At 67.9% G+C, this 189,412-nt stretch carries 170 protein-coding genes, 3 tRNA genes, 1 pseudogene and 2 riboswitches (1 of these 176 only partly in view); of the genes and pseudogenes, 42 read left to right on the forward strand and 132 right to left on the reverse strand.

All coding sequences use genetic code 11. The annotated features are described in order from the left end of the window. Positions 1 to 333, reverse strand: the 5' portion of a protein-coding gene (gene hflX, locus ASE96_RS15485) for a GTPase HflX (protein WP_056432383.1). Its footprint begins 1,236 nt before the window's first position; 333 of the gene's 1,569 nt are visible here — the first part of the coding sequence; it begins with the start codon at positions 331 to 333; the stop codon falls past the left edge of the window. A gap of 492 nt (positions 334 to 825) precedes the next feature. Between hflX and ASE96_RS15490 the strand changes: the two genes are divergently transcribed. Beyond that, positions 826 to 1,440: a class I SAM-dependent methyltransferase gene (locus ASE96_RS15490; RefSeq protein WP_056432385.1), complete on the forward strand. Its 615-nt coding sequence runs from the start codon at positions 826 to 828 to the stop codon at positions 1,438 to 1,440. Here ASE96_RS15490 and dapF read toward each other — a convergent pair. From dapF to ASE96_RS15520, 6 genes are all read right to left on the reverse strand, one after another. Then, entirely contained in the window at positions 1,421 to 2,377 is a 957-nt protein-coding gene (gene dapF, locus ASE96_RS15495) for a diaminopimelate epimerase (RefSeq protein WP_056432388.1), read from the reverse strand. The genes ASE96_RS15490 and dapF overlap by 20 nt on opposite strands. Before the next feature lie 71 nt (positions 2,378 to 2,448). Beyond that, the gene (miaA, locus tag ASE96_RS15500; protein ID WP_056432821.1) at positions 2,449 to 3,336 is read right to left on the reverse strand and encodes a tRNA (adenosine(37)-N6)-dimethylallyltransferase MiaA; all 888 of its coding nucleotides are present in this window, start codon (positions 3,334 to 3,336) and stop codon (positions 2,449 to 2,451) included. Between the two features lie 81 nt (positions 3,337 to 3,417). Beyond that, the gene (gene miaB / locus ASE96_RS15505) at positions 3,418 to 4,992 is read right to left on the reverse strand and encodes a tRNA (N6-isopentenyl adenosine(37)-C2)-methylthiotransferase MiaB (protein ID WP_200913074.1); all 1,575 of its coding nucleotides are present in this window, start codon (positions 4,990 to 4,992) and stop codon (positions 3,418 to 3,420) included. Positions 4,993 to 5,031: 39 nt separating this feature from the next. Next, positions 5,032 to 5,523: a regulatory protein RecX gene (locus ASE96_RS15510; protein ID WP_082492793.1), complete on the reverse strand. Its 492-nt coding sequence runs from the start codon at positions 5,521 to 5,523 to the stop codon at positions 5,032 to 5,034. A 196-nt stretch (positions 5,524 to 5,719) separates the two neighbouring features. After that, positions 5,720 to 6,772 carry a recombinase RecA gene (recA, locus tag ASE96_RS15515; RefSeq protein WP_018774457.1) on the reverse strand — a complete coding sequence of 351 codons (1,053 nt, stop codon included), beginning with the start codon at positions 6,770 to 6,772 and terminating at the stop codon, positions 5,720 to 5,722. A gap of 279 nt (positions 6,773 to 7,051) precedes the next feature. After that, a complete protein-coding gene (locus tag ASE96_RS15520) occupies positions 7,052 to 7,270 on the reverse strand; it encodes a DUF3046 domain-containing protein (RefSeq protein WP_056432394.1) in 219 nt (72 codons plus the stop codon). A 44-nt stretch (positions 7,271 to 7,314) separates the two neighbouring features. On the opposite strand from ASE96_RS15520, the gene ASE96_RS15525 reads away from it, so the two are divergent. Beyond that, positions 7,315 to 7,824, forward strand: coding sequence for a MarR family winged helix-turn-helix transcriptional regulator (locus ASE96_RS15525; protein ID WP_056432827.1), 510 nt, complete (start codon positions 7,315 to 7,317; stop codon positions 7,822 to 7,824). An 80-nt stretch (positions 7,825 to 7,904) separates the two neighbouring features. On the opposite strand, the gene ASE96_RS15530 is transcribed toward ASE96_RS15525, so the two are convergent. From ASE96_RS15530 to ASE96_RS15565, 8 genes are all read right to left on the reverse strand, one after another. Continuing rightward, positions 7,905 to 8,357 (reverse strand): helix-turn-helix domain-containing protein, encoded by a 453-nt coding sequence (locus ASE96_RS15530; RefSeq protein ID WP_056432397.1) that lies wholly within the window; start codon positions 8,355 to 8,357, stop codon positions 7,905 to 7,907. Between the two features lie 140 nt (positions 8,358 to 8,497). Next, complete coding sequence (locus tag ASE96_RS15535) at positions 8,498 to 9,010, reverse strand: CinA family protein (protein WP_056432400.1); 513 nt, start codon at positions 9,008 to 9,010, stop codon at positions 8,498 to 8,500. Continuing rightward, the gene (gene pgsA, locus ASE96_RS15540; RefSeq protein WP_056432403.1) at positions 9,007 to 9,648 is read right to left on the reverse strand and encodes a CDP-diacylglycerol--glycerol-3-phosphate 3-phosphatidyltransferase; all 642 of its coding nucleotides are present in this window, start codon (positions 9,646 to 9,648) and stop codon (positions 9,007 to 9,009) included. Before pgsA ends, ASE96_RS15535 begins: the two co-directional genes overlap by 4 nt. A 9-nt stretch (positions 9,649 to 9,657) precedes the next feature. After that, positions 9,658 to 12,615: an FtsK/SpoIIIE family DNA translocase gene (locus tag ASE96_RS15545; RefSeq protein ID WP_056432406.1), complete on the reverse strand. Its 2,958-nt coding sequence runs from the start codon at positions 12,613 to 12,615 to the stop codon at positions 9,658 to 9,660. Between the two features lie 187 nt (positions 12,616 to 12,802). After that, positions 12,803 to 14,494: a ribonuclease J gene (locus ASE96_RS15550; RefSeq protein ID WP_056432409.1), complete on the reverse strand. Its 1,692-nt coding sequence runs from the start codon at positions 14,492 to 14,494 to the stop codon at positions 12,803 to 12,805. A 61-nt stretch (positions 14,495 to 14,555) separates the two neighbouring features. Continuing rightward, the gene (dapA, locus tag ASE96_RS15555; protein WP_056432412.1) at positions 14,556 to 15,464 is read right to left on the reverse strand and encodes a 4-hydroxy-tetrahydrodipicolinate synthase; all 909 of its coding nucleotides are present in this window, start codon (positions 15,462 to 15,464) and stop codon (positions 14,556 to 14,558) included. A 117-nt stretch (positions 15,465 to 15,581) separates the two neighbouring features. Continuing rightward, on the reverse strand, positions 15,582 to 16,343 hold the full coding sequence (locus ASE96_RS15560; protein ID WP_056432415.1) for a carbon-nitrogen hydrolase family protein: 762 nt from the start codon (positions 16,341 to 16,343) through the stop codon (positions 15,582 to 15,584). A gap of 20 nt (positions 16,344 to 16,363) precedes the next feature. Beyond that, positions 16,364 to 16,723, reverse strand: a complete 360-nt coding sequence (locus tag ASE96_RS15565) for a hypothetical protein (protein ID WP_056432831.1) — start codon at positions 16,721 to 16,723, stop codon at positions 16,364 to 16,366. Between the two features lie 116 nt (positions 16,724 to 16,839). Here ASE96_RS15565 and ASE96_RS15570 point away from each other — a divergent pair, with 116 nt between their 5' ends. After that, the gene (locus tag ASE96_RS15570) at positions 16,840 to 18,075 is read left to right on the forward strand and encodes a heparan-alpha-glucosaminide N-acetyltransferase domain-containing protein (RefSeq protein ID WP_056432418.1); all 1,236 of its coding nucleotides are present in this window, start codon (positions 16,840 to 16,842) and stop codon (positions 18,073 to 18,075) included. A gap of 27 nt (positions 18,076 to 18,102) precedes the next feature. Here ASE96_RS15570 and ASE96_RS15575 read toward each other — a convergent pair whose 3' ends face one another. The 7 genes from ASE96_RS15575 to ASE96_RS15605 form a co-directional block, all read right to left on the reverse strand. Then, entirely contained in the window at positions 18,103 to 18,585 is a 483-nt protein-coding gene (locus ASE96_RS15575) for a hypothetical protein (protein WP_056432421.1), read from the reverse strand. Between the two features lie 5 nt (positions 18,586 to 18,590). Further along, complete coding sequence (gene dapB / locus ASE96_RS15580) at positions 18,591 to 19,349, reverse strand: 4-hydroxy-tetrahydrodipicolinate reductase (RefSeq protein WP_056432424.1); 759 nt, start codon at positions 19,347 to 19,349, stop codon at positions 18,591 to 18,593. A 105-nt stretch (positions 19,350 to 19,454) separates the two neighbouring features. Then, positions 19,455 to 19,970 (reverse strand): molybdenum cofactor biosynthesis protein MoaE, encoded by a 516-nt coding sequence (locus tag ASE96_RS15585; protein ID WP_056432427.1) that lies wholly within the window; start codon positions 19,968 to 19,970, stop codon positions 19,455 to 19,457. Further along, positions 19,960 to 20,472: a MogA/MoaB family molybdenum cofactor biosynthesis protein gene (locus ASE96_RS15590; RefSeq protein WP_056432430.1), complete on the reverse strand. Its 513-nt coding sequence runs from the start codon at positions 20,470 to 20,472 to the stop codon at positions 19,960 to 19,962. Before ASE96_RS15590 ends, ASE96_RS15585 begins: the two co-directional genes overlap by 11 nt. Continuing rightward, positions 20,469 to 20,972, reverse strand: a complete 504-nt coding sequence (moaC, locus tag ASE96_RS15595; protein WP_056432433.1) for a cyclic pyranopterin monophosphate synthase MoaC — start codon at positions 20,970 to 20,972, stop codon at positions 20,469 to 20,471. Before moaC ends, ASE96_RS15590 begins: the two co-directional genes overlap by 4 nt. Next, positions 20,960 to 22,183, reverse strand: a complete 1,224-nt coding sequence (locus ASE96_RS15600; RefSeq protein ID WP_056432834.1) for a molybdopterin molybdotransferase MoeA — start codon at positions 22,181 to 22,183, stop codon at positions 20,960 to 20,962. The genes moaC and ASE96_RS15600 overlap by 13 nt, the downstream gene beginning before the upstream one ends. A 104-nt stretch (positions 22,184 to 22,287) precedes the next feature. Beyond that, entirely contained in the window at positions 22,288 to 24,021 is a 1,734-nt protein-coding gene (locus ASE96_RS15605) for a molybdopterin-dependent oxidoreductase (protein WP_442853904.1), read from the reverse strand. Between the two features lie 128 nt (positions 24,022 to 24,149). Between ASE96_RS15605 and moaA the strand changes: the two genes are divergently transcribed. The 3 genes from moaA (at position 24,150) to ASE96_RS15620 (ending at position 25,962) form a co-directional block, all read left to right on the forward strand. Then, the gene (gene moaA, locus ASE96_RS15610) at positions 24,150 to 25,286 is read left to right on the forward strand and encodes a GTP 3',8-cyclase MoaA (protein ID WP_200913075.1); all 1,137 of its coding nucleotides are present in this window, start codon (positions 24,150 to 24,152) and stop codon (positions 25,284 to 25,286) included. Positions 25,287 to 25,293: 7 nt separating this feature from the next. Next, entirely contained in the window at positions 25,294 to 25,560 is a 267-nt protein-coding gene (locus ASE96_RS15615) for a MoaD/ThiS family protein (RefSeq protein WP_056432439.1), read from the forward strand. 120 nt (positions 25,561 to 25,680) lie between these two features. Continuing rightward, positions 25,681 to 25,962 carry a hypothetical protein gene (locus ASE96_RS15620; protein ID WP_056432440.1) on the forward strand — a complete coding sequence of 94 codons (282 nt, stop codon included), beginning with the start codon at positions 25,681 to 25,683 and terminating at the stop codon, positions 25,960 to 25,962. Between the two features lie 53 nt (positions 25,963 to 26,015). Here ASE96_RS15620 and ASE96_RS15625 read toward each other — a convergent pair whose 3' ends face one another. From ASE96_RS15625 to ASE96_RS15695, 15 genes are all read right to left on the reverse strand, one after another. After that, a complete protein-coding gene (locus ASE96_RS15625; protein WP_082492794.1) occupies positions 26,016 to 26,948 on the reverse strand; it encodes an alpha/beta hydrolase in 933 nt (310 codons plus the stop codon). After that, a complete protein-coding gene (locus ASE96_RS15630) occupies positions 26,945 to 27,625 on the reverse strand; it encodes a TetR/AcrR family transcriptional regulator (RefSeq protein ID WP_056432443.1) in 681 nt (226 codons plus the stop codon). Before ASE96_RS15630 ends, ASE96_RS15625 begins: the two co-directional genes overlap by 4 nt. Further along, positions 27,622 to 29,301: a class I adenylate-forming enzyme family protein gene (locus ASE96_RS15635; RefSeq protein ID WP_082492795.1), complete on the reverse strand. Its 1,680-nt coding sequence runs from the start codon at positions 29,299 to 29,301 to the stop codon at positions 27,622 to 27,624. The genes ASE96_RS15630 and ASE96_RS15635 overlap by 4 nt, the downstream gene beginning before the upstream one ends. Continuing rightward, positions 29,298 to 30,569 carry a branched-chain amino acid ABC transporter permease gene (locus tag ASE96_RS15640; RefSeq protein WP_056432446.1) on the reverse strand — a complete coding sequence of 424 codons (1,272 nt, stop codon included), beginning with the start codon at positions 30,567 to 30,569 and terminating at the stop codon, positions 29,298 to 29,300. Before ASE96_RS15640 ends, ASE96_RS15635 begins: the two co-directional genes overlap by 4 nt. Next, on the reverse strand, positions 30,566 to 31,441 hold the full coding sequence (locus tag ASE96_RS15645; protein WP_056432449.1) for a branched-chain amino acid ABC transporter permease: 876 nt from the start codon (positions 31,439 to 31,441) through the stop codon (positions 30,566 to 30,568). The genes ASE96_RS15640 and ASE96_RS15645 overlap by 4 nt, the downstream gene beginning before the upstream one ends. Further along, positions 31,438 to 32,238, reverse strand: a complete 801-nt coding sequence (locus ASE96_RS15650; RefSeq protein ID WP_056432452.1) for an ABC transporter ATP-binding protein — start codon at positions 32,236 to 32,238, stop codon at positions 31,438 to 31,440. Before ASE96_RS15650 ends, ASE96_RS15645 begins: the two co-directional genes overlap by 4 nt. Beyond that, positions 32,235 to 32,999, reverse strand: a complete 765-nt coding sequence (locus ASE96_RS15655) for an ABC transporter ATP-binding protein (RefSeq protein WP_056432455.1) — start codon at positions 32,997 to 32,999, stop codon at positions 32,235 to 32,237. The genes ASE96_RS15650 and ASE96_RS15655 overlap by 4 nt, the downstream gene beginning before the upstream one ends. Positions 33,000 to 33,098: 99 nt before the next feature. Then, on the reverse strand, positions 33,099 to 34,295 hold the full coding sequence (locus ASE96_RS15660) for a substrate-binding domain-containing protein (RefSeq protein WP_056432458.1): 1,197 nt from the start codon (positions 34,293 to 34,295) through the stop codon (positions 33,099 to 33,101). 329 nt (positions 34,296 to 34,624) lie between these two features. Continuing rightward, positions 34,625 to 35,110, reverse strand: a complete 486-nt coding sequence (locus tag ASE96_RS15665) for a DUF1579 family protein (RefSeq protein WP_056432461.1) — start codon at positions 35,108 to 35,110, stop codon at positions 34,625 to 34,627. A gap of 139 nt (positions 35,111 to 35,249) precedes the next feature. After that, entirely contained in the window at positions 35,250 to 36,593 is a 1,344-nt protein-coding gene (locus tag ASE96_RS15670; RefSeq protein ID WP_056432463.1) for a M16 family metallopeptidase, read from the reverse strand. 109 nt (positions 36,594 to 36,702) lie between these two features. Next, positions 36,703 to 38,952, reverse strand: coding sequence for a polyribonucleotide nucleotidyltransferase (locus ASE96_RS15675; RefSeq protein ID WP_056432466.1), 2,250 nt, complete (start codon positions 38,950 to 38,952; stop codon positions 36,703 to 36,705). A gap of 248 nt (positions 38,953 to 39,200) precedes the next feature. Beyond that, on the reverse strand, positions 39,201 to 39,470 hold the full coding sequence (gene rpsO / locus ASE96_RS15680) for a 30S ribosomal protein S15 (protein WP_056432468.1): 270 nt from the start codon (positions 39,468 to 39,470) through the stop codon (positions 39,201 to 39,203). A gap of 185 nt (positions 39,471 to 39,655) precedes the next feature. Further along, on the reverse strand, positions 39,656 to 40,879 hold the full coding sequence (locus ASE96_RS15685) for a kynureninase (protein WP_056432843.1): 1,224 nt from the start codon (positions 40,877 to 40,879) through the stop codon (positions 39,656 to 39,658). 65 nt (positions 40,880 to 40,944) lie between these two features. Beyond that, positions 40,945 to 41,799, reverse strand: coding sequence for a tryptophan 2,3-dioxygenase (gene kynA / locus ASE96_RS15690; protein ID WP_056432471.1), 855 nt, complete (start codon positions 41,797 to 41,799; stop codon positions 40,945 to 40,947). 147 nt (positions 41,800 to 41,946) lie between these two features. Next, a complete protein-coding gene (locus ASE96_RS15695) occupies positions 41,947 to 42,942 on the reverse strand; it encodes a bifunctional riboflavin kinase/FAD synthetase (RefSeq protein WP_056432475.1) in 996 nt (331 codons plus the stop codon). A 234-nt stretch (positions 42,943 to 43,176) separates the two neighbouring features. Between ASE96_RS15695 and ASE96_RS15700 the strand changes: the two genes are divergently transcribed. Then, positions 43,177 to 43,992 carry a DUF937 domain-containing protein gene (locus ASE96_RS15700; RefSeq protein ID WP_056432478.1) on the forward strand — a complete coding sequence of 272 codons (816 nt, stop codon included), beginning with the start codon at positions 43,177 to 43,179 and terminating at the stop codon, positions 43,990 to 43,992. A gap of 53 nt (positions 43,993 to 44,045) precedes the next feature. Here ASE96_RS15700 and ASE96_RS15705 read toward each other — a convergent pair whose 3' ends face one another. Both ASE96_RS15705 and ASE96_RS15710 read right to left on the reverse strand, forming a co-directional pair. Further along, positions 44,046 to 44,375 carry a hypothetical protein gene (locus ASE96_RS15705; RefSeq protein ID WP_235500293.1) on the reverse strand — a complete coding sequence of 110 codons (330 nt, stop codon included), beginning with the start codon at positions 44,373 to 44,375 and terminating at the stop codon, positions 44,046 to 44,048. A 121-nt stretch (positions 44,376 to 44,496) separates the two neighbouring features. Next, positions 44,497 to 45,066, reverse strand: coding sequence for an adenylate kinase (locus tag ASE96_RS15710; protein WP_056432484.1), 570 nt, complete (start codon positions 45,064 to 45,066; stop codon positions 44,497 to 44,499). A gap of 197 nt (positions 45,067 to 45,263) precedes the next feature. Between ASE96_RS15710 and ASE96_RS15715 the strand changes: the two genes are divergently transcribed. After that, positions 45,264 to 45,689 (forward strand): GNAT family N-acetyltransferase, encoded by a 426-nt coding sequence (locus tag ASE96_RS15715; protein ID WP_056432487.1) that lies wholly within the window; start codon positions 45,264 to 45,266, stop codon positions 45,687 to 45,689. 48 nt (positions 45,690 to 45,737) lie between these two features. Here the strand turns inward: ASE96_RS15715 and ASE96_RS15720 are convergent, their stop codons facing one another. Next, complete coding sequence (locus tag ASE96_RS15720; protein ID WP_156367636.1) at positions 45,738 to 47,306, reverse strand: HNH endonuclease signature motif containing protein; 1,569 nt, start codon at positions 47,304 to 47,306, stop codon at positions 45,738 to 45,740. 289 nt (positions 47,307 to 47,595) lie between these two features. Between ASE96_RS15720 and ASE96_RS15725 the strand changes: the two genes are divergently transcribed. Both ASE96_RS15725 and ASE96_RS15730 read left to right on the forward strand, forming a co-directional pair. Further along, a complete protein-coding gene (locus ASE96_RS15725) occupies positions 47,596 to 48,186 on the forward strand; it encodes an NUDIX domain-containing protein (RefSeq protein WP_082492797.1) in 591 nt (196 codons plus the stop codon). 76 nt (positions 48,187 to 48,262) lie between these two features. Beyond that, on the forward strand, positions 48,263 to 48,691 hold the full coding sequence (locus ASE96_RS15730; RefSeq protein WP_056432490.1) for a VOC family protein: 429 nt from the start codon (positions 48,263 to 48,265) through the stop codon (positions 48,689 to 48,691). Positions 48,692 to 48,696: 5 nt separating this feature from the next. Here the strand turns inward: ASE96_RS15730 and ASE96_RS15735 are convergent, their stop codons facing one another. The 3 genes from ASE96_RS15735 to truB are packed head-to-tail and all read right to left on the reverse strand — an operon-like array spanning position 48,697 to position 50,553. Beyond that, complete coding sequence (locus tag ASE96_RS15735) at positions 48,697 to 49,230, reverse strand: hypothetical protein (RefSeq protein ID WP_235500297.1); 534 nt, start codon at positions 49,228 to 49,230, stop codon at positions 48,697 to 48,699. 1 nt (position 49,231) lies between these two features. Continuing rightward, the gene (locus ASE96_RS15740; protein WP_056432493.1) at positions 49,232 to 49,585 is read right to left on the reverse strand and encodes a hypothetical protein; all 354 of its coding nucleotides are present in this window, start codon (positions 49,583 to 49,585) and stop codon (positions 49,232 to 49,234) included. Then, the gene (gene truB / locus ASE96_RS15745) at positions 49,585 to 50,553 is read right to left on the reverse strand and encodes a tRNA pseudouridine(55) synthase TruB (protein WP_082492798.1); all 969 of its coding nucleotides are present in this window, start codon (positions 50,551 to 50,553) and stop codon (positions 49,585 to 49,587) included. Before truB ends, ASE96_RS15740 begins: the two co-directional genes overlap by 1 nt. A 69-nt stretch (positions 50,554 to 50,622) precedes the next feature. Between truB and ASE96_RS15750 the strand changes: the two genes are divergently transcribed. Together ASE96_RS15750 and ASE96_RS15755 are read left to right on the forward strand one after the other, a co-directional pair. Continuing rightward, positions 50,623 to 51,780: a pyridoxal phosphate-dependent aminotransferase gene (locus ASE96_RS15750; protein WP_056432498.1), complete on the forward strand. Its 1,158-nt coding sequence runs from the start codon at positions 50,623 to 50,625 to the stop codon at positions 51,778 to 51,780. A gap of 152 nt (positions 51,781 to 51,932) precedes the next feature. Then, positions 51,933 to 52,142 carry a hypothetical protein gene (locus ASE96_RS15755; RefSeq protein WP_056432501.1) on the forward strand — a complete coding sequence of 70 codons (210 nt, stop codon included), beginning with the start codon at positions 51,933 to 51,935 and terminating at the stop codon, positions 52,140 to 52,142. 6 nt (positions 52,143 to 52,148) lie between these two features. On the opposite strand, the gene ASE96_RS15760 is transcribed toward ASE96_RS15755, so the two are convergent. The 3 genes from ASE96_RS15760 to ASE96_RS15770 all read right to left on the reverse strand — a co-directional run bounded on the left by ASE96_RS15760 (position 52,149) and on the right by ASE96_RS15770 (position 53,549). Then, a complete protein-coding gene (locus ASE96_RS15760; RefSeq protein ID WP_056432504.1) occupies positions 52,149 to 52,496 on the reverse strand; it encodes a CU044_2847 family protein in 348 nt (115 codons plus the stop codon). 28 nt (positions 52,497 to 52,524) lie between these two features. Then, positions 52,525 to 52,962, reverse strand: coding sequence for a thioredoxin (gene trxA, locus ASE96_RS15765; protein WP_056432507.1), 438 nt, complete (start codon positions 52,960 to 52,962; stop codon positions 52,525 to 52,527). Positions 52,963 to 53,063: 101 nt separating this feature from the next. After that, positions 53,064 to 53,549, reverse strand: coding sequence for a nucleoside deaminase (locus tag ASE96_RS15770; RefSeq protein ID WP_056432510.1), 486 nt, complete (start codon positions 53,547 to 53,549; stop codon positions 53,064 to 53,066). Between the two features lie 205 nt (positions 53,550 to 53,754). On the opposite strand from ASE96_RS15770, the gene ASE96_RS15775 reads away from it, so the two are divergent. After that, positions 53,755 to 54,888, forward strand: a complete 1,134-nt coding sequence (locus ASE96_RS15775; protein ID WP_235500303.1) for a ScyD/ScyE family protein — start codon at positions 53,755 to 53,757, stop codon at positions 54,886 to 54,888. Between the two features lie 112 nt (positions 54,889 to 55,000). Here the strand turns inward: ASE96_RS15775 and rbfA are convergent, their stop codons facing one another. From rbfA to rimP, 5 genes are all read right to left on the reverse strand, one after another. Next, complete coding sequence (gene rbfA, locus ASE96_RS15780; RefSeq protein WP_056432514.1) at positions 55,001 to 55,510, reverse strand: 30S ribosome-binding factor RbfA; 510 nt, start codon at positions 55,508 to 55,510, stop codon at positions 55,001 to 55,003. Between the two features lie 293 nt (positions 55,511 to 55,803). Then, positions 55,804 to 58,722 carry a translation initiation factor IF-2 gene (infB, locus tag ASE96_RS15785; RefSeq protein WP_056432516.1) on the reverse strand — a complete coding sequence of 973 codons (2,919 nt, stop codon included), beginning with the start codon at positions 58,720 to 58,722 and terminating at the stop codon, positions 55,804 to 55,806. Between the two features lie 152 nt (positions 58,723 to 58,874). Then, complete coding sequence (locus ASE96_RS15790) at positions 58,875 to 59,216, reverse strand: YlxR family protein (protein ID WP_056432519.1); 342 nt, start codon at positions 59,214 to 59,216, stop codon at positions 58,875 to 58,877. A 264-nt stretch (positions 59,217 to 59,480) separates the two neighbouring features. Then, positions 59,481 to 60,461: a transcription termination factor NusA gene (nusA, locus tag ASE96_RS15795; protein WP_056432523.1), complete on the reverse strand. Its 981-nt coding sequence runs from the start codon at positions 60,459 to 60,461 to the stop codon at positions 59,481 to 59,483. Further along, a complete protein-coding gene (gene rimP, locus ASE96_RS15800) occupies positions 60,461 to 61,078 on the reverse strand; it encodes a ribosome maturation factor RimP (RefSeq protein WP_056432526.1) in 618 nt (205 codons plus the stop codon). Before rimP ends, nusA begins: the two co-directional genes overlap by 1 nt. 115 nt (positions 61,079 to 61,193) lie before the next feature. Between rimP and ASE96_RS15805 the strand changes: the two genes are divergently transcribed. The 3 genes from ASE96_RS15805 (at position 61,194) to ASE96_RS15815 (ending at position 64,290) form a co-directional block, all read left to right on the forward strand. Then, a complete protein-coding gene (locus ASE96_RS15805) occupies positions 61,194 to 62,354 on the forward strand; it encodes a ferritin-like domain-containing protein (protein ID WP_082492800.1) in 1,161 nt (386 codons plus the stop codon). Between the two features lie 94 nt (positions 62,355 to 62,448). Beyond that, a complete protein-coding gene (locus ASE96_RS15810; RefSeq protein WP_056432851.1) occupies positions 62,449 to 63,180 on the forward strand; it encodes a VIT1/CCC1 transporter family protein in 732 nt (243 codons plus the stop codon). A 27-nt stretch (positions 63,181 to 63,207) separates the two neighbouring features. Continuing rightward, positions 63,208 to 64,290, forward strand: a complete 1,083-nt coding sequence (locus ASE96_RS15815) for an aminoglycoside phosphotransferase family protein (RefSeq protein ID WP_056432532.1) — start codon at positions 63,208 to 63,210, stop codon at positions 64,288 to 64,290. Here ASE96_RS15815 and ASE96_RS15820 read toward each other — a convergent pair. The 10 genes from ASE96_RS15820 to dxr form a co-directional block, all read right to left on the reverse strand. Further along, positions 64,287 to 65,714, reverse strand: coding sequence for a pyridoxal phosphate-dependent decarboxylase family protein (locus ASE96_RS15820; RefSeq protein WP_056432535.1), 1,428 nt, complete (start codon positions 65,712 to 65,714; stop codon positions 64,287 to 64,289). The two genes, ASE96_RS15815 and ASE96_RS15820, sit on opposite strands and share 4 nt — an antisense overlap. Positions 65,715 to 65,756: 42 nt before the next feature. Continuing rightward, positions 65,757 to 66,551 carry a sulfite exporter TauE/SafE family protein gene (locus ASE96_RS15825; protein WP_056432537.1) on the reverse strand — a complete coding sequence of 265 codons (795 nt, stop codon included), beginning with the start codon at positions 66,549 to 66,551 and terminating at the stop codon, positions 65,757 to 65,759. Positions 66,552 to 66,566: 15 nt separating this feature from the next. Further along, positions 66,567 to 68,378 carry a proline--tRNA ligase gene (locus ASE96_RS15830; protein ID WP_056432540.1) on the reverse strand — a complete coding sequence of 604 codons (1,812 nt, stop codon included), beginning with the start codon at positions 68,376 to 68,378 and terminating at the stop codon, positions 66,567 to 66,569. Positions 68,379 to 68,820: 442 nt separating this feature from the next. Then, complete coding sequence (locus ASE96_RS15835; protein ID WP_056432854.1) at positions 68,821 to 69,708, reverse strand: GNAT family N-acetyltransferase; 888 nt, start codon at positions 69,706 to 69,708, stop codon at positions 68,821 to 68,823. Beyond that, positions 69,671 to 70,837 carry a flavodoxin-dependent (E)-4-hydroxy-3-methylbut-2-enyl-diphosphate synthase gene (ispG, locus tag ASE96_RS15840; protein ID WP_056432543.1) on the reverse strand — a complete coding sequence of 389 codons (1,167 nt, stop codon included), beginning with the start codon at positions 70,835 to 70,837 and terminating at the stop codon, positions 69,671 to 69,673. Before ispG ends, ASE96_RS15835 begins: the two co-directional genes overlap by 38 nt. 38 nt (positions 70,838 to 70,875) lie before the next feature. Further along, a complete protein-coding gene (locus tag ASE96_RS15845) occupies positions 70,876 to 71,169 on the reverse strand; it encodes a YciI family protein (protein WP_056432544.1) in 294 nt (97 codons plus the stop codon). Between the two features lie 52 nt (positions 71,170 to 71,221). Continuing rightward, a complete protein-coding gene (locus ASE96_RS15850; protein WP_056432547.1) occupies positions 71,222 to 71,707 on the reverse strand; it encodes a hypothetical protein in 486 nt (161 codons plus the stop codon). Continuing rightward, positions 71,683 to 72,471, reverse strand: a complete 789-nt coding sequence (locus ASE96_RS15855) for a MarR family transcriptional regulator (RefSeq protein WP_326952668.1) — start codon at positions 72,469 to 72,471, stop codon at positions 71,683 to 71,685. Before ASE96_RS15855 ends, ASE96_RS15850 begins: the two co-directional genes overlap by 25 nt. Positions 72,472 to 72,720: 249 nt before the next feature. Next, positions 72,721 to 74,052 carry a M50 family metallopeptidase gene (locus tag ASE96_RS15860; protein ID WP_056432550.1) on the reverse strand — a complete coding sequence of 444 codons (1,332 nt, stop codon included), beginning with the start codon at positions 74,050 to 74,052 and terminating at the stop codon, positions 72,721 to 72,723. Positions 74,053 to 74,085: 33 nt separating this feature from the next. Beyond that, the gene (gene dxr, locus ASE96_RS15865; RefSeq protein WP_056432552.1) at positions 74,086 to 75,270 is read right to left on the reverse strand and encodes a 1-deoxy-D-xylulose-5-phosphate reductoisomerase; all 1,185 of its coding nucleotides are present in this window, start codon (positions 75,268 to 75,270) and stop codon (positions 74,086 to 74,088) included. A gap of 144 nt (positions 75,271 to 75,414) precedes the next feature. Here dxr and ASE96_RS15870 point away from each other — a divergent pair, with 144 nt between their 5' ends. Continuing rightward, a complete protein-coding gene (locus ASE96_RS15870; protein ID WP_056432858.1) occupies positions 75,415 to 76,914 on the forward strand; it encodes a lipase maturation factor family protein in 1,500 nt (499 codons plus the stop codon). Between the two features lie 88 nt (positions 76,915 to 77,002). Here the strand turns inward: ASE96_RS15870 and ASE96_RS15875 are convergent, their stop codons facing one another. Genes ASE96_RS15875 through ASE96_RS15885 form a run of 3 tightly spaced genes read right to left on the reverse strand, consistent with a single transcriptional unit; the run spans position 77,003 to position 80,080 of the window. Continuing rightward, positions 77,003 to 78,535 (reverse strand): tripartite tricarboxylate transporter permease, encoded by a 1,533-nt coding sequence (locus tag ASE96_RS15875; RefSeq protein WP_056432555.1) that lies wholly within the window; start codon positions 78,533 to 78,535, stop codon positions 77,003 to 77,005. Next, entirely contained in the window at positions 78,528 to 79,049 is a 522-nt protein-coding gene (locus ASE96_RS15880) for a tripartite tricarboxylate transporter TctB family protein (RefSeq protein WP_056432558.1), read from the reverse strand. The genes ASE96_RS15875 and ASE96_RS15880 overlap by 8 nt, the downstream gene beginning before the upstream one ends. A gap of 2 nt (positions 79,050 to 79,051) precedes the next feature. Then, positions 79,052 to 80,080, reverse strand: coding sequence for a Bug family tripartite tricarboxylate transporter substrate binding protein (locus tag ASE96_RS15885; protein WP_056432560.1), 1,029 nt, complete (start codon positions 80,078 to 80,080; stop codon positions 79,052 to 79,054). 172 nt (positions 80,081 to 80,252) lie between these two features. On the opposite strand from ASE96_RS15885, the gene ASE96_RS15890 reads away from it, so the two are divergent. Both ASE96_RS15890 and ASE96_RS15895 read left to right on the forward strand, forming a co-directional pair. Then, the gene (locus tag ASE96_RS15890; RefSeq protein ID WP_056432563.1) at positions 80,253 to 81,833 is read left to right on the forward strand and encodes an ATP-binding protein; all 1,581 of its coding nucleotides are present in this window, start codon (positions 80,253 to 80,255) and stop codon (positions 81,831 to 81,833) included. After that, positions 81,830 to 82,564 (forward strand): response regulator, encoded by a 735-nt coding sequence (locus ASE96_RS15895; RefSeq protein WP_056432565.1) that lies wholly within the window; start codon positions 81,830 to 81,832, stop codon positions 82,562 to 82,564. The genes ASE96_RS15890 and ASE96_RS15895 overlap by 4 nt, the downstream gene beginning before the upstream one ends. 423 nt (positions 82,565 to 82,987) lie before the next feature. Here ASE96_RS15895 and ASE96_RS15900 read toward each other — a convergent pair whose 3' ends face one another. From ASE96_RS15900 to ASE96_RS15930, 7 genes are read right to left on the reverse strand one after another with little or no spacing between them, the layout of a single operon-like run. Further along, positions 82,988 to 83,821 (reverse strand): HpcH/HpaI aldolase/citrate lyase family protein, encoded by an 834-nt coding sequence (locus tag ASE96_RS15900; protein ID WP_056432568.1) that lies wholly within the window; start codon positions 83,819 to 83,821, stop codon positions 82,988 to 82,990. Between the two features lie 4 nt (positions 83,822 to 83,825). Further along, positions 83,826 to 84,374, reverse strand: a complete 549-nt coding sequence (locus tag ASE96_RS15905; RefSeq protein WP_056432570.1) for a MaoC family dehydratase — start codon at positions 84,372 to 84,374, stop codon at positions 83,826 to 83,828. Continuing rightward, complete coding sequence (locus tag ASE96_RS15910) at positions 84,371 to 85,132, reverse strand: CoA transferase subunit B (protein WP_056432573.1); 762 nt, start codon at positions 85,130 to 85,132, stop codon at positions 84,371 to 84,373. The genes ASE96_RS15905 and ASE96_RS15910 overlap by 4 nt, the downstream gene beginning before the upstream one ends. A gap of 3 nt (positions 85,133 to 85,135) precedes the next feature. After that, positions 85,136 to 85,954 carry a CoA transferase subunit A gene (locus ASE96_RS15915; RefSeq protein ID WP_056432576.1) on the reverse strand — a complete coding sequence of 273 codons (819 nt, stop codon included), beginning with the start codon at positions 85,952 to 85,954 and terminating at the stop codon, positions 85,136 to 85,138. Between the two features lie 39 nt (positions 85,955 to 85,993). After that, complete coding sequence (locus ASE96_RS15920) at positions 85,994 to 87,157, reverse strand: acyl-CoA dehydrogenase family protein (RefSeq protein WP_056432579.1); 1,164 nt, start codon at positions 87,155 to 87,157, stop codon at positions 85,994 to 85,996. Positions 87,158 to 87,206: 49 nt separating this feature from the next. Next, positions 87,207 to 89,450, reverse strand: a complete 2,244-nt coding sequence (locus tag ASE96_RS15925; RefSeq protein WP_056432860.1) for an acetyl/propionyl/methylcrotonyl-CoA carboxylase subunit alpha — start codon at positions 89,448 to 89,450, stop codon at positions 87,207 to 87,209. A gap of 13 nt (positions 89,451 to 89,463) precedes the next feature. Then, positions 89,464 to 91,071, reverse strand: a complete 1,608-nt coding sequence (locus tag ASE96_RS15930) for a carboxyl transferase domain-containing protein (RefSeq protein WP_056432582.1) — start codon at positions 91,069 to 91,071, stop codon at positions 89,464 to 89,466. A gap of 169 nt (positions 91,072 to 91,240) precedes the next feature. Here ASE96_RS15930 and ASE96_RS15935 point away from each other — a divergent pair, with 169 nt between their 5' ends. Further along, entirely contained in the window at positions 91,241 to 91,930 is a 690-nt protein-coding gene (locus tag ASE96_RS15935; RefSeq protein ID WP_442853906.1) for an SACE_7040 family transcriptional regulator, read from the forward strand. A 277-nt stretch (positions 91,931 to 92,207) separates the two neighbouring features. After that, on the forward strand, positions 92,208 to 92,555 hold the full coding sequence (locus ASE96_RS15940; RefSeq protein ID WP_056432585.1) for a hypothetical protein: 348 nt from the start codon (positions 92,208 to 92,210) through the stop codon (positions 92,553 to 92,555). Between the two features lie 288 nt (positions 92,556 to 92,843). On the opposite strand, the gene ASE96_RS15945 is transcribed toward ASE96_RS15940, so the two are convergent. Genes ASE96_RS15945 through pdhA form a run of 3 tightly spaced genes read right to left on the reverse strand, consistent with a single transcriptional unit; the run spans position 92,844 to position 96,426 of the window. Then, positions 92,844 to 94,241 carry a dihydrolipoamide acetyltransferase family protein gene (locus ASE96_RS15945; protein ID WP_056432588.1) on the reverse strand — a complete coding sequence of 466 codons (1,398 nt, stop codon included), beginning with the start codon at positions 94,239 to 94,241 and terminating at the stop codon, positions 92,844 to 92,846. Beyond that, positions 94,238 to 95,248, reverse strand: a complete 1,011-nt coding sequence (locus tag ASE96_RS15950; RefSeq protein WP_056432590.1) for an alpha-ketoacid dehydrogenase subunit beta — start codon at positions 95,246 to 95,248, stop codon at positions 94,238 to 94,240. The genes ASE96_RS15945 and ASE96_RS15950 overlap by 4 nt, the downstream gene beginning before the upstream one ends. Further along, the gene (pdhA, locus tag ASE96_RS15955) at positions 95,248 to 96,426 is read right to left on the reverse strand and encodes a pyruvate dehydrogenase (acetyl-transferring) E1 component subunit alpha (protein WP_056432593.1); all 1,179 of its coding nucleotides are present in this window, start codon (positions 96,424 to 96,426) and stop codon (positions 95,248 to 95,250) included. The genes ASE96_RS15950 and pdhA overlap by 1 nt, the downstream gene beginning before the upstream one ends. Before the next feature lie 195 nt (positions 96,427 to 96,621). On the opposite strand from pdhA, the gene ASE96_RS15960 reads away from it, so the two are divergent. Then, positions 96,622 to 97,095, forward strand: a complete 474-nt coding sequence (locus ASE96_RS15960; RefSeq protein WP_056432596.1) for an Lrp/AsnC family transcriptional regulator — start codon at positions 96,622 to 96,624, stop codon at positions 97,093 to 97,095. 96 nt (positions 97,096 to 97,191) lie between these two features. Here ASE96_RS15960 and ASE96_RS15965 read toward each other — a convergent pair whose 3' ends face one another. Next, positions 97,192 to 98,808 (reverse strand): solute symporter family protein, encoded by a 1,617-nt coding sequence (locus ASE96_RS15965; RefSeq protein WP_056432598.1) that lies wholly within the window; start codon positions 98,806 to 98,808, stop codon positions 97,192 to 97,194. After that, positions 98,805 to 99,185, reverse strand: coding sequence for a DUF485 domain-containing protein (locus ASE96_RS15970; RefSeq protein WP_056432601.1), 381 nt, complete (start codon positions 99,183 to 99,185; stop codon positions 98,805 to 98,807). Before ASE96_RS15970 ends, ASE96_RS15965 begins: the two co-directional genes overlap by 4 nt. A 229-nt stretch (positions 99,186 to 99,414) precedes the next feature. On the opposite strand from ASE96_RS15970, the gene ASE96_RS15975 reads away from it, so the two are divergent. From ASE96_RS15975 to ASE96_RS15990, 4 genes are read left to right on the forward strand one after another with little or no spacing between them, the layout of a single operon-like run. Next, positions 99,415 to 100,632, forward strand: a complete 1,218-nt coding sequence (locus ASE96_RS15975) for a sensor histidine kinase (RefSeq protein ID WP_056432604.1) — start codon at positions 99,415 to 99,417, stop codon at positions 100,630 to 100,632. A gap of 42 nt (positions 100,633 to 100,674) precedes the next feature. Next, positions 100,675 to 101,394, forward strand: coding sequence for a LytR/AlgR family response regulator transcription factor (locus ASE96_RS15980; RefSeq protein ID WP_056432607.1), 720 nt, complete (start codon positions 100,675 to 100,677; stop codon positions 101,392 to 101,394). Then, positions 101,391 to 101,828, forward strand: a complete 438-nt coding sequence (locus ASE96_RS15985) for a hypothetical protein (RefSeq protein ID WP_235500298.1) — start codon at positions 101,391 to 101,393, stop codon at positions 101,826 to 101,828. Before ASE96_RS15980 ends, ASE96_RS15985 begins: the two co-directional genes overlap by 4 nt. Before the next feature lie 7 nt (positions 101,829 to 101,835). After that, a complete protein-coding gene (locus ASE96_RS15990; protein WP_056432610.1) occupies positions 101,836 to 103,302 on the forward strand; it encodes a sodium/solute symporter in 1,467 nt (488 codons plus the stop codon). A 3-nt stretch (positions 103,303 to 103,305) separates the two neighbouring features. Here ASE96_RS15990 and ASE96_RS15995 read toward each other — a convergent pair whose 3' ends face one another. The 6 genes from ASE96_RS15995 to rpsB form a co-directional block, all read right to left on the reverse strand. Next, complete coding sequence (locus tag ASE96_RS15995; RefSeq protein WP_056432613.1) at positions 103,306 to 103,884, reverse strand: DivIVA domain-containing protein; 579 nt, start codon at positions 103,882 to 103,884, stop codon at positions 103,306 to 103,308. A gap of 81 nt (positions 103,885 to 103,965) precedes the next feature. After that, complete coding sequence (locus ASE96_RS16000; protein ID WP_056432616.1) at positions 103,966 to 104,886, reverse strand: phosphatidate cytidylyltransferase; 921 nt, start codon at positions 104,884 to 104,886, stop codon at positions 103,966 to 103,968. After that, entirely contained in the window at positions 104,886 to 105,443 is a 558-nt protein-coding gene (frr, locus tag ASE96_RS16005) for a ribosome recycling factor (RefSeq protein WP_056432619.1), read from the reverse strand. The genes ASE96_RS16000 and frr overlap by 1 nt, the downstream gene beginning before the upstream one ends. A 122-nt stretch (positions 105,444 to 105,565) precedes the next feature. Beyond that, the gene (gene pyrH / locus ASE96_RS16010; protein WP_056432622.1) at positions 105,566 to 106,303 is read right to left on the reverse strand and encodes a UMP kinase; all 738 of its coding nucleotides are present in this window, start codon (positions 106,301 to 106,303) and stop codon (positions 105,566 to 105,568) included. Positions 106,304 to 106,502: 199 nt separating this feature from the next. Beyond that, positions 106,503 to 107,339, reverse strand: coding sequence for a translation elongation factor Ts (gene tsf, locus ASE96_RS16015; protein WP_056432625.1), 837 nt, complete (start codon positions 107,337 to 107,339; stop codon positions 106,503 to 106,505). 157 nt (positions 107,340 to 107,496) lie between these two features. After that, positions 107,497 to 108,378 (reverse strand): 30S ribosomal protein S2, encoded by an 882-nt coding sequence (rpsB, locus tag ASE96_RS16020; RefSeq protein WP_056432628.1) that lies wholly within the window; start codon positions 108,376 to 108,378, stop codon positions 107,497 to 107,499. Positions 108,379 to 108,828: 450 nt separating this feature from the next. On the opposite strand from rpsB, the gene ASE96_RS16025 reads away from it, so the two are divergent. Then, positions 108,829 to 109,413, forward strand: a complete 585-nt coding sequence (locus ASE96_RS16025; RefSeq protein ID WP_056432631.1) for a murein hydrolase activator EnvC family protein — start codon at positions 108,829 to 108,831, stop codon at positions 109,411 to 109,413. Between the two features lie 52 nt (positions 109,414 to 109,465). Here ASE96_RS16025 and ASE96_RS16030 read toward each other — a convergent pair whose 3' ends face one another. From ASE96_RS16030 to ASE96_RS16055, 6 genes are all read right to left on the reverse strand, one after another. Further along, complete coding sequence (locus ASE96_RS16030; protein ID WP_056432634.1) at positions 109,466 to 110,656, reverse strand: acyl-CoA dehydrogenase family protein; 1,191 nt, start codon at positions 110,654 to 110,656, stop codon at positions 109,466 to 109,468. A gap of 260 nt (positions 110,657 to 110,916) precedes the next feature. Next, positions 110,917 to 110,993 (reverse strand) — tRNA-Ile (locus tag ASE96_RS16035). Positions 110,994 to 111,070: 77 nt separating this feature from the next. After that, the gene (locus tag ASE96_RS16040) at positions 111,071 to 112,267 is read right to left on the reverse strand and encodes a glycosyltransferase (RefSeq protein ID WP_056432637.1); all 1,197 of its coding nucleotides are present in this window, start codon (positions 112,265 to 112,267) and stop codon (positions 111,071 to 111,073) included. Between the two features lie 79 nt (positions 112,268 to 112,346). Beyond that, on the reverse strand, positions 112,347 to 113,276 hold the full coding sequence (locus tag ASE96_RS16045) for a DMT family transporter (protein ID WP_056432639.1): 930 nt from the start codon (positions 113,274 to 113,276) through the stop codon (positions 112,347 to 112,349). Then, complete coding sequence (locus ASE96_RS16050; protein ID WP_056432642.1) at positions 113,276 to 113,917, reverse strand: CDP-alcohol phosphatidyltransferase family protein; 642 nt, start codon at positions 113,915 to 113,917, stop codon at positions 113,276 to 113,278. Before ASE96_RS16050 ends, ASE96_RS16045 begins: the two co-directional genes overlap by 1 nt. Before the next feature lie 55 nt (positions 113,918 to 113,972). Further along, positions 113,973 to 114,866 carry a phage holin family protein gene (locus tag ASE96_RS16055; RefSeq protein ID WP_056432645.1) on the reverse strand — a complete coding sequence of 298 codons (894 nt, stop codon included), beginning with the start codon at positions 114,864 to 114,866 and terminating at the stop codon, positions 113,973 to 113,975. A gap of 184 nt (positions 114,867 to 115,050) precedes the next feature. Here ASE96_RS16055 and ASE96_RS16060 point away from each other — a divergent pair, with 184 nt between their 5' ends. Together ASE96_RS16060 and ASE96_RS16065 are read left to right on the forward strand one after the other, a co-directional pair. Continuing rightward, positions 115,051 to 116,274, forward strand: a complete 1,224-nt coding sequence (locus tag ASE96_RS16060) for a multidrug effflux MFS transporter (protein WP_056432648.1) — start codon at positions 115,051 to 115,053, stop codon at positions 116,272 to 116,274. A gap of 849 nt (positions 116,275 to 117,123) precedes the next feature. Beyond that, positions 117,124 to 117,531, forward strand: coding sequence for a hypothetical protein (locus ASE96_RS16065; RefSeq protein ID WP_056432651.1), 408 nt, complete (start codon positions 117,124 to 117,126; stop codon positions 117,529 to 117,531). A gap of 76 nt (positions 117,532 to 117,607) precedes the next feature. Here ASE96_RS16065 and ASE96_RS16070 read toward each other — a convergent pair. From ASE96_RS16070 to ASE96_RS16100, 7 genes are all read right to left on the reverse strand, one after another. Beyond that, positions 117,608 to 117,680, reverse strand: a tRNA-Asn gene (locus ASE96_RS16070). A 136-nt stretch (positions 117,681 to 117,816) separates the two neighbouring features. After that, a tRNA-Asn gene (locus tag ASE96_RS16075) sits at positions 117,817 to 117,889 on the reverse strand. Positions 117,890 to 117,999: 110 nt separating this feature from the next. Continuing rightward, positions 118,000 to 119,940 (reverse strand): DNA primase, encoded by a 1,941-nt coding sequence (dnaG, locus tag ASE96_RS16080; protein WP_056432654.1) that lies wholly within the window; start codon positions 119,938 to 119,940, stop codon positions 118,000 to 118,002. 52 nt (positions 119,941 to 119,992) lie between these two features. Beyond that, a complete protein-coding gene (locus tag ASE96_RS16085; protein WP_056432657.1) occupies positions 119,993 to 121,282 on the reverse strand; it encodes a deoxyguanosinetriphosphate triphosphohydrolase in 1,290 nt (429 codons plus the stop codon). Next, positions 121,275 to 122,456: a tRNA dihydrouridine synthase DusB gene (dusB, locus tag ASE96_RS16090; protein WP_056432659.1), complete on the reverse strand. Its 1,182-nt coding sequence runs from the start codon at positions 122,454 to 122,456 to the stop codon at positions 121,275 to 121,277. Before dusB ends, ASE96_RS16085 begins: the two co-directional genes overlap by 8 nt. Before the next feature lie 65 nt (positions 122,457 to 122,521). Further along, positions 122,522 to 123,976, reverse strand: coding sequence for a YibE/F family protein (locus ASE96_RS16095; RefSeq protein WP_056432661.1), 1,455 nt, complete (start codon positions 123,974 to 123,976; stop codon positions 122,522 to 122,524). An 85-nt stretch (positions 123,977 to 124,061) separates the two neighbouring features. Next, a complete protein-coding gene (locus ASE96_RS16100) occupies positions 124,062 to 125,435 on the reverse strand; it encodes an FAD-binding oxidoreductase (RefSeq protein WP_056432664.1) in 1,374 nt (457 codons plus the stop codon). Positions 125,436 to 125,682: 247 nt separating this feature from the next. On the opposite strand from ASE96_RS16100, the gene ASE96_RS16105 reads away from it, so the two are divergent. The 4 genes from ASE96_RS16105 (at position 125,683) to ASE96_RS16120 (ending at position 129,682) form a co-directional block, all read left to right on the forward strand. Continuing rightward, positions 125,683 to 126,441: an alpha/beta hydrolase gene (locus tag ASE96_RS16105; protein ID WP_056432667.1), complete on the forward strand. Its 759-nt coding sequence runs from the start codon at positions 125,683 to 125,685 to the stop codon at positions 126,439 to 126,441. Next, positions 126,441 to 127,301, forward strand: a complete 861-nt coding sequence (locus tag ASE96_RS16110; RefSeq protein ID WP_056432670.1) for a DUF1295 domain-containing protein — start codon at positions 126,441 to 126,443, stop codon at positions 127,299 to 127,301. Before ASE96_RS16105 ends, ASE96_RS16110 begins: the two co-directional genes overlap by 1 nt. A gap of 1 nt (position 127,302) precedes the next feature. Continuing rightward, complete coding sequence (locus ASE96_RS16115; protein WP_056432673.1) at positions 127,303 to 128,160, forward strand: lysophospholipid acyltransferase family protein; 858 nt, start codon at positions 127,303 to 127,305, stop codon at positions 128,158 to 128,160. 73 nt (positions 128,161 to 128,233) lie between these two features. Beyond that, positions 128,234 to 129,682 (forward strand): short-chain fatty acid transporter, encoded by a 1,449-nt coding sequence (locus ASE96_RS16120; RefSeq protein WP_235500300.1) that lies wholly within the window; start codon positions 128,234 to 128,236, stop codon positions 129,680 to 129,682. Positions 129,683 to 129,763: 81 nt separating this feature from the next. On the opposite strand, the gene ASE96_RS16125 is transcribed toward ASE96_RS16120, so the two are convergent. From ASE96_RS16125 to ASE96_RS16135, 3 genes are all read right to left on the reverse strand, one after another. Beyond that, a complete protein-coding gene (locus tag ASE96_RS16125) occupies positions 129,764 to 130,780 on the reverse strand; it encodes a GNAT family N-acetyltransferase (RefSeq protein WP_056432680.1) in 1,017 nt (338 codons plus the stop codon). A 2-nt stretch (positions 130,781 to 130,782) separates the two neighbouring features. Beyond that, positions 130,783 to 132,168: a glycine--tRNA ligase gene (locus ASE96_RS16130; protein WP_056432683.1), complete on the reverse strand. Its 1,386-nt coding sequence runs from the start codon at positions 132,166 to 132,168 to the stop codon at positions 130,783 to 130,785. Between the two features lie 261 nt (positions 132,169 to 132,429). Continuing rightward, complete coding sequence (locus ASE96_RS16135) at positions 132,430 to 133,398, reverse strand: DMT family transporter (RefSeq protein ID WP_056432685.1); 969 nt, start codon at positions 133,396 to 133,398, stop codon at positions 132,430 to 132,432. Positions 133,399 to 133,431: 33 nt separating this feature from the next. Between ASE96_RS16135 and ASE96_RS16140 the strand changes: the two genes are divergently transcribed. Continuing rightward, a complete protein-coding gene (locus tag ASE96_RS16140; RefSeq protein ID WP_056432688.1) occupies positions 133,432 to 133,668 on the forward strand; it encodes an RNA-binding S4 domain-containing protein in 237 nt (78 codons plus the stop codon). A gap of 76 nt (positions 133,669 to 133,744) precedes the next feature. Here ASE96_RS16140 and ASE96_RS16145 read toward each other — a convergent pair whose 3' ends face one another. After that, entirely contained in the window at positions 133,745 to 134,395 is a 651-nt protein-coding gene (locus ASE96_RS16145; protein WP_056432691.1) for an alpha/beta hydrolase, read from the reverse strand. 70 nt (positions 134,396 to 134,465) lie between these two features. Here ASE96_RS16145 and ASE96_RS16150 point away from each other — a divergent pair, with 70 nt between their 5' ends. Together ASE96_RS16150 and ASE96_RS16155 are read left to right on the forward strand one after the other, a co-directional pair. Next, positions 134,466 to 135,341, forward strand: a complete 876-nt coding sequence (locus ASE96_RS16150; RefSeq protein WP_235500301.1) for an SGNH/GDSL hydrolase family protein — start codon at positions 134,466 to 134,468, stop codon at positions 135,339 to 135,341. 148 nt (positions 135,342 to 135,489) lie between these two features. Continuing rightward, on the forward strand, positions 135,490 to 136,011 hold the full coding sequence (locus tag ASE96_RS16155) for a hypothetical protein (protein WP_235500306.1): 522 nt from the start codon (positions 135,490 to 135,492) through the stop codon (positions 136,009 to 136,011). Between the two features lie 77 nt (positions 136,012 to 136,088). Here the strand turns inward: ASE96_RS16155 and ASE96_RS16160 are convergent, their stop codons facing one another. Both ASE96_RS16160 and mmsB read right to left on the reverse strand, forming a co-directional pair. Continuing rightward, entirely contained in the window at positions 136,089 to 137,573 is a 1,485-nt protein-coding gene (locus tag ASE96_RS16160) for a CoA-acylating methylmalonate-semialdehyde dehydrogenase (protein WP_056432696.1), read from the reverse strand. A 73-nt stretch (positions 137,574 to 137,646) separates the two neighbouring features. Then, entirely contained in the window at positions 137,647 to 138,549 is a 903-nt protein-coding gene (mmsB, locus tag ASE96_RS16165) for a 3-hydroxyisobutyrate dehydrogenase (protein ID WP_056432699.1), read from the reverse strand. Between the two features lie 196 nt (positions 138,550 to 138,745). Between mmsB and ASE96_RS16170 the strand changes: the two genes are divergently transcribed. Next, the gene (locus ASE96_RS16170; protein ID WP_082492808.1) at positions 138,746 to 139,645 is read left to right on the forward strand and encodes a LysR family transcriptional regulator; all 900 of its coding nucleotides are present in this window, start codon (positions 138,746 to 138,748) and stop codon (positions 139,643 to 139,645) included. Between the two features lie 30 nt (positions 139,646 to 139,675). Here ASE96_RS16170 and ASE96_RS16175 read toward each other — a convergent pair whose 3' ends face one another. From ASE96_RS16175 to ASE96_RS16195, 5 genes are all read right to left on the reverse strand, one after another. Beyond that, complete coding sequence (locus ASE96_RS16175; RefSeq protein ID WP_056432705.1) at positions 139,676 to 140,143, reverse strand: SRPBCC domain-containing protein; 468 nt, start codon at positions 140,141 to 140,143, stop codon at positions 139,676 to 139,678. Positions 140,144 to 140,274: 131 nt separating this feature from the next. Continuing rightward, positions 140,275 to 141,657 (reverse strand): MFS transporter, encoded by a 1,383-nt coding sequence (locus ASE96_RS16180; RefSeq protein WP_056432708.1) that lies wholly within the window; start codon positions 141,655 to 141,657, stop codon positions 140,275 to 140,277. A gap of 161 nt (positions 141,658 to 141,818) precedes the next feature. Continuing rightward, positions 141,819 to 142,358, reverse strand: coding sequence for a DinB family protein (locus ASE96_RS16185; protein ID WP_056432710.1), 540 nt, complete (start codon positions 142,356 to 142,358; stop codon positions 141,819 to 141,821). Between the two features lie 90 nt (positions 142,359 to 142,448). Then, a complete protein-coding gene (metX, locus tag ASE96_RS16190) occupies positions 142,449 to 143,615 on the reverse strand; it encodes a homoserine O-acetyltransferase MetX (protein ID WP_056432713.1) in 1,167 nt (388 codons plus the stop codon). Between the two features lie 11 nt (positions 143,616 to 143,626). Then, a riboswitch (SAM riboswitch) is annotated at positions 143,627 to 143,742 on the reverse strand. Between the two features lie 182 nt (positions 143,743 to 143,924). Continuing rightward, entirely contained in the window at positions 143,925 to 145,241 is a 1,317-nt protein-coding gene (locus tag ASE96_RS16195; RefSeq protein WP_056432716.1) for a bifunctional o-acetylhomoserine/o-acetylserine sulfhydrylase, read from the reverse strand. 62 nt (positions 145,242 to 145,303) lie between these two features. Next, a riboswitch (SAM riboswitch) is annotated at positions 145,304 to 145,419 on the reverse strand. A 204-nt stretch (positions 145,420 to 145,623) separates the two neighbouring features. On the opposite strand from ASE96_RS16195, the gene ASE96_RS16200 reads away from it, so the two are divergent. Further along, positions 145,624 to 146,262, forward strand: a complete 639-nt coding sequence (locus tag ASE96_RS16200) for a VOC family protein (RefSeq protein WP_056432719.1) — start codon at positions 145,624 to 145,626, stop codon at positions 146,260 to 146,262. A gap of 180 nt (positions 146,263 to 146,442) precedes the next feature. On the opposite strand, the gene ASE96_RS16205 is transcribed toward ASE96_RS16200, so the two are convergent. Then, a complete protein-coding gene (locus tag ASE96_RS16205) occupies positions 146,443 to 147,225 on the reverse strand; it encodes a CPBP family intramembrane glutamic endopeptidase (protein WP_056432722.1) in 783 nt (260 codons plus the stop codon). A gap of 77 nt (positions 147,226 to 147,302) precedes the next feature. Here ASE96_RS16205 and ASE96_RS16210 point away from each other — a divergent pair, with 77 nt between their 5' ends. Further along, positions 147,303 to 147,983 (forward strand): histidine phosphatase family protein, encoded by a 681-nt coding sequence (locus ASE96_RS16210; protein ID WP_235500302.1) that lies wholly within the window; start codon positions 147,303 to 147,305, stop codon positions 147,981 to 147,983. Between the two features lie 17 nt (positions 147,984 to 148,000). Here ASE96_RS16210 and hutI read toward each other — a convergent pair whose 3' ends face one another. From hutI to tdh, 4 genes are all read right to left on the reverse strand, one after another. Then, positions 148,001 to 149,209, reverse strand: a complete 1,209-nt coding sequence (hutI, locus tag ASE96_RS16215) for an imidazolonepropionase (RefSeq protein WP_056432728.1) — start codon at positions 149,207 to 149,209, stop codon at positions 148,001 to 148,003. Positions 149,210 to 149,220: 11 nt separating this feature from the next. Beyond that, a complete protein-coding gene (locus ASE96_RS16220) occupies positions 149,221 to 150,345 on the reverse strand; it encodes an NAD(P)/FAD-dependent oxidoreductase (protein ID WP_056432731.1) in 1,125 nt (374 codons plus the stop codon). Positions 150,346 to 150,427: 82 nt separating this feature from the next. Continuing rightward, the gene (locus ASE96_RS16225) at positions 150,428 to 151,636 is read right to left on the reverse strand and encodes a glycine C-acetyltransferase (protein WP_056432734.1); all 1,209 of its coding nucleotides are present in this window, start codon (positions 151,634 to 151,636) and stop codon (positions 150,428 to 150,430) included. Between the two features lie 50 nt (positions 151,637 to 151,686). Further along, positions 151,687 to 152,733 carry an L-threonine 3-dehydrogenase gene (gene tdh / locus ASE96_RS16230; RefSeq protein WP_056432737.1) on the reverse strand — a complete coding sequence of 349 codons (1,047 nt, stop codon included), beginning with the start codon at positions 152,731 to 152,733 and terminating at the stop codon, positions 151,687 to 151,689. A gap of 146 nt (positions 152,734 to 152,879) precedes the next feature. Between tdh and ASE96_RS16235 the strand changes: the two genes are divergently transcribed. Then, on the forward strand, positions 152,880 to 153,788 hold the full coding sequence (locus ASE96_RS16235) for a LysR family transcriptional regulator (RefSeq protein ID WP_056432741.1): 909 nt from the start codon (positions 152,880 to 152,882) through the stop codon (positions 153,786 to 153,788). Positions 153,789 to 153,791: 3 nt separating this feature from the next. On the opposite strand, the gene gatB is transcribed toward ASE96_RS16235, so the two are convergent. The 4 genes from gatB to ASE96_RS16255 all read right to left on the reverse strand — a co-directional run bounded on the left by gatB (position 153,792) and on the right by ASE96_RS16255 (position 159,035). Continuing rightward, positions 153,792 to 155,297, reverse strand: a complete 1,506-nt coding sequence (gatB, locus tag ASE96_RS16240; RefSeq protein ID WP_056432744.1) for an Asp-tRNA(Asn)/Glu-tRNA(Gln) amidotransferase subunit GatB — start codon at positions 155,295 to 155,297, stop codon at positions 153,792 to 153,794. Continuing rightward, complete coding sequence (gene gatA, locus ASE96_RS16245) at positions 155,297 to 156,892, reverse strand: Asp-tRNA(Asn)/Glu-tRNA(Gln) amidotransferase subunit GatA (RefSeq protein ID WP_056432746.1); 1,596 nt, start codon at positions 156,890 to 156,892, stop codon at positions 155,297 to 155,299. The genes gatB and gatA overlap by 1 nt, the downstream gene beginning before the upstream one ends. Positions 156,893 to 156,896: 4 nt before the next feature. Beyond that, entirely contained in the window at positions 156,897 to 157,193 is a 297-nt protein-coding gene (gene gatC, locus ASE96_RS16250) for an Asp-tRNA(Asn)/Glu-tRNA(Gln) amidotransferase subunit GatC (protein WP_056432749.1), read from the reverse strand. Positions 157,194 to 157,592: 399 nt separating this feature from the next. After that, a complete protein-coding gene (locus tag ASE96_RS16255; protein ID WP_056432872.1) occupies positions 157,593 to 159,035 on the reverse strand; it encodes a CitMHS family transporter in 1,443 nt (480 codons plus the stop codon). Between the two features lie 183 nt (positions 159,036 to 159,218). On the opposite strand from ASE96_RS16255, the gene ASE96_RS16260 reads away from it, so the two are divergent. Further along, entirely contained in the window at positions 159,219 to 160,964 is a 1,746-nt protein-coding gene (locus tag ASE96_RS16260; RefSeq protein ID WP_056432752.1) for a sensor histidine kinase, read from the forward strand. Further along, positions 160,957 to 161,628, forward strand: a complete 672-nt coding sequence (locus tag ASE96_RS16265; protein WP_056432754.1) for a response regulator — start codon at positions 160,957 to 160,959, stop codon at positions 161,626 to 161,628. Before ASE96_RS16260 ends, ASE96_RS16265 begins: the two co-directional genes overlap by 8 nt. Positions 161,629 to 161,647: 19 nt before the next feature. Here the strand turns inward: ASE96_RS16265 and ASE96_RS16270 are convergent, their stop codons facing one another. From ASE96_RS16270 to ASE96_RS19260, 17 genes and pseudogenes are all read right to left on the reverse strand, one after another. Further along, on the reverse strand, positions 161,648 to 162,031 hold the full coding sequence (locus ASE96_RS16270; RefSeq protein WP_056432757.1) for a RidA family protein: 384 nt from the start codon (positions 162,029 to 162,031) through the stop codon (positions 161,648 to 161,650). 103 nt (positions 162,032 to 162,134) lie between these two features. Beyond that, complete coding sequence (locus ASE96_RS16275; protein WP_056432760.1) at positions 162,135 to 162,656, reverse strand: hypothetical protein; 522 nt, start codon at positions 162,654 to 162,656, stop codon at positions 162,135 to 162,137. A 117-nt stretch (positions 162,657 to 162,773) separates the two neighbouring features. Continuing rightward, complete coding sequence (locus tag ASE96_RS16280; RefSeq protein ID WP_056432763.1) at positions 162,774 to 163,277, reverse strand: GNAT family N-acetyltransferase; 504 nt, start codon at positions 163,275 to 163,277, stop codon at positions 162,774 to 162,776. Between the two features lie 127 nt (positions 163,278 to 163,404). Beyond that, entirely contained in the window at positions 163,405 to 164,244 is an 840-nt protein-coding gene (locus ASE96_RS16285) for an inositol monophosphatase family protein (protein ID WP_056432766.1), read from the reverse strand. Then, on the reverse strand, positions 164,241 to 166,487 hold the full coding sequence (gene ligA / locus ASE96_RS16290; protein ID WP_082492803.1) for an NAD-dependent DNA ligase LigA: 2,247 nt from the start codon (positions 166,485 to 166,487) through the stop codon (positions 164,241 to 164,243). The genes ASE96_RS16285 and ligA overlap by 4 nt, the downstream gene beginning before the upstream one ends. A 129-nt stretch (positions 166,488 to 166,616) precedes the next feature. After that, the gene (locus tag ASE96_RS16295; RefSeq protein ID WP_056432770.1) at positions 166,617 to 166,880 is read right to left on the reverse strand and encodes a hypothetical protein; all 264 of its coding nucleotides are present in this window, start codon (positions 166,878 to 166,880) and stop codon (positions 166,617 to 166,619) included. A gap of 206 nt (positions 166,881 to 167,086) precedes the next feature. Continuing rightward, positions 167,087 to 171,532: an FtsK/SpoIIIE domain-containing protein gene (locus ASE96_RS16300; RefSeq protein ID WP_056432773.1), complete on the reverse strand. Its 4,446-nt coding sequence runs from the start codon at positions 171,530 to 171,532 to the stop codon at positions 167,087 to 167,089. After that, on the reverse strand, positions 171,529 to 172,245 hold the full coding sequence (locus tag ASE96_RS16305; RefSeq protein WP_056432776.1) for a hypothetical protein: 717 nt from the start codon (positions 172,243 to 172,245) through the stop codon (positions 171,529 to 171,531). Before ASE96_RS16305 ends, ASE96_RS16300 begins: the two co-directional genes overlap by 4 nt. 33 nt (positions 172,246 to 172,278) lie before the next feature. After that, entirely contained in the window at positions 172,279 to 173,967 is a 1,689-nt protein-coding gene (locus ASE96_RS16310; protein ID WP_056432779.1) for a serine/threonine-protein kinase, read from the reverse strand. Next, positions 173,964 to 175,763 carry an FHA domain-containing protein gene (locus ASE96_RS16315; protein WP_056432782.1) on the reverse strand — a complete coding sequence of 600 codons (1,800 nt, stop codon included), beginning with the start codon at positions 175,761 to 175,763 and terminating at the stop codon, positions 173,964 to 173,966. The genes ASE96_RS16310 and ASE96_RS16315 overlap by 4 nt, the downstream gene beginning before the upstream one ends. Further along, positions 175,747 to 176,775, reverse strand: coding sequence for a PP2C family protein-serine/threonine phosphatase (locus ASE96_RS16320; protein WP_082492804.1), 1,029 nt, complete (start codon positions 176,773 to 176,775; stop codon positions 175,747 to 175,749). Before ASE96_RS16320 ends, ASE96_RS16315 begins: the two co-directional genes overlap by 17 nt. Further along, on the reverse strand, positions 176,772 to 178,196 hold the full coding sequence (locus tag ASE96_RS16325; protein WP_056432784.1) for an RDD family protein: 1,425 nt from the start codon (positions 178,194 to 178,196) through the stop codon (positions 176,772 to 176,774). Before ASE96_RS16325 ends, ASE96_RS16320 begins: the two co-directional genes overlap by 4 nt. After that, on the reverse strand, positions 178,193 to 180,766 hold the full coding sequence (locus tag ASE96_RS16330; protein ID WP_082492806.1) for a transglutaminase family protein: 2,574 nt from the start codon (positions 180,764 to 180,766) through the stop codon (positions 178,193 to 178,195). Before ASE96_RS16330 ends, ASE96_RS16325 begins: the two co-directional genes overlap by 4 nt. Continuing rightward, a complete protein-coding gene (locus ASE96_RS16335; protein WP_056432787.1) occupies positions 180,763 to 182,094 on the reverse strand; it encodes a DUF58 domain-containing protein in 1,332 nt (443 codons plus the stop codon). The genes ASE96_RS16330 and ASE96_RS16335 overlap by 4 nt, the downstream gene beginning before the upstream one ends. 93 nt (positions 182,095 to 182,187) lie before the next feature. Continuing rightward, positions 182,188 to 183,162: an AAA family ATPase gene (locus tag ASE96_RS16340; RefSeq protein ID WP_056432790.1), complete on the reverse strand. Its 975-nt coding sequence runs from the start codon at positions 183,160 to 183,162 to the stop codon at positions 182,188 to 182,190. Positions 183,163 to 183,253: 91 nt separating this feature from the next. Further along, positions 183,254 to 188,275 (reverse strand): Ig-like domain-containing protein, encoded by a 5,022-nt coding sequence (locus ASE96_RS16345; RefSeq protein WP_442853905.1) that lies wholly within the window; start codon positions 188,273 to 188,275, stop codon positions 183,254 to 183,256. A 59-nt stretch (positions 188,276 to 188,334) separates the two neighbouring features. Beyond that, positions 188,335 to 189,412: pseudogene (locus ASE96_RS19260) on the reverse strand (Ig-like domain-containing protein); the annotation flags it as partial.

A 189,412-nucleotide genomic window follows, 5' to 3' on the forward strand; every position in this document is an offset into this window, starting at 1 on the left:
GGTCCAGAGCCCGGCCAGCACGACCCGCTCAAGGCGCAACTGCCGGTACTCGACCTCGGTGACGTCTTCGAGTTCGGTGGACAGCCCGGCGGTGCGGCGCAGGGCGTGCCGTTCCTCGAGGTCCTGCTGGTCGCCGTCGAAGGTGCTGTGTTCCTCGTCCAAGCGGGAGATCGCCTGCGCCTTGCCGAGCACCGGGGCGGGCTCGCCGGCAGCCGGCGCTGCCTTCCGGGCAGGGGTGTCTTTGGCGAGGATCCGGTCGATGACAGCCTGGATTTCCGCAGGACTCATGTCCTGGGCTGCTGACTCGGGTCCGGTGTTGGGCTGACTGGTCATGGTCTCCTTTAGAGGTTCGGCAGTTTCAGAATAGTGCCGATCGGTGCTGTATGGGGCGGTATTCGCGCTGGGCTGACGACTATTGGTCAACGTGGCCTCCTGGGATGCCGGTGGCAGCGGTGCCGCCGGCAGGGCAGGGCTCCGGGCGGGAGCGATGGGAAGAGAGGGATCAGGCTTCTTTTTGCCTTGAGGAGGAAGAGACGGTCCGCCCGGCCGGGCTCCAGTGAGCACTGCCGGAATCCAAGTGGTTCGGGCGCCAGCGGGTGTGTCCTTGGCAGGATCATCGTGGGGTGGCGCGCTGAGCGGAAGGTAACTACCTGCGTCGCTGCGGGGACGGGTATAAGCCCGTGCCGGCTACTACTTGGAGTTCAAGAACATGTCTTTAAGCCTAGCAGACGGCACAGACGGCGCTGCCCCCCAGGGTTTCTGCCGGTTTCCGGCCGCTTGCCGCGGTTTCCCATACGGGCCGGGGGCCAACTAATCTGGCCAGTTATGGAGTCTGCACACTATTTCAGCGCCCAGCCGGCCGGGCCGTTCACCCGCAAGCCACTCACCGTGGAACTTGCCGGCGCGACCCGGCAACTCCAGACGTCCTCGGGCATCTTCAGCCCGGACGGCATCGACAAGGGCACGGCTGTGCTGCTGGCCGAGGTTCCTGCCCCGGCCCCGCAGGGAACCCTGCTGGACATCGGCTGCGGCTGGGGCCCGATCGCCCTGACCATGGCCCTGCGGGCACCGCACTCGCAGGTCTACGCCGTGGACGTCAACGAGCGTTGCGTGACCCTGACCAACGAAAACGCGGCGCTCCTGGGCCTGGGCAACGTCACGGCCAGCACGCCCGACGCCGTCGATCCTGACCTTCGCTTCGACACCATCTGGTCCAACCCGCCCATCCGGATCGGCAAGGACGAGCTCCACGCCCTGCTGCTCCTGTGGCTGCCGCGGCTGGCGCCGGGCGGCTCGGCCTGGCTGGTGGTGCAGAAGAACCTGGGGTCGGATTCGCTGCAGCGCTGGCTCGCGGCGGAGCTCGACAACAGCCTCACGGTGACCCGCGAGAGCACCTCGAAGTCGTTCCGCATCCTTCGGGTCAGGAAAGCGTCCCACTAGCGACGATCACCGCGGGGCCGCTGAGCTCGACGTGTTCGTGGCCCTCGGCGCCGAGGAAGAACTTCACACCGACGACGCCGCCGGGGACCTGGACATTCCAGACGTCCGGTGCGCCCTGGCCGGCCCAGTGGCGGATCGCGACGGCGGCCGCGCAAGCTCCCGTGCCGCAGGACTGCGTTTCCCCGACTCCCCGTTCGTGGACGCGCATGGTGATGGTTCCGACACCCTCATGGACCAACGGTTCGGACGGCACAACGAACTCAACGTTGGTGCCGTGCGGCGGGGTCGGGTCCACGTGGGGTGCGGTGAAGAGTTGCGTGGCCTGCAGCTCGGCGAGTTCGGCCAGCGCCACGACGGTATGCGGATTGCCCATGCTCACGGACAGGGCGGGCCGGGCGACCTCCAGCCCCGCCGCGCTGACCAGCGAATCCATGGCCCGTGCCGTGGCCTCGCCCGGGAAGATGAATTCCCAGGGGCCCATGTCGACGGCGTATCCGGCCGCGGTGCGGACGATCGTCTTGGCGCCGCCGCGGGTGCCGATGGTCAATGATTCGCCGGCGGGCAGGTCGACCAGGCCCTCAGTGATCAGGAAGTGCACGAAGACGCGGACGCCGTTGCCGCACATCTCGGAGAGTGAGCCGTCGCCGTTGCGGTAGTCCATAAACCATTCGGCGTCCGGGGTCCGGGTCAGCAGTTCCTGGCCCTCCGGGAGCAGACGGGACGGTACGGCGCGGATTAGTCCGTCTCCGCCGATTCCGCGGTGGCGGTCGCACAGTGCCGCGACCTGCTCCGGGGTTACGGCGAGGGTGCCGTTGGGATCGGCGACGAGCACAAAGTCGTTGCCGGTGCCGTGGCCTTTGGAAAACTTGAGTCCGCTCAGGGCTGCAGTGTCGGCGGTGGAGTTGTGATCAGCGGCCACGGCCTGGGGTTCGTCCATGCACCAAGGTTACCGTTCCGGCTCGGGCCGCCAGCAAACCGCCCCTGCCACCCATCCGCCCCCCCCGAACCTCAGCCGGCGCCGCAGAGCGCGGCGGCCTTGGCCACGAGTTCCGGGTCCTGCCAGTCGAGCCAATGGATGCGGGGATCGGCGCGGAACCAGGTGAGCTGGCGGCGCGCGAACTGCCGGGTCGCAACGATGGTTTCCTCCGCCGCCTGCGCGGCGTCGGATTCACCGTCGAGGACCTTGAGGAACTGGGCGTAGCCGAGGGCACGCGGCGCGGTCCGGCCGAGCCTGAGCCCTCCGGCGTCGAGCTTCCGGACCTCTTCGAGCAGGCCGCTGTCCACCATGGCGTGAACCCGGCGGGCGAGGCGTACCCGGAGCTCTTCGCGGTCCACCTCGAGTCCGATCTGCACGGCGGGCTGGTGGTACTCGCGGGTTGGCATGAAGGAGCTAAAAGGCCGTCCGGTCAGTTCGAACACCTCCAGCGCTCGGATGATCCGGCGCGCGTCCCCGAGCCGGCCCGCAGACACGGGGTCCACGCTTTCCAGCCGCGCCCGCAACGGGGCTGCACCGGCGCTTTCCAGCTCCGCTTCGAGCCGGCGCCGGATGGCAGGGTCGGTGCCCGGGAAGTCCAGCACGTCCAGGGCGGCACGGACGTAGAGCCCGGAGCCGCCGGCCAGGATGGCGCGTTTGCCGCGGCCGTGGATGTCCGCGATGAGCGCCCGTGCTTGCTGCTGGAAGTCCGAGACGCTGGCTTCCTGGGTCACGTCCAGGATGTCCAGGAGGTGGTGCGGCACTCCCCTGCGTTCGGCCTCGGTGATCTTGGCGGTGCCGATATCCATGCCGCGGTAAAACTGCATGGAATCGGCGTTGATGACCTCGCCGTCAAGTTCCAGCGCGAGCGAGACCGCCAGATCGGATTTGCCGGAGCCAGTAGGCCCCACGACGGCGATCACCGGCGGCGCCGGTACCGCGCCGGCCGGTTCTGTGCCGTCGGGTCCTGCGCCGGCCGTGGTGCCCTGCGGGGCAGCCACGGGCTAGCGGCCCCGGACGGGAAGTGTGGGCATGCCGAGGGATACTCCGGATGAGCCGGACCCGGATCCCGGCGCGGGTGCGCCGCAGGAGTCCGCCTGGGACCTGTCCCAGGCGTCGCCAGCGCGGGAGCGGCGGATGCTGTAGTCCTCCGCCGAGGCAGGGTCGGCGACCAGGTGGAACGCCGCGGCCTCGGTAATGGTCACCGTGACCAGGTCGCCCGGGCGGGGCGTCTCGGCGCCGGCAGGCACAGAGAAGTGCACCAGGCGCTGGTCCTGCGCCCGCCCCGAAAGCCGGTGGGTTTCCCCTGACTTGCGGCCGGCCTGGGCCGTGACCATAACCTCCACCCGCCGGCCCAGCTGGCGGGCGTTTTCCTCGGCGGCGATCCGGTCCTGGAGGGCGGTGAGGCGTTCGAAGCGCTCCTGCACTACGGCTTTGGGGAGCTGGTCCGGCAGGTCGGCGGCGGGCGTGCCCGGACGCTTGGAGTACTGGAAGGTGAAAGCCGTGGCGAAGCGGGACTTCTCAACGACGTCGAGCGTGGCCTGGAAGTCCTCCTCGGTTTCACCGGGGAAGCCGACAATGATGTCGGTGGAGATGGCGGCGTGCGGAATTTTGTCGCGGACCTTGTCCAGGATGCCAAGGAACTTCGTGGACCGGTAGGACCGTTTCATGTCCTTGAGCACCTTGTCCGAACCGGACTGCAGGGGCATGTGCAGCTGCGGCATAACGTTGGGGGTCTCGGCCATGGCATCGATGACGTCGTCAGTGAAAGCCGCGGGGTGCGGGCTCGTGAAACGGACGCGTTCGAGGCCGGGAATGTCGCCGCAGGCGCGCAGGAGCTTCGAGAAGGCCTGCCGGTCGCCGAATTCGACGCCGTAGGAGTTTACGTTCTGGCCCAGCAGGGTGACTTCGATCGCGCCGTCGTCGACGAGGGCCTGGATTTCGGCCAGGATGTCGCCGGGGCGGCGGTCCTTTTCCTTGCCGCGCAGGGCCGGGACGATGCAGAAGGTGCAGGTGTTGTTGCAGCCGACGGAGATCGACACCCAGCCGGAATAGACCGAGTCGCGCTTGGTGGGCAGCGTGGAGGGGAAGACGTCGAGGGACTCCAGGATCTCAAGCTGCGCTTCGTTGTTGTGGCGGGCCCGTTCCAGGAGGGCAGGCAACGCGCCGACGTTGTGCGTCCCGAACACGGCATCCACCCACGGGGCCTTCTTCAGGATGGCGTCGCGGTCCTTCTGCGCCAGGCAGCCTCCGACAGCGATCTGCATGCCCGGGTTGGCGGCCTTGACCGGGGCCAGGATGCCGAGGTTGCCGTAGAGCTTGTTGTCGGCGTTCTCCCGCACGGCGCAGGTGTTGAAGACCACGACGTCGGCCAGCTCACCGGCGGCTGGGACGTAGCCGGCGGCCTCGAGCATCCCGGACATCCGCTCGGAGTCGTGCACGTTCATCTGGCAGCCGAACGTCCGGACCTGGTAGGTACGCGGCTGAGGTGTGGCGGGCACCGGTTCGGCGCCCGGGGCTGACAAGGCGTCTCTGGAAGGGGTGGTGCCGGCTGCTGGGGAGGGAATGGTCAAACTCACCTGTTAAGGGTACCGGGTCGGCACGCGGCCGGGGCCAGCTCAGAAATCCGGTTCAGACCCGGCACCGGCCACGGCCTCGTCGAGGACCTCGCCCACGATCCGGAAGGCCTGCGAGGGCTGGTATCCCTTGCGGGCAAGCATTGAGGCCAGACGGCGCGTGATCTTGTCGCGCTCTGCGCGGTCCTCACCGCCGGTGAATCCCCGCAGCTTGCGCCCCACGAGCTCACGGGCCGCCGCTTCTTCGTCGGCGTCGCTGAGCTGTTCCAGGGCGCTGGCCGCAGTGTGTTCGTCAATGCCCTTCTCGGCGAGTTCCCGCCGGAGGGCCCCTTTGGCGAGTTTACGGCTCTGGGACCGGGACCGTACCCACATGTCGGCAAAGTCGGCGTCGTCAACGAGCTTCACTTCTTCGAAGCGGTCCAGCACGGCCTCCGCGACGTCGTCCGGGACGTTGCGCTCGGCAAGCTTCCGGGCGAGCTGCAGACGGCTCTTGGGCGAGTTGGTCAGCTGCCGCAGCACAATGGCGCGGGCCACCGCGGCGGGATCTGCGTCAGGATCCAGTTCCGGGGACGGCGCCCCTGCGACGCGAGAACCCGAGCCGCGAGGACCTGAGCCGCGTGAACTGCGAGACCCGCGTGAACTGCGCCGGGGAGACCCGGCACGCGGGTCGGCACCGCCGCCCGGGTCAGGGCTCCACGGAAGGAACCCCGACCCTGTGCCGGCTCCGGCGTTAGAAGCCGTCAACGGCCTTCAGCTTCGGAGATTCTTCGGTCTCGGCGGGGGCCTTCACGCCGACGCCCAGCTTCTCCTTGATGAGCCGTTCGAGCTCGGCGGCCAGTTCCGGGTTGTCGCGCAGGAAGCGGCGGGAGTTCTCCATGCCCTGGCCCAGCTGGTCACCGTCGTAGGTGAACCAGGAGCCGGACTTCTTGATCAGGCCGTGCTCGACACCCATGTCGATGATGCCGCCTTCACGCGAGATGCCCTGGCCGTAAATGATGTCGAATTCGGCAATCTTGAAGGGCGGGGCCATCTTGTTCTTGACGATCTTGGCCTTCGTGCGGTTGCCGACGGAGTCCGCGCCCTCCTTGAGGGTCTGGATCCGGCGGACGTCGATGCGGATGGAGGCGTAGAACTTCAGGGCCTTACCACCGGTGGTGGTTTCCGGGGAACCGAAGAAGACACCGATCTTCTCGCGCAGCTGGTTGATGAAGATGGCAGTGGTCTTGGTCTGGCTCAGGCGGCCGGTGATCTTTCGAAGGGCCTGGCTCATCAGGCGGGCCTGAAGGCCCACGTGGCTGTCGCCCATGTCGCCTTCGATTTCCGCCCGGGGAACGAGGGCCGCGACCGAGTCGATGACGATGACGTCAAGGGAGCCGGAGCCGATGAGCATATCCATGATTTCGAGCGCCTGCTCGCCGGTGTCCGGCTGGGAGACCAACAGGGCGTCGGTGTCGACGCCCAGCTTGGCGGCATATTCCGGGTCCAAGGCGTGTTCGGCGTCGATGAAGGCGGCGATGCCGCCCTGGCGCTGGGCGTTGGCGACGGCGTGCAGCGCCACGGTGGTCTTACCGGAGGATTCCGGCCCGTAGATCTCCACAACACGGCCGCGGGGCAGGCCGCCAATTCCCAGGGCGACGTCCAGCGCGATGGAGCCGGTCGGGATGACCTCGATGGGCGCACGGACTTCGTCACCGAGGCGCATGACCGAGCCCTTGCCGAACTGCTTGTCAATCTGGGCAAGCGCTGCGTCGAGCGCCTTCTGGCGATCCGGGGCTGCGGCCATGGTTCACACCTCTAATACTTTCTCGCTGGGGAGGGACCGTTGCCGGCCCCGGGTAGTGTTCGTGATCAGTGCTAGTGATCAGTTTCTGTCATTACTGAAGCTACTGGCACCCACCGACAGAGTTGCCTGACTGCCCCGTGCATGTGGAAAACGTGTATGTGGAAAACGTACATGTGGAAAACACTCTGAAAAAAGCATAGTCCTACCCGAACAGATATTCGAACAATCGTGGCGGCGTGTCAGGTGTTTACTGCCGGGCCGGGGCTGAAGCGCCAGGAATCAGCGGGGTTTGACGTCGCGGCCCAGCCGCCGCTCGGGCGGGACATCCTGGACGTCGCACAACGCCAGCCACACCTGCCGGGGCGGCACGCCTGCCCCCAGGGCCTGGTCGGCGGTCCGTCCGCCGACTCCCGCCAGGACCAGCGAGCTGCTGAGGACGCGGGAGTAGCCCGCCCCGAATTCGTCATCCATAAGGCGCCAAAATTCACTGATTCGCACCCCTAGAGTCTCTCACGATGCAGGAGGACTCTAGAATGGTTGCCATGAGCAACCCCGCCGAAGGCCCTGGGATCCCCGGCGGCACTGACGATTCCACCGAAGCGGCCCTGACCGCCGTCGAGCACCAGTTGAGCATGCTCTGGCGCCGCGCCCGGTCCATCTCCCATCACCTCTCCCGCCAGGTCCACCCGGACATGGAACCGGCAGCCTACGGGCTGCTTTCCGTGATCCGCCAACAGGGCGCGATCCGGCTGACCGAACTCGCGTCCAGCATCGGCGTCGGGAAGCCCTCGGTAAGCCGGCAGATCGCCTTTCTGGAACGCCTCGGCCTGGTGGCCAAGGAAGCCGACCCGCTCGACGGCCGCGCGCAGATGATCCGCCTGACCGCTATGGGCGAGGAGAAGATGCACGAGGTGCAGGACGCCCGGCGCGAAGTGTTCCGCGAACGGCTGGGCGAGTGGCCGCCGGAGGAACTGCAGACCCTGGCCCGCTATATCGCCAAGCTCAACGCCACCTACGAACGGGACGGGTTCCCCCGGGACGAACCGCAGTAGCCTGTTGCCCCGGCGCGGCCGGGCACGCAAAAAACCCCGGCACACCGCCGGGGTTTTCTGTCGAGTAGTGGGTGCCGGGGCTAGCGCGCCCCGGAAAGAAGGCCCTTGGCCAACTCTTCGTTGAGGTCCGTGTTGAGCTCACGGTCCAGGTCACGGCCGTAGCGCTGGGCAAACTCCTGCGGGACGGTGTCCGGAACAGCAACACCTTCGGCGACGGCCACACGGTCGCTGACTTCGCGAAGCATGCTGGAGAGCGGAACATCGAGGGCCGAGCAGATCGAGGAGAGGAGCTCCGAGGAAGCTTCCTTCTGGCCGCGCTCCACTTCACTCAGGTAGCCCAAGGAGACGCGGGCACTGTGCGAGACTTCGCGGAGGGTACGGCCCTGGCGTTGGCGGACATCGCGCAGCACATCACCGATTTCGTGACGAAGTACAACCATCTTGCGCTCCTTCTGTTCGCTCTTAGCCTGATCGGCGAGGCCCACATCCTTCCAGCGGACAACGCCGTTAACGGATACGGGCTGCTTTACCATCTGTATCGCCTTGCTCCCTCTTTGTGTCGAGCCCGCTGGTCAAAGCGGACACTGATGATGCTTTCATCCTAGGCGCCTCCCTTATTCGGAAGCGACACAATGTAACAACTATTAGGAATCGGTTTTTGTTCCCGGCTACTTTACGCCCGGTAGCTTACGGATGCCAGCGCTTCCAGCAGGCGTTCCAAGGCCGCCGCGCAGGCCTGGCCGCGGATTTCGGGCCGGTTGCCGTCGAAGCTGTACCCGAACGACGTCGCGCCCGCTGCGGTGGCGACGCCGATGTAGACGGAGCCCACATCCTTGCCGCCGTGCGGCTCCGGTCCGGCGACGCCGGTCGTGGAGACGCCGATGTCGGCGCCGCAGACCCGGCGGGCGCCCTCGGCCATCGCCTCGGCGACACGTCCGTCGACGGCGCCGACGCTGTCCAGCAGCTCCCAGGGCACTCCCAGCACATTGGCCTTGACCGTGTTCTGGTAGGACACAACGCCGCCCTGGAGCATTCCGGAGGCGCCGGGCGTGTCCGCCAGGACGGCGGCGACCATGCCGGCGGTCAGCGATTCGGCGGTTGCCACGGTCTGGCCGCGGCGGATCGCTTCGGTAACTGCCTCTTCGGCCAGGTGATGCAGGTTGACCGTGTGGTGGGGATTGCTCATGGCTTGCCGTCCTGGATCTTCTGTTGCCGGGCCCGGATGCCGCTGGCGCGCAGTTTGAGGGCCTCGATGACGTATTCGCCGCCGGTCCAGACAGTGATGGCGACGGCGACCAGCATGACCGCGAAGGCCACAAACCCGAGCCACGGTGCGATCGAGGCCAGCGGGAGGATGTACAGGAAGATGGCCACCGTCTGGATGACGGTCTTGAGTTTTCCGCCGCGCGACGCCGGGATCACGCCGTAGCGGATGACGAAGAAACGCAGGGCGGTGACGCCCCATTCACGGACCAGGATCAGGATGGTGACCCACCAGGGCAGCTCCCCCAGCAGCGAGAGCATCACCAGGGCCGAGCCGATCAGCAGCTTGTCGGCTATGGGGTCGGCGATCTTGCCGAAGTCCGTGACGAGGCCGCGGCTGCGGGCGATGTCGCCGTCGAGCTTGTCCGTGTAAATGGCGACGGCGAAGGTCGCCGCGGCGATCCAGCGCCAGACGCCGTTCTGGGCGACCAGTCCCGGTGCGTCGAGCAGGAGGAACCAGACGAAGAAGGGCACCATCACAATCCGCAGCATCGTCAGGATGTTGGGCAGGTTCCAGATCCGGGACGCGGATCCGGCACTGTTTGCTTCGGCGCTAGTCACCTTCCTAGGCTACCGTCCGGTGAGCGACCAGGCGTCCTCGGAGCCGTCCTCATCATCTCCGGAGCCGCCGTCAGCGCCGTCGTAATACTGGGCCTCCTGGGGCCGCCGGTCCAGGTCGGCAGCGACCAGGTCCTCCGCGTAGCCGCCCTGGGCGATGTTCGCGTTGGCGTTATCACTCAGCGCTGCGGTCTGGGAATCGGCGGCAGCGGGCATTTCCATGCCCTTCATGGCGGCGAGGACGGTGGCCAGGTCGTCGGGCTTGACCAGGACATCGCGGGCCTTGGAGCCCTCGGAGGGGCCCACCACACCCCGGGACTCGAGCAGGTCCATGAGCCGGCCGGCCTTCGCGAAGCCGACCCGAAGCTTCCGCTGCAGCATCGACGTGGAGCCGAACTGCGTCGTGACGACGAGCTCGGTGGCCTGCAGCAGGACCTCGAGGTCGTCTCCGATGTCGTCGTCGATCTGCTTCTTCGGCGCCTCGGGGGCGACGTCGTCGCGGTAGACGGCCTTGAGCTGGCCCTTGACGTGCTCCACCACCTTGTGGATTTCCGACTCCGTGACCCAGGCGCCCTGGACACGCATGGCCTTGGAGGCGCCCATCGGCAGGAAAAGGGCGTCGCCCTGGCCGATCAGCTTCTCGGCGCCGGGCTGGTCGAGGACCACGCGGGAGTCGGTGACGGAGGACGTCGCGAACGCCATCCGGGACGGCACGTTGGCCTTGATCAGGCCGGTGACGACGTCGACGGAGGGCCGCTGCGTGGCGAGCACGAGGTGGATGCCGGCTGCACGGGCCAGTTGGGTGATGCGGACGATCGAATCTTCGACGTCGCGCGGGGCGACCATCATCAGGTCGGCGAGTTCGTCCACAATCACCAGGAGATACGGGTACGGCCGGATGACCCGCTTGGACCCCTCGGGCGGGTGGACCTTGCCGGCGCGGACGGCTTTGTTGAAGTCGTCGATGTGCTTGAAGCCGTAGTTGGCGAGGTCGTCGTAGCGGGCGTCCATCTCGCGGACCACCCACTGGAGGGCCTCGGCGGCCTTTTTGGGGTTGGTGATGATCGGGGTGATCAGGTGCGGCACACCCTCGTAGGCGGTGAGTTCCACGCGTTTGGGGTCCACCATGACCATACGGACCTCGTCGGGCGTGGCGCGCATGAGGATGGAGGTGATCATCGAGTTCACGAACGAGGACTTGCCGGCGCCGGTGGCGCCCGCGACCAGGAGGTGCGGCATCTTGGCGAGGTTCGCGACGACGTACCCGCCCTCGACGTCCTTGCCGACGCCCATGACCATCGGGTGGTCGGTGCGCCGGGCGTTCTGGCTGCGCAGCACATCGCCCAGGGACACGGTTTCGCGGTCCGTGTTCGGGATCTCGATGCCGATCGCCGACTTGCCCGGGATGGGGCTCAAAATACGCACGTCCGAGCTGGCGACGGCGTAGGAGATGTTCTTGGACAGTGCGGTGACGCGCTCCACCTTGGTGCCCGGGGAGAGCTCGATCTCGTAGCGGGTGACGGTGGGGCCGCGGCTGAAGCCGGTGACCTGGGCATCCACGTTGAACTGGTTCAGCGTTTCGGTCAGCGACGCGACGATCGCGTCGTTGGCCTCGGTGCGCTCCTTCGGGATGGAGCCCGGGGTCAGGACGTCCGACGCCGGGAGCGTGTACGTCACGTCGCCGGCGAGCGAGAGCTGTTCCGTGCGCTGCGGGATCGGCGTGGGCAGCGGCGCCGCTGCCACGGGGTTGGAGGGGACCTTCGCGGCGGCTGCGACGGCGGCAGCCGCGGGCGCGGGGGCGGCCGGGTTGAGTGACCCGGCGGCGACCATCCCGGGGGTGACGAGAGGGATGGCCTCGGTGGCGTTCTCCCCCGCTGCGGCGCTCCCGAGCCCCTGGGCTGCCTTGATCTTTTCGACGGCGATTTCGGCCTGGGTGGGACGGCGCACCCCGGGGGCGACCGGTTTGGCGGCGGACTTGGAGCCGGATTTGCCGCCACCGGCGGCTTTCGCGGCCTCCGCTTCCTCGTCGGCAATGAGTGCGCGTTCGAAGGCCTCGTCGCCGACGTAGCCTTCGAGTCCGGCCTCGTCGTCCTGGTCCTTGCCGAAGAGGCGCCGGCGCTTCTTCTTCGCCGGGGCCGGGGCGTCGTTTTCGTAGAGGTAGCTGCGGTCGTGACCGTCGCCGTCGTGGTCGTCGCTGTACTGGTCCTGCAGGTCGATGCCCATGAGGTGTTCGTAGGCGCCGCGCAGCCGGCCGGGGATCGCGCCGAAGGGCGTGGCCGTGACGATCAGCAGGGACGTAAAGGCGAGCAGGCCGTAGACAGCCAGCGGGACGGCGGAATGGATGGCGGCCAGCGGGGCGGCGGCCAGGTATCCGAGCATGCCGCCGGCACGGCGCAACCCGTCGAACCCGTCAGCGACCGTCGGTTCCCCGCCAATGACGTGGGCGAGGCCGGAGCCGGCGAACGCCATGATCAGGAACCCGATGCCGATCCGGTTGTTGCCGCGGCCGTCGACGGGCTGGCGGAACAGCCGGAAGGCGCAGACGAACAGCATCAGCGGCAGCAGCAGCGCCATCCAGCCGAAGGTGCCGTTGACGATCCCGTAGACCATGTCCGGGAACCAGCCCTGGAATCCCCACCAGGCGAAGGTGGCAACGAACACACCGAGTGCCAGATTGAACAGGGCTGCGCCGTCGCGGCGGTCTTCGGGCGCGAGGTCGCTGACGTCGTAGCCGATCCGGCGGATGCCCGCCCCGAGGACGTGGGCAACGCCCAGCCAAGCGCCGGCCACAACCCGGACCAGCCAGGGCTGCTTGGGTTCGACGGCGGCCAGTTGGCGGGTGCGCGCGGTGCCCGTTGTTCCGGAGGACTTGGTGGTTTTGGATGCAGCCGGGCGGGAGCCCCGGGCCGCAGAGCTGCCTGATTTACCGCTGGAGTTTCCTCTTGGCGCGGAGGAAGTACGTGTCGCCATACCCGCTACGGTACCCGACTCCGGGCCGAATTCCGCGGATTTCCGGGCCTCCGAAGGGATCATGTTGCTGGCCTGACACGCAAAAACGGCCCTCCCGGCCCACCGCAAGCGCGAGGCTGCGGCAGGCCGGGAGGGCCGTTGTGGTGCGTAGGGAGGCGTGTGGCCTCCAGCGCGTGGGACCGGGGACTTACGCCTCCAGGACCACCGGGATGATCATGGGCTTGCGGCGGAGCTTGCGGTTGACCCAGGTGCCCACCACGCGGCGGACAACCTGCTGCAGCTGGTGTGTGGTGTGGTCCGTGCGGTTGAGCACGGCTTCTTCCAGGGCTGCGTTGATCTTGGGGATGATCTCGTCGAAGACGGAGTCGTCCTCCGCCACGCCGCGCGCGTGGATCTCGGGGCCGGAAACCACCTTGCCGGTGGCGCGGTGGATCACGGTGATGATGGAGATGAAGCCTTCGTCGCCGAGCGTCTGGCGGTCCTTCAGGTCCGCTTCCGTGACTTCGCCGACGCTGGAGCCGTCGACGTAGACAAAGCCGACTTCCACCTGGCCGACGATGTCGGCCTGGTGGTCCCGAAGGTCGATGACGGTGCCGTTGTCCGCGAGCAGGATGCTTTCCTCGGGGACGCCGGAGTCCAGGGCGATCTTGCCGTTGGCGATCAGGTGGCGGGTTTCCCCGTGCACCGGCATCGCGTTGAGCGGCTCCAGGATGTTGTAGCAGTACAGCAGCTCGCCGGCGGCGGCGTGGCCGGAGACGTGCACCTTGGCGTTGCCCTTGTGGATGACGTCGGCGCCGAGTTTGAGCAGGCCGTTGATGATGCGGAAGACGGCGTTCTCGTTGCCCGGGATCAGGCTGGAGGCGAGGATGACGGTGTCGCCCGGGCCGACGACGACGCGGTGGTCGCCGTTGGCCATGCGGGACAGGGCCGCCATCGGCTCCCCCTGGGAACCGGTGGACATCAGGACCACGCGGTTGTCCGGCAGGTTGTCGATGTTCTTGATGTCGACGAGGATGCCCGGAGGCACGTCAAGGTAGCCGAGCTTTTCCGCGATGGCCATGTTGCGGACCATCGAGCGGCCAACGAAGGCCACCTTGCGGTTGTGGTTGGCGGCGGCGTCGAGGACCTGCTGGACACGGTGCACGTGCGAGGAGAAGGACGCGACGATCAGGCGCTTGGAGGCCTGGCCGAAGAGCCGGTCCAGGGTGGGCCCGATCTCTTTCTCGGCGGTGGTGAAGCCCGGCACGTCGGCATTCGTGGAGTCCGACATGAACAGGTCGACGCCTTCTTCACCGAGCTTGGAGAAGTGGCGGAGGTCGGTGATCCGGCCGTCCAGCGGCAACTGGTCCATCTTGAAGTCGCCGGTGTGCAGAACCGTGCCGCCGGAGGTGCGGAGGAAGACGGCGAGGGCGTCGGGGATGGAGTGGTTGACGGCCACGAATTCGCACTCGAACGGACCGAACTTCTGCACCTGCCCCTCGGTGACGGTCTGGGTGACCGGCTTGATCCGGTGTTCCTGCAGCTTCGCCTCGATGAGGGCCAGCGTCAGCCGGGAGCCCACCAGGGGAATGTCGGCGCGCAGGCGCAACAGGTACGGAACGGCACCGATGTGGTCCTCATGGCCGTGGGTCAGGACGACGGCGACGATGTCATCCATGCGGTTCTCGATGTAGGAGAAATCGGGCAGGATGAGGTCGACGCCGGGCTGGGTCTCTTCCGGGAAGAGGACGCCGCAGTCGACAATGAGCAGCTTGCCGTCGATTTCGAAGACGGTCATGTTCCGGCCGATCTCCCCGAGGCCGCCGAGCGGAACGATCCGCAGGGTGTCCTTGAGCAGTTTCGGCGGCGTGACAAGGCCGGGAAGGGCGGTTTGGGTCATAATGCACTACTTTCCAGGCGGTTGCCGGCCTGGCCTTTACTCATCAGGATCAAACCCCTGATCAGGAAAAGACCATTCCGGCTTCCGCCAAGTCCTCGCGGATGGTTTCGATCTCAGCTTCGTCCGGCTCCACGAGGGGCAAACGGACAACCGAGTTGGGCAGGACTCCCTGCCACTTAAGAACTTGCTTCGCAGCAACAGCACCCTGGATATGGGTCATCACTGCACGGACCACGGGGTCCAGTTCGAAATGTATGGTGCGGGCGGCGGCGAAGTCGCCCGCAAGTGCGGCGTCGATCATGGCGCGGAACTGCCGCGTCGCGACGTGCGCGGAGACGCTCACGAGTCCGGCGGCGCCGGCTGCCATCCACGGCAGGGTCAGCCCGTCGTCGCCGGAATAGACATCGAGGTCAGTGTTGGCGAGCACCCGGGTCACGGCGGCGAAGTCGGCCTTCGCGTCCTTGAGCGCCACAATGTTCCGGTGCTCCGCGAGCCGGATCATGGTTTCGGGCAGGATCGGGACGCAGGCGCGGCCGGGGATGTCATAGACCATCACGGGAAGATCGGCGGCGTCGGCGACGGCTTCGATGTGGGCCTGGATCCCGGCCTGGCTGGGCTTGTTGTAGTACGGGGTGACGATCAACTGGCCGTGGGCCCCGGCTTTGGCGGCACGCTTGGCCATCTCGATCGAGTGCGAGGTGTGGTTGGTGCCCGTTCCGGCGATCACCTTGGCGCGGTCCCCCACTGCCTCCACGACGACGCGGAAGAGCTTTTCCTTCTCATCGTCTTCCAGCGTGGAGGTTTCCCCGGTAGTGCCGGAAATCACGAGGGCGTCATGGCCGTCGTCGACGAGCTTGGTGGCCAGCTCCGCGTTCTGCTGGTAATCGACCTCACCGTCGGACGTGAAAGGCGTGACCATGGCGGTCACGAGGGATCCGAACGTGAAAGAGCGAGTGCGAGAGTCAGCCATATGAAAAACGTTACCCTGTCCCCGGCGTGATCGGACAATGACGGCGACGTGATGAAGATCAATCCCGGACCGGATCCTCAGCCGGAGGCCGGCCGGCGGAGTGCGGGCCCGGGCGACTCATGCCTGGCGTTCGTCGGCGTATCGGCCAAGGACGTCGTGCTGCAGGGTCGCGGTCAGCACCTCGGTCCCCGTCCCGGCGGCCTGCCGGATCACGCGCCCGTCAGGTCCCCAAAATCCGCTCCCGCCGGCCGAGGGCCCGAGTTCAGTGGTGCCGCCGAGGTTGGCCAGCACTCCGTACATCCGGTTGTCCATGGCGCGCGCGCCGAGGTGCAGGGCCAGCCTATGGTCCTCACCGGCGGTGTAGAGGGCCGAGACGGCATAGATGTCGGCGCCTGCCGCCGCACCCTCGCCGGCATGTTCCGGGCGGGAGGCGTCCCGGCAGATGGCCAGGGCAATCTTCCAGCCGTCGACGCCCAGGATGATCGTGCGGTCCCCGGGCCGGAAGGCGTGCCGCTCCGCGCCATGGAGCCAGACTTTGAAGCAGGCCTGCAGTTCTCCGGTCGGGTGCAGGGCGAGCGAGGCCAGGCGGGGCGTGCCGTCAGCTTCGCGGAACGGGGCCCCGACGACCACGGTGATCCCGGTCCGCCGGCAGATTTCGCGCAGGCCGTCGAGCCGGGGGTCCGCCGCACTCACCCACCGCTCCGGGTCCGCCAGCGCTTCCAGCCCGTAGCCGGTCAGGGAGAGCTCAGGGAACACCACCAGCCGGGCGCCGTGGCCGTCCGCGTCTTCGATGAGGCGGATGTGCTCCAGGACGTTGGCGGGAATGCCGCCCTCGAGAGCCGTGTACTGAATGGCGGAAAGCGTCAGTGCGGTAGTCACCCTGCCATCCTAGACGCGGCCTACGTGGCCGGCGCGGCGCCGCCGGAAGGTGCGGCACAGTAGCGGCTCACGGCATGCTCCCGCAGGCCCTCGGCCCACGCCGCGAGCCGCTGGGCAGCCCGCACGTAGTGGAACAGTTCGCCGGGAGTGAGCGCATCGAGTTCGGTCTCGGCCAGCCGGCGGGCAAGTTCGGCGCCCGGCGCCTGCGCCGACAGGACCGTCCCCTCTTCGCGCCACTGGACGTCCTCCGCCGGCTCGCCGGCGACGAGTTGCCGGAAGAGGAAGTCCACGACGCCGGGACTCATCGCCTTGAGCACACCGGGGGTTTCGTCCGGCCGCCGTGCATCCAAGGGCTGTGCGGGTTCTGGTGGGTTGTTCATGACGACATAGTATTCGAACATATATTCGAACACAAGGACCTGTGCAGCTCCTGTGAACACCGCCGGATCTGTTCCTGACCGCAGCCCGCCGGCGCGTCTCATGAGACGATCGGACGATGACGTCGCGCGGAACAGCCTCCACTTCACGGCCCGCAGCAGGCAAGCTCGCTGGAACGCGGTTGTCCGGCATCGACGCCGCCCGCGGCCTGGCCCTCCTGGGCATGATGGCCACGCACGTCTTCCCGACTTTCGAGTCCAACGCCCACCTCACCCCCACGTGGACGGGACTCGTGTTTTCCGGTCGCGCCTCCGCCCTGTTCGCCGTCCTCGCGGGAGTCGGGCTGGCCCTGTCAACCGGCAAGCAGCAACCGCTCCACGGCCCCGCCCTGTGGGCGGCCCGCCGGGGCGTCGCGCTCCGGGCCCTGGTGATCGGCGCCGTCGGGCTCTCCCTTGGCGGGCTCGAGGTGAACATCGCCATCATCCTGGTCCACTACGCCGTGCTGTTCCTGTGCGTGCTGCCGTTCCTCGGGCTGGACGTCAAACACCTTCTGGTGCTGGCCGCCGGCTGGGTGCTGGTCAGCCCGGCTGTCGCCTTCCTGCTGCGGCCTTGGCTCCTCACCGCCGAGCCGCCCCTGCAGCTGGGTCACAACCCCCTGCGGGAGGACCTGTCCACGCCGGCCGTCCTGCTCGGGGACCTCTTCCTGACCGGCTATTATCCCGTCCTGCAGTGGATTACGTATCTGCTGATCGGCCTGGCGATCGGCCGGCTCGCCCTCACGTCGGCATCGGTCCCGGTCCTGCTGCTGGCGGTGGGATCCGCGGTGGCGGTCCTTGCCAAGTGGCTTAGCGTCGTGATGATGGAGGACTGGGGCGGCCGGGCGGCGCTGCAGGCCACACTGCTGGATCCCTCGTACCCGCTGGAGAGCCTCCTGCAGGTCAATCTGGCCGGCGTAGACCAGACCGGTTCGGCCTGGTGGCTCGCCTCCAGCGCCCCGCACTCGGGAACCACGCTGGACCTGCTGCACACCTCGGGGGTGGCGGCCGCCGTCGTCGGAGTCTTTCTTCTGGTGGGCCGGCTGGTGCAGCGGCCCGGGCTGGACGTGCTGCTCCCGCTGCGCGGTGCCGGTGCCATGACCTTGAGCTTCTACACGGCGCACCTGTGCGTGATGGCCTCGCTCTACGGCCGGCCGTTGCCGTCCGGATGGACAGTTGAGGGCGTCTACTGGGGACAGGCCGTGTCGATCCTGGTCTTGGGCGGCATCTTCGCGGCCCTGTCATGGCGGGGTCCGCTGGAGTGGGTGGCGCATGCGGCCAACCAGCTGGGCCGCTTCCAGCCGGCCCGCGTCCGGTAACTGCCCCGGAGTCGCCCCGGAAACGGCTCAGGCCTGGCGGGATCCCGTGCGGTACAGCCGGACGGCGTCGCGCATCGCGGCGCGCGCCCGCTTGCGGTCGCCCGCGGCGTCGTAGGCGCAGCTGAGCCGGAACCAGGAGCGCCAGTCCTCCGGCGCGGCTTCCGTTTCGGCACGGTACTTCTCGAATTCGAGGTCGGCAGCCTCGCGGACGATCCGCCCCGCAGGCGTGCGCGGCAGCGTGTCTTCCGGCAGCCCGCCCTCGGCTTCGAGGATTTTCGCCAGTCGTTCCGTCCGGGCGCCGAAAAGCAGCTCGCGGACAAGGGCCCAGGCCCCGATCACCGGGAGGAGCAGATACGCCATACCGATGGCCTTCGCCACGGGATTGGGGTCCGTCATCAGGAGCACCGCGCGCTGGAAAGACACCACGAGGTAGAAAACCAGAAGGAGCGTGACGGCGCCGACCCAGATCTTGGTGCGGTTGGCTTTGAACGCGGTCAGGACATTGGCCAAGGCGCTCAGACCCCCAGGTCCAGGTAGCCGTCCAGCCCGACAGTGAGGCCCGGGTTCGCCGCAACGCTGCGCACACCCAGCAGCACGCCGGGCATAAAGGAGGCGCGGTCGAAGGAGTCGTGCCGGAAGGTCAGCTGCTCCCCCGGCCCGCCCAGCAGGACTTCCTGGTGGGCTACGAGTCCGCGCAGCCGGACGCTGTGGACGCGGACGCCGTCGACGTCGCAGCCGCGCGCGCCAGGGCGCTCGCTGGTGGTGGCGTCGGGGCTGGCGGGGAGGCCGGCGGCCGCGCGCTCGGCGGAGATCAGCTGCGCGGTCCGCACAGCCGTTCCGGACGGGGCGTCCACCTTGTCCGGGTGGTGCAGTTCGACGATTTCGACCGATTCGAAGTAGCGCGCGGCCTTGGCCGCGAAAGCGGAGGCGAGGACCGAACCCAGGGCGAAGTTCGGCGCGATCAGGACTCCCGCGCCGGGATGGCCGGCGAGGAGTTCCTCGAGCCGGCGCAGCCTCTCCGCGTCCCAGCCGGTGGTCCCCACAACGGCATGCATGCCGTGTTCGACGGCGAAGCGGACGTTCGCTTCGGTGCTTTCGGGGACCGTCAGGTCCACCACGATCCGGGCGCCGGCGTCGACGAGCGTGTCCAGGGAATCGTTCCGGCCCAGCGCGGCGACAAGCTTCAGGTCCGCGGCGGCCTCGACGGCCTGCACCGCCTCGGCGCCCATGCGCCCGTTCGCGCCCAGCACGGCGACTGCGAGTTGTTCGGTCATGCCATCAACCCTACCGCCGGGGCGGGTGCCGCCTTGAACCGGCGGCCGCGCATGACAGGCCCTAACAGGCCCGCACCGCGGCGCTGACGCCTTGATGCGAGAGGACTATTCCCCCGCACCGACCCACTCGACCGTGCCGTCGGTGAAGAACTGTTCTTTCCAGATGGGAACCTGCGCCTTGATCCGGTCCACCAGTTCCGAGCAGACCGCGAAGGCCTGGCCGCGGTGCGCGGCGGATACGGCGCAGACCAGGGCGGGGTCGCCGATCTCCAGCATCCCGATCCGGTGGGCCGCCCAGATCCGCACCGGCTGTGCCGTGCCGCTGCCGGTCCCGCCGGGTTCTCCGGATTCGCTGCCGGTGACACCGCCGGCGGCCTGTTCGGCGACGAGTTGCGCGACGACGTCGGCCATCACCTGGTGCGCTGTCGGGTGCGCGCTGTAGCTGAGCCGCCGGACAGGTTTGCCGCCGTCGTGGTTCCGGACCACGCCGCTGAAGCTGACCACCGCGCCCGCGGTGTCGGATTCGACGGCGGCGATGGCCTGGTCCACGGAGATGGGCTCGGCGCTCAGTACCGCGTTCACCACGACAAAGTCCGGTTCAAAGGTTGATTCAGTGGCCATGGCTGCCTTCCAGCTGGTCGCACAGGTGTCCGAGGATGGGATCCAGCACGCTGAGGCCGTCCATAACGCCCTTGGGGGATCCGGGGAGATTGACGATGAAAGTCTGGCCGGCCGCCCCCGCGTGGCCCCGGCTGAGCATCGCCAGGGGGGTTTTGGCGGTCCCGGCGCCGCGGATGCCCTCCATGATGCCCGGAATTTCGCGGTCCAGCAGGGGCAACGTCTGTTCCGGGGTGGCGTCGGTGGGGCTGAGGCCGGTGCCGCCGCTGGTGATGATCACGGCCGGCGCCTGGGTCAGGAGCGCGCGCAGGGCTGCGCCCACCGCCTCGCCGTCGGGGACCACGAGCGCCGGGTAGGGCTCAAAGCCGTGTTCGGTGAGCCAGTCGATGATGACGGGGCCGGTGAGGTCCTCATAGATCCCGGCCGCGGCCCGGGTGGAGGCGATCACGACGCCGGCCTTCCGCCCGGTGGCTTCGCCGTGCCGGTGTGGTTCGGGCATGCTCATATTGTCCAGTCCCCGCTCTTGCCGCCGCTTTTGGCCAGCACCTTGATGTCGGTCAGCACCGCGTGTTTGTCCACGGCCTTGATCATGTCGTACACGCTGAGGGCGGCCACGGAGGCCGCGGTCAGCGCTTCCATCTCGACGCCGGTGATGCCGCGGGTCTTGACGGTGGCGAAGACGGTGACCGTGGTGGTGTCGAGCTCGAAGTCGACGGTGACCTTGGCGATCGGCAGCGGGTGGCACAGCGGGATCAGCTCCGGGGTTTTCTTCGCGGCCATAATGCCCGCGACTCTGGCGACCGAGAGGGCATCGCCCTTGGGCAACTCCCCCGCGCCGAGGAGGGCCAGGACCTCTGCGGTGCTGCGGACGGTGGCGGTGGCCGTGGCCTCGCGGGTGCTCTCCGCCTTGTTGGACACGTCCACCATCTGGGCCGTGCCGTCCTGCCGGAGGTGGGTCAGGCGTGGGGTTCCCGTTGCCGGGTTATCTTCATTCACAGCATCCATACTTCCACCTCGGCGCCCTCGGCGAGCGCGGAAATTCCTTCCGGGATCTGGATCAGCGCGTTGGACCGGGCCAGGGCACTGACGAGGTGTGATCCTGCGCCGCCTTCCAGCCGGACGGTGCCGTCGGGGAGGGCGGTCCCGCGCCGCACCTGGTGCTTGCCCGGCGGGGACGCCAGCGCCTGGGCCAGCCGGGCCCTCACCACGGGACGCGGCGCGGGCGAGCCGAAGAGGTCGGCCAAGGCGGGCCGGAGGAACATCTCGAAGGAAACGAGACAGCTCACCGGGTTGCCCGGGAATCCGAGGACCGGGACGCCGCCGAAGGTCCCGATCCCCTGCGGACCGCCGGGCTGCATCGCGACGCCGAGGAAGTCGACGTCGTGGCCCTCCATCGCCTGCCGCACCACCTCGTAGGCGCCCTTGCTGACTCCGCCGGTGGTGACGATCAGCTCCACGTCGGCCGCATGCCTGCGCAGCAGGGCCGCGAGCTCCTCGGGGCGGTCCGTGGAGATCCCGGTCCGGGTGACGTTGAGGCCGGCCTGGCGCATGGATGCTTCGAGCAGGGTGGCGTTGGAGTCGTAGATCTTGCCGGGGCCCAGCGGGCTGCCCGGTTCCACGACCTCGTCGCCGGTGGTGACGAGGAGGATCCGCATCGCCCGGTAGACGGGGACCTCGGTGAATCCCATGGCGGCCAGGAGTCCCAGCTGGCCGGGTCCGAGGAAGGTTCCGGCGGCGAGTGCCAGTTCCCCGCTGCGGATGTCGCTGCCCGCGTCGCGGACGAAGTTCCGTGCCGGGACGGCGGGCAGCCGGACCGTGGCCGGCACGCCGGGCGCGGGGAAGACCGCCGGCAGTGCCTGTTCGATCGGGACGACGGCGTCCGCCCCGGGCGGCATCATGGCGCCGGTCATGATCGGGGCGGCGGTCCCGGGGGCCAGTTCGGGGGGTGTGGCACCGGCAGGGACGGGCGCGACGACGCGCAGTTCGGCACCGTCGTCGGGCACGTCGGCACTGCGGATGGCGTAGCCGTCCATCTGCGAATTCGCGAACGGGGGCAGGTCCAGCGGAGCCTTGACGTCCGCCGCGAGTCCCCTGCCCAGCGCCGCGAGGAGCTGGAGCTGTTCAACCCGGTCCGGGGTGCGGAGCGGAGCCAGCAGCCGGCGGACGGACTCGCGGTGCGCTTCCACGGTGATGTGCCGTGTCTGGGTGCGGTGCATGCGTTGGTAACCCCTCGTCGTGAGCCGGTTACTGAATTTGCCGGTCCGGCTCCCTGGTCCGGCGCCTTGCCCGGCTGCCTGGCCGGGCGTGTTGCCCCGGCGCATTAGGACTTCACGTCAACTCTAACCGTGTGAAAGCCCGTGGCCCCGCTGGGCACCACCGGCGCGCGGTCCTCCACCTGCGCGGCGCCGGTGAGGTCCGTGGCGCGGACCTGGACCTCGTACTGGCCGGGGGTCAGCGGCAGGGCCAGCTTCCACTGGTACCAGGTGTCCGTGGATATCCCCGGGGCCAGCTCGGCCTGCTGCCACGCGCCACGGTTGACCCGCAGCTCCACCCGGCCGATCCCGGTGTGCTGGGCCCAGGCGACCCCGCCGAAGGCCACCGTGCCGGCGGGCACGGAGCGGCCGTCGCGGGGCACGTCGATGCGGGAGGAGGTCTTGATGGGTCCCCTCTCGCTCCAGCCGCGGGGCGTCCAGTACCCGACGTCGTCCGCGAAGCGCGTCACTTTAAGCTCCGTGACCCACTTGGTCGCCGACACGTAGCCATAGAGACCGGGCACGATGAGCCGGACCGGAAAGCCGTGCTCCAGGGGCAGCGGCTCACCGTTCATCCCGACGGCCAGGAGCGCGTCCCGGTTGTCCGTCAGCACCTCGAGCGGGGTGCCGGCGGTCCAGCCGTCAGCGCTGCGGGACAGCACCATGTCCGCGCCGTCCTGCGGGCCTGCGAGGGCCAGCAGGTCCCGGACCGGCCAGCCGAGCCAGCGGGCGTTGCCAATCAGGTCACCGCCCACCTCGTTGGAGACGCAGGCGATGGTGACGTGCCGCTCGACCAAGGGTTTGGCCAGCAGCGTGGCGAAGTCCAGCGAGACCTCGCGCTCCACGAGCCCGGTGACCTTCAGGGTCCACTGGCCCGGGTCCAGCACCGGGACGCGCAGGGCGGTGTCGATCCGGTAGAAGTCCTGGTTGGCCGTCACCAGCGGGCTCACCCCGTCCAGCCCCACCTCGGCTCCGGCCGGAATGGGCGGTGCCGGTGACGCCGGCGCGGGGAGCGCGAGCTTGCTGCGCAGGTCACTCACGACGGCGGCGGCTCCCCGGATCGTCGCGGCGAGCACGCCGGCGGCCGCGGCGACGACGGCAGTTCCGCCGAGCACCTGGAAGAAGCGGCGGCGGGAGGGAGGCTGCGCCGCGGGGGCAGGTCCTTCGGCCGGCGGCGCTGTGTCTTCGGCCGGCGGCGCTGTGTCTTCCGCTGCGGGTGCTGTGTCTTCCACTGCGGGTGCTGTGTCTTCCACTGCGGGTGCTGTGCCTTCGGCCGGGAGTCCGGCGTCGGCCTGCCACTCCCCCAGCCGGCGGATCAGCCAGCGCAGCAGGACCATGCTCACGACGGCGGCGAGCAGCGGAACGGGGACCGCATTCCCGGTCAGTTCGCTGCGGCCCAGCACGGCAGCCAGCCCCGCCACCCCGAAGACGGCGATGATGGCTACCCCGGCGAAGCGGCGCCGCAGCTCCGCGATTCCGGCCACGGCGGCCAGCGCGGCGATCACGAGCGCCATGCCGCCGAGCAGGGCGATCTTGTCCGCCGTGCCGAAGAGCGAAATGGCCCAGTCCTTGACGCCTGGCGGGACCGCATCGATCACGGCGCCCCCGACGGCAGTCACCGGGGAGAGCGAGGGACTCACGAGTCCTGCCGCGAGTTCCCCCAGCGCCAGCCCGGTACCGACGGCCACGACTCCGGCCGCGGCCGCCCAGGCAGACGCTTGCCGGTCCGTCAGGCGCGGAACCGGGGTTTGCGGGCCGGGGTTTGGCAGTGTGCCCGGCTGCCCGTGCTGGGAGGTGTTCACGCTCCCAGCATAGATTCGCGCCGCTCCGGGCGGCACCGCCCGCCGGGACCGGCGCACGACGGGGCCCAACAAGCACGACGGCGCCCAACAGGAGTGATGCCGGCGCCGAGGTGGCGTAGCCTGACTCTATGAGTGTTCAGCTTGGTATGCCCCAGCCCCGCGCGGAGGACGGTTCCGGCGCGGGCACTTCCGGCGCGCAGGTGCCCGGGCGCCCGGCCGGGATGCCCGCCGGCCTTGTGGACCGCTACGGCCGCCGCGCCACCGACATGCGGCTTTCCCTGACGGATAAATGCAATCTGCGCTGTACGTACTGCATGCCTGCCGAGGGCCTGGAGTGGTTGTCCAAGCAGGCCGTGATGTCGGCGGAGGAGATTGTCCGGATCGTGCGGATCGGCGTCGACATGCTGGGAGTGCGGGAACTCCGGCTCACCGGCGGAGAACCGCTGGTGCGGGCCGATCTGATGGACATCATTTCGGCCCTCCGCCACGCCCACCCCGACCTTCCGATTTCCATGACCACGAATGCCGTCGGCCTGGACAAAAAAGCTGCCGGGCTCAAGGCCGCCGGGCTCTCGCGGATCAACGTCTCGCTGGACTCGCTCCATGAGGAAACGTTCACCCAACTGACCCGCCGCCCCTTCCTGAACAAGGTCCTGGCCGGCGTGGATGCCGCCTGGGCCGCCGGCCTGGGCCCCGTAAAGCTCAACGCCGTGCTGATGCGCGGCATCAACGACGCCGAGTCCCCCGCCCTGCTGGCTTGGGCGCTGGACCGCGGCTACGAGCTGCGCTTCATCGAGCAGATGCCGCTCGACGCCGACCACGGCTGGACCCGCCGGAACATGATCACCGCCGCGGAGATCCGTGAGCTGCTCTCCGTCGACTACGTGCTCAGCAGTGATCCGCGGGACCGCGATGGCGCCCCGGCCGAACGCTTCGAGGTCCGGGCCCGCGTTCCCGGCACGGCCGAAGCCACCGGGCCGGTGCTCGGAACCGTGGGGATCATCGCGTCCGTGACCGAGCCGTTCTGCTCCGATTGCCGCCGCACCCGCATCACGGCCGAGGGCAAGATCATGAGCTGCCTGTTCTCCCGCGAGGAAGTGGACCTGCTGGGGCTGCTCCGCGAGGGCGCCAGCGACGAACAACTCGCAGAGCGCTGGCAGGACGCCATGTGGATCAAGCCCAAGGCCCACGGCATGGACCACGTCGGACTGGACGCCCCGGACTTCGTCCAGCCGGACCGCAGCATGAGCGCCATCGGAGGCTGAACCACCCGTGAATGTACGTTACTTCGCTGCCGCGCGCGCTGCCGCCGGCGCCGACGAGGAGCACTTCGACCTGCCCGCGGACGCCACGGTCGATTCGCTGCTGGAGGCCATCCTCGCCGTCGAGCGCCCGGAACCCCCGGCCGGAACGCCGCCGCTGGCGCGGCTCCTGTCCCGGAGCAGCTTCCTGCTCAACGAGGTGGCGGTACGGAACCGTGCGGCGACACTGAAGCCGGACGACGTCGTCGACGTCCTGCCGCCGTTCGCCGGCGGCTAGGCGAAGCGCCGGATCCCGACACTCCTCCACCAGATCTTGGGGTACCGCTGGCTGCCTGCCGCGCGTAGCTTGGAGGCATCCCCACAATTTGCAGATCTGGCGCCGGAAGGACTGAGTGCGATGTACACCTTGCAGATAGAGCACGAGATCAAGGATTTTGGCATGTGGAAAGCCTCATTCGACAGTGATCCGGTGAACCGAGTGGCGTCGGGGGTCACCGCGCACCGGGTCAGCCGCCCGGTGGACGATCCGAACTACGTGGTGGTCGAACTCGATTTCGAAAGCCGCGACCAGGCCGAAGCGCTGCTGGCGAACCTTCAGGCGAACGTCTGGAATTCCTCCACCGTTGCCCCCGCCCTCCTGGGTGCCCCGAAGACCCGGATCCTCGAGTCGGCGCCGTAAGCCCTCAGGCAGAAAGTTGCCCGGCGGGGGCGGCCCACGTGGAGCCCCGACGGCTAAGCCACCGCCAGCGCGTCCCGCACGGTGTCCGCGACGGCGGCGGCGCCCGCAGCGCCCATGATGATCGTGTAGTGGTTGACGTCCGGGACCTCGCGCACTGTCAGCGCCGGCAGCTTGTCGGCCCAGGCATCCAGATACCCGGGTGCGTACAGGCCGCCGGGTTCGTCCAGCAGGCCGCGGGGCGCCCGCAGCACCAGGGTCTCCACCGCGAGCTCGTCCAGGGCCTTGAGGAGTGAGGGACCACGGCGCAGTTCAGCGGTGTCGTCCGCCATCGCCTGGTAGCGGGTGGCCGGCCGAAGCACCGGTTCCTCGCCGGTGAGGTCGTAGTCGACGTAATCCTCCACCAGGGGGCTCCAGTCCGCGCTGAAGGCCGGATGCTGCTTCCAGTAGCTGCGGTAGGCCTCCCGGCTGGGGAAGACGGCGTTCAGCCGCTCGGCCGCGGGTCCCAGCACCGCCGCGACGATCTGCTCGTCACTGAGGTCGGCGGGCACCTGCAACGGCAGTCCGCCGTCAACCAGCACCAGGGACCGCACCCGCTGCGGGAACAGGTTCGCGAGCACCACGGACACGAAAGCACCCATCGAATGGCCAACCACAACCACCGGTCCCGTGCTCAGCGCGTCAAGCACAGCTGCGAGGTCCTCGGCGTGGGAGGGCATGCCGTAGGGCGCGGGAAGCGCGTTGCTGAGCCCTCGGCCCCGCAGGTCCGGGGCAATGATCCTGACGTCCGGCAGGGCTTCGGCCAGCTTCGGCCAGGCCTTGTGGGACGCCGTCACCCCGTGGACCGCGAGGATGGTCGGCGCGGCCGGGTCCTCGGGGCCCCAGAGGGCGGTATGCAGGGTTCCGCCACGGACCTGGACCTCCGTGGTCCGGTACGTGGAGTTGCCGGCCGGATTGTTGCCGGCTGTGTTACTGGCTGCCTGGTTCACGAGGCTGTCCCTTCCTGGGTAGGGGTGGTGCCGGTAGCGGTGCTTCGCGCCGTGGCCCCCGGTGCGGGGGCGAGTGCGCGTTCGATGAACTGCATCATTTCCTCAAAGACTTCCTCCGGGACGTCCGGCCGGGCGCCCTGCGCGGGTTCGGCGCCTTCCTCGTCCCACAGCACCCAGCGCATGCCGATCAGCTCGCCGATGCCCATCAGCGCCCAGGCCGCCACGGTGGGATCCATCTCCCGGACTTCGCCGCTGAGCTGCGCGGCTTTGAGCCCTTCGATGTAGCCGTTGACGATCCGGGTGTAGTGCAGGCGCAGGGCCCCGGGCGAGACGAACTCGGCCTGCCGGATGATCCGGTACAGCGCGGGGTGTTCCGCCGTGAACTTGAAGAAGGCCCGGAAGCCGGCCCGTTCGGCTTCAAGCCGGGTGCCGGCGGAGCGGGCGGCGTCGGTCATGGCGTGCCGGACCCGCCGGTTGAGGTCCTCGACCACCTCATCGAAAATGGTCTGTTTTCCCTCGAAGTACAGGTAGAAGGTGCCCAGGCCGACGCCGGCCTCCTCGGTGATTTTTACGATCGAGGCTTCGTGATAGCCCACGGAGGCAAACACCGTTTCGGCAGCCTGGAGTAGTTTGGCCCGGGTTCGGGTGCCCCTCGCGGTGCGCGGCACGGCGCTCACCTCCGGCTCCCGTCAAGGGGCAGGGACGCGGCCGAGCCGTCGGGGCGGGCAGCGGGCCCGCGCCCGTCGGGGCGTCCCGCCCGGCCATGCTCATCCAGCTGTTGCCGCAACCGGGCGCGCAATACCTTGTTCAGCGCCGTGCGCGGCAGCGCGGCCACGGTCTCGATCCGTCCGGGGACCTTGAACCGCGCCAGCCGGGCCCCGCAGTGTTCCAGGAGTTCCTGCTCATCCGTGGCCATCCCGGGGCGGATCACCACAAATGCCACGCCGGTTTCGCCCCAGCGTTCGTCCGCCACGCCGACGACGGCGGCCTGGGCCACCGCCGGATGGGCCAGCAGCGCCGCCTCGACCTCGGCCGGGGCCACGTTTTCGCCCCCGGAGATGTAGATGTCCTTGAGCCGGTCCACCACTTTGATGTAGCCCTCGGCGTCGCGCTCCACCAGGTCGCCGGTGCGCAGCCAGTCCCCGGCGAGGACGGCGGCGGTGGCGGCGGGATCGCGGAAGTAGCCCGCGAAGACCCCCGGTCCGCCCACCAGCAGCTCCCCGGAGGCGGCACCCTCCAGGATTTCCCCGGTGACTGGATCGGCCACCGCGACGGCGACGTGCGGATAGGGTTTGCCCGAGTATCCCACCATCCGCAGGGCATCCTCGTTGGCGAGGCAGAGCACGTTGGGCGATGCCTCGGTCAAGCCGTAGCCCTGGCTCAACGCCACTCCCCTGCGGTGCCAGATGCGCAGCAGTGCCGGCGGCATGGGTGCCCCGCCCACCACCGCGTGCCGGAGGCTGCCCAGCTCGGCGGTGGCGAAGTCGGGGTGCTCGGCGAGCATCAGGTACTGGGTGGGGACGCCCATGAGCATGGTGACCTTTCGCTCCGCGATCAGCTGCAGGACCCGGCCCGGTTCGAAGCCCCGTTCCAGGACCACCGTGGCGCCGGTCCACCAGGCCAGCAGGGGCTGGATATTCCAGCCGCCGACGTGGAACTGCGGCAGCACGGCCAGCACCACATCGGTGCTGCCCAGATCCATCGTCCGGGACAGCGAGAGGTTGGTCCAGAAGCAGTTGGCGTGGGTCAGTACGGCGGCCTTGCTGGCCCCCTCGGTGCCGGATGTGAAGATCATCAGGAGCGGGTCGTCGTCACGGACTTCCCGCGGCTGCTCAGGCCGGTGATCGTCAATCCCGCGATCGTCAAGCCGGCCGGTACCTGAAGCGGGCACCGTGGTGGCCAGCGCCCGGGACGGCGGAGGCACGGATTTTTCAACGCCGCCGGGACCCAGTGCGGCGGTCCGGGGCCGGTGCGGCAGCAGCGCGCACGCTCCTGCCGCGAGGGAATCCAGTTCGTCCTCGACGAGCATCACCTGAGGGTCGGCGAGTTCAAGCTGCGCGGCGAGTTCCCGGGGTGAGAGCCGCCAGGACAGGGGGACGAGGACCAGCCCCGCCTTGGCGCAGGCGAAGAAAACCACCACGTGATCCGAGCTGTTGCCGGTCAGGGTCGCGATCCGGTCCCCCGTCACGTAGCCGGCAGACGCCAGGCCGGCCGCCAGGTGGGTTGCCCGGCGTTCCAGCTCGCCGTAGCTCAGCGTGCAGCCGCGGTCATCGACGGCGATCCGATGCGGGGTGGCGTGGCTGCGGTCGGTGGTCCAGCGGCCCAGGGTGTGCAGTCCGTCAGCGGGTGTCATGCCGATTCCTCCAGGATCTCGCGGGACGTCTCTGTCCTGTCATGTGCCGTGCTGTCTTCCCCGGTGCGGGCTTCCCCGGCGCCCCGGAGCCGCTTGCGGCGCCGGGCCAGCCGCTGGGCGGTGCCTGTCAGGCCGCCCGGCAAGAACAGCACCACAAGGATGAACAGGGTGCCCAGGATGAACAAGGGTTCAGACAACGGTATCCGCAGGATGTCCGGCAGCGCGTCGATGGCGTCGGAATTCGCGAGGGTCGTGAGTCGCTGGTCCAGGATGGTATAGAAAACGCCGCCGATCACGGCGCCCCAGCGGGAGCCGACGCCGCCCAGGACCACCATAACGAGCAGGGTGATGGTCAGGTCGGCGGAGATGGCCCGCGGGACGGCTCCGCTCTGCAGGAGCAGGAACACCATGCCGATGATGCTGACCAGGACGGCTGAGACGACGAAGATCAGCAGCTTCACGAGGTACGGCTGCAGGCCCAGGACGCGGACGCGGAGTTCGTTCTCCCGGACCGCGGCGGCGACGTGGCCGGCCCGGGAGGACTGCACCCAGGTGACCACGATGAACACCGCCACAAGCACCGCCAACGCCAGCCAGTAGAGGTTGCGGGTGTTGGCTACGCCCACCAGGAAATCGGGCAGGTTGTCGGTGCGCAGCGAGAGGCCTTCGTCTCCGCCTGTGGTGCCGTCCGGGTTGCGCCCCACAATGACCGATCCGGCCTGGGCGAAGGCGAGGGTAACCATGGCAAAGGGGATGCCGCTGACCCGCAGGCTGATGCTGCCTACGACGTGGGCCAGCACGATCACAACCAGCAGGGTCAGCCCCATCGCGGGAAGCAACGGGATGTCCAGGTTCTGCAGGATGATCGCCAGCCCGTAGACGCCGGCGCCGAAGTACAGGGCATGGCCGAAGGAGAGGAGTCCGGCGACCCCGAGCAGCACGTGGTACGTCAGGGCCGCGGCGGCCATCAGCATGCACATGGCCAGCAACTGCAGGGATCCCGGGGTGTAGGTGGGCCCGGGCAGCACTCCGGGCAGGGACAGGTTGAGCAACGGCAGGAGGACCAGGAGCACGATTCCGGCGAGCCCGGCGGCGGCACCGACGACCTTCCGGCGGGTCCGGCGCGGCTTGCCGGGCGGGGCGGAGCGCTGTGCGGCCGCGGTCCGGCGGGGACCGGCCCCGGCCGTGCCGGGCGCGCCCGCGCCGGAGGCGTCCTGGCTGTTGGCCCCCGTGCTGTTGGTGCCGGCGGCGTCGGTATCGGTGGTCATGAGGTTCTCCCGAGCAGGCCGGAGGGACGGAACAGCAGCACAAGCGCCAGGGCCAGCACCACAACGAAGTCACCGGTGCCGCCCAAGTAGAAGTTGGCGAATTGCTGCAGGACGGCGACCGCGACGGAGGCGATGGCCGCGCCGGTCAGCGAGCCCAGTCCGCCGATCACGGTGACGATAAAGGCGAAGATCAGCAGGGAGCCGCCCAGCATCGGCGAGACGTAGCCGAAGTAGTGCGAGGCAAGGACCCCGCCCAGCCCCGCGGCGGCACCGCCGATGGTAAAGACCAGCGTGAAGGCCTTCCGCACGTCGATGCCGAGGGCCGTCACCATGGAGCGGTTCTCGACGCCGGCCCGGATGATCATGCCGTAGCGGGTGTTCTTCAGGAAGAACACCATCGCCAGCAGCACCAGGACGGCGGCGATGATGCAGACAAACCGATCGTTGGGAATGCGGGCACCCAGGATTTCGGTGGTGTCCTTGAACCAGGCAGGTCCTTGGATGAAGACCGGGTCAGTGCCCCAGATGCCATCGAACAATGCCACTGCCGCGAGTGACAGGCCCAGGGTGATCAGGAGCTGCTCGATGTGCCGCTGGTACAGCCGGCGGATGAGCACGAACTCGGTGAAGGCGGCGAAGGCGGCACCGGCCGCGGCGCCCACCAGCAGGGAGAGCAGGAAGATCCCCCAGTTGTCGGAGCCGGTGCGGCGGGCGACTTCCCAGCCGGCGAAGGCCCCGAGGGTCAGGAACGCGCCATGGGCAAAATTGAGCACACCCATCAGCCCGTAGATCAGGGACAGCCCGGCGGCCACGAGGAAGTACAGTGCTCCGAGGCCCAGACCGGTGAAGAGGAGCAGGACGACGGTGCTCACAGGGCGGCGCCTTTCCCGGCGGGGGCCGCCTCTGTTGTCACTGGAAATTTGCCGGTGTTTTCCCGGATTTCCGGTGCGGGGGCTTCGGCGGCGACGCCCAGCAGCCGCTGGGTCAGCTCGGCGTCGTCGAGGAATCCCAGGGCGCTGCCGGTGTGGACCACCCGGCCGCCGGAGAGGACCACCGAGCCTTCGGCGAGCTGGCGCACGACGTGCAGGTTTTGTTCGACCAACAGGATGGGGACGGTCTTCGCTGCTTCGGCGAGGGTCTCGGCGACTTCGGCCACGATTTTCGGGGCCAGGCCCTTGGTGGGTTCGTCGACGAGCAGGATCTTGTTGGTGTTCAGCAGTGCACGGGCCAGGGAAACCATCTGCTGCTGGCCGCCGGAGAGGGTCCCGGCCATCTGGGCGGACCGGGCAAGCAGGTCCGGGAAGAGGTCTTCGACCAGCTGGCGCCGGGGTGCGTCGTCGCGTTCGGCGAGCCGGAGGTTTTCCGCCACGGTGAGCTTGGAGAACACTTCGCGGTCCTCGGGTACGTAGCCCACACCGCTGCGGATGATCTTGAAGGTCGGATCCTTCTCGATCCGCACGCCGTCGAGCTCCACGGCCCCGGTGCGGTCGATCAGGCCGATGATGGCCTTGATGGTGCTGGTCTTTCCGACGCCGTTGCGGCCCAGCAGCGCGGTGATGCCGGTGGCCGGGACAGTGAAGGAGACATCCTCCACCACCTGCTGCCCGGCGATATGGGCGCTGAGGCCCTCGATCCTGAGGATGGGTCGGGTTTCCGCTGCGGCGGTCATACGGGTTCTCCCAAGTAGGCACTCTGTACGGTGGGGTCCGACATCACGGCCTCCGGGCTGTCCAAGGCGAGCAGGCTGCCGTGATGCATCACGGCCACCCGGTCCACGAGGCCCAGGACCACGTCCATGTGATGCTCCACCATCATCACGGTGCAGCCGCGGTCCCGGTGCATCCCCCGGATAATCGCGCTGAGGGACGGGACGTCCCCCGACGCCACCCCGGCCATCGGCTCGTCCAGAAGCACGACGGCGGGATTCGTCGCCAGCAGGACGGCGATCTCCACTTTGCGCTTCTCGCCGTGCGAGAGGTCCCCCGCCGCCGTCGTGAGCTGGCCGGTAAGGCCGACCTCCTCGATGGTGCTGCGGGCAGTCCGGGTGGCCTCATCGGAGGCGGAGGGAAAGCGCAGGAGGCTGTTGCTGCCGCCGAGTTTCGCCTGCGCGGCGAGCCGGACGTTTTCCAGCACGCTCAGGCGGGGAAACAGGTTGGAGGTCTGGAAGGTCCGGCCCAGCCCTGCCTTGGCTCGGCGGTGGATCGGCGCGGACGTCATCTCCCTGCCGTTCAGCGCGATGCTGCCCGTGGTGGGCCGCATGACACCGGAAATCAGGTTGAACAAGGTGGTCTTGCCGGCGCCGTTGGGGCCGATGACGCCGATCATCTCGCCGGTGCCGACCGTGAAGCTCACATCCTGGAGGATGCGGGCACCGCCGATCTGGAGACCGAGGCCGTCCACCGCGAGGGCGGGCAGGGCTGGGGAATTCATTCGGATCCTTTGTGACTCGCTGGGGCCGTGGGGATGGTGCGCGGCGCTGTGTCGTGTTCCGGTGTTAACCGGTGTCCGGTGGCACAGCGCCGCGAAGTGTTATTTCTTTTCCGGCGGGGCGACGGTGTCGCCCGGAACGACGTTGACGAGCTCGGGGCCCCAGCTGCCGCCTGTCTGGACGAGCTTCACCTGGTACATGTCCTGGATGAGGGCGTGGTCCGAGGCGCGGACGGTCTGCTTGCCCTTGGGGCCGTCGAAGCTGAAGCCCTCGAGTGCCTTGACCATGGCGTCGGCGTCGGAACCGCCCTCCTTGATGGCCTGGACGATCATCTGGCCGGCCACGAAGCCGTCAGGGGTGAAGAGGTCCGCCTTCTTGCCGGCTTTCTCGACCGAAGCGATCATCTTCTTCTCCACCTCGGTCCCCGAGGCGCCCGGGAAGTAGTGGTTCAGGAAGCTGATCTTGGAGGTCGCCTCGCCGTAGGCCCCGAAGGTTGCGGCGTCGCCAAGCCCGGTTACCACCGGCGCGGCGTCGAAGGCGCCCTGCTGGCTCAGGCTCTGCCACATAGTGCCGGTCGTGGCCCCTGCCCACGCCACGAAGACCATGTCGGGCTTGGCATCGATGAGCTGGCGGGCAAAGGGGGTCAGTTCCTGTCCTTCCGGAACGAGAACTTCCTCAACGGTGGCGCCCTTGGCTCCGAGGACGGCCTTGACCGCGGCAACGTTGCCCTGGCCGAAGGCATTGTCCTGCGCGAAGACAACCACCTTCTTGCCGTTGGTGTCGATGAAGGAGCCGGCGGTGGCGACATCCTGGAGGCTCTGGCGGCCCGAACGGAAGGTGTACTTGTTGATTCCCTGGATGGCGTCGGTGGCCGCCGGTCCGGAGATGTACAGGACCTTGTTCTGGGCGGCCTGTTCCGCGAGCTTGAGCGCAATGCCCGAGGCGACCGTCCCGCCGATGATCTTGTAGCCCTTGCCGATCATGTCCTTCGCGGCCGTCACGGCCTTGTCCGGATCCCCGCCGTCGTCGGCATAGGTGAGGTTGATCTTGGCCCCGTTAACGGCGCCGGTCCCGCCGGTGGCGTGGTCGATGCCCGCCTGCAGGCCTTCGTAGTAGGTGGCGCCGTAGGCTGCCAGCGGTCCGGTTTTGGAGTAGATGATGCCGACATTGACCGGCTCGGCGGCCGTGGTGCTGCCCGACTCGGCCGGCGCTGCGGTGCCGGCAGAGGGGGCACAGGCGCTGAGGGCGAGCCCGGTGGCCATGACGGCGGCCATCAGGAACTTCTTTGTATCCTTCACGGGATGCCTTTCTTGAGAATCCGCGGAATCTGAGCACAGGATCTGACTCGAACTGCACTGAACCTGAAAGGTGATTCAGATTACGGTAAATCTAAAGGCGCAGGTCAAGGCGTGTCAACGGATTTCCGGGGCGGCTTTGCAACGTTATGGCAACGTTAGGCCGCTGCCAACGCTCCATCAGATCAGGTGAGGGAGCATCCGACCGTCCATCAGATCAGGTGAGGGAGCATCCGACCGTCCATCAGATCAGGTGAGGGAGCATCCGACCGTCCATCAGATCAGGTGAGGGAGCATCCGACGCTCTATCGCACCAACCGAGGGAGCGAGCGTCAGGCAGGGACGGCAGCGTCTTCGTCCACACGCCGGCAGACCGAGATCATCAAGGGCGTGAAGTCTGTAGCGGACCCCAGCCGGAGCCCGGCGCTGTGCGTCAGCACGCCGTCGTCCACCCGGAAGGTGTGCCGGGACGTGCCGCGGTCGCTGCGCCGTTCCATGGTGAGCGTGCCCTCCAGCCAGCTGGCGCGCGCGGGTGCTTCCGGGGGCAGCCCCATGCTGTTGACGTGGTACCAGAGGGTGTCCGGACGGTCCGGGTCCATGGTGAAGACGCCGTGGCCCTCCGAGCGGGCGCCGTCGGCCTCCGTGTGCCGGTAGCTGTGCGTGACGGCCAGCCCGGCGGCGGCACGTGCGAAGGTCACTTCGACGGCGGCGACCCGCGCCGGGCCCCAGGGTGTGGCCTCCCACTGCGTGGTCCCGGTCCAGTGTCCCAGGAACGCCTCAAGCGCTTCGTGTGCACTGCCTGGCAGCGGCCGGTCCATTTCTTCCTTCCAGGGGCCTCCCGAGTGAGCCCGTCCCCATCATCACGCGGCGCCGCCTGCCGTGTCTAGCTGCGGACCCGGCAGTCCCGGGCCGCTGCTGTCCGCTGCGGGACCGGATCAGCGGCCGGGCGGCCGGGCGTCAGAGGCCGAAGGTCTCGGATTCCTCGAAGGGGCCCACCACGGTGACGGTCCGCGGGGCGGCCGCGAGTTCGCGGGCGAGCTCCTGGACTTCGGCCGCCGTCACGGCCTTGATCTGGCGCAAGGTTTCGTCGATGTCCTGATATTCGCCGGAGACCAGTTCGGCGCGGCCCAGCCGGGACATCCGGGAGCCGGTGTCCTCCAGCGCCAGCACGATGCCGCCGCACAGCTGCCCGACGGCCTTGCGGAGTTCCTCGTCCGAGATGCCGCCCTCGGCCAGCTTGTCGAGTTCGGCGCCGAGCAGCTCAAGAACCTGGCGGACCTTCGATGGCGTGCAGCCGGCGTACATGCCGAAGTAGCCGGCGTCGGCGTAGGAGGAGGCGAACGAGTAGGTCGAGTAGACCAGGCCGCGCTTTTCCCGGACTTCCTGGAACAGCCTGGAGGACATGCCGCCGCCGAGCACCGCGTTCAGCACGCTCATGACGAAGCGGCGGTCGTCGGTTGCGACGATCGTGGGACAACCCATGATGATGTTGGCCTGTTCCACGGGACGCTTGACGACGTGCAGTCCGGCGGTGCCGGTGATGTCGGCCCGGTCGGTGGAGCGGCGCTGTACCGGGGCGGCGTCGGGTTCGAGGCTCCAGCCGGCGGAGTGCAGGGCATCCACCACCAGCCCGCAGACAACGTCGTGGTCCAGTCCCCCGGCGGCGGTGATGACCAGCTCGTCCGGACGGTAGTAGCGGCGGTAGTGGTCCCAGACGGAGTCGCGGGCGACGGCGCGGATGGCGTCCGGGGTGCCGCCGATCGGCCGTCCCAGCGGGTGGGTTCCCAGCACTGCGGCGACGAAGTGTTCGTGGGCGACGTCGGTGGGGTCGTCGCTGTCCATCGCGATCTCCTCGAGGATGACGTCGCGTTCCTGTTCCATCTCCTGCGGATCCAGCACGGCGCCGGTGATCATGTCCGCGATGACGTCGATCGCCATGGGCAGGTCGGTGTCCAGCACGCGGGCGAAGTAGCAGGTGCTTTCCTTCGCTGTCGCGGCGTTGGATTCCCCACCCACTTCGTCGAAGGCCGAGGCGATCTCCAGCGCGGTGCGACGCCTGGTGCCCTTGAAGAGGAGGTGCTCCAGGAAGTGCGTGGAGCCGTGCTGGCCGGGAGCCTCATCGCGCGAGCCCACACCGACCCAGAAGCCGATGGTGGCCGAGCGCTGCCCCGGCATCGCCTCGGTCAGCACGCGGACGCCGCCGGGCAGGACCGAACGGCGCACCTCGGAACCGCCGTCGGCTCCGTGGATGAGGGTGTCAGCGTGCTGGTTCTGCTCAAGCGGCAGGGGGACGACAGTCATTAAGGCCTTTCAGTTAACACATGCCAAATCTGCCTGCAATCCTACCTGCCTTTAACGGCGGCGGGGCCGGTGGATGATCCACCGGCCCCGCTGCTTGAGTCAGGAAAGACTACTCTGCGGACTCCAGGGAGACCTCAGCGTTGTCGGCACTCTCGGCGCCAGCCTCGTCAGCCACAACGGGTGACAGGGAGAGCTTGCCGCGGTCGTCGATCTTGGTGATTTCCACCTGGATCTTCTGGCCGACGGAGACGACGTCGTCGACGTTGTCCACGCGCTTGCCACCGGCGATCTTGCGCAGCTCGGAGATGTGCAGGAGGCCGTCCTTGCCCGGAGTCAGGGAAACGAAGGCGCCGAAGGTGGTGGTCTTGACGACCGTACCCAGGTAACGCTCGCCGATTTCCGGGATCTGCGGGTTGGCGATGGCGTTGATCGCGGACCGTGCTGCGTCGGCAGACGGGCCGTTCGTGGCGCCGATGTAGACAGTTCCGTCGTCCTCGATCGAGATGTCGGCTCCGGTGTCTTCCTGGATCTGGTTGATCATCTTGCCCTTCGGGCCGATGACCTCGCCGATCTTGTCTACCGGGATCTTGACCGCGATGACGCGCGGCGCGAACTCGGAGAGCTCGTCCGGGGTGTCGATCGCGGAGTTCAGGACGTCCAGGATGTGCAGGCGGGCTTCGCGGGCCTGCTTCAGGGCGGCTGCCAGGACGGAGGCCGGGATGCCGTCGAGCTTCGTGTCCAGCTGGATGGCCGTGACGAACTCGGAGGTACCGGCGACCTTGAAGTCCATGTCGCCGAAGGCATCTTCGGCGCCGAGGATATCGGTCAGAGCGGCGTAGCGGGTCTGGCCGTCAACCTGGTCGGAGACCAGGCCCATGGCGATACCGGCAACAGCGGCCTTCAGCGGCACACCTGCGTTGAGCAGGGACAGCGTGGAGGCGCAAACGGAACCCATCGACGTCGAACCGTTGGAGCTGAGAGCCTCAGACACCTGGCGGATGGCGTAGGGGAATTCCTCGCGGGACGGCAGCACCGGCATGATGGCGCGCTCTGCGAGGGCGCCGTGGCCGATTTCGCGGCGCTTCGGGGAGCCGACGCGGCCGGTCTCGCCGGTGGAGTACGGCGGGAAGTTGTAGTTGTGCATGTAGCGCTTGCGCGTCACGGGCGACAGCGAGTCGATCTGCTGTTCCATCTTGAGCATGTTCAGCGTGGTGACACCCATGATCTGGGTTTCGCCGCGTTCGAAGATGGCCGAGCCGTGAACGCGGGGCAGGACCTCAACCTCGGCAGTGAGCTGGCGGATGTCCGTCAGGCCACGGCCGTCGATGCGAATCTGGTCCTTGAGGATGCGCTGGCGCACAACCTGCTTGGTGACGGAGCGGAAGGCTGCAGACAGCTCCTTCTCGCGGCCTTCGAACTGGCCGGCCAGGGAAGAGGTGACCTCGTCCTTGAGCTCGTCGGAAGCGGTGTCGCGTTCCTGCTTGTCGGCGATCTGGAAGACAGCGGCCAGCTTGTCGGCGGCAGCGGACTCCACAGCGGCGTAGACGTCGTCCTGGTAGTCCAGGAAGACCGGGAACTCGACGGTCGGCTTGGCGGCGCGGGCTGCCAGGTCGGACTGTGCTTCGCAGAGGGCCTTGATGAACGGCTTGGCGGCTTCGAGTCCCTCGGAGACAACCTCTTCGGTCGGGGCGGTGGCGCCCTGTTCCTTGATGAGGTTCCAGGAGTTGTCGGTGGCTTCGGCTTCAACCATCATGATGGCGACGTCATCGCCGGCGATGCGGCCGGCAACGACCATGTTGAAGACGGCGTTCTCAAGCTGCGAGTGCTTCGGGAACGCAACCCACTGCGAGCCGTGCTCGTCGGCAACGAGGGCAACGCGGACGCCGCCGATCGGGCCGGAGAAGGGCAGGCCGGAAAGCTGGGTGGACATCGAGGAAGCGTTGATCGCCACGACGTCGTAGAGCTCGTCCGGGTTGATGGACAGCACGGTGACGACGATCTGGACCTCGTTGCGCAGGCCCTTGACGAAGGCGGGGCGCAGCGGGCGGTCCATCAGACGGCAGGCCAGGATGGCTTCCGTGGAGGGACGGCCTTCGCGGCGAAAGAACGAGCCCGGGATGCGGCCGGCGGCGTACATGCGCTCTTCGACGTCGACGGTCAGCGGGAAGAAGTCGAAGCCTTCACGCGGGTGCTTGCCGGCGGTGGTGGCGGACAGCAGCGCGGTCTCTTCGTCGATGTAGACCATTGCTGCGCCGGCTGCCTGCTTGGCAAGGCGGCCGGTTTCGAAGCGGATTACACGCTTGCCGAAGCGGCCATTGTCAATGACTGCTTCTGAGAACTGGATTTCGGGACCCTCCATAGAGAGTCACCTCCGTTTCATGGTTCACGGAGTCCAGCCGCATCAACCCAGCCCAGCATCTGTCTACTGGCCTGCACTGCACCCGGTCATCGATCGAGACCCACGGGCTAAGGCTTCATTCCTTGAAGCCGTTCCCGGGGATCACTACCGAAGACCGCGAATGCGTGATGCGGTTGATCCTCCTGTTGAGTTTTTGTTTGAAGAAGGCGGCCCTTTCCGGTCCGGAAGGGGCCGCCCCTTAGAGCTGACTAGCGGCGCAGGCCGAGGCGCTCGATGAGCTGACGGTAGCGGGTGATGTCAGTGTTCTTGAGGTAGGTCAGCATGCGCTTGCGACGACCAACCATGGCCAGCAGACCGCGCTGGGTGTGGTAATCGTGCTTGTGCACCTTCATGTGCTCAGTGAGATCCTTGATCCGCTGAGTCAGGACTGCAACCTGGACCTCCGGCGAACCGGTGTCGCCCTCGGACGTTGCGAAATCCTTGATGATGGACTGCTTTACAGCGGCTTCAAGTGCCACGATAACTCCTAGAGATGTGCCGTGAGGCCCGAATCAGTAACTCACTGCCGGGGGTGCCGCGCCGGATCCGCTCTCCAAAGAAGAGCCTTCCCGTACACAACAAGAGCCAGCCGCCACGGACTGCAGCCGGATCCAACGTTTAGTTTACCGGCACGCCGCTAATCTTGTCGAAACGGGCGGTCCCGCTACTGCCCGGAAGGGACCTCTGCCAGCCGTTCCCTGATGGCCGCCATGCCGCGGTACAACTCTGTGAAGGACGTGCTGAGCGGGGACAGCCCGATCCGGATGCCCTGCGGCGCCCGGAAGTCCGGAATGACATCCTGGTCCCACAGCGCAGCGGTCATCTCCCGGAAGGCCGGGTGGTCCACCGTGATGTGGCTGCCGCGCAGTTCCGGATCCCGCGGCGTCGACAGCTCGACGCCGGCCGGGGCGAGCCATGCGTCGTGGAGTTCGACGGCGAACGCGGTCAGCAAGCGGGACTTCTCCCGGACCGCGGCCATGCCGACCTCCTCGAGCAGGTCCAGGGTGCCGCGCATGGCAAGCATCCCGAAGATCGCCGGGGTGCCGCTGAGGAACCCTCGGATCCCGGCGGCAGCCTCATAGCCGGGCCCCATTTCGAAGGCGTCCTTGCGTCCCATCCAGCCCCAGATGGGCTGCTGCAGCCCCGGCAGGTGGCGGGCGTTGACGTAGGCGAAAGCGGGCGAGCCCGGTCCCCCGTTGAGGTACTTGTAAGTGCAGCCGGCGGCAAAGTCGACGTCGGCGGCGTCCAGGGAGATCTCCACCGAACCGGCGGAGTGGCACAGGTCCCACACCACCAGCGCGCCGGCGTCGTGCACGGCCGCGGTGATCCCCGGCAGGTCCGCGAGGAACCCCGAGCGGTAGGCGATCTGGCTCAGGACCACGACGGCGGTGGCCGGACCGGTGGCGGCCCGCACCTGCTCGACGGTCACGCCGGAGGCGGGGTCGGCGTCGATCCAGCGCAGCGTGAGACCCTCTTCGCGGGCGATGCCCTCGACGAGGTAGCGGTCGGTGGGGAAATTGTCCGTGTCCAGCACGATTTCGGTGCGGTCCGGGTCCGTGACGGCGGCCAGCGCGGCCCGGATCATCTTGTAGAGCACCACGGTGGTGGAATCGGCGATGATCGTCTGCCCGGGCGCGGCGCCGAGGACGGCGCGGCCGAGCTGGTCACCGATCGCTTGCGGGAGTTCCAGCCATTCCTCGTCCCAGCCGCGGATCAGCCGGCCGCCCCAGCTGCCCTCGATGAAGCTGCTGATGTCCGTGACTGTGCGCTTGAGCGGGCGGCCCAGGGAGTTGCCGTCCAGGTAGGACAGCTCCGTGTCCGTGCCGATGAAGTGCTCCCGGTAGGCGCCGAGCGGGTCGGCGGCGTCCAGTTCCCGGGCACGCTGCAGGAGTGCTGTGTTGTTGCCGGGGGTGGCCTGCGTTTCGGCCCCCGCGGTTTCCGGCTGGAGGGCGCTCACTGGCCGATCTCCGTCCGGACGGCGAACAGCTCGGGGAAGAAGGTCAGTTCCAAGGCCTTTTGCAGGAACGCCGCGCCGCTGGAGCCGCCGGTCCCGGACTTCATGCCGATGGTGCGCTGCACCGTGCGCAAATGCCGGAAGCGCCAGAGCTGGAAGTTGTCCTCGAGGTCCACGAGTTCCTCGCAGGCCTCGTAGGCGCCCCAGTTGTCCGCCGCGTTCTCGTAGATGTACTTGAACACCGGGACCAGTTCGGCGCAGAATTCGTGGGCCTGGGTGACGTCCCGTTCCAGCAGCGACGCGGGGACGTCGAAGCCCTGGCGCTTGAGGTAGGCGAGGAAGTCGTCGTAGATGCTCGGGGATTCGAGGAGCTCCAGCAGCATCGCGTGGGCCTCGGGGTCGGATTCGAAGACCGGCAGCATTTTGCGGTTCTTGTTGCCGAGCAGGAACTCGACCGCGCGGTACTGGCTCGACTGGAAACCGGAGGAGTTGCCTAGGAAACCGCGGAACTGCGAGTACTCGGTGGGGGTAAGGGTGGCCAGCACGGACCACTGCTCGGTCAGGGTCTTCTGAATGTGCTTGACCCGGGCGATCGCCTTCAGCGCCGAGCCGAGATCGTCGGAGCGGAGCCAGGCGGCGGCGCTGCGGAGCTCGTGCAGGACCAGCTTGAGCCACAGCTCCGTGGTCTGGTGCTGGATGATGAACAGCATCTCGTCGTGGTGCTCCGGGGTGCTGACCGGCTGCTGGGCGCTCAGGAGCGTCGGCAGCTGCAGGTAGGACGCGTAGCTCATCCGGGAACTGAAGTCCCGGACGATTTCCTTGTCGAGTTCCCTCGTATTCTTCTCAAGTGTCACAGTCTTGCCTTCCTTGCCAAATGGCTGTGAGTCTCAGTGCCGACCGGCCGGCGAACCGCCGGAACCGCTCCGAATTTCTCGGCGGTCCTCCCGGCGGTTGCGCAGCTGTCCAGCCCAGTATTTTGCGCGGTTCTTTAGCGCAGTTTCCTAGCGGGCAAACAGGATGTTGTGGGCCTGGACCACGTCCAGGCGCATCTGGTCCACCAAGGCCTCAGGGCCACGGTACGCCACCATCCCCCGCAGCCGGGCGACGAATTCCACCACAACTGTCTGGCCGTACAGATCGAAGTCCTCGACAGCTTCTTCCGGGCGGTCGATGACATGCGCTTCGACCTGCCGGCTGACGCCGTAGAACGTGGGGTTGGAACCTACGGAGATCGCGGCGGGCCAGCGCGTCCCGGCCTGGTCCACGAGCCAGCCGGCGTAAATGCCGTCCGCCGGAATGTAGCCGCTGGCGTCGGCGGCGAGGTTGGCGGTTGGGAAGCCGAGGTCGCGGCCACGTGCTGCGCCGTGGACCACCTCGCCGCGCATCCTATGCGCCCGGCCCAGGACGGCGGCGGCCGTGGCGACGTCGCCCTCCCGCAAAGCCTCGCGAACCCAGGTGGAGGAACAGCGGCGGTCCGTGCCGCCGTCGTCGTGCACGTCACCGTGCAGCGGGAAGCCTTCCGAGCCGAACTCGCTGATGACCAGCACCTCGAAGCCGAGCTTCCTGCCAAGCTCCTGCATGGTGTCCAGGTCCCCGGAGTTGCCCCGGCCGAACCGGGCGTCGTGGCCGATCACCACGTGGCTTGCCTTGAGGCTGCCGACCAGGATGTCGGCGACAAATTCTTCGGGAGTGAGGCTGGCAAGCTCGAGGGAGTACTTCATCACCAGCACGGCGTCGAGGCCCAGCTCGCCGAGCGCCACCAGCTTGTCCTCCAGGCCCATGATCAGTTCGGGGGCGGATTCGGGGCGGTGGACCTGCGCCGGATGCGGGTCGAAGGTGATGGCGACGGCCTTGGCGTGGTTCAGGCGGGCGACGCGGATGAGCTGCGAGAGCACCTGCTGGTGGCCGCGGTGGACGCCGTCGAAGTTGCCGAAGGTAACGACGGAAGGACCAAAGTCCGCCGGGACTTCGGACGGATCGTTCCAGATGTGGACCATCAACCTCGCCTTTTGCTTCCTGCCATGTGCTTCTCCGGAGAAACCTGCCGGCTCCGGAACTCTCCTAGATTACCCGCAAACGCGGCAGGCCTCCGACGGCGTTCCCGGCCCCTGGGCGGCGTCCTTTCGCGTTCAGGATGCCCGGACTACGATGCAAGGGCAACAGTCCGGCGGCGCCTGCGCTGGCGCCGGTTCCAGCGAAACCCGCACCGACATGCGGCTGAAGGAGTACCCATGACCGAGCTCCACGACATCCTGCGGCAGATTCCGGTAGACCAGATTGCCGGCCTGCTCGGCACCGACCAGCAGACCGCCCAGGCCGCAGTGGAGGCCGCCGTGCCCACGCTGCTGGCCGGCATGCAGGTCAACGCGCAGGCCTCCGACGGCGCCGCCTCGCTGGAGTCAGCGCTCGGCCAGCACCAGGACGGGCTGCTGGAGGGCGGGGTCGATGTCTCGCAGGTAAACACGGCGGACGGTGAAAAGATCGTGAGCCACGTCTTCGGCGGGCGGCAGGACCAGGTGGCCAGCCAGCTGGCCGGGACGTCCCCACTCGGCGGCGTCAGTGGCGATCTGATGAAGAAGCTGCTGCCGATCCTGGCCCCGATCGTGATGTCTTACCTTGCGAACAAGATCCTCGGCGGCCGCGGGCAGTCGGCTGAAGCGGGCGGATCCGGCGGCGCCGACGGGTCGGGTGCGCCGGGCGGCTCGGGCGGTCCGGGCGGCATTGACCTTGGCGGAATTCTGGGCGGGATCCTTGGCGGTGCCGGTGGCGCCGGCGGGCTGGGCGATCTGCTGGGCGGGATCCTTGGCGGCGGCCAGCCGTCGTCTCAGGCAGCCGTGCCGGAAACCGGACAGGACTCTCCGCTGGAACCGCAGGCCTTCCCGCCGGGCCAACCCGCCGGCGGTGCGCCGCGCCCCGGTGAGCTAATCGACGTCGACTTCCCCGGGAGCCAGCCGGTCGAGCGCAACAACGAGGAAGACGGGCGCGACGGATCTGGCGGACGCGGCGGGCTCGGCGGGATCCTGGGCGGCCTGTTCGGCAAGAAGTAGGCCGCGCAGCTCGGCGCGGTGGCCGGGCGGCCCACCCAGATCACGGATGTTCCCTACACCGTTGTGTCGGATCCGGCCCGGTAGTTGCGCCAGTGCAGCAGCACGGCGGCGAGGATCAACGGCACGTGGATGCCAGGGAGGTTCCTCGCCAACCACCGCGGCAGATAAATGTCGGTGACAGAGCCCGTCTCGTCGCCCAGGTCCTTGGCCACGGCGGTCAGCGGGCAATGAAATCCGTTGGCGGCAAAGACCAAGGTCTCCGCCGCCACGACGCCGGCGGCCAGACCTACTTTCCTGTCGGTGCGGCCGCGGGCGCCGGCATATAGGACGTAGACCATGCAGGCCTCGATGGTGAACCACGCAAAGGTATGGATTGTTTTCACGGCCCCGAGCAGGGAAGCACGATCAGCCTCCCGCAGCCCACGCGGAACCTTGAGTCCAGCCATGCGTCCAGCCATGCGTCCAGCCATGGGTCCAGCGTAAGCACGTTCCGTCGTCGTGCCGTCAGAGGCCTTCGGCCCGCCCGGCCCGCCCGGCCGTGGCGGTCAGCTGCGCGAGCCAGGCGTCAAGCTGCCGGGGATGACGGAAGAGGATCGCCGGCGGCATGCCGGGGTCGGCCTGGAGTCCCCGCATGACCCGCCGTTTCCTGGTGAACGACCGGAAATGCCAGCGGATAATCGAGTCTTCGACGAAGAGCCGGGCCAGGGTTTCATGATTGCCGTCGCAGACGGGTTCGCGGGTCAAGGCCCGCCGCAGCGATCGGCGTATCAGCCTGGCCAGCGAGAGCCAGCGCGGATAATCCAGGCCGACGACGAGCTCCGCCCGCGGCACTACAACGTCCCGCCAGACACCGTAGGCGCTGTCCAGCACCCAGCGATCCTGGGCCGCAATCCCGGCGGCGATGTCCCGCTGCTCCTCCACAGTGCGCTGCTGCCACCCGGGCAGCCAGCCAATGTCATCGTCCGCCGAGAATTCAGGCAGCCCCGTGGCCCTGGCGTATGCGCGGGCAGCGGACGATTTGCCGCTGCCCGTCACCCCGTAGAAGAGGACCCGCGAGGGCGCAGCTGGGGGCATGTCCGGGGGTGAAGCTTGGGGTGTATGCGGCGGTGAAGCCGGGCGCGCGGGGGCCTTTGCACTTCTGTCACCCGCGGATGAGTTCATAGGTCGTCCCCTCTGGATTGGCGCCGTTGCAGCCAGGACCGCATCGCACGTTCGGCGATACGCTAGCACCTCCCGGGCCGCGGGGTGCGCCGGTGTGCGACACTGTTCCGATGCCAGAGTTCACGGTCCTTGCCGGCACTCCAGTTTCCGACTCCGAGGTGCTGGCGCTGTACGAGTCCGTGGGCTGGACCGCCTATACCCGCGAACCCGAAGTACTCGCCTGCGCCATCCGGGGCTCTTCCTTCGTTGTCACTGCCCGGACTGCCGGCGGCGGGCTGGTCGGGCTGGCCCGCGCGGTCTCCGACGACGCGACCATCTGCTACCTGCAGGACATCCTGGTGGATCCGGGCTTCCAGAAATCAGGTGCCGGCCGCGCGCTGCTCGAGGCCGTGCAAAAACGCTATGAGCACGTCCGGCAGCTGGTGCTGATCACCGACAACGAACCCGGACAGCGCGCCTTTTACGAGGCACTCGGCTTCACGGAAGGATCGGATTTTCGTCCCGAACGGTTGAGGGTCTTTGCGCAGTTCCGCTAATTGCGCAGTTGCCTTACTTGCGCAATTTCCCTCAAATGCGCGGTGGCGTCAGACTTCAGCCCCAACCGTGCAGACAAGTTGCCACGGGAGGTCTTCCGGAAATGACTGGTCGAAGGACACCAGCCAGCCCTGATCGTCCATTTCCGCCACAGGCCATTCGTGCCGGGCAATGAATTCGTGCCAGTCCGGGAACGGGTCAGGAGGCAGGTCCGGCTCGGGGCCCACGTCTTTGAGCGGGCCGGGGTCCGGGGAAATGCTTCGGTTCGGTCCGTCATCTATGCGGAAAATGTGGCCTGGCCAGAGGGGTGGTTCCCAGTCCTGGAGTTCGCTGGGATAGTGCCGTCCTGACGGTGAAATCCAGCCCGGCGGATGGTCCTTGCTGGCGCCGGTGGGTGTCCAGGCGGAGGTGTGTTTGAGGCCGTGGTGTTTGCGGCAGGGCTGGCCGAGGTTGGAGATCCCGGTGGTGCCTCCGCCGGCCCAGGCCAGCAGGTGGTCTGCCTCGTTGTCGAGGGAGGGGTTGTTGCAGCCCGGGAAGGGACATTTTCCGTCGCGGAGCCGGAGCCATTGCCGCAGGGACCTCGGGATGCGGTAGCTGGTCCGGCCGATTTCCAGCGGCGCCCCGTCCCGCGGGTCTATCAGAACCCGGTGGAACGAGTCGGCGCCGTCGGCGATCAGGCGTCTGGCCATGGACGGCGGGATCGGCCCGTACCCGTCCAGCATCGCCGGTTCATCCGTGAGGCCCAGGAGGGACATCACCGGGACGGTGACCAGGACCTGCGCCCGCGGGACCTGCACACCCCCGCAGATCCCCGGGCCGGCCAGGCCGCCGGCACTGGCGCCGTCCACCGCGCCGGCGAACCCCTCCCCGGCCGGGGTTCTTGTCCCGCCGGCCGGGGTTACTGTCACGCTGTCGGCCAGTCCGCTGCTCAGAAGCAGGCCGGCCGCGACGTCGGCGCGGAGCTGGGCCAATGTCCGGGACTCGCCCGGGCCCTGCAGCGCCCGGGCCCCGGCAGTGGTCCTTTCCCAGATCCCCGCGGCGGTGTCGGCCGGGAGGTAGGCGTTGAGCCAGGCCATGCCGTCCCGGTCCGGAACGAACTCCACCCGCCGGTCCGCGGCACACTTCGTATGGCGTTTCTCGATGCTCACCCGGTGGTGGCGTTCGCGCCAGGTGCGTGCCTTCACCCGGAACCTGCCCGGCACAAGGCCCCCGGCCGGGCACCCCCGGGCCGGATCCGGGACATCGGGGTCCAGGAAATGCGCCTCCAGCCCCGCAGCGCCCGCCGGATCAAGACTCGAGGTTTCGTCCACCATGATCCGGGCGTGCTGCCAGGAAATCGTCCCCGCCTGCAGGGCCTCCAGGGTCAGCGGCAGCGCCGTCGTCAATACCTGAGCGTCAGACAGAAGTGCGGAGGCAGACCGCTCGCTGACCGTCAGGACACACGCGACCTCCGCGACCACAGCCATCTCCCGGGCAGTACATTCCTGCGGAGACGCCGCCGGTGCCACCAACGCCGCAGCGGCCGCCGCGTACTCCGCGGCCAGCCGCACCTTCACCGCCGCAGCCCGGGCCTCCAGCCGCCCGACCTCCGCGAACCCGTCCAGACAGGCATCCGCCATATCCCGCAACCGATCAGCCCCCGGCTGATCATCGACATCCACACCCACGCCAGCAAGAGCAGCCAACGCAGCAGCAGACGTGGCAACGGCCTCCGCCGCCTCCCTGAGTTCAACACTCAACGCCGTCCTGTTGTCCACACTCAAATCATCCCGCGAGGCTACGACAATTTTCACCGATCGGGCCGTCACTTGATCTCAGGCAGGCAGCATCCCGCGAAGACAGGCACCGCGCCCGGCCCGCGGGGTCACACTTCGGCCGGGGTGAGCAGTGCCGTGGGAAACTGAGGGCATGGACAGCCCTGTTGCCCCGACCTCCAGCCCGGCACTCCCCCACAAGGAGCGGCCCGACGACTCGCAGCCCGGCGCCGCACCAACCCACGAGCTTCCCTTCGAGCTGCGCCGTCCCCTCGGTCCCCGCGATCCCGGTGATGCCTGGGTTGAAGGCGACCGCGGCCGGTTCTGGGGGCGCTTCGGCTCGGCAGGTCTCCTCGTCCACGACCCCGCCAAGGGCATCCTGCTGCAGCACCGTGCCCTGTGGAGCGATCAGGGCGGCACCTGGGGACTCCCCGGCGGGGCCCTCCATCAGGGCGAAGAAGCAGTCCACGGCGCCCTGCGCGAGGCAAAGGAAGAAGCCGCCGTTCCGCCGGAGAGCGTCCGGGTGCTGTTCACGTCGGTGTTCGACGTCGGCTACTGGACCTACACGACCGTTGCAGTCGACGTTGTGGAGCCGTTCGAACCGGAGATCAGCGACCCGGAAAGCCTGGAGCTGCAGTGGGTGCCGGTCGAGCTTGTCGGCGACAAGGAGCTGCATCCGGGCTTCGGCGCGGCGTGGCCGGGCCTGCGCCGCAGACTCTTGGGACTCGACGCCGGGACGGACTGAGCCCGCGACGCCGGCCCGGGCGGCAGTAGCGATCAGCAGTATTCCGCTCTGGAACCGTCCGTTCTAGGGTTCGGGTATGACTACCGAAAATCACACCCCACCTCCTGTTCGGCAGCTGCGTCTCGTCGTTGAGACGGAGGATTACGACGCCGCCCTGGCCTTTTACCGAGACGTTCTCGGACTCGTGGAACGCGAGACGGTCCCCAGCGAGGGCGAAGCACGCATCACGATCCTGGATGCGGGCCGCGCCACCGTGGAACTCTCCAACCCGGCGCAGGTCAAATACATTGACCAGGTGGAAGCCGACGGTCAGCCGAGCGCCAGGATCCGGGTGGCCTTCGAAGTTGACGACGCGGAAGCGGCGACGCGGGACCTCGTGGAGGCCGGCGGCACCCTCATCGCGGAGCCGCGGGAAACACCGTGGCGCTCCCTGAACTCACGGCTGAACGGCCCTGCCGGGCTCCAAATCACGCTGTTCCAGGAACTGGACCGGCCCGCGGACTAATGCGTTCAGGTCCGCTTCGGCGCCGGACGGCGGCGGTACAGCCAGATCAGGCCCAGGACCGGCAGCAGCAGCGGGATAAATGCGTATCCGCGGCCAAACAGGGACCAGACAGTCTCATGCGGGAAGTTGACCGAGTCGAACACGCTGAGCGCCCCGACCACCAGCACACCCACCAGTTCCACGAGCACTGCCGCGACGGAGACTTTGAACCAGGTGCGGCCGGACTTCGCGAGGGACACTGTCGCCACGACGTAGACGACGGCGGCGAACGCCGACAGCACGTAGGCCAGCGGGGCCTCGGAGAACTTGGTGAGGATCTGGTAACCCGCCCGGGCCGTCGCCGAGATCGCGAAGACGGCGTAGACGGCAATCAGCAGACGGCCGGGACCGGTGTTACGGGTGTCGCGCGCCACCGGTGCCGCCGAAGCATCGCCGGCCGCGGTGGATTTCGAGGCGACGGCTTCCTGCGGAACAGCGCCCGGCGTCGTTCCGATGTCCTCGTGCGAAGGTTTCGCCGTCACGTTCTTTGCCTCTTCCATGTCAGTACCAAATCTGATTCATTCGGGCCGCCATCACCAAGGCGGTGACGCCGACGGCGGCCAGCACGAAGTTGCTCCAGCGGGTGCGTTCCAGGATGGCCCAGTAGACCGCCGCGACCGGCAGCAGGAGGGCCGTCAGCAGGTATCCCCAGAACTCCCAGGGCTCCCCCGCGATCGGCTCGCCGGCCGCGACCCGCACGATCGAACCGACCAGGTACACCAGCAGGGACAGTTCGACGGCGGCCACCGAGAGGATCGTTGTGTCGTTCGGCGCCTTTTTGAGGATGCCGGCGGTCAGGCAGATGACCGTGGAAACCAGCCCAACCACCATGATGATGTAGAAATACGCGTCCACTACTGCCCTGCCTGCCGTTCCGCCGTCGGCGGCTGCGGGGCCCGCTTCTCATTGTCCGGCGCGAAGACCAGCACCGGCTTGGCGTAGCTGCCGGCGTCGGCCAGCAGCGCTACCAGCGTCCCGTCCGGCGCGAAGCCGGCGGCCGGGCTCTCCGGCGTGGCTGCGGCGGGCGTTCCGGCGGCCGCACCTGCGGCGATTCTGCGGCCGAAGGAAATCTCGGTGGTTTCCTCGTCCGTGAGTTCGCGGTTGGGCATAAGTGCCCGGGCGGCCTGCGACATTTCCAGCACGTCCAGCTCTTCGGCGAGCTGTTCGAGAGTGTGGGCCTGGTCCAGAGTGTAGGGGCCCACCTGGGTCCGGCGCAGCGCCGTCAGGTGACCGCCGACGCCGAGCGCCTCGCCCAGGTCGCGGGCCAGCGCCCGGATGTACGTGCCGGAGGAGCACTCCACGGTGACATCCACATCAAGGACATCCACGTCCAGTGCCTCGCCGCCGCGCGCCGGACGGAGCCCGTGGACCTCGAAGCGGTGGATGGTGACGGGACGCGCGGCCAGCTTGACTTCTTCGCCGGAGCGGACCCGCGCGTAGGCGCGTTCGCCGTTGACCTTGATGGCGCTGACGCTGCTGGGAACCTGTTCGATCTCCCCGGTTAACGCGGCGACGCCGGCGCGGACCGCTTCCTCGGTGACCGAGGCGGCGCTGCGGGTGGCGGTGACCTCACCCTCGGCGTCGTCGGTGACAGTTGATTCGCCCAGCCGGATGGTGGCCGTATAGGTCTTGGAGGTGCCCACGATATAGGTGAGCAGCCGGGTGGCCTTGTTGATACCGACCACCAGGACGCCCGTGGCCATGGGGTCCAGCGTTCCGGCGTGGCCCACCTTTCGGGTACCGGCGATCCGCCGCATCCGTCCAACCACATCGTGGCTGGTCCAGCCTTGCGGCTTGTCCACTATTACCAGTCCAGAAAGCACGCTTCCCAGTATATCTGCGCCGGAGCTGCCCCCGGCGCGGGAGCTGCACGCGACGGCTAGGATGGCAGAATGCCCGAGCTAGCCGCCCACGTCCGCGATGTTCCCATCAACCAGATCCGCGAGATCACCGAGGCCGCCTGGGGAACTCCCGGCGCGATCGTCCTGAGCATCGGGGAACCGGGTTTCGCCGTGCCCCGCCATATCCTCGACGCCGGGATGGCCTGCCTGGACCGCGACGAAACCAACTACACCCCCAATGCCGGCATCCCGGCCCTGCGCGAGGCGTTCGCGGCCAGGTTCCGCGAACACAACGCGACGCCGGTTGGGGCGGACCGGGTATACGTCGTCGACGGCGCCCAGCAGGGCCTGCATTTCGCGATGAGCCTGCTGCTCTCCCCCGGCGATGAGATCCTGATCCCCAATCCGGGCTACCCCACCTTCGCGATGACGTCCAGCCTGCTGCACGCCGTCCCCATCCAGTACCCGCTGTACCCCGAACACGACTTCCAGCCCCGGATCGCGGACATCGAGGAGCTCATCACGCCGCGGACCAAGGTGCTGATCCTCAACTCGCCGTCGAATCCGCTGGGTGCCGTCCTGGGCGAGGAGCTGACCCGCAGCCTCGTGGAACTGGCTGTCCGCCACGACCTGTGGATCATCTCCGACGAATGCTACGAGGCGTTCACCTACGACGTACCGCATGTGAGCCCGGCACGCTTCGACAGCGATGTCGCCGGCGAAGCCCGCGTGTTCACCTCGCTCACGCTCTCCAAAACCTACGGCCTGACCGGGTTGCGCATCGGCGCCCTGATCTGCCCGCCCGGCCTGGAGCAGCAAATGAACAACGTGATGGAGGCGATCGTCTCCTGCGTGGCCTCCCCCTCGCAGTACGCGGCGCTGGCCGCACTGACAGGCCCGCAGGACTACGTCAGCCACGCCCACGCGCACTACCGGGCCAACCGGGACGCCGCCTCGGCGGTGTTGGAGGCCAAGGCGATCCCGTTCCTCACCGCGCAAGGGGCCTTCTACCTCTGGGCCGATGTGTCCCACGTCAGCGGCGGGGATGTGCGCTCCTGGGTCCGGCGCTTCCTGGCCGATTCCGGGGTGTCCTTTGCCCCGGGCACCGCGTTCGGCTCGATCGGCGAGGGCTGGATCCGGATTGCGCTGTGTGGCAGTCAGGCTGAACTGGTGGAAGGCCTCGGCCGGCTCCCGGCCCGGCTGGGCTGAGGGCAGCGCCAGCGGGTCCCTGTCCCCTACCGCCGGGGGCGGGCAGCGCCTACCCTGAGCGCAACGCATGCTTTCCGCGCGCGTCCCCGGACGTCCGTCCCGGGTTGGTGGTTCCGTGCCTGGTGTATCCGGGCCCGGTGAGGGAGGTTCACATGTGGTGGCAGGACTTGTTATGGGGCATCTGGAACGGGCTCACGGCGTGGATTGTGCTGATCGTCCACGTCTTCGGGCAGTGGAGCGAGTTTCCGTTCTACAATTCGGCCCGTGCCGGGAACTGGTACGACTTCGGCTTCCTGCTGGGGGTCGGCTCGCCTTTCCTGGGCGGTCTGGGAGCCCAGGGAGCGCGGAGCAGGCGTCGCTGAAGCCGCTCACAGCATGATTTCTTCCTCCGGTGCCAGGTGCGCGGCGGGCGCCTGAGTGAAGGACATGGTGACGATGAAGTGGCCCTCGGAGAAGTTCTGCGCGATGATCGCCCCTGCCTCCCCGGCCAGCTTCACGCCGAATTGTAGTTCCAGGCGCTCGGCGCCGACTTCCTTGAGGACCTCCGCCGTCGCGTTGGCCGCCGGCCGGATGGCGGAGAGCGCATCTTCCAGCCGCCGCCCGGCGTCCGTAATTCCCTGCTCGTTCCGTGCGGGCCGCTCGACGCCGAAGCTGTTGTCCGCGACCTCCACCAGGACGGTCCCGGATCCCACTTCGTATCGCACTATCTCGGTCATTGCTTCCTCCGTCTCGCCGTTGGGCCCGTCACGGACGGCCCGCCGCCAACGCCCCGTCGAGCCATTGGCGCAGGGCCGCGGCGGGAGGTGCGCCCGCCTGGCGGGCAACTACTTTGCCGTCCCTGATCAGCAGGATGGTCGGGATCGCCTGGATGCCGAAGCGCTGCGAGAGCGCCGGTGACGTGTCGACGTCGACCTTGACGAGTTTGACCTGGCCGGCACGCTCCTGGGCCAGCTTGTCCAGCACCGGGCTGACCATGCGGCAGGGACCGCACCAGGCAGCCCAGAAGTCGATCAGCGCCGGCGTCGAGGACTGCTCGGCGATAACGGCGAAGTCGGCATCGCCGGCCGCGACGATCCAGGGCAGGTCCTTGCGGCAGTTGCCGCAGCGCGGGTGACCGGGAGCCGACGCCGGGATCCGGTTGGTCTTCCCGCAGTGGGGGCACTTGGTCAAGCTGGAACCCACGGCCCGCCGCCTTTCGGTGTCCCCGCAGTCATGGTTCCATGGGACGCCCCGGCGCGGAAAGGGCATAGAGTCCAAAGACCCCGGGGCCGGCGCCGGCCGCCTCAGTACTCGATGCGGTCCGGGTTCTCGCGCCACGCCTGGAAAGGAACGTCCGACGCCGGGACGGCCGCCTGGCGGACCGGCATGAGTTCCGGCCGGGTTCCGTTGAAGTACTCATAGAACAGCGCGTCGTCGAACCCGGCGGCGGCCGCCGCGTGCCGGTCCGCGGCGAAGTAGACCAGGTCCACCCGGGCCCACAGGGCCGCGGCGAGACACAGCGGGCACGGTTCGCAACTTGCGTAGAGCACGGAACCGCTGAGATCGAAGTTGGCGGCGGCCGCCGAGGCCGTGCGGATGGCCACCACTTCGGCGTGGGCGGTGGGATCGTTGTCCCGGGCCACCCGGTTGACGCCCGAATGGACCCGCCCGTCGGCCGTCACCACCAGCGCCCCGAACGGTCCGCCGCCGTCGGCCGCGCTCCCGGCGGCGAGCTGGATGGCCTGATCCAGGAATCGGTTGATGTCAGGGGCCGGGGGTGGAGTCACCATGGTCCGATCATAGCCACAACCACCGTCGGCCGCGGAGGATCCGTGTGTGCCGGAAAGTCATCGACTCTGCGGCTCCCGCGGCCTAATATCCGCTATAGGGGCCGCCTCGAATCATCCCGGCGGCCAATCCACCGGTCTCAATGGTCTCAGCGGTCTCAGTGGTCTGGATACGCCAACACTCGCCTCGGGAGAGCCAACCATGGGAATGAGATTGTCACTGCTAGCCACGGCCGCCACGGCGGCCGTGTTCCTCTCGACCGGGGCACCTGCCGGCGCCGCCCCGGACAATGCCACCGGCATATCCTCTGGCGGGACCACCGGAGCGAAGGCTCCGGTGCAGCTCACCGACAAGCTGGTGGGCCCGCTGCATGTCACTGCCGGCCGCCACGGCTCCGTGACGGTGAGCGAGTCCTTCGGCGGCCGGCTGACCCGGGTCGACTCGAAGGGCACCCGACACGTCCTCTACGAAACTCCTGACTGGAGTGTTGCGGGTAATGCCCACCAGGATGGCGAGACGTATGTCCTGGAGAGCAAGGGCGCCGGCCCCAACCCTGCAGCGCTGGCCGGTCACGTCCGCATCATCGACGAAGACGGGAAGCAGCGGACTCTTGGCGATTTCGCCACGCTGGAAACGGAAGAGAACGCCGACGGCGAAACCCGGTACGGCTACCGCGACCTGCCGGATGGCTGCGCGGCGAAACTGCCTCCCACGATGCCCGAAACCTACGAGGGAGAAGTAGATTCGCACCCGTACGGCATCGCGCTCACCGACGAGACCATCTACGTGGCTGATGCCGGGGCGAACAGCGTGGTCTCCGTTGACACCAGCAGCGGAACGACCGAGACCGTCGCGGTGCTGCCGCCGCGGCCGTATGAGATCACCAAGGACGTCGCGGCAGCCAATGGCCTGCCGGACTGCGTGGTGGGATCAACATACGACTTCGAAGCCGTCCCGACGGATGTCGCCGTGGGGCGTGACGGCTGGCTGTACGTGACCTCGCTCCCGGGCGGCCCGGAAGACCCGAAGCTCGGCGCCCGTGGGGCGATCTTCAAGGTGGACCCGGACGGCCACGACGTGGAGCTGGTGGCGGATGACATACTGACGCCTACCGGACTGGCCCTGGCCGACAACGGCGACATGTACGTTGCCTCGCTCTTCGGCGACGGCGTCCTCAAGATTGATCCGGACTCAGGCGAACAGACCGTGGTGCTGGCCGCCGTCTTCACAGCCGACGTCGATCTCCGCGGGGACACCCTGTATGCCACGGTCAACGCGCTGCCCGGCCCCAATGGGCCGCCCGACGGCAGGGTCGTGTACCTGGAGCTCGACGACGACTGATCGGACAGAACTGTCCCCCACCGAGAACCCGACAAAAATGGCCGGTCCCCCTGCGGGGGCCGGCCATTTCGGTACAGAAACTCAGTTGTTCAGTGACTGTGTTGTTGCTGGGCTACTTGTTGCTGTCCTCGTCGACGTCGTCTTCGTCGATGAGGTCCAGGTCCTCTTCGTCGAAATCGTCCTCGTCGAGCTCCACGTCCTGCGGAGTATCGCTCTTGTAGGGGTCGGCGTCGCCGGCGTGCTTTGCGCTGGCAGCGAGTGCGGCCACCTCTGCGTCGCGCTTCTTCGCGGCCCGGAGCAGTTCCTCCAGGTTCGAGGCATTGACCGGGATCTGGTCCGCCACGAACTCGAGGGTGGGGGTCAGCCGGACGGTGATGTTCCGGCCGACTTCCTGACGCAGCACGCCCTTGGCTTTCTCAAGCCCCTTGGCGGCCTCGGCCTGGACCAACTGGTCGCCGAACACCGTGTAGTAGACGGTGGCGTGCTGAAGATCGTTTGTCACCCGCGCATCGGTAACAGTGACGCCCTCAAGCCGAGGATCCTTGACCCTCCGGCCCAGCGCCTCAGCAACAACAACCTTAATCCGCTGCGCCAACTTGGCAGCCCGTGCGGGATCAGCCATTTCCACTCCTAAAAAATTTGGATGTACGACGGCGCCGGGGCAACTGGCGTACACCTGCTGGGTTTTCATGCCACGCGCCTAAGGCGAGTCTACGACGGACGCCCGTTGGATTCTTCCGGCGGCTCTTTGAAGCCGTGGAGGGGGCCCGGGAGTGGCATCGGGCCTGCCGGAGCTGGGCGGCCGACGTCGTCAGACGCCGGCCGCCCAGCGTAGGGGCGGGGCCCCCTCTACGGCGGAAAAGTGGGGGCCGCCGGACGAATCCAACGGCCCCGCACCTGAACTGCTAAACCAACTTAGACGCGCGGCTTTTCGCGCATCTCGAAGGTCTCGATGATGTCACCTTCGGTGATGTCGTTGAACGAACCAAGCCCGATACCACACTCGAAGTCCGTGCGGACCTCAGTGGCGTCGTCCTTGAAGCGCTTGAGCGTCTCAACGGTGAGGTTGTCACCGATGATCTTGCCGTCGCGGCTGATGCGGGCCTTGGCGTTGCGTCGGATAACACCCGAGCGCACGATCGAGCCTGCAATGTTGCCGAACTTGGAGGAACGGAACACTTCGCGGACCTCGGCGGTGCCAAGCTGGTGCTCTTCGTACTCCGGCTTGAGCATGCCCTTGAGGGCCGCCTCAATGTCATCGATTGCTGCGTAGATGACGGAGTAGAAGCGCATGTCCACGCCTTCGCGGTCTGCCAGTTCGGCAACACGCTCAGCGGGCTTGACGTTGAAGCCGATGATGACGGCGCTGTCGACCGTCGCCAGGTTGACGTCGTTCTGCGTGATCGCACCGACACCGCGGTGGATAACGCGGAGCTGGACACCCTCGCCGACGTCGATCTTGAGCAGCGCGTCTTCGAGGGCTTCCACGGCACCGGACACGTCACCCTTAAGGATGAGGTTGAGGGTGTCGATCTTGCCATCGGCGACGGCCTGGTCGAAGTCTTCCAGGCTGATGCGCTTGCGGCGCTTGGCCAGGGCGGCGTTGCGGTCCGCAGCTTCACGCTTCTCGGCGATCTGGCGGGCGGTGCGCTCGTCAGCGGTCACGAAGAAGGTGTCGCCGGCGCGCGGGACGTTGGACAGACCCAGTACCTGAACGGGGCGGGACGGACCCGCCTGGGTGAGGGCGCTGCCGTCGTCGTCGAACATCGCACGGACGCGGCCGTGGGCCGTGCCTGCCACGATGGTGTCGCCGACGTTCAGGGTGCCGGACTGCACCAGGACGGTAGCAACCGCACCGCGGCCCTTGTCCAGGTTGGCTTCAATCGCGATACCGCGGGCGTCCTTGTTCGGGTTGGCGCGCATGTCCAGGGCTGCGTCTGCGGTGAGCAGAACGGCCTCGAGCAGCTCGTCGATGTGCAGGTTCTGGCGGGCAGAGACCTCCACGAACATGGTGTCGCCACCGTATTCTTCCGGGACCAGTCCGTACTCGGTCAGCTGGCCGCGGACCTTCTCCGGGTTGGCGCCTTCCTTGTCGATCTTGTTCACGGCCACGACGATCGGCACGTTGGCCGCCTGGGCGTGGTTAAGGGCTTCAATGGTCTGCGGCATTACGCCGTCGTCCGCTGCAACCACCAGGATGGCGATGTCGGTGACCTTCGCACCACGGGCACGCATGGCGGTGAACGCCTCGTGGCCCGGAGTATCGATGAAGGTGATCTTGCGATCGGTACCCTCGTGAGCGTGAGTGACCTGGTATGCACCGATGTGCTGCGTGATACCGCCGTGCTCGCCCGCCATAACGTCGGACTTGCGGATGGCATCGAGCAGACGGGTCTTACCGTGGTCGACGTGGCCCATGACGGTGACAACCGGAGGACGTGCCTCAAGTTCCTCGTCGCCTTCGGCTTCGAGTTCGGCTTCGAAGTCGATGTCGAAGCCGGACAGGAGCTCGCGCTCCTCATCCTCCGGGGACACGACCTGGAGCTTGTAGCCAAGCTCCTCGCCGAGCAGGGCGAAGGTCTCTTCATCCAGCGACTGCGTGGCCGTGGCCATTTCGCCGAGGTGGAAGAGCACGGTCACCAGCGCGGCGGGGTTCGCCTCGATCTTGTCGGCAAAGTCCGTGATGGACGAGCCACGGCGAAGCCGGACTACGGTGTTGCCGTCGCCGCGGGGTACGCTCACGCCACCCAGCGACGGAGCACTCATCTGCTCGAGTTCCTGACGCTTGGCACGCTTCGACTTGCGCTGCTTGCCACGGCCTGCGCCGCCCTTACCGAAAGCACCCTGGGTGCCACCGCGACCGCGGCCACCCTTGCCGAAGCCGCCGCCGGCCGGAGCGCCGCCACCGGCACCGGGAGCACCGGTACCTGGAGCGCCACCCGGACGTCCCGGACCACGTGCGCCGCCGCCGGGACGACCTGCACCAGCCGGTGCGGGACGTTCGGTGCGGTTAGGCATCATGCCGGGAGTCGGACGGTTTCCGCCAGCGCCTGCCGGACGGCCTGCGCCGGGGGCGCCTGCCGGACGGGGAGCACCCGGGCGTGCACCCGGAGCGCCGCCGGTGCGGGGAGCACCCGGACGGGGACCGCCAGCGCCTGCTGCGGGACGCGGGCCGCCGGGGCGTTCGCCCTCGGTGCGGCTTCCGCCCGGACGCGGCATGCCCTGGGAAGGAGCGAACGGGTTGTTGCCCGGACGTGAGGGACGATCGTTGTCGCCGCCGCGGCCGCGGGGCATGCCCTGGGACGTGGCGAACGGGTTGTTGCCGGGACGGGGACCGCCCGGGCGGGGAGCCGAGCCCTGGCGTGCCGGAGCAGCCGGGGTTTCAGCCTTGGGAGCCGGACGTGCGCCGGGCTTGATGCCCGTCGACGGCGCGGCCGGAGCCTGCGCAGCCGGAGTTTGGGCAGCGGGAGCCTGGGCGGCGGGGGCTGCCGGTGCGGCAGGGGCTGCCGGGGCGGCGCTGGGTGCCGGAGCAGCTGCTGCCGGAGCCGGAGCTTCAGTCTTGGTCACTGCACCTGCCGGCGCTGCCGGGGCCGGCGCGGGCGCCAGACGGGTTGCCGAGGGGCTGGCGGGTGCCTTGGGGGCGGACGCGGGTGCTTCGGACTTCGAAGCCGCGGCTGCGTCGGGGTAAGCGTTGCGGAGTTTCCTCACAACGGGGGCCTCAATGGTGGAAGAGGCGGAGCGAACGAATTCGCCCAGTTCCTGCAGTTTGGTTACTGCATCTTTGGAAGTAATACCGAGCTCTTTAGCAAGCTCATGTACGCGGACCTTGGCCACATTTCTCCTGTCTCGGTCCGCACCGAGCCAGGCACGAACCGTCTACTTCTTACTGCGGACCTCCGCCGCGAGTGCAGCTGAAAGGCCCATTGCAGAGCGCAACAAAGTTGTCATCGTTGCGCACTCATCGCTGGGAACTCATCGGGTTTCCATCAGTTTTCTGACCCGCTTTCAGGTTGGACGGTTGTTGCTGCGGCCACCGGGGTGTCCACGGCTTGCGTGCCTGCCAGGATCCGGCGTTCGACGTCGGCTGTTCCGGCAGCGCCGTTGAGGGCGCGACCGAACGCTCGACGTTTGACCGCCAGTGCCAGGCACTTTTCGCTGAGGTGCAACCATGCACCCCGGCCAGCCATCCGGCGTCGTTCATCCACCACGACGGCGGGTGAACCGCTGCCGTCGGCGACGAGCCGGAGTAGCTCCGACCGCGGACCTTTTTTCCGGCATCCGATGCAGGTACGCTGCGGCTGATTCTCGAGGTGTTGCACATGTGCCACTTACGAGTATCTTCCTGCCAGTACATATCTGCCGGCCCCGGGCTCCCGGAGCTTGCCTGGCCAAGGATTGCGAACAACACCTTCGCCGGACTGAAACCCGGACGCATCGAGGACACGCGGATACCGGCCGTTAGGCGCGGTCATGTCTATTCTAGCCCCTCAAGCGCCCGGCCCCCGAACTTGCGGGGACGCGGACGCTGACGGGCGGGCCTGATTTGCGGGCCTGGTGCCGGTTCCCGCATGCGGGGACCGAATTCTCTGGAGCTATTTGTCGCGGCCGGCTGCGGCGTCGGACACGATGTCGATCCGCCAGCCGGTGAGCTTGGCGGCGAGACGGGCGTTCTGGCCTTCCTTGCCGATCGCGAGCGAGAGCTGGTAGTCCGGGACCACCACGCGCGCGGAACGGGTTGCCTCGTCCGTGATGGTGACCGAATTCACCCGCGACGGGGACAACGCGCTGGCGATGAACGTCGCCGGATCGTCGCTGTAGTCGACAATGTCGATTTTCTCGTCGTTGAGTTCATTCATGACCGCGCGGACACGGGAGCCCATTTCGCCGATGCAGGCGCCCTTGGCGTTGATGCCGGGGTTGTTGGCCTTGACGGCCATCTTGGTGCGGTGTCCGGCCTCACGGGCCAAGGCGACGATCTCCACGGAACGGTCCGCGATTTCCGGAACTTCCATTTCGAAGAGCTTCCGCACAAGACCCGGGTGGGACCGGGACAGTGTGATGGACGGGCCCTTGGTGCCGCGGTGTACATCGATGACGAAGGCACGGAGCCGGTTTCCGTGGGTGTACTTCTCCCCCGGGACCTGCTCGGGCGGCGGCAGCAGTGCCTCCACCGTGCCCAGGTTGACCTGGATCATGTGTGGGTTGTTGCCCTGCTGGATGGTGCCGGCCACCAGCTCGCCCTCGCGGCCCTTGAACTGGCCCAGCACGTTGTCGTCCTCGGCGTCGCGCAGGCGCTGCAGGATGATCTGCCGCGCGGTGCTGGCGGCGATGCGGCCGAAGCCGGCGGGGGTGTCTTCGAATTCGCCGACCGGGGCGCCGTCGTCGTCGATCTCGGTGGCCCAGATGGTCACGTGCCCGCTCTTGCGGTCCAGCTCGGCCCGGGCCTTCTCGAAGGCTCCCGGCGTCTTGTGGTAGGCCACCAGCAGGGCCTGCTCGATGGTTGGAATCAGGAGATCCAGCGGGATTTCACGCTCACGCTCCAGGAGTCTCAGTGCGCTCATGTCAATATCCATTAGGCCTCCTCAGAAGGTCCGTTGTCTGCGTTCTTCAGGCCGGCCTCGTCGAGGTGGCTGAACTCTATTTCGACTTTTCCACTGCGGATTTTGTCGAAAGGAAGCTTGATGGGCTCGCCCTGCTTGGCTTTCATGCCCTTCTTCACGGTGATCTCAGGGACCAGCGTGACGCCGTCGTCGTCGACGGTCTGGACCCGGCCGGTGACGTTCTCGCCCTGCAGGACGTTGACCTTGACCATCCGGCCGCGGGCGCGGTGCCAGTGCCGTTCTTCGGTCAGGGGCCGGCCAACGCCGGGCGAAGAGACTTCAAGCTCGTAAGGGCGTGAGTCGGTGCTGGGATCGTTGTCCAGGGTGTCGGAGAGGGTCTTGGAGATCTCCGCGATGACGTCGAGACCGACGCCGCCGGTCTCCTCCTGGGGCAGGTCCACCACTACGTGGACTACGCGGTTGGCACCGGCGACATGAATGGAAACGTCCTCCAGATACAGCCGGTTTGCGAGAACTTCGGGCTCCAGGAGGGCATGCAACCGCTCGGCCTCGAAGTTGTGGGCGGGTGCGGCTTCAGCCTTACCCGTTCCGGTCCGGTCTGTTGAAGTCGTGGCTTCTGCGTTGGTCATGATGCCGGCCGCCTCCCGTTAGATGATGTTGTGTGTACTAGCCTAGCCATTTTCCGGGCGCCGTGGTGCACTTCAGTTCCCGGCCGGCATGCCAACCATGACAAAATGGTCTGTTGTGAATGACGACACCAGGGAAAAGCGGCGGCGGGAGCTCATTCCCCGCGTCGCACTTCTGGCCTGCCTTGCCCTGGTGGTGGTCAGCCTGGGTATGGCACTGCGTCCGGTGAGCCCTCCAGCGCCTGCCGAACCGCCGTTTTCCGAACAGGCGAGGTCCGCTGCGCTCACTGACACCTTGCGGTTGCGGGCTGCCGGCGAGCAACTTGGCCGCTCCACCGCGGGCGACGAAAAAGCCGCCGTGGCGGGGACTGTGAGTTTGCTGACAAGCCAGGCCCGGGCCCTCCTGGTGCCGGGCCAAAGCGTCCCGGCTTCCCTTCCGGCGCCGGCCCGCTCCTCTTCCGCTGCTGCGTCTGCTTCCCCGTCCGATTCCCCCACCGCTTCCGCGTCTGTTTCCCCTGCCGCTTCCCCTCCGCCTGCTACGGCCGCCGCGCTGGCGACGGAACTGGCGGCCAGCGCCTCGCAACGGTTCGCCGACGCTGCCGAGTCCGACGGCGGCATGGCCAGGCTGCTGGCCGCCGTCGGAACCGCCCAGCTGCTCCAGGCGTCGTCCCTGGCCGCGGCCGCAGGGGCCCCGGCCCCCGCCGGGCCCGATCCCGCTGTCGGGGTCCCGGAAATCGACGATCTGTCCGGCAATTGCCCGGGCGCCACGGGGTCGCCGTCGTCCTCCCCGGCGGGTGCTTCGGCTGACCAGGACTCCCCCGCCGCTACGCTGCATGGAGCGCTGGCGGCCATCGTGCGGACCGAGCTGGAATCCGTATACGGCTATCAGGTGGCCTTGACCCGGATGGACGGCGACGCCGCCGTCCCGGCGTCGCGGCAGCTCACCAGGCACGAGTCCCTCGCCACGGACGCTGAAGGCCTGAGCAGGGTGCATTGCGCCCCGGTGCCGCCCCGGGAGGCCGGCTACACCCTGGCGCCGGACTTCCTCGCCTCCCCCGCCGCCGGTCTCGGCGCTCTGGAGGCCTCGGCGCTAACCGCCTACGGCGACCTCGTGGGCCTGAGCGATGGCCAGACCCGTCAGTGGGCGATCTCCGGCCTGGTGGGTGCAGCCCGCCGCTCAGCTCTCTGGGGAGCGGAGACCGGCGCCCTGCCCGGCTTGGCGGCCGACCCGCAAGAGTTCCCGGAACTGCCCGAGCCGTCGCCCACTCCCAGCCACTAGCCTGCTGGTTTTCCCCTCACCGGGGAAGCCGGGGCTTACTTTGCTTAGCCTCCTCATGCTGGCCAACCGTGGGCTCCGGTGCTTTGCTGTAGTCATGGACAGCCAAGCCGCCCCCACCCAGCATGAGAACGAACCCCACCACAACGACATCGCGCACCGGCTCAACTGGCTGCGGGCGGGCGTGCTGGGCGCCAATGACGGCATCGTCTCCGTCGCCGCCATCGTGGTGGGCGTCGCCGGCGTGACCACTGATTCCGGGCCGATCCTCGTCGCCGGTGCGGCCGGCGTCGTGGGCGGTTCAATCTCGATGGCCCTGGGCGAGTACGTCTCCGTGAGCAGCCAGAAGGACAGTCAGAAGGCCCTGATCGAAAAGGAACGCCGGGAACTGGCCGAACAGCCCGAGGAGGAGCTCGAGGAACTCGCCGCGATCTACCAGGGTAAGGGCCTCAGCGCCGACACGGCCCGCACGGTGGCGAAGGAACTCACTGCCCACGATGCCCTCGGTGCCCACCTTTCCGCGGAACTCCACATCGACGAAACGGACATTGTCAGCCCGTGGCACGCCGCGTTCGCCTCCGCCGCGGCGTTCCTCATCGGCGCGATCCTGCCCATGCTGGCCATCCTGCTGCCGCCGGAGGACATCCGCGTGCCGCTGACGTTCGTGGCTGTGCTGGTCGCCCTGGCCCTGACCGGAGCCATCGGCGCCTGGATCGGCGGCGGCTCCAAGACGAAGGCGGCCGTCCGCGTGGTGATCGGCGGGGCCGCGGCGCTCATCGCGACCTTCCTCATCGGCAGCTGGCTCGGCGCCAGCGGCATCACCGTCTGACGCACGCCAGCTACTACGCTGGATCCGATGAGCCAGCCTGCAGACATCCCCATTCCGCCCGATCTCGGCCGCCGCTACGGCGGCAGCTCCCCCGGCCGCGACTGGCTTTCCTCGCTGCCCCGGCTGGTCAGGCACTGCCTGGAGCAGTGGCAGCTTGAGCTGGACCTCGCGCCCGGCGCACTGCCGTGGAACGGCCACGGGGCCATCGTGGTCCCGGTGCGGCGCCGCACCGACGCAGTCAGTAAAGTCACAGTTGGTGGCGCCGCCGGCGGTATAGCCGCCGTGCTGAAAGTCGCCTATCCGCACGACGAAGCCCTCGTGGAACCCCATGCCCTGGCCCTCTGGAACGGGCACGGGGCGGTGCGGCTCCTTGCCCACGACGCCGATGCGGGTGCACTGCTTCTGGAACGCCTGGCCGCTGACCGTTCCCTCCAGGACGTGCCCATGGACGAGGCCGTTCCGGTCTGGGGCGCGCTGGTCCGCCAGCTGAGCCTTGCCCCGGACGGGCGGCCTGAATGGCGGGAGTTCAACCACGTCGCGGCCCGGGCCGAGCAGTGGAGTGATGAGCTGCCGGAGAGCTGGGACCGGCTGGGCCGGCCCTTCCCACGCTGGCTGCTGGAAGCGGCGCTGGAGGTCTGCCAGACCCGCGGGGCCGTCGGCCGCCGCTCGGGAAAGGACGTGCTGGTGCATACCGATCTGCACTACCTCAATATCTTGGCTCGGCCCGGCCGCGACGAACGGCAGGGCGACGGAGGTGAACCGGGCGATGGCTGGGCCGCGATCGATCCGCAGCCCATGATCGGCGAGGCCGAATTCGCGGTGGCACCGCTGCTGTGGAACCGGATCCGGGAGCTGCCGCGGGCCGATCCCCAACGGGGCCTGCTGGAGCGCTGCAAGGACTTCAGCATGGCCGCAGGGCTCGACGCCGACGTGGCCTTGCAATGGAGCCTGGCCCGCGAGGTGGAAAACGCCCTCTGGTACGCCGCGAAGCCACGCCACGAGGGCGACCTTGCCCGGTCGCTCTGGGTGGCCAGCACGCTGGCCGGCCGGACCCTCCCCGGGCTTCCCGCGCCGCACGAACTGCCGGCGCCCGGGGAAGCCGGCGGCTAGCCGCCGGACCCGCGGACCGCCGCCAGGGCGTCCCGGACGGCGTCGACGGCGACTGCCACATCGGCGTCGTCCGTGCTCCAGTTGCTGACCGAGATCCGCAGGATGTCGCGGTCCTGCCAGCGCGATCCGGACATCCAGACCCTGCCGTCGGCGATGATCCGGGCGGTTACCGCGCGGGTCGTCGCGTCGTCGCCGAAGGCCAGCGAGACCTGGGTGTAGTCGACGTCGTTGAGCACCTCGACGCCGTCCAGCGCCGACAGCCGCTCCGCCAGTTGCCGGGCGTGCAGCACCAGCCCGCGGACCTGGGCGACGACGCCGTCCCGGCCCAGTGACTTCAGCGCGGCCCAGACCGGCACCCCGCGGGCGCGGCGGGACAATTCCGGTACGGACTCGAAGGGGTCCGCCGCGCCGTCCGCATCCTGGATCAGGTAGCTGGTGCGCAGGCCCATGGCCGCGCGCAGGGCCCGGGCATCCCGCACCACCGCGATCCCGCAGTCATAGGGCACGTTGAGGGTCTTGTGCGCGTCGGTGCCCCACGAGTCGGCGCCCTGCATCCCCGCGGTCAGGGCGGCGAGCTCCGGGACGGCCGCGGCCCAGAGCCCGAACGCGCCGTCCACGTGAACCCAGGCGCCGCGTGCCTTTGCGACGGCGATTGCCTCCAGGAACGGATCAAAGGCCCCGGAGTGCAGGTTGCCGGCCTGCAGGCAGACCAACAGCGGGGCCGGGCCGGATCCGGTGGCTGACGCCTGCTCGACGGCGCTGCCCAGGGCCCGGTCCAGCTCCCACGGGTCGATGCGGCCCTGCCGGTCCGCCGGGACCACCGTGGGCCGGCCCAGCCCCAAATACCGCAGGCCGAGGTCGATCGAGTCGTGTCGTTCCTGGCCCACGAAGCAGCGGATCCGCGGGCCGCCGGCGAGGCCGTCGCCGTCGAGGTCCCAGCCGGCGTCGGCCATCAGGCGCCACCGCGCGGCGGCGAGACCGGCGAAGTTCGCCATCGTGGCGCCGGTGGCAAAACCAACGTCGGATTCTTCGGGGAGACCCAGCAGCTCAAGCAGCCAGGCGCCGGCGGCCTCTTCGATGGCCGCCGTCGCTGGGGTGGCCAAGCGGAGCACGGCGTTCTGGTCCCACGCGCTAACCAGCCAGTCCGCGGCCAGCGCGGCCGGCAGGGTGCCGCCGATGACCCAGCCGAAGAACCGTCCGGAGGGCATGGCCATAAGCCCCGGTTCGGCCTTCGCGGCCAGGTAGTCCACCACCTCCGCCGCCGGCATTCCGCCGCGGGGCAGCGGACCTCCGAAGGCGGACGCGAGGTCCGCCGCGGTCACCCGCGGGCCCACGTGCCGTGTCTCCTGGCTCTCCAGCCACCGGCGCGCGTGCCGGGCAGCGGACTCCAGGGCGTCGCTGTAGCGTTCTTCAGGAGCTGACATAGCTGCATGCTACGCCCGCGGCCACGGGGACGGGGAGGGGTGTCAGGCGAAATTGTCCTGCCAGATGTCGGAGCCGAGCTTGACGATCAGCGCCGCCACCACGGCCAGGAACACGATGCGGATGAACTTGTTTCCCTGCGTCACGGCCGTCCGGGCGCCGAGGTAACCGCCGGCCATGTTCGCAACGCCAAGGACCAGCCCAAGACCCCACAGCACGGCACCGTGCGGCACGAAGAACAGCAGGGCCCCGGCGTTCGTGGCCATGTTCACGATCTTCGCCTTGGCACTGGCCTCGAGGAAGGCATAGCCCATGGCCGAGACCAGCGCGATGACCAGGAAGGACCCGGTGCCGGGGCCGATCAGCCCGTCGTAGAAGCCGATCACACCGCCGATCAGGCACGCGAGCACATAGTGCCGGTGGCCGTTGTGCCGCAGCTTGGTCAGCTCCCCCACGTTGGGCCGGAACGCGGTGAACAGCGCGACGGCGACCAGCGCCACCAGGATGATGGGTTTGAACACGCTGGCCGGGAGGTTGGCCGCGAGCACGGCCCCGCCGAAGCTCCCGGCCATGGCAATGACGGCCATGGGCAGCGCTGTGCGCAGATCCGGCCGCACCCGGCCGTAGTACGTGACGGCGCTGGTAGTGGTGCCGAAAATCGACCCCATCTTGTTCGTCGCCAGCGCCTGGACCGGGCTGATGCCCGGCACCAGCAGCATCGCCGGGAGCTGGATCAGTCCCCCGCCGCCCACGACGGCATCGACCCAGCCCGCGGCAAAGCCGGCGACCACGATCAGGATGAGGGTGCTGAGCTCGATTGATTCGAGTCCGGAAACCACGCCTGGAAGTGCGGGCTAGTGGTTGCGGACGGCGTCGACCACGTAGTCGACAGCCTTCTCAACGGCGATGTTTTCGGCGTTGCCGCTGCGGCGGTCCTTGATCTCGACCACGCCGTCCACCAGCCCGCGCCCGACGGCGAGGATGGTCGGCACGCCGACCAGCTCCGCGTCGCCGAACTTCACACCCGGGGACACCTTGGGACGGTCGTCGTAGATCACGTCGAGGCCGGCGGCTTCAAGCTCGAGCGCCAGCTTCTCGGCTGCAGCGAAGATTTCCTCGCCGCGGCCCACGGCCACAACGTGGACATCGGCCGGCGCGACGGCGCGGGGCCAGACGAGGCCCTTGTCGTCATGGTTGGATTCGGCCAGGGCCGCGACGGCCCGAGTGACGCCGACGCCGTAGGACCCCATAGTCACCACAACCTGCTTGCCGTTCTGGTCCAGGACTTTCAGTTCCAGGGCTTCGGCGTACTTGCGGCCGAGCTGGAAGATGTGGCCCATTTCGATGCCGCGGGCGGTTTCCAGCGGGCCGGAGCCGTCCGGGGCTTCGTCGCCGGCGCGCACCTCGGTGCACTCGATGACGCCGTCCCAGCCGAAGTCGCGTCCTGCGACCAGGCCGAAGACGTGCTTGCCGGCCTCGTTGGCGCCGGTGACCCACGCGGTGCCGCTGACCACCCGGGGATCCACCAGGTACAGCAGCTTGGCGGCCCCTTCGGTGCCGAGCAGCGGAGCGTCGAGGGACAGGCCCGGTCCGAGGTAGCCCTTGACGATGAGGGGCTGCTTCTTGAGGTCCTCCTCGCCGGCGGCTTCGAGGGTGATCTCACCGGCGATCGGCAGGAAGGATCCGATGTTCGCTTCCACGCGCTTGAGGTCCACGCCGCGGTCGCCCGGAACGCCGATGACGACGATCTGGCGTTCGCCGGTGGGCAGGGTGACGGCGAGGACGACGTTCTTGAGCGTGTCAGCGGCAGTCCAGGCGCCGCCGTCGGCCTCTGCCCGGGGCACCAGGACGTTGGCGGCATCCACGAGCGTCTCGATGGTGGGGGTATCCGGGGTGTCGCGGACTTCGGCAGCCGGCGCGTTGCTAAAGTCGATGTCCGCGGGGACAACGGTTGTCACGGCCTCCACGTTGGCTGCGTACCCGCCGGCGGAGCGCACGAAGGTGTCCTCGCCGATCTCGGTGGGGTGCAGGAATTCCTCGCTCTTGGACCCGCCCATGGCTCCGGCGGTGGCGGATACCGGAACGACCTCGAGGCCCAGGCGCTCGAAGATCTTCAGGTAGGCGCCGCGGTGCGCCTCGTAGCTGGCGTCCAGGCCGGCGTCGTCGACGTCGAAGGAGTAGGAGTCCTTCATGATGAATTCGCGGCCGCGCAGCAGACCCGCCCGGGGACGTGCCTCGTCGCGGTACTTGTTCTGGATCTGGTAGATGCTCAGCGGCAGGTCCTTGTACGAGGAGTACAGGTCCTTGACCAGCAGGGTGAACATTTCCTCGTGCGTGGGCGCCAGCAGGTAGTCGTTGCCTTTGCGGTCCTTGAGCCGGAAGATGCCCTCGCCGTACTCGGTCCAGCGGTTGGTGGCCTCGTAGGGTTCCTTGGGCAGCAGGGCCGGGAAGTGGACTTCCTGCGCGCCGATGGCGGACATTTCCTCGCGGATGATCGTCTCCACCTTGCGCAGCACGCTCAGGCCCAGCGGAAGCCAGGTGTAGATGCCCGGGGCGGCGCGGCGGATGTACCCAGCACGGACCAGGAGCCGGTGGCTGGCCACTTCGGCGTCGGCGGGATCTTCACGCAGGGTGCGCAGGAACAGCTTGGAGAGTCGAAGGACCACTGGGTATCTATCCGTTTCTGGGAAGGTGCGGGGCAACAGTAAGACCGGGCAACCGGGCAAGAGTCTAGGTACTAATCTACCGCCAGCCCGGACGCGGAAGAGCCACGCCATAACTGACGGAAGCCCCTGGCCGTTTCCGGCTGGTCATCCTGTCATGGCGTGGCTCCGCGGCCCCAGCACCGCCAAAGTCTTGGCTGTGAGTTCCGTTGTGTTGCCCTCCAGGGCGTCTGCACCCCCGGCTATTGCCCCCGGGGAAACACGTGCCCAAGCGACACGGCTAGCTCGAACCTATGTGACGCAGGGCACGAAAACAAGAGTCCGCATCCAGATATTTTTCCGTGTGGCCAGTGTTACCACCGGGATAGAAGTGCACTGAAGTTAATTCCGTGCTGGTCAGGAAAGATTTGAGGTCAGAAAAGTACGGGGTCAGAAACGTCCGACGTCAGAAGAGTACGGTGGCGAACGTGCCTACCTGGCGGAAGCCCACCCGGTCGTAGGTGGCCCTCGCACGAGTGTTGAAGCTGTTCACATAAAGGCTGGTCACCGGTGCCCGGCTTTGCGCCTGGACCACGACGGCGGCCATGTATCCGGCGCTGAGGCCCTGTCCGCGGAGGGCGGGGTTCATCCACACACCCTGGACCTGCGTCACCTCCGGGGTGACTGCTCCGAGTTCCGCTTTGAAGACCACCTCGCCGGCTGCGTCGAGGTGGACCAGCGAATGCCCCTCACGGATAAGGCCCTTCACCCGGCGGCTGTAGTACTCCCGGCCGCCCAGGTACGGGGAATAACCCACCTCCTCTTCGAACATCGCCGCGCACGCAGGCAGGATCTTGTCGAAGTCGGCCAGCTGGCCAAAGCCCAGCTGCGGATCCGGAGCCACGTCGGGCGGCCCGGTGATCGTCAGCAGCGGCTGGTCCTCGCGGATCTCATGGGCCGTCTGGCCGAACTGTTCCAGCCCCGCGTACAGGGCAAGCACCGAGTCGGCCGGGCCGAAGATGGAGGCGTACCGGCGGCCCGAGCGGTGCGCCGCCAGCGACACCGCGACGGCCAGCTCCGGGTCCAGCTGCACCGGCACCAGATTGGCACCGGCCCAGCAGGCTCCCAGGAGCGTGCCGCCGTCGAACACGCCAAGGATGCTGGCGCCGCCGGCGGTGGGAGCCGCCGAACCGGCTGTCTCCAGGTGGGACAGGATAAAGACATTGGCGACGGCGTCTTGCCGGGCCAGGTCCCGCAGCTGGGACGTGTCCGATCCCCCCAGGGTCCGGACGGCGACGCCGGTACCGGCGCCGTCCTTACGAGACGCTAACCACGGGGCTACCCTTGACAGCATCTTCGCCATCGGCCTCCCCCATCTCTTCGGCGATACGCATGGCCTCTTCGATCAGTGTCTCAACAATCTGGCTTTCGGGGACAGTCTTGATGACCTCGCCCTTCACAAAGATCTGGCCCTTGCCGTTGCCAGACGCGACGCCCAGATCTGCTTCGCGGGCTTCGCCGGGTCCGTTCACGACGCAGCCCATCACGGCAACCCGCAGCGGGATCTCCATGCCTTCCAGCCCGGCCGTCACCTGCTCGGCGAGCGTGTACACATCCACCTGGGCGCGGCCGCAGGACGGGCAGGAGACGATCTCGAGCTTGCGCGGGCGCAGGTTGAGCGACTGCAGGATCTGGTTGCCGACCTTGATTTCCTCCACCGGCGGCGCGGAAAGGGACACACGGATGGTGTCACCGATGCCGCGGGAGAGCAGCGCACCGAAGGCCGTGGCCGACTTGATGGTGCCCTGGAACGCGGGACCGGCCTCCGTGACGCCGAGGTGCAACGGCCAGTCGCCCTGTTCGGCGAGCATCTCGTATGCGGCAACCATAATGACCGGATCGTTGTGCTTGACCGAGATCTTGAAGTCGTTGAAGCCATGCTCTTCGAACAGCGAGGCTTCCCATACGGCGGATTCCACGAGGGCCTCCGGTGTGGCCTTGCCGTACTTCTTCAGGATGCCAGGCTCGAGGGATCCGGCGTTGATACCGATCCGGATCGAGGTGCCGTGATCCTTCGCAGCGCGCGCGATTTCCTTGACCTGGTCATCGAACTTGCGGATGTTGCCGGGGTTCACCCGGACCGCGGCACAGCCTGCCTCTATGGCGGCAAAGACGTACTTCGGCTGGAAGTGGATGTCCGCGATCACCGGGATCTGGGACTTCTTGGCGATGATCGGCAGCGCCTCGGCGTCGTCCGCGGACGGGCAGGCGACGCGCACAATGTCGCAGCCGGAGGCCGTAAGCTCGGCGATCTGCTGCAGAGTGGCGTTGATGTCCGTGGTGGGCGTGGTGGTCATCGACTGCACGCTGATGGGCGAATCGGAACCGACGCCCACCGAGCCCACCTTGATCTGGCGGGTTTTGCGGCGCGGCGCAAGGACGGGGGGCGGTGCTGCAGGCATTCCCAGGCTGACCGAGGTCACATGGACTCCTTGTATCGAAGTAGGTCTGGCGGGGTTGGTCAGGCGGCGTGGCCGGCAAGGAGGCCGGTCACGGGTGCCCAGACCATGGTGCGGGTACCGGAGATGGCACCGGCGGAGGCGAAGGGATCCTGCTTCAGGACCTCATTCAGGGCCTGTTCGTCGGCGGCCTTGAAGATGAGCAGGGCACCGGCGCCGTCGCCGTAGGGGCCGCTGGCGAGCAGCGTTCCCTCCTGGGCAAGTCCTGCGGTCCATTCGCGATGCGCGGGGCGGGTGGCGTCGCGGGCTTCGGAGGATTCGGCGTCGTAGACGTACTCAACAGCAAAAACAGTCATACGGATACACTATCGCCCCGCCGGGCAGGTACCCATCCGGGCGGCCGCCGCGTCAGCCCAGGAAGAGCACTTTGGCCAGGGCTGCGACGCCGGCAGCCCACAGCAGGGAAGTGAGGGTGCCGATAATGAACCGCTCCGCGGCAACCGGCGTCTCCTTCAGCTCGGCAAAGCGGCCCAGGCCCTTGATGGCAACCACGTAGGCGATGGCGACCGGCTCGCCGGCCAGAATCGCGAGGCAGACTGCCAGCCGCTCCAGCACACCGATGATCGCGCCGCCGCGCAGGATCCTGACGCTGTTGACCGAGACGGCCGCGGAGCCTGCGCCGGGACTGGCGGAGCCGGAAGTGGAGCCGGAAGTGGGGGTGCCGGCGGTCGAGGGGTCAACGGTGACATCCGCCGCGGGGTCATTGGCCGGGTCCGCGGCGCCGGCGTCGGCCCTGTCGTCGATGGTGCGGGCGAGCCGGAAGACCAGCGCGGTCACGGGCCAGCCGGCGAAGCCGGCTGTGAGCAGGGTCAGCGTGATCCAGAGGGCGTCCACCGGTCTCCTTCTGTACTGTCCCGGGGGCGGGAATCCGGTTGCTGGGCCACGCCCGCGTCCCGGGCCTGGCCCGCAGGCTGCCCGCCGGCGTCGCCGGTGCCGGTGATTGCTCCATGGGCGAAGGACAGCAGCATTTCCGCCGCCGGCCTCGCTGCCCATTCTTCCTGCCAGCCGGAGCGCAGCAGCGCACGGCTCACCGATTGTTCGGTAATTCCCAGTTCCCGGGCGGCGATTTTCTGCGTGCCGTGTGTGCCGGAGTGATCGTGCTGCACCGAGCGCAGCACATCCACGACTTTCCACTGGGCGGCAGACCGGTCCTGGACGAGCCGCCCGATCAGCCGCAGCACTGCCTCGGCATTGGCGCAGGCGCGGGCGCCGGCGGATCCTGCGGGCGACGGAGCGCCCGCTCCCCTGCGCAGCCCTCCGGAGACAACGGCCAGCGGCACATGGGCGGATCCGGATTTGGCATTCTCGACGGCCACCCGCGCCGCCACGAAAGCCGGCCCGGATCCCTCCCTGGGGCTGGCAGGCAGCGGCAGGTCCACCGCGCCCACCCCGATTCCCACGTACCAGCGTCCGCTTCTCAGGGCGTGCAGGGCAATGTCGACGACTTCGTCCGGACGCTCCACGACGCCCTGCACCTCGTCGCCCACTGAGCGCTCGAAGCGCCCGGCCGTGGACAGCCCGGCCAGCTCCGCCAGGAGGCCCGGCACACGGTCCACGTCGGCGCTGCTGCCGCGCTGGTCGATGGTCATCACGTACATAGCCCCACCCTAAAGGGCTGATGTTCGATAATCAATCACTTTCAACTGATTTCTAATAATCAGCCAAATTAGGCTGATGTTAGTAAATCATCGTGATCCGGTTCGCCGGCGGGGCGCCCGCACCTACGAACGTCTCCGGCGACCGCCCGGGGGCACTTTGACACAAACACGCCGGGCGCCATCGTTCACTTCGACGGCGGACCACAGCAAAGTGCCCCCGGACCGCAGGGAATGCCGGAACCTGCCGGGTCAGCCGAAGAGGTTGACGGGCTTGACGATGTCCGCGTAGATCAGCAGGGCGCCCATGCCCATCAGCAGCACCGCCACCACATAGGTCACCGGGAGCAGCTTGGCAATATCGAAGGCGCCGGGGTCCGGGCGGCCGAAGAGCTTGGCGATCCGGCGGCGGGCCCCTTCGTACAGCGCGCCGGCCACGTGGCCGCCGTCGAGCGGCAGCAGCGGAATGAGGTTGAAGACGGCCAGGGCGAAGTTGAGGCCGGCCAGGAGCCCCACCAGGGTAGCCACCCGGGACTGCATGGGCACCTGCTCCATCGCGGCGACCTCGCCGGCCACCCGCCCTACACCCACCACGCTGATGGGCCCGTTGGGGTCGCGCGGCTCCTCACTGAAGGCCGCCTGCGCCACGCCGGCCACCCGGGCCGGCAGGTTCAGGACGACGCCGGTGATCTGCTTGATGTTCTCCCCCGCCATGGGCAGTACCGTCGACGCCGGCTGCGGCACGAGGGCGGTCTGCGCGCCGATGCCCAGGAAGCCGACGTCCTGGTACTGCAGGGTGCCGTCGTCGTTCTTGGCCTGGCGTCCGTCCTCGCCCACCACGGGACGCGCGGAGAGGACCGGCGTGACGGTGGTGGTGACCGGGACGCCGTCGCGCTCCACCGTGATGCTGACCTGTTTGTCCGCGGACGCGCGGATCCAGCCGGTGAGTTCTCCCCAGCTGGTGACGGCCTTGCCGTCGAAGGAGGTGATGACGTCGTTGGGCAACAGTCCCGCGGCGGCGGCCGGCGTGAGCTTGCAGTCGGCGGAGTCCGGGTCCACGGTTTCGCCGGCCGCGACCTGGCATTTGGAGACGTCGGCGATGGTGGTGGTCTGTGTGGCGGTGCCGAAGCCCATCAGCAGCACGGCCGTCAGCGCGAGCCCGATCAGCATGTTCATGGCCGGCCCGCCGAGCATCACAACGATCTTCTTCCAGACCGGCAGCTTGTAGAAGACGCGGTCCCCGTCGGCGGGGCCGACTTCCTCGTGGGCCAGCGAGCGGGCGTCCGAGGCGAGGGACTGGAACATGCCGGTGCTGGAGGGGCGCACCGTGCCGTCGTCCTTGTTCGGCGGGTACATGCCGATCATGGAGACGAAGCCGCCCAGCGGAATGGCCTTGAAACCGTATTCGGTCTCGCCCTTCTTGCGGGACCAGAGCGTGGGTCCGAAGCCGATCATGTATTTGGTGACCCGGACCTTGAACAGCTTCGCCGGCAGCAGGTGGCCCACCTCGTGGAGGGCAATGGACACGGCGATGCCGATCGCCACAAAGACGACACCGAGGATAAAGAGGAGGACGGGGCTCATGCTTGAATCTGCTGCTTCCTAAAAACTGGCAAACTAGACGCTTCTGACGGCTAAACGTTCGTGGGTGCGGGCGCGTGCCCATCTTTCAGCATCCAGCACGGACTCCACCGTCAGCCCGGAGGATCCTGTGTGTTCGCTGAGGACTGCTTCGATGGTATCGACGATGTCGGTGAACCGGATCCGGCCGGCATGGAACGCCATCACGGCTTCCTCGTTAGCGGCGTTGAAGACCGCCGGGAAGGTGCTCCCCTGCCGGGCGGCGTCCTTCGCCAGTCCGACGGCGGGGAACGCCGTGGTGTCCAGCGGCTCGAAAGTCCAGCTGGTGGCTTTGCTCCAGTCGCACGGCCGGGCCGCCTGCGGCACACGGTCCGGCCAGCCGAGGCCCAGGGCGATGGGCAGGCGCATATCCGGGGGTGAGGCCTGAGCAATAGTGGAGCCGTCGATGAACTGGACCATCGAGTGGACCACGGACTGCGGGTGGACCACGACGTCGATCCGGTCCAGCGGGATGTCGAAGAGCAGGTGCGCCTCAATCACTTCCAGGCCCTTGTTGACCAGGCTGGCGGAATTGGTGGTGACCATGAGCCCCATGTCCCAGGTGGGGTGGGCCAGGGCATCCTGCGGGGAGACATCGTGCAGCTCCTCGCGGGTCTTGCCGCGGAAGGGACCCCCGGACGCGGTGAGGATGAGCCGGTCCACCTCGGCCGCGGAACCGGAGCGCAGGCACTGGGCGATGGCCGAGTGTTCCGAGTCGACCGGGACGATCTGGCCTTCGCGGGCCGCGGCCTTGACCAGCGCGCCGCCGACAATCAGGGATTCCTTGTTGGCCAGGGCCAGGGTGGCACCGGATTTGAGCGCGGCCAGGGTGGGCGCCAGGCCGATCGAGCCGGTGATGCCGTTGAGCACCACGTCGGCTTCGATCTCGGCGATCCGGGTGGAGGCGTCCGGCCCGGTGATGATCTCGGGCCGGTAGCCGGTCACGCCGGCCGCGCCGGCGGCGTCGTCGATCCGTGCTTTGAGGGCGTCCGCGTCTCCGGACGCGACGCCGACGGCCCGGGCCCGGGTGTGGACGGCCTGCCGGGCCAGGAGGTCGAGGTTGCCGCCGCCAGCGCTGAGCGCCACAACCTCGAAGAGGTGCGGGGCGCCGTCGACGACGTCAATCGCCTGCGTGCCGATGGAACCGGTGGACCCGAGGAGGACGATCTTGCGCGGCTGCATGATTCAAGTATCCCGCACGCGCCCGGTGCCCGGGTTTGCCCGTCGAGTGGGCATGTCGCGGCAGTGTCGGCGCGAAACACTGCCGCGAAGTGCCACCTCGCCGCCCGTGTTGACGCCGCGGACCGCTGGCGTAACGTGGGATTCGTGGAATGGACCGCCTGGTTCGACGCGCCGGAGTACGAGTTCGCCCGGCAGGTTCTGCAGCGCGGCGTCGCCGCCCTGTTCCTGGTCGCCTTCCTGTCCTCGCATAACCAGTTCCCGGCCCTTCTCGGCGAGCGCGGACTGTTGCCGGTGCCGGATTTCGTGGCCCGCTCCGGCCGCCTGCGCCGGCCCACCCTGTTCAGCTGGCGGTACTCGGACCGGCTGTTGCGCACGGTGTGCCGGGCCGGGATGGCGATTGCCGCCACGCTGGTCCTGGGCCTGCCGCAGCTTGGCCCGCCATGGGTTCCCATGCTGGCGTTCCTGGCGCTGTGGCTGCTGTACATGTCGATCGTCAATGTGGGGCAAACCTTCTACGGCTTCGGCTGGGAGATGCTGTTGCTGGAGGCCGGGTTCATTGTGGCCTTCCTCGGCTCCGACCAGACTCCTCCGCCGCGGACCATCCTGATCCTGCTGGCCTGGCTGGTGTTCCGCCTCGAGTTTGGCGCAGGCATGATCAAGATCCGCGGCGGCCGGGAATGGCGTGACCTGACAGCCCTGTACTACCACCACGAGACCCAGCCCATGCCCGGGCCGCTCAGCCGGCAGGCGCATCTGCTGCCCAAGACGTGGCACCGGCTGGAGGTCCTCGGCAACCATTTCGCCCAGCTGGTGGTGCCGTTCTTCCTGTTCGCCCCGCAGCCGCTGGCCAGCGTGGCCGCGGGAATCATCATCTTCACGCAGCTCTGGCTGGTGGCGAGCGGGAACTTCGCCTGGCTCAACTGGATGGCGATCCTGCTCGCTTTCGCCGCGGTCAGCGACCCAGTGGCGCATGCCCTGGTCCCGGCCATCCCGCTCGACTGGCACACTGCTGCGGCAGGCAACACCGCGGATACCGGGGCGGCTGCGGCTGCGGCTGCGGCGGGCAGCCAGGCGCCGGTCGCGTGGCTCGTGGTGGTGCTGGTCGCCACCGTGTTCCTCGTAGTGCTCAGCTACCGGCCCATCGAGAACCTGTTCTCCCACTACCAGCTGATGAACGCCAGTTTCAACCGCTGGCAGCTCGGGAACACCTACGGCGCCTTCGGTTCGGTGACCAAGCAGCGGATCGAAATCGCGGTGGAAGGAACCCTCTCAGCGGAGCCCGACGAAACTGCGGACTGGCGGGAATACGGCTTCCGCGGCAAACCCGGTGACGTCCGCCGTATCCCGCGCCAGTGGGCGCCCTATCACCTGCGCCTCGACTGGCTGATGTGGTTCCTGCCGCTGCGCACCGTGCACGAGGAGTGGTTCTACGCGTTCCTGGCCAGGCTCCTGGAGGCCGACCGCCCCACGCTGCGCCTGTTGCGCCATGACCCGTTCGACGGCGCCCGGCCCCGCTGGGTGCGTGCCCGCAGCTACCTGTACCGTTTCGCCACCCGGGCGGAGTTCCGCACCACGGGCCAGCGCTGGATCCGGATTCCGCTGCACGAGTCCATCCCGCCGCTGTCCCTGCCTCCGGAGGACTGAGCCGCCGGAGGACTGAGTCCCATTCGACACAGATGGCCGGAATGGTGGTCACCATTCCGGCCATCTGTGTCGAATCACTGCGTCCTGCCTAGACGGACAACTCCTCTTTCACCGGCGCGGCCTCCAGCGAGGCCTGACGGCGGCGAAGCCACCACGAGCCCACGAAGATCAGGGCCATGGAGACATACACGATCACCGCGAACGGCGAAGAGAACAGGGCCACGGGATCGTTCTGCGACAGCTGCAGTGAGCGCCGCAGCTGAACTTCGAACATCGGCCCGAGGATCATCGCCACCACCATGGGCGCCACGGGATAGCCGTAGCGGCGCATGAAGTAGCCCAGTATGCCCACCACCAGCAGGATCCCGACGTCGACCGCCGCAAAGTTCACCGAGAACGCGCCCAGTGCCGCGAAGACCAGGATTCCCGCGTACAGGTAGGGCCGCGGGATCTGCAGGATCTTCACCCACAGGCCCACGAGGGGCAGGTTCAGCACCAGCAGCATCAGGTTTCCGACATACAGGGAGGCGATCAGGGTCCACACCAGCGCGCCCTGGTTTTCGAAGAGCAGGGGCCCGGGCTGGATCTGGTAGCGCTGGAACGCCGTCAGCATCATGGCTGCCGTCGCCGTCGTCGGGATCCCGAGCGTCAGCAGCGGGACCAGGACGCCCGCGGCCGCGGCGTTGTTCGCCGCTTCCGGACCGGCCACACCCTCGATGGCACCCTTGCCGAACTGTGCCTTGTTGCTGCCCTTGGCCAGTTTCCGCTCCGCGGCGTAGGACAGGAATGTGGAGACGTCGGCGCCGCCGGCCGGCACCGTGCCGATCGGGAACCCGATGAAGGTGCCCCGGAGCCACGGCTTCCAGGACCGCTTCCAGTCCTCCTTCGACAGCCAGGCGTTCTTGCCCTTGCTGACCGGGATGACCTCGACCGGCCCGTGCCGCAGTTTCGAGGCCACGTACAGGGCCTCACCGAGGGCGAAGAGCCCCACTGCCACGAGGACCATGTCGATGCCGTCCACCAGGGTGGGGTTGTCGAAGGTGAAGCGCTGCTGCGCGGTGCTGTCATCGATGCCGATCATCCCGATGAACAGCCCCAGGGCCAGCGACGCGAGGCCGCGCAGCACGGAGGCGCCCAGCAGGGCACCGACGGTGAGGAATGCCACGACCATAAGCGCCACATAGTCCACGGGTCCCAGGCCGACGGCCAGTTCCGCGACCACCGGCGCCAGGAAGGACAGCAGCACCGTCGCGATGGTGCCGGCGACGAACGAACCGATCGCCGCCGTCGCCAGTGCCGCCGCGCCCCGGCCCGCTTTGGCCATCTTGTTGCCCTCGAGCGCGGTGACGATCGAGGACGACTCGCCCGGCGTGTTGAGCAGGATGGAGGTGGTGGAGCCGCCGTACATGCCGCCGTAGTAGATGCCGGCGAACACGATCAGGGCGGCCGCGGGATCCAGCGCGTAGGTGATGGGCATCAGCAGAGCGACGGTCATCGCCGGACCGATGCCGGGCAGCACGCCGACGGCGGTGCCGACGAAGACGCCGCCCAGGGCATACAGCAGGTAGACCGGCTGCAGCGCCGTCGAGAAGCCCTCAAGGAGCATCATGAAGCTATCCATTGAAGAACGGCACCCCCTCAAGCAGCGGGCCCGGCGGCAGGGATACGCCCAGCAGCCCGCCGAAGACGTACTGGAGAACGAGCGCCAGCACCACGGAAATGATGACCGCTTTCCAGAGCGGCTTGGCCTCAAGCGACCACGCCGCCCCGCTGAACAGCACGGCGGCGGCAACGGGCCAGCCCGCCGGTTCGATCAGGAAGATGTGGAGCACCACGAAGCCCACGAGTTTCGCGAGGGCCATCCAGTCGGTTTTGGCGGTGGCGTCGAGGTCTTCGCTTTCCTCGGCCTGGCCCACCTTGCCACGGAACACCTGGGCGACGATTCCGGCGCCAACGATGACCAGCATGCTGCACACGATGTACGGGAAGGCCCGCGGGCCGATGCCGGTCTCCGACGGCGGGATCGGGATGGACCCCGCCGCCAGGAGACCCGCCACGCCCACGCTGACGAACACCAGGGCGAAGAGGATCTCCCCCGTGGGCCGCCTGGCGGGGGTGCTGACTTGGACGGACATTGTTACTTGACCAGGCCGATCTCAGTCAGCGTGGTCTTGACCTTGGCGATGTCCTCCGTGAGGAAGGTCTTGAACTCGTCGCCGGCGAGGAAGGCGTCGGCCCAGTTGTTCTTGGCCAGGGTGGCCTTCCAGGCTTCGGTGCCGTGCAGCTTGGTGACTACCTCGGTCAGCTTCGCCTTCTGCGCGTCATCGATGGAACCGGGCGCCACCACCCCGCGCCAGTTGGTCAGCACGACGTCGACTCCCTGGTCTTTCAGGGGCTTGACGCCCGGCAGGGCCGGCGCCTCGGACGTGCCGGATACGGCGAGCGCCCGCACCTTGCCGGCCTTGACCTGCTCGGCGTACTCCCCCACGCCGGAGATGCCGGCCTGGACCTTGTTGCCGAGCAGCGCGGCGATCGATTCGCCGCCGCCGGAGTAGCCGATGTAGTTCAGCTTGTCGGATTCGACGCCCTGGGACTTGAGGATCTGGCCGGCCAGGATGTGGTCCGCTCCGCCGGCTGAGCCGCCGGTGATCGCCACGCCCTTGCCGTTGGCCTTGATGTCATCCACGAGGTCCTTGACGGACTGGTATTTGGACGAGGCCGGGACCACCAGAACCAGCGGCTCCTCGGTCAGGCGCGCAATGGGTGTGGTGTCCTCCAGCCGGGTCTTGGCGGCGTTGGTTTCCACGGCGCCCACCATGACGTAGCCCATCACCATGAGCGTGTTGACGTCCTTCTCGGTGGCCAGCTTGGCGAGGCCGTTCGTGCCGCCGCCGCCGCCGATGTTGCTGACCTGGGCGGAGGTGACCAGTTTGTTGGACTGCAGGTCCTGCTGCATGGCACGGCCCGTCTGGTCCCAGCCGCCGCCCGGATTGGCCGGAACGATGATGCTCAGCTTCTTGATCTGGTCCCCGGCAGCGTTCTGGCCGGACGCGCCGCTTGCGCCGCCTGCACAGGCCGACAGGGCGAGGACGACGCCGGCTGCCCCGGCCGCGAGGGCGGCCCGGCGGGTGAAGTTGGGCCGGGTGAAATTGGAGTGGGAGGTCATGGTTTCTCCTAGTAGAAATGTGATGCACGTCATCGGAATCACTTCCCAGAGACTAGGAGCGGCCCGGGGTGGGGGCCAGAATTTGGCCATAGAGGTAGTAGTGGTCATATTGGTCACGGCCCGAAGCCCCGGTTTGGGCCGAGAGGCCGCGGCCGGATGGGAAACTTGTGACATGGTTCACAGGATTCCCTTACGCTTCCAACTGGTGGCGCTGCAGCTCGGCATTGTGCTGGCCGTCCTGACGGCAGTAGGGGCCGTGACCATCCGGATGCAGGAACAACAGCTCCGGGACGCGTATAAAGGCCGGCTGATCGGAGTGGCGGAAAGTGTGGCCCGGCTGCCCTCCGTGGTGGATGCCCTCGGCACGCCGCGGCCGGCGCAGACCATCCAGCCCATCGCCGAAGTCATCCGGCAGGCCTCGAATGTCACCTATGTGGTGGTGACGGACCGCGACGGCGTCCGCCAGTCCCACCCGCACCCGGCGGAAATCGGCCGGCCCGTGTCCACCGATCCGTCGGTGCCCCTCTCCGGCGAGATCTACGTCGGCACCCAGACAGGGACGCTGGGTGAGTCGTGGCGGGTCAAGGTTCCCATCTTCGACGCCGCCGGGACCGTGATCGGCTCGGCCTCGGTCGGTGTGCTGGAAAGTACCCTGGCCGAGGACCTCTACGAGGATCTGCCGCAGCTGTTCGGCTGGCTCCTCGGGGCGGCACTCCTCGGGTCGCTGGGGGCGATGTACATTTCCAAACTCGTCTGGCGCCGGATCTACAAGCTGGAGCCGGAGGACATCGCGGCCCTGCTGGAGACCCGCGACGCGATGCTCCACGGCCTGGGCGAGGGGCTCGTCGCCGTCGATGCCGAGGGGAAGGTGGCGCTGGTCAACGACGAGGCCCGCCGTCTGCTGGGCGTTGGCGAGGAAATCACCGGAAAGCCGGCCAGCGAATGCCTGGAACCCGGGATCCGCGCGCTGCTAGCCGCCGGCTCAGCCACCGAAGAACTGGTGCTCTCCGGCGAGCGGATCCTCCTGGGCAAGGTCAACGACGCCACGGTGGACGGCCGTGAAGTGGGCAAGGTCCTCATTCTTCGCGACCGGACCGAACTCCACACGATCCTCCGCGACCGCGACGGTGCCCTGGACGTGACCCAGGCGCTGCGGGCCCAGGCCCACGAATTCGCCAACAAACTGCACGTGATCTCGGGTCTCCTGGAGCTCGGCGAGCAGGCCAAGGCCGTGGAATACCTCGGCCGCAGCCACAGCGACGCCGCCTTCGTCAACCGTCCGCTGGCCGCAGGAGTCACCGATCACGACGTCCGGGCACTGCTGATAGCCAAGTCCACGGTCTGCGCCGAGCGCGGCGTGGAAATCCTGGTGAGCCCGGATTCAGTGTGCACGCCGGACAGGACCAGCGACGTCATCACGGTCCTGGGGAACCTGATCGACAATGCAGTGGATGCCGCGGGCTACGACAGCACTGTCGCGGTCCGGCTGGAGGAAACTGCCGACGGCGAACGCACCATCATGGTCGAGGACGACGGGCCCGGCGTCCCCGAGCGGCAGCGGGCCGCCGTCTTCGAGGCCGGCGTCACCACCAAGCAGGCCGAGGGAATCAACAGCCGGGGCTTCGGCCTGGCCCTTGTCCAGCGGGTGGCCCGGCGCCGGGGCGGCGCGGCGTCTGTGTCGCCGTCCGCGCTGGGCGGAGCCTGCTTTACGGTGGTACTCCGGACAAAAGAGGCGGAACTGCAAAAACTATGAGCTCCATTCGCACCCTCATCATTGACGATGACGTGGCAGTGGCCGGGATCCACCACGGGTTCCTGCTGGCCCGCGGCGGCTTCGACGTCGTCAGCCTGGCCCACACCGGGCAGCAGGGCCTCGACTTGGCGGCGGAGCTGCAGCCGGAACTGGTCCTGCTGGACATCCACCTTCCGGACATGTCCGGCCTGGACGTGCTGCAGCAGCTCCGTGGCCGCCAGCAGCCCCTGGACGTCCTGGTCATTACAGCGTCGAGGGAGCTCGACACGGTGCGCGGCGCCATGGCCGGCGGAGTGCTGCACTATCTGGTCAAGCCCTTCACGTCCCAGGCATTGAACGAGCGGCTCGACGAGTACCTGCTTCTTCGCCGGGAACTTGCCGCGGGCGGGGCTGCCGGGCCGCTGGACCAGGACAGCATCGACCGTCTCGTCGCGCCGAGCCGCCGGGCCTCAGCCGCGGATTCGGCTGCCGGGCCGGGGGCGGTGCCGGCGGCAGTCCCGGCGGTGAGGTTGCCGAAGGGCCTGTCACGGCCGACCCTGGACGCCGTCATCGAGGCGCTCAAGTCAAGCCCCGAGGACGTCTCGGCAGCCGGGATGGCCCTTCAGCTCGGACTGTCGAGGGTCAGCGCCCGGCGCTACCTCGAGTACCTGGTCATCCACGGCTTCGCACGACTTACGCCCCGCTACGGTGCGGCCGGGCGGCCGGAGAACCGGTATCTGTGGAAACGCTGAGCATGCCCGGCTTATAAATGCTTCGCAGAGCATGTCCATTGGTCGCGGCGAAACACCACGCAGGTTTGCGCCGGGAGCACCCATTCGACGCAAATGGCCGCTAAACCACCCGCCATAGCGGCCATTCGTGGCGAATCAACGAAGTCCACGACCGAGCGACCCGGGGCATGTCCCGCATTCGCGAGCGACACGGAGCATGTCCATTGGTCGCGGCGAAACACCACGCAGGTTTGCGCCGGGGAGCACCTATTCGACGCAAATGGCCGCCACCGTGCACCCATATGACGCAAATGGCCGCTATAGAACCCGCCATAGCGGCCATTCGTGGCGAATCAACGAAGTCCACGCCGTAAGGCGCCTCCTACCGAGGCACCGTCCAGCCACACGCCCGGCCAGTAAACCGAAGGCGGGAAACTCCCGCGGCTAGTGCCCGGCGCGGCGGAGGGTGGATTCGGCGTGTTTGAGGATGGGCCCGTCGATCATCTTGCCGTTGTACTGGAACACACCCGAGCCTGCCGCGGCGGCGGCGGCCAGGAGTTCGGTGGCCGCTGCGATGTCGGCTTCGGACGGCGCGTAGACCCCGCGGACAACGGCCACCTGGTTCGGGTGGATGCAGGCCTTGGAGCCAAATCCTGAGGCGACGGCGTCGCGGGCTTCGACGGCGAGGCCCTCAAGGTCCGGGATGTTGACGTAGACCGAATCGACGGCTTCCTTGCCGAACGCGCGCGCGGCCAGCAGCACGGTGGAGCGGGCATGCAGAGCGACCGCCCGGTAGGCGCCGTCGTCCGTCCTGCTGGACGTGCCGCCGAGGGAGGCGAGCAGATCCTCGGCGCCCCACATCAGCCCGACCACATTGGGTTCGGCCGCGATGGCGGCGGCGTTGACCACCCCCAGCGCCGTTTCGCAGAGCGCGATGACGCTGTAGCCCTCAAGCTCCTTGAGCTGGGCGGCACTTTCGGTCTTGGCCAGCATGATGTGCCGGTAGGGGGTGTGTTTGAGGCAATGCAGGTCCTTCTCGAACTCCTCCGTGCCGGCCGGGTTGATCCGGACGATCGTGCGGCTCGGGTCCAGCTCGGGGACGTCCCCGGTGGCGCCGAGCTGGGCGAGGATCGCGCCGCGGGCCCGCTGCTTGTCCGCCGGCGCGACGGCGTCCTCGAGGTCCACGATCACGGCGTCGGCGCGCTCGGCGGCCTTCTGGTACCGCTCGGGGCGGTCGGCGGGGCAGAACAGCAGGGCGGGGCCCATCAGGAAGCTCATGGATCTATTCTGCCCTTTTGTGCGGGGTCTGGGCTTGGGAGTGGGCTTCCCGTGTCCACATCAGGCAGCTGCGGGTGGCGAGCGCCACGACGTCGCCGTGCTGGTTGCGGCCGGTGTGCTTCATGGTCACGATCCCCTGGCCGGGCCGGGAGGAGGACAGCCGTTTCCCGGTCACTACGGTCTCCGTGTACAAAGTGTCGCCGTGGTACATCGGGTGCGGGAAGGACACGTCCGTGAGCCCCAGCTGCGCGATGATGGTGCCCTGGGTCAGCTGCGGGACGGACTGTCCCACCACCGTGGCCAGGGTGAACATGGAGTTCATCAGGCGCTGGCCGAAGGGCTGCTCGGCGCTCCACGCGGCGTCGAGGTGCAGCGCCTGGGTGTTCATGGTCATGGTGGTGAAGAGGACGTTGTCCGCCTCCGTCACAGTCCGGCCGGGCCGGTGCGCGTAGACCACGTCCTCCTCAAGCTCGTCGAAGTAGAGTCCGCGCTGTTCAATGACCCGGGGCTCTGCGACGCGGCGTTCAGCCGTGTGCTGGGAATCAGTTGTCATACCGTCAGTTCCTGGTCTTCCTCGAAGAGTTCGGCGCCGGTGGCCGTTGCCACGTCCTCGGCCGTTACGTTGGGGGCGAGTTCGCGCAACACCAGCCGGGACTGTCCGCCTTCAGCCACGACGTCGATCACCGCGAGGTCCGTGATGATCCGGTCCACGCAGGCCTTACCGGTCAGGGGCAGCGTGCACTGTTCCACGATCTTGGGCCGGCCGTTCCGGTCCACGTGCTCCATCATCACGATCACCTTCTTGGCGCCGAACACCAGGTCCATGGCGCCGCCCATGCCTTTGACCATCTTGCCGGGGATCATCCAGTTGGCCAGGTCGCCGTTCCGGGCCACTTCCATCGCGCCGAGCACAGCGACATCCACATGCCCGCCGCGGATCATCCCGAAGGAGGCGGCGGAGTCGAAGAACGCAGCCCCCTTGTTGACCGTGACGGTTTCCTTGCCTGCATTGATCAGGTCCGGATCCACGGCGTCTTCCGCCGGATACGGCCCGACGCCGAGAATCCCGTTTTCGGAGTGCAGCACCACTTCGACGCCCGCGGGGATGTAGTTGGGAATCAGCGTGGGCATGCCGATGCCGAGGTTGACGTACTGCCCGTTGTGCAGCTCCTGCGCCACCCGCGCGGCCAGTTCGTTCCGCGTCCAGCCCTTGCTCTCCACACCGGCGGGGTGTTCGACGGCGGCGGGCCGGTATTCGTGGCGGATCGCCTCGGGACGGGGCGGCGCCCCGGGCAGGCTGTTGGATTCCATGGCCTAGGCTCCTGACGGGATTGTTGCGGGGGCTGCAGTGGAGGTAGCGGCAGCTGGGCTTCCGGACGCTGCAGACAGCGCCACCGTCCGCTTCTCGATCCGCTTCTCGACGTCCGGCGCGAGCACGATGCGCTGGACGAAGATGCCGGGAATGTGGACGTGTTCGGGGTCCAGCTCGCCAGGTTCGACGAGCTCCTCGACCTCGGCGATGGTGATCTTTCCGGCCATGGCGCAGAGCGGGTTGAAGTTCATCGCGGTGGCATGGAAGACCAGGTTGCCGTGGCGGTCGCCCTTCCAGGCGTGCACCAGGCCGAAATCGGGGGTCAGCGATTCCTCGAGGACATAGTCGGCGCCGTGGAAGCTGCGGACCTCCTTGGCCGCCGAGGCGATCGCGATGGTGCCGTCGGCGTCGTACTTCTGCGGCAGGCCGCCGTCGGAGACCTGGGTGCCGACGCCGGCCGGTGTGTAGAACGCCGGGATCCCCGCCCCGCCGGCACGCAGCTTTTCGGCCAGCGTGCCCTGCGGGGTGAGGACCACCTCAAGCTCGCCGGCGAGGTATTGCCGGGCGAACTCCTTGTTCTCCCCCACGTAGGAGCTGATGGTGCGGCGGATCCGGCCGTCCTTCAGCAGGATCCCGAGACCCCAGTCGTCGACGCCGCAGTTGTTGCTGACGGTCTCCAGGTTCGTGGCGCCGCTTTGATGAAGGGCCTCGATCAAGGCCACGGGTATGCCGCACAGGCCGAACCCGCCGACGGCGAGCGAGGCGCCGTCGTGGATGTCCGCCACGGCCTCGGCGGCGCTGGCCACAACTTTGTTGATCATCGGTGATCCTTCCCTCGACGGTTGCGGCCAGCGGGCCGGTTAGAGCCCCAGTTCGCGGGCGATCAGCATCAGCTGGACCTCCGTGGTGCCCTCGCCGACTTCAAGGATCTTGGAGTCGCGGTAGTGGCGCGCCACGGTGAATTCGTTGATGAAGCCATAGCCGCCGAACACCTGGGTGGCGTCCCGCGCGTTGTCCATGGCTGCCTCGCCTGCGACCATCTTAGCGATGGCCGCCTGCGTCTTGAACGGCTTGCCGGCGAGCATCCGGGCGGCCGCGTCGTAGTAGGCCAGGCGGGCAGTGTGGGTCCGCGCTTCCATGCGGGCGATCTTGAAGGCGATGGCCTGGTACTTGCCGATGTTCTGCCCGAACGCGCTGCGTTCCTTGGCGTATTTCACCGACTGGTCCACGCATCCCTGCGCCGCACCGACGGCCAGTGCGGCGATCGCGATCCGGCCCTCATCCAGGATGGACAGGAAGTTGGCATAGCCGCGGCCTTGCGTGCCGAGGAGGTTTGCCTCGGGGACGTGGACGTTGTCGAGGGTCAGCGGGTGGGTGTCCGAGGCGTTCCAGCCGACCTTGTTGTAGGCCTTCTCCGCCTTGAAGCCCGGGGTGTTGGTGGGCACCAGGATGGTGGAGATTTCCTTCTTGATGCTGCCGTCGGAGCGTTCTTCCTGGCCGGTCACCGCGGTGACGGTGACAAGCCGGGTGATGTCGGTGCCGGAGTTGGTGATGAACTCCTTGTTGCCGTTGATGACCCACTCCCCGCCGCCGAGCTTCGCGGTGGTTTTGGTGCCACCGGCGTCGGAGCCTGCTTCCGGCTCGGTCAGGCCGAAGCCCGCGAGCGCCTTGCCGGAGGCCAGCAGCGGCAGCCACTCCTGCTTCTGCGCCTCGTTGCCGAAGCGGTGGATCGGCATGGCGCCGAGGGAGACGCCGGCCTCCAGCGTGATAGCGACGGACTGGTCCACCCGGCCGAGCTGTTCGAGGGCGAGGGCGAGGGCGAAGTAGTCGCCGCCCATGCCGCCGAATTCCTCCGGGAAGGGCAGTCCGAAGAGGCCCATGTCCGCCATCTGGGAGACCACCTCGTAGGGGAAGCTGTGCTCTTCGTCGTGCTTGGCGGAGACCGGAGCCACCACTTCGTCGGCGAACTGGCGGACGGTGTCGCTGAGGTCCTGGTAGTCCTCGCTGAGTTCAAAATCTGGCATGGTGACTCCTTTGTCTGTGGTGCTGTCTGTGGTGCTGAAAGTGTGGAAGCTACTCCGCCGCGCCCATGGCGATAACGGCTTCTTCGATGGTGTCCTCGGCTGCGTTGTCCGGCGGAGCCGGTTCCGTCTGGTGAACGGGGTGGATGGTGGCCAGGACCTGGTCTGCCTTCACCAGTTCCCCGGAGGCGATACTGATGTGCACGGTCCCGTCCAGCGGGGCCACGAGCTGGTGCTCCATCTTCATGGCCTCCACCGCGAGCAGCACCTGCCCAGCGGTGACGGCGTCCCCGTTCTTCACGGAGACGGACACCACGGTGCCCGGCATCGGCGAGCGCACCGCGGGGTCGGCAGCGCCTTCCTCGCGTTCGACGGCGGCCAGCACCCGGGCCAGCTTGGCTTCGCGGCCCAGCGGTTCGAGCCGGCAGGACCAGCCGTCGTTGCCGAGAAAAACAAATTCCGGTGGGTCCTCCCGCTGATAGTCCTGCCCGGACCCCGCATGGGCGAACCGGAGTTCCCCGCCGTCGATCTCCAGGAAGACATCGTCACTGGACATCCCAATGACCCTCACCTCATGCTCGGGCCCGCCGTCGACGCGGACCCGAGCACTACCGAGATCGATGTTGCTGAGCCAAGTGACAGCCACGGTGGAGATTTTGCCGCCCGGGGCGCCGAAGCTCATGGTCCAGGCCGCCGGTGCACCCAGCCGCCACCCGGTGGTGGTGTCCCACGGCGAGCCGACCGTTTCCGGCGCCTCGGCGAGGACCCAGAACGGCATAGCCGCGGCGATCAGTTCGGCGTCGCCGGCCCGGCGGAACGTGAAGCCTGCCATTTTCCGTTCGATCAGGCCGGTATCGAGCCGGCCAGCCCGGACGTCGGCGTCGTTGATCAGCAGGCGCAGGTACTCGACGTTGGTGTCGATCCCCAGCGCGGTGTAGCGGGCGAGGGCGGTGTCGAGTTTGTCCAGGGCCGCCGTCCGGTCCCTGCCCCAGGCAATGACCTTGGAGATCATCGGGTCGTAGTCGCTGGAAATTTTCAGGCCCTCCAGCAGGGAGGAATCGATCCGGATGTCCGGATCGGCGGAGGCTGGTGTCAAGGCATCCAGGTCATCCATCGCGGTGAAGATCGTGCCGCGCTCATCCAGGAGCACCACCTCTCCGCCGGACGGCAGGAAATTCTTCTCCGGAACCTCGGCGTAGACGCGCGCCTCCACCGAGTGTCCGGTGAGGACGACGTCGTCCTGCCGGACGGTGAGTTTCTCTCCGGCGGCGATGCGCACCTGCCATTCGACGAGGTCGAGGCCGGTGACCATCTCGGTGACCGGGTGTTCGACCTGCAGGCGGGTGTTCATCTCCATAAAGAAGAATTCGTCCGGGGCGTTGTCGGAGACCAGGAACTCCACGGTGCCGGCGCCGGAGTAGTTGACGCTGCGGGCGGCGTTGCAGGCGGCATCGCCCAGACGGGCACGGATGTCCGCGCCGTCGGGCAGTGATTCCAGCAGCGGGGAAGGTGCCTCCTCGATGACCTTCTGGTGCCGGCGCTGCAGCGAGCACTCGCGCTCCCCCAGGTGGATGACGTTGCCGTGGTTGTCCGCCAGCACCTGGACCTCGATATGCCGCGGGGTGAGGACGAGCCGTTCCAGGAACAGGGTGTCGTCGCCGAAGGCGCTGGCCGCGACCCGGCGGGCGGTGACCAGGGTGGCTGCGAGGTCTTCGGGGCGCTCGACAATGTGCATGCCCTTTCCCCCGCCGCCGGCGGAGGGCTTGATCAGCAGCGGGAAGCCGACGCCGGCCGCGGCGTCGATCAGCTGGGCGTCCGTCATGCCGGGTTCGGCGATGCCCGGAACCACGGGCACGCCGTAGCCGGTGACATGGTTCTTGGACCGGATTTTGTCGCCCATGACATTGAGGGATTCGACGCCGGGACCGATGAACGTGATCTCCGCCTTTTCCAGGGCACGGGCGAAGTCGACGTTCTCGCTCAGGAAGCCGTAGCCCGGGTGCACGGCTTCGGCACCGGTGTCGCGGCAGGCCTGGATGATGGCCTCGATCTTGAGGTAGCTCTCGGCCGCCGCGGCGGGGCCGATCCGCACGGCGACGTCGGCCTCGCGCACGTGGCGGGCTCCGGCGTCGGCGTCGGAATAGACGGCGACCGAACGGATGCCCAGCACGCGCAGCGTGCGGATCACGCGGCAGGCGATCTCACCGCGGTTCGCGACGAGCACGGTGCCGAAGAGCGGCTTCGTGGGTGGCGTCGGGGAAGTTGTAGTCGGCGAAGAAAGAGTCGGCTCAGAAATAGTCACTGCTGGCTCACATCCGGAAAAGGCCGAAGGAGGTCTCCGGCAGCGGGGTGCGGGAGACGACGTCGAGCGCCAGTCCCAGGACGGTGCGGGTGTCCGCGGGGTCAATCACGCCGTCGTCCCAGAGGCGGGCGGTGGAATAGTAGGGGCTGCCTTGGTCCTCGTACTGCTGTTTGATCGGGGCTTTGAACGCGTCCTCGTCCGCGGCGGACCATTCCTCGCCCCGGGCCTCGTACTGGTCCCGTTTCACGGTGGCGAGCACGCTGGAGGCCTGGTTGCCGCCCATCACGGAGATCCGGGACGCCGGCCACATCCAGAGGAAGCGCGGCGAGTAGGCCCGGCCGCACATGGAGTAGTTGCCCGCACCGAAAGACCCGCCGATCACCACGGTCAGTTTGGGGACCCGGGCGGTGGCGACGGCGGTGACCATCTTGGCGCCGTTTTTGGCGATGCCGCCCTGTTCGTAGTCCTTGCCGACCATAAAGCCGGAGAGGTTCTGCAGGAAGATCAGCGGGATGCCGCGCTGGTCGCAGAGCTCAATGAAGTGGGCTCCCTTGAGCGAGGATTCGCTGAACAGCACACCGTTGTTGGCCACGATCCCCACGGGGTGGCCGTGCAGCTTCGCGAAACCCGTGACCAGGGTGGTGCCGTAGTTCTTCTTGAATTCGTGGAAGCGGCTGCCGTCCACCAGCCGGGCGATGACCTCGCGCACGTCGTACTGTGCGTTGACGTCGGTGGGGACGGCGCCGTACAGCTCCTCCAGGTCAGCCAGGGGTTCGACGACCGTATCGATGTCCCAGGCGGGGGCGGATGGGCGGGGCAGGGTGGAGACGATGTCGCGGACGATCTGGAGGGCATGCTCATCGTTCTCGGCCAGGTGGTCCGTGACCCCGGAGATTTTCGAGTGCACGTCGCCGCCGCCGAGTTCCTCCGCCGTGACGATCTCCCCGATCGCGGCTTTCACCAGCGGCGGGCCGCCCAGGAAGATGGTGCCCTGGTTGCGGACGATCACGGTCTCGTCGCTCATCGCCGGGACGTATGCGCCGCCGGCCGTGCAGGAACCCATTACGGAGGCGATCTGCGGGATCTTCGCCGCGGACATTTTGGCCTGGTTGAAGAAGATCCGGCCGAAGTGCTCCTTGTCCGGGAAGACCTCGTCCTGCTTGGGCAGGAAGGCCCCGCCCGAGTCCACGAGGTAGATGCAGGGCAGCCGGTTCTCGAGGGCGATTTCCTGGGCCCGAAGGTGCTTCTTGACCGTCATCGGGTAATAGGTGCCGCCTTTGACCGTGGCGTCGTTGGAGATGACCAGCACCTGGCGGCCGTGCACAAGGCCGATCCCGGCGATGACACCTGCACCGGGCGAATCGTCGTTGTACATGCCGTTGGCGGCCAGCGGCGCGATCTCCAGGAAGGGGCTGCCGTCATCCAGCAGCTGGTCGATGCGTTCGCGCGGCAGGAGTTTGCCGCGGGCCACATGGCGTTCCCGGGACTTTTCCGGTCCGCCCAGGGCTGCCGTGGCGAGGCGTTCCTTCAGCTCGCGGGCCAGCCCCAGCTGGGCCTCGCGGTTCGCGGCGAAGGCGGCGCTCGTGGCGTCCACCTGGCTGGCGATTGTCTCCATTGACTGCTTCCGTTCCGGGCCTTCATGCTGGGGGCCTCAATTGCAACCGTTCCAGCCACTTCGGTTAGTACCGCATAACTGAGATTTAGGTTAGTCTCTATTAACTGTGATGTCCAACACAGCACCCTGCGCGACGCCGCGCGGGCGGCTGGTTCACAAGACGAGGAATGTGCCGGTGACCGACCCCAGCCAGACGAACCAGACCGGCGCCCCGCCTGCGGCCGTCCTGCCCCCGACGCCGCTGCCACCCACCACCCAGCGTGGCCAGGCCAAGGAGAACCGCCGCCAGGCGCTGCTGTCCTCAGCGGCCGCCCTGTTCGCCGTCGACGGCTTCAACCGGGTGTCCTTGGAGGACCTGGGCGCCGCGGCCGGCGTCAGCGGGCCGGCGGTCTACCGACATTTTGCGGGTAAACAGGCCGTCTTGGGGGCGCTGCTGCTGAGCGTCAGCCAGGATCTGCTCGACGGCGGCCGGCGGGTGGTTGCCGATTCCGACGGCGCCGCCGTTGCGCTGCGCAGCCTGGTCGAGTTCCATGTGGACTTCGCGCTCAACAATCCCGACGTCATCCGCGTGCAGGACCAGGACTTCAGCAACCTCGCCGACGACGACCAGGCCGAGGTCCGCACCCTGCAACGCAACTATGTGGAGCTGTGGGTCGACGTCCTGTCCGGGCTGCACCCCGACACCGAGGATGCCGAACTCCGGATGCGCGCCCACGCCACGTTCGGACTGATCAACTCCACCCCGCACTCGGTGCGCAGCCACGGGCGGCGGATCGCGGTCAAGCGGGCCCGGCCTCTCCTGCAGAGTATGGCACTGGCGGCACTGATGGCCCCGGCCGTCCCCGGCCTGCCCGGCTGAGCCAAGAGCACCGCGGCGCCCCCGTTCGCCTCCGCGGGTTCCCGCCGTCGGCGGTCCGGGGGCACTTTGGCGCGAACACGCCGGGAACCAGGGCCCCGACGTCGGACATCGCGCCCAAAGTGCCCCCGGGCGGAGAAGCGCCGGTGGCCGCGCCGCCTCCTGGAAGGGCAGCCACCAGGCTTACACTTCCAGTCAGGCAACAGGGCACCAGGGCTTTGGCAGCCGTGGTCAATTGACTTACTGTTCATTCCAATTCAACCGGCAAGAAGGGGTTCGAGTGGCGGCATTACGCGACCCGGACTTCTGGGGGGATGATGGCCGTCTCGGCGTCATTACCCAAGGGGCCTGGACCAATCGCCTGATTCTGGTTTATCCGGACGCCCTTGGGACCTGGACCTTCATAGCAAGCTCTTCTGCGGAAGAAGAGATGCTGGATTTCTACCCAATATCGGACCAAGCCGCTGGAGAAGTCATTGCCGAACTGGGCATCGTCTGGTTGGCCCGAAACCTGCAAGAGAACCAACTTGAAGACCTGAACTTTGACCAGAGGTCACATCTGGGCGAGGACGCATCCATACGTGGAATGCTGACTGAAGCAATCAAGAGACTCTTCAGGAAAAAATAGACAGGCGGGGCGTCAAGCATGCCACCCTGTTGCCGGCACCCACGGATTGAAGCCTAACGAGCCGCTTCCGCCAGACTTACAAAAGGGTGAGCACAAGCATTGGTGCTGTGGCCTGCCCGCGCTCCGGGGGCACTTTGGCGCGGACACGCCGGGAACCAGGGCTCCGACGTCGAACGTTGGCCGCAAAGTGCCCCCGGACGGCAAATACGCCGCCGCCACGTACTCCAGACAACAAAACTGCCGGCCGCCCCTGGGCAGGGGCGGCCGGGAGCTCTGAGCTTGGGTCGCCTAAACCATGGCAAGCGCCATGCCCGGGTCGGACAGGATGGCGCCGAGGTCCTGCAGGAAGCGTGAGCCCTGCTCGCCGTCCACCAGGCGGTGGTCGAAGGACAGGCTGAGCGTCATGACCTGGCGCAGCGCCACCTCGTCCTGATACTCCCAGGGCATCTTCCGCACCGCACCGAGCGCCAAAATCGCGGCCTCGCCCGGGTTGAGGATGGGGGTGCCGGCATCGATGCCGAAGACGCCGATGTTGGTGATGGAGATGGTGCCCCCGGAGAGCTCGGCAGGAGCGGTCTTGCCCGCGCGTGCCGTGTCCGTCAGCTCGGTCAAGGCGGTGGAGAGCTCCAGCAGGGACATCCGGTCGGCGTCCTTGATGTTCGGCACGGTCAGGCCGCGCGGCGTGGCGGCCGCGATGCCCAGGTTCACGTAGTTGTACTGCACGATCTCCTGCTTGGCCTCGTCCCAGCGGGTGTTGAGCGTTGGGTGGTTGCGCAGGGCGATGAGCACGGCCTTTGCCACGACGGTCAGCGGCGTGAGCTTGTAGCCGGCAAACGCGCGGCTGGCCTTGAGCTTCGCCAGCAGTTCCATGGTCGGGGTGACGTCGACGGTGAGGAACTCCGTCACGTGCGGTGCGGTGAAGGCGCTGGAAACCATGGCGGCGGCAGTGAACTTCCGGACGCCCTTGATCGGGGTCCGGGTTTCCCGCTCGCCCTGCGCCGGAGCCTGCGCGGACACACCGGCCAGGTCCTGCGGTGCCACCGGCAGGTCTCCCCCTCCGACGAAGTTGCGCACATCGTCGCGGGTGATGAGTCCGTGCTCACCGGTACCGGTGACGGCTGCGAGGTCGACGCCGAGATCCTTGGCCAGCTTTCGCACCGGCGGCGTGGACCGCGGGCGCTCCGCGGACCGGGGCACGGCAGGCAGTGCCTCCGCAACCGCCGGGGCGGGCGCGACCGGCTCAACCACCGGGGCGGGCGCGACCGGCTCAACCACCGGGGCGGGCGCGGCGTCGGCCACGGCGGGGGCGGCGAAGCTGCGGGCGCGGCGGGCGGGCCGGCCGGAGTTCTCCAGGACGGCGCCGTAGCCAACGAGGTTCGGTTCACGCTTGGCCGGCGCGTCCGCACCGGAACCGCCGGCGGAACCGCCGTCGTCGCCCTCCACTTCGAAGGAAACGATCGGCTTGCCGACCTCGACGACGGTGCCGGGCTGTTCGTGGAGGGCCGCGACCACACCGGCGAACGGCGAGGGCAGCTCGACGACGGCCTTGGCCGTTTCGACCTCCGCGATGATCTGGTTGAGCGCGACGGTATCCCCCACCGCGACCTTCCACGCGACGATTTCCGATTCAGTGAGACCCTCGCCGAGGTCCGGCAGCCTGAATTCCTTGATCATGGTGGCGCTCATCCTTCCAGCCCGCTCAGGGAGTTGGGGCGGCCCAGGGCACGGTCCACGCCGTCCAGGATCCGGTCCAGACCCGGGAGGTGGTGCATTTCAAGCTTCGAATAGGGGTACGGGACGTCGAAGCCGGTGACCCGGACCGGGGCAGCCTCGAGGTGGTAGAAACAGCGTTCGGTGATGCTGGCGGCAACCTCGGCGCCGATGCCGCCGGTCTGGGAGGCTTCATGGGTGATGACCAGCCGGCCGGTCTTCCGGACCGAGGCCTCCAGCGTGGCGAAGTCCAGCGGGGCGAGCGAGCGCAGGTCGATGACTTCGATCGACACGCCCTCGTCCGCGGCGGCGAGGGCGGCGTCCTTGGCCGTCTTGACGAGCGGGCCGTACGCCACAAGCGTCACGTCCGTGCCTTCGGCGACCACACGGGCCTTCTCCAGGGACAGGGCGGCACCGAGGTCAAGGGCCTCGTCCACCTCACCCTTGTCGTGGTAGCGGCGCTTGGGTTCGAAGTACAGCACCGGATCATCCGAGGCGATGGCCTGCTGGATCATCGTGTAGGCGTCCTGGGGGTTGGAGACGCTGATGACGCGCAGCCCCGAGGTGTGGGTGAAGTAGGCCTCCGGCGATTCGGAGTGGTGTTCCGGAGAGCCGATGCCGCCGCCGAAGGGCACGCGGATGGTGATGGGCATCTTCACCGCGCCCTGGGTCCGGTAGTGCATCTTGGCGACCTGGCTGACGATCTGGTCGAACGCCGGGTAGATGAAACCGTCGAACTGGATCTCCACCACCGGGCGGTAGCCGCGGTACGCGAGTCCGACGGCGGTGCCCATGATGCCGGACTCGGCGAGCGGGGTGTCCACCACACGGTGCTTCCCGAAGTCCTTCTGCAGGCCGTCGGTAACGCGGAAGACACCGCCGAGGGCGCCGATGTCCTCGCCCATGAGGATCACCTTGGGATCATTTTCCAGGGACTTGCGCAGGCCCGAATTGATGGCTCGGGCAAAGGTCATCTGCGTCATCAGCGTGCACCTTCTTCAGAAGCGGCCTCTGCGGGATCGCGGAAGGAAGCCAGGTAACGGGAATAGTGGTCCTGCTGGCGCTCCAGCGTGGAATGGGGGGTGCTGTAGACGTGCTTGAAGATGTCCATCGGCGCCGGCTCGGGCATGTTGATGGTGCCCGCCCGCAGCGCCTTGGCAACGGCGTCGGCCTTGGCGGCGACGGCGGTTTCGAGGTCCTCGGTGAGCAGCCCCTTGCGTTCCAGCAGCGACTTCAGCCGGGCGATCGGGTCCTTGGCCGCCCAGTCCTCAAGCTCGTTGGCGTCACGGTAGCGGGTGGGGTCATCCGCCGTCGTGTGCGGGCCCATACGGTAGGTGACGGCCTCGATGAAGGTGGGACCGCCGCCGCGGCGCGCGCGGTCGATGGCGATGCGGGTTGCGGCCATCACGGCCAGGACATCGTTGCCGTCCACGCGCATACTGGGGATGCCAAAGCCGGCGGCGCGGTCCGCGATCTGGATGTGGGACTGCAGCCGGACCGGCTCGGAAATGGCCCAGTGGTTGTTCTGGCAGAAGAAGACCACCGGGGACTGGAAGCTGGCGGCGAACACCAGGGCCTCGTTGACATCGCCCTCGCTAGTGGCGCCGTCGCCGAAGTAGGCCACGGCGACCGAATCGGCGCCGTCGTTCTGTATTCCCATCGCGTAGCCGGTGGCGTGCAGGGTCTGGGCGCCGATGATGATCTGCTGTGTTGCGACGTTGACCGTGTACGGGTCCCAGCCCGCCAGGGCATTGCCCCGCCAGGCCTTGACGATGTCCTCCGGGTTGACCCCGCGGCAGTACGCGACGCCGTTGTCGCGGTAGCTGGGGAACACGAAATCATCGTCGCGGAGGGCCCGGGCCGAGCCGATCTGGGCGGCCTCCTGGCCCAGCAGCGGCGGCCAGAGCGCGAGTTCGCCCTGGCGCTGCAGCGCGGTGGCCTCGGTATCGATCCGGCGGATGACCACCATGTCTTCGTAGAGCGCACCGAGCTGCTCATCGGTGACATCCTGGAGCCAGGGATCGAACTCGGGATGGCTTACCCGTTCTCCCCCGGGAGTGACGAGCTGGACGAGATCCCCGCCTGTCCGCCTGTTTGATTCTGCACTGTTCCCGGGGCCACCGGCGGCAATGCCGCTCTTGCCCGCGTCGTCGGTAAACACAGTTGTCCGCACCTTCTGACGTCGTCTGACCGGTGCTCGCAGGACTCGTGATCCCGGTGCGCGCCGGCCGCCCGGGCGCCGTTGCCCCGGATATCTGTGACCCTACTCACAATGCCCATTGGGTACAACCACCCGCAAAGAAGTTGAGCATTCTGCACTGTCTGGCAGTTTGGCACCGTGCTAATCTTGCGCATTATGCAACCCTTGGATGGCACCGACACCCGCCTGCTTTCGGCCATGGCCCGGGATCCCCGGCGGACCGTCGTGGCGCTGGCCCAGAAACTGGGATTGTCGCGGAATACCGTGCAGGCCCGGATGGCGCAGCTGGAGAAGAAGCACGTCTTCCTGTCCTTTGAGCGCCGCATCAATCCGGCCTCGCTGGGCTACCCGCTGATGGCATTCATCTCGGTGCACGTCCAGCAGCAGAAGCTCGGCCAGCTGGCGGCGGAACTGGCCGATATTCCGGAGATCCTGGAGGGCTACGGCCTGACCGGCTCGGCGGACCTGCTGCTGCGGGTGGTGGCCCTCGACGCCGAGGACCTCTTCCGGATCAACGGCAAGATCCTGGCCTGCGACGGCGTGGACCGGACGGACACTGCCCTGGCCATGAGCGAGATGATCCCCTTCCGGATCCAGCCGCTGCTGGAACGTGGCTCCGCCGAAGGCTGAGGATTCCGCCGGACGCCAAACGGCAGGAGCCCCCATGCTGTTGCATGGGGGCTCCTGCCGTCTGTCAGCCGGTGTGGATCACCAGCGGGTGATGCCTTAGTGGTCGGTGGCCTTTTCGGCGCCCACGCCCGTGAGGGAGCGGACTTCCATTTCGGCCTGCTTGGTGGTGTCTTCCAGCCTCTTGTCGAGCACCGAACCGAGCCATCCCAGGAAGAACGCGAGCGGGATGGAGACGATGCCGGGGTTGCTGAGCGGGAAGATCGCGAAGTTGGCGCCCGGGATCATGGACGTCTTGGCACCGGAGACCACCGGGGACAGCGCGATCAGGATGATCGCCGAGCCGAGCCCGCCGTACATGCTCCAGATGGCGCCCTGGGTGGTGAACTTACGCCAGAACAGCGAGTACAGGATGGTGGGCAGGTTGGCCGATGCCGCCACCGCGAAGGCGAGCGCCACGAGGAACGCCACGTTCTGTCCGTTGGCGAAAATGCCGCCGGCAATGGCCAGGAGACCAATCACGATGACGGTCTTGCGGGCCACCTTGACCTCGGTGGCCGGGTCAGCCTTGCCCTTGGCAATGACGCTGGCGTAGATATCGTGGGCGAACGATGCCGCCGCGGTGATCGTCAGGCCGGCGACGACGGCCAGGATGGTGGCGAACGCCACGGCCGAGATGAAGCCGAGCAGCAGCGGGCCACCGAGGTGGAACGCCAGCAGCGGTGCCGCGGAGTTGACGCCGCCCGGAGCAGCCTTGATCGTTTCAGCGCCCACCAGCGCCGCAGCACCGTAGCCCAGGACCAGCGTGAACAGGTAGAACAGGCCGATCAGCCAGATGGACCAGACCACGGACTTGCGGGCTTCCTTGGCGGTCGGGACCGTGTAGAAGCGCATGAGCACGTGGGGCAGGGCCGCGGTGCCGAGCACGAGGGCCAGGCCCAGGGACATGAAGTCGAGCTTGGAGGTTTCGGTCTTGCCGTACTGCATGCCCGGGTTCAGGATGTTCGGGTTGCCCGAGGTTTCCACCGCTCCGCCGAGCAGGTCGGAGAGGTTGAAGCCGTAAATAGCGAGGACCCAGAAGGTCATCACGGCAGCGCCGGCGATCAGGAGCATGGCCTTGATGATCTGGACCCAGGTGGTGCCCTTCATGCCGCCGATCAGTACGTACATGATCATCAGGGCGCCGACGACGATGATGACCAGCGCCTGTCCGCCCCAGTCACTGATGCCCAGCAGCAGGGAGATCAGGCTGCCGGCTCCGGCCATCTGGGCCAGGAGGTAGAAGAAGCAGACCGCGAGGGTGGAGATGGCGGCTGCGATGCGCACGGGGCGCTGCTTGAGCCGGAAGGAGAGAACATCGGCCATGGTGAACTTGCCGGTATTGCGGAGCAATTCGGCCACGAGCAGCAGGGCGACGAGCCAGGCGACCAGGAAGCCGATGGAGTACATAAAGCCGTCGTAGCCGTTGATGGCGATGGCGCCGGTGATGCCGAGGAACGAGGCCGCGGACAGGTAGTCGCCGGCGATGGCGGTGCCGTTCTGCGGCCCGGTGAAGGACCGTCCGGCGGCGTAGTAGTCCGCGGCCGTCTTATTGTTTCGGCTTGCCTTGATCACGATGATCATGGTGACCGCCACGAACAGGGCGAAGATGCCCATGTTCAGCAGCGTGGTTTCCTTGAGATCCGCAACGTTCACTGCGGGGACCATAAACGTCATTTCTCTACCCCGCTGATCTGGTTGCCGTGCTTGTCGAACTCGTGGCCTTCGATTTCATGGCGGATTTCCGCTGCGATCGGGTCCAGCCTCCGGTTCGAGTAGCTGACGTACCAGCCGGTGATGGCGAACGTGGTCACGAACTGAAGCAGGCCCATGATCAGGCCGATGTTGATGTTGCCCCAGACCTTGGTGGACATGAACTCCACCGCATAGTCGGCCAGCAGGACATAGGCGAAGTACCAGAGCAGGAATGCAATGGCCATCGGAAAGACAAAGCTGCGGTGACGTTTGCGCAGTTCCTGGAACCGCTCCGTCGACTGGACTTCCTTGAAGTCCACGGCCGCCGTAGCGTCCGTTTCTTGGGCTTCGTGACCCATCGTTCCTCCTCATTGAGACTGGCGAGTCCACACCGGCTTGCTTTGACCTGCTCCGAACAGCCCACGGGCCAATGTGACTGCTATCACTGTCTCCCGTGATGCGGCCAACCAACAGAACCGCCCGGCCCTGCGTCGCTCAGCGGTCGGGATGCTGCGGTCAGCGGTGCCTCCAGCACGGTCCGGCGCCCGAACGGCCGTCGCCCGGCGGGCGCCGCGATACGCTGGGCCCATGCCCGACTCTCCCCTGTTCACCGCCGCCGCCATCGCCGTGATCGCAGCGGCGATCGCCGTCGTCGTCGCCGTTGGGCTCAAGGTGCTCCGCTCCTTCAGGGACCTTGGCACCGACGCGGAGCGGGCCACCTACAAGACGCTGCACGCGGCCTCGCGCGCCGGCCAGCATCTGCGGACCGGGCTCAATCCGACCGGCGCCGCCAAGGCCAGCCGGCAGCTGCGCAGCCTGCTGGGCTGCGACGCGCTGGCGATAGCCGACACGTCCGGTGTCCTCGCCTGGGACGGGGCCGGGGAGGAGCTCAAGCCGCTCCTGATGGAACTGTCGGCGGGAGTGCTCGACGGCGGCCATACCGCCGTGATCCCGGCCGGCGAGGTGCAGGAACTGGCCCAGGGCCAGGGCACCGTGGCCACCCGCACGGACGTGGAACGCGGCGCGGTGATCGCCCCGATCAAAACGGGGACCAGGGTGGTGGGCGTGGTGGCCGCCTTCGCCCCGGCGGTGGGCTCCGGCCTGGTCCGGGCCACCAGCGAGGTGGCCGACTGGGTGGCCACGCAGGTGGAACTGGCCGAACTCGACGCGTCGCGCACGCTGCTGATGGAGGCCGAGGTGCGCGCCCTCCGGGCCCAGATCAGCCCGCACTTCATCTACAACTCCCTGAACGCGATCGCTTCCTTCATCAACACGGACCCGGTCCGGGCGCGCGAGCTGGTGGTGGAGTTCGCGGACTTCACGCGCTACTCCTTCCGCCGGCATGGTGACTTCACCACGCTCGCCGAGGAACTGCGCTGCATCGACCGCTACCTGCTGCTGGAACGTGCCCGGTTCGGCGACCGCGTGCAAGTGAGCCTGCGGATCGCCCCCGAAGTGCTCAGCACCGTGATCCCGTTCCTGAGCCTGCAGCCGCTGGTGGAAAACGCCGTCCGGCACGGTCTCGAGGCGAAAGAGGGACCGGGCCACATCTCCATTACGGCCAACGATTCCGGCGCCTTCGCCGAGGTGACCATCGAGGATGACGGCGTGGGCATGGATCCGGAGCAGTTGCGGGCGGTCCTCGCCGGGCACGGCGAGGGCGATCACGTCGGGCTGCGCAACGTCGATGCCCGGCTGCGGCAGGTCTACGGCGACGACAACGGGCTGGTGATCGAGACGGCGCCCGGGGAAGGCACGCTGATCACCATGCGCGTCCCCAAGTCGCAGCCCCGCCACGATGCCTGAGCCTGCGGCCGGCTGCCGTGCCTGCGGCAGTAGTCTTGATCCATGATTAACGTCCTCGTCGCCGACGACGAGCTGCCCGCTGTTGAGGAATTGGCCTTCCTGCTCGGCCGGGACGACCGGATCGGCACCATCTACCGCGCGTCCTCCGGGACCGAGGCCCTGCGAGCCCTCGAGGCCGAGGCTGTCGACGCCGTCTTTCTGGACATCCACATGCCGGCCCTCTCCGGCCTGGACATCGCGCGCGTCATCTCGCGCAGCAGCAGGCCGCCCGCGGTGGTTTTCGTCACTGCCGATGAGGACTGCGCCCTGGAAGCCTTCGAGCTGGCCGCCGTGGACTACCTCCTAAAACCCGTCCGCGCCGAGCGGCTGGCGAAGTCGATCGGCCGGATCAGCGAACTGCTCAAGGAGGGCGCCCCGCGGCCGGAGATGATCACCGTGGACCTCGGCGGCACCACCAAGATGATCCGCCGCGAGGATGTCACCTATGTCCAGGCCCAGGGCGACTACGCCAGGCTGCACACCGCGGACGCCAGCTACCTCATCCGCGTTCCGCTGGCCGACCTGGAACAGCAATGGGCCGAAGCAGGGTTTATCCGCATCCACCGGTCCTACCTCATCGCGCTGAACCATGTCAGCCACATGAAGCTCGCCGCCGCCCGTCCCAGCGTCACCGTGACGGGTGCCGAACTGCCAATCAGCCGGCGGCACCTGCCGTCAGTGCGGGAGAAGCTTGAGGCGACCCGGATCCGGCCGCAGGCATGACCCGCGTCCGCGTCACCGCGCCCCGCAGCGTCCGGGCTGGCGGCATCACGGCAGGCAGCGCCACAGCGGGCAGCGTCACGGCAGGCAGCGCCAGTCAGGGCGGCAGCGCGGTGACGGCCGCGAGGTTGGCCGCCGCTTCCCGCGAGGCCGCCGAGGAATCCGACGCCGGCCAGGTGTTTGTCCGCTCGTTGATCCGCTCGCAGCTGCGGCTCGGGGTGGTGGTGGCCGCGGGATTCCTGCTGATCCTGGCCGCGTTCCCGCTGATGCTGGGGCTGGTCCCCGGGCTCGCGGAGTCCACGATCATGGGCCTGCCCTTCGACTGGGTGCTGCTGGGCGCGGGGATCTACCCGGTGGTCGGGCTCAGCGCGTGGCTGTATATCCGGACGGCGGCCCGGAACGAGTCCCGCTACCGGGATCTCGTCGGGGACAAGTGAGGCGTCCGTGAACCCGGCCGTCGCCATCGCAGCGTTCGCCGCAGTCTCGCTGGCCACGGCGGGCATCGGTTTCTACGGGCTGCGGATCTCGCGCACCACCGGGGACTTCTACGTAGCGTCCCGGACGGTGCGGCCCTGGTGGAACGCCTCGGCGATCGGCGGCGAATACCTGTCAGCGGCGAGCTTCCTGGGCGTAGCCGGGCTCATCCTGCTCTCCGGCACGGACGCCCTCTGGTTTCCGGTGGGATACACCGCGGGCTACCTGATGCTGCTGCTCTTCGTCGCCGCCCCGCTCCGCCGTTCCGGCGCCTACACGATTCCCGACTTCACCGAAGCGCGGCTCGATTCCCGGGTGGTCCGCAGCGTCACGAGCGTCGTCGTCGTCATTGTCGGCTGGCTCTATATCGTCCCGCAGCTCCACGGCGCGGCGCTGGCCATCCGGATCACCACCGGGCTGCCGGCGTGGGTGGGGATGGTGGCGGTGGTCGTCGTCGTGTGCGTCACGGTCGTCGCGGGCGGCATGCGGTCCATTACCTTTGTCCAGGCGTTCCAGTACTGGCTGAAATTAACGGCGCTGGCGGTGCCGATCCTGTTCATCGTCTTCGTACTGGCGGACTCCGGGACTCCCGCGGTGGCGGAGGGCTCCGTGAACCCCACCGGCGCGGCCCCGGCCGGCATGTACCAAAATGTTTCCCTGCTGGTGGCGCTGCTGTTCGGGACGCTGGGCCTGCCGCACGTGCTGGTGCGCTTCTACACGAACCCGGACGGGCAGTCGGCCCGCCGGACCACCCTGATAGTGCTGGGCCTCTTGTCGGTCTTCTACCTGTTCCCGACGGCGTACGGGCTGATCGGCCGGGTGTTCGCCCCGCACCTGGCGCAAAGCGGGCAGGCCGATGCACTGGTGCTGTTGCTGCCCGGGGAGCTGGTTGGCGGGATGGCCGGTGACCTGCTGTCCGCGCTGGTGGTGGCCGGAGCGTTCGGCGCGTTCCTGTCCACGACCTCCGGGTTGGTGGTCTCGCTCGCCGGGGTGATCAGCCAGGACCTGTTCGGCGGCAGCGTCCAGGGCTTCCGCCGGGCGGCCGTGATTTCCGCGGTGGTCCCGCTGGGCATCGCGTCCATGACGGGTTCGCTCGCGCTGGCCGGGAGCGTGGGGATGGTGTTTGCCTTTACCGCGTCGACGATCTGTCCGGTGCTGCTGCTGGGCATTTGGTGGCGCGGACTGACCGACGCCGGGGCGATCGCCGGCATGGTGACGGGGGCCGTGCTGTGCGGCGGGGCGATGGTGGCCGGAGCCTGGCTGAGTCCCGGCGGGACCCCGCCCTGGCTGGCGCAGCCCGCTGCCTGGACGGTGCCGGCAGCGTTTGCCGTGATGGTCATGGTCTCCCGTGCCACCCGCGGCCGCGTGCCGCGGACCATCACCCGGCTCATGACCCGGCTGCATACACCGGAACGGCCGTTGGTCACCGAGCGCTGACGCTCAGTCGATGGCGGCCATCAGCTCGACGACGCGGTCCAGGAAGGCGTCCACCTGGTTTTCCTCGTAGCCGTCCTTGCCGACGGCGGGCCGGAACACAGCGCGGCGCACATTGTCCACGCTCAGCGGCTTGTCCTCTTCGAGGTAGCCGATCAGATCGTGGCAGAGGTCATCCACGTCCGTGGTGTTGTAGCTGCGTGCCTTGGCCTTGGCCGGACGCCGGAAACGCTCGCCGTCGGGGCGGTGCAGCCGTCCGCGGAGCAGGCCGGCCAGCCGGCCGATCTCGCGCAGCCAGGCGTCCTCGCCGCGTTCGGCGACCAGTTCGTCGCGCTCCCGCAAGGCGAGGGCGTCCTCCAGGCGGTCCAGAGCGGCGTCCACGTCGGATGCGGCATAGCCGCCCTTGACGGGGTCAAAGGAGACTGCCCGGACGTCCGCGCTCTTGACCGGCCGGGCGGCGGAACGGGGCGATTCGAAGGACACCCGTGCCCGCTGCATGAACTGGTCCACTTGCTTGGCGTTGTAGCCGTACTGATTCCGCTGCACGCGGTCAAAGGAAGCAGGAATCTGCCGTTGAATGTCCACTGTTAGTTTTGTTTCCTTCAATGCCGTTCGGCTGGTTTGCCCGGCACCATTCTAGGGCCGGAGGACGGAAGCGGAAGTTCCTCACGCGCCGGCAAAGATTGAGTAGAGGATAAAGGCTACCGGGGATGCGAAGACGATCGAGTCCAGGCGGTCCATGACCCCGCCGTGGCCGGGCAGGATGCTGCTCATGTCCTTGATGCCGAGTTCGCGCTTGACCATGGATTCGGAGAGGTCCCCTGCGGTGGCTGCGGCAACCATGCCCACGGCCAGCACCACTCCCACCCACCAGGGCCTGTCCAGCAGGAAAACGGCGGCGAGAACACCAACTGCCGTGGCCCCGCCCATCGAACCGGCGAAGCCTTCCCAGCTTTTTTTGGGGCTGATCTTCGGCGCCATCGGGTGCTTGCCGAGCGAGGCGCCAACAAGGTACCCGAAGGTGTCGTTGGCCACCACCAGCAGCAGCAGGGTGGCGATCTGCCACGCTCCCGGCGGAACAACGCCGTCGGGCCACAGCCCCACGGGCGTCTCCCCCACGAACGTGTGCAGCGGCAGCACGGCGAAGCTGATCAGGAACGGGACCCAGGCCAGCGTGAAGACGCCGGCGAAGATGCTGCGCGCGGATCCTGCGGCGCCCTCGAGGGACCGCCAGATCAGCGCGGCAACGCTGCTGAGCATCATCGCGAACAGGAGGCTTTCGAGGCCGCCGAAGTAGGCCGCGGCCGGCATCGCAACCGTTCCTGTCATCACCGGAATGATCGGCAGCCGGGTGCCCGAGGTCTCCAGTGCGCGGAAAACTTCCCAGACACCGAAGATCGCGAAGGTGGTGACAATGAGCACAAACCCCAGCGGAAGGAACAATAGTCCGCCAAGGACGAAGATGAGCATGCCGAGGCCCACAGCGGTGGCGGCGGGAAGATTCCTGCCGGCCTTCGGCGTCGGGTTCCTCCGCTGCTTCCCCCGTACCCGGAGGTGCGCTCCGGGGTCCCCCTGTTCCTGCGCCATCAGACCTCGAGCAGCTCGGCTTCCTTGCGCTTGAGAAGCTCGTCGATGCCGTCGACGTGGGCCTTGGTGATGGCGTCCAGTTCCTTTTCGCCGCGGCTGCCCTCGTCCTCGCCGGCTTCCCCGTCCTTGACCAGCTTGTCCAGGGTTTCCTTGGCCTTGCGGCGGATGTTGCGGATGGACACCTTGGCGTCCTCGCCCTTGGACTTGACGATCTTGACGTATTCCTTGCGGCGCTCGGCCGTCAGGTCCGGAATGGTGATCCGGATGACGTTGCCGTCGTTGGAGGGGTTGGCTCCCACTTCGGAGTCGCTCAGGGCACGCTCGATGTCGCGCAGGGCGGTCTTGTCGAACGGCGTGATGAGGATGGTGCGGGCGTCCGGGATGGCAAAGGAAGCCAGCTGCTGCAACGGCGTGGGTGAGCCGTAGTAGTCCACCAGCACTTTGTTGTAGAGGCCCGGGTTGGCGCGGCCGGTGCGGATCGAGGCGAAGTCTTCCTTGGCTACTTCAACCGCCTTGTCCATCTTGTCCCCGGCTTCGAGCAAGGTTTCTTCGATCACGATCTCTCCTCAGAAATTGGTGCACCCGCCGCTGGCGGGGTGCTGCACGGTCTTGGTGGCGTTCCGCCTGCTGGCCCCGGGCTTCGAGGTGCGGAAATGTCCTGAAAACATCCTAGCCGCTGCTAGGGGGTGACGACGGTGCCCAGGTCCTCGCCCAGGATGGCCCGGGTGACGTTGCCCTCGCCTTCCATGCCGAACACCACCATGGTGAGGTTGTTGTCCTTGCACATGGTCATGGCGGTCTGGTCCATCACGCGGATGTCGCGGCGCAGCGCATCATCGTAGCTGAGGTGGTGCAGCTTCTCGGCCGTGGGGTCCTTCTTCGGGTCCGCGGTGTAGACGCCGTCGACCCCGCTCTTGGCCATAAGGACGACGTCGGCGTGGACCTCCATGGCACGCTGGGCGGCCACGGTGTCGGTGGAGAAGTACGGCAGTCCGGCGCCGGCGCCGAAGATGACCACACGGCCCTTTTCCATGTGGCGGATGGCGCGGCGGGGAATGTACGCCTCGGCGACCTGGCCCATGGTGATGGCGCTCTGCACACGGGTTTCGACGCCGGCCTGTTCCAGGAAGTCCTGGAGGGCCAGGCAGTTCATGACCGTGCCGAGCATGCCCATGTAGTCGGCGCGGGAACGGTCCATGCCGCTCTGCGACAGTTCGGCGCCGCGGAAGAAGTTTCCACCGCCGACGACGATCGCAACCTCGACGTCGGGGACTGCCGCGGCGATCTGCTTGGCCACGCCGCGGACTGTATCGGGATCGACGCCCAGCTTGCCGCCGCCGAAGACCTCGCCGGAAAGCTTCAACAGGACTCGGCGCCGGCTCTTCTTTGGCTGGGCTGAAGTAGTGACGGTTTCCATGGTGCCTTCCCGTTGGTGAACTCTGCAAAAGGTTATCGTGCCGGGGGCCAAAGGAGTCATTCGGCCCGGACCCGGATTTTCCTGGACTGCCCGGATCTACCCGGGACTACCCGGTTTTTCCGGGACGGTGTCCCGGGTGCATGCAAAAGGGGTGGCCACCGCAGTGACCACCCCCTCAGCGTGTCTGACTAGTGTCTGACTAGGAACCGACGCGGAAACGCGTGAATGCGGTGCCCTTGACGCCGGCCTCTTCGAGGACCTGCGCGACAGACTTCTTGGCATCCTTGGCGAATGCCTGGTCGAGGAGGACCTCGCCCTTGTAGAAGCCCGTGACGCGGCCTTCCACAATCTTGGTCATTGCTGCTTCGGGCTTGCCTTCAGCCTTGGCGGTCTCCTCGGCAATGCGACGCTCGGACTCGACGAGCTCGGCCGGAACATCCTCGCGGGAGAGGTAGTTCGGGGACATCGCGGCAATGTGGACGGCGACGTCGTGGGCTGCGGTGGCAGCTGCTTCGCCTTCGCCGTCAACAGCGAAGAGGACGCCGACCTGGGCCGGGAGATCCTTGGAGGTCTTGTGCAGGTAAGCGTCGACCGTTGCGCCCTCGATGCGGGAGATGCGGCGGACAACAACCTTCTCGCCCAGAACGGCGCCCTCTTCGACGACGACCTCGGACAGCGGCTTGCCGTCGACCTCGGTGGCCAGCAGGGTCTCGAGATCGGCAGCGCCGGACTCAACGGCAATGGCCAGGACCTTGTCGGCGAGCTGGATGAACTTGTCAGCCTTCGCGACGAAGTCGGTCTCGCAGTTGACTTCGATCATCACGCCAACGCCGCCGTCGACCTTGGCAGCAACCAGGCCTTCTGCGGTGGAGCGGCCTTCGCGCTTGGTGGCGCCCTTGAGGCCCTTGATGCGGATGATTTCGATGGCCTTTTCGGCGTCACCGTTGGCTTCGTCAAGAGCCTTCTTGACATCCATCATGCCGGCGCCCGTGCGCTCGCGCAGAGCCTTGATATCAGCGGCAGTGTAGTTCGCCATGTGAACCCCTCTGTCTAGAAATTTTGTGTGGTGTACGGACTGACAGGACGGCAGCTCACCTTGTGAGCGGCCATCCTGTCAGTTCCCCTGCGCCGCGGAGAGCGTGCGGGGAGATCCGGATTTATTTGTCAGCTGAGCTGGCAGTCAGGGTGTCTGACTACTTGGCTTCGCCGGCGGCGTCGTCGGCAGCCGGAGCTTCCTCGGCAGCAGCGGGTGCTTCTTCAGCGGCCGGAGCGGCTTCTGCGGCCGGAGCAGCAGCAGCTTCTTCGGTCTTGCTGCCTTCGAGGAGCTCGCGCTCCCACTCGGCCAGCGGCTCTTCCGGTGCTTCCGTGGTGCCGGTGGCGCGCTGGTTGCGGGCGATGAGGCCCTCAGCAACGGCGTCAGCAACAACGCGGGTCAGCAGGTTGACGGAGCGGATGGCGTCGTCGTTGCCCGGGATCGGGAAGTCGACTTCGTCCGGATCGCAGTTGGTGTCCAGGATGGCAACAACCGGGATGTTCAGCTTCTTGGCTTCGTCGACAGCAAGGTGTTCCTTCTTGGTGTCCACGATCCACAGCGCGGAAGGCGCCTTGGTCAGGTTACGGATACCACCGAGGTTGGTTTCCAGCTTGGTGAGTTCGCGGCGAAGGAGCAGCAGTTCCTTCTTGGTGTAAGCGGAACCGGCGACGTCGTCGAAGTCAATCTCTTCGAGTTCCTTCATGCGCTGGATGCGCTTGGAGACCGTCTGGAAGTTGGTCAGCATACCGCCGAGCCAACGCTGGTTGACGTACGGCTGGCCAACGCGGGTGGCCTGCTCGGCGATGGATTCCTGCGCCTGCTTCTTGGTGCCGACGAAGAGGACGGTGCCGCCGTGTGCAACGGTGGCCTTCACGAACTCGTAGGCACGGTCGATGTAGGACAGCGACTGCTGCAGGTCAATGATGTAGATGCCGTTGCGCTCCGTGAAGATGAAACGCTTCATCTTCGGGTTCCAACGGCGGGTCTGGTGTCCAAAGTGGACGCCGCTGTCAAGCAGCTGGCGCATAGTTACGACGGGCATGCCGACGCTCCTTCCGGCAGGTCATTCATGAGACAGCCCATGGGCTGTCTTACCCTGCCAATAGTTGACGGTTGATTAGCAACACCCAGGCGGGCGGTGCTCCTGGCATCCACTGCGCTTCTTATCCCGACGATGGGCCGGGACCGAAAGAGGCGCAGTCCTCCGCACCCTGAAGAGTTGAAGCTTCGAATGAGGAGGGCTGGATACGCGTAGTCAGCCACTGCTTCCCCGCACCCCTGAATGAGGCGTGCCGGCTTGATCAAGCGTGAGGGCACAGCAAACTGCTCCACCAAGTGTACTACAGGGGCGGTGCCAAAATGGACGGTTTCCGGGGACTGCGGAGGGTCTTCGCAGGGGCTGCGGAGGTGGCCGCAGCCTGCTCTCCTTGCTGTATCCACATAGCCAGCGGCGGCGCTTACAGCAAAACGGCGGCAGGTGCAGGCTGGGTGTATGAAGATTCCGGCGAACCGTGCCGCCTTTGTTCCCGCCCTGCTTCTCGCCCTCGCCCTCGTGGTGGGGTCAGCGGGCGCTGGCCCGGCCATGGGGTCCAGCCCCAATGGCCGCCCAAGCTCCGGCATCACGCCTGGCCCGGGTTCCGGCATGGCGGCCGGCGGCTGGAGCTGGCCGCTGAATCCCCGGCCCGCCGTTATGCGCGCCTTTGATCCGCCGGCAAGGCCATGGCTGAGCGGTCACCGCGGCGTAGATCTTCAGGCCCGGTTCGACGGCGCCCCGGTCACCTCACCGGCGGCCGGGACGGTGAGCTTTGTCGGCATCGTGGTGGACCGCCCGGTCATCACCATCGACCACGGAACCGGATTGCGGAGCAGCTTCGAGGCAGTGCGCAGCGATCTCAACCCGGGCGACGCCGTCGCGGAGGGAGAGGTCCTGGGGTGGATCCAGCCCGGCCACTGCGAACCGGGGCCCTGCGTGCACTGGGGCGTCCGCCGCGGCGATGAATACCTCAATCCGCTGGCCTTCGTGACAGACCTGCGGCCCTCCGTCCTGCTCCCTCCCGTGGATCCCGCGCCCGGATAGGGCGCGGCGGAGATGCGCAACGAAGGGCCGCAGCCAGGCCGGGCGCCGCGGGCTAGACGATCGCGGAGATGCCGGTGATCGCCCGGCCGGTGACGAGCGTGTTGATCTCGTGCGTTCCTTCGTAGGAGTAGATGGCCTCGGCATCCGAGAAGACCTTGGCCATCTCATAGTCGGTCACGATCCCGTTGCCGCCCAGGATGCTGCGGCCGAGGGCTACGCTCTCCCGCATCCGCGCCGTGGTGAAGGCCTTGGCCAGGGCCGACTGCTCGTCCTTGGCTTGGCCGAGGTCCTCCAGCTGGGAGAGCCGGACCATCATGCCCATCGAGCTGACGGCGTTTCCGAGGATCTGCACAAGCTGATGCTGCACCAGCTGGAAGGAAGCGATCGGGCGCCCGAACTGGCTGCGCTCCACCGCGTAGCGGCGGGCGACGTCGAAGGCCGCCAGCTGCTGGCCGACTGCCTGCCAGGCAACGGCCAACCGGGTGACCTTAAGGACCTTGTTCGTGTCGCGGAAGCTGTTGGCGTTCGCGAGCTTGAAGAAGTCCGGTACCACCACATTGTCGAGGGTGATGTCCGCGTTCTGCACGGTGCGCAGCGAGATCTTGTTCTCGATCTTGGTGGCGCGGTAGCCCTCGGTCTTGGTGTCGACGAGGAACCCCTTGACCTGGTTGTCGGCGAGGTCCCGGGCGTAGATGACCACCCAGTCGGAGAAGGTGGCGTTTCCGATCCAGCGCTTGGCGCCGTTGAGGATCCAGCTGTCGCCCTCCTTGCGCGCCGTGGTGCGGGTGCCGCCGGCGACGTCTGATCCGCCGAGCGGTTCAGTGAGGCCGAAGGCGCCGATTTTCTTGAGGGAGTAGATGTCCGGAAGCCACGCTTCCTGCTGCTCCTGGGAGGCGAGTGCCTCGATGGAGCCGGTGAAGAGTCCGTCATGGACACCCATAAAGGTGGCGATGGACGTGTCGGCACGGGTTGCCTCGGCGTGCATGATTCCCGCGAAGACGTTGGAGTAGCCCTGCCTCCGGACCGGGCTGACCAGGTCGATCTCGGCAAGCTTCGGGATCAGGTCCATCGGGAACTCGGCGCGGTTCCAGCAGTCGACGGCGATCGGCTTGACCTCGCGTGCGAGGAACTCGCGGACCTCTGCGAGACGGTCCTGCTCCTTGCCGCTGAGCAGCTGCTCGAAGGCGAAGAAGTCGCCATCGGCGTACGGGAGGTTGTTGATGTCAATGTCAGCTTTGGACATGGTGTTCCTTCACGTGTGATCAGCGGCGACCAGAATGACGCCGGCTCCGCGCCAGCGCTATGTTACTCATCAGTAACTTACCGCAGTGAGCAAGCCCCCGCAAGTGACGGAACCCATCGGGACGTGCGTCGCCGGGAAGGTTCCTGCCAGGCCAAGGCGGCACAGCGCCGGAGTCGGGCGAAACGAGAAAGGAGCCGGGCCGACGTCGAAACATCGGCCCGGCTCCCGAGGACGCGGATCCCGGTCCGGGTTCCGCGTGTTGGTAGGGCTACTCGGACTTGAACCGAGGACCTTAGGATTATGAGTCCCGCGCTCTAACCAGCTGAGCTATAGCCCCGTGGGCCCGGAAACCGGCCCGGCGAAGGCCGGATGGTTCTCGGGCGAAAATCACTCTAACAATAGTAGTGGCCCGGCTCAGACCACGAGGTCGTCGTAGCTTGCGCCGCAGTAGAGATCCTCGAAGGCCTGCAGAGTCCGCTCGATACTGTGGCTCTCCACCATCCCCCGGCTGGCCTTGCCCATCGCCGCCTGCTCATCCGCCGGACGCGACAGGACGCGGACCATCTTGGCCGCGAGGTCGTCGCTGTCGTTGGGCGTGAACAGGTAGCCGTTTTCGCCGTCCCGCACCAGGTGCGGGAGTGCCATGGCGTCCGCCAGCAGCACCGGCGTGGACGCGGACATCGCTTCCAGCGTCACGAGGGACTGCAGTTCGGCTGTGCCCGGCATGCAGAACAGGTCGGCGGCGATGTAGGCCCGGCGGAGTTCGGCGTCGCTCGCCAGTCCCAGGAACTTGACCCGGTCCTGGAGACCCAGCCTCGCGACCTGGGCCTCGAGCGCCGGCCGCACCTCGCCGCCGCCTACGATCTCGAGGTGGACGTCCAGCTCCTTGGGAGTCTTGGCAACGGCCTCGATCAGCACGTCAACGTGCTTCTCCTCGGCGAGCCGGCCGGCGAACAGCACCGTGGGGCTGCTGTGCCGGGCCACTTCCTCACCCGGCTTGAGTTCGTAGGCCGCCGAGTCGATGCCGTTGGAGAGCGGCAGGACCTGGCGGAGGAATGCATGCTGGTGCATCGCCTTCGCGGCCAGCGGCGTGGGCGTGGTGACGACGTCGGCCTGGCCCATGACCTTGCCCATGTCCTTCCACGAAATGCGACCCACGATGTCCTTGAACCATTGCGGGAAAGGAAGGAAGGGGTTCAGGTTCTCGGGCATAAAGTGGTTGGTCGCCACGATCCGGATGCCGCGCTTGACGGCCTCGTAGAGCACGTGCTCGCCGATCATGTAGTGGCTCTGGATGTGCACCACATCCGGCTGGATCCGGTCGAACAGCAGGCTGATTTCCTTCTTGATCTCCCACGGGAAGGTAATCCGGAAGTACTCGTGCGTGGGAACTGAGTGGGAGCGGATCCGGTGGACTGTGCCTTCGTCGCTGAACTCGGTGTAGCTCTTGCCCTTGTCCGGACGGCAGGCCAAGACGTGCACATCGTGTCCGCGTGCCGTCATGCCCTTCGCCAGGCGGTAGCCGAACATCGCAGCGCCATTGACGTGGGGCGGGTAGGTGTCCGCGGCTATCAGGATGGTCAGCGGATGCTGGTGGTCAGGCATGGTCACGTGGAGAGCTCCTGGTGGTCACGGTGCGGGCAGCTGGATCTGAAGTGGCCGGCTGGCCGTCGGCGCAGGCGTACCGGGCCTACTGCTGAAGTCTGGTCTTGTCCTGGGCCGCCCGCCCCGCGGCCTTCCGCGCGTCCTTCTTGCGCTTGGTGACTTCGGGGTGGTGCCTGGACAAGGCGATCACTCCCACGATAGCAAGCAAACCGGCCGCGCCCATCGCAATCGCCGTCACGGCGTGGACATCCGGGCGGAGTTCGCCGAGGATCGTGATGCCGATCCCGATGCCCACGATCGGGTCGATCACGGTCAGCCCGGCTATCACCAGATCCGGCGGGCCACCGGAGTAGGCGTTCTGGACGAACCACGAGCCTAGGACGCCGGCGGCCACAATCGCGACCACCGAGTACCATGGCACGTTCAGCACACCCAAGCCGTTGGGATCCAGCAGGTGCTTGCCGATGATCCGGGTCAGGACAGCGACAAAGCCGAACAGGATGCCCGCGCCAAGGATGTAGATGAAGGCGCTCATCCGGTGCCGGAACACCAGGGCGAGGGTCCCGAACAGCCCGACAGCCAGGGCCAGCAGCAGCACCACCGTCAGCTCGTCAGAGGCGCTGACCTGGTGGTTCTCCTGAGTGACGTTAACCGCCAGAATCACGAACAGGGCCGAACCCGTGACGCAGGCGGTGATGGCCACTACCGTGGCCCGGTTGATGCTCAGCCCCTGGTCCTTGGCGTTGACGATCGTGGTGATAACGAGGGCGATCGCTCCGATCGGCTGGATCACGGTCAACGGCGCCATCACCAGGGCGACCGAGTTCAACGCCATGCCCACGCAAAGGAGCAGCAGACCGAACACCCAGCGGGGATTGCGGAGCAGCCGGAGCATGCCATGGTTGCTGAGCGCCAGTCCCCCGGTATCCGCCTTGACTGCACTGCCTTGGCGCTGGGCGCCGAACGCGAGGCAGAACGCGCCCAGGACGGCCAGCAGTACGGCGAACCACATCATCAGCGGCTGCCGCCGTCGGCGTCGGCGTCGGGCATGCTGCTCTTGACCTTTTTACCCTTGCGGATAATGGCCCAGAAGTAGTTGTAGGCGGCAATCCAGTGCCCCACGAGGCCCAGCCCGAGGAAGATCCAGGCGGCCACGAAGTACGCCTCGGCGCCCGGGACAGGAAGTTTCGAGAGGACGAGCAGCGGCGTGCCGACCAGCAGGAGCGCGGTCCGGATCTTGCCGATCTTGCTGACGGGCAGATCGGGGTGGCCGTGGAAGTAGTAGAGCGACAAGGCGAGCAGGATGGCGTCCGGGATGAGGAGCGCCGCGAGGTACCACCATTCGACGACGCCGGCGACCACCAGAGTGACGGCAACCGCGATCAGCGACAGACGGTCCGCGATGGGATCCATGATCCGGCCGAGGTTGGACATTTGGTTGAAGCGGCGGGCCACGTAGCCGTCCACCCAGTCGGTGCTGCCCATGATGGCAAGGACGAGTGCCGCATAGCCGTACTCCTGAACCCCAAGGACGAGCCAGACGAAAAGCGGGACGCCGAGGAACCTCACAATGGTCAGGACATTGGGGACGGTGAAGACCCGGTCGTGGTGGATCTGGGCCTGACCAGGCCGGGAACCAGCGCCGATGAACTTCATCCAGTCCCCCTTTCCGTGGCCGGCAACGATTGGGCGTTGCAGTTCAGCGGGCTGCCTAGCCCTTGATGAATTTGCGCAGGAGGAACACGAGGGCGGCTGCTGAGGCGGTGAGCGCAACGAGCGGCTTCCACCGCTGGCTCAGCTGGTCGGCCATGCCGGTGCCCTCCCCAGTGGCGCCGGCAGGGGTCGCCGGACGCTTCGCTGTGCGGGCCGCCGCGGACCGGAAACCGGCCACCTTGCCGCTGAGTTGTTCCTTGCCGTCCCGCAGCTTCACCTGGGCCGCGGCCAGCAGCGCCTGGGCCTGGGTTTTGACGTCGAGTTCCTCGTTGAGTTCATCGCGGACCCCGGTGAGGTGCGTGCGGCGTTGGTCTACCCGGCGTCGCAGCTCCGCTTCGGTGGGCGGCGGACCGAAGTCCGGCTCGGCGGCCTTCTTGGCTTCCTTCTCAGCCTTGGCCTTCGCGGCGGCCTCCGCCTTGGCGGCTTTGGCCGCCTTGTAGACGTCGGACTCCGGGTCCAGCACGGCAGGATCGAAGGCGGAGCCTTCTTTGGCGATGCCGAGGTCGTACTTGATGCCACGGATCGTATCCTCGGGAACCAGCGGCATGGCTTTCTTGAACTTGCCGACCCCCACCAGGCCCGCGATGGCGGCGATCACCAGGAAAACACCACAGACGAGCAGCGCCGCGAGCCAGGCGGGCATGATCGTGGCGAGGCCCATGATGGCGGCAACGATGAGGCCGACGACCAGGAACGCGACAAAGGCCAGCGCGACGGCGAGAAACGCAGCGGCGACACCGACCGCGATGCCCTTGCGCTTGAGCTCGACTTTGGCGAGGGCGATCTCGTCGTTGAGCTGCCGCGGAGCCAGCTTGAAGATCAGTTTGAGGGTTCTGGGGAGTGCGGAAATGCGCAGCCCCTCGCTTGTCCCGCCGCTGTGACGTCCGCTCATCGGTCCCGCCTAACTGGTTACATCCATGATTCCCGCTTTCGCGCGGCTTGCCGGTCTGCGCAGCTTCACGCACACCCCGGTGTCAAAACTACCATTCAGGCTCCTGACCGGGACGCGGCGGCGGGCTGTGGCGCGCCCTGGCCGCACACGGGAACGGGTGCCGCGAGCCCTAGGATTGACCTCTGTGACTACACCCACGAATCCCGGCGATTCCCTGAGCCGCCGCCGCAAGCTCCTCTACATACTGATGCTCGGCGCCCTCACCGCCTTGGGACCCTTCACGGTGGACCTCTACCTTCCGGCCTTCCCGGCACTGGAGGAGAGCCTGGGCGTCTCCGAGGCGGCCGTGCAGCTGACGCTGACCGGCACCACGATCGGTTTTGCCGTCGGCCAGCTTGTGGTGGGCCCGCTCAGCGACAAGTTCGGCCGCAGGATCCCGCTGATCCTGGCGACTGCGGTGCACATCATGGCTTCCCTGGGGGCGGCGCTCTCAACCGACATCGCGACTCTGGGCACCTTCCGGGTACTGATGGGCATCGGCGCTGCGGGGGGCGGTGTGGTGGCCATGGCCATGGTTCGGGACCTGTTCAGCGGATTCGCCATGGTGCGGATGTTCTCCCGGATGGCGCTGGTGAACGGCCTGGCGCCGATCCTCGCGCCGGTGATCGGCTCGCAGTTGCTGCTGTTCATGCCGTGGCCGGGGATCTTCTTCTTCCTGGCCGGCTACGGCATGTGTGTGCTGATTGCCGCCGTGTTCGTGGTGCGCGAGACGCTGCCCCGGGAACTCCGCGGAAAAACGGGCATGACCGCCCGCCAGCGCTACGGCGTCCTGTTCGCCGACCGGATCTTTGTTGGGCTGTTGTTGGTGGGAGGAATGAATTTTGCCGGGCTGTTCACCTACCTTTCCGCGTCGCCGTTCCTCTTCCAGGACGTCTACGGCTTCAGCCCGCAACAGTATGGCCTCCTCTTCGGCATAAATTCCCTCGGCATTGTCGCCGGGGTGCAGACCAGCTCGCGGATCATCCGGAAGGTACCGCCGCAGTGGATCCTGGCCTGCTCCACGGCATGGATGTTCCTGATGGCCGTCCTGATCGTGATCTTCGACCAGCTGGGCTTCGGGCTCTGGGGTGTCATGGTGCCGCTCTGGTTCTATATCCTTGGCGCCGGCTTCACGTTCCCCTGCGTCCAGGTGCTGGCGCTGGCCAAGCACGGTGCGCAGGCCGGCACCGCTGCCTCCCTGCTCGGTGCCGCGACCTTCCTGATGGCCGGCCTCATCTCGCCGGTGGTGGGCTGGTTGGGCGTCTCCTCCGCCACCCCGATGGGCGCCGTCCAGGCCGCGTGCATCTTCCTGGCCGCAGCCGCGCTCTGGCTGGTCGTCAGGCCCCGCACCGTCCCGCCGATCCAGTAGCCCGGCACCCGGCGCCTTCCCCCACTGGACATGTCCAGCCGCTACGGCCAGGACTGAGCATATGGGCGCTATGTCCCCTCGATGCCACCAACATTGGACATGCCCCCCTGCGGAGTCGGGCCCGGCGCATTCCCCGCTGGGCATGCCCGGTCGCCACGGTCAGGACTGAGCATATGGGCGCTATGTCCCCTCGATGGCGCCGGCAGAGGACATGCCCCCTTGCGAAGTTAGGACCCGGCCGCCTTCCCCAATGGACATGTCCAGTCGCCACGGCGAGCGGAACCTCGGCCAAGTCAGAAAGCGCTCCTGCCCAGTTGCCTGCCCCGAGACTGCCTTAGGCCCGAAAAAAGCCCCGGAATCTCCCGGGAGATTCCGCTGCGATTCACAGCAACTGGGAAGGAACGTCGCGAGGCGGGCTAACTCCGGCACCGGGCAGCCTCCCCCACTGGGCATGTCCAGCGGCAAGGACGACACCCGGCACCTTCCCCCACTGGGCATGTCTAGCGGCGACCCCGGCACCGGGCAGCCTCCCCCCGCTGGGCATGTCCAGCGGCGACCCCGGCACCGGGCAGTCTCCCCCGCTGGGCATGTCCAGTCGCCGCGGCCAGGAATGAGCATATGGGCCCTACGTCCACCCGCTGGCGCCGGCAGGGGGTCTGTCCCCCTGCCGAGTTGGGGCCCCGACAGCCTCCCCCGCTGGGCACGTCCAGTCGCCGCGGCCAGGAATGAGCATATGGGCCCTATGCCCACTCCCCGGCGCCGGCAGGGGGCATGTCCCGGAGGGCGGGGCACGCGGCTGGCGCCCACCGGCCCTGTTCGCGCCCACCCCCGGGCGATAAAGTTGTAGATGTGCCCCACTGGAAGGAACAGCCGCCCCTACCGGCCACTTGGCAGCGGTGTGACGCCGGCATTTTGCCTCTGTGGTGGGATCGCTTGTGCAGCCAGACCAGCCAGCAGTCGGCGGCGCTCTTCGCGGCTGGACTCTTTACCGAGGACCGGCGGCGACCGATCGCCCAGTGGTACAACCCGGCCTACGATTCGGCGCTCCTGGTCGCCCCCGAGACCTCCCCCGAGTGGCCGGTGCAGCGCTTCGGCATCTTCTATGCCCCGCCCGGCGGCGGGTTCACCCAGATCCATTCCGCCCCGCACGAGTGGCACCCGCGCGAGCCCCGCAAGTCACCCACCGAGTTCGACGCCTTCCAGGGGGCCGTGGCGGAAGCCGAGCGGTTCCTGCAGGTGGAGATGTACTTCGTCTAAGGACGGGATGAGCCGCCGTAAGAGGGCACAAAAAAGGTCCCGCAGCCAGTGATTCACCGGCTGCGGGACCTGTCCGCTCCTCCTGCTGGACTTGAACCAGCAACCCTTCGATTAACAGTCGAATGCTCTGCCAATTGAGCTAAGGAGGAATGAAGCAGGTACGACATTAGCAAAGGTTTCGCCGCTTAGGAAATCGACACCGGCCGGATCCCGGCCCACACCCCTGATACCCCCTCCGGGTATAAAAAAGTCCCCGTTCCGGTAACCCGGAACGGGGACTGCGCGCTCCTCCTGCTGGACTTGAACCAGCAACCCTTCGATTAACAGTCGAATGCTCTGCCAATTGAGCTAAGGAGGAATGAAGCGGATATAAGCCTAGCAAACTCCCGGCCGGGAAGTGAAATTGACCCCGAACGGGTACCCCCGAATGGGACCAGTCACGACCGCCGAACGGGACAATCCGCGATATCAGCCCTCCGAGCGCAGCGACCGCCGTTGCATCTCCAGCTGCATAAGTTCGCGGTTCAGCCGCTGGAACTCCTCCGGGGCGGAGGTCGCGTCCAGCCGCTGCAGCTGTCCCATCTTTTCAGCCTTGACCCTGGTGATCTGCAGCTCGAACAGGCGTGCTAGGATGTCCCGGCAGTAGCGCAGGACGCCGTCGGCGGTGCTGGCCGGCAGCGGCACGACGGACAGCTCGGACACGAGCGGGCGCAGTGGCTCCGGGACCTCGTGCAGCAATTGTTCCACCCAGCGCACGGGGTCGCCGGTGAGCGCCAGCCCGCTGGCCCGGATGGCCTCGTGGATGGCCAGGTAGGCCGGCGTCGAGAACCTCGCCTCGGAGAAACGCTGCCAGGTCTCACCTTCCAGCATCCCTGGCTGTTGCAGGGCAACCTCCAGCGCCTGCCGTTCCATCGCGGCCACGGGGTCGCGCGGGTCCGGCCGGTTGAACGACGGCAGGGCGGGCGACGGCGGCAGGGGCGCAACTCCCGGCGCGGATCCCGCGCCGTATCCTGAGCCGCGGCCCTGGCTGTTTCCCTGCCCCTGGTGGCCGGAACCGGCGCTGCCCGACGGCGGCTGGGCCGCACGCTTGGCGGCGGCACCCACGGCACGGCTGACTTCCTCCACCGGCATGCCCAGCCAGCCCGACAGTTCCCGGGCGTAGGCGGGGCGGATGCCGGCGTCACGGATCTGGGCGACTACCGGGGCGGATTCGCGCAGGGCCGCGATCCGGCCCTCGACGGTGTCCAGGTTGTGCCGTTTCAGGGCGGCGCGGATGGCGAATTCAAACAGCGGGCGCCGGGTGCCGATCAGGTCACGGACGGCGGCGTCCCCCTTGGACTGGCGCAGCTCACAGGGGTCTGCGCCGTTGGGTTCCACGGCCACGTAAGTCTGCGCGACGAAGCGCTGGTCCTCCTCGAAGGCGCGCAGGGCCGCTTTCTGGCCGGCGGCGTCGCCATCGAAGGTGAAAATGACCTCGCCGCCGCTGCCGTCATCGGAGAGCAGGCGGCGGGCAATCTTGATGTGCTCGGTGCCGAACGCCGTACCGCAGGTGGCGACCGCCGTCGGAATCCCGGCAAGGTGGCAGGCCATCACGTCGGTATACCCCTCCACAACGACGAGCTGGCGGTCCTTGGCGATGTTGCGTTTGGCGAGGTCGATCCCGTAGAGGACCTGAGACTTCTTGTAGAGCGCGGTCTCCGGGGTGTTGAGGTACTTGGGGCCTTGGTCGTCCTCGTAGAGCTTGCGGGCACCGAAGCCGATGGTCTCCCCCGCGATGTCCCGGATGGGCCAGATCAGCCGGCCCCGGAACCGGTCGTAGATCCCCCGGCCGCCTTCGGAGAACATTCCCGTCAGTTTCAGTTCAGGATCGGTGTAGCCCTTGCCGCGGAGGTGCTTGAGCAGGGAGTCCCAGCCCTGCGGGGCGTAGCCGACACCGAATTGGTCCGCTGCCGCGCGGTCGAAGCCGCGGGCGTGCAGGAAGTTGCGGCCCTCGGTGGCACCCGGGGTCAGCAGCTGGGCGCGGAAGTACTCGTCGGCGACCTTGTGGGCATCGAGCAGGCGCTGCCGCCGGCCGACGTCTTCGCGGTTCGGTCCGGAGCCGCCGTCCTCGTAGCGGAGCTCGAAGCCGATCCGGGCGGCCAGTTTCTCCACGGCTTCATGGAACGACGTGTGGTCCAGTTTCTGCACGAAGGAGATGACGTCGCCGTCCTCGCCGCAGCCGAAGCAGTGGTACCTGCCCACCTGGGGGCGGACCGTAAACGAGGGTGAACGCTCGTCGTGGAAGGGGCACAGGCCCTTGTAGGAGCCCAGGCCCGCGCCCTTGAGCGTCACGTAGCCGTCGACGACTTCCTTGATGTCCGTGCGCTGGCGTACTTCGTCGATGTCTTCACGTTTGATCAAGCCGGCCACAGTGCCATCCTAGTACCCGGGTACGACGCCGGAGGGCCGGTTATGGCGCCAGTCACCACAGCGACGGCAGGCTTCCGACGAGCCGCTCGTACATGGCCAGCGCGGAGCCGTCCGTCAGCGACGCGACCTGGTCGATCACCACACGCAGCCGAGCGCCGTCGTCGGCGGCGTCGCGCCAGTCGGCCGCGAACATCGGCTCCAGATGGCGGTCGCCGGTGGCGCTCAGGGCGGTGACGAGGGCGTGCAGGACTTCGCGCTGGCGTTCGTAGATGGGCTGCCGGTGCTCGGTGGTCATCACGAAGGTGGTGGCCAGGCCCTTCATCACGGCGATTTCCATCACGGTCTCGTCCGGAACGATCAGCTCCGCGTTGTAGCGGGTCAGGTTTTCCGGGCCGTACACCGCGCGGGTGGACGCCAGGGCACTCTGGCAGAACCGGCCGATCAGCTGGCTGGTCATGTCCTTGAGCGCGGCCATGGACTTGCGGCTGCCGTCGGCCTCGCGGACCCAGACGCTGGTGGCTTCCAGCCGGGCGAGGGCGGCATCGATCGCGGCGGGGTCGTTGTGCGGCAGGTACCACTGCTTGGCGTAGCCCACCACGCGGGCACGGTGGTCCGGATTATCCATCCAGCGGAGCTGGAAATGGCCGGCCACGATAGCGTCCTCGACGTCGTGCACGGAGTAGGAGATGTCGTCTGCGAGGTCCATGACCTGCGCTTCAAGGCAGGAGCGGCGCTCGGGGGCGGCCTCGCGGATCCAGTCGAAGATCGGCAGGTCGTCCTCGTAGGCGCCGAACTTGCTGGTCCGCTCGCCGTGGATGACGGGGGCGTTCTCGGCCGACCAGGGGTATTTCGCCGCGGCGTCCAGGCTGGCCCGGGTGAGGTTCAGCCCGGCGGGCCGCCCGTCCAGGGCAACGACTTTGGGTTCCAGCCGGGTCAGCAGGCGCAAGGTCTGGGCGTTGCCTTCGAATCCGCCGATCGCGTGGGCGACTTCGTTGAGGGCCGATTCGCCGTTGTGGCCGAAGGGCGGGTGGCCGAGGTCGTGGCTGAGGCAGGCGGTGTCCACGACGTCCGGATCGCAGCCCAGGGCACGGCCCAGTTCGCGGCCCACCTGGGCCACCTCGAGGCTGTGGGTGAGGCGGGTACGGACGAAGTCGTCGGTGTCCGGCGCCACCACCTGCGTCTTGGCCCCGAGCCGGCGGAGGGCCGAGGAGTGCAGCACGCGGGCGCGGTCACGTTCGAAGTCGGAGCGGTAGGTGGACTTGGGCGGCTCTTCAACCCAGCGGGCGGAGTCGCGGGCCACATAGCCGTCCAGTACCGGTGCCGTGGTCCTGGTTTCAGCCACCGGACACGTCCAGTTCGGCGTGGCAGATCTCGCGGGACTGCTCGGCGTCCATGTTGCGGTCCAGGAGCCAGTCCTTGGGGAGGGCGGGCTTCTTGGGCGAACCCGCGCGGCCGCGCGGGCCTTCCGCGTCAACGCCGGGGTACGGCGAATCGAGGTCCAGCTGGTCGAGCGTCGCGCGGAGCACTTCGAGGCTGGTTACCATCGCCAGTTTGGTCCGCAGTTCGCTGCCGACCACGTACCCCTTGAAGTACCAGGCCATGTGCTTACGGATCTCGCGGAGCGCCTTGCCTTCGTCGTTGCCGAAGGTTTCCACCATCAGCTCGGCGTGGCGGTACACGCCTTCCGCCACCTGCCCCAAATCCGGTTTGTGGCGGGCGTCGCTGCCTTCGAAAGCGGCCATGAGGTCTCCGAACAGCCACGGGCGGCCCTGGCAGCCGCGGCCCACCACAACGCCGTCGACGCCGGTCTCGCGGACCATGCGGATGGCGTCCTCGGCGGACCAGATATCGCCGTTGCCGAGTACCGGGATGTCCGGCAGCGCTTCACGCAGGCGCGCGATCGCGGACCAGTCGGCCTGGCCGGAGTAGAACTGCGCGGCGGTGCGGCCGTGGAGTGCGACGGCGGCGACGCCGGAATCGCGGGCGATCCGGCCGGCGTCGAGGTACGTGAGGTGGTCCTCGTCGATGCCCTTGCGCATCTTGATGGTCAGCGGGACGTTGCCCCTGGAGGCTTCCTTGACCGCGGTCTGCACGATCGAGGTGAAGAGGTCGATCTTCCAGGGCAGTGCGGAACCGCCGCCGCGCCGGGTCACCTTGGGCACGGGGCACCCGAAGTTGAGGTCGATGTGGTCCGCGCGGTCTTCCTCGACGAGCATCCGGACGGCCTGGCCGACGGTCACAGGGTCCACACCGTAGAGCTGGACGGACCGGACTTTCTCGTCGTCGTCGTGCGAAATGATGCGCAGGGATTCCGGCGTGCGCTCCACGAGGGCACGGGACGTGACCATCTCGGCGACATACAGGCCGCCGCCGTATTCACGGCAGAGCCTGCGGAACGCGGAGTTGGTGATGCCCGCCATCGGAGCCAGGATCACGGGGGTGTCCACCGTGAGGGGGCCCAGCTTCAGGGGCGGGAGTTCCAGCTTGGGGGCGGGAGGGGTCGCTACAACAGTCACCCGTTCATTGTCTCAAATCCGGGCAAATCGGCAGGATCCGCGCCGGCCATGTGGAAAACCCGGCGTCAGTCCGGGACGGCGGCACGGCGCCCGCGGCGCCCCTCCGGCGGCGTGTCGAACGCCCCGCGGCGCCCCGCCGGCGCCGTTTCGAGGGCCTCGTCGGGCGCGTCGACGTCGACCTCCGGCCGCCGGCCGGCGTCGTCGCTGAGTGCGCTGTCTTCCAAGGCCCTGCTCCGGGAAGACCCGACGCCGGTTGCCGTCGTGCCGGCGGCCTTCATTCCCGTTGCCTTGACCACGAGCACGGCGATCAGCGTGGTGACCGGGATCGCCAGGACCAGCCCGACCGAGCCGACGAGAGTGCGGATGACTTCCTCGGAGAGCTCGGCGCTGGTGAGGGCGTCACCGAGTGGCCGCTCGTAGAGCATCACCAGGATCAGCACCGGCAGGGCCGCACCGGCGTAGGCGAACGCGATGGTGTACACGGTTGAGGCGATGTGGTCCCGGCCGATCCGCATGGCTGAGGTGAAGAGCTGGCGGGCGGACGTTTCCGGGGCCAGTTCCCAGAGCTCCCACACGGCCGAGGACTGGGTGATGGTGACGTCGTTGAGGACGCCCAGGCCGGAAATAATGAGGCCGCAGAGAATGATGCCGGAGATGGAGATGTTGTCCGAGATGTTCGCGAGGGTGGCGGAATCATGGCTGCCGACGCCCGCGAGGTTGGCGGCGTCGGTGGCCCAGGCGGCAAGCAGCGCGGTAATCGCCAGGCCGAACATCGTGCCAAGCAGTGCCGTCGAGGTCCGGGCGGAGAAGCCGTGGGCGAAATACAGCACCCCGATCATGATGACGGTGGACCCCACCAGCGCCAGCAGGAGCGGCGGCTTGCCCTCCACCAGTCCCGGGAGCATAAAGGACACCAGCACACCGTAGGCGCCGACGAGGCCGATCAGCGCGCGCAGCCCGCGCCAGCGCGCGACGGCGATCACGACGACGGCATAGAGTACCGCGAGGAAAATGATCGGCAGGGTCCGGACGAAGTCGACGAAGACGTAGGCCGGGGTGCCCTGCGCGGCGGCGCCCTGGGCCTTGGAGAGATTCAGGTAGCGGATGTTGTCGCCGGTCTTCACGCCGTGGGATTTGGCGACGTCGGGGTTGATGACCACCTTGACGGGGTTGCCGCCCCGGTCCGGGTCCGTGAACGCAAAAGTGCACTCGGACCCCTGCTGCGGCGCCGCGTCCGCCCCGGCCGGTCCCTGCTGGGTGGCGTCCATGCAGCTGCCGGTGACAACGCGCTGGATCTTTCCGGTGTCGAACGTGACTCCCGGTGCGGCCGCGTAGGGGCTGGCCAGCGTGATCCCCTCTTTGCTGCCCGAGGGCCACAGCAACGCCATCGCCACGAGCGTGAGCAGCGTCAGCGGGATCAGGATGGCGGCCAGAATGAGGTTGGCCCGCTTCCGGGCGGCGAGCGCCCGGGGCGTCGGTTCCGTCTGCCCTTGTGGAGCGTGTGAATGTCCGGCGCCCATCAGCAGTTCAACCTCATGCCGAAGACTTTACGGGGTTTCGGGGCGCCGTCAGGACGCGTGACGTGCCGGGAATGCCCGCAAAAGGCTACCCGGGCGAGATGTTCTGGTTCACGTGGAAGAGGTTCTGCGGATCGTATTTGGCCTTGATCCCGCGCAGGCGGGTGTAGTTCGGCCCGTAGTTTTCCGCGACCCGGGGCAGATCGTCGCGGTCCATGAAGTTGATATAGCCGCCGGGAGCCGAATGGGGGCGGAGCGCCTCCGCGTATTCCCGCACCCAGCTGACTCTTGCATCATTGTCTGCCGGGTTGTCCCAGAAAGCGGCAATAACCGGGGCGAACTTCACGTCACGGTTGGCGAACGCTGTTTCTGTCGTCCCCACGCGCTGGACCGCTCCGTCAATGGGGTAAAGATGCACGGCGGTTTGGACGGTGGGAATCGTTGCCCCGTAGCGGATGTGCTCTCCGATGGCCGCGTCCGTGAGATCCGTCATGAAGTCCGCTTTCCAATAGCTCAGGATTCCCTTGGGCTGCAGGGCATCGAAGGCCTGGTTGAGGGCCGGGTAGGGCATCGGTCCCATCATGGAACCCGCCACCGGGGCGACGTCGAGGAATGGCTGCCAGCAGGCCGCACCCTCGGTCTGGTCTCCGGTCCACATCCCGACCACTATGCAGACCGGCTTCCCGTGCCACTCCTCGGGCAGGAACGGCACCGGCGGGCCCAGGGCGAACGCCAGAAAGGCTCCCAGTTCTTCGGGTGCCGACGCCAGGTGGTCCCGATAGAACCTCGACACGGTTTCGGCGTGCTCCAGGGGGTAGACGACGATACCGACGTACACCATGTCCACCGGGTGCAGACGGTATTCCAGTGAGGTCACGACGCCGAAATTCCCACCACCGCCGCGCAGCGCCCAGAAAAGGTCGTCGTTCTCGCTTTCACTGGCCGTGAGGAACTTCCCGTCCGCGGTGACGACGTCGGCCGAGATGAGGTTGTCGCAACTGAGCCCGTATTTCCGGGCCAGGTAGCCTATCCCTCCGCCGAGGGTGAGCCCGGCGACGCCTGTGGTGCCGACGATGCCGCCGGGGGTCGCCAGCCCGAAGGCGTGCGTGGCGTGATTGAAGTCCGCCCACGTGGCCCCGGCCTCGGAGCGTGCCGTCCTGTTTGCCGGATCGACCCGGACGCCCCTGGTATTGACGAAGTCGATGACGAGGGCATCATCCCAGGTTCCGAACCCCGGGGCGCTGTGGCCCCCGCCGCGGACGGCCAGGTCCAGGGAGTTGTCCCGGGCGAAGTTGACACTGGCGATGACGTCCGCCACCTGCGACACGCGGACCACCGCGGCCGGCCGCTTGTCGATCATTCCGTTGTGCACTGCCCGCGCGGCGTCGTAGTCCGCATCGCCGGGCGTGATGACCTGCCCGCGGACTTGCTCGCGCAGGCTATCGAAGATCGTTCCGTTCATTTCTGTACCGTCGATTTCGTCGTGGTTCCGACCCGGACGGCGATCTCTGTGCTCCCAGCCGGCATGACGTCCGGAGGTTTACGAGCACTGGCTTACTCCTCCGCCCCGGAACCGTCAAGGGGATCCGGCCCGCGGCCGGAGGGGCAGCACCGCACGACGGCGATTACGCCGCCCCATCTTCCGGAGGCGCCGCTCCGAATGTTCAATAGCATGATGGAATTGACGGACGAGACGTGGAGGACACAGCGTGGCCAAACGCAAGGTAGACGACCGTGAACCTGCAGCGCCGGGCGCCGGGGCAGGCGCCAGGGCCGTGTTGAGCATTGCCGGGGCCGCCGGGGAAACCCGGGGGGTCGCCCTGGTCCTGCACGGCGGCCGCGCGGACAGCTATGAATCCGTCCGTGGGACGCACCTCAGCCCCGCCCGGATGCTGCCCTTCGCACGGGCCCTCCGGCGTGCGGGCGGCGGCGACGGGCTGGCGGTCTGGACCCTCCGGAACCGGTACCGGGGCTGGAACGGGAAGGACATGTCCCCCGTCGAGGACGCCCGCTGGGCGCTCTCCCACATCAGCCGCGAACACCCCGGCGTCCCCATTTATCTCCTCGGCCACTCGATGGGCGGCCTGACCGCGCTTTGCGTCGCGGACCACCCGCAAGTGGAGGCCGTCGTCGCCCTCGCGCCCTGGCTCAACGGCGAAACCCCGGTGAACCGGGTGGCCGGCCGCCGGATCCTGATTGTCCATGGCACCGAGGACCGCTGGACCAGCCCCGCGAACTCGCTCGCCTACGCCCGCCGGGCCGACGGCGTCGCGGAGTCCGTGGACTACGTCGCCCTCAAAGGGGCCGGGCACTTTATGTTCCGGCGGGTGGGCCTGTGGAACTCACTCGCGAACGGCTTCATCCTTGATGCCTTCGCCCGCAGTTCAGGCCGGAACGTCGACGGCGGCGCCGACGCGTTCCGCAGCCTCCTGCCCGCGTCCGGCGCCAGCCTCCCGGTGGTGCTGTGATGCCGGACTTCCCGCTGGGGGCTTTCCTGGCCAGCCTGCCATGGGTTGCGGCCGGGATCGCGGCCCTGCTGGCCGTCACGTTCGCCGTCGGAGTCCGCCAGAGCCGCCATTCCGTCATCGACACCGTCTGGGGGCTCGGCTTCGTCGTCGCGGCCGCCATCTCCTGGTTCCTTTCGGCCGGACACGGCGACGGCGCCCGCCGCCTGCTGCTGCTGGCGCTCGTGGCGGTGTGGGGCATCCGCTTGGCCCTCCACATCGGCCTCCGGGCCCGGGGCGGTCACGAGGACCCCCGGTACGTGGACATGCTCTCCTCCGCCCCGGGGTCCCGCAACGTCTACGCACTGCGCAAGGTCTACCTGCCGCAGGGCGTGATCCTGTTCTTCGTCTCGCTCACGGTCCAGGTGGGAATGTTCAGCACCGGAGACCTCGGCTGGCTGGCCTGGCTGGGCGTGGTGCTCTGGGTAGTCGGTTTTGTCTTCGAGACGGTCGGTGACTGGCAACTGTCGCAGTTCAAGGCCGATCCGTCGAGGCGCGGAACTGTGCTCGACACCGGGCTCTGGCGTTACACGCGCCACCCGAACTACTTCGGCGACGCCGCCGTCTGGGCCGGGATATTCCTGGTGGCCGCTGATTCCTGGCCGGGCGTGCTGACTGTCCTCTCCCCCGCGCTGATGATCTGGTTGCTCGCCGGCAAATCCGGCAAGCCCCTCACCGAGAAGGCCATGTCCGCCCGCCCCGGCTATAAGGAGTACGTGGAATCCACTTCGGGTTTCCTGCCGCTGCCGCCGCGCCGGCCGCGCAGCGGCGGGCACCGGCCGGGCGGACCCCAGCCCGACCAACAGAAGCCGGGCGGGCGCTGACATGCCCTGGCGCCCCCGGCCCAGCGACCGCTTCTACCGGTTCATTGTCCGCACCGGCCTGGCGCTGCGCTGGCTGTTCCGGATCCGCGTCATTGTGACCGGACAGGAGCACCTCCCCCCGCCGGAGCCGCGCAGCGACCCAAACAGCAACACCCCGCACGGACCGTCCCGCCGGGTGGTCCCGGGCCGGGGCGCCGTCGTCGCCATTACGCACTTCGGCTACCTCGACTTCGCGTTCGCCGAATTGCTGTTGTGGCGGCACACCAGGGCCCAGTTGCGCTTCCTTGTCACCCAGGGGGCCGCTGACCACTGGTTTGCCGGGCCCGCCATCAGTGCCGCCGGGCACGTTGTGGTCGGTTATGAGAGCGGAACCCACGCCTACGACGCCGCCGTCGCCCGGCTCCGGGCGGGCGAGTACATCGCGATCCTGCCAGAAGCCGGTGTCAGCCGCAGTTTCCGTGTGCGCGAATGCAAGACCGGAGCCGTGCGGATGGCGGCAGAAGCCGGGGTGCCGGTCATTCCGGTCTCCGTCTGGGGCGCGCACCGGCTGATGACCCGCCGCCACGGATTCTCCCCCGCCCGCGCCTGGCGTGCCCCGGTGCGGATCCATGTCGGCGAACCGGTGACCCTTGAACCGGTAATCATGGCCCCGTCCCGGGACGCCGTGGCGGCCACGGAGGCGCTGCGCGCAACCCTCCAGGCCGGAATCGATGCCTGCATCGCGGACTTCCCCTTGAAACCGGCTCCGGGCGCGTGGTGGATGCCGGCGGAACTGGGCGGCGGGGCGCCCAGCGACGAGGAACGGCAGCGCCTGGACCAGGCCGAGGGTCCGCGGCGCGCAGGGGGCCGGCGCCGATAAGCCCGGTTTCCGCGATCGTCTTGACTAAACTCCATGGGGTACAAAATCGCACTCAATGGAGAGGTACTCCTCTGTGGCAAACACAGTCCTGACGAAAAGCGGCATCGGCGAAGAACGCGGTCTCGCCCGAATAGCCCAACGGATGGCGGCGTGGACCGAGAAGTGGTTCCCCGACGCGTACGTCTTCGCTCTGGCCGGCGTCATGATCATCGCCCTGGCCGCCCTGGCCATCGGCGCCTCGCCCCAGTCGATCGCCGATTCCTTCGGCAACGGCTTCTGGGACCTCACCGCCTTCACCCTGCAGATGGCCATGGTGGTGCTGACCGGCTATGTCGTGGCAACCTCCCCGCCCGTAGCGAAGCTGATCAACCGGCTGGCCCTGGTTCCTGCCACCGCACGTACCGCCGTGAGCTTCGTGGCGCTGATGTCCATGTCCGTGTCCGTCCTCAACTGGGGACTCAGCCTGATCTTCGGCGGCCTGCTGGCCCGTGCCATCGCGCGCCGCAGGGACCTGACCGTGGACTACCGCGCCCTGGGCGCCGCAGCGTTCATGGGCCTTGGTGCCGTCTGGGCGCTGGGCCTGTCCTCCTCCGCGGCGCAGCTGCAGGCCACCGAGGCCTCGCTGCCGCCGGCCCTGCTGAAGATCACCGGCATCCTGGACTTCGGCACCACCATCTTCACGTGGCAGTCGCTGCTGACCCTGGCCATCCTGATGGCGCTCACCACGGTGATCGCGCACTTTTCCGCGCCGCAGGGCGGGGCCATCCGCACTGCGGCGGATCTGGGCGTCGACCTCGACGACGAACCCAGCGAACCGGCGCCGCGCTCCCGCCCGGGCGAATGGCTCGAATACAGCAAGCTCCTGCCCGTCCTGGCCGGGGTCCTGACGCTCGGATGGCTGGTCTCGCAGTTCCTGACCAAGCCCTTCCTGACCGTGGTGAGCAGCCTCAACGGCTATTTGCTGGTCTTCCTGATCCTGGGCCTGGTGCTGCACGGCACCCCGCGGAACTTCCTCCAGGCCGTCACCAAGGCGGTCCCCGCGACAGCCGGCATCCTGGTCCAGTTCCCGCTCTACGCCGCGATGGCCGCGATCCTGACCAAGGCCACCGGCCACGGCGGCATGACAATCTCCGCGCATTTGGCCGAGTTCTTCTCGGGAATCGGCAGCGGCGGCGGCTTCGCCGTCGTGATTGCGCTGTACACGGCGCTGCTGGGCCTGCTGGTCCCCTCGGGCGGCGGCAAGTGGCTCGTGGAGGCGCCGTATGTGATGCAGTCCGCCACGGATGTGCAGATGAACCTCGGCTGGACGGTGCAGATCTACAACATCGCCGAGGCCCTGCCGAACCTGATCAACCCGTTCTTTATGCTGCCGCTGCTGGCGGTGCTGCGGCTGCGGGCCCGCGACCTGGTCGGCTTCACGTTCCTGCAGTTCGTCTTCCACCTGCCGGTGGTGCTGCTGCTCGTCTGGCTCCTGGGCATGACCTTCGACTTCGTTCCGCCGGTGATGCCGCCGGGCAAGTAGCCACCCTGCCCCAAACGCCACCCACCTTAAACGCAGCTGACCCGCAGTAGTTCCACTACTGCGGGTCAGCTGGGTTAAGTCCTAGGCGGGGTCCGAAACGACGAGCGTTTCGGCGCCCCGGACACGGGCCTTGCCGGTCTCCAGCAGGGGCTCGACGACGGCGCGCAGCGCCTCCATCGAGTCGTCCAGTTCCAGCATCACGGGGTGCTGGAACGCAATCAGCGCCAGCAGGTCCCGGACGGCGGCCTGTGCCTCGTCCGCGGTGAGTTTCGGATCGTGGCCCAGGAACACGTCGGTCGGCTGGCCGGACGCGGGCGTCCCGCCCTCCCCATGGGCCCCCGCCGCGTTGTCTGCCGCGGCGAGCTCGGCGTAGCTGATGGCGAAGGCCTCGAGCCGGCCCTTCCTGCTGGGCGCCACCCCCTGGCCGAACGCGCTGGCCTTCGGCGCCCGGAGCACAATTGCGCCGTGGGCTCCGCTGAGCTCGTCCAGGAACAACCGCTGGACCGTCGCGATGCTGAGGTCGCCGGGGCTGTCCCATCCGTGAACAGCCGTGTAGTACCGCCCCACAACGTCGCTGAGCTCCACCGAGCCGGTGGCCAGGTCCTCGACCTGCTCGGAGGCGGCGGCCTCGGAACCGTCACCGAAGACGGGCAGCCGGAGCGCCCCCGGCTCCACGACGACCAGCCGGGACCGCTGGATCGGGGCGAGGCCGGCGGCTTCCGCGAAGGCCGCGCCGGGGGTGCCCGGTTCCACCTTGGTCCGGAGCCGGGAGATGCCCGACGGCGACTGTGCGGCTTCGTGCCGCAGCATGGTCAGCAGGGTGGAGCCGACGCCGGTGCGGCGGTGGTGCCGATCCACCTCGATGTAGGCCCAGAGCCGTTCCGGGTGCAGCGAGGCCTCGTGGACCACACCGGCCGCAACCGGGATGGCCACACCGTCGACAATGTCCTCGGCGACGATGCACCGGCGCCACGGCGAGTTGCCCGAGGGTGCCAGGGTGCCGCGGAACTGCCGGGCCTGTTCGGTTTCGGGCCCGCCCCAGATTTCCAGGAGGGCGAGGTCATCGCCGTCGCGCCATTCACGGTATGCAATCGCCATGATCAGGCGCCGATCAGCCGTGCGGCCAGGTAGCCCTCCACCTTGTCCAGGGAGACGCGTTCCTGGCTCATGGTGTCGCGTTCGCGGATGGTGACGGCCTGGTCGTCCAGCGTCTCGAAGTCCACGGTGATGCAGAACGGGGTGCCGATCTCGTCCTGGCGGCGGTAGCGGCGGCCGATGGCGCCGGCGTCGTCGAACTCGATGTTCCAGCTCTTGCGCAGCTGGGCGGCGAGGTCCTTGGCCTTCGGGGACAGGTCCTCGTTGCGGCTCAGCGGCAGCACGGCCGCCTTGACCGGGGCCAGGCGCGGATCGAGCTTGAGCACGGTGCGGATGTCGACGCCTCCCTTGGCGTTGGGTGCCTCGTCCTCGGTGTACGCATCGATCATGAACGCCATGAAGGACCGGGTGAGGCCGGCCGCGGGCTCGATCACGTACGGGGTGTAGCGCTCGTTGGTGGCCTGGTTGAAGTAACTCAGGTCCTGGCCGGACGCCTTGGCGTGCGTGGAGAGGTCAAAGTCCGTGCGGTTGGCGATGCCCTCGAGCTCGCCCCACTCCGAGCCGTGGAACCCGAAGCGGTATTCGATGTCCGTGGTGCCCTTGGAGTAGTGGCTGAGCTTCTCCAGCGGGTGCTCGAAGAAGCGCAGGTTGTCTTCCCTGATGCCGAGGCCGGTGTACCAGGACATGCGTTCCTTCATCCAGTACTGGTGCCACTGCTCGTCCGTGCCGGGCTCGACGAAGAATTCCATCTCCATCTGCTCGAACTCACGCGTGCGGAAAATGAAGTTGCCCGGGGTGATCTCGTTGCGGAAGGACTTGCCGATCTGGCCGATGCCGAACGGGGGCTTCTTGCGGGAGGTGGTGAGGACGTTGCTGAAGTTGACGAAGATGCCCTGGGCCGTTTCGGGGCGCAGGTAGTGCAGGCCCTCTTCGCTGGCCACCGGGCCGAGGTAGGTCTTGAGAAGGCCGGAGAATTCCTGGGGTTCGGTCCACTCGCCGCGGGTGCCGCAGTTGGCGCAGGCGATGTCTTTGAGGCCGTTCTCGGCCGGCCGGCCCTTCTTCTCCTCGTATTCTTCCTCGAGGTGGTCTGCGCGGTAGCGCTTGTGGCAGGAGAGGCACTCCACCAGCGGGTCGGAGAACACGTCGACGTGGCCGGACGCCTCCCAGACCTGGCGGGGCAGGATGACCGAGGAGTCGAGGCCAACGACGTCCTCGCGGCCGCGGACCACGGACTGCCACCACTGGCGCTTGATGTTTTCCTTCAGCTCGGCACCGAGGGGCCCGTAGTCCCAGGCAGAACGCGAGCCACCATAGATTTCACCGGCCTGGAATACGAAACCCCGGCGCTTGGCGAGGGAAATGATCTGGTCGAGGACGGATTTTGCTGCCATGGGAACTCCACTTTCTACAGGGCCGCTGGGTGCGGTCCGCGGTCTCAGCCCCGGGACCCCGGCTGGTTGCCGGACGGGGCACTACAAAAACGCAAAACTTGTCCGCCCAACAGCACACACAACAAGGTGCGGTACTGAACGATGGCGGCGCAGGAAGCTGCGCCTCCTAGCCTACCGGCCTGCCGGCTCCGGGCGCCGCCAGTTTCCGGTCCGTCAGCGTCAGGACGGCCGCCCGGCGTCGTGCGGGTTACCGCTCCAGTGTCACCGCCCAAGCGCACCTTTGGGCCAGGGCAGGCTCGCGAGCACGATCGCGGCGAGCGTCAGCAGGGTTCCGAGCACGGTGGGCAGCGCCACCACGGTGCCGGGCGCCGGGAAGGCAAGGTCCAGCCCCAGGGAGCCCAGCAGCTGGCCGGCGATCATGCCGAGTCCCGTCACCAGCACGCCCAGGCTGCGGACCAGCAGTGCCCCGACCCCGATAAACACACACCCCAGGGGCCCGCCCAGGTAATACCACCACTCCCCCGGCAGCGCGTTGCCCGGTCCCGTAACGGCCGTCTTGATCAGCCAGGCGGCCCACAGCATGACCGACCCCGCGATGAAATTCATCAGGGTCGCCGCAATGGGCGTGCCGTAATGCACCGCGGCCGTGCCGTTCATGGCCTGCTGGAAGCTCATGAGAAACCCGGCCAGCACCGGAAGGAGCACCGGAACCAGCAGTTCCCCGGGGCCCGGCCCGGCGCCGGAGAACCGCGGCGAGACGGCCCAGGCGACGGCGGCGACGGTCAGGATGCTGCCGATCACCCGGATCCCGGTGATGGATCTCTTGCCGGCCGGGCCGATCCCCATCCTGTCCACGAGCAGCCCGCTCAGGGTCTGCCCGGTCACGGTGGCGACGGTAAACAGGGCGACCCCCAACAGGCCCACGGTGAAGGACTGCGCAAAGACGAAGAACCCGCCGATACAACCGGCCAGGAGGTAGTAGGGCGGGAACTTGCGCTCCCGGACGGCCGGGAGGATGCCCCGCAGCCCGGCCCGGCCGCGTGGCAGCGCAAGCGAGATCACAATCATCAGGGCCAGCCCGATGGTGAAACTCACCACCGCTGCGGCGATCCCGTCAGCGAGCGCCGCCCCGAGGGCGCCGTTGATCCTGCCCTGGACAGGCATTAGCAGCCCCGCCGCCACCGCGAGGGGCAGCCCCGCGAGGAACGGAAGCCGGGGAGTGTGGGTCATTGCTGTCACCTTACGTCAGGCATTATTGCTTGTATGAGCAACCCGGAAATTGAAGAAATCCCCATCCGCGACGACATGATCCGGCTCGGCCAGCTACTGAAGCTCGCCAGCCTGGTGGAGGACGGAGTGGAGGCGGCGGAGCTGATCAAAGCCGGGCTCGTCAAGGTCAACGGTGAGATCGACGAACGCCGCGGCCGCCAGCTCCACCACGGCGACACGGTCACCGTCAACGGCCGGACCGTGCGGATCAGCACTCCCGCCGGAGCCTAGCCCCGGCACCGGGGCAGGGCGCCGGACGACGGGCGGCAACCCGCCCACCGTCGTGAGGTTTACTCGCCTCGTGGGCCTACTTGTTCAGCACCCCGTGCGTGAGGAACTCGGAAACGTGTCCGATTTCCTGCTGGTTGATGCCGTGCCACATCCCGGTGTAAAGCACCTTGGTGAGCTTCACGTGCTTGCGCACCCAGCCCATGGTGAACTCGACCTTGTCCGGCGTGATCACCGGGTCCTGCTGGTCGCGGCCCCAGAACATCGGCACCGTCCCGTCCAGTTCCGCGTCGCGGAAGGCGGGGTCACCGTCGGCGTCGACGGCAAAACCGGACAGCCCGACGACGGCGGCGTAGTCGGCGGGCCGGCGCCGCAGCAGCGTGGTGGCCAAGGCCATCCCCATGGAAAAGCCCAGCAGCGTCACGGAAGGGTGGTTGGGCCGGACGGTATCGAGCCAGTTCTCCACGTATGAGGCGGCATCGTTGACCGCGTCGAGGGAGTAGTCGATCGAGGCGGTCAGCGGGAACCACGTGAAGCCGGCCCCGGACACCATCGGAGCGCGCACCGAGGCCACCACGAATTCCTGCGGCAGCAGGTCCGCCAGGCTCAGGAGATCCTCTTCGTTGGCTCCGTAGCCGTGCAGCAGGACCAGGAGCGGTTTTCCGGCGCGCTCCTCTTCGGGCTTCGACCATAGGACAACGGGGGCGGGGAAGGCAGCGGCGTGAGTCATGGCTCCATTCTTACAGTTACCCGTTGGTAACAACCTACGGTGGCGTAGCTTTGCAGGAACAGTGCACCATATGAAGGTGAGCGAAACCGAAGCCATGGAGAACACTCCAGACAATGCCGTGACCCACCCCTGGACCCGCTACGTGGCCATGGGGGATTCCTTCACGGAAGGCATCGGTGATCCCGAGCCGGCCAGTCCGGGGGGCCACCGGGGCTGGGCAGACCGTGTGGCCGAGGAGCTCAGCCGCGGCCACGAAGGCTTCGCCTACGCCAACCTGGCCGTCCGCGGCCGGCTCCTGCAACAGATCGTGGACCAGCAGCTTGCGCACTGCCTGTCCCTCCGGCCCGACCTCGTGACGCTCTCCGCCGGCGGGAACGACCTGATCCGTCCCGGTGGCGATCCAGATGCCCTGGCGGAAAAGCTGGACTCGGTGGTGCAGATCCTCACCCTGGCCGGCGCCACGGTGGTGCTGTTCAACGGCCCCGACACCGGTTCATCCGTGCTGGGGCGGGTGCGCAGCAAGGTGGCGATCTACAACGAGAACCTCCGCACCGTCGCGGCGCGGCACGACGCCGTCATCGCGGACATGTGGTCCCTGCGGCAGCTGAACGATCCGCAGATGTGGGACGTGGACCGCCTGCACTTCTCCCCGTTGGGCCATCACACCATCGCGGCCATGGTCTTGGATTCCCTCAACGTCGAGCACACCCTGGAGCCGCTCTCCCCCAAGCCCCTCCCGCAGCAAAGCTGGCGGCAGGCGCGCTCCGGCGATCTGGTCTGGGCCCGCGAGTACTTTGTGCCGTGGGTGGTCCGCCGGCTCCGGCACCGCTCCTCCGGCGACGGCATCACGGCCAAACGTCCGCTCCCCGGGCCGGTCTTCGGCCCCGGGATGCCGCTCGGCTCGGGCGAGGGTCCGCCCGGCGCCGAAGAGCCAGTGCGCTCCTGACCCCTGCCCTGAGTTCTAAGCTGCCCCGGCCGCGAGGCAGCCGGGCACGGCCGCGCGGGCACTGACGGATGGCCGCGGGCGTTAAGCTGGAAGGACACTTCCTGAGAGGCCCGGTGCTGTGAACAGTTTGTTCTTTTGGATCATCATTTTGTCATTCCTGATCCCGATGGCGATGCGCTACTACAAGAAGTCGGTGCGCGGACGGAACCGGGACCAGGGTATGCCGGGCGGCTACCCTGGCCAGTTCGGGCAGTTCCCGGGGGATGCTCCCGGAAACTACCCCGGCCAGCAGAACAAGCAGCCGCGTGACGGATTCACCCAACGGGACTACTACGGGGCCTTCGGCCAGCTGGGCGCTCCCCGGCAGCCCGCTCCCCCGGCAAACCAGCCGTATGGCCAGCAGAATCCGGGGCAGCCGTACCCGGGCCAGCAGAATTCGGGCCAGCCGTACCCGGGGCAGCAGGCGTACCAGCCCCCGGTCCCCTACGAGGACAGCCCCGACTACCCGGCCAACCAGCCCGGCCCCGCAGTGCCCCCGCCGCCGCCGTCACCGACGGCGCCGCAGGGATTCCGGGCGCGCAAGCTCGCGGAACTGGACCAGCGCTACAGCGACGGCGACCTCACCATGGAGGACTACATGGCCCAGCGCGCCGAGATCATGAAGGGCTAACCGGCGCCACACCAACAAGGCCGACGAAAGGGGGCCCTGCAGCAGTGCTGCAGGGCCCCCTTTCGTCGGGGCAGGCGTCAGTCGACCTGGGGGAAGCCGAGGTCGATCACGGAGGTGGACGGGTCCGGCCAGCGGGTAGTGACCACCTTGCCGCGGGTATAGAAGCGGATGCTCTCCGGGCCGTACATGTGGGTGTCACCAAAGAGCGAATTCTTCCAGCCGCCGAAGGAGAACGTGCCGACCGGGACGGGGATCGGCACGTTGACGCCCACCATGCCGGCCTCGACGTCGAACTCGAACTGCCGCGCGGCGCCGCCGTCCCGGGTGAAGATCGCCACGCCGTTGCCGAACTCGTTGTCGTTGACGAGCTTGACGGCGTCGGCGTAGGTCTCGACGCGGACCACGGACAGGACCGGGCCGAAGATCTCGTCGTCGTAGACCTTCATGCCGGGCTTGACGTGGTCAACCAGGCTGACGCCGATGAAGAAGCCGTTGGAGTCGAAGGCCTGGTCCCGGCCGTCCACCACCACGGTGGCGCCTTCCTGGGCCGCGCCGGCGACGTAGGAGGCCACCTTGTCGCGGTGCTCGGCGGTGATGAGCGGGCCCATCTGTGATGCCGGGTCGGTGCCGGGGCCGATCTTGAGCGTGGCCATGCGGGTGCTGATCGCCTCGACCAGCTCATCGGCGATGTTTCCGACGGCCACCAGGACGCTGACCGCCATGCAGCGCTCGCCCGCGGAGCCGTAGGCTGCCGAGACGGCTGCGTCGGCGGCCATGTTCAGGTCCGCATCCGGCAGGACCACCATGTGGTTCTTCGCCCCGCCCAGGGCCTGCACGCGCTTGCCGTGGTCGGCGGCGCGCTTGTAGATGGACTGGGCAATCGGCGTCGAGCCGACGAAGCTGATGGCCTTGACGTCGGGGTGCTCCAGCAGGACGTCCACGGCCTCCTTGTCGCCGTGGACCACGTTGAGCACACCGGCGGGCAGGCCGGCCTCGGCGAAGACCTCCGCGATGAAGATGGCCGAGGACGGGTCCTTTTCGCTGGGCTTGAGCAGCACGGTGTTGCCGCAGGCCAGGGCGCTGCCGATCATCCAGAGCGGCACCATGGCCGGAAAGTTGAACGGCGTGATGCAGGCGACCACACCCACCGGCTGGCGCACCGAGTGGACGTCGACGCCGCCGGCCACCTGCTCGGAGCGCTCACCTTTGAGCATGTGGGACAGTCCGGTGGCGAACTCAATGTTCTCCAGGCCGCGGGTGATCTCGCCCTCGGCGTCGGAGAGGACCTTGCCGTGTTCGCTGGTCAGCAGGGCCGCCAGCTCGGGCCGGCGCTGCATCAGCAGTTCGCGGACCTTGAAGAAGATGTTGGTGCGCTTGGCGAGGCTGGTGGCGCGCCAGCCGGGCAGGGCGGCGCGGGCGGCCTGGATGGCCTCCTCGACGCGGGCGGCGGAGGCCAGCGCCACCTCTTTCTCCTGCTCTCCGGTGGCCGGGTTGAAGACCGGCCCGTAGCGCTCGGCGTCGGAAATCAGGGCGCCGTTGATGAAGTGCGGAATGCGTTCCATGGGGTATGTCTCTTTCGTGGTGCTGTGTACGGGGCCGCGGCGGGGCCGCTTTGCGGGGAACTGGCAGGGGCGGCTATTTGGCGGCGTCGAGGGAGCCGTCCACCAGCTTGACGATCGCGGAGCAGTCCGTGCCGGACTGGCCGGAGTCGATGAGGCGCTGGAAAAGCTGCTGGACGTGCTCGCCGATTTCCAGCGGGGTGCCGGTGTCCCGTGCGGCGCTGATGGCGAGTCCGATGTCCTTGTTCGCCAGCTCGGTGGTGAATGTCGGGGCGAAATCATTGTTGGAGGCCGCGGTGGGAACCACGCCGGCGACCGGGTACCACGTGCGCAGCGCCCAGCTGTCGCCGGAGGAGACCGAAGCGATGTCCCAGAAGACCTGCTTGTCCAGCCCGAGCCGGTCGGCCAGGACAGCGCCTTCCGCCGTGGAGGCCAGGTTGATGAAGAGCATGAGGTTGTTGCAGATCTTTGCGGCCTGGCCGGTGGTGGCGCCGCCGGTCGGGATGATGTTGGCGGCCATCGGCTTGATGTATTCGGTGGCCTCGGCCACGGCGCCGGCCTCGCCGCCGATCATGAACGTCAGGGTGGCGGCCTTCGCGCCGCTCATGCCGCCGGACACCGGGGCGTCGACGAAGCGGAAGCCGGCGGCCGCCGCGGCGTCGTGCAGGGCCTGGGCGGAGGCGATGTCGATGGTGGAGGAGTCCACCAGCAGCGTGCGCGTGTCGGCGAGGGCCAGGACGCCGTTGTCGCCGAGGTAAACGGCGCGGGCGTGCTCGCCCTTCGGGAGCATGGTGAAGACGACGTCGGCCCCGTCCACGGCGTCGGCGATGCTTCGGGCAGGCTTCACGCCGCCTGCCTCCGCGGCGGCTACGGCCTCCGCGTTGAGGTCGAATCCGCGGAGGTCGTGGCCTGCCTTGGCGAGATTCACCGACATGGACCCGCCCATGTTCCCCAGTCCGATCCAAGCGATTACTGCCATGGCATAAGCTCCTTTGCTTTGCGTCGTGCGGTGCGTCTTTGCTGCGCTGTTTGCGGTACGCGGTGCGTGTGCTCCGGCTGTCCGCCGGATCGTCCGTGTCAAGCATCACACCCTGTTACAGTGCAATCAAGGGAAAAATTTACAGATGGTATGTGCATGGATGCACATACCTGGATCCAGAGGAGTTCTTGTGGACGTGAGGCGGCTTCCGAGTCCGGATGATCTGCTGATCCTGCTGACCGTCGCCCGGCTGGGCAGGTTCAATGCGGTGGCCGAGACCCTCGGCACCACCCACACCACCATCTCCCGGCGGATCCTGGCCCTGGACAAACAATTGGGCGGACGCACCCTGGAGCGCAGCCCGCACGGCTGGGAACTCACCGATCTCGGAAACGAGGCAGTGGCCGCCGCCGAGGCGATCGAGGGAACCCTTGGCGCGCTGAGCAACCGGATCGCGCAGTCCGAAGATGCACTCTCGGGCCTGGTCCGTATCAGCACCCCCGACGGCTTCGGCGCCGGGTTCGTTGCGCCGGCCCTCGTGCGGCTGCAGCGGCAGCACCCGATGCTCAACGTCGAAATGCTCAGCGCCACCCGCAAGGTCAGCCAGAACCGCTCCGGAGTGGACCTCGAAGTGGTGGTGGGCAACCTGGACGTCAGCAATGCGCAGACGATTTTCCTGTCCAACTATTTCCTGCGGCTCTATGCGAGCCCGCAGTACACCCGGGAACACGGACTGCCGGAGACGCTCGACGACGTCCGGCAGCACGGTTTTGTCTCCTACGTGGAGTCGGCGCTGCAGGTCGCGGAACTGGGCCACCGTTCCACCCAGCTTCCCGTCCCGCGGTCCAGCTTCCAGGCCACCAGCATCTTTGCCCAGTTGGAGGCCGTCCGGCGCGGCGCCGGGATCGGCCTGCTGCCCAATTTCCTGGTGGCCGGTGACCCCGCGTTCCTTCCGGTACTGCCGGACGACTTCCAACGCCAGCTGCCCATCTGGGCGGTGGCACGCGCGGAATCACTGCGCTCGGCCCCCGTCCAGGCTGTCCTCGAGACCATCCGGACCGAGATTTCCACCCGCCAGGCAGTCTTGGCAGGCTGAGCTGTCGCGGCGGCGCCCCGATCCGGAGATTCAGGAGTCGGCTAGTCCCTCATAGGTGGTCCAGAAGTCGGCCATGGAGCGGGGCTGACCCAAGAGCAGCGCTTCAAGGTAAAGAAGGTGTGTGTGCCAGCCAGGCAGGTAGTCGGCGGCCTGGTTTCCGAGCCCTTCGTGCTGCAACGCCAAGTGTGTTGGCCCACCGGCGGGGGTGAGCACAATCCTCACTCGCGAGAGTGGTTCGTCTGGGAACTCCCACGTCATGCCAAGAATCCGCTCCGGTTCACACTCCTGAATACGGCTGCTGCAGAAATAGCCTTCGGCATGCTGAATCGTGATGGCGTTACCGACGAGGAAGCTCCCAGAAGTCAGCTGACCCAGCCAGCGAGGCAACGCCTCAGAGTCGGTGAGCCCCCACCAGATGCGCTCCGGGGGCGCGGCCATGGACCAGTTGTGGGTCAACCGCCTGTCCGCAGCATCGAGCGACTTGTTGATGATTGGCATAACCGGAGCCTAGCGCAGCGCTGGGTCCCTGCCGCAGGAGCGGCCAGCAGCCCGGACAGCACGAACGGCAACAGCCCGGGTCCCGCAGTGCGGGGCCCGGGCTGTTGCCGTTGATTCGTCGTTACCCGTACCTACTTCTTGGAAGCGGCAAGCAGGTCCGCGGTGCCCTGGGCATCGGCGGCGTCGACGTCGTGCAGGGAGATGCCGCGGGTTTCCTTGAGGAAGAACACGGCCACCATCGTGACCACACAGGCGCCGAGGAGATAGATGGCCACCGGAACGGAGGACTTGTACTGGCTCAGCAGAGCGACAGCGATGATCGGGGCCATCGAACCAGCCACGATCGAGGTGACCTGGTAGCCCAGCGAGACGCCGGAGTAGCGCATCCGGGTCGGGAACATTTCAGCCATGATGGCCGGCTGGCCGGCGTACATGAGCGAGTGGAACAGCAGACCGATGGTGATCGCCGCGAGGATGACGAGGTCGTTCTTGGTGTCCATCATCGGGAAGGCGAAGAAGCCCCAGGTGCCGCCGAGGACAGCGCCGGCCATGTAGACCGGCTTGCGGCCGACGTTGTCGGAGAGCTTGCCGACCATGGGGATCACGGCGAAGTGGATGAAGTGCGCCACCAGCAGCAGGAGGAGGATGCGGGAGGTGTCCGTCTGCACGATGACCTTCAGGTACGTAATGGAGAACGTGACCACGAGGTAGTAGAGGATGTTCTCCGCGAAGCGCAGGCCCATCGCGGTGAAGACGCCACGGGGGTAGCGGCGGAATACTTCGCCGACGCCGTAGCCCTTCTTCTCAACGGTGACTTCCTTCTGGGCCTCCAGGAAGATGGGGGCGTCAGTGACCTTGGTCCGGATGTAGTAGCCCACCAGCACGATCACGGCGGAGAGCCAGAAGGCCACACGCCAGCCCCAGCTGAGGAAATCGGCGGAAGACAGGGTGGCGGACAGAGTGAACAGCACACCGGTGGCGAGCAGGTTGCCCAGCGGAACGGCCGACTGCGGCCACGCGGCCCAGAAACCGCGGGACTTGCTGGGGCTGTGCTCGGCCACGAGCAGGACAGCGCCGCCCCACTCGCCGCCGACGGCGAAGCCCTGGGCGAAGCGCAGGAAGACCAGGAGGGCCGGAGCCCAGTAGCCGATCTGCTGGAAGGTGGGCAGGCAGCCCATCAGGAACGTGGAGACACCCACCAGGATGATGCTGAGCTGGAGCAGCTGCTTGCGGCCGAACTTGTCGCCGAAGTGGCCGAAGACGATGCCGCCGATCGGGCGGGCGATGAAGCCGACAGCGTAGGTCAGGAACGCGGCGATGATGCCGTCCAGCTCCGTGCCCGAATTCGGGAAGAAGATCTTGCCGAAGACGAGGGTCGCCGCGGAGGCGTAGAGGAAGAACTCATACCACTCGACAACGGTGCCGGCCATGGAGGCCGTTACTACTTTCTTGAGGCCTGACGCTTTGACGTCTTCCTCTTCCGGCCGCCTGGCGGCAGCGTTTTGCGTACTCATTTCGACTCCTTTGGCGTCTCCGTCGACACCCTATGGACCTCTGGGCAATGGATACCTGTGATGTGTGACACGGGCATCATTCTCAACGAGTATGGACGCTCAAGCCCCGGGCCTCAACGGCCATTAGTGCAGAGCGCATCTGCAAAAATGCACAACCGGGCTCATTCCCCGACGCTTCCGTCCACTGATTCGCGCAGGAGATCGGCATGGCCGTTGTGCCGGGCGTACTCCTCGATCATGTGGCACATAATCCAGCGCAGGCTTGGCACCCCGCCGTCGGACCATGCACGCCTGGCCAGCGAGTCCAGACCTCCCCCGGCCAGGGTCTCGGCCACGAGGGAGCGCGAGCGCTCGACGGCGTCCTGCCAGCGTCCGCGGAGGTCGTCGGCGGAGTCCTCGGCGGCGGAGTCAAACTCCCAGTCGGGCTGCGCCTTCCAATCCACCGCGTTCCACGACGGCTGCCGGTCCTGCCCATGCAACGAGTGGGAGAACCAGCTGTCCTCCACATAGGTCATATGCTTCAGCAGCCCGCCCAGGGTCAAGGTGGAGACGGCGGTCTTCGCGCCCAGGGCGGCGGCATCAAGGCCGGCGCACTTCCACTCCAGGGTGGCCCGCTGGTAGTCGAGGAAACCCAGGAGTGTGGCGGCCTCATCGGCCGCAAGGGGAGGTTCCGGACGTCCCTGTTCATCGATGGTGATCATGCGCCGTGAGCCTACCGGCGGACTCGCGTCAGTGGAAGTCCGGGCCCGACGCTGTTCTGCCGGCCGGTCACGCAAAGGCCCGCCGCCCGCCTAGCCGAAGAAGTGCTGCCGGAGCTGGTTGGTGAGCTGGCCGATCTCCGTCAGGAAGCCGTCGTGCCCGATCGGCGCCTCGATGGTGTGCACGGCAACCTCGCCCGGCAGGGCGGCCGCAAGCGCGCGGGTCTGGGCCGGGAAGTAGAGCCGGTCCGAGTCGACGGCTGCCAGCAGGAATTCCGCCGTTGCCGGAGCCAGGGCGTCCGCGAGGGCGCCGCGGCCCCGGCTGATGTCGTGGCTCATCAGCGCTTCGGTGATGGCGATGTAGCTGTTCGCGTCGAAGCGGCGGACGAGCTTGTTGCCCTGGTGGTCAAGGTAGCTCTCCACCTGGTAGCGCCCGCGCCCGGCGAGCGAACCGGCTTCCAGCGGTGCCTCCGGGTCCTGGGCCTTCCGGCCGAACCGTCCGTCCAGCTCCGCGGCGGAGCGGTAGGTGATGTGCGCGATCCGCCGGGCCAGCGCCAGGCCTGCTTCCGGCTGCGGGCCCCCGTAGTAGTCGCCGCCGTTGAAATTGGGGTCTTGCCGGATGGCAAGCGTCTGGGCCTGGGCGAAGGCAATCTGTTCCGCGGTGCTGCTGGCCCCCACCGAAAACACGCCGCAGCGCCGGACCCGGTCCGGGTAGCTGACGGCCCACTCCAGGGCACGCGCTCCGCCCAGCGAACCGCCAAGCACGGCGTACCAGCTCCGGATGCCCAGCGCGTCTGCCAGCCTGGCCTCGGCCGCCGTCGTGTCCCGCAGGGTGACCAACGGGAAACGGGAGCCCCAGGGCCGGCCGTCCGGTGCCGGCGTCGAGGGTCCCGTCGAGCCGTAGCAGCCGCCAAGGATGTTGATCGAGACAACGAAGTACTTGTCCGTGTCCACGGGGGCACCGGGGCCGGCGAGCTGCTCCCACCAGCCCGGTTCCTCGCCGGCGCCCCGGGTGACGTGGGTGTCCCCGGTCAGGGCGTGTTCGATCAGCACCGCATTGGAGCCGTCCGGGTTGAGGGTCCCCCAGGTCTCATAGGCGAGGGTGACGTCCGGCAACCGGGCGCCGGATTCGAGGTCCAGGTCGCCGATCGGGAGGTACTGGACTGTTCCATCCAGGACAGCGCCTTCGGAGACAGGGACTGCCTGGGGGTGGGAGGTCGTGTTTACGGGTGCACCCTGGCGGGTGACGGCAATCGTCATGTGAGGACCTAACTTCGCGCTTGCCCACCGTCAGCTGACCGGCAGGCCAGGTCTTCACCCGGGGCACCCCGCCGCAAAAGGAGGGTTGCCGGCCAGCAAGCCGGGGCTGTCGCTGGCACTCATGACCTGCACTGAGTCTACGAAACACGGCGGCGGAATGGCGAAGATTGTGACTTCCATGTGACAGCCGTACGCGCCAGCACCGCAGTTTCCCCACCTTCGAAGGCCGTGTCCGGCGGGCCGCCCCGAGGTCTCGGCGATTCCCGGCGTCATGCCCGCAAAGGTGGGGAAATTCGGCGTTAACGTGTCTCAGGCGTTCTTGGCCGCCCGGAATCCGGCTTCGAGGTCCGCGAGGATGTCGTCGATGTGTTCCAGGCCCACGGAGAGACGCACGAGGCCCGGGTTCACGCCCGCAACGGCCTGCTGTTCCGCCGAGAGCTGGCTGTGCGTGGTCGACGCCGGGTGGATGACAAGCGAGCGCACGTCACCGATGTTCGCCACGTGGGAGTGCAGCTCCAGGGCATCGACAAAGCGCTTCCCGGCCTCCGCTCCCCCGCCGATATTGAAGGCCACGACGGCGCCGGTCCCCCGGGGACCGTACTTGCGGCCGCGCTCGTACCAGGGGCTCGACGGCAGCCCCGCGTAGGCGACCGATTCGACGTCGTCCCTGGCTTCGAGCCATTCGGCCACCCTGGTGGCGTTGGCGACGTGCCGCTCCACGCGCAGGCTCAGGGTCTCGATGCCCTGGGCAATGAGGAAGGCGTTGAAGGGCGAGACTGCCGAGCCGAGGTCGCGCAGGAGCTGCACGCGTGCCTTGAGGATGTAGGAGAGGTTGGCGCCCAGGGCGCCGTCCTTGCCCAGGTCCCGGGCGTAGACCAGCCCGTTGTAGGTGGGGTCCGGGGTGTTGAAGCCCGGGAACCGCTCCGGATCCGCGCCGAAGTCGAAGTTGCCGGAGTCCACGATCACGCCGGCGATCGCGGCGCCATGGCCGCCGAGGTACTTGGTGGCGGAGTGCACCACGATGTCCGCACCCCACTCGATGGGACGGATGAGGTACGGCGTGGAGAGGGTGTTGTCCACGATGAGCGGGACACCGGCCTCGTGCGCAACCTTTGAGATGCCCTCAATATCCAGGACGTCCTGGCGCGGGTTGGAGACCACTTCGCCAAAGAACAGCTTGGTGTTGGGCTGCACGGCGTCGCGCCACTGCGCCAGGTTATCCGGGTCCTCCACGAACGTCACCGTGATGCCGAACTTCTTCAGGGTGTGCGCCAGCAGGTTGTAGGTGCCGCCGTACAGGCTGGGGCTGGCCACCACGTGGTCGCCGGCCTCGGCGACATTGAGGATGGCGAAGGTCTCCGCGGCCTGTCCGGAACTCAGGAGCAGCGCCGCGAGCCCGCCCTCCAGGCTGGCCACCCGCTGCTCCACGGCGTCCTGCGTGGGGTTGCCAATCCGGGTGTAGATGGGGGCAAGTTCGGCGAGGGCGAAGCGGTTGGCGGCGCTTTCGGCGCTGGGAAAGACGAACGACGTCGTCTGGTAGATCGGGAGCGCCCGGGCGCCGGTGGCGCCGTCCGGTTCCTGTCCGGCGTGGATCTGGCGGGTTTCGAAGGACCAGGCATTGGACATCGTGAGACTCCTTAAGGGTCTGGGCACACCAGCTCCGGAACTCCATGGACCGGTTAACACTGGCGCCGCGCTTGCCTTCCGGCGGGTGCCGGACGGCCAGGTCTTCACCCGGGGCACCCCACCGCGATACGAGGGTTGCCGGCCAGCAAGCCGGGGCTGTGTGCTGGCACTCATGACCTGACCTCAGTCTAGGAACCGGTTCGGGGCCGTGGATAGCTTTGTGACGAAGATGAAGCCAGGCGCCCGGTGCGTCCTGCCGGGGCCCTTGGTTCCCCGTCAGGACGCGGAAAAGTCCCCCTCCGGCGCTCGCCGAAAATGACATCCCATCACGGTTAGGCCAGCCTAAGCTGAGAGCCGCATCACAAAGTGCCAAGATGAGGGCATGCGCATGGATCACGTCTCTTACGCCTGTGAACAAGATGGCCTCGCTGCCACCACCGAACGAATTGCGTCTGCCCTCGGCGTCGAAGCCGTGAAGGGCGGAGTACACCCCCGATTCGGGACCCGCAACATGATCATCCCGCTCGCGGGACACAAATACGTCGAGGTCGTGGAGGTCCTGAACCACCCGGCATCCGACAAGGCCCCCTTCGGCCAGGCCGTCCGTGCCCGCTCCGAAGCAGGCGGCGGCTGGATGGGCTGGTGCGTCGAGGTTGACGACCTGGCCCCGTTCGAGGAGCGGCTGGGCCGCGCCGCCGTCAACGGTAACCGCAAGTTCCCGGACGGCCGCGAGCTCGTCTGGAAGCAGATCGGCATCCTTGGGCTCATCGCCGATCCCCAGGTTCCGTACATGCTGAAGTGGGAAGGCGACCCGGAACTCCACCCGTCGAAGGCCTACGAGAGCAACGTCAAGATGTCCGCGCTCACGATCGCAGGCTCGGCAGAGCGGGTCACCGAATGGCTCGGTGTCCCGGTCGAGAAGCCGCTGGAAGACGTGGCCGTGAACTGGCTCGCTCCGCGCGGGACACCCGGCATCCTCTCGGTCACATTCGAGACGTCCTCCGGAGCCGTCACGATCTGACCCTTCACCGCCCCACACTTCGGCCGCCATCAGCGGGTGCCAATGACGTCACCCACCGATGGCGGCCGAATCTTTTAAGCGGCACGGGTTGCCGGCCCGTGACAGGCTACGCGGGGTCAGATCGCGTCCATCCAGGGGCTCCGGATGGGTGACAAGTGACCCGCGTTGTTTTGTGTACGCTCAGCCCAGGCCGATGGCCCTGCCGAAGAGGCTGAAGCCGACAAACGCCACAATGTCCAGCACGGCGTGGGCGATCACCAGCGGCATCAACCGGCGGGTCCTGGTGTAGAACACGGCGAAGATGACGCCCATGATGGCGTTGCCGATGAACGGCCCAAAGCCCTGGTACAGGTGGTAGCTGCCGCGCAGCATGGCGCTGGCGAAGATCGCCGCGGGCGTAGCCCAGCCGAGCTTCCCGAGCCGGTCCAGGAGATAACCCACCACGATCACCTCCTCCACGATCCCGTGCCGGATCGCGGAGAGCACCAGCACGGGAACTGTCCACCAGTACGCGTCCAGCGCGCTGGGAATGATCGCCGTCGTGATGCCGAGCGCCCGGCCGGCGGCGTAGAGGCCCAGCGACGGGATTCCGATAAGCGCCGCCAGGCCGAACGCCTGCAGCAGGTCCCTGCCGGGCCGGTCGAAATCGAGGCCGAGCCTCTGGAAGGCCGTGATGCCGCGGCCGCTGCTCCCGGGCAGGCCGGACGGCCGGTTTTCGGTCAGGAAGTAGATCACCAGGACCACGGGCACCAGGGCGAAGATGATGTCCAGCAGCTGGTAGGTGAGGTCAAAGTACTCGCGGCTGCTTTGCGAGCGGTTCAGTGTGGAAGTCCCCTCCGCGAGCGGGGCCCTGGTCATTTTGTCCAGCAGCTGAACCACCGAATACACGGCCGACTGGCCCAGGGACAATCCCAGGACAATCCACATTTCAATCCGCAGCCGGCGGCGGGAGGGAACCAACATAGTCCCATCTTGCCCGCAGTTGCCGGTAGTTGCCTGAATCCGGGCCGCCACACCGCCGGGCCCTATGCTTGGGGTTTATGAGTGCGCCCGGGAAAATCATCATGATCCGGCACGGCCAGTCCGCCGCCAACGCCGACACCTCGATCTACAACCGGGTCCCCGATTACCGGATTCCGCTGACCGCACTCGGCGTGGAACAGGCGCGGGCCGCCGGCGAGGAGGTCCGGCGGCTGCTGGACGGCCGGCAGGCCTGCGTATATGTCTCCCCGTACCTGCGGGCCTACCAGACCCTGGAGGCGCTCAACCTCGGCCCCCTGGTCGAGCGGGTGATCGAGGAGCCGCGGCTGCGGGAGCAGGACTGGGCCAACTTCCAGATCGCCGGTGAGATCGAGGACCAGAAGGAACTCCGGAACGCCTATGGCCACTTCTTCTACCGCTTCCGGGAGGGCGAGTCGGGATCCGATGTCTATGATCGGATCTCATCCTTCATGGAAACCCTGTACCGGCACTGGTCGAAACCGAGCTACGCCCCGAACGCGCTGTTCGTCACCCACGGGCTCACCATGCGGCTGTTCTGCATGCGCTGGTTCCACTGGTCCGTGGAGTACTTCGAGTCCCTCAACAATCCGGAGAATGCCGAGGTCCGGACCCTGTACCGCACCGGGGAGGGCAAGTACGAGCTGGACAAGCCGTTTAGCCAGTGGGAGGCCCGCCGCGTCGATGAGACGGTGCTGGACGCCCCGCCGATGTTCTTCTAACGAACGAAACGGGTGGGTCAGCGGGCGCGGACCCCGGCCCGCCAGACGGCGTGGGTCAGCGGGATGCCGGGCCGGTAGGCCAGGTGCGTGGCTGACGGTGCGTTGAGCAGATGGAGGTCCGCGCGGTGTCCGACGGCGATCGAGCCGACCGCGCGTTCGCCGTCGGCGTCGTTCCCGGTCTCCCGGCCGAGCGCCAAGGCACCGCCGTAGGTTGCGGCGCGCACGGCCTCGTGGACGCTCAGGTGCATCTGGAGCACGGCGGTGGTGACGCAGAAGGCCATCGAGCTGGTGTAGGAGGTGCCCGGGTTGCAGTTGGAGGCCAGGGCGAGCTGCACGCCGGCGTCGAGCAGTTCCCGGCCCGGCGCAAGCGGCTGGCGGGTGGACAGGTCGCAGGCCGGCAGGCACGTGGCCACGGTGCCGCGTCCGGTGCCGCTGCCGCTGTCCCAGCCGGACCAGCTGGCCGCGAGGGCGTCGACGTCGGCGGCGGACAAGTAGTTGACGTGGTCCACGCTGGCCGCACCGAATTCCACGGCGAGCCGCACGCCGGGCCCCTCGCCGAGCTGGTTGCCGTGCACGCGCAGGCCCAGTCCGGCGTCCCGGCAGGCCTGGAGCACGCGCCGGGACTGGTCCTCGGTGAAGGCCCCCCGTTCGCAGAAGACATCGGCCCAGCGCACAAACGGCCGGACGGCGGCCAGCATGGGGCCGCACACCAGCTCCGTGTATTCCTCGGCGTCCGCGCCGGCGGGCACAAGGTGCGCACCGAGGTAGGTGACCTCGTCCGCGACGGTGGAGGCAATCCGGGCGCTGCGGGCCTCGTTCTCCACGTCCAGGCCGTACCCGGTCTTGGTTTCGAGGTAGGTGGTGCCCTGCGAGACGGCCTCGGACACCCGGCCCATGGCGAGCCGGGTGAGGTCGAAGTCGCTGGTGCTCCGGGTGGCGCCGGTGGTCACGGCAATTCCGCCGGCGCTGTAGCTCTCCCCCGCCATCCGGGCCTCGAACTCCGCAGTCCGGTCCCCGGCGAAGATGAGGTGCGTGTGCGAATCGACCCAGCCCGGCAGCAGGGCGCGGCCGCCGGCGTCGACGGCGTCGTCGGCGGCCGGGGCTTCGGACGCGGGGCCGAGCCAGGAGATCCGTTCTCCCTCGACCACCACCGCAGCGTTCTTCAGGACCCGCTGATCCGCGTCCTGGGTCATCAGCTCGGCAATATTGGTAATGAGGGTGCTCATGAGTCCATTCTTCAGCGCCGGATGGACCAGCGGGTCGCCGCCAGCGCCTCCGCTGTCCGGGATGCCGGACCGGCCGCTTGGGCCCCGCCCGGAACCGCCGAGGGGCCCTGGCCTGCAAGGATGAGGTCCGCGGCCAGTTCGGCGATGCCGGAGGACGTCTGGAAGCCATAGCCGCCCTGGCCGGCGAGCCAGAAGAATCCGGGGGCCTCGGCGTCGAACCCCACCACCGGTACACCGTCGGCCGCTTCCGTCCGCAGCCCCGTCCAGGCGGTGCGGACGCCACGGATGCCGAACGTGGTGAGGGTGTTGAGCCGGGCGATCAGCGCCTCGACGTCACCGGGGTGCGGCTGCGCGTCCTCGGGCCCGCTCGGTTCGTGCTCCGACGGCGAGATGAGGACCTGTTCGCCGTCGCGCCGGAAATAGAACGAGTCGTCGGCGGCCGCCACCATGGGGCAGCTCTCCGGGAGGGGGTGTTCGACGTCGACGATCGCCGCCGTGCGCCGGTACGGCTGCAGCTGGACCTTCTCGACACCGCTGAGCACGGCAAGTTCGTCGGCCCAGGCGCCCGCGGCGTTGACCACGACGGCGGTCTGGAAGCCTTCCTGCCCGGCGCCGAGTTCCCAGCCGGAGCCGAGGCGCTGGGCAGAGTGCACCCGGGCGCCGGTGATGATGTCCACGCCGCCGGCTTCGGCGCGGCGGCGGTGGTCCTCGAGGAGCAGGGGCGCGTTGCAGGCGAAGGAGCCGGTATCCAGGCCGGCAGCGGCGAAGGAATCCGGGAGCAGGGCCGGGCAGAGGGCCAGGGCCTCGGCGTGGGTGATCGGCCGCATGTGGCCGCTGGCCTGTTCCCGGACGGCTGCGTCGTCGCCGATCAGCATAAAGCTGCGCGGTGTGAGCACGGGTTCGGGCCGGCCGGCGTCCTGGGCGGCGATCAATTCGAGGGTGCGGAGCGTGAGTTCCTGGACCGCGGGCGGGCCGTAGCTGGGGATCAACTGCCGGGCCGAGCGCGCCGAGGTGTGGTACGCCAGCGTCTGCTCGGCTTCCACCAGCGCGACGCTGCATTTTCCGGCCAGGGCTGAGGCAAGGGACAGGCCGGCGATCCCGCCGCCGACAATCACGACATCGTAATTAGCTGACATGGGTCCATCCTTGCAGACGGAACGGTTGCGGCGCCGTTTGTGGCGCCGCAACCTCGGTTCTTCGCAGCCGCTGAAGCTCCGCTTAGCCGGCGACGGCGGCGCGGCTGCGCACGAAGGCCTGGACGCAGGCCTCCACGTCTTCGGCGCTGTGCGCAGCGGAGAGCTGGACGCGGATCCGGGCGGCCCCCTTGGGCACCACAGGGTAGCTGAACGCCGTCACGAAGACGCCGTGGTGCAGCATGGCGTCGGCCACCTTGGCGGCCATGACGGCGTCGCCGAACATGACCGGGACAATTGCGTGCTCGCCCGGGAGCAGCTCGAAGCCTTCCTCGGACATGCGGCTGCGGAAGAGCTCCGCGTTGGCGAAGAGCTTGCTGCGCAGTTCGCCGGAGTTCTCTACGAGGTCCAGGGCCTTGAGCGTGGCCGCAACGATGGCGGGGGCCAGCGAGTTGGAGAACAGGTACGGGCGGGCCTTCTGGCGGAGCATGGCCACGACTTCGCGGCGGCCGGACACGTAGCCGCCGGAGGCACCGCCAAGGGCCTTGCCGAAGGTGCCGGTGTAGATGTCCACGCGGTCCGAGACGCCGGCGTGCTCGGGGGTACCCGCGCCGGTGGCGCCCATGAAACCGACGGCGTGGGAATCGTCCACCATGACCAGGGCGTCGTACTTTTCCGCGAGGTCGCAGATCGCTTCCAGCGGGGCGAGGAAGCCGTCCATCGAGAAGACACCGTCCGTGACGATGATCTTGCGGCGGGCCGGGTTCTTCTGCGTGGTGGCTTCGATCAGCTTGGATTCGAGATCGGCCATGTCCTGGTTGGCGTAGCGGAAGCGCTGGGCCTTGCAGAGCCGGATGCCGTCGATGATCGAGGCGTGGTTGAGCGCGTCGGAGATGACGGCGTCCTCCGGGCCGAAGAGTGATTCGAACACGCCGCCGTTGGCGTCGAAGCAGCTGGAGAACAGGATGGTGTCCTCGGTGCCGAGGAACCTGGAGACGCGTTCCTCGAGGGCCAGGTGCAGGTCCTGGGTGCCGCAGATGAAGCGGACACTGGCCATGCCGAAGCCGCGGTCGTCCATCGCGGCCTTGGCGGCGGCGATGATGTCCGGGTGGTCCGCGAGGCCCAGGTAGTTGTTGGCGCAGAAGTTCAGCACATCCGCGCTGGACTCGCCGATCTGGCCGGCTTTGATGTGGTTGGCCTGGGGTGAGTCGATGTGCCGCTCGGTCTTGAACAGGCCGGCGCTGCGGATCTCGTCCAGTTCGTGCTGCAGCTGGTCCTTGATGGCTGAATACATGTCGGTGCGCTCCTCAGCGGGTGGGGGTCGGTGGTCCGGAACGGTGGAGGTTAGAAGCAGGTCCAGTCGAGGACCACTTTGCCGCCCACGCCGGCGCGGGCGATCTCGAAGCCCTTCTCCCAGTCGGTGGCAGGAAGGGTGTCCGTCACGACGGCGGAGATGTTGGCGTGCAGGACCGGGTTGGAGGACAGCATGGCGCTCATGGCGTACCAGGTCTCGAACATTTCGCGGCCGTAGATGCCCTTCATGGTCAGCATGTGCGTGACCACCTTGCCCCAGTCGATGTCGATGGACTGGCTGGGCAGTCCCAGCATCGCGATCCGGCCGCCGTGGTTCATGTTGTCGATCATCTCAGGCAGGGCCGTGGGGTGTCCCGACATTTCCATGCCGATGTCGAAGCCTTCGCGCATGCCCAGTTCGCGCTGCGCGTCCTTGACCCGCATCCTCGAGACGTCGATCGCCAGGTCGACGCCGAGCTTGCGGGCCAGTTCCAGCCGCGGGGCGGAGACGTCGGTGATGGCGATCTTGCGGGCGCCGGCGTGGCGGGCGACGGCGATTGCCATCAGGCCGATGGGGCCGGCGCCGGTGATCAGCACGTCCTCGCCGACGAGGGGGAAGCTGAGCGCGGTGTGGACGGCGTTGCCGAAGGGGTCGAAGATGGCACCGAGTTCCGGCGTCACGGACTGGTCGGTGTGGACCCAGACGTTGGTCTCGGGGATCACGACGAACTCGGCGAAGGCGCCGTCGCGCTGGACGCCGACGCTGACGGTGTTGATGCACATCTGCCGGCGGCCGGCGCGGCAGTTGCGGCAGATGCCGCAGACGATGTGGCCCTCGCCGGAGACGCGGTCCCCCACTTTGACGTCCAGGACGTCCTCGCCGATCTCCACCACCTCGCCGTAGAACTCGTGGCCGGCGATCAGGGGGGCGTTGATGATGCCCTGCGCCCAGGCGTCCCAGGACTGGATGTGCAGGTCGGTGCCGCAGATGCCGGTGGTCATCACGCGGATCTTGACGTCGCCGGCGCCGGTCCCGGGCTCCGGACGGTCGACGAGTTCGAATCCTGCATGGGCGCCGGCCTTGTAGAGAGCCTTCATGGGGCCTTCCTAACTTCTGGGTGCACCCGCCCTGTGGACAGGTGGTGTGGGTCAACTCACCCCATTAGAGCCGCTGCAAAGCATTAGCACAACCGGGTTTTTCTCAATCGACGATTTAGCTTTTACTTGCGCATAGACTGGTCGGCATGGAAATCCACCAGCTTGAGATGCTCCGCGAACTCGGGGCACTCGGCAGCGTTAAGGCGGTCGCCGAAACCCTGCTGGTCACCCCCTCCGCCGTGTCGCAGCAGCTGGCGGCGCTGCAGAAATCGGTGGAGGTCCCGTTGACCCGCAAGGATGGCCGCAACCTGGTCCTCACGGAAGCAGGGCAGGTGCTGGCGGACGCCGGGGCCGCCGTCGTCAGCGCCATGGCGGACGCGAGGACGGCCATCGGCGCGTATCACGGCTCTCCCGTGGCGGCGGTGACGCTGAGCGGCTTCCACAGCGCGGGCCAGGCACTTTTCGCGCCGCTCGCGCGGCTGCTGGCGGGGCCCGGGCAGCCGCGGATCCTGCTCTCCGACGAAGATGTGGCGCAGCAGGACTTCCCGGCGCTGACGGCCCGGTACGACCTGGTGCTGGCGCACCGGATGGACCACAGCCCGCGCTGGCCCCAGGAGCGGGTTGCGGTGATCCCGCTCGCGCACGAGCCGCTGGACGTCGCGCTGCCGGCCGGGCACCGGCTGGCGGGCCAGCGGGCGGTGACGGCGGACGACGTCGTCGGGGAACCCTGGGTGACCAGCCGCACCGGATACTCCCCCGCGGACGTGCTTTCCGCCGTCGCGGCCGTCGCCAGCCGGGAACTGAACATCGTGCACCGGATTAACGACTACTCCACCGTGGCCGCGCTGGTGGCCACCGGGAACGTGATCGGGCTGCTGCCCCGGTACACGGCGCGGCCGGTGCTGAGCCCGGGCATTGTGCTGCGGCCGCTCGAAGGCATCAGCACCCGGCGCCGGATCGACGTCCTGGCCCGGCCGGAGAACCTTAAACGCACATCGGTCATGATGGTCTGCGAAGCACTGCAGACCATCATGACCGATTTGGTGGGCGGTTAGGACCTATCCTTCGACGCCGAGGCGCTCCAGGATCAGCTCGCGCACCCGGCCGGCGTCGGCCTGGCCGCGGGTGGCCTTCATCACGCCGCCGACGATCGCGCCGATCGCCTGGATCTTGCCGCCACGGATCTTGTCCACGACGCCGGGCTGCGCGGCGAGGGCCGCATCGATGGCTTCGAGCAGGGGCCCGTCGTCGGAGACTACGGCGAGGCCGCGCTTCTCCACGATTTCCGCCGGGGTGCCTTCGCCGGCGAGCACGCCGTCGAGGACCTCGGTGGCCATCTTGTTGTTGATCTTGCCGTCTTCGACCATCTTGTTCAGCTCCACGATGGTGGCCGGCGCGACGCCGAGCTGGCCGGGATCGACGTCGGCGTTCTTGGCGCGTCCGACGATCTCGCCCATCCACCATTTGCGGGCCACCGTGGCGGTGGCACCGGCGGCGATGGTTTCCTCGATCTCGTCCATCACGCCGGCGTTGACGACGTCGCGGAACTCGAGGTCGGAGTAGCCCCAGTCGGCCTGCAGGCGCTTGCGGCGGGCGGCCGGCGGCTCGGGCAGCGTGGCCCGGAGCTCCTCGACCCACTCGCGGGAGGCGACGATCGGCACCAGGTCCGGCTCCGGGAAGTAGCGGTAGTCGTCGGCGTCGGACTTGGGCCGGCCCGAGGTGGTGGAGCGGGTGTCCTCGTGCCAGTGGCGGGTTTCCTGGATGACGGGCTCGCCGGAGTCCAGCACGGCGGCGTGCCGCTGGATCTCGTAGCGGACGGCGTGCTCGACGGCGCGCAGCGAGTTGACGTTCTTCGTCTCGGAGCGGATGCCGAAGCGTTCGCGGCCGTGCGGACGGAGTGAGACGTTGGCGTCGCAGCGGACGTTGCCGCGTTCCATCTTGGCGTCGGAGACGCCGAGGTTCTTGACGATTTCGCGGACCGCGGCCACGTAGGCCTTGGCGAGTTCGGGCGCGCGGCTGCCGGCGCCCTCGATCGGCTTGGTGACGATCTCGACGAGCGGCACGCCGGAGCGGTTGTAGTCCACCAGCGAGTAGTCCGCACCCTGGATACGGCCGGCGGCGCCGCCCATGTGGGTCAGCTTGCCGGCGTCCTCTTCCATGTGGGCGCGTTCGATTTCGACGCGGAACACGGTGCCGTCGGAGAGCTCGATGTCCAGGTACCCGTCGTACGCGATGGGTTCGTCGTACTGGGAGGTCTGGAAGTTCTTCGGGGTGTCCGGGTAGAAGTAGTTCTTCCTGGCGAAGCGGCAGGTCTCGGCGATCTTGCAGTTGAGCGCGAGGCCGATCTTGATCGAGGATTCGATCGCGGTCCGGTTCACCACCGGCAGCACGCCGGGCATGCCGAGGTCCACCTCGTTGACGTTGGTATTGGGCTCGTCGCCGAAGACGTTGGGCGCGGAGGAGAACATCTTGGTCTTGGTGTTGAGCTCCACATGGACCTCGAAGCCCAGGACGGGATCGTACTTCTCCATCGCCTCTTCGAAGCTGAGGGTTGCGTCAGTCATTAGTGGGAACCTCCGTGGCTCAGGGCGGCGCCAGCCGCTGAAGTAGCAGCCGAAGAAGAATCGTTAAGTGAAGGAGCGGTAAGGGAAGGAGCCTTATCCAGGAGCGGGCCGCCCCACTGCGCCTCGAGCAGTGATTCGAGCACGGCGCCGACCCGGTAGAGCCGCGCGTCCTGGCGGGCCGGGGCCAGCAGCTGGACGCCCACCGGCAGTCCGTCCTCGTCAGCCAGGCCGCCGGGCAGGGAGAGCCCCGGGACGCCGGCCATGTTGGCGGGGATGGTGGCGACGTCGTTGAGGTACATCGCCAGCGGGTCGTTGAGCTTCTCGCCCAGCTTGAACGCCGTGGTCGGCGCCGTCGGGGAAATCAGCACATCGGCTTTGGCGAACGCGGCGTCGAAGTCGCGCTGGATCAGGGTGCGGACCTTCTGGGCCGAGCCGTAGTAGGCATCGTAGTAACCGGCGCTCAGGGCGTAGGTGCCCAGGATGATGCGGCGCTTGACTTCGTCGCCGAACCCGGCGGCGCGGGTGGCGCCCATCACGCGTTCAATCGTCATCGGGCCGTCTTCGGGCAGGACCCGCAGGCCGAACCGGACGCCGTCGAACTTGGCCAGGTTGGAGGACGCCTCCGAGGGCATGATCAGGTAGTAGGCGCCCAGGGCGTACTTGAAGTTGGGGCAGGAGACCTCGACGATTTCCGCGCCGGCTTCCTTGAGCAGCTCGAGGGACTCGTTGAAGCGGTTCTCGACGCCGGCCTGGTAGCCCTCGCCGTGGAGTTCCTTGATGATGCCGATCTTCATGCCGCGCACGTTGCCGATCGACGCGGCGGCGACGAGGTCCTCCAGCGGGTCCGGCAGCGACGTGGAGTCGAAGGGATCGTGCCCGCCGATGACCTGGTGCAGCAGCGCCGAGTCCAGGACGGTGCGGGAGACCGGGCCGATCTGGTCCAGAGAGGAGGCCATGGCGATCGCGCCGTAGCGGGATACGCCGCCGTAGGTGGGCTTCACGCCGACGGTGCCGGTGACGGCGCCGGGCTGGCGGATCGAGCCGCCGGTGTCGGTGCCGAGGGCCAGCGGGGCTTCGAAGGCCGCGACGGCGGCAGCGGATCCGCCGCCCGAGCCGCCGGGGATGCGGTCCAGGTCCCAGGGGTTGTGGGTGGGGCCGTAGGCGGAGTGCTCGGTGGAGGAGCCCATCGCGAATTCGTCGAGGTTGGTCTTGCCCAGGATCGGCATCTTCGCGGCGCGGAGGCGCTGGACGACGGTGGCGTCGTACGGGCTGTGCCAGCCTTCGAGGATCTTGGAGCCGGCTGTGGTGGGCTGGCCGACGGTGACGATCAGGTCCTTGACGGCGATCGGCACACCGGCGAGGGCATGCAGTTCTTCGGCAGCGGCACCGCCGGCGGCACGGATCGCGTCCACCTCGGCGGCGACGGCGAGCGCCTCGTCGGTGTTGACGTGCAGGAAAGCGTGGACCTTGCCGTCGACGGCGGCGATGCGGTCCAGGTGCGCCTGGGTGACCTCGACGGCGGTGACCTCGCGGGCGGCCAGCTTGCCGGCGAGCGTTGCGGCGGAGGAGCGGATCAGTTCGTTGTTCTCAGTCATGTTCTTAGCCCTCATCCAGGATTGCCGGGACCTTGAAGCGGCCTTCGTACGCATCGGGGGCGCCGGAGAGTGCCTGCTCGGCGGTGAAAGTGTGGCCCACAACGTCCTCGCGGAACACATTCGTCAGCGGAATCGGGTGGGACGTGGCCGGGACATCGTCACCGGCGGCTTCACTGACGGACTTCACTGAATCGACGATGACAGCAAGTTCGCCGGCCATCCGGTCCAGCTCTTCAGCGCTCATCTCGATGTGCGCGAGACGCGCGAGATGCGCGACGTCGTCGCGGTTGATCGCAGCCATGGATCTCCCCTGCAAGTTCGGATTATTTTCCGTCCCAGTCTACGTGTCTTGGTCGGCTGTTCCGCACTCGTTAGCGGCGCCTCCTGCCTTCCGGCGGCAGGCCGGACGATCCTCCGCGTGCTCGCTCGTTCTCCCCACCGTCCCCCTCCCCTCGCAAGTCCCCACCGGCTCCCAGCCTTCGCAAGCTCAGGCCGGGTCCCTCGCCGGCGTGGCCCCTCGGGCAGGGAACCCTGACGGCGGGGCACTCGCTTAGACGCACTCTTCCGGATGTCCGTCCCGTCGCCGGTGTGCTTCTCTCGCCTTCCAGAATGCGGAAGCAAACAAAACGAGACTGTCGGGTCCGGAAAATCTCCGGACCCGACAGTCTTGTTGTTTGTTCTTGTGGTGCTCGTTGGTTTGTCAGCCGATGCCGATGGCTCCGGTGAGGACTCCTACTCCCAGCATGACCAGGGAGATGACGGCGGTGCGCCAGAGGACCTTTTTGTGGTGGTCGCCCAGGTCCACTTTGGCGAGGGAGACCAGAAGCAGGATCGCGGGGACCAGCGGGCTCTGCAGGTGGAAGGGCTGGCCGGTGATGGAGGCGCGCGCCATGTCGGCGGCACTGACCCCGTAGTGGGCTGCCGTCTCGCTGAGCACCGGGAGGACGCCGAAGTAGAAGGCGTCGTTGCTCATAAAGAACGTCATCGGGATGCTCAGCACGCCGGTGATGATGGCCATGAAGGGACCCATGTCGGAGGGGATGATCGCAACGAGCCATTCCGACATTGCCTTGACCATGCCCGTGCCGTTGAGGACTCCGGTGAGTACCGCGGCGGCCATGACCATGCTGACGACGGCGACGATCGAGGGGGCGTGGGCGATCAGTTGGGCACCCTGGTCCTTGACCTTGGGGAAGTTGACCAGCAGCGCGATGGCGGCGCCCACCATAAAGACGAACGGAAGCGGAATGATGTTGGCGACGAGAGTAACCATGACCGCAACCGTCAGGCCGAGGTTGAACCAGAACAGCTTGGGACGCAGCGTGGCACGGTTGGGGTCCAGTGCGGTGTCCGCCATGGCGGAATCGCGATCGTCGACGAGCACTTCGGTGCGTTCCAGGACAGCCACCGAGCCGTTGCCGGCGGGGGTTTCGCCGGAGAAGCGGCCGGCGCGGCCGGTGCCGGTGCCGCCGGTGCGGCCGGTGCCGCCGTCGAACGTGTTATCGGTATCCCAGATTTCCGGGGCCACGGCACGGAGCCGGTTGCGTTCCTGCAGGCCCAGGAGCCATGCGAAGGCGAAGACCACAACGAGGCCCGCAATCAGCGAAGGGATCATCGGAACGAAGACATCGTTGACGTCGAGCTTCAGCGCGGTTGCGGCACGGGCGGTGGGGCCGCCCCACGGCAGGATGTTCATGGTGCCGTTGGCGAGGCCCGCTACGCAGGTCAGGACCACGGGGCTCATTTTGAGCCGCAGGTAGACGGGCAGCATGGCCGCGGTGGTGAGGATGAAGGTGGTGGAGCCGTCGCCGTCGAGGGACACTGCCGCAGCGAGGATGGCTGTGCCAAGGACCACCTTGGCGGGGTCGTTGCCGAGCTTGCGCAGGATGAAGCGGACCAGGGGGTCAAAGAGTCCGACGTCGATCATCAGGCCGAAGTAGATGATGGCGAACATCAGCAGGGCTGCGGTGGACGTCATCGACTTCATGGAGTCCATGACCATGGGGCCGATGCCGAGGCCTGCACCCGCGAAGAGTCCGAAGACTGTGGGGACGATGATGAGCGCCAGCACGGGCGTCAGCTTTTTGGTCATGATCAGCACCATGAACACCGCGATCATGGCGAATCCTAGTAATACCAGCACGGCCGGCTCCTTCTTCATTGAATCGCACCACCCCGGTGTGATGCGTACTACAGACGTTAGAGTGGCGCGCGTCACGGCTGGGCCTTTGCCTCATTTGATTGGCATACTGCTTGTTGGACGCATTTTGCGCATTGTGCTCACACCCGAAGGAGGACCGCCGTGGCACGGTTAACCGGCCGGACGATGACCGGCAGGACTCCGCTGCGCTTTTCCACCCAGACCCTGCTGCTCCAGCTGGGGGTCGTGGCGCTGGTGGTGCTCCTGACAAGCGCCGTCTACGTCTGGCTCACCTACGAGCAGCTGGGCCGGGAGGCGGAGAACCAGGCCCTGACGCTGTCCCGGACCGTGGCCTCGGATCCCGAGGTGCGGGCGGAGGTGCAGCAGATCAGCGCCCAACCCGGCACTCCCCCGGCATCCGAACTGCTGGCCGGGCCGCTGATGGCCGCTGCCGAAGGCGCCCGCACCCGCACCGGCGCCCTGTTCGTGGTCATCACCGACGAGACCGGCCTGCGCCTGGCCCACCCCGATGCCGAGCGGCTCGGCGAACGGGTCAGCACGGACCCGTCCGAGGCCCTGGCCGGCAACGAGGTCACCACCCGGAACACCGGAACCCTCGGCCCCTCCGCCGGGGCCAAAGTCCCGGTGTTCGCTCCGGATTCGGGCACCGTGGTGGGAGAAGTCAGCGTGGGCTACTCCACCGAAACCATCGGCCAGAGCCTGGCCCGGGACGTTGTCCCGATCGCCCTGACCGCCGTCGGGGCACTTATGGTCGGCGTGTTCGCCTCCTTCCTGCTCCGGAGCAGGCTGCAGCGGCTGACACTGGGCCTGGAACCGGAGGAAATCAGCACCCTGGTCCACGATCAGGTGGCGGTCCTGCAGGGCGTCGACGACGGCGTGATCGGCATCGCCGCCGACGGCCGGATCAGTGTGTTTAACGCCGCCGCCAGGCGCCTGCTGGGCCAGCCCGACCTCACCGGGACGCCGTGGGCCGGAGCCCCGGTGCCGGCGCAGCTGATCGCACTGACCAAGTCCGACGCCGCGGAGGGCGATGCGGTGGAGCTTGTCGCCGGCGGCCGCGTGCTGGTGGCGAGCGCCCGCAAGGCCCTGCACGGCCGCGAGGACCTGGGCTGGGTGGTCATGCTGCGGGACCGGACCGAACTCCAGCAGCTAACCCGCCAACTGGACGCCGTGGGGACCATGTCCACCGCGCTCCGGGCCCAGCGGCACGAGTTCGCCAACCAGCTCCACACCATCGCCGGGTTCATGAGCATCGGCGAGCACCAGCAGGCCCGCGACTACCTGGCCCGGCTGGCAGCGACGGGGCCGCTGAAGTTCCCGGTGGACCAGGCCGAGCTGCTCCAGGACCCGTACCTGCAGGCGTTCCTCGGCGCCAAGGGTGTGGAAGCGGACGAACGCGGCGTGGCCCTGAGGCTCGGCCCGGAAACCCTGGTCCGCGGCCAGGTCACGGAGCCGCAGGAAGTCACCACGGTCCTGGGCAACCTGATCGACAACGCCGTGAACGCCGCCGTCGCGGGCTCGGCACCGGACCGCTGGGTCGAGGTGGAGGTGCTCGACGGTCCCGGTACCGGGTCCGACGGCGGGACCCTCCATATCGTCGTCGGGGATTCCGGTGACGGGCTGCCGGCCGCTGCGGCGGGCGGAGATGCCGAGGCGGTGTTCACGGAGGGATTCACCACGTCGGAACTCCCGGTCCGGGCGGGAGCAGGCCACGGCCTTGGCCTGGCGCTGGCCCGGCAGCTGGCGCGCCGCCGCGGCGGGGACGTGCGGGTCCTGGACCCGGGCTCCCCCGGCGGCCCCGGCGCGGTGTTTATGGCGACCCTGCCGGGGACCACGGCGCCCAACGAGGCAGCGCCCACTGAAACGAAGCCCAACGAAACGAAGCCCAACGAAAGGGACAACGATGTCTGAGGACTTCCGGGTGTTGATTGTGGATGACGATTTCCACGTCGCCAAGCTGCATGCGGCCTATGTGGACTCGGTGGCGGGGTTCCTGGCGCTGCCTCCGGCCGGATCGGCGTCGCAGGCGCTGCAGGCGATCCACAGCCTGCGCCCGGACCTGGTGCTGCTGGATGTCTACCTGCCGGACGCTTCGGGCCTGGACCTGCTGCACCAGCTGGACGTGGACACCATGATCCTCAGTGCGGCGTCGGATACGGCCTCGCTCCGGCTCGCGTTCCGTCGCGGTGCGCTGGGGTATCTGCTGAAGCCCTTTACGGGCGAGTCGCTGTCCCAGCTGCTGCGTTCGTATGCGCGCTACCGGCGGATCCTGGCCCAGCCGGGGAACGTGTCCCAGGAGACGGTGGAGCGGGCAAAGCGCGCGCTTATCCCGGGGGACGTCATTGCGTCGGCAAAGCCCCGGTCCGCCACCGAGGCCGCCGTGCTGGAATCGCTGGAACCGGGTGAGCAGTATTCCGCGGCCGAGGTGGCCACCCGGGTGGGCGTTTCCCGGGCCACCGCCCAGCGGTACCTGTCAGCGCTCGCCGACGACGGCGCCGTCGACATCCAGTTGCGGTACGGCACCACCGGGCGGCCGGAGCACCGCTATGGGCTGCCCCCGGCAGCAGGCGCCTGAGGCCCCTCCCGCATTGTGGTTAGTCGCTGCTCTTCTGCGCCACGAGTTCGATCTCGACCAGCATCTTGGGGTCCAGGAACGGGAGCACGTGGACCAGGGCCAGGCTGGGGCGGATCTCGCCGAAGACTTCGCCGTGGGCGCGTCCGGCTTCCTCCCACTGGCTGATGTCCGTCAGGTACAGCTTGGACTGCACGACGTCCACGTAGCCGAAGCCGGCGTCGGCCAGGACGGTGCCGAGTTTGTCCAGGATGAAACGGGTCTGGGTGTAGAAGTCCTCGCCCACGATGCCGTCCTCACCGCTGGCCGCGGTTGCGGAGATGTACAGGGTGTTGTCCACCTGGACCGCCCGGGAGTAGCCGACCTGCTGTTCCCAGACGGAACCGGTGCCGAATGTTGTGCGCATGGAAGTGCCTTTCGCAGTGTGCCGTGGAGTCGGCACCACTTTAGGGCGGCAGAAGCCACTGCCTGTAAACCGGTGGAAATGTGTCGGGGTGGTTGTCCCGGCGTCAGCTGCCGATGTCCCGGTTCTGGCGGAACGCGTTGCGGCGGGCGTGCTCGTGGACGCGGCTAAGGGCCTCGATCTGGGACCGGGCGTCGTCGCCAAGGGCGGCGAACGTGGCCGGGTCGAGCCCGAGGTCGGGGGCCAGCTCCTCCAGGGTCTGCCAGCCGCCAAGCTTGCCCAGGATCGCGGCGCGCATCAGTTCGGCTTCCAGCACCAGGGTCATCGGGGACCGGCGAACGACGCGGCCGTTGAGCTTGAGCCGCCCGGCGTGCTCGGCCAGCCACGCGGCCGCCTGGCGGTGCGGGCGCTGCCGCACGCCCAGGTCATGGATGAGTCCGAGGAGCACGTCCCGTTCCCTGGTGATTTCCGCGCTGACCCGGGAGAGTTCGGCGGACACGGGCGTGTCAGCGAAGGCCTCTGCCATGCGCTGGATCCGGGAGACGCCCGCGGTGGCGCCGGTCAGGTGGTCGGAGAGGTACAGACCAAGGAGTTTGCCGTCGATTGAGCCGGGGATGTGCGGTGCCATGGATCCTCCAGAGTGAAGTGCTTTTGCCTGAGACTTAGCGTTTCGATTGACCAAAACCCTACACGGCGACGGCGGCGCTCACGGTGGTGTTCCCTTCCCGGCGGCTGGAACCGTGGGCTACAACTGCTGGCGGTAAACCAGCAGTTTGATGTCCGTGTCCGGCACTACCCAGTCGCGTTCCGGGGCCCGCTGGAAGCCGGTCTTCTGGTAGAGCCCGTGGGCGCTTTCCCAGGTCAGGCCCGTGGTCAGGGCCACGGCGTTGATCCCGGGCAGCGACCGGGCGTGGTCCAGGATGGCCTCGACCATCGCCTTGCCGGCGCCGCTGCGCTGTACGTCCGGGTCCACCACGAGCATCCGGAATTCCAGTTCATCGCCCTGCGCGATATCCGCATAGGGTTCGCCGGCCACGGCCAGGGTCACGGAGCCGACGATGCGGCCGCCGCGTTCGGCCACCCAGATGGTGGCCTTCGCTGCCCGGCGGGCCACGTCCTGGATCTGGAGCATATACGGGTGGTCGGCGCTTTCAAAGTAGCCCGCGGCCAGATAGGCGTCCCGGGTGATGCGCGCGATGGCGTCGTAGTCGGCCGGAACTGCAGGGCGGATGAGGATCTGAGGATGCACCTGTCCATGCTACGGGCGGGTACGGCGGTCCGGTCCAGGAACCGCCGTTTCCGTGACTGAACTATCAGTACAGGGCTGCCGCAGCAGAACGGGCTGCCAGCAGAACCGCCCTGCCCGGGAAGCGGACCTAGAGCGGGAACTTGCCGGAGAGCTCCAGCGTCCCGGCGCAGGTCCAGGCCGCGAGGCGTTCGTCGTCGGAGGGGCCGCCTTCCAGCGGGCTGGTCAGCCGCGGGCGGCGCACCCAGCAGCCCGCCTCTTCGGCGATCAGGGCGCCGGCGGCGAAATCGTGTTCGTTGAGGCCCCGTTCGCCGTAGGCGTCGTGGGTTCCGTCCGCCACCAGGCAGAGGTCCAGGGCGGCCGAGCCGAGGCGGCGGACGTCGGCGAAGCCGGCCATGAGGCTGCCCAGCCCGGCGGCTTGTTCCGCCCGGACGGCGGGATCGTAGCTGAAGCCGGTGGCCAGGATCTGACCGGTACGCCCCGCGACCGGTCCGTACAACGGCGTCCGCCGGCCGCCCTCCTCAAGCCAGGCCCCTTGCCCGCGCAGGGCGTAATACCTCCGGCCCAGCGCAGGTGCGTCGACGACGCCGGCCAGCCAGACGCCGTCGGGGTCCGCCACAGCCACGGAGGTGCCGTAGTAGACGATGTTGCGGATGAAGTTGGTGGTGCCGTCCAGCGGGTCGATGGACCAGCGGTAGCCGCTGGCCGCCGCGGGAAGGACGGTGCCGCCTTCCTCGCCGGTGATGGTGTCGGCGGGCCGCGCCCCCGTGATGACGGCACGGACTGCGTTTTCCGCGGCGAGATCGAAGGCGGTCACCCAGTCCCCGGAGTCGCCCTTGTTGCTGACGTCCAGCTGGGCGGTGTTCCGGCCGGCCAGGACCGCGGCCCCGGCCGCCGCCGCGGCCAGCGCGAGTTCGAGCAGCGCTGCCGGCAGGTTCCCGGCAGACCCACCGAGGGCGCCGGCACTCATTCGCCCACGGCTTCCTGGTGGTCTTCCTCGGCGTCCCCCGACTCGGCGGCGGCTCCGTCCGGGCTGTCCGGGCCGTTGGCCAGCAGTGCGCGGAAGCCGTCCTCATCCAGGACCGGCACGCCGAGCTGTTCGGCCTTGTCCAGCTTGGTGCCCGCGTTCTCGCCGGCCACCACGTAGCTGGTGTTCTTCGAGACCGAGCCGGCGGCCTTGCCGCCGCGGACCAGGATGGCTTCCTTGGCTTCGTCCCGGCTGAAGCCCTCCAGGCTGCCGGTCACAACGATTGTCAGTCCTTCCAGGGTCCGGGGCATGGATTCGTCGCGCTCGTCCTCCATCCGGACACCGTCGGCGGCCCAGGTGTCCACGATTTCGCGGTGCCAGTCCTCGGCGAACCATTCGGTCAGGGCCGCGGCGATCACGGGCCCGACGCCGTCGACGTGCGCCAGTTCCTCCTCGGAGGCCTGCCGGATGGCGTCCATACTGCCGAACGCCGTCGCGAGGGCACGGGAGGCCCGCGGGCCGACGTGCCGGATGGACAGCGCCACCAGGACGCGCCAGAGCGGCTGGGTCTTGGCTTTCTCCAGTTCGCGGAACAATTTGTCGGTGGTGGCCGTGGGCTTGGACGGTGTCTTGGCCGTGCCCTTGCTGTAGAAGTACGGCACCAGCTCGAACTCGCCGGTGGCCACGCCCTTGGACCGCTTTTCCCGCCGGATCCGAACCGCGGCGAGGTCAGCGGGGGTTAGCCGGAACAGGTTCGCCTCGCTGGTGAGCGGCGGGGTTTCCGGTTCGGCCGGCTGGGTCAGGGCGATGGCGGCTTCCCAGCCGAGGGCCTCGATATCGAAGGCGCCGCGGCCGGCCAGGTGGAACACCCGTTCGCGCAGCTGCGCCGGGCAGGAGCGGGAGTTGGGGCATCGGATGTCCACGTCCCCTTCCTTGGCCGGCGCCAGCGGGGTGCCGCAGGCGGGGCATTCGGTGGGCATCACGAAGTCGCGGACCGGCGGGTCCTGCTGGTCGCGGAGGGCCAGGACGGGTCCGACGATTTCCGGGATAACGTCCCCGGCCTTGCGGAGCACCACGATGTCGCCAATCTTGACGCCCTTGGCCTTGACGACGTCCTGGTTGTGCAGGGTGGCCATTTCCACGGTGGAGCCGGCCACCTTGACGGGTTCCATCACGCCGTACGGTGTGACACGGCCGGTGCGGCCCACGTTGACCGCGATGTCCAGCAGTTTGGTGTTAACTTCCTCGGGCGGGTACTTATAGGCGACGGCCCACCGCGGCACCCGGGACGTGTAGCCGAGGGCACGCTGGGTGGCGAAGTCATCGACCTTGACCACAATGCCGTCGATTTCGTGGGTGAGGCTGTGCCGCTTGTCGCCGTACCGGGTGATGAACTCCAGCACGTCCTTGAGCCCGGGCAGCACCTCGAAGTACGGGCTGGTGGGCAGCCCCCACCCGGCCAGCCTCTGGTAAGTGTCGGACTGGCTGACGGTGTCCAGCCCGTCGCGGGCGCCGATGCCGTGCACGTACATCCGCAGCGGACGTTTGGCGGTTTCCGCCGGGTCCTTTTGGCGCAGCGAGCCGGCGGCGGCGTTGCGGGGGTTGGCCAGCGGCGCCTTGCCGGCCTCAATCAGCGCCTCATTGAATTCCGCAAAAGCCTTGGACGGGATGAACACCTCTCCCCGGACCTCCATCTCGGCCGGGAAGCCCTCGCCTTTGAGCTGTTGCGGGATTTCCTTGATGGTGAGGACGTTGTGGGTGATGTCCTCGCCCGTGGTGCCGTCGCCGCGCGTGGCCGCCCGGATCAGGACGCCGTCGCGGTAGAGCAGGTTCACGGCCAGGCCGTCGATCTTGAGTTCGGTGAGCCATGCCGGTGCGCCGTTGCCGAGTTTGGCGATGTTGGCTTCCGCCTTGGCCACCCACGCCTCCAGCTCCTCGAGGGAGAAGACGTCCTCCAGGCTGTACATGCGCTGCAGGTGTTCGACGGCGGCAAAGGCTGCGGACACTTCCCCGCCCACCTCCTGGGTGGGGGAATCGTTGGCCACCAGCTCCGGATGCAAAGCCTCGATCGTCTCCAGCCGCCGGTAGAGTTCGTCGAACTCGGCGTCGGAAATGATCGGTGCGTCCTCCTGGTAGTACGCGAAGCGGTGCTTCCGGACCTCCTCGACGAGGACCTCGTATTCTTCGCGCACGGCCTCGGAGGGCGTTTGTGTCTCGGCTTCTGCTGCAGTGTTCCCTGTGCTCACAGACCCTATCCTGCCTTAGATCGCCGACATTGTCCGGTCAGGATTGGCGGGCGCAGTGCCGCCTCAGCGGGGCTTAAGCACGCGGGGCCCGGACGCTGCTGCGTCCGGGCCCCGCGTCGAAACCTCTGCTTAGCGGGAAGCGCTTTCCTGCTCGGTGGCGTTGCGGCTGGCCTGCTTGCCGGCCTCCTGCAGTGCCTGGGAAACCTTCGCCAGGGCGGCAACGTGCTGGCCGTTCCACTCGCTGCGGAACTTGTCGGCGTCCGGGCCCTTCCAGTCGGTGCCCTCAAGCACCTTGGTCAGCAGCGACTTCTGCTTGTCGATCTCAGACGAACCGGCCTGCAGCTTCGTCCCAAGAGTCTTGAGCTGAGCAATGTCTGCACCCCAAATAGCCATGTGATATCTCCTTACAGATCAAAGAAACGGACCCGAATCATGTCGGCGTCCCCCAAAGGCCCCCGGCTGTTCCGGAAGTCCATTGCCTAAAAACTACCCTGACCGCCGACAAAGCGTCGATGGGCAGCCCTCCCCATCCCCAATGCTCTGTCACTTGTTGTCCTTATCAAGGCCTGGAAGCAACCAGATCTGATAGCGCAACGGGTCTAATTCCGGTTCTCGGGCGGCAGCGCGACCTGGAGCTTGCGGACCTTGCCACGGCCCACGATGTAGCCGCGGCCCGGAATGAAGTCCGTGCTGATCCGGCCCAGCGAGGTGCTGAGCAGGCTGTCGCCGTCGATGTCGCCCGGGTTGAGCAGCAGGCCGCGGCGGCCGGACTTGAACGGCTGGGCCAGCGACCAGGCCGAGGACCAGGTGGAGGTCTCGGCTTCGCCCACCACCCACTGTTCGGCCTTGATCGAGGCGGTGACGAGCCGTTCGATCCCGGACTCCGCTCCCGTGTCGGTGAAGTCGGTCAGCCCCTCGATGAAGATGGCCAGCTTGCCCGGCGTGCCGGTGGAGTAGTCCACCAGCTCGTCGATGGCTTCCTCGACGTCGTCGGCGCCCACCACGGAGCGGTCCCAGAGCTTCAGGGCCGCCGCCGCGGAACGCCGGGAGCCGACATAGATCAGTTCGACGCCGGGGTTGGAGCGGCGCAGCGCGTAGGCCAGGGTCACGAGGGCCACGGTGCGGCCGGAGCCGGGCGGGCCGGCCAGCAGCAGCGGGCCCTTGGCCAGGATCTCGGCCGGCTGGAGCGTCTCGTCGTCGACGCCGATCACGGGCAGGTCCGGGCTTCCGGCGGGCAGGATCTCAAGGTCCACCTGGTCCGGCAGGCGTTCGATCTGCGGGGCGCGTTCCACACCCTGACGCAGCATGGCCTCGCTGAGCTTGTGCACTTCACGGGCCTGCACGGCCAGGTTGGAGTTGCCGCCCAGCACCGCGAGCTGCACTTCGAGGTTGCCCAGCAGGCCGCGGCCCGGAGGCGAGGCCTGGCCCAGGACATCCTTGGGCACATCCATGGACAGGTAGTCGTCCTCCGAGGACAGGCGCAGCACCAGCCGGCGCTGGATCGAGGCCAGCAGCGACGCCGGCACCGAGTTGGGCCGGTCCCCGCTGACCACAAGGTGGATGCCCAGCGGTCGGCCGTCGGTGGCGAGCTGCAGGAAGATGTCCCACAGCGCCGAGAGCTTGCTGTATTCATAGGCCTCCCGGAAGGAGGACATGCCATCCACCAGCACGAAAATCCGCTTCTCGTCCGGCCGGTCCGCGAGCCTGCGGTACTCCACGATGGTCGACGCGCGGACTTCCGAATAGCGGGCCGCACGGTCGTCGGCGAGGTCCCGCAGCCAGCGCAGTAGCCGGCCGACGCGTTCGACGTCGTCGCCGTTGATGATTTCGCCGACGTGCGGCAGCCCATCGAGCATCTTCAGCCCCGAGGAGCCGCAGTCGATGCCGTAGACGTTGACCGGACCGCCGCGCGGGGTGACCGCGGCGGCGATCGCGATGCCGCGCAGGGCCGCGGACTTGCCCGAGCCGCCGGTGCCGTAGATGGCCATGTTGCCGTCCTGGTCCGGCTCGTAGAACACGGTGGGCTGGTCCTGGTGGGCGGGGTCGTCCGCCACGCCCAGGAGCAGCCGCTCGTCGGTGCGGGGGTTCGGCAGCTTGGAGAAGTCGTAGGTCGTGGCGAGCTCATCCAGCCAGGGTTTGCGCGGCGGCTCGATGGAGAGCACGTCGGCGGCCTTGATGATGTTGGCCGTCATCCGGGCGATGTCGTTGAGACCGGCAGCCTCTTCCTTCACCGGGCTCTCGGGCGCCGGGGCGGCCCAGGCCGGCCCGGACCCGAAAGCCATCTCGACGATCTCGATCTGCGGCCGCTGCGGCTTCTCGGTGGTCCAGCCGCCGGCGTAGCCGGTCTGGAAGCCCTGGATCCGGCCGGGGCCGGTCTTGGCAGCGCCGCGGCCGGGAATGGAGGGGTCGAAGTACGCCGCCGTGGGCACGCCGAGGATGTCGATCGCGTCGTCCTCGTCGGCCATCCGCAGTGCCACCCTCAGGTTGGTGTTGGCGCGCAGGCTTTCCTTGATCACGCCGGCCGGGCGCTGGGTGGCCAGGATCAGGTGCAGGCCCAGGGACCGGCCGCGGGCGGCGACGTCCACCACGCCGTCGACGAACTCCGGCACTTCGGTGGCGAGGGCCGCGAACTCGTCCACGATGATGATCAGGTACGGCGGCGCGTCCGGGTCCGCTTCGCGCTGGAGTTCCAGCAGGTCCTTGGCCTTCTTCCGGTTCAGCAGCCGTTCCCGGTGGTGCAGCTCGGCCCGCAGCGAGGTCAGGGCGCGGCGGACCAGGTGCGGGGACAGGTCGGTGACCAGGCCCACGGTGTGCGGCAGGTGGAGGCAATCCGCGAACGCGGCCCCGCCCTTGTAGTCCACGAACAGGAAGCTCACCCGGTCCGGGCTGTACGCCGCGGCCATGCCCATCACCCAGGACTGCAGGAACTCGGACTTGCCGGCGCCGGTGGTGCCGCCCACGAGGGCGTGCGGGCCCTCGTTCTTGAGGTCGAGGTAGAGCGGTTCGATACCCTTGGAACCCACCAGGGCCCGGAGGGTGCCATTGTCCTTCCGGTTGGGCACGGCGGAGGCCCGGACCGAATTGTTTTCGGTCCAGCGTTCGGCCACTGCCGCCGGGTTGTCCAGGAAGTCCTTGCCGATCAGGGCCGCGTAGGAGACGGCCCGCGGCAGGTCGGAGTCGTCCTCCAGCGGCTTGCCGACGTCGACCACCGGCGTGAGCATCCGGGCCAGCTGGGCGGCGAGCCCGGCGTCGAGGCTTTCGCAGCTCACCGGGAAGGTGTGCCGTCCGAGCCGGACCTGGCCGGTGGTGGTGCCGTGGTCGCCGTCGACCGCCATGAAGTCCCGGCACGCGGCCGGAAGCTGCTGCACCGAGGACGCCACCCACATCACGTGCACGCCGGAGTCCGGGCCCCGCTCGAGGACCCGGGTGAGCCGGCCGCGGTCCACCGGGGCGTCGTCTTCCACGACCACCAGCACGGTGGGCAGCAGCGGTTCCGCGAGATACGTGCTGAGCGGGTCGACGCCGGGCCGCAGGGCCGGGCGCGGGGTCTGCGCCGCGGCCTCGCGCTGGTCGATCAGGTCTTCCAGGCGGGAGAGGAGGGCTGCGCCGCCCGCGGGGCCGGCGGCGAGGTGGTCGCCGGTGAGCGGGCTGTGGCCGGAGCCGACGTGCGGAAGCCACTGCAGCCATTCCCAGCGCTCCTTCGACTGCGCCGAGGTGATGGCGGCCAGGACCACTTCGGCCGGCGAGTGCAGTCCGACGAGCTGCAGGACCATGCCGCGGGCCACGTCGTCGACGAGGCCGCGGGAGCCGGCCAGGCCGAAGGATCCTGCGGAGCGCAGCTGCGAGACGACCGGCACGCCTTCGATGTCCCGGAACTGCGCCATGCACTCCTGGATTTCGGCCATGTATTCGGCTTCGGTGTCGTTGCTGTTGGGCTCCTCGAACTGGATCCGCGAGGGCGCGGTGCCCAGGCCGAAACGCAGGCCGAGGAAGCCGGTGTGCTCGGGCCGGTGGGTCCAGAGCAGCGGGCCGAGCTTGTAGATCGAGTCCACCGTGTCGCTGACCGAGGGGGCTTCCTGCAGCCGGACGGAGCGCTCCACGTTCTGCAGCCGGGTGATGTCCGTGCGGAACGCGGCCATGGACTCACGGAACTGCTTGAGCTGTTCCTTGCGTTCCCGCTTGGCCTGCAGCTTCTGGTCCACGTAATGGCCCACGATGAACAGCGGCATCATCAGCATAAAGACGACCGAGAGCACGTTCTGCGTGACGGCGAACAGGATGGCGCCCATCATCAGCGGCGCGAGCAGCATGATGTACGGGAAAGCGTGGTGCTCCTGGCGCTTGGGCCCGGCCGGAAGCATCCGTTTCTGCTGTTCGAAGCGCGGCACCACCCGCGGCGAGCGGTTGAAGTCGATCAGCGGGGAGCTCGGGGCGGAACTGTGCCCGGTGCCCAGCGACACCACGGAAACGGTCGTGTCGCCCAGGGCCACGGTGTCCGAGGAGTTCAGCGTGGCGCGGGTGACCGGCAGCCCGTCCATCAGCAGACCGTTGGCCGAATTCGTGTCTACGATCTCGATGGTCTCGCCCACCGTGATGCGGGCGTGGCGCTTGGAGGTGAGCGGGTCCGTGAGCCGGATGTCGACGTCGCGGTCCCGGCCGATGTAGCTGGTGCCCGATGGCAGCGGGAATTCGCGTCCGGCGTCGGGCCCGGACAGCACGCGCAGCGTCGCCGCCGCAGGCCCCCGGCTCGCACCGGGGGTCGCGAACTGCTCACTCAGCCGGGTCAGCGAGACAATCGAGCCCGGCCGCAGCCCGGATTCGAGCAGGTTGTCCTGGCGGTCCAGGACGCTGCCCTTCATGCCGCCGGCGGCGAAGGCCTCCTCGATGCTGAGGGACAGGTTCGACGGCGGCGGGGTCCCGCGCCGTGCCGGGTCGGCGGCCCAGAGCTGGGTGGCGATGTCCGCCACGGTGGCGAGCCCGTCCACGGTAACGGCAAGGTCTTTGGCCTCGGCCGGGTCGCGGCGCAGCGTCAGTCGGATTCTCATGCTTCGTCGTCCCCCTTCTTTTTGGTGCTCTGTTCCTCGAGCAGATACAGGTCGGCCGGCGTCACCAGGTGCGAGGTGACGGCGTGTTCCACCAGCCGGGCGCGCCGGTTGGTGGCGAGTTTTCCGCCGCCGCCGCGCAGCCCGGCGACTCCCACCCTGTCGAGCTTGTCGCACACGTTGTCCAGCTTTCTGTTGAACCGGGTCAGGGCCCAGCCCAGGGTCCGGGCGGCCTCGGCCGAGGACGGAATGGCGCTGAAACCGGTCCCTTCGCGGCGGAGCATGGGTTCGGCGAGGGCCACGATCAGGGCCTTCTGCGAGTCGGTGAAAACCACGGGGCCGATCGTGGTGTCGCCGCCGCTGTCCTCCTCGCGGGATTCCTGCCGGAACGCGGGGGTCCGGAGGTGCACGGCGAACTCGTAGGTGGTGGGGCCGGCGGTGAAGATGACGTTGGTGTGGCTGAAGACCAGCGGAATCCGCGCCCCGGGCGAGAGCCACGCCTGCATGCCGCCGGAGGCGTCGGCGATGGTCGCGGAGAGCATGCTGCCGACGTTGCTGAGCCACCAGATGCCGTCATAGCGGGCGATCTGCAGGAACTGCCGGTGCAGGTACGGGTTGTCATCCACCTCCAGGTCGCCTTCACGGCCGATGCTGAAGATGTCCTCGTCCGAGGGCTCATGCCACTCGCCGCAGAAATCTATTGCCAGATCCCCCATAATCCGTGCCTTTCTGGAAAGTCGTTGGTGCTGCTACTTCGGGACGCAGGCGATGGAATCCGGGCCCAGCGGCGAGGACGCCCCGTCGCTGCGGACGATCATGACCTGGATGCAGCTGGGTTCGGCCGGGTTCGCCGCCATGTCGGCGGCCGGCCCTGCGGTGGCCTGGTACTGTCCGTCGCCCTTGAGCGTGTGGACCCGCCATTTGTAGGTGTCGCCGGGTTTCGGCTGCGGGTTGGTCCAGGTGAAACGGACTTTCCCGGCCGGCCCGGCCGTTCCGGCGAGCCCGGTGACGTCCGGCACGGTCCCGTTGTCCAGGGCGTCCGCGGGCGGTTTGCTGACCTGGTCCGTGGCTTTGGGCGCCGGCTCCGGCCGGGTGGTACCCGCCACGATCCCCAGCACGACGGCGGCCACCAGGACGGTGCCGCCGACGATCGAGAGCAGCAGATTCCTGCGGCCGTGCCCGGCCGGATGCTCCCCCGCGCCGTCGTGGCCGCTGCCGCCTTCGCCGCTGTCCACTGCCGCAGAGGCGGTGGAACGGTTGACCGTGGCCGCGACGTCGTCGTCCGGGGCTGTGGTTGTGTTCCGGGGCCCGGGGGTGTGGAACCCGGGCAGCGCCGGAGGCCGCGGGACTGTTTCGTTGGTGAAGGCTGCGTTGTTGGAGGCCGCGTTGTTGAAGGCCGCATTCTTAAACGTCGTGGCGTTGTCCGCCGTGGGGCGGGCGTCGGGATTCGGGAACCTGGCCGGGAAGGTGGGTGTGCTGCCGGTGGAGTCCGGGTCGATCGCGGCGACGCTGCGGACCCGGGTTTCCTCGAAGCCGTCGTCGGGGTGGTTTTCCTCGGCGCGCGGTTCTTCCAGGACCTCGAACGGCGTCACGGACAGGTTCAGTTCGGCCTGGATCCGCTGCAGGGCCAGGGCGAAGGCGTGCGCCGAAGAGTAGCGGGAGGAGGCCGACTTGGCCATCGCCGTCGAGAGCGCCAGTTCGAGGGATTCCGGCACATCGGCGCGGCCCAGTTTCGGCACCGGCAGGTTCGTGATGCGCGAGATGAGCTCCCGCTGGGAGTTGTCGGCGCCCGGCAGTACAAACGGGGACCGCCCGGCCAGCAGGGTGTAGAGGGTGGCGCCCAGCGCCCAGACGTCCACCAGGACGCCGTCCACCTGGTGGCCGGTGAACTGCTCCGGCGGGGACCACGGGATGGACATGCCGGCGTCCTCGTCCGCGTCACCCGCGAGGGTGCCGGAGATGCCGAAGTCGGTCAGTGCCGGCCGGTTGTAGTCCGTGACCAGGATGTTGGCGGGCTTGATGTCGCGGTGCGCGATCCCGGCCCGGTGGGCGGTCTCGACGGCGGATGCCACCTGGATGCCGACGGCCAGGACCTCGTCCACGCTGAAGCGCTGCCGCCGGTACCGGACGTCCAGGCTGGGCCGGGAGCAGTACTCCATGGCCAGGTAGGAATGCCCCGTGTCGGTGATCTCGGCTTCGAAGATGGTCACGATGTACGGGTGCGAGGACAGCTGCGCCATCAGGTTCGCTTCGGATTCGAACCGGCGGCGCGCGCCCTCGGTCTTTAGATCCGAGAGCAGCACCTTAACGGCCACCTTGCGCCGCGGCCGGTCCTGTTCGTAGAGGTAGACGTCGGAGAACCCGCCGGAGCCGAGCAGGCTGATGTAAGTGAAGCCCGGGATGACCGGCGGCGGGGCTACAGGCCGTTTTGAGCTCACGGGATCTCCTCAAAGCGCAGCGAGACGCCGTCGCCCACCTCGGCGATGTCGCCGTCGAGCAGGATGGCCATCTCGCCCTGGGCCAGCCGGCGCGGGGGCTGGCCCTCGCGGACCAGCACGGTGCCGTTGGTCGCCTTAAGGTCGCACAGCATCACGTGCCAGCCTTCCAGCCGGACCTCCACGTGCGAGCGGGAGATGTCTCCGCTGGGGCTCGCCACCTGGATCAGTTTGGGCATCACGGCGCCCTGGACGCGCGACACCGAGGGCTGGCGGCCCACGATGAGTGACTGGTTGAGGTCGATCAGCTCGCCGGTGGACAGACGCATCCGTCCCAGCCGGGGGCGCCGGACCTGGACACCGTCCCCGGGCAACGGCAGTCCGCAGCGGCCGCACTGGGCATAGGTGGAAGGGTTCGCGTGGCCCTCCGGGCAGACCCGGGCCAGCACCATGGGCCCGGTGGACGGTCCCGTGTCCCGTCCTGTGGACGGGCGCTGCTCGCCGGCAGCCCGCGGACCGGCATCGGCGAGCTCGCCCTTCATGATCGTCTGGCCGTCGTGGTCCGCATCGGCTGCTGGCGCCGCGGCGGGCGGCTGCTGGACCGGTGCCTGCTGTGGCGTCGGCACGGCCGGCGCAGGCGTAAATGCCGGGGGTTGCGGTGCGGCCGGCAGGGACGACGTCGGCCGGTCACCGCCGGTGTGCCAGGGCACGGAATCGATCAGTCCGGTGGGTACCGCCGGGCGCGGCGCGGCAGGCGGTTCCGGCACAAGACCGGGAGCGGCTTCCGCTCCGTCTTCCGCTGGCACGACGGCTGCAGGGGGCCCGGCTATCGGCTCGGGCGCCAGCTCGACGCTGGCGGACTCGTCCCTGGCGGACTCGTCCCTGGCGGATTCGACGGCGGACTCGACGGCGGGTTCGGCATCGGCGTCGGGGTCCTCGCGGACGGCGGCGTCTTCGATGTTGCGCATCACCGTTCGATCCCACAGGTGGTCGTAGCTGCTCGTCAGCTCCTGTTCGGCGGGTTCGTGTGCGGATTCTGGTTGTTTGTCCAGTCCAGGTTCCGGTCCAGGTTCCGGTTCCGGTTCCGGTTCCGCGTGCAGGGTTCCGTCGCGTTCGGAGTCCTCGCCGGGGAACTCCAGCACGGTCTCCGCGGAGGCATCATGGTCGCTCAACTCTGCCGCGATGTCGGCTTCGGCCGCTGCCAGGACTTCGTCCTCCACCGCTGTTTCGGCGTCGGGAGCGGGACCGGCGGCAGTGGGATCGGCCGCAACGGCTGCAGCGGTGGCCACGGCAGGGACGGCCGGGGTGTCCGCCGCTCCGGCAGCACCGGTGAATTTCATCCCTAGTCCCTGGAGCAGGACCACGCCGTCCGTCAGCGGCAGGTCAGGTCCGACGCCCGATGCTCCGGCGGCGGCGCCGGGAACCGTCACCTTGAATCCGTCCGCTGTGGCAAACCGCCGTTCCGTCCAGGTGGTGACATCCCGCCCGCTCAGTTCCACCGGCCCGGACGGCAGGTCCACGGTCAGGTCGATGTCTCCGCGCAGGAACACCTGCACGGAGCTCCGGCAGTCGATGATCGCGAACCACGGCAGCAGGGCGAGCGAACCGCCCGAGGCGGACGTTACGGCGTCGAGCACCTCGTGCACTTCGGGACCGGCGTCGAGGAGGTGCCACAGCGATTCAACCAGGGCGGGCGCGCTGTCCGGGCGCAGCAGCACCACGGTTTCGGAGCGCACCACACCGAGCCAGCTGCCGGGCGTGTAACGCGCTGCGGCGGCGGAGTTACTGCTTGCCATCATTCGGGCCCTTGCCGTGTTCGTCGGCTGCGTGTTCGTCAGCGCCCTGCTCCCCGGCAGCCGGCAGGTCCCCGGAGGCCGGTTCCCCGTCGGGGGTGAGGTCCAGGGCATCGGTGCGGGGCAGGGTGTCCTCGTCCTCCGCGTCAGCGGCGCTGCGCGGTGCGGTCTGGGCGGCGCCGTCGTAGTCGCTGGCCACGTTGGTGGCGTCCAGCACGATGCAGGTGACGTTGTCGCGGCCCCCGCTGCGAAGGGCCGCCTGGATGAGTTCGTCCACGGCCGCCTGCGGGTCCGCCTGGGAGCGCAGTATGTTGGAAATGTGCTGGTCATCGAGTTCGCCGTTGAGTCCGTCGGAGCAGACCAGGATCCGGTCCCCCTCCTCGATGGGCAACAGCCAGTAGTCGGCCTCGATCTCGTCGCCGGAGCCGAGAGCACGCGTGACGACGTGCCGGCGCGGGTGCACGGCGGCCTGGCTCTGGGTGATCTGCCCGGCATCCACCAGCTCCTGGACTTCGGAGTGGTCGACGCTGACCTGGCTCAGCTTGCCCTGGCTCAGCCGGTAGGTCCGGGAGTCGCCGATGTTGAGGACCAGCCAGTAGGGGGCGCCCATCTGTTCCACCACCACGACGCCGGAGAGCGTGGTCCCGGCGCGGGAGCCGGTGGCCTCGCGGATGCCCTCGTCGGCCATCAGCAGGTACTCCTGCAGGACGCCGGCGGTGGCGTCCCGCTCGCCGCTGGCCAGCTGCGGGATCCGGGCGAGTGTGCGTACGCAGATGCCGCTGGCGATCTCGCCGGCTTCGTGCCCGCCCATGCCGTCCGCGACGGCGTAGACGGGATCGGAGGCAATGAAGGAATCCTCGTTCATTTCGCGGCGTAGGCCGCGGTCGGTGCCGTAGCCGCAATTGAGCCGCAGGCTCGAGGAACTGCTAGAGGAACTGCTGGAGGGAGTGCCCGTAGCCGGCACGGGGGCGGCATCGGAACTGTCTGAGGGTGGAACGGCGGCCGGCTGGGTATTCATGCCTGTCCTAGGTAGAAGGAGCGGTCACCGAAGTGGACGGTGGAACCTGGGCGGACGTGGGTGGGCTCCCCCGCCGCGAGGGCGGTACGGATACCGTCCGGCGTGGTCACGGCGCTGCCGTTGGTGGAGTTTCGGTCAGTCACCCAGACTCCCCCGTTTCCGGCGAGGAGATGGAGGTGGGTCTTGGAAATGGAACGGCCCGGATCGGCAACCGGGATCAGCTGCACGGAGTCCTCACCGGGGTGCCCGGAGGGGTTCCGGCCGACCAGCACGGTGCGGTCCAGTTCGATGTCGCGGCCGTCGTCCAGCCGGATCCGGAGCATCGCCACGGTAACCGGAGCGTGTGTGTCTCCGCGGACCTGGGTGCGGTCCAGGTCGTCGTCGGGATGCGGGAGGTCCTGGGACCACGACGACGACGAAGGTGCGGACGCGACCGGCGGCGCAAACGACGCCGCTTCCGGAACGGGCCGGACCTGCGCCTGAGGTGCTGCGGCAACAGCCTGCGGTGCTGCGACAACTGCCTGCGGCACTCCGCCAACTGCCTGCGGCGCTGCGGCACCGACCAGCGGCGAAGCGACCTGCTGGACCGGCGGGAGGTCCAGCGGGGCGAAGCTGTATGGTCCCGCGATGCCGCCGGTGGTGATCGGGTTGCGTCCGGACTTCACGTCGAAGACGAGGGTCTTGGCGGCCTTGTCGTGCCAGCCGCGGAGCTGTCCGTTGCGGTCCCACACGCTGGAGAGCACCACGAGGACGGCCCAGGCGGCCCCCACGAACAGGAGGGGTCCCAAAACCAGCAGGGCCACGCCGAACCATTGGAACATCACCACGACGGCGGCGGCGATCACGGCCAGGAGCACCCCGGCGCCGGTGACGAGGCCACGCAGGAACACCGCGCCCCCGCCCGGGGCGTAGCCGTCAGCATCCGTGCAGCGGACGCCCATGAGGCTGTTGCCGGGGGTCACACCGGACCGGCCTTCAAGGGTGGCCAGAACCACGAGGTAGACCAGGGTGAGGCCGGCACCGATGCCGCCGAACAGCACCACGGACGAGGTGTCATACACGATGAAGCCACCGCTTTGGCTCCTGGTGATCCCGGCGAAACCGATCGCCAGCAGGATTGTCAGGACGGTGACGGGCGGCAGCCAGTCCAGCACGGCCGCTCCCAGCCGCTTTCCGGCAGGTGCGGGCACCACTTCGAGCTTGTTCGGCATGGAAGGACCTCCCCCTTGTCCGCGGCCCGCGGCTGGGCCCTGCGTTACGGGGATACTACCGGGGATCAGGCGGGCGGCAGGAACCTCCGGGGCGTTGCGGGCGTTCCGCGCGGAACGGTTGCTCAGCGGCGTGCCGCACGAGGTGCAGAAAGCCGCCCCCTGACGGAGTGGCTGCTGGCAGCGAGGGCAGCGCTCGGCGTCGTCGGTCATGGCTCGTTGCGGTTCTTCCTGGCGGACTGGCGGGACTCGGTTGCGGCGTCGGCGGCACCTTCACGGCGGGCTGCGGCGGCAGGACCGGCTTCCACTGTACCCGCGGGCGGTTCCGACGCTGCGCGTGCAGCGCGCTTGCCGCTAGGCGGGACCGGCCTGGGGCCCGTCAGTTTCGGTGTGGACCGGCGTTTCAGTGCGGCCCTGCCGTCGGCCAGCAGGGAGCGCGGCGAAAACCTGGCGCGCTGCCGTCCCCAGAACCCGAGCGTCCCGGTCAGCTCCTTCAGCGAGCCGTCCACAATGTCCCAGTACTCCCGCACCTGGTCCTCGCTCGGCTGGCCGGCGCCGAAGATCGCGGCGTCGGCCCGCGTGGCGAGCAGTGTGGTGCTCCCCCCGGCGGCCGGGAAGGCACCGGCGAGCACCGCGGCGGACTCGCGCCGGGTGGCACGGCTGTCGACCCCCGCGCCGAGGTCGGTCGCGAGGCTGACCACTTCGTTCCAGCCGCCGCCGACGCGCTGCGCCGGCGGGCCGTCGCTGAAACGGGCCTTCCGGCGCCGGGACTTGAGCAGCGCGATCAGCAGCAGCGGCAGCGCCAGGATCCCGACCGGGATGAGCGCGATGCCGATCGCAGTGAGAAGGGGACCCCAGAACAGCCAGGGGTTGTTTTTCTTCTCGTCGGCATCCAGCGCATCCGGTGAGGAGTCGGGCGGCAGGTCCGCCGGCTCCTGCGGCGGGGGCGGCGGCTGCAGCACCTGCGGTTTGGGTTTGGACTTGTTCTCCGGGTCCGGCGGGATGGGCACGTTGTCCTTGGGCGGAGTGGGGTCGAAAGGCACCCAGCCCACCCGGTCGAAGGCGACTTCCACCCAGGCGTGGACGTCCTTGCCGGTGATCTTCAGGTCGCCGGCGCCGTTCTCCGGGCTCTTCGGATCCGGGTAGAACCCCATCACCACGCGGGAGGGGATGCCGAGGTGGCGCAGCATCAGGGACATCGCGACGGCGTACTGTTCGTCGTCGCCGAGCATCTGCTTGGCGGTGAGCAGGCTCCGGACACGGTTGGCGCTGTGGCCGGAGACGCTGGGCAGCTGCCCGTCGGCGATCAGGCCGTTGCTGAAGGCGCCCTTCTTTTGGAAGTGCGCCTCGACCTGGCGCACCCGGTCGATCGCCGTGGGCGCGTCGGCGGCCAGGTCGTTGGCCTGGGAACCGACCACCGGCGGCACCTCGGCGGGATCCGGCAGGGCCAGTTTGGCGAAGTCGTACTGGGTCAGCTGGCCGTGTTCCAGGGTGGCGGGATCGGCCACCTGCACCTGGTAGGCATCGCCCTTGGCGAGGCCCCTGGTGGTCACGGCAGTGTCCGTTCCGGCGTTGAAGTACAGTCCCGCTGCGACACCCGAGCCGTCCCGGGCGAAGCTGATTCCGGTGGTCTTGCTGCCGCCGGGCAGGAAGTAGCCCTGGTAGTCCTCGATCGTGATGTCCAGGGTGTAGTTGGTGCTCGGCACGATCCCGGTGGAGTCCGCGAGGGTGTTGATGGACTTGGCGTCGCCCACCTTGCTGAAACTGCCGGAGCCGTTGGGGTCCATGTTGTAGTTGGTACCGTTGAAGGAGTCCAGCGCGGCGAGGCGCACGCGGGCGTCCTTGGGCAGGCCCTTCACGGTGAAGAGAGTGTCGTCCTTTTTGTCTTTGACGAAGGTCCGGAAGCTCGCCAGCGGGGTGATGTAGTCCTTGGGGTCGAACGGCGGAACGATCGTGTTGCGCAGCACCCGGCGGTCGTCGCCCGCGGTGACCAGCGGGGACGCGATCGCGGTGATCCCGACGGCGGCCGCGATCACCGCCGCGGCGGTTCCCAGCCGGCGCAGCTTGGCCGCGCGGGCGGTGGCCTCGTCCTTCTCCAGCCTGTTGACGGAGATTTTGCGGGTGTCGCTGCGGCGGAGCGCGTCGCGGCGGAAGGTGGCCCAGGCGATGGCAATCACGGTGAGTGAAATGCCGCGTTCCACCGTGAGGAAGCCGGCATTGGTGCTGAAGGCGATGCCGGTGACGAACAACACCAGGACCGGCAGCAGGGGCCAGTACGGGCTCTTGACCCGCCAGATCAGCAGCCCGGCGGCCAGCGCGGTGAGGAACGAGCTGAGGAACGGCACAATCAAGGTGCCGCCGGCCGTGCCCACCGGCACCCCGACGGTGAGCATGTCCTTCCAGGCGAACACCACGCCAAGCAGCAGGGTACGCAGCGAATCGAGGGTGGGCAGCACGCCGGCGATCGAGGCCTCCGGGACGGCCAAGGCGGTGCCGAAGACGAGGTAGGCGCCAAGCGTCAACGCGGTGGTGATCAGGAGCCCCAGGCGGAAATGCACAGCGGCGGCGGCAAGGCCGAGGCCGAGAAGGATGCCGCCGAAGCCTGCGATCAGGTAGTAGGGGTCGCCGCCGAAGCTGAGGCTGAAGCCGAGGACGCCGAGGCCCAGCAGCACGGTGAGGGCGCCGGCGTCGAGCGCCAGATGCCAGAGCGGCTGGCCGTCGGCGAAGCCGGAGCGCTGCGCTGCCGTGTTGTTCCGGGGGCGGAGCGGTGCTGCGGTGCTCATGCTGCCGCCTTCCTCAGCACGATGGCCAGGTCAGAGAGGTCGCCGAGGGTCAGGACGGTCAGGTCCCCGATGTTGGCCCGGGCCGGCGCGGCGCCGAGCTGGAGCCGGACGGCGAGGCTGCGAACTCCCATCGGCACCGAGACCGACGCGGAGCGCAGCTGGGTGGGGGTGATGTTGCTGCCCACGATCAGGAACACGACGGAGGCGTTGGGGACGGTGTCCGCCAGGGTCCGGGCGAGGTCGACCGCGCTCTTGCGCTGGGGTGCGCCGACGATCCGGGTCATGTCATCGAGCATGTTGCGGCCGGTTTCGCAGCGCAGCGGGCCCTTCTGGGTCAGCACGTCGAGGTCGCGTTGTTCACGGATGGCCTGCCGTCCGATCGAGGCGGCGGCGGAGACGGCCAGCTCGAATTCCTCGTCGGAGGCGTATTCGTCCGTGTTGATGGACAGCGAGATGGCGAGGTGGGCCCGGCGGGTTTCCTCGAACTGGCGGACCATGAGCTTGTTGGTGCGCGCCGTGGTCTTCCAGTGGATGTGCCTGCGGTCATCGCCCGGCACGTAGTCGCGCAGCGCATGGAAGGACACGTCGGCGCTGGAGAGGTCGGTGGTGGGCATGCCCTCAAGGTCGCGGATGAACCCGGCGGCCGAGCCTGCCAGCGCCACGGTTTTCGGGTGCACGAACAGGTCCTCGGGTTCGGTCCAGAGCACCTGGCGCCGCAGCAGGTGCAGCGGATCTGCGCGGACCGACCGGACCGGGCCCACCACGATCACGGCGCGGCGGGCGGTGGGGATGGTGAACAGGTCCTCGTGGACCTGCCCGGGTTTCATCCGGGGCAGGTGGAACACGGCAGTGGCGGCGCCGACCGGGAGCTCCAGGTCCGCGGGCAGCAGCGGGCGGGCGGAGGTGTTGGAGACCGCGATGCTGCCGACGGCGCTGTCCCCCACCGCCACCCGGGTCCGGGCGAGGTCAAGGACGACGCCGTAGGAGGAACGGCCGAGGATGAACCCGACGGCGAGTACGAACAGGACAAACGCGGCGATCGCGGCGGCTTTGGCTTCCTGCCAGCCGAAGGCCTGGCCGACGGTCCACAGCAGGATCGAGGCCGCCAGCACGGACCAGCCCAGGACGCTGACGACCGAGAGGACGGGCCACGCGTACCGCAGCCAGAGCCCGCGCACGGCGCGCCACGCCGGCCTCAGGGCCAGGCTGGCGGTGCTGCCGGCGTCGGCCCAGAGGGAGGCAGGATGCAGCCGCGTGGGCCTGCCGTCCCGGTGGAAGGGCCGTTGCAGGCGTTCAGCAAGCCGGGTCAGCGGAGTGCTGGAGGACATATGGGTGCCTTTGTTCGTGCTGGGTGACGGGGTGCCGGGGCCCTGCGGAGGGGCGCAGGGCGGGCTGTACTGCGGGGCGGTGGTGCCGGGCAGCTAGCCGACGGCGGCGCGCTGCTGCGGCGCGGCTACCTCGGCCAGGACGCGCGCCAGCACGGCCTCTGCCGTGGCGCCGGAGAACTCTGCTTCCGGGTCCATCACCAGCCGGTGGGTCCAGACGACGGCGGCAAGGTCTTTGACGTCGTCCGGCAGCACGAAGTTGCGGCCCTGGCTGGCGGCCCAGACTTTCGACGCGCGGACCATGGCGAGGGCGCCGCGGACGGACACACCCAGGCGGGTTTCCGGGGCGCTGCGGGTTTCCTCGCAGAGCCGGGAGATGTATTCCAGCACGGCGGTGTCCACGTGGGTAGTGGCGGCGAGGTCGGCCATGTCGGCCACCGCCTGGGTGGTGATGACGGCGGTGATGTCCTTGGAACGGTCCTTGAGGTTGGCGCCGCCCAGCAGCTGCACGGTGGAGGCGTGGTCCGGGTAACCGATGGAGGTCTTGATCAGGAAGCGGTCCAGCTGGGCCTCGGGCAGCCGGTAGGTGCCCGCCTGCTCAATCGGGTTCTGGGTGGCCATCACCATAAACGGCCGGCCGGCCTCATAGGTGGTGCCGTCCACCGTGACGCGGGATTCCTCCATGACCTCCAGCAGCGCCGACTGGGTCTTGGGCGAGGCACGGTTGATTTCGTCGGCCAGGACGATGTTGTTGAAGATGGGTCCCTTGTGGAACTCGAACTTCTGCGTCTTCTGGTCGTAGATGGTCACGCCGGTGACGTCGGAGGGCAGCAGGTCCGGGGTGAACTGGATGCGGTTGTTGGAGCCCTGGACGGTGGCCGCCAGGGCACGCGCCAGCGAGGTCTTGCCGGTCCCCGGGGCGTCCTCGAAGAGGACATGTCCCTCGGCCAGCATCGCGGTGAAGGTCAGGCGGATGACGTGGGACTTGCCCAGGACGGCCTGGCCCACGTTGTCGACGAGCTTCTCGAATGTTCCGGCAAACCATTCGGCCTGTTCGGTGGTCATGGTCATGGGTTGGTCCTCTTCTGTTCTGGGTGGAGCGTTGCAGGGTCCGCCGGCAGGGAGTTCCCGCTTGGTCCGGCGTTGAGTCTAGTTGCAGGCATCAGCATCCGCCGGGCCTGGGTCCGTAGAGATCCACAGTGGTCGATTTGACGAACCAGCCGGGGTGGCTGCCTTCGGTGACCCGGAACCACGGGGTGCCGTTGCCGTAGATGTCCTTGGTGCAGTTAACGTTGAGCCGGCCTTCGGACCTGCTGACCCAGCCGACGCCGCACGATGGGCCGCTCGGGTTGTACGTGTCCGGTTCGCCGGGCTTGCCGGGGCAGGTGTTGTTGTGTGCCTGGATCTGCGACGTCGGGACCGGCGGCGGCGGCTCCGATCCGCTGCGCGAGGTGTCGCTGCCGACGCGGCCGGGCTGCCCGGCGCTGACGGCCCGGACCCGGAGTTCGTGGGTTTCGCTGAAGCCCACGCTCTTGGAGAAGGACCGCTGCTGGGTGGTCTGCCAGGCGCCCCCGTCGAGGCTGTACTGGTACCCCGACACCGGGCGCCCGTTGCCGTTGGGCTGGTTCCAGGTCCAGGACACGGTCTTGTCCCCGACGCCGCTGCTCTTGCTGCCCGTCACGGCCGGCGCGAAGGCAAGTCCGTAGGGGTTCACCGAATTCGACGCAGGGCTGGCATCGCCGGGGCTGGAGCTCCGTGACGAGACCGCCCAGACCACGACGGCGGTGGCCGTCCCGTTGGGGGCCGCTACCACGCCGCCGCCGGCCGGGATGGTGCCGCTGCCGCTGCCGGAGGTGAGCCTGTACTTGTACGTGATTTCACCGGCGCTGGAGCCGTTGCGTTGTGCTGCGGTCAGGACCGGGAACCTCACGTCGATCTTGCCGCCGTCGCCGCCGGTGTCCTTCAGGGCGGCCGACGGCTGGCCCACCATTGCCGGTTTGCCCACGGCGCGCACGGCGGCGGACTGGGCGCTGGTGCGGGACGTTCCGGCCTTGTTCGTGGCGGCGACGGTGAAGGTGTAACCCGCCTCCGAGTTGTCCACGGTGACGTTCTGCGTGGTGCCCGAGACCCGCTGCGTCGCCACGGCCGCCCCGCCGCGCAGCGTGGTCAGCGTGTAGGTCGAGATGGCGTCGCCGTTGTTGTCCGGCGCGGCCCAGTCGACCTTGAGCTGGCTTTGGTTGCCCACGGCACCAGCCGCCGTCGCGCTCGGTGCTGCCGGGGTGGCGGGCACCCCGGCAGGGGTTTCCGCGGCAGAGTAGGCGCTCCATTCGGAGGGCTCCTTGGCATCGTTGCGGGCCAGGACCCGCACCTTGTAGGCCACCCCGTTCTGGAGGCCCTTCCAGACGTAACTCACCGAGGTGAGGTTCTGGATTTGGGCGTTCTGCCCTGCCGGTGCCGGCGAAATCTCCAAGTCGTAGCTCTTGACCGGCGAGCCCTTGGACGCCGGTGCCGCCCACGTCACGGTGAGCTGGGTGTCGCCGAACTTCACTGCGGGCGCGGCCGGGGTGTCCGGCTTGACGTCCGGGCGCACCTCGGCCGATGCCGGGGACCGCTCGGATTCGCCCAGGGTGTTCGTGGCGGTGACCTGGAAGTGGTACTTGGCGTTGTTGGTCAGCCCGGTCAGGGTGCAGGAGTTGGCCGGGCAGTCCTGCCGGTAGCCGCCCTCGCCGTACACCGTGTACTTGGTGATCGGTGAGCCGCGGTCCGCCGGGGCGGTCCAGTTCAACAGGGCGGTGCTGTCCCCAACGCTCGCGGCCTGCGGTGTGGTGGGCGCCAGCGGTTTGTCCTTCACCGTCAGCCGGATCCTGGCCGTCGCGTAGCGGGACGCGTCGCCGGTCTTGTCGGCCACGGTGTAGGACACGATCATGGTGCCCGAGAAGCCCCCGGCCGGGGTCACGGTCACGGAGTCGCCGGTGGCGACGGCGGAGCCCTGGCCGGTCTCGGTCACGGCCGACACGATTTTGAGGGCCGTCTCCGGGAACGGATTGGCGTCGTTCGCCAGCACGGGCACGGTGACGGATTTGCCGGCCGCGGCGTTGGGTTCGACGTCGTCGTTGGCCACCGGTTTGGGCCGGTTGGAGGCCGTGACGGTCAGCTGGTAGGTCGCGGTGGCTTCGAGCCCGCGGGGGTCCCTGGCCTTGACCTGGACCGCGCCGCTGGTGCCGGCGTCCGTGCCGTCCTTGGCGGAGGCTTTCAGGGTGGTCCCGTCAATGCTCGCGCTGAAGCCTGCGGGCACGCCGCCCACCAGTTCGTACGTCATCCGGTCCGCGTCGCCGTCGTCCGGGTCGGTGGTCAGCCGGGCCAGGTCGGCCGAGGCGGAGTCCGCTTTGGGCACGTCCAGCTGGCTGCCCAGCAGCACCGGCGGGTTGTTCCGGTTGGGGTCCGGGAGGACCTTGGTGCGGATGCTGAGGGTCGCTTTCAGGCCGGCGGGATCGTCCGGGCCGGAGCCGTCGGTGACCTCGAAGCTGAGCGAACCGGGACCCACATAGTCCTGGCCGGCGGTGTACTTCAGGGCGGTGCCGTTGCCGGCCACCGGGTCCGAACCGTCGGCGCCGATCAGGGTGATCCGGTCCGTCTGGGTCAGGCGCGGCGAGCGGCCGTCGCGGACCTTGACCCATTCCTTCAGGTCGACGGTCACGGACTGCCCGGCGACAACCTCGATCACCTCGTCCTTGGCGAGGGTGGGGACCTGCTGGCCTACGCCGGGGACCCAGATGATGGCGGTGGATTTCTGCCCGTCCAGGTCTTCCACGGTGTAGGGGATGAGCTGCGGCTGTTCGGTCAGTTCCACGATCATGTTGCCCGAGGTACCCGGCCGGGCGGTGGTGGCCTCGGTGGCGATCTTGAGGTTTTCGCCGACGCCGTCAGGGTCCTCATCGTTTTTGAGGACGGGGACGTCGACGGCGGTCTTGCCCAGGGTCTGGGCGGAGGTCACGCGGTCGTCCCGGGCGACCGGGGCCTGGAGCGGGACGTCCTTCTTGACCTGGACGGCGACGGCGGCCTGCGCTGTGGCGCCACGGTCGTCCGCCACGGAGTAGCGCACGTTGACAGTGCCTTCCGCGCCGGGGGCCAGCAGGATCAGGCGGGAGCTTTGTTTGCTGACGGTGGCCTGCAGTTCCGGCGCGGCTTCGATGCCGTCACTGAGGATCCGGATCGGATCGCCGTCGGGGTCGGTGTCGTTGCCGGTGGCGTCGACGGCGATCTGGCGGCCCGGCCGGACCTTGACCTCGTCGTCCACCGGGGTGGGTTTCTGGTTGGTGTCCCCGCGAGGGGCGATGCCGACCGTGACGGTGCCGGTGTTGACGGCCCCCTGCCGGTCCACCACTTTGTAGCGGAAGGTGTCCGTGCCGGCGCCGTCCCCGGCCGCCGTGAAGTCGATGAAGTTGCTGCCCACGGTGGCGGTGCCCATCGCCGGGGTGCTGTCGATCCCGGTCAGCTGGACGGAGTCGCCGTCGGGATCGATCCCGTCGAGCTCCACCGGAATCCGCACCGTCCCGGCCGCCACGACACGGGCGGTGAGGTTCTTCGGCTGCGGGCGGGAGTTCTCCGCGCCTTCCAGCGGCAGGATGTGGATGGTGACGGCCGCGGCGCTCTTCTGGCCTTGGGGGTCCACGGCGTTGTAGATGGCACGGACCGTCTTGGGCTCGGCGCCGGCGATGAAGCGGAGGGTGTTTTCGGAGACGAAGCTCTTCCCGTCCGCTGCGGGAACCGGCTGCGGAAGAGCCGGGTCCACGGTGAGCTTTTCGCCCTGCGGGTGGGTGTCGTTGGCCAGCACCGGGATGGTGACGACGTCGTTGACCCGCACGTTGACTTCGTCCGGCTTGGGTTGCGGGGCCTCGACGACGGCGGGAGCCGGGACGGGCACCACGGAGACACTGCCGGTAGCCGATTTGGTCCCGTTGGACATGGTGTAGCGGAACGTGAACGGGTCCTTGGTGCCGACGACGTCGGTGATCCGCAGGACGCTGTGGTCGATCACGCTGACCGACGCGGTCGCGTTTTCCGGGAGCTGGACGGACTGCAGCACCAGCACGCCGCCCGACGGGTCGGAGTCGTTGGCCAGCGGGTCCAGGAGCACGCTGCCGCCGACGGGCATGAGGGCGACATCGTGCACGGCCACAGGGTTGCCGGCGTCCTTGCCGGATTCGACGTCCACCCGGATCAGGCCCTGGCTGCTTTGTGGTCCGTTGCTGGCGATATAGGTCAGGTAGACCGGGCCCGGGGTGTTGCTGCGGAACGTGAAGGTCCCGCCGTCGGTCACGGGCCCCAGCTGGGCGGTGCCGGCGGCCTCCACCTGGGCGAGGCGCAGCGCGCCGCCGTTGGGGTCGACATCGTTCTTCAGCGGCGCGATCACCAGGTCCTGGCCGACGACGGCAGTCACATGGTCCGCGTTGACCACCGGTTGCAGGGCGCCCGGCGGCTGGACATTCACCACCACTTTGCCGGTGGTGGTGGCGCGGCCGTCCCAGACGGTGACGGTGACGGATTTCTTGCCCGGGGCGGCGCCGGCGTCCTGGTAGGTGAGCAGGCCGTCGCGGCGGACTTTGACTTGGTCCTGGTCGTTGTCGGCCTTGGCGTCCATCAGCACAAGGTCGTCGCCGTCGGGGTCGGTCCAGTCGGTGAGGATGTTCTGGCTGACGGTCTTGCCCTGTTCCAGGAGCAGGGTGGTGGAGTCGCCGCGCTTGAACAGGGGCGGTTTGTTCTCGTCGGGGCCGACGACGTTGAGGGTGATGCTTCCGGCGGCGGAGAGCCCGCGGCCGTCGGCGGCGTTGTAGCCGAAGGTTTCGCTGCCGGGTTTCGCGTCCGCGGGGACGGTGATCTGGAAGGCCGTGCCGCCGTAGATGTTCTCGAGGCTGCCGGAGGTGGGGCCGTTGCCGCCGGCGGTGGCCGTGAGGACGTCGCCGTCGGGGTCCGAGTCGTTGTCGAGCACGGAGAGGATGGTGGTGCGGCCCGGGCGGACGCCGACGGCGTCAGGCTTGGTTTCCGGGGGCCGGTTGGGTTTGGTGCGGTCCGGCAGGATATTGATGGTGTTGTTGTCCGCCGATTCCTGGTCCTGGTCATTGGACTGGTTCTTGGGCGGGACCACGTCGTCCCAGTTGTTGACCAGCTGCATGTTCTGGTTCACCAGCCACACATTGCCGGAATTCACATCGTTCAGGACCACCAAATCCCGGTTCACCCGGNAGGATATTGATGGTGTTGTTGTCCGCCGATTCCTGGCCTGGTCATTGGACTGGTTCTTGGGCGGGACCACGTCGTCCCAGTTGTTGACCAGCTGCATGTTCTGGTTCACCAGCCACACATTGCCGGAATTCACATCGTTCAGGACCACCAAATCCCGGTTCACCCGGAACACATAACTGGGTGAGGCACTCGCCTTCGGCACAGCCACGGACTTGTCACTGGCATCATCCGTGCAGTCCCGGACATACTTGTTCGCCCCCGACCACGCCGCATGCACACACCCGCCCAGCTGCACCGGCGCCGCCGGCACCCCCTGCCCGCCAAAAGTGACCGTCTTCGCCGCCGACCCATCCAACGGCTGAAGCAACAACGCYTTCGGCGTCGCSACCGCCACGGAATCCGCGGCCGGACCCGAGAGCTGCAACTTCGCATCCCGCGCCTCCGCCAGGGCCAGCTCACGCCCGCCCGGCAAAAACAGCTTCCCCCGGCCCGCATCCAACACCACCGGCCGGTCCCCCACCACCGCCAGCTGCAGATCCCCCGCGCCCTTCAACCCCTCCCACGCGCTCACCTCAGCATCCGTCACAGCACCCCCGGCATCCACCGACGTCACCGTCACCTGCCCCGACACCGGATCCGCACTATAAATYCGGTCATCCGCCCCCACCGCGGACACCGTCCCCTGCGAACCCTTCAACACCGGCTCGGAATTCTCCTCATCAAACCCGTTCACCGTCGACGGCGACAACGCCCACACCGAACCCCGCGCCGCATCCGTCACCGAAATGACCTCCGACCCGAAACTCACCACCGCCGAACCCGGCAACTTCTTATCCCCGCCCAACCGCATCTGCGCCGCCGACACCTGATTCAACGTCGACCCCGCCGAATCATCCACAAACACATTCCCGGCATCCTGCAACACATCAAACGTCGTCGACGCCGGCGTCACCGCCCCATCCAACACCCGCGACGGATAATTCAACCGCCCCACCGCATTCTTCGACTTCGACACCACCCACACCCCGCCATCATTCAACTCCACCTCAGCAGTCTTAAACCCCGGATAAATGATGGC

The sequence above is a fragment of the Arthrobacter sp. Leaf69 genome, from assembly GCF_001422645.1.
In the GTDB taxonomy this organism is placed as follows: Bacteria; Actinomycetota; Actinomycetes; order Actinomycetales; family Micrococcaceae; genus Arthrobacter.

What these genes read in the sequence shown, in the direction of transcription:
- ASE96_RS15490 (WP_056432385.1), top strand. Translation starts at nt 826, where the DNA reads ATGGAGTCTGCACACTATTTCAGCGCCCAGCCGGCCGGGCCGTTCACC.
- dapF (WP_056432388.1), bottom strand. Translation starts at nt 2,377, where the DNA reads ATGGACGAACCCCAGGCCGTGGCCGCTGATCACAACTCCACCGCCGAC.
- recA (WP_018774457.1), bottom strand. Translation starts at nt 6,772, where the DNA reads ATGGCCGCAGCCCCGGATCGCCAGAAGGCGCTCGACGCAGCGCTTGCC.
- ASE96_RS15525 (WP_056432827.1), top strand. Translation starts at nt 7,315, where the DNA reads ATGAGCAACCCCGCCGAAGGCCCTGGGATCCCCGGCGGCACTGACGAT.
- ASE96_RS15530 (WP_056432397.1), bottom strand. Translation starts at nt 8,357, where the DNA reads ATGGTAAAGCAGCCCGTATCCGTTAACGGCGTTGTCCGCTGGAAGGAT.
- ASE96_RS15535 (WP_056432400.1), bottom strand. Translation starts at nt 9,010, where the DNA reads ATGAGCAATCCCCACCACACGGTCAACCTGCATCACCTGGCCGAAGAG.
- ASE96_RS15545 (WP_056432406.1), bottom strand. Translation starts at nt 12,615, where the DNA reads ATGGCGACACGTACTTCCTCCGCGCCAAGAGGAAACTCCAGCGGTAAA.
- ASE96_RS15550 (WP_056432409.1), bottom strand. Translation starts at nt 14,494, where the DNA reads ATGACCCAAACCGCCCTTCCCGGCCTTGTCACGCCGCCGAAACTGCTC.
- dapA (WP_056432412.1), bottom strand. Translation starts at nt 15,464, where the DNA reads ATGGCTGACTCTCGCACTCGCTCTTTCACGTTCGGATCCCTCGTGACC.
- ASE96_RS15565 (WP_056432831.1), bottom strand. Translation starts at nt 16,723, where the DNA reads ATGAACAACCCACCAGAACCCGCACAGCCCTTGGATGCACGGCGGCCG.
- ASE96_RS15570 (WP_056432418.1), top strand. Translation starts at nt 16,840, where the DNA reads ATGACGTCGCGCGGAACAGCCTCCACTTCACGGCCCGCAGCAGGCAAG.
- dapB (WP_056432424.1), bottom strand. Translation starts at nt 19,349, where the DNA reads ATGACCGAACAACTCGCAGTCGCCGTGCTGGGCGCGAACGGGCGCATG.
- ASE96_RS15585 (WP_056432427.1), bottom strand. Translation starts at nt 19,970, where the DNA reads ATGGCCACTGAATCAACCTTTGAACCGGACTTTGTCGTGGTGAACGCG.
- ASE96_RS15590 (WP_056432430.1), bottom strand. Translation starts at nt 20,472, where the DNA reads ATGAGCATGCCCGAACCACACCGGCACGGCGAAGCCACCGGGCGGAAG.
- moaC (WP_056432433.1), bottom strand. Translation starts at nt 20,972, where the DNA reads ATGGATGCTGTGAATGAAGATAACCCGGCAACGGGAACCCCACGCCTG.
- ASE96_RS15600 (WP_056432834.1), bottom strand. Translation starts at nt 22,183, where the DNA reads ATGCACCGCACCCAGACACGGCACATCACCGTGGAAGCGCACCGCGAG.
- moaA (WP_200913075.1), top strand. Translation starts at nt 24,150, where the DNA reads ATGAGTGTTCAGCTTGGTATGCCCCAGCCCCGCGCGGAGGACGGTTCC.
- ASE96_RS15620 (WP_056432440.1), top strand. Translation starts at nt 25,681, where the DNA reads ATGTACACCTTGCAGATAGAGCACGAGATCAAGGATTTTGGCATGTGG.
- ASE96_RS15635 (WP_082492795.1), bottom strand. Translation starts at nt 29,301, where the DNA reads ATGACACCCGCTGACGGACTGCACACCCTGGGCCGCTGGACCACCGAC.
- ASE96_RS15640 (WP_056432446.1), bottom strand. Translation starts at nt 30,569, where the DNA reads ATGACCACCGATACCGACGCCGCCGGCACCAACAGCACGGGGGCCAAC.
- ASE96_RS15650 (WP_056432452.1), bottom strand. Translation starts at nt 32,238, where the DNA reads ATGACCGCCGCAGCGGAAACCCGACCCATCCTCAGGATCGAGGGCCTC.
- ASE96_RS15655 (WP_056432455.1), bottom strand. Translation starts at nt 32,999, where the DNA reads ATGAATTCCCCAGCCCTGCCCGCCCTCGCGGTGGACGGCCTCGGTCTC.
- ASE96_RS15665 (WP_056432461.1), bottom strand. Translation starts at nt 35,110, where the DNA reads ATGGACCGGCCGCTGCCAGGCAGTGCACACGAAGCGCTTGAGGCGTTC.
- ASE96_RS15670 (WP_056432463.1), bottom strand. Translation starts at nt 36,593, where the DNA reads ATGACTGTCGTCCCCCTGCCGCTTGAGCAGAACCAGCACGCTGACACC.
- ASE96_RS15675 (WP_056432466.1), bottom strand. Translation starts at nt 38,952, where the DNA reads ATGGAGGGTCCCGAAATCCAGTTCTCAGAAGCAGTCATTGACAATGGC.
- ASE96_RS15695 (WP_056432475.1), bottom strand. Translation starts at nt 42,942, where the DNA reads ATGGTCCACATCTGGAACGATCCGTCCGAAGTCCCGGCGGACTTTGGT.
- ASE96_RS15700 (WP_056432478.1), top strand. Translation starts at nt 43,177, where the DNA reads ATGACCGAGCTCCACGACATCCTGCGGCAGATTCCGGTAGACCAGATT.
- ASE96_RS15710 (WP_056432484.1), bottom strand. Translation starts at nt 45,066, where the DNA reads ATGCCCCCAGCTGCGCCCTCGCGGGTCCTCTTCTACGGGGTGACGGGC.
- ASE96_RS15715 (WP_056432487.1), top strand. Translation starts at nt 45,264, where the DNA reads ATGCCAGAGTTCACGGTCCTTGCCGGCACTCCAGTTTCCGACTCCGAG.
- ASE96_RS15720 (WP_156367636.1), bottom strand. Translation starts at nt 47,306, where the DNA reads ATGGCGGATGCCTGTCTGGACGGGTTCGCGGAGGTCGGGCGGCTGGAG.
- ASE96_RS15725 (WP_082492797.1), top strand. Translation starts at nt 47,596, where the DNA reads ATGGACAGCCCTGTTGCCCCGACCTCCAGCCCGGCACTCCCCCACAAG.
- ASE96_RS15730 (WP_056432490.1), top strand. Translation starts at nt 48,263, where the DNA reads ATGACTACCGAAAATCACACCCCACCTCCTGTTCGGCAGCTGCGTCTC.
- ASE96_RS15735 (WP_235500297.1), bottom strand. Translation starts at nt 49,230, where the DNA reads ATGGAAGAGGCAAAGAACGTGACGGCGAAACCTTCGCACGAGGACATC.
- ASE96_RS15750 (WP_056432498.1), top strand. Translation starts at nt 50,623, where the DNA reads ATGCCCGAGCTAGCCGCCCACGTCCGCGATGTTCCCATCAACCAGATC.
- ASE96_RS15755 (WP_056432501.1), top strand. Translation starts at nt 51,933, where the DNA reads ATGTGGTGGCAGGACTTGTTATGGGGCATCTGGAACGGGCTCACGGCG.
- ASE96_RS15760 (WP_056432504.1), bottom strand. Translation starts at nt 52,496, where the DNA reads ATGACCGAGATAGTGCGATACGAAGTGGGATCCGGGACCGTCCTGGTG.
- ASE96_RS15770 (WP_056432510.1), bottom strand. Translation starts at nt 53,549, where the DNA reads ATGGTGACTCCACCCCCGGCCCCTGACATCAACCGATTCCTGGATCAG.
- ASE96_RS15775 (WP_235500303.1), top strand. Translation starts at nt 53,755, where the DNA reads ATGAGATTGTCACTGCTAGCCACGGCCGCCACGGCGGCCGTGTTCCTC.
- rbfA (WP_056432514.1), bottom strand. Translation starts at nt 55,510, where the DNA reads ATGGCTGATCCCGCACGGGCTGCCAAGTTGGCGCAGCGGATTAAGGTT.
- nusA (WP_056432523.1), bottom strand. Translation starts at nt 60,461, where the DNA reads ATGGATATTGACATGAGCGCACTGAGACTCCTGGAGCGTGAGCGTGAA.
- rimP (WP_056432526.1), bottom strand. Translation starts at nt 61,078, where the DNA reads ATGACCAACGCAGAAGCCACGACTTCAACAGACCGGACCGGAACGGGT.
- ASE96_RS15810 (WP_056432851.1), top strand. Translation starts at nt 62,449, where the DNA reads ATGGACAGCCAAGCCGCCCCCACCCAGCATGAGAACGAACCCCACCAC.
- ASE96_RS15815 (WP_056432532.1), top strand. Translation starts at nt 63,208, where the DNA reads ATGAGCCAGCCTGCAGACATCCCCATTCCGCCCGATCTCGGCCGCCGC.
- ASE96_RS15820 (WP_056432535.1), bottom strand. Translation starts at nt 65,714, where the DNA reads ATGTCAGCTCCTGAAGAACGCTACAGCGACGCCCTGGAGTCCGCTGCC.
- ASE96_RS15835 (WP_056432854.1), bottom strand. Translation starts at nt 69,708, where the DNA reads ATGCTGTCAAGGGTAGCCCCGTGGTTAGCGTCTCGTAAGGACGGCGCC.
- ASE96_RS15845 (WP_056432544.1), bottom strand. Translation starts at nt 71,169, where the DNA reads ATGACTGTTTTTGCTGTTGAGTACGTCTACGACGCCGAATCCTCCGAA.
- ASE96_RS15855 (WP_326952668.1), bottom strand. Translation starts at nt 72,471, where the DNA reads ATGTACGTGATGACCATCGACCAGCGCGGCAGCAGCGCCGACGTGGAC.
- ASE96_RS15860 (WP_056432550.1), bottom strand. Translation starts at nt 74,052, where the DNA reads ATGAGCCCCGTCCTCCTCTTTATCCTCGGTGTCGTCTTTGTGGCGATC.
- dxr (WP_056432552.1), bottom strand. Translation starts at nt 75,270, where the DNA reads ATGCAGCCGCGCAAGATCGTCCTCCTCGGGTCCACCGGTTCCATCGGC.
- ASE96_RS15875 (WP_056432555.1), bottom strand. Translation starts at nt 78,535, where the DNA reads ATGGATAGCTTCATGATGCTCCTTGAGGGCTTCTCGACGGCGCTGCAG.
- ASE96_RS15880 (WP_056432558.1), bottom strand. Translation starts at nt 79,049, where the DNA reads ATGTCCGTCCAAGTCAGCACCCCCGCCAGGCGGCCCACGGGGGAGATC.
- ASE96_RS15885 (WP_056432560.1), bottom strand. Translation starts at nt 80,080, where the DNA reads ATGACCTCCCACTCCAATTTCACCCGGCCCAACTTCACCCGCCGGGCC.
- ASE96_RS15890 (WP_056432563.1), top strand. Translation starts at nt 80,253, where the DNA reads ATGGTTCACAGGATTCCCTTACGCTTCCAACTGGTGGCGCTGCAGCTC.
- ASE96_RS15895 (WP_056432565.1), top strand. Translation starts at nt 81,830, where the DNA reads ATGAGCTCCATTCGCACCCTCATCATTGACGATGACGTGGCAGTGGCC.
- ASE96_RS15900 (WP_056432568.1), bottom strand. Translation starts at nt 83,821, where the DNA reads ATGAGCTTCCTGATGGGCCCCGCCCTGCTGTTCTGCCCCGCCGACCGC.
- ASE96_RS15905 (WP_056432570.1), bottom strand. Translation starts at nt 84,374, where the DNA reads ATGACAACTGATTCCCAGCACACGGCTGAACGCCGCGTCGCAGAGCCC.
- ASE96_RS15910 (WP_056432573.1), bottom strand. Translation starts at nt 85,132, where the DNA reads ATGGAATCCAACAGCCTGCCCGGGGCGCCGCCCCGTCCCGAGGCGATC.
- ASE96_RS15915 (WP_056432576.1), bottom strand. Translation starts at nt 85,954, where the DNA reads ATGATCAACAAAGTTGTGGCCAGCGCCGCCGAGGCCGTGGCGGACATC.
- ASE96_RS15920 (WP_056432579.1), bottom strand. Translation starts at nt 87,157, where the DNA reads ATGCCAGATTTTGAACTCAGCGAGGACTACCAGGACCTCAGCGACACC.
- ASE96_RS15930 (WP_056432582.1), bottom strand. Translation starts at nt 91,071, where the DNA reads ATGGAGACAATCGCCAGCCAGGTGGACGCCACGAGCGCCGCCTTCGCC.
- ASE96_RS15945 (WP_056432588.1), bottom strand. Translation starts at nt 94,241, where the DNA reads ATGAGCGCCACCATGATCAAGGAATTCAGGCTGCCGGACCTCGGCGAG.
- ASE96_RS15950 (WP_056432590.1), bottom strand. Translation starts at nt 95,248, where the DNA reads ATGACGCAGATGACCTTTGCCCGAGCCATCAATTCGGGCCTGCGCAAG.
- ASE96_RS15960 (WP_056432596.1), top strand. Translation starts at nt 96,622, where the DNA reads ATGCAACCCTTGGATGGCACCGACACCCGCCTGCTTTCGGCCATGGCC.
- ASE96_RS15965 (WP_056432598.1), bottom strand. Translation starts at nt 98,808, where the DNA reads ATGACGTTTATGGTCCCCGCAGTGAACGTTGCGGATCTCAAGGAAACC.
- ASE96_RS15970 (WP_056432601.1), bottom strand. Translation starts at nt 99,185, where the DNA reads ATGGGTCACGAAGCCCAAGAAACGGACGCTACGGCGGCCGTGGACTTC.
- ASE96_RS15975 (WP_056432604.1), top strand. Translation starts at nt 99,415, where the DNA reads ATGCCCGACTCTCCCCTGTTCACCGCCGCCGCCATCGCCGTGATCGCA.
- ASE96_RS15980 (WP_056432607.1), top strand. Translation starts at nt 100,675, where the DNA reads ATGATTAACGTCCTCGTCGCCGACGACGAGCTGCCCGCTGTTGAGGAA.
- ASE96_RS15985 (WP_235500298.1), top strand. Translation starts at nt 101,391, where the DNA reads ATGACCCGCGTCCGCGTCACCGCGCCCCGCAGCGTCCGGGCTGGCGGC.
- ASE96_RS16000 (WP_056432616.1), bottom strand. Translation starts at nt 104,886, where the DNA reads ATGGCGCAGGAACAGGGGGACCCCGGAGCGCACCTCCGGGTACGGGGG.
- pyrH (WP_056432622.1), bottom strand. Translation starts at nt 106,303, where the DNA reads ATGGAAACCGTCACTACTTCAGCCCAGCCAAAGAAGAGCCGGCGCCGA.
- tsf (WP_056432625.1), bottom strand. Translation starts at nt 107,339, where the DNA reads ATGGCGAACTACACTGCCGCTGATATCAAGGCTCTGCGCGAGCGCACG.
- rpsB (WP_056432628.1), bottom strand. Translation starts at nt 108,378, where the DNA reads ATGCCCGTCGTAACTATGCGCCAGCTGCTTGACAGCGGCGTCCACTTT.
- ASE96_RS16025 (WP_056432631.1), top strand. Translation starts at nt 108,829, where the DNA reads ATGAAGATTCCGGCGAACCGTGCCGCCTTTGTTCCCGCCCTGCTTCTC.
- ASE96_RS16030 (WP_056432634.1), bottom strand. Translation starts at nt 110,656, where the DNA reads ATGTCCAAAGCTGACATTGACATCAACAACCTCCCGTACGCCGATGGC.
- ASE96_RS16045 (WP_056432639.1), bottom strand. Translation starts at nt 113,276, where the DNA reads ATGATGTGGTTCGCCGTACTGCTGGCCGTCCTGGGCGCGTTCTGCCTC.
- ASE96_RS16050 (WP_056432642.1), bottom strand. Translation starts at nt 113,917, where the DNA reads ATGAAGTTCATCGGCGCTGGTTCCCGGCCTGGTCAGGCCCAGATCCAC.
- ASE96_RS16055 (WP_056432645.1), bottom strand. Translation starts at nt 114,866, where the DNA reads ATGAGCGGACGTCACAGCGGCGGGACAAGCGAGGGGCTGCGCATTTCC.
- ASE96_RS16095 (WP_056432661.1), bottom strand. Translation starts at nt 123,976, where the DNA reads ATGGGCGCCGGACATTCACACGCTCCACAAGGGCAGACGGAACCGACG.
- ASE96_RS16100 (WP_056432664.1), bottom strand. Translation starts at nt 125,435, where the DNA reads ATGAACGGAACGATCTTCGATAGCCTGCGCGAGCAAGTCCGCGGGCAG.
- ASE96_RS16110 (WP_056432670.1), top strand. Translation starts at nt 126,441, where the DNA reads ATGCCGGACTTCCCGCTGGGGGCTTTCCTGGCCAGCCTGCCATGGGTT.
- ASE96_RS16115 (WP_056432673.1), top strand. Translation starts at nt 127,303, where the DNA reads ATGCCCTGGCGCCCCCGGCCCAGCGACCGCTTCTACCGGTTCATTGTC.
- ASE96_RS16125 (WP_056432680.1), bottom strand. Translation starts at nt 130,780, where the DNA reads ATGGCGATTGCATACCGTGAATGGCGCGACGGCGATGACCTCGCCCTC.
- ASE96_RS16130 (WP_056432683.1), bottom strand. Translation starts at nt 132,168, where the DNA reads ATGGCAGCAAAATCCGTCCTCGACCAGATCATTTCCCTCGCCAAGCGC.
- ASE96_RS16135 (WP_056432685.1), bottom strand. Translation starts at nt 133,398, where the DNA reads ATGACCCACACTCCCCGGCTTCCGTTCCTCGCGGGGCTGCCCCTCGCG.
- ASE96_RS16140 (WP_056432688.1), top strand. Translation starts at nt 133,432, where the DNA reads ATGAGCAACCCGGAAATTGAAGAAATCCCCATCCGCGACGACATGATC.
- ASE96_RS16145 (WP_056432691.1), bottom strand. Translation starts at nt 134,395, where the DNA reads ATGACTCACGCCGCTGCCTTCCCCGCCCCCGTTGTCCTATGGTCGAAG.
- ASE96_RS16150 (WP_235500301.1), top strand. Translation starts at nt 134,466, where the DNA reads ATGAAGGTGAGCGAAACCGAAGCCATGGAGAACACTCCAGACAATGCC.
- ASE96_RS16160 (WP_056432696.1), bottom strand. Translation starts at nt 137,573, where the DNA reads ATGGAACGCATTCCGCACTTCATCAACGGCGCCCTGATTTCCGACGCC.
- mmsB (WP_056432699.1), bottom strand. Translation starts at nt 138,549, where the DNA reads ATGGCAGTAATCGCTTGGATCGGACTGGGGAACATGGGCGGGTCCATG.
- ASE96_RS16175 (WP_056432705.1), bottom strand. Translation starts at nt 140,143, where the DNA reads ATGCCAATCATCAACAAGTCGCTCGATGCTGCGGACAGGCGGTTGACC.
- ASE96_RS16180 (WP_056432708.1), bottom strand. Translation starts at nt 141,657, where the DNA reads ATGAGTACGCAAAACGCTGCCGCCAGGCGGCCGGAAGAGGAAGACGTC.
- ASE96_RS16185 (WP_056432710.1), bottom strand. Translation starts at nt 142,358, where the DNA reads ATGATCACCATCGATGAACAGGGACGTCCGGAACCTCCCCTTGCGGCC.
- metX (WP_056432713.1), bottom strand. Translation starts at nt 143,615, where the DNA reads ATGACGATTGCCGTCACCCGCCAGGGTGCACCCGTAAACACGACCTCC.
- ASE96_RS16195 (WP_056432716.1), bottom strand. Translation starts at nt 145,241, where the DNA reads ATGTCCAATGCCTGGTCCTTCGAAACCCGCCAGATCCACGCCGGACAG.
- ASE96_RS16200 (WP_056432719.1), top strand. Translation starts at nt 145,624, where the DNA reads ATGCGCATGGATCACGTCTCTTACGCCTGTGAACAAGATGGCCTCGCT.
- ASE96_RS16205 (WP_056432722.1), bottom strand. Translation starts at nt 147,225, where the DNA reads ATGTTGGTTCCCTCCCGCCGCCGGCTGCGGATTGAAATGTGGATTGTC.
- ASE96_RS16210 (WP_235500302.1), top strand. Translation starts at nt 147,303, where the DNA reads ATGAGTGCGCCCGGGAAAATCATCATGATCCGGCACGGCCAGTCCGCC.
- hutI (WP_056432728.1), bottom strand. Translation starts at nt 149,209, where the DNA reads ATGAGCACCCTCATTACCAATATTGCCGAGCTGATGACCCAGGACGCG.
- ASE96_RS16220 (WP_056432731.1), bottom strand. Translation starts at nt 150,345, where the DNA reads ATGTCAGCTAATTACGATGTCGTGATTGTCGGCGGCGGGATCGCCGGC.
- ASE96_RS16225 (WP_056432734.1), bottom strand. Translation starts at nt 151,636, where the DNA reads ATGTATTCAGCCATCAAGGACCAGCTGCAGCACGAACTGGACGAGATC.
- tdh (WP_056432737.1), bottom strand. Translation starts at nt 152,733, where the DNA reads ATGAAGGCTCTCTACAAGGCCGGCGCCCATGCAGGATTCGAACTCGTC.
- ASE96_RS16235 (WP_056432741.1), top strand. Translation starts at nt 152,880, where the DNA reads ATGGAAATCCACCAGCTTGAGATGCTCCGCGAACTCGGGGCACTCGGC.
- gatB (WP_056432744.1), bottom strand. Translation starts at nt 155,297, where the DNA reads ATGACTGACGCAACCCTCAGCTTCGAAGAGGCGATGGAGAAGTACGAT.
- gatA (WP_056432746.1), bottom strand. Translation starts at nt 156,892, where the DNA reads ATGACTGAGAACAACGAACTGATCCGCTCCTCCGCCGCAACGCTCGCC.
- gatC (WP_056432749.1), bottom strand. Translation starts at nt 157,193, where the DNA reads ATGGCTGCGATCAACCGCGACGACGTCGCGCATCTCGCGCGTCTCGCG.
- ASE96_RS16260 (WP_056432752.1), top strand. Translation starts at nt 159,219, where the DNA reads ATGACCGGCAGGACTCCGCTGCGCTTTTCCACCCAGACCCTGCTGCTC.
- ASE96_RS16265 (WP_056432754.1), top strand. Translation starts at nt 160,957, where the DNA reads ATGTCTGAGGACTTCCGGGTGTTGATTGTGGATGACGATTTCCACGTC.
- ASE96_RS16270 (WP_056432757.1), bottom strand. Translation starts at nt 162,031, where the DNA reads ATGCGCACAACATTCGGCACCGGTTCCGTCTGGGAACAGCAGGTCGGC.
- ASE96_RS16275 (WP_056432760.1), bottom strand. Translation starts at nt 162,656, where the DNA reads ATGGCACCGCACATCCCCGGCTCAATCGACGGCAAACTCCTTGGTCTG.
- ASE96_RS16285 (WP_056432766.1), bottom strand. Translation starts at nt 164,244, where the DNA reads ATGAGTGCCGGCGCCCTCGGTGGGTCTGCCGGGAACCTGCCGGCAGCG.
- ASE96_RS16295 (WP_056432770.1), bottom strand. Translation starts at nt 166,880, where the DNA reads ATGGCTATTTGGGGTGCAGACATTGCTCAGCTCAAGACTCTTGGGACG.
- ASE96_RS16300 (WP_056432773.1), bottom strand. Translation starts at nt 171,532, where the DNA reads ATGAGAATCCGACTGACGCTGCGCCGCGACCCGGCCGAGGCCAAAGAC.
- ASE96_RS16305 (WP_056432776.1), bottom strand. Translation starts at nt 172,245, where the DNA reads ATGGGGGATCTGGCAATAGATTTCTGCGGCGAGTGGCATGAGCCCTCG.
- ASE96_RS16315 (WP_056432782.1), bottom strand. Translation starts at nt 175,763, where the DNA reads ATGATGGCAAGCAGTAACTCCGCCGCCGCAGCGCGTTACACGCCCGGC.
- ASE96_RS16320 (WP_082492804.1), bottom strand. Translation starts at nt 176,775, where the DNA reads ATGAATACCCAGCCGGCCGCCGTTCCACCCTCAGACAGTTCCGATGCC.
- ASE96_RS16325 (WP_056432784.1), bottom strand. Translation starts at nt 178,196, where the DNA reads ATGACCGACGACGCCGAGCGCTGCCCTCGCTGCCAGCAGCCACTCCGT.
- ASE96_RS16330 (WP_082492806.1), bottom strand. Translation starts at nt 180,766, where the DNA reads ATGAGCACCGCAGCACCGCTCCGCCCCCGGAACAACACGGCAGCGCAG.
- ASE96_RS16335 (WP_056432787.1), bottom strand. Translation starts at nt 182,094, where the DNA reads ATGTCCTCCAGCACTCCGCTGACCCGGCTTGCTGAACGCCTGCAACGG.
- ASE96_RS16340 (WP_056432790.1), bottom strand. Translation starts at nt 183,162, where the DNA reads ATGACCATGACCACCGAACAGGCCGAATGGTTTGCCGGAACATTCGAG.